We start from the raw sequence: 227,630 nt of genomic DNA, 5'->3' as shown, positions 1-227,630 counted from the left end.
CCGCGGGATGCGGAGGCCTTCGATGCCGTGGCCGGGCAGTTGTGGCGTACGCGGGAGTGGTTCCAGACCGTCGTCAGTGAATACGCCGCGGCGTGACGGTCATTGTCATCACGGGCGTCATGGCCGCCGGGAAGTCCACGGTGGCGCAGCGGCTGGCCGAGCGACTCCCGCGCAGTGCCCACGTCCGCGGCGACGTCTTCCGCCGGATGATCGTGTCGGGGCGCGAAGAGCCGGGCGGCGGACGGGAGGCCGTCGATCAGCTGTGGCTGCGCTACCGGCTCTCCGCGGCCACAGCGGATGCCTACGCTCGGGCCGGCTTCACCGCGATAGTCCAGGATGTGATTCTCGGGGAGGACCTCGCCTCCTACCTCGAGCTGGTCGAGACACGGCCGCGGCACCTGATCGTGCTGGCGCCGCGGGCCGAGGTCGTCGAGCAGCGGGAGGCGGACCGGGGCAAGACCGGTTACAGCGACGCCTGGCCGGTGGCGAGTCTCGACCGGTCGCTGCGGGAGGACACTCCGCGGCTCGGGCACTGGATCGACACGTCGGAGCAGACGCCGGACGAGACCGTGGAGCTGATTCTGGGTCAGGTGACGTGACGGACGGCGGTCAGGCCGTCGACCGGTGCGCGGCCGCCGAGCCGGCCTGAGGCGGCGTCGAGCCAGACCACCTCGTTCGTGCCGCCGGCGTACAGGCGGGTGCCGGTGGGGTTGAGGGCCAGGCCGCGGACGGCGGCGGGGACGGGCCAGCGGGCGGCCACCGTGCCGGCGGCGCGGTCGAGCACGGTCACCGTGGTGCCGGAGCCGACGAGGACCCGGTCTCCGTTCCTGGTGAAGGTGATGCTCGCGGCGCCGTCCCCCGTCGGTACGGTGGCCACCCGCTCGATCGTGAGTGCCTCTGTGTCGGCGTAGGCCAGCGCACCCGAAGTCAGGTCGGCCACCGCGAGCCGCCGGCCGTCCGTGCTGACGGCCAGGGCGTGCCGGTCGGCCGGGCCCTCGCCGAACGGGTGCGGCAGGTCCAGGCAGTACGCCCAGCCCTGCGCCAGGTGCAGCACGTGCACGAACGCGTGGGCGTTGCCCGGGCGGCCCGAGAGCAGGTCGCGGGTGTGCTGGTGCCCGGGCTGGTGGGTGTAGAGCGTGTAGAGGATGTCGCCGGCGGGGGAGGGGACCGCCTGGCGACCGTCGCCGCGCATCTCCTCCTCGGCGCCCGGCGGGACGGGTGTCTTGTCGCGCGTGTTGAGCGGGCGTACCTCGCCGGTTGTCAGGTCGAGCAGGCGCACCCGGTAACGGTCGGGGGCCGAGGCGGGCAGCCACTCGAGCACGAACAGCCCGGAGCCGTCCGTCGTGAACGCGTCCGGTTCGACCACGCCGGTCAGGGTGTACTCGCGTTTCCGGCCGTCGGAGGTGACCAGCAGCGGCGTGCGGGCCCGGGGTGCCGGACGGGCCGAGGGTGGTGTCCGGGTCAGGGCGCAGAAGCTGCCGGTGCTGGAGATGACCCGGGGGATCCACCCGGCCTCGACGATCATGGTCCCGGCCGGCTCACCCCGGGCGGGGGTGAGCCGGGCCAGGACCGACGCACCGGCGTCGGTGCGGGTCACCGCGTACGCGATGGTGCCGTCCGGGCTGAGCACCGAGTCCGGGCCGAGACCGCGCGGGTGGGGACCGCCGAGGACAACAAGGCCCTGCCGTCCCTCGGTCACCACCACGTCCGGTACGGCCACAGCCGCGGGTGTCTCCTTGCGGCAGCCGCCCGCCAGGGCAACGCCGCCCGCGATGATGAACAGGTTCCGCCGGGTCGTCATGCACTGTCGACACCGCAGAACTCGATCGGGTTCCCGGGAACCCGCCGGCGGCTCGCGGTGTCATCAGGGCGGAGGTGGAGAACCGGGTGGAGGATGCGGCGGCGGTCACGCGGGCCCGCGACGGTGATCTGGACGCGTACGAGGTCCTGGTCGCGCGGTACACCGTGCCCGCGCATCGGGCGGCGACGCTGCTCGGGGCCGGTGCGGACGCCGACGACGTGGTGCAGGAGGCGTTCGTGAAGGCGTACCGGCAGCTCGGGCGGTACCGCGGCGAGTCCGGTTTCCGGCCGTGGCTGCTGGCGATCGTCGCGAACGAGACCCGCAACCTGCACCGGTCCCGGAAGCGCCGCGACGGGCTCGTGCTGCGGGCTGCCGCGGGGGAGCAGCCGGATCCCGTGGCGCCGGATCCGGCCGACACGGTGCTGGCGGACGAGCGCCGGCAGCACCTGGTCGATCAATTGCGGCTGCTCGACGTCCGGGACCGGGAGGTGCTCGTCTGCCGGTTCCTGCTGGACCTGTCCGAGGCCGAGACCGCTGTGACCCTGGGACTGCCGAAGGGGACCGTGAAGTCGCGGACCTCACGGGCCCTGACCAAACTGCGCAGCCGGATGCGGGAGGAGGTGCACGGTGCCTGACGACGACGCCCTGATCACCGAACTCCGCGCGCTCGGCGCCCGTCTGGACGTACCGGAGGCCTCGGATCAGCGGGACGCCGTGCGGGCCCGCCTCACGCGGCCGGACCCGGCACCGCGCCGCGTCCGCAGGTGGATCCTGGCCGGTGTCGCGGCGCTGGTCGGTGCCGTCGCGGTGGTCGCGCCGGCCCGGGCGGCCGTGGTCGACGCGGTCGGTGGCCTGCTGCGGATCGCCGGGATCGAGGTACGCCAGGACGGCGACCCCGGCAGCCTGCCCGCCACCCCGGCACCGCTGCCGTCGGTCCGCAACGCCGGTCTCGACGAGGTCCGCCGCACCGCACTGTTCCCGGTGCGGCTGCCCGCGGAGCTCGGCGAACCGTCGCAGGTGACGGTGGCCGACGCCGATCCGTCCGGTGCGCCCCGGGTGATCTCCATGGTGTTCCGCGGGGGTGCCGTGCGTTTCGACCAGTTCGACGGGCTGCCGTCACCGGTGTTCTTCAAGATGGCCGGTGACGCCGAGTGGGTGGAGATCGGCACGGGCGGCATCTGGCTGAAGAAGCCGCATCCGGTCACCTACGTCGGCCGTGACGGCGCCGAGCGCACCGAAACCGCGCGATTGGCCGGTCCGACCCTGATCTGGTCCGACGGCACCGTGACCTATCGCCTCGAGGGTCCGGCGACGCTGGCGGAGGCCCGGCGCATCGCTGGTTCCCTCCGGTGAGGTCTGACGTATGAGCGTCCCGGCCGCGGGTATGCGCGCCCCATGGCCCGTTACGGCGACGAGGTGGCAGCCCTGGCCACGCCACTGACCGACCCCGGAGATCTCGGCGCGCTGCTCGACCGCGCCGCCTCGGCGCGGGTCGTGCTCCTCGGCGAGGCCAGCCACGGTACGCACGAGTTCTACACCTGGCGCGCCGCCGTCACACGCCGGCTGATCGAGGAACACGGCTTCTCGTTCGTCGCCGTCGAGGGCGACTGGCCGGACTGCGCACGGGTCGACGCCAGCGTCCGCGGTGGGGTCGGTGATCCCCGTGAGGCGCTGGTGGCGTACGACCGGTGGCCGACGTGGATGTGGGCCAACGAGGAGGTCGTGGACTTCTGCGACTGGCTGCGGGCGCACAACGAGAGCGCCGCGCAGCCCGTCGGCTTTCACGGGCTGGACGTGTACTCGTTGTGGGAGTCGATGCGCGAGATCCTCACCCACCTGCGGGAACACGACCCGGGGCAGGTGCGGGCGGCGCTCGCCGCGTACCGGTGTTTCGAGCCGTTCGCCGAGGATCCGCAGTCGTACGCCTGGGCCACCCGCTTCCTCGACGCGAGCTGTGAGAACGAGGTCGTGGACCTGCTCGTCGGGCTCCGGGAACGGGCCGTGGCACAGGCGGGGGAGTTCTCCACCTGGCAGAACGCCGAGGTGGTGGCGGGCGCCGAGCGTTACTACCGCGCGATGGTGCGCGGCGGCCCGAAGTCCTGGAACATCCGGGACCGCCACATGGACGAGACCCTGGACCGGCTGCTGACGCACTACGGCCCGGACTCCAAGGCGGTGGTGTGGGCCCACAACACCCACGTCGGTGACGCCCGCGCGACGGACCAGGCGCGGCACGGGGAGGTCACCCTGGGCGAACTGGCCCGCGATCGGTACGGCCGCGACCGCGTGCTGCTGGCCGGCTTCGGCACCCATCACGGCACGGTGACCGCGGGCGGCACGTGGGGTGCACCGACGGAGACGATGGAGGTGCCGCCGGGCAAGCCGGACTCGCTCGAGGACGTGCTGCACCGGACGGCCCCGCCCGCCGCACTGTTCGTCTTCCCGGAGATCGAGCCGTTCCTGCTGACCGACGAGCTGGTGCACCGGGCGATCGGTGTCGTCTACCGCCCCGACCGCGAACGTTGGGGGAACTACGTCCCGACGGTGCTCGGTGAGCGGTACGACGCCTTCTTCTGGTTCGACGAGACACACGCGCTGCGCCCGCTGCACACGTCCACGGTCGCGACGCTCGAGCCGGAGACCTACCCCTCCGGCGTGTGAGAGGCCGCCGGCCCGGCGGCCTCTCCGCCCGTCTCAACCAAGCTTGACCAGGTACGCGTCCAGTGCCGCGTAACTCTGCTCGGCACCGGCCTCCATGCCGGACTGGATCATGCCGTCGCGGTCCTTCTGTGACGTGAACTGCGTTGTGCTCGTCACCGTCGTCTTGCCGTCCTCCTCGGTGAAGGAGTACGTCTCCACGGCGACGTGACCCGCCATCGGCTCGTACTCGAAGGTCCAGGTGAACGTGTCGGGCGCGGTGATCTCGCGGAACTCGCCGCGGAACGCGTGGTCCGTGCCGCCGGCCGTCTCGACGAACCGCCACGTGCCGCCGACCCGGAAGTCGATCGTCACGTCGAGGGGGTTGCCGCGGCCCCACCAGTGACGCAGGTGCTCGGCCTCGGTGTGCGCGGCCCAGACCAGGGCCTTCGGCGCGTCGAAGGTACGGCTCATGACCAGTTCGGTCGGGGCGGGGGTGCTCATGGCGATGGTCTTCACGGCTTCTCCTTCTGCAGGTCGTCCAGGTAGGTGCCGAGCGAGTCGTAGCGCTCCTCCCAGAGGCGCTGGTACTGCGCGACCCAGCTCGCGACGTCGCGCAGCGGCTCCGGCTGGATCCGGCACCGCCGCCACTGGGCCTCGCGGGTACGCACGATCAGACCGGCCTTCTCCAGCACGTTCAGGTGCTTCGAGATCGCCTGCATGCTGATCGGGAACGGCGCCGCGAGCTCGTTGACCGTGGCCTCACCCTCGGCCAGCCGCGCGACGATCGCCCGGCGGGTCGGGTCGGCGAGGGCGGCGAAGATGCCGCTGATCGGGTCCGCTGTCGTCATGCTCAACCACCTGGCTTGTAAACCGGCTGGTTTATCAACCGGTAGGTTTAGAGTACGCCGGGAGGGCGCCGTGTCAACCCCGTTCGGGTGTCTTCGCCTCCGATCAAGGCAGGTCAGCCGTAATCTGACGCCGTCGAAGCGCACTGAGGAACGGCACGACACGAGGACGGAAGACCTGATGGCGGACGCCACGATGGCCGGCCGGCTGCGCCCCGGCGATCATGTCTGCTGGACCTACGCCGACGATGCCGAGCGCCGCCGGATCACCGCTGCCTGCGTACGCGCGGGGCTGCGGGACCGGCACAAGGTCCTCTGGTGCACCCTGGACCTCGAACCCGCGGCCGCGCTCGCCGAGCTGGAGGACGCCGGCATCAGGACCAGCGCGGCGGTGCGGGCGGGCCGGCTGACGGTCATGACCGCAGCGTCGTCCTACCTCGTCTCCGGCAGCTTCGACGCCGAGGCCACCTGCAGGATCTGGCCGGACGAGTTCCGCCGGGCCCGCCGCGAGGGCTACGCCGGCATGCGTGTCCTCGGCGACATGTCCTGGGCCGGCGGCACAACACCGGGCGCCGACCGCGTCGGCTGGTACGAGCTGCAGGTCAACCACATCCTCGCCGACGGGTACGCGCTCGGCATCTGCCTCTACGATCGCCGCCGCTTCACCGGCGACACCCTCACGACGCTCTGCCGGGCGCACCCGGTCACCCTCAGCGAACGCTCGTCGGCCCGCGAGCCGCTGCTGCGGATCATCCGCACGAGAGCCGGCCTGCGTCTCTCGGGCGAGGCCGACGTCTCCAACCGCGACGCCCTGGCGACGATGCTGGGCGCCGCGATCGACGAGCCCGCCGACCGCCCGGTCGTGGCCCTCGACCTGAGCGAGCTGTGCTTCGCCGACGCCGCCACCGGCAAACTGATCGTGGACGCCGGCCGACGCGCCGGTGGCCGCCTGCGCATCACCGCGGCGCGCCCGCCCGTCCACCGCCTGCTCGCCCAGTTCGGGGGCGAAGCCGTCCCGGGCCTGCTCAGCTGCTGAAGGCGACGATCTCCGCCAGCCCGGGGGAGTAGCCGTCAGTGGTGTCGACCGTCAGCGCCGGCACCGGCAGGGTGATCGGCTGCCAGGTGTTCTCACCCGCCTCGAGCTTGCGCAGCAGCCCGGCGTCGTCGTGAGCCGCCCGGTTCGCCGAGTGCCCCATCCGCTGCACGATCCGGTCCCGCGAGACCTCGGGCCGTACCGTGCACCGGACCACGCGGATGCCGATCAGGCCGCTCAGGGTCTCGAGCCGCGGCCGCCACAGCTTGTCCTGGAAGGCGGCCTCCGCCACCGTGGTGACGCCGGCCCGCGCCAGCACGGTCAGGACCTCGAAGAACGTCTCGAAGGTGTGCAGCATGCCCGGATCCGGCGTACCGGCGCGGACCACACCCTCACGGATCTCGTCACGGCAGATCGCCGGGCAGCCCAGCTCGCGGGCCAGCGCGTGCGCCAGGGTCGTCTTCCCGCTGCCGGGCTCGCCACTGACCACGATCAGGACGGGCCCGCTCACCGCCCCGCCACGACGATCCGGATCGTGGTCGTCAGCTCCAGAGAACCGTCCGGGGTACGCGTCGACGCCAGCACCGCCTCCGCGTCGGCTGCCGCGGCGGCCCTGCGATCGGCCGGGATGAGCCGGGTCAGCTGCCGTCCGCCGTGCGAGTCGACCCAGTCGAACCACTGCTGCCCTCCGGCGTACCGGCTGACCTGCCGGAACTCGGTGACCTGGACCTCCGCCCAAGCGGTGAGAGCCGCGCGCAGGGTCTCCTCGGACCGGAAGATCCCGCCGGCGTCCCTCGGCGGAGGCGCATCGACGGCGTGCGCGGCGAGAGCCTTCATCGCTTCGGGATAGAGCGGGTCGTAGGCGGCGAACGAACTGAAGGCCAGCCGCCCGCCCGGCCGCAGCAGCTCCCGGTAGGCCGCCAGCGCGGCGGCCGGGTCCGGGAGGAAGAACAGCACCAGCCCAGCCGTGATGACGTCGAACGATCCCGCGGGGAAGTCCGGGGCCTGAGCGTCACCGGCCTGCACGCTCACGGTCGGCAGGTCCGCCACCGCCTCGGCGGTCAGCGCCACCATGGCCGGCGCCAGATCGGTCCCGATCACCCGGCCCGCCGGACCGGCGGCAGCCGCGGCGGGGACGAGCACGGCGCCGCGCCCGCAGCCGACGTCCAGAACGTTGTCACCGGGCCTGATCCCGGCTCGCCGCACGAGCTCGGCGCCCATCGGCGTGAAGAAGTCGACGCCCACCCGGTCGTAGGCCGGGGCCGCCTCGTCGAAGATCCCGGTCACGCCGGGCTGGTCGCTGGTCATCAGACGACCGACGGTACTTCGGTCACGGCCGTGGCGCGGGCCCGGCTACCGGTTGTCACCAGGCCGAGGACGAGGACCGCCACGCCGCAGCCGAAGAGGATCCACCAGCCGGTCCGGCTGGCCGCGGCGAAGTGGGACGCCTCGGAGCCGTCGAGGCCCGAGACGACCGCCGCGCCCACGACCGCGACGCCCAGGGAGCCGCCGACCTGACGGCTGGTCGAGGCGATGGCGGCCGCCACGCCGGCCTGGGCGCGGGGCATGCCGGAGACCGCGGTGTTGGTGATCGGCGCGTTGACCATGCCGAAGCCGAAACCGAACAGCAGGTAGGCCGTGAAGAGCAGCCACACCGGGGTGGTCGTGGTCAGCTGGGTCAGCGGCAGCATCGCCAGCGCGATGGCGGTGCCGGCCAGGATCAGCGGCAGGCGCGGCCCGCGCGCTCCGACGATCCGGCCCGACAGCGGCGCGACCACCGCCGTGGCCGCTGCCATCGGCAGGGTCCAGAGACCCGCGTGCAGGGGGGACAGGTCGCGGACGTCCTGGAGGTAGAGCGTGTTGAGGAACAGGAAGCCGCCGAGCGCACCGAAGGCGCACACGGCGATCACGGTCGCGCCGGAGAACGGCACGCTGCGGAAGAACCGCAGCTCCAGCAGGGGTTCGGCCCGCCGTCGCTCGTAGCTCAGCAGCGTGAGCAGGGCCAGGACCGTGACGGCAAAACAGCCGATGATGAGCGGCGACTCCCAGCCCGCGACCGGTCCCTCGATGATCCCGTACGTGACCGAGGCGAGCACGAGCAGCACCAGCACCTGCCCCACGGGGTCGATGCGGCGCGGATGACCGGCCCGGGACTCGGGCACGAAGAGGGCGGCCAGCACGATCGCGGCCAGGCCGACCGGCACGTTGATCCAGAAGATCGACCGCCAGCCCAGCGAGGCGACCAGGACACCGCCGAGGACCGGCCCGAGGGCCATGCTGAGGCCGACCACACCACCCCAGACGCCGATCGCCCGAGCGCGTTCCCGGGGCTCGGTGAAGGTGTTCGTGATGATCGACATAGCGACCGGGTTGAGCATCGAGCCGCCGACGGCCTGCACCATCCGGAAGACGATCAGCCAGGTGAGGCTGGGCGCGATGCTGCACAGCAGCGATCCGGCCGTGAAGAGCGCCAGCCCGGTCTGGAAGGTCCGGCGCCGGCCGACCCGGTCCGCGGTCGACCCGGACAGGATGAGCAGGCTCGCCAGGACCAGCGTGTACGCGTCGAGCACCCACTGCAGCCCGGAGACCGACGCGTCCAGGTCGGTGCGCATGGAGGGCAGGGCGATGTTCACGATCGTGACGTCGAGCCCGACGATGAACAGGCTCATGCAGCAGATCGCGAGGATCACCTGGCGGCGGCGGGGGCTGAGCTCGGTCATCAGGTCCTTTCTACCGCTGCGACCGCTTCTCCAGCGCGACCGGCCGACAAACTTTTCCGGCCGGAGACACACGCCACGTCACCCTGTGCTGCCGAACCGGCTCCGGCCTGGTGTGATGGCAGGCATGAAAATCTGGCCGGGGAACCCCTACCCGCTCGGCGCCACGTACGACGGCGGCGGCACGAACTTTGCACTGTTCTCCGAGGTCGCCGATCGCGTCGAGCTCTGCCTCTTCGACGACGACGGCACCGAGACCCGGATCGACCTGCCCGAACGCGAGGCGCTGGTCTGGCACGGCTACCTGCCCCGGATCGTCCCCGGCCAGCGGTACGGGTACCGCGTCCACGGGCCGTACGACCCGGCGGCGGGGCTGCGCTGCAACCCGGCCAAGCTGCTGCTCGACCCGTACGCGAAGGCGATCGAGGGGCACAACGAGTGGAACAACGCGCTGTTCTCGTACCACTTCGGTGACCCGGACAGCCTGAACTCCGCCGACTCCGCCCCGTACGCGATGCGCTCGGTCGTGATCAGTCCGTTCTTCGACTGGGCCAACGACCGGCCGCTGCGCATCCCGTTCCACGAAACGGTGATCTACGAGGCGCACGTCAAGGGCATGACCGCGCAGCACCCGGCCATCCCCGAGGACGTGCGCGGCACCTACTCCGGTCTGGCCCACCCCGAGATGATCAAGCATTTCAAGGACCTCGGGGTGACTGCCGTCGAGTTGATGCCGGTCCACCAGTTCGTGCACGACAGCGGCCTGATCGAGCGGGGCCTGTCGAACTACTGGGGTTACAACACCATCGGCTTCTTTGCGCCGCACAACGACTACTCGTCGTTCGGGGGCCGCGGCGGCCAGGTGCAGGAGTTCAAGTCGATGGTCAAGGCCCTGCACGCGGCCGGCATCGAGGTCATCCTCGACGTGGTCTACAACCACACCGCCGAGGGCAACCACCTCGGGCCGACGCTGTCGTTCCGCGGCATCGACAACCCCGCGTACTACCGGCTCGTCGACGACAACAAGCAGTACTACTACGACACCACCGGCACCGGCAACAGCCTCAACGTCCGGCACCACGAGTCGCTGCGACTGATCATGGACTCGTTGCGCTACTGGGTGACCGAGATGCACGTCGACGGTTTCCGCTTCGACCTCGCGTCGGCGCTGGCCCGCGAGTTCCACGAGGTCAACCGGCTCGCCGCGTTCTTCGACCTGGTCAACCAGGACCCCGTCGTGTCGCAGGTCAAGCTGATCGCCGAGCCGTGGGACGTCGGCGACGGCGGCTACCAGGTCGGCGGCTTCCCGCCGCTGTGGACCGAGTGGAACGGCAAGTACCGCGACTCCGTCCGCGACTTCTGGCGCGGCGAGCCGGCCAGCCTCGGCGAGTTCGCCTCCCGCTTCACCGGCTCCTCCGACCTGTACGAGATCGACGGGCGCCGTCCCATCGCGTCGATCAACTTCGTCACGGCGCACGACGGATTCACGCTCAACGACCTGGTGTCGTACAACGAGAAGCACAACGACGCCAACGGCGAGGACAACCGCGACGGCGAGAGCCACAACCGCTCGTGGAACGGCGGCATCGAGGGCCCGACCGACGACGCCGAGGTCGTCCAGCTGCGCGAACGGCAGAAGCGCAACTTCCTCGCCACGCTCCTGCTGTCGCAGGGCGTGCCGATGGTCGCCCACGGCGACGAGCTCAGCCGCACCCAGCAGGGCAACAACAACGTGTACGCCCAGGACAGCGAACTCAGCTGGATCGACTGGGAGGACGCCCGCCACCACGACGTCCTGACGTTGTTCACCGCCCGGCTGACCAAGCTCCGCGCCGACCACCCGATCTTCCGGCGCCGGCGGTTCTTCACCGGTGAGCCCGTACCCGACACGAAGGTCCCCGACATCGCCTGGCTGCGCCGTGACGGCGAGCCGATGACCGGCGAGGACTGGGGTGCCCAGTCGGGCATGACCATGACCGTGTTCCTCAACGGCCACGGCATCCCGGAACGCGGCGCTCTGGGCGACCCGATCGTCGACGACTCGTTCCTCGTGCTGTTCAACCCGCTCGCCGACGAGGTCACCTTCACCCTGCCACCCCGCTCGTACGGCCGGGGCTGGGAGCCGGTGGTGCACACGGGCGACCCCCTGCTGCTGGCCCGCAAGCGCACGGTGAAAGCCGGCGGCAAGCTCGACGTCGGCGGCCACACCATGGTCGTCCTGCGCTGCCGCTACTGAGCCGTGCACGGGATCGCGCTGTCCCGGCGCCTCTACGAGGAGGCCGTCCGCCCGTCGCTGGGCGGACGGCCGCACGCGGCTGCCCTGCTCGGTGCCGGCTCGGAGGTCCTGGGCTTCGACGACGAGGTCTCAACCGACCACGACTTCGACCCCCGGGTCCAGATCTTCCTGCCCCGCGGCGTCGACCCGCCGGCCCCGGCACCCCCGGGCGCCGAGTTCACCTCGGTCCGCGCCTTCTTCGGCGAGCGCCTCGGCTTCGACCCGGCCGCGGGCATGCGACCCGCGGACTGGCTGCTCACACCGACCCAGGTCCTCGCCACCCTCACCGCCGGCGCCGTCTTCCACGACCCCGTCGGTGAGGTCGCCCGCTACCAGTCCCTGCTCCGCTGGTACCCGGACGACGTGTGGCGGTACGCCCTGGCCGCGAGCTGGCTCAAGGTCGCGCAGGAGGAAGCTTTCCCCGAGCGTACCGGCGGGGTCGGCGACGACCTGGGCTCCCGGCTCGTGACAGCCCGCCTCACCCGCGAACTCGTCAGACTCGCTTTCCTGATCGAACGCCGCTGGGCGCCGTACACGAAGTGGCTCGGCAGTGCTTTTGCCCGTCTGGACCTGGCCGCGCCGGTCGGTCCGCTCCTGACCGCCGCGCTGTCGGCGCCCGGCTGGCGGGAGCGGGAGGACGCGCTGGTCCGGGCGGCGAGCCTGCTCGCGGCCGCGACCAACGACCTGAACCTCGCCGAGCCGATCGACCCGTCACCGCGCCAGTACTACACCCGCGACGTGCGCGTGATCGGTGCGGACCGCTTGGTCGTGGCCCTGACAACGGCGATCACCGACCCGGACCTGCGCGCCCTGCTGGACCGTCTCGGCGGTCGCCGCGACGGCCCCATCGGCCGCCTCCCCGGCACGATCGACCAGGCCGTCGACTCCACCGACATCCTCGGCGACCCACCCCGCTGCCACGCGGCGGCGCCGATGCTCGGCCTCACCGCAGATTCAGCCCGCCATCCAGCACAATGACCTCTCCCGTCACGTAGTCGTGGTCGATCAGCATCGCAATCAGATCAGCCACATCCTGCGGCTTCGCCGCCCGCCGCATCGGACTCACGGTCTTCCACAGCTCCTGCGCCGCCGTCCAGTCTTTCGTCAGCGGCGTATCGACGAGCCCGGGCGCAACAGCATTGACCCGCACCTCCGGCCCGAGCGCCGCGGCGAGCAGCTTGGTGACGTGGTTGAGGGCTGCTTTGCTCGCGGCGTACGCGATCGAACCGCCCTTCGGTCGCACGCCGGCATGGCTGGTCACATTGACGATGCAACCGCTTGTTTCCTTCAGTGCTGGGAGTGCAGCGGTGCAGAGCAGCCAGGGCGCGATGAGGTTGACATCGAGCAGCCGCCGCCAATCCGCGGCGGTCAGGCCCTCAAGGTCGTCGTGCGGGACGGGCCAACTGATGCCGGCGTTGTTGACGAGCACGTCGAGCCGGCCGTGTGTATCCAGCACTTCTGGCACGAGGCCGGCGGCTGCGTCGTCGTCGGCGAGATCCGCTTGGTGGTAGGACCCGCCGAGCTCCTCGGCCAGCCTGATCCCGGCCTCACGACTCACCCGCGAATGAACAGCAACCTTCATGCCGTCCGCAGCGAGGCGGCGCGCTGTGGCCGCCCCGATCCCCGACACCGACCCTGTCACCAACGCAACCCTCTGCACCCCGCCACCCTAGAAGCCGCGGATCGCTCTGGCGCCGATCAACGAACTTCTAATCCGTCGGTCGCAGGTCCAAATCCTGCGGGGCGCGTCAGCTCAGAGCCTTGATCCCGGATCATGAGCCCCATGTCTCCTGCTTCGGTTCCCGTTGCGTGCCCGAAGGCCGTTGCGTGCCGAGCTTGTCGAGGTGCTTCGCAACCTGGGCGTCCCACTCGTCAATCGGACGGGCGTAGTGCCTAATCGTCACGCTCGCATTGGCCTGCTTGAGCCGACGCGCAGCAGTCACGCCGTGCGAGTCGGCCACCCAGCTCGTGTGCGTCGCCCATGAATCGTGTGGAGTGAGGTCCTCCAGGCCCGCAACGGCGACAGCCCGGAGAGCTGGTGCGGCGGCTACGTACGCGCCGACGCCTAGCGGTGACACAGCTTCCGAATGGTCTCGCAGCCCAAACTGGGTAGCTACAACGGTCCTATCAAATCGCGAGCAGGGAGTGCCATCGACGCACGGTTAGGAATGAGGCAGCGCTGGACAGCGATCATCCACTTAAGCTGCGAAACCCAGGATGCCTCGGCTGAGGTTGCCACTCGTTGCGCTCATTCTGCACTCGCCCTAAGTACGCATGATGGATGACTTCCTCCAGGTTGGCCTCGGATCCTACCGCCTTCGCCTGTATCCTCAAGATCGCCAATGTTGGGAGGACTTCGTCATTCTGGGCGACACCTTCCTGATCACGCTCCCGGAGGTTCACAACATGGCAGATACGCCACTACGCCCCGATATCGCTGCCGCTAAGGCTCAAATGCCTTCCTCGCTCGGGACGGGCAGGGAGGTAAAGAACTTGGAAGGTTACCTCTGGGAGGGCGAGACGGTCGAGCGGATGGTTGGAGGTCAATACGGCAAGGGAACCGGTCTGCTCGTGGTGACGGACCGACGACTGCTGTTCGTCGTCCACGGCATGATGTCGCAGCAGTCCGAGGACTTCCCGATCGAACGCATTTCGTCGATCCAGTGGTCGGCGGGGATGGTGCTGGGCGCGATCACCATCTTCGCCTCAGGCAACAAAGCCGAAATCAAGAATGTGGAAAAGAATGCGGGCAAGGCACTCGTCGACATGGTCCGGGACCGGGTGAACAGCAAAGGCGCATTTTCCGCCGGGCCGATTGCCGCTCCGCCCGCACCTGCTCCTACCTCAGCGCCGGCTGCTCCGGCTGCTTCGTCGGCGACCGAGAAGGAAGACATCATTGACCGAATCCGTCGGCTGGGTGAGCTCCATGCCTCGGGAATCCTTACCGACGAGGAGTTCACATCAAAGAAGACGGATCTTCTTGGGCGGTTGTAGGCGACGGTTAAATTCGGCGACCCCTCGCGTGTGAGTTCTAGGCGCGCCGTCAGCGCTCGTCTGTCCGTGGTAATGAGATCTCGGGTGGTCGCGTCTAAGCCGGCCTCCGCTGGTCTCATCGTTCGGCCAGTTGTGCTGGCGCACTCTCTACTCACGGTTGAGAGCCCACCGTCTCTCACCCCGACGTGAGAAGACTTACGACAGCACGGCGCCCAGAAGGACGCCTGCGAGAGCGATCAGAGGGCCGAGGACGCTCACGGTTCGCCTCCACGGGTGGGTGACCAGGACTCTCCATCAACGCTGGTTGGCTCCTGGAGAGATAGCCAGGGTTTTGTCGGAGGCTGGTCCTTGGGGCGGCGCCGCAGCACACAACCGGCACCATGCGAAGCGGCCGGTCTGAGACGGTCAATGACAGGATCGGCCGTCGCGGTGTGATGCAGGGCACGCTTGATCTGGAGTGCGCTCCAGGTGCCAGGGTCGGCGTCATGACTGAAGCGACGCTGTCTCCGCTCGTGCTCGGGGCGATGATGTTCGGCACCACCATCGACGAGGACACCTCTTTCGCGTTGCTCGACCGGTTCGTCGAGCGGGGCGGTGTCTGGATCGATACCGCTGACTGTTACTCGTTCTGGGCGAGCAAGACCGGTCGCGGAGGTGACAGCGAACGGGTGCTCGGCCGGTGGCTCGCGGCGCGGCCCGGGGTTCGTGACCGGGTACGGATCGCCACCAAGCTCGGTGCCGAGCCGCTCGAACCGGGTTCGTGGCCTGACCGTCGTGAAGGGTTGTCCCCGGAAGCGGTGCGGGCGGCGTTTGCCGGCAGTCTCGACCGGCTCGGCATCGACCGGGTGGATCTCCTGTGGCTGCATCAGGAGGACCGTTCGGTGCCCATCGAGGACACCGTCGAGGCGCTCGCCGCGTTGCCCGCGGACCGGATCGGCGTCTCCAACCATCCGGCCTGGCTGGTCGAACGTGGACGTGCACACGCCCGGGCGATCGGGGTGCAGCCGTTCCACGCGTTGCAGCTCAATGCCACCTACCTGCGCCCGCGGCCGGGAACGCTTCCTCCCGGTGTCTCGCATCGGTTCGGTGTGCTCAGTGACGAACAGGCCGACTACGCCACCGAGCACGGGATGGAGCTGTGGGCGTACACACCGCTGCTGTCCGGCGCGTACGACAATCCGGCCAAGGACATCGCCGAGGTGTACGACCACCCGGGGAACGCGGCCAGGCTCGCGGTCCTGGACGTGGTGGTTTCCGAGGTCGGGGCGACACGGGGTCAGGTCGTCCTCGCCTGGCTTCTGAGCCGTGGCATCACACCGATGCTCGGCGGCAGCAAGCTCGACCAGCTCGACAGTGCATTCGACGGTGTGGCGCTGCAGTTGAGCGCCGATCAGCTGGAGAGGCTGGACACGCCGGACCGGTCCGCATGGGCCGCCCCGTACGCACAACGCTGACTGATCACGGCAAGGTCGGTGGCTTGGCCTTCTGGGGGTAGAACGTCTCGTGGCGGGCGAGCATGGCGACGAACTCGCCGATCTTCCGTTCGCGGGTCTCTGCCCGTTTGACGGCGTTGACGCGGTGGATCAGCGCGAACTTGTTGGTCTTGGTGAGGACGTCCAGCATGGCCTGGGCGGCCGGGACGGCGGCGATGGCGGCGAGGAGGTCGGCCGGCACTTCGGCTTCGGACGGCGGGGCGTAGGCCGCCGCCCACCTCCCGTCGGCCTTCGCTGCTTCGACGACGGCGCGGCCCGAGGGATGCATGCGGCCCTGTTCTTCCAGCCGGGCCACGTGGGACACGTTGCGTTGTGACCACGAGCTGCGGGCCCGGCGCGGGGTGAAGCGGATCCAGGAGATGTCCTGGTTCCCTTTGCGGCCCTGCCCGTCGATCCAGCCGAAGCACAGGCCCTCGTCGACCGCGTGCTGCCAGGTCACCGTGGTGACCAGGCCGCCCTTTCTGGTCAGGGCCAGCCACACGCCGGGCGACGTGGCGTGGTTGTCCGACAGCCATGCACGCAGCGCCTCGGCGTCCGCGACGATCAACTCATCCAGCTCGGCGGCCCCCATGACAGCAGGCTAACCGACGCGACTTCAGCGGGTCTTCTCCCACAGGGGCAGGCGGAAGGTCGCGTAGGTGAACTTGCCGGTGATCCGCCCCTCGGTGTCGAAGTGGAAGACGTCGAGACCGTGCCACTGCATGCGGCCGTTGTAGCGGAGCCGGGCGAACCACCGCACCGGTGGGAAGGCGCGCCGGCCGCGGGCACCCGTGAGGTCCAGGCGGCAGGCCCACCGGATCGTCGCCCGGCGCCGGGTTTCGTCGATCACCTGGTCGTACACGTCGAAGGTCATCGTGCCGTAGCGGCCGGCGAACTGGGGGGCGAACTCCGCGCGGATGGCTGCGAGGCCGTGCAGTTCGGGGCCATGGCCGGGCAGGTACCGGGCGTCCTCGGCGAAGAAGGACATGACCCGGTCGAGGTCGGGCTCGGGCTCGTTGAAGGCAGCTACGAACGCGTCGATGGTCTGGCTGAGGTCGGTGCTCATGCGCCTGCTTCCGGGGTGAGGGGAGACCGAGGCTATAAGAACACCGTTCCTTTAACAAGGGAACGCCGTTCTCTTAAGTGGCGGACTAGGGTGAGGCCTGTCATGGAAGCGTCGTTCCAGCGGGCCAGGCGCCCGGAACAGAAGGACCAGCGGCGCGAGGAGATCCTCGCCACCGCCGGTCGGCTGGCGCTGGACGCCGGCGTGGCCCGGGTCAGCCTGGGCGACATCGCCGCCGCGGTCGGCCTGGCCAAGTCCAACATCCTGCGTTATTTCGGTACGCGCGAAGAGATCTACCTCCAGCTGACGATGCGGGAGGGCAACGACTGGGCAGCCGCCGCGGTCGCAGGCCTGCACGGGGCGAGTGGCTTCTCCGCGACGGCGACCGCGCTGGCGGACGCGTACGCCGACCGGCCGCTCTACTGCGACCTGACCACCCACGCCGAGACGATGCTGGAACACAACGTCTCCGTCGCGGCCCTGCGCGTCTACAAGCTGTGGGCCATCGACACCTACTTCACCGTCGGCCGGCAGATCACCACGGCGTGCCCGCAACTGACCGACACCGACGGCGCGTCCCTGGTCATGGCAGCCAGCGCGTTCGTCGCCAAGCTGTTCCCCCTGACCCGCCCCCCGGAAGCGCTGCGTCAGCTCTACGACCAGGAGCCGGACATCGCCCGGGTCTTCCCGCCGCTGCGGCCGACGCTCCAACGCATGATCGCCGCCACCGCGGCCGGCCTGCCCACCACGCACTGACATCCTTGACCGATGTCAGTCATCCGAGGCACGAACGGCAAGGTACCGGCGGGCTGGAAGGTCGCGGGGTTCCTGGCCCTGTGCGGCGCCTCCGTGACGCTCGCGGCTGTCCTGGTCGGCATGTTCGCCCCGCCCTGGGCGTCACAGGACGGTCAGGCCTGGCCGGTTGTCGCGCTGGCCGCCCTGTTCATCCTCGGCAGCACGCGCCTGTGCCTGCGCCTGGAGGGCCGGCGGTCGGTCTCCTTCCGGCCCCGGTTCACCCAGCTGGCCGTCGGCCTGGCCGGTGGTGTCGCCCTCGTCGGTCTGCTCGCCTGGGGACTGATGCTCGCCGGTGTCCTGTACTGGCAGCCCAATCGTGGCTTCAGCGCTTCCCTGATGCTCGGCGGCACCGCGTACTTCTGCTGTGCCGTACTGGTCGAGGAACTGGCCTTTCGCGGCTATGCCCTGCAGCGACTGGCCGAAGGCGTCGGACCGCGTGCCGCCGTCGCCCTGCTCGCCGCCGCGTTCGGCGGCTACCACCTGCTCAGCCTGGGCACCAACCCGTCGGTCAAGACCGGCGGCGCCGACCTGCTCTGGACCGCGGCCGGCCCGGCGATCGGCGCGGTCGTCTTCGGCGTTGCCGCTCTGAGGACCGGCGGCATCGCCCTGCCGCTGGGCCTGCACCTCGGCTGGAACTGGACCCAGTGGCACTTCTTCACCTTCCCGGCCGACGACAACCCCGTCGGCCTGTGGAACCCCCTGGTCATGCCCTGGTACACCGAACACCCGGCCGCGTTCCGCATCGGGTACGCCGTGGCCATGACCCTCGCTCTGCTCTTGGTCCTGTTCACCACGCGCCGCTCCGGTGCCCGGCCGCTCTTCCCCGCCGGCCCGTCCGCGGTCGCCCTGCCCTGAGCGGGGATGTGCGCCCCCTCGGAATGAACCTGGCGAGTCCTCACGCCGACTGAACAGGCGAAGGAGGACCGATGAGCGACGAGTTGCTGGTGGTCCGCTGCCAGCTGGGTGAACGGGAAGCCTTCACCGAGCTGGTCCAGGGCTGGCACCCGAAGGTCGAACGGTACGTCGGACGGATGCTCGGCGCCCCCGACGATGACGTGGTGCAGGAGATCTGGCTGGCCGTGGTGAAAGGACTGCCAAGGCTGCGCCACCCGGACCGGTTCGCGCCGTGGTTCTTCACCGTCGCACGCCGGGCGGTGATGAACAGGCTGCGCGAGGCATACACGCGCCCGGAGCCTGAACCGATCGACGACGTCCAGGGCGACGACGCGGCGGAAGGTGTTGTCCACCGGGAGACGCTCGCCGTTGCTCTGGCAGCAATCCCGGCCCGGGAACGGGAAGTGCTCCTGCTGTTCTATCTGGAGGACCTGCCCCTGGAAGCGTGCGCGCAGATCTGCGCGGTCCCCGTCGGCACGGTCAAGTCACGGCTCAATCGGGCCCGCAGATTGTTACGCCAAGAACTGGTCCGGAAGGGATACGAGGCATGACTCCCGAGGAAGTGCTGTCCCGGCTCGAGGCGCCGTTGTCCCTGCGCAAGCGGATCGCCTACCTGACCGTGGCCCTCGCCGGTCTCACCGCGAGCGCCCTGATCGGCCTGCTCTGGGCAACGGAGCCGGACTTGCCGCTCCGCACCGAGGTCGCCTTCGCGGTCCTGGTGACGATCGGCTTGTGCTGGGCGGCGTTCGGCGGGTGGGCCGTGACCCGGCGGACCCCGCTGTTCGCCCGGGACCGGGTGATCGCCGCCTGGCTCGGCGCCGGCGCCTGGCTGACCCTCACCATCGGCGCCTCGGCCATCACCATCCTGCGGCACGAGTTCGAACCGGCCGTGGCCGGCATCGTGCTCACCCTGGGCGTCCTGGCCGCCGTCAACCTTCGAGCGGCCCGCCGCGCACGAGCGGCACTGACACGTCGCAAGACCGAACTGAGCCCGTCCGCCGGCGAGCGGTGACTGTCAGAACAATTCCTGCGGACAACGACCGTGGTCGTAGTCCGGCCGATCGGGAAACCGGCCCGCGGCGTCCGGCCACATGACCTGGATGCCGAGCACGGGGCCTGGAGGACCATGGGGACGCTCGAAATAGCCGTGCGCTTGCTGATTGAACATCTGCATGTCGTCAACGGCTCGGGCCTGGAGTTTCACCAGCCGTGAAGCCTCTGTCACGGCCCCGTTCGTGAATGTCTTCTCCGGCTTCAACCTCTCGGCTATCTCTTGACCCGGCCGGAACGGGGTTCTGGCATGCAATGACGCCAGGGCTCGCAGCAGCGCCATCGTATGCCAGATCTCCGAGTATCCACTGATGCACAGTTCCGGCAGGCCGGCGTCGGCCATCCCGATCGTGAACCCGTAGCGGGGTGCTGCACTTCCAGGATTTCGGCAGTCCCTCCGCGCACAACCAGCCACTTCGTTCTATCGCTTCGTGGAGCCTCGAGTGGTAGCCGGCTCGTCGATCGGCGCCGTCCGTGTTGTCGTTCATCACTCGACATCAGGGGCGACTGCACCGCCACGTCGGGCCTCGGCCGGCCCCAGCGGGTGGCGGCGAGGTCGGGTCGCAGGCGGGTCGGCTTCGGGATTTCCATTGTGCGCCGGTGTCAGTACCGGCCGACGTAGCGGTATCCGCTGTTCAGGCTGCCCGGCGCCGCAGCCACCGGCGCCAGGGCGTCGTGCGGGGAGACCTCGAGGTAGCGGATCAGGGTCTCCAGGTCGGGCGCGATGGTCGGCACCCCCACGACGTCCGGGGCGTCGCCGCCCTCGACCCAGGTCATGAGTGGGGTCAGGAATTCGGGGGCGCCGATCTCAGTCGGCGGGTCCGCGGGGCCGAACAGGCAGTGGTAGCCCGCCGGGACCAGGTAGAGGCGGGAGAACGACTGCGAGGCCTTGAATCCGCCGGCCCGCCGCTCGACCGCGCGGTAGTAGTCGATCGTGGACCAGGGTGGGATCGAGGCGTCGGCCCAGCCGTGCCAGAGGATGATTTTGCCGCCGTGGGCGCGGAACGCCGACAGGTCGGGGTTGTTGGCGTTGTAGATGGCGTCGCCGACGACGGACAGGCGGTCGAACGCGGCCTTGGTGAACTTGACGTCGCCGAGGTCGAAAGACGCCGGCGGGTTGTGCGGGTAGGCGAGGTAGCGCAGGTAGTTCAGTGCGATGTCGCCCGCCGCCGGGCCGAGGAACCAGGTCCAGGACAGTTCCGAGCCGTACGGGACACCGCCGTTGTAGAGGCTGCGGCCCTGGCTGTCCGTCGGGCCGCGGTAGAACGCCGTGACGGCTGCTACCTGCGTACCGGTGAGGCAGGTGGGTTTGTCCTGGCCCGGCGGGCAGCGCAAGGAGGACGGCTGGAAGGCGCACTGCCGGGGGTCGGTGATGGCATCGCCGCAGGCGCGGGCGACGGCCGAGTGCAGTGCGGGGAGTTTGCTGACAGGGAGGATCGGCCGCCCGCCGGGACCGGTGTTCTTGACGACCAGCCACGGGTTGAGCAGGCCGGAGAGCGCCGACAGGTTGTTCGCGGGCGCGCCGGCGAGGATGCCGTCGAAGTCGGCCGGGTACCGCTGGGCGAGGTTGAGGGCCTGGCGGCCGCCGGTCGAGCAGCCGGTGAAGTAGCGGTGCGACGGGCCGCGGCCGTAGTAGCTCGTCATCACCGCCGTGGCGACGTTGCGGAGCTTGTGCTCGGAGGTGAGGCCGAACTCGATGCGTTTGCGCGGGTCGTAGCCCCAGGTCGCCGGGCCGTCGCCCTGGTGGCCGGTGTCGGAGGCGGCCAGGACGAGTTTGCCGTTGATGGCGTCCTCGCACTGGAAGCCGCCGACGGGCACGTCCAGGGCGGGGACCTCGCCGCAGAGGCCGCTGCAGCCGTGCTGGACGTACTGGCCGGTCCAGCCCGACGGTGGCAGTTTGATCGTGAAGCTCGTACCGGGGGAGAAGTGACCCTCGACCTGGCAGAACTCGTTCGTGCGGGTGAGGGCCAGGGCGGCCGACGTGATCCGCACACCCGGCAGGTCCATCCGCGACAGGGCGGCGCAGCCGGTGACAGGAGCGCTGGGCGCCGGTGCGGGCACAGGGACGGCGATCAGGGCTGCGAGCAGCAGTTTTATCATGGCACTGACGCTATTCAGTGGACGGTGACCGGCGAATCGGTCCGGGGGAGGGTCGGTGACTCATCCCCCGGGCGGAGCGGTGCCGGGCCGCACCAACCCCGTCTCGTACGCCAGGACGGCCGCCTGCACCCGGTCGCGCAGTCCCAGCTTGAACAGGATCGCCGAGAGGTGCGTCTTCACCGTGGCCCGGCTCAGGGTGAGCCGTTCGGCGATCTCGTCGTTGGACAGGGCCCGCGCGACGAGCTTGAGCACCTCGATCTCCCGGGTGCTCAGCGGCTCCAGGCTCGGTGGCGGGGACCCGCCGGGGAGTTCGGGTGCGAAGCGGTCCAGCAGCCGCCGGGTGACCGTCGGGGCCAGCAGCGCCTCGCCGGCGGCCACCACCCGGATGGCGGCGGCGAGGTCGTCCGGCCGGGTGTCCTTGAGCAGGAAGCCGCTGGCTCCGGCGCGCAGGGCCGCGAAGACGGGCTCGTCGAGGTCGAAGGTGGTCAGCATGATGATCCGGGCCGGGTGCCCGGTGGCGGCGAGCTGACGGGCGGCCTCGATGCCGTCCATCCGCGGCATCCGGACGTCCATCAGGATCACGTCCGGGTGGAGCTGCCCGGCCAGCGCGACCGCCTGCACGCCGTCGCCGGCTTCGCCGACCACCTCGAGGTCGTCACGGCTGTCGATGATCATCGAGAAGCCGGCCCGGACCAGCTCCTGGTCGTCGGCGATGAGCACCCTGATCGGGCTCATGCGGCGGCTGCCACGGGCAGGTCGGCGCGCACCCGGAAGCCGCCGTCGGGCAGCGGCCCGGCGTCGAGCGTGCCGCCGAGCAGGCGCGCGCGTTCGCGCATGCCGAGGATGCCGCGCCGCCCGGAGCCGTCGACCCGCCCGGCCGCCCGCGCCGGTCCGTCGTCATGAATCTCCACGCGGACAGTGTCGTCCGCACAGTGGACCGTCACCCGCGCCCGGGTCGCCTGACTGTGCCGCAGGGTGTTGGTCAGAGACTCCTGCACGATCCTGTACGCGGAGAGGTCGACCGCCGCCGGCAGCTCCCGCAGCGTGGTCCGCAGCTCGACCCGCAGGCCCGTGGCACCCAGCGAGGCGGCCAGGGCGTCGAGCTGGCCCAGCCCGGGCTGCGGGCCGGGAGGATCCGCGCCGTCCTCACCCGCGCTCATCGTCTGCAGCAGCACCCGCAGCTCGGCCAGGGTCGAGCGGGCCGCCGTGCCGATCGTGCCGAGCGCCTTGCGGGCCTGGTCGGGCCGCCGGTCGAAGACGTCCTCGGCCGCGGCGGCCTGCACGACGATCACCGAGACCGTGTGGGCGAGCACGTCGTGCAGCTCGCGGGCGATCCGGGTGCGTTCCTGGGCCACGATGCGCCGCCGCTCGTCCTCGCGGCGCAGCTTGCGGGTGCGGCCCAGCTCGCCGAGTGACCAGCCGAGCGCGGGCCCGGCCGCCTCGAGCAGCACGATGCTCCAGTCGCCGCCGGCCAGCTTGGCCGGTGTCGCGGCGACCAGCAGGGCGAGCACCCACAGCGATCGTCGCGGCCCGCGGATCATGGCGTAGCAGGCGAGCAGGGCCGGTGACTGGCCCAGCCAGCCGACCCCGGGTGCGAGCAGCTCGAGGCCGATGCCCGCCGCGATGCCGACGGCCAGCGCCGCCTCGGGCGCACGCCGCATGACGCCGACCGTGCCGGCCTGCACGACCGCGCAGGCCAGGGCGAGGGCCAGCTCGACGGGCCCGTTCGGCCCGCCCGGCGTGACCAGCACCAGCAGCACCAGGAACACGAGGACACCGCCGGCGACGAGGACGTCGGCGGTCTGTTCACGGCCACGAGGAAGGTGCACGCTGCGATCGTAGGCAGCGCTCGGCGGCTGGTCATCGGCCCGGGGAACGACCTCCGGCTCATCCCTGAGAAGTACCCCGGGCCGTTTGATGCCGGGCCGGCCGGGAAAACTTCGGTCATGCCTACTCGAGAGAAGCTGCCGGGGACGCTGAAGCGGTCCCCCAAGAAGGCCCAGGACACGTACGTGAAGGCGCACGACTCGGCCGTGAAGGAGTACGGCGAGGGTGAGCGCGCCCACCGCACCGCCCTCTCCGCGGTCAAACACTCGTTCGAGAAGGTCGGTGACCACTGGGAGAAGAAGAGCAAGAAGGGCCCGAGCGACGCCAAGGCGGCCGGCGGCCGCGGCACGCCGAAGAAGACCGCCGGTGGTGTCGACGCCAACGCGAGCAAGGACCACCTGCTCAGCGTGGCCAAGAAGCTCGACATCAGCGGCCGGACCAAGATGAAGAAGTCGGAACTGGTCAGCGCGATCCAGAAGGCCAACGGCAAGGCCACCCGCAAGGCCACCAAGAAGTGAGCGACCTGGCGCGCTTCGTGGACGCCCAGCAGGACGTCCACGAGCGCGCGCTCGCGGAGCTGAGAGCGGGCCGCAAACGCAGCCACTGGATGTGGTTCGTCTTCCCGCAGATCGCCGGTCTCGGCCTCAGCGCCACCGCGCAGCGCTATGCGATCGCCGGCCTGGCCGAGGCTCGCGAGTATCTCGCGCACCCGGTGCTCGGGCCGAGGCTCGTCGAGAGCGCCGAGACCCTGCTGGGCGTCGAGGGGCGCACCGCCGAACAGATCTTCGGCTATCCGGACGACCTGAAGTTGCGCTCGTCGATGACGCTGTTCGCGCACGCGGCGGAGGATCCGGCGGTGTTCCGGGCCGTCCTCGACCGCTACTACGACGGTGAGGACGACCCGGCGACACTTCAGCGGTTGTAACGCTCTCGGCGGACGCCGGGCTTGCGGCCCCGGATGGTGCTCTTCGCCAGCGCGGCGATGACCATCTCCGCGGCCTCTTCCGGCACCTCGACCAGCGAGAAGCGGTCGGTGATCTGGATGGCGCCGATGTCGCGGGCGTTGAGACCGGACTCGCCGGCGATCGCGCCGACCAGGTCCTGCGGGCGCAGACCGGCGCGGCGGCCGATGCCGACGAACAGCCGGGCCACGTCACCGCCGGCCGGGCCCGCACCCCGCCGCTCGGGGCGCCGGCCCTCCGGCCGCTCCCGCCCGGCCTCGCGCGGCGGCCGTGCCATCGACGGGATCTCCTCCTCGTCGTCGACCTCACCACCGGTGGCCTCGTGGGCGAGCTTCACGGCCGCCAGCGCCACCGTCTCGATGTCGTACTCGCTGGTCAGTGACTCGATCACCACGCGGAAGCGCTCGAGGTCGTCACCCTGCAGGCTGGTCTCCAGCGCCGAGCGGGTCAGCTCGAGCCGGCGGGCCCGCAGGTCCGTGACGGTCGGGACCTTCTCCAGGGTGATCCGCTGACGGGTCAGCCGCTCGATGGCCTTGAGCATGCGGTGCTCGCGCGGCTCGGCCAGGGTGATCGCGGCGCCCTCACGGCCCGCCCGGCCCACACGGCCGATGCGGTGCACGTACGCCTCCGGCGCGGACGGGACGTTGTAGTTGACGACGTGCGTCAGCTGCTCGACGTCCAGGCCGCGGGCGGCGACGTCGGTCGCCACGAGCAGCTCGGTGCTGCCCGCACGCAGCCGGCCCATGACCCGGTCACGCTGGTCCTGGCTCATGCCGCCGTGCAGCGCCTCGGCCCGGTAACCGCGCCCGTTGAGCGTCTCGGTGACCTGGTCGACCTCTTCCCGGGTACGGCAGAAGACGATGGCGGCCGTGGGGGCCTCCACGTCCAGCACGCGGCCCAGGGCAGCGGACTTGTGGGCCCGGGAGACCATGTACGCGCTCTGGCGTACCAGAGGGATCTCACCCGGTGCCGACTCCTCGCGGCCCATCTGGATCCGGACCGGGTCCTTGAGGTGCCGGCGGGCGATGCCGTCGATGCGCGGCGGCATCGTCGCCGAGAAGAGCACGGTCTGCCGGGTCGAGGGGGTCTCGGCCAGGATGGCCTCGATGTCCTCCGCGAAGCCCATGTCGAGCATCTCGTCGGCCTCGTCGAGCACAACCGTGCGCACGTCGCCGAGGTCGAGGGTGCCGCGGCTGATGTGGTCCAGCACGCGGCCGGGGGTGCCGACGACAACGTCGACACCGCGGGACAGGGCCTGCAGCTGGCGGCCTATGGGCTGGCCGCCGTAGACCGGCAGGACACGGACGCCCAGGTCACGGCCGTAGCGGTGCACCGCCTGCGACACCTGCTCGGCCAGCTCGCGGGTCGGGACCAGCACCAGGGCGGCGGGACCGCCCTTGCCGTCCGGCTCGAGGCGGTGCAGCAGTGGCAGGGCGAAGGCCGCGGTCTTGCCGGTGCCGGTCGCGGCCTGCCCGAGCAGGTCGTGACCCTCCAGCAGCGGCGGGATGGCCTCACGCTGGATCGGCGTCGGCTCCTCGTAGCCCAGGCTCGTCAGTGCCTTCAGCAGCTCGGGGCGGAGCGCCAGACCGGCGAAGCCTGTCGCGTCCGCGAACAGGTGCTCGCTCATCATCTTGCTCCGGATCCTTGGTGCGCCGGTCACGGTGGTGCCCGGCATCAACGACCACCAGGATACGAGGCCGGCCTTTTCCCTCAGCCGGCCGGGACCTTGAACGGGTCGTGGTCGGCCAGGAGCTTGTCCAGCCGGGCCTGGTCGACCCGGCGGACGACGGTGCCCGCGTCCTGCATGTCGCGGACACATTTGGCCAGCGTGAAGGCCGATGTGACGACGTATAGGAGGCCCACCGCGAGGAACGCGCGGATCCAGCTGCCGACCGGCAGGTAGAAGATCCCGGCGGAGATCGCGGCGAGGGAGAGCACAAAAGAGGCGACGGACTGGGCATAGAAGGCGGTCGTGGGTCTCGGTGCGTTGGTCGAGTCCATGCCGCAGTCTGGTCCGGCCCGTCGGAGGTCCGACTGAGTGCGGGTACTCAGTATCGGGTTACGACAGGATTACGAGATGGCTGACGTGATCGTGGTGGGCGGCGGGATCATCGGGCTGACGGCGGCGCTGCGGCTGCGCGAGCGGGGTGCGGACGTGACCGTCTGGACACCGGCCGGACCGGAGCAGACGGTCTCGGCGGTCGCGGCGGCGGTCTGGTATCCCACCCGGACGGGGTACGACCCACGCCTGCTCGACTGGGCCAGAGCCACCTACGACCAGTTCTACCGCCACGCCTTCGAGCGGGTCCCCGGTGTGCTGATCCGCGAGACCCGCAACCTCGAACGCGACGGGTCGACCGGTGAGCCGTGGTGGGCACCAGCCGCGCGGGGTGTGCGCTATCTCCCGATCGACCGCCCCTGGACGCGGGAGGTGCGCTTCCGGGCGCCGCTGGTCGAGATGACCGCCTACCTGCCCTGGCTGCGGCAGCAGTTCGTCGCCGCCGGCGGCCGGGTGGTGCGCCGCCGCATCGACCGGCTCGAGGAAGCCCTGGTCGAGGCGCCCACCGTGGTCAACGCGACGGGTCTGGCGGCCGGTGCCCTGTGCGGTGACCCCGACGTGATCCCGGCCCGCGGGCAGATCGTGCGTGTCGCGAACCCCGGCATCATCGTCTCGGTCCGCGACCAGGACGAGCCGTCGACCTACATCCACCCGCGGAGCCGCGACGTGGTGCTCGGCGGCACCTGGCAGGAGAACAGCTGGAACACCACACCGGACCCGGCGACCCGCGACGCGATCCTGCAGCGGTGCATCGCCCTGGTGCCCGAGCTGGCCGGTGCGCCGATCGTGGGGGAGGAGGCCGGCCTGCGACCCGTACGCCGCGGTGGTCCACGGGTCGAGGCGGAGAAGTGGCCCGGGGGGACGGTCGTGCACGCGTACGGGCACGGGGGTGCCGGAATGACGCTCTGCTGGGGCTGCGCCGACGAGGTGGCGGCACTGGCTCTCTGATGACGGCTTGTTCACCTTCCGTTAACGTCAGGTCATCGATCCATCACGATGCAACGACGCCGTGTGAGGAGATCAGTCCGGTGACCGACCAACCCCGTCTGCTCCCGATGCTGGGACACAGTGGCCGTGACGCCAAAACCTGCCTGTACCGGTGCGGGAACGCCTGCGATCACCCCGTACCGAACGAGTCCGCCAATCCGTATCTCGGCGATGTTGTCAACGTCGCGATGTCCCGCCGCGGTGTCGTCCGAGCGAGCGCCGTGGGCGCTCTGGTGCTGGGTTTCGGTGGCGCTGCCGCCGTCCCGGCCGCCGCAGCTCCCGCCCCCGTCCCGGGGAAAAAAGGCAATCTCACCTTCAAGCCCATCCCGCCGAACGAGATCGACAGCGTGATCGTGCCCAACGGGTACGACAACGCCGTGGTGATCCGCTGGGGTGATCCGATCCTGCCCGGCGTGCCCGGTCTCGACGTGCACCACCAGACCGCGGAGCGCCAGCAGGGGCAGTTCGGCTACAACAACGACTTCCTCGCGGTGTTCCCGCTGGGCCGCGACGGCCGCCGGGCGCTGCTGGTCGCCAACCACGAGTACACCAACGAGGAGCTGATGTTCCCGGGCTTCACCAGCCTGGACGCGCTCACGGTGGAGCAGGTCCGGGTGGCCATGGCCGCGCACGGCATGTCCGTGGTGGAGCTCGAGCGGGTCGGCGCGACCGGGCAGTGGCGACCAGCCGGCGGCCGCACCCGGCCCTACAACCGGCGGATCACCATGCTGGACACCCCGTTCCGCTTCACCGGCCCCGCAGCCGGCACCCCGCTGCTCAGGACGGCCGCGGACCCTCAGGGCACCACCCCCATCGGTACGCTCAACAACTGCTCCGGCGGGCTCACCCCGTGGGGGACGGCACTGTCCGGCGAGGAGAACTTCAACCAGTACTTCGTCGGCGGCAACGAGGCCCCGGCCGAGCTGAAGCCGACCCTGGCGCGGTACGGCATCTCGACGACGGCCCGGGTGCCGGCCGGCTCACGCCGCTGGGACCGCGCGCAGGAGCGCTTCGACCTGGCGAAACACCCCAACGAGGCGCACCGCTTCGGCTGGATCGTCGAGGTCGACCCGTTCGACCCGCGGTCGCGGCCCCGCAAGCACACGGCGCTGGGCCGCTTCAAGCACGAGGGCGCGAACGTCATCGTGGCGAAGAACGGCAAGGTCGTCGCGTACATGGGTGACGACGAGCGCTTCGACTACCTGTACAAGTTCGTGTCGGACAAGACGTTCCGGCCGGGCAACTCGGAGTCGGCCCGCCGGCACAACCTGACCCTGCTGGAGTCGGGCACGCTCTACGTCGCCAAGGTCACCGGCGACAGCCCGCCGGCCGAGATCGACGGTTCCGGCAAACTGCCCTCCGACGGCCTCTTCGACGGTACGGGTCAGTGGATCAAACTGGTGTCGGGCGAGCGCTCGTACGTGCCCGGCATGACGGCGGTCGAGGTGCTGATCTACGCACGTATCGCCGGTGACCGCGTCGGTGCCACCAAGATGGACCGGCCCGAGGACGTCCAGCCCAGCCTGCACACGGGCAAGATCTACGCGGCGATGACCAACAACACCAACCGGGGTGTCGGCACCAACGCTCCCGCCGACGAGGCGAACCCGCGTACCGCCAACAAGCACGGGCAGATCCTCGAGATCGTCGAGCGCGGCGGCGACAACACCGCCGAGACGTTCACCTGGTCACTGCCGATCGTCTGCGGCGACCCGGCCGACCCGGCGACGTTCTTCGCGGGATACGACAAGGCGGCCGTCTCGCCGATCTCGTGTCCGGACAACGTCGCCTTCGACGGCGCCGGCAACCTCTGGATCTCCACCGACGGCAACCAGCTGGGCAGCAACGACGGCCTCTTCGCGACCGCGATCGAGGGCCCGGAGCGCGGTCACCTCAAGCAGTTCCTGACCGTGCCGCCGGGCGCGGAGACGTGCGGGCCGTTCATCACCACCGACGAGCGGTCGGTCTTCGTGGCGGTCCAGCACCCGGGCGAGATCACCGGGGCGACGATGGACGACCCGGCCTCGACCTGGCCGGACGGCGACTTCGCCAAGCCCGCGGTCGTGGTGACCTGGCGACTCGACGGTGGACCGGTCGGCAGCTGAGCGGAACTCCCGGCGCCGCACCAGCGGCGCCGGGAGACCCGTGTGTCCTACTTGACCGAGACCGGCTGGTTGGTGCCGCCGAGCACGGTGACCTTGTCACCCTTGCCCATCGCGGGCACCTTGGTCCACCACATGTTCAGGATCGTGACGCTGACCTTGCCCGGAGCCGTCCGGCCGCCCAGCTTGGTCAGGATCGGCCCGAGATCCGCCTCCGCACCCGCCTTGGTCGCCACGAACTCGGTCTGCGTCGAGTACGCGACCAGAGCCCCGCCGTCCTTGGTGCGCAGCGCCCGCACCGGGTAGGGCGTAACTGTCGTCTTGATGTCGAGGGCGTCCGGTGCCGCACCGTCCTCGAAGCGGATCTGCTCGCGGGCCTGGTCACTCTCGACAACCTTGGCCGAGGTGGCGTCACCCGCGAACGGGCCCTTGCCTCCCGCGGTGCCCAGCGCCGTGGCGTGCTCCTGGGCGACCTGCTCCGGAGAGATCAGCAGGGTCTTGGCGGGGTCCGCCCGGTCGACCACCTCGACGCTGCCCGCAGCGCCCTTCTGCAGCTCCGGCAGCGGCACCTCCAGGGGTGCGCTGTGCACGACCTTCCAGTCCGCGCCCGCCTTCGCCAGCACCAACGGGTAGTGCTGGGTGGCGGAGCCGACAACCGCGTCGGCGACGAAGAAGTCCGCCCCGGCGGTCGAGGACGGCGCCAGCAGAGTCTCGAGTTCGTAGTCGAACTCGCCGAGCGGCCGTCCGACGTACGAGATCAGCCCGGCCGCGTCCGAGGCGAGGCTGGCCTCGGCCTCGTAACCGCCGACCTGCTCCGGGTCGAGGGCGAGGTTCGCCTTGTTGTTCGCCGCAGTGATCTTGGTCATCAGGGCCTTGGCGTCGGCCTCGCTGATCACGGGCGGGCCGGCCGCGGCGGCAGCGGCCTGCTGACCGACGGCCGCCGCCTTGTCGTCGGAGGAGCCGGAATCGCTGCAGCCGGACACCACCAGCAGGGCCGCGACCGCTCCCGCCGCCAGCACCCGCGACGTCGTCCGGCCTGCTCTGGTGTGACTGCGCACTGCGCTCCTCCTCGTCGGCCCCCGCCACCGGTCGCGGCAGGAGCGAGGGCAGACGATAGCGAACTCCCGCCGCCCGGTGGGGGCGGGCCGATCCAGCACCTGCCCCGCCGATCTCGGCGGCCCGCGCCGGGGCCGGCTTCGGGCCTCGCCGCGGACTCCGCGGAGATCGGCAGGACGGCCCTACGCCGTCTTCCCGCCTCGCCGGGATCGGCAGGACGGCGCTAGACCGTCCGGAGGTCGAGGGTGTGCCAGACGAGGGCGTCCTGGTCGCCGGTGGCCCACCAGAGGACACCGTTGCGGCTGAAGGCGCCGTCCGCGGCCGGGCTGACGTCGATCGTGCGGCCGGCCGTGATGTCGTAGATCAGCAGGCCGGCGGTGCCGGTCAGGTCCGAGTCGGGCCCGGCCTCGGCGAGGATCTCGAAGCGGTCCAGCACCCCCACGTCGGTGATCGCCGCGCTCGCGGCGGGCCCGGCGATCCGCTGCCGGGCCGAGCCGTCGGGATGCATCACGTCGATGCGGGCCAGGCCGTCACCGTTCATGACCAGCACGCGGCACCAGACCGGACTGCACGTGGCCAGCTCGGCGCCGCTCTGCTCGACCCGGGTCTCCCTGTTCGCGTCGAGGTTGCGCAGGCGGGTGGTCCCGGCCTGGTCACCGCCGCCCTCGGTCAGCCACGGCCACGCCGACAGCGCCCAGGTGCCCGGCTCCTCGCGCTTGCGCACGGTCCCGCCGGCCAGGGCCACCGAACGGATCTCGGTAAATTTGTCACCCTGCGGCGACGCCGCCGCCCAGTGCACCTCGCCGCCGGCGAGCGCCAGATCCCACTGCGACCCGAAGAACAGGGCGTTGCCGGTGTCGGCCGTGACCTTCCGGGCCGGGCCGCCGGTGGTCCGGGCCGTCCAGATCTCCACCGGTACGCCGTCGGCGGACTCGGTCCAGACAAGTTCGTCGCCACCGGTCGTCAGGTTGCCGAACTCGGGATTCTTGTTCAGCGGGCGCCGCCGCAGCTCACGGATAGTGTCGTCGGCGTTGCGGACCAGCAGGCGCACGGCCGTGCCGTCCGGGCTCGGCGCGGTCCCGACGCTGGTGCGCGCGTCCAGGAAGAGCCCCGGGTGGTAGATCGGCCCGTCGCGCAGGTTGCCGGCGATCTCCGCCCGCTGGGCGCCCGGCCAGGCCTCGGCCAGCGCGACGCGGGCTGCCGGTGGTGCTGCCTTCTTGTCGTCCGGCGCGAACACGAGCAGCGCGCCTCCGGCGGCGAGCGCGATTGCCAGGGCGAGGACGCCGCGGGCAGCTCTCACTCGTACTGCTGCTTCGGCGCGGTGATCTCCTGCCAGCCGGTGACCTGGAGATAGGGGACCTCGGCCTGGTTGACCGGGTCCTTGGCGGTCCGGGTCGTCCAGGCGCCGGTGACCTGCACCCAGGTGTCGGGTGCGGCGGTGACGCGGCTGTCGCCGTCGAGGCCGACCTTGATCGGGCGGCCGTCGGCGGCGCAGCAGGACATCACCATGCGGGCCAGCATTGGCTCGCCGTCCGGGCCGGGTGTGACGAAGCCGGTCAGCCGCAGCGTGCGGCCGGTCAGGCTGCGCCCGCCGTCGAAGACCGCGCGGGAGGCGTAGTCGAGCAGCCCGACGTCGACCGGGTCACCGGCGGGCAGCGCGGGATAGTCCGAGTCCGAGCCGGGCGCGGTCAGCACCGTGCCGGCCTGACCGGCGGCGTACGAGCCCAGGGCCGGCGGCGCGACCAGCAGCAGGCCCAGCACGGGCAGCAGGAGCAGCCAGCCGACCCGGGGCTCGTGGTGGTGCCCGTGGCCGTCGTCGGTGGCGGCTCGGCCTCTCAGGTCGTACCAGAGGGTCAGGACCGCGGCCGCGACCAGCAGGATGCCGGCGCCGATCAGGAAGGGCTGGAGGGCCTCCTTGACGTAGCGCAGGTAGAGATCGGAGAGGCTCGCCTTGAGGATCGCGCCGCCGAAGAGCAGCATGATCACGGCTTGGGCCTGTTTGTTCACAGCAGCACCATCCCGACGCCCGTGCCGACCAGGACCGCCGCCGCGAAGGTCGCGGGAGCGAAGCGGACGGCGAACCGGCGGCCGAACATGCCGGTCTGCATGGCGATCAGCTTGAGGTCGACCATCGGACCGACGACCAGGAAGACCAGCCGCGAGGTCAGCGAGAACTGCGACAACGACGCGGCGACGAACGCGTCCGCCTCGCTGCAGATCGACAGGAGCACGGCCAGCACCGCGAGCGCGATGATCGACAGCACCGGGTTGTCCGCCAGTCGTTGCAGCCAGGACTCGGGGACCACGACGTTGATCGTGGCGGCGGCCGCGGCCCCGACCACCAGGAAGCCGCCGGCGTGCATGACGTCGTGGCGGCAGGCCGACACGAACGCCTTGAGGCGCGAGCCGTCCTCGTGCGGCCGCGGCGGCAGCTTGATCCACTCGGTCTTGCCCAGCTTGAGCCAGAGCCAGCCCATCGCCACCGCGACCACCAGGCTGGCGCCACCCCGGGCCACGACCATCTCGGGGTTGTTGGGGAAAGCGACGGCGGTCGCGGTCAGCACGATCGGGTTGATCGCGGGCGCGGCCAGCAGGAACGCGAGCGCGGCGGCCGGCGTGACCCCGCGGCGGATCAGCGAGCCGGCGATCGGCACGCTGCCGCACTCGCAGCCGGGCAGCACCACACCGGCGAGTCCCGCGGCCGGGACGGCCAGGGCCGGGTGTTTCGGCAGCGCCCGCGCCCAGAACGACCGCGGCACAAAAACGGCGATGACGGCGGAGAGCACCACACCGAAGACCAGGAACGGCACGGCCTGCACCAGCACCGAGACAAAAACCGTGGTCCACGTCTGCAGCCGGGGATCGGAGATCAGCGCCGCGAGCGGGTTGCGGAAGACGACCAGCAGCACGAGCAGGACCGCGAGCAACTCGACCGAGCCGAACCGGCGGCCGGGCTGCGGGGGCTCTTCCGTCACGGGACGCTCGGTGACTTCGTCGGTTGCCGTCAAAGGGGGTCACTCCGGATGCGGGTCGGTCGTCGGGGCGCGGCCCACCCTACCGGGTCGCCCGGCTCGGTGGCCGCCCCTGCGATCGGGTGAGTCAAGTATCGTGAGCTGCGCATATGCACATCTGGTGATGAGTGTCGGTGGCCTCGCCTAGGATCTGCCCGTGACCGTCATCGACTCGCACGAAGCCGCTCTCGCCGCCGCGGCGCAGGTCGCCGCGGCCCTCGCACCCGGTGTCGTCCAGCGCGACCGGGACGGCGCCGCGACCGTGCCTGCCGAGGCCCTCGCCGCCCTCGACGGCTCCGGGCTGCTGGCCCTCACCGTGCCGTCCGCCGACGGCGGCCCGGCGCTCGGACCGCTGACCCTGGCCGAGGTCACCCGCATCATCGCCGCGGTCGACCCGGCCATCGCCCAGGTTCCGCAGGCGCACTACCTGCTGGTCGACGTCCTGGCGCTGCATGCCGGGCCGGAGGTCCGGCGGCGGCTGTTCACCGAGGTCCTCGCCGGCCGCCGGATCGGCAACGCCCTGGCCGAGCGCGGTGGGAAGCACGCCCAGGACCTCTCGACGCGGATCAAGGACGGCCGGCTCACCGGCCGCAAGTTCTACAGCACCGGCGCGCTGACCTCGGCCTGGATCGCGGTGAGCGCCCTCGACGACACCGGCCGCCTGGTCCTGGCCTTCGTGCCCCGCGACGCCCCCGGTGTGACGGTCGACACCGACTGGGACGTCATGGGCCAGCGCGCCACGATCAGCGGCACGACCACCTTCGAGGACGTCCCCGCCGAGCTGGTCATCGACTACGCGGGTGCGTTCGAGGTGCCCCAGCAGCTCGGTGCGCGCGCCCAGCTCGTGCACGCGGCCATCGAGGTCGGCATCGCCGAGGGCGCCCTGCGCGACACCCGTGCCTACCTCCAGGAGAAGGCCCGCCCCTCCACCGAGGCGGTCCGGGCCGGCGCGTCCGTCGCGGCCGACGACCCCCACGTCCTCCATCGGTACGGCCGCACGGCGACCCGCGTCCGAGCGGCGTCCGCCCTGCTCCGCGAGGCAGCGGGTGTCCTCGACGAGGTCGGCCTGGTCCCCGCCGACGCCGCGGCCGCCGCCCGGGGATCGCTGGCCGTCGCGGCGGCGAAGGCCTTCGCCAGCGAGGTCGCCGTCGAGACGGCCTCGGAGCTGTTCGCGATGTGCGGCACCAGCTCGACCGCCGCGAAATACGACCTGGACCGCCACTGGCGTAATGCGCGCACCCACAGCGTCCACGACCCGGTCGACTGGAAATATCACCACCTGGCGGCCTGGGAGCTCTCCGGCACCCTGCCGCCCAACCACGGCCAGCTCTAGGAGGACCCTTTGCCGTCGATTCCCGACCTCATGACCCGTCTGCTGATGGGTGTGTTCAACGAGCGCGACGAGCAGCGCCGCGTCGCGGAGGCTGCCGAGATCTTCGCCGAGGACGTCGTTTTCATCGAGCCCGACGGCCGCTACGTCGGGCGTGACGCCATCGAGAGCAAGGCCCGCGCCCTGCTGGACGCCTCACCCGGCTTCGTCTACAAGCCGGTCGGCCCGCCGCGCGAGAGCGGCGGCGAGCTCGGCCTCCAGTCGTGGCAGGTCGGCCCGGAGGGCGGCGAGCCGGTCGTGCACGGCATCGACGTGGCCCTCGTCCGCGACGGCGTGATCCAGACCCTGCACACCTTCATCGTCGAGGGCTGACACCCTCCGCGGGCACCTGATAGGCGGCGAACTCGATCGGCATCCGCAGCGTGAAACCCAGCCGCTCGTAAACACGGATCGCGCCGGTGTTGACCGAGGCGGCGTGCAGGAAGGGCGTGTCACCGCGTTCGCGCACGTTCGCGGTGACGGCCCTGATCAGGCGGGCGGCCAGTCCGGCGCCCCGGAAGGCGGGATCGGTGCAGACCGCCGAGATCTCCGTGTGGCCGGGCACCCGCAGCCGCTCGCCGGCCATCGCGACCAGCGCGCCCTCACGGCGGATGCCGAGATAGGTGCCGAGGTCGCTGGTCCTCTTCCGGAACGGCCCGGGCCGGGTGCGCCCGACCAGATCGAGGATCTCCGGGATGTCCGCCTCGGTCAGCACCACCGCCTCCGGATCCGGCGCCCCCTCAACCTCCGTCCCGACCATCTGCACACCCGAGGCGCCACCGGTGAGAACCCAGCCGTCGGGCGGCGCGAGGGCCGGCACGGCCACCAGCACCTCACCACCGGGCCCGGCCAGGGCGCCCAGATCCCGCCAAGCGGCTGGATCGAGCGGATCCTCCAGCCCGGCGAACATGCTGATCTCATCGGGGAAACGGGCACTGCGGTCGTACCGGTCGGCCAGGGCGGCCTGCGGCCCGGTCAGCGCGGCCCACACCGGATTGTCGAGATGTTCCACCCCCGAATCCTCTCAGTCCCCCCGCCCCGGAGCGACGTGGTTGTGGACACCCCCGGAGGACTGACCACCTGACATTCGAAGCTGCGCCCGGGTTGCCGTGCCGGTAAATCGGTAGCGCGGACGCGGCGGCCGCCCTACGGTGGCGGGGACTGCTCGGACCAGGGAAAGGACGGACATGCGAAACCTCGACGTGTTCAGGCCGACCATCCGTTCCCTGACCTCCGAGGACACCCTTGTCAGTCCGTACCCTGAATCTCGGCATCCTGGCGCACGTCGACGCCGGTAAGACCAGCCTCACCGAGCGCCTGCTCTTCGCGCACGGTGCCGTCGCCACGCTGGGCAGCGTCGACGCCGGTGACACGACCACCGACAGCGGTGCGCTCGAACGCGAGCGCGGCATCACGATCCGTTCCGCGGTGGCGTCGTTCGCGCTCGGCGACCTGCGCGTCAACCTGATCGACACCCCGGGCCACCCGGACTTCATCGCCGAGGTGGAACGCGCCCTGGCCGTCCTCGACGGTGCCGTGCTCGTGCTCTCGGCCGTCGAAGGCGTCCAAGCGCAGACCCGGGTCCTGATGCGCTCTCTGCGCCGCCTGCACATCCCCACACTGATCTTCGTCAACAAGATCGACCGAAGGGGTGCTCGGCCGGTTGCCCTCGCAGCGGACATTCGCACCAAGCTCGGCGCGGGTGTCGTCACCATGAACGCCGTCCATGACCCCGGCACCCCGGACGCCCGAACCGTGGCCCACAACTGGCACGCCGCCGCGGCCGAAACCCTCGCGAACCACAACGACGATCTCCTCGCGCGGCTGATCGACAACACCACACCCTCCCGGCCCGAAGTGCATGACCACCTCGTCGCGCAGACCGCCGCCGGGCTGGTGCACCCGGTCTTCTTCGGCTCAGCCACCACCGGCGAAGGCACAGAAGAACTCTCCACCGGCATCGCCACCCTGCTCCGCCCGCCCTGCGCCGACTCGGCCGGCGACGAACCGGGTGGGCTGGTGTTTGCGATCGAGCGCGGCCCGGGTGGTGCCAAGGTCGCCTACCTGCGTCTGTTCCGGGGGGTGCTGCGGGAGCGGCAGCGAGTCGTCTTCCGGCGCGGCGCCGACGAGCAGATTCGTGGGCGCGTGACCACGATCGACATCGTCGGCGGCGGGCGGGGGGATCTCACCGCCGGCAGTATCGGGCGGGTTCACGGGCTGGCCGGTGTGCGGGTCGGTGACCGCCTCGGTGCGGACACTGCCGGGGTGGCCGCCCAGTTCGCCCCGCCGGGTCTGGAGTCGTTGGTCACCGCCGAGCCGGGGGAGGAGGCGCGTCTGCATGCCGCTCTGATCACGCTTGCGGATGAGGATCCATTGATCCGTACCCGGGTGGTTCCGGGCGGGGGCATCTCGGTGCTGCTCTACGGCGCTGTTCAGCGTGAGGTTCTGGCCGACCGCCTCGCCCGGGACTTCGGTCTGACGGCGAGTTTCGGGGAGATCCGGCCTGTCTACTTCGAACGGGTCGTCGGCGTCGGTGAGCACGTCGTCGCCTTCGATCCGCGGCGGGACAACGATTTCTGGGCGACCGTCGGGCTGCGGGTCGAGCCGGGTGCGATCGGTTCGGGGCTGCGTTTTGTGCGGGACGTGCAGTGGGGTGCTGTCCCGCAGGCGTTCCACCGGGCGACCGAGGAGGCCGTGCGGAAGACCGTCGAGCAGGGCCTTCACGGCTGGGAGGTCGTCGACTGCACGGTCACCGTGGTCCGTACCGGGTACAAGGCGCCGTCCTCGACGGCGGCGGCGTTCCGGAGCCTGACCCCAGTGGTTCTGCTGCGCGCGCTTCGGGAGGCCGGGACCCGGGTGTGCGAGCCGTGCCAGGCGTTCGAGGTGGAGATCCCGGCGGAGACCCTGAACGCCGTCCTCGGCCGCCTCGCGGCGCTGGAGGCCGAGGTCACCGGCACCGCCGAGCGTGGACAGGCCTGGACCGTCACGGGTCACCTGCCGGCGCGGCTCCTGCACGATCTCGCCGCGGCGCTGCCGGGCCTGACCCACGGCGAGGGTGCACTGTGGAGCGGGCCGGGCCCGGACCGGCCGCTGCGCGGACCCGCACCGCAACGGCCACGGCTCGACGGCAATCCCCTGAACTACGAGGAGTATCTGCGGTTCCTCAGCTCACACCTGCCGGTGACGGCTGACAGCTGACGCTGACGGCCCGGGGAAACCGGACGTCGGACAGGATCTACGGCCTGTCCTCCCGACCTCGACAACCCGCGCCGGGCCCGGCTTCAGGCCCGGCGCGCGGGCCGTCAGGCTTCGCGAAAGCTGGGCCGGCCTCAGGCGGGGACGACCGCCAGGATCAGGAGCGGGGGGATCTCCGCCGGCCAGACCGGTTTCGAGAACAGGTAACCCTGACCGTACGGGCAGCCCATGCGTTCGAGCATCGCGCGCTGGGCGGCGTCCTCGATGCCCTCGGCCACGACGGTCAGGTCGAGGTTGCGGGCGAGGGTGACGATCGCGTCGACCAGGGCGCGCTGCTGTTTGCTGTCGAGGATGTCGTCGATGAAGGACTTGTCGATCTTGAGGACGTCGACGGGGAGCTGGCGCAGGTAGCTGAGGGACGAATACCCGGTGCCGAAGTCGTCGATGGCGATGCGGACACCGAGGGCGCGCAGGGCCTTGAGGTCGGTCCAGACCTGTTCGGCGTCGCGCAGCACCAGGCTTTCGGTGATCTCCAGGAGCAGCCATTCGGGGCGCGCGCCGGCGTCCTCGAGGGCCTGGCTCACCTGGTCGACGAAGCCGGGCTGGCGGAACTGCCGGGCCGAGACGTTGACGCTGACGTACCGCAGAGCCATCTCCGGGTCGGAGGCGTGCCAGGCGGCGAACTGCCGCAGTGACTCGCGCAGCACCCAGGCGCCCAGGCCGACGATGGCGCCGCTCTCCTCGGCCAGCTCGATGAAGTGGTACGGCGCGAGCAGCCCCCGCTCGGGGTGCTGCCACCGGACGAGGGACTCCACACCGACGACCGCCTGGGTCCGCACGTTCACGATCGGCTGGTACTGCAGAACGAACTGCTGGGCGTCGATCGCCTCGAGCAGCGACGTCCGCAGGGCGAGCCGCTCGACCATGGCCGTGTGGAGGTCGCTGCGGTAGCGCTGCCAGGTGGCCTTGCCCGCGCCCTTGGCCAGGTAGAGCGCCAGGTCGGCGTGCCGGAGCAACTCGGTCGGGCTGGTCGCGTCGTGGCTGGTGGCGACGCCGACGCTGGCCGCGCCGCTGACGATGTGGGAGCCGCCGAGACCGTCGCTGACCTCGACCGGCTGGGAGAGCACGTTGACGATGCGCTCGGCGACCTCCTCGGCCACGGCCGGGTCCGAGGAGCTCTCGACCAGGATCGCGAACTCGTCGCCGCCCATCCGGGCCGCGGTGTTGGCCACGCCGATGGCGTCGGCGATCCGGCGGCCGACGGCGATCAGCAGCTGGTCGCCGACGGCGTGGCCGAGGGTGTCGTTGACCTCCTTGAAGTCGTCGAGGTCGACGAAGAGGACACCGACGTCGCTCGATCCCTGCTCGGAGCGGACGAACGACTGCTCGAGGCGGTCGCGGAAGAGGACACGGTTGGCGAGCCCGGTGAGCCCGTCGTGGAAGGCCTGGTGGGCGAGGTCGTTCTCCAGGCGGCGGCGTTCGGTGACGTCGCGGACGGTCAGGACCAGGCCCGAGACGGTGGAGTCGTGGCGCAGGTCGCGCCCGGCGCACTCGACCTGGAGCAGGCGGCGGTCGGCGCAGACCGCGGTGAGGTCGACGGCCTCGAGCTGGCCGCGTCCCGACCGGGCCTGCATCAGCGCCTCGGCCAGGGCGCCGTGGTGGGTGTCGGCGATCAGCCCGGACAGTGGTTTGCCCGGCAGGTCCGTCCAGCCGAAGACGGTGGTGGCGGACGGGCTGGCGTACCGGATCCGGTCGTCGTCGCCGACGATCAGGATGACGTCGGACGCGCTCTGGATCAGGGTCCGGAAGTAGGCCTCACCGTCGCGGCGGCTGATCTCGCCGGCCAGGCCGATGCGTTCGACGACCATGGTGATCTGGTCGAAGAGCGCCTGCACCGCGGGCCGCACGCTGCGCAGGACGTCGGCGGGCGCGAAGAGGTGGATCGAGCCGAGCTTGGGCGGGCTGCCCGGCAGGACCATGCCCGCGCGCAGGGCCACGTCGAAGCCGTGTTCCGAGGCGGGGACGAGGCTCACGCCCAGCTCGACCGTGGCGGCGAGGTCCAGCGGGACGGGCTCGTCGACGACCAGCTGGTGGCGCTGCTGGACGGGCATCAGCTGGGCGATTGCCGTACGGATCGTGGTCAGGATGTCGGTCTCGGTCGTCGCGGCCGCGAGGTCGGCGTTGGCGCGCCGAAGAGCGCTCTCCCGGAGGTTCGTCAGGCGCTGCTCGGTGAGCAGACCACCGACGCGGCCCATCACGAGCAGGAACATCAGCGCGGAGCCGGCCGCGATGACCGGTGCGTCGACGACGTCACCCTGCAGGTACTGCGCGAGCAGGACGGCCGGGGCGATCAGCGCGGCGAAGGTCATCAGGAGCAGGCGGCGGCCACCGGTCTCGACCGTCCCGGCGGTCTGCGGGGCGTCGTCGGTGAGGTGGGTCATCGACGGGTGCAGGGCGGCGTACCCGGCGGCGGCGTAGAAGACGATCCAGCCGAGGTCGATCGGGCCGCCGACGTTCCAGTCGCTGTCGAGGCGGGCCAGGCCGTAGACGACGTCGGAGACGAGGACACCGACGATGCTCAGCGACAGGAAGCTCAGCGCCCGGGGCTTGCGGCCCGGCGCGGTCAGCAGCCGCAGCATCATGGCCAGCGCGAGCACGTCGCCGAGCGGGTACGCGACCGAGACCGCCTTCTCCAGCAGCGTCAGGTCGGTCGCCCGCGTGTACGGCGCGATCATGTAGACCCAGGACAGCAGTCCGAGGCTGACCGTGGGCACGAGCGCGTCGAGCAGCGCCGCGCGGTTGGCGCCACCGGAGCGGGCGCGGATGAAGATCAGGAAGGCGCCGGCGAGCAGCGGGTAGACCAGGAGGTAGAGCACGTCGGACGGGCCGGGGAACGGCGTCTCGAGCCCGAGGCTCTGCTGGGCGTAGTAGATCGTGTCGCCGGACACGAAGACGACCAGGGCGACGGCGATCAGGTACCACGGGAGGGCGCGAGCCGGCCTCTTCATCCGGGCGCCGACCACGACGGCGGCGGCGCTGGACAGCCCGATCAGTCCCCACGTCCAGACGTGGAGACCCGGAAAGGCGTAGTACACGGCCGTGAGGACCAGCGACCACGCCGCGAAGCACGCGCGAGCGGATCGCGTGGTCATGCTTGCTCCGATCGGGTGGTGGCAGTCAGCTGCCCCTCCCTTCGGCAGGTCCATGCCATCCCTGAACACGGACGCGGCTTTGCAACCGGATCACGCCCATGGCTCGCTGCCGGTGGTGACGGTGCGGTCGGTGTCGGCGGCCTCCTCGACGGCCAGCGCGATCAGGTGGTCCTGGGTGCCGTCGGCCAGCGGGTACGGCGCCGGCGCGGTCCCGCGGACCCAGGCGGCGGTGGCGTCGAGCAGGGTCGCGATGGCGATCTCCTCGTCCATCCAGCGGCGGCCGGGGTACGGGTTGCGGTAGAGCACCTCGCCGCCGTACGTGATGGTGTCGGTGTCGAAGCCGTCCAGGTCGAGGTCGTAACCGGTCTGGCGGCGTACCAGCGGGGTGCGCACGATCGTGCGGGGCTCGGTCAGCCGGACCACCTCGTCGTCGCGGAGCTCGCCGTGGCTGCCCCGGACGAGGAGGCGGCGGAAGCGGAGCTGGTTGTGCCACTGATTGTCGGTGAAGTCGTAGACGCCCGACAGGCCTTCACCGAAATCGAGGGTCGCGATCGTCGTGGTCGCGGGTTTCGGGTCGGGGTCGTCGGTCCAGGCGTCGCGCTTGAGCGGGTCGACCAGCGGCGCCGTGGTGCGGCTCGCGCGCACGGTCACGGGCCCCCGGCCGGCCTCGAGGATCCCGCGGATCATGGAGACGGCGTGGTACTGGTGGGTCGAGGAGACCTGCACCTGGGTCGGCGTGCCGATGAGGCCGAGTCGCACGGCCGCGAGCCGGGCGGCGTGCGAGGGCATCAGGAGGTACTGCTCGGCCACCTGGACCAGGCCGGACTCACCGACCGCGGACCACAGGGAGCGCAGGCCGGCCACGTCCGGCGCGGGCGGCGTCTCGGCCAGCACCGGCAGGCCGCGCTCGACGGCCTCGACGATGAGCCCGGGGCTCACGTTCCAGGGCACCGCGGTCACGACGAAATCCGGGGCGGCCTCGGCCACACACTCGGCGAGCGAGGCGAAGGTCGGCACGGGCAGCTCGCGCGGTGAGCGGACGACGGCGCCGACGCAGTCCAGGCCCTCCAATCCGCCCGCGAGCCGCCAGAACATCTCGGCGCGCCAGCCGGCGCCCACCACTGCGAAGGAGGTCACGCGCGCACCCTATCCGGCCGGTGCGGCCCCTGTGGAGTCCCTGACGACCAGCTCCGTGGCCAGCTCGACGTGCAGCGCCTCGAGCTCGTGGCGTTCGAGGAGCCGTGTCAGCAGCGTGACCGCCATGCGGCCCAGCTCAGCGAGGGGCTGGCGCACGGTGGTGAGCATCGGTGTGGTGGCCCGGCTGAGGTCTATGTCGTCGAATCCGGCGATCGAGACGTCGTGCGGGACCCGCAGCCCGCGCTCGGCCGCGGCCTGCAGCGCACCGACCGCCGCCTTGTCGTTGAAGCCGATCAGCGCGGTCGGGCGGTCGGGCCGGTCGAGCAGCTCGCCCGCGGCCCGGCGTCCCCACTCCACGGTCGGCTCGACGTGGCGGATCAGGCCGGGCCCGCTGAGCACACCGGCGTCGGCCAGGGCGGCGTTGTGACCCGCGAGGCGGGCGTCGCTGGCCAGCCATTCGCGCGGTCCGGCGACGACGCCGATGCGCCGGTGCCCGAGACCGGTCAGGTGAGCGGTCAGGCTGCGCGCCCCGGCGGCGTGCGCGGCGGACACCGCGACGACGTCGCGCGGAGGCGGGAGGCGGGGGTCGACCACGACGAACGGGAACCGGTGGCTCCGCAGCGTCTCGATGTCCGCGGCCGGCTCGGGCGGCAGGATCAGCACGGCACCGGCCAGGCCGGCCCGGCCGGGCAGCCGGGGCAGGACGGGCGCACGCTGGGCGGACTCGCCGGCGTCGAGCACCAGCGGGCGTCCGTAGAGGAGCAGGGTCTCGGCGATCGAGGACACGATCACGCCGAAGTAGTCCGTGAGCACGTACGGGCAGCGCACGAAGACCGAGCCGGCGATCGGCCGGGCCGGTCCGCGGGGTCTGGGGCCGGGTCCGGCGAGCCGGGCCACTGTGCTCTCCACGAGCTCGCGGGTCTCGGGGGCGACGTTGCCGCGGCCGTTGAGCACCCGCGAGACCGTCGCGATCGACACTCCCGCCGCGGCGGCGACGTCCCGGACGGTGCTGCGCCCAGAATTTGTTACATCGCCTTGTTTCATAAGGGCAAACTGTACATGCACGCTCAATGCCTTGACAGCGTGGTTTCGGGATTGTTTCCTGTCGATAGCAATGGAGCCTGCTGTTCCATTTGTTACAGGACGAGGAGCACGACCATGAGACGGCGAGCCTTCGGCGCAGCGGTCAGCGCCGCTCTGCTGATTCTGACGACGGCACCGGCGCAGGCGCACGGGCCGCGGGACCCGCACGCGCGGGTCTGGGTGACCACGGTGGACCGCGCCGAGCAGCTGCACGAGCGGGCCCCGGTCGCGTTCCGGCACGGCGGCAGCCCGGAGACGACGATCACCGTCGACCCCGGCACGCGGTACCAGAGCATGGACGGCTTCGGCGCCTCGCTGACCGACTCCGCCGCCAGCGTGCTCCACCGGCTCGACCCGGCCGCCCGCGACCGGGCGATGCGCTCGCTCTTCGACCCGCGGGAGGGCATCGGCGTCAGCTTCCTGCGCCAGCCCGTCGGCTCGTCCGACTTCACCGCCACCGCCGAGCACTACAGCTACGACGACGTGCCGGCCGGGCAGACCGACTTCGCGCTGAAGCACTTCAGCATCGCGCACGACCAGGCCCAGATCCTGCCGCTGCTGCGCCGGGCCCGCCAGCTCAACCCGCAGCTCAAGGTCATGGGTACGCCGTGGAGCCCGCCGGCGTGGATGAAAACGACGGACTCGCTGATCGGCGGACACCTGAAGGACGACCCGAAGATCTACGACGCGTACGCCCGGTACCTCGTCAAGTACGTGCAGGCGTACGCGAAGGCCGGTGTGCCGATCGACTACCTGACGATCCAGAACGAGCCGCAGAACCGCCACGACGGCGGGTACCCGGGTGCCGCGGTGCCCGTGCCGCAGGCGGCCAAGGTGATCACGGCGCTGGGGCCGCTGCTGCGCCGGGCCAGCCCGCGCACGAAGATCCTCGGCTACGACCACAACTGGACCACGCACCCCGGTGACGTCGGCACGACACCGCCCGGCGAGGACCCGGAGACGGACTACCCGTACCGGCTGCTGGACTCGCCCGCGGGCAAGTGGCTGGCCGGTACGGCGTACCACTGCTACTCCGGGGACCCCAGCGCGCAGACCGCGTTGCACGAGGCGTACCCGGAGAAGGGCATCTGGTTCACCGAGTGCTCCGGGTCGCACGGCGAGAACGACACCCCCGAACAGGTCTTCCGCGGGACGCTCACCTGGCACGCGCGGACGCTGGCGATCGGCACCACGCGCAACTGGGCGAAGTCGGTCGTCAACTGGAACATCGCCCTGGACAGCACCGGCGGCCCGCACCTGGGCGGCTGCGGCACCTGCACCGGACTGCTGACACTGCAGGCCGACGGCTCGGTCACCCGCGACGCCGAGTACTACACCATCGGTCACCTGTCGAAGTTCGTGAAGCCGGGCGCGGTCCGCGTGGCCAGCACGTCGTTCGGCACGACCGGCTGGAACGGCCAGATCATGGACGTGGCTTTCCGCAACCCCGACGGCTCCACCGCACTGGTGGTGCACAACGAGAACGACGACCCGCGCACCTTCGCGGTGGCGGTCGGCGGGCGTTCGTTCGAGTACACGCTGCCGGGCGGCGCGCTGGCCACCTTCACCTGGCCGCGGGGACTGACCTCCGACCTGGACCTGCTCCCGATCAAGGGCGCGACGGCAACCGCTTCGCCGGCAGGTGAGACACCGGGTGCCGCGGTCGACGGTGACGGTTCCACCCGCTGGTCCAGCGGCACCGCGCAGGAGCCCGGCCAGTACCTCCAGGTCGATCTGGGCCGGACGCAGTGGCTGCGCCGGGTCGCGATCGACAGCGGTGGCAACACCGGCGATTACGCCCGCGGCTGGGAACTGACCGCCAGCACGGACGGCAGCCACTGGCGCACCCTGGCCCGCGGCACGGGTACCGGTCAGCTGACCAACGTCGACGTGCCGCTGACCCGGGCCCGCCACCTGCGGGTCACCTCGACCGCGAGCAGCGGCAGCTGGTGGAGCATCGCCGATCTGCGTCTCTATCGGTGATCTCTTGACCTCGCCCCTGGGGCAGGCGGCACGCTGAACGCCTGCCCCAGCGACGAGGAGAAGCACCATGATCGAAGTCAGCACCCGTGACGTTCCCGAGCTGCATGTCGTCACCGAGGAGCGCAGTGTTGACCAGGCCGCGCTCGAGGCCTGGCTGCCCGGCGCGATGGCCCGGGTCCACCAAGCCGGCACGGAGGCCGGTGGGGTGCTGGGCACGTCGGCGCTGCCGTTCGTGCAGCGCACCGGCGACGACCAGTCCGTCTTCGTGGTGCTCTACGAGGGCAACCCCAACGAGGGGCCGACCTCGGTGGAGGTCTGCGCGCCGATCGCCGACCGGGCCGCCGCGGCCCGCACGATCCCGGCCCACCGCGAGGCGTTCGTGCGCGTGACCAAGGAGCAGGCGCTCACCGGCCAGCTCGGCGGTGTCTACGAGGCGGTCGAGAAGTGGATCAGCGACCAGGGCCTCGAGGTCACCGCCGCACCCCGCGAAACCTACTGGACCGACTTCGGTGCCGCCGCGCCCGGCGACGTCGTCTTCGACATCTCGTTCCCGTGCACCGGTCGTGGGTGACGGGCTGCTGACGACCGGCGAGTTCGCCCGCCGGTCCCGGCTCTCGGTCAAAGCCCTCCGCCTGTACGACCGCAGTGGCCTCCTGCGCCCCGCCGAGGTCCACGCGGGCAACGGCTACCGCCGCTACGCCGAGCACCAGCTGTACGCCGCCCGGCTGATCGTCCTGCTCCGCCGCCTGGACATGCCGCTGTCGCAGATCACCGAGATCCTCGCCGCGGGCGGTCCCGGGGCGGGGGAGCTGCTCGCGCGGTACTGGACGGATGTCGAGCGCCGTCTTGCCGCGCAGCGGGAACTGGCCGACCGCCTCGTCCGCAGCCTGTCGGGGGAGACGCCGGCGCAGGCCTGGCCGGTGCAGCAGCGTGAGGTCCCCGAGCAGCTGGTCCTCACCGAGCAGCGCTACGTGACCGCCGCGGAGCTGTCCTGGATCCGTTCGGCCGGCGCCCGGCTGACGGCGGTCGCGCAGCGCCACGGCGGCCCGGCCGGTCCCCGCTTCGTGGTGTTCCACGGCGAGGTCACCGAGGACAGCGACGGCCCGGTCGAGGTCTGTGTGCCCGTGGACCCGGCCGCCGTGGACCCGGCCGAGGTCGCGGTCCGCGTCGAGCCGGCCCACCGAGAGGCGTTCGTCCCGGTGGTCCGGGGCCACTTCGAGCCGCCGCAGATCCTGTCGATCTACGACGCCGCACGCCGCTGGATCCGCGATCGGGGCCTGGCCGTCACCGCGCCCGCCCGCGAGGTCTACGGCTACGGTGCCGACGTGTCGCACGGCGCCGCGGACGACCTCGTGTGTGACGTGGCTGTCCCGTACGCCTGACCACAGCCGCGTTTGGCGCCGGGGCCGCGGGGCACTTGCGCCTCCGTGAGCGCTGAGCAGGACACCAACCGCTGGAAGGCGATGTCCGTCGCCCTGGTCGCCGGGTTCATGACCCTGCTGGACGTCAGCATCGTCAACGTCGCCCTCCCGGCCATCCGTGCCGACCTCGACCTGAGTCCCGGCGGCCTGCAGTGGGTCCTCTCCGGGTACGCCCTCACCTTCGGCCTGCTCCTGGTGCCCGCGGGGCGCTTCGGCGACGCCCGGGGCCGCCGCAACCTCTTCATCGTCGGCCTGGCCCTCTTCACGCTGGCCAGCGCCGCCGCGGGTCTCGCCACCAGCGCCCTCTGGCTGATCATCGCGCGGCTCGTGCAGGGCGCCGCCGCCGGTGTGGTCAACCCGCAGGTGTCCGGGCTGATCCAGCAGCTGTTCAAGCCGGCCGAGCGGGGCCGCCCGTTCGGGCTGCTGGGCGCCACCATCGGCATCTCCACCGCCGTCGGCCCGCTGCTGGGCGGTCTGCTCATCCAGGTGTTCGGCGCCGAGCAGGGCTGGCGGTGGATCTTCTTCATCAACGTGCCCATCGGCATCGCGGCGATCGTGCTCGGGTACCGCTGGATCCCCGCGCGGCGCGCCGACCAGCAGGACCGCCAGAGCCTCGACTCGGTCGGTGTGCTCCTGCTCGGCCTCGGTGTGCTGCTGATCCTGCTGCCCCTGGTCCAGGAGCGCGAGTGGCAAGGCCCCGCGAAGTGGCTGCTGCTCGTCGCCGGTCTCGGCGTTCTGGGCGGCTTCCTGGCCTGGGAGCGCCGGTACGCCGCCCACGGCACCCCGGTCATCGAGCTCGGGCTGTTCAAGCAGCGGTCGTACGGCCTCGGCGCGCTCATCGGCCTGCTCTACTTCGCCGGCTTCACCACGATCTTCTTCATCTACACGCTCTACCTCCAGAACGGCCTGGGCTACAGCGCCCTGCTCGCGGGCCTGGCCATCACGCCGTTCGCACTGGGCTCGGCGGGTGCGGCGGCTCTCGGCGGTCGCATCGTCAACCGGTACGGCCGCCCGCTCGTCGCCACGGGTCTGACTTTGGTCGCGGTGGGACTCGGCGGGACGGTCCTCGCCCTGGACCTGGTCCGCGGTACGAACGGTGGCTGGGCGGCGGCGTTCCCGCTGCTGATCGCCGGGCTCGGCAGCGGCCTGGTGATCAGCCCCAACCAGACGCTGACGCTGGCCGACGTACCGGTCGAGAGGGCCGGCAGCGCCGGTGCGGTGCTGCAGACCGGGCAGCGCATCGGCACGGCCGTCGGCATCGCGGTGGTCGGCGCGGTCTTCTTCAACCGCCTCGCGGCCGGCAACAACGACTGGTCCGCCGCGCTGCGGATGGGCCTGCTGGTGACCATCGGCCTGGTCCTCGTCGCGCTGGTGGCGGCCCTCGCCGACGTCGTCGCGGCCCGCCGGGACAAAACTTCCGAGCCGGTCGAGGGAACTTTGGCCCGCCGATGAACGACTGTGGAGCGGTGTTCCCTCGACGTAAGGCGGTTCGTGACGTGAAGCGGTTGACGACGATCGGTGTTCTCGCCGGACTGGGTGTCCTGGTGCTGGCCGGGCCGGCGGCGGCCCACGTCGAGGTCAGCGCCGACAAGACCCGGGCCGGTGCCACCGACGTGACGCTGACCTTCGAGGGAGAGGCCGAGAACCCGTCCGGCATCAAGAGCGAGCGGGTGGTGCTGCCCGAGGGCATCGCGCCGGCCGACGTCACGCTGGTCAAGGCGCCCAAGGGCTGGACCTTCGCCGCCACCGCGGACGGTTTCACGGTCGGGGGCAAGGCCCTCGCCTCGGGCCAGGACGCCGAGTGGAAGGTCAAGGTGGCCAAGTTCCCCGACGGCGAGCAGCGGCTGTCGTTCAAGACCGTCGAGACGTACGCGGACGGTGAGGTCTCCCGCTGGATCGAGATCCAGAAGGAGGGCGCGGACGAGCCGGAGAACCCGGCGCCGCTGGTCACGCTCAAGCCCGGCCCGGCGCCGACCTCGGCCGCGCCCGCGCCGTCGTCCGCTGCACCGGCCTCCGCGGCACCGGTTGCCTCGCCACCCGCGGCCACGATTCAGGCCGAGCCGGCGGCGTCGACCGACGACGGGTCCTCCACCTGGTGGATCTGGGTGCTGGTCGCCCTGGCCGTGGTCGGTGGCGGAACCTTCCTGGTTTTGCGCCGCCGCTCGAAGACCCCCTAACGGGGGAATTCCGGCGCCGCGGATCGAGCCGTCACGGCGCCGGCCGTCCGGGGCACCATGATCACCGCTCATGAAGGCGTTCCTCGCCACCGGGACGGCATTGGCCGTCGTCTCCCTCGGCGCCGCGTGCAGCGGCCACGGCCCGGCCGCTTCCGCCGCCGACCTGCCGTCGTCCCCGACCCCGTCCACCACCACGCCGGCGGCCTCAGCCGGCCCGGCCGACCTGCCGCAACCACCGAGCTCGGCGAAGTTCGTGCGGGTGACGAGTTTCCTCGGCGACGGCCGGACCGTCGGCGTGGCGATGCCGCTGATCCTGCGCTTCGGCCGGGCCGTGCCGGTCGCGCGCCGGGCCGCAGTGGAGGAACGCCTGACCGTGCGTTCCAGGCCTGCGCAGCCCGGGGTGTGGAGCTGGACCAGCCCGACCGAGGTGCACTTCCGGCCGCGGCACTTCTGGCTGGCCCGGACCGCGGTCACCTACCGCGCCGACCTGGCGGGCCTCCCGCTGGGCAACGGCCGGTACGTCCGCAACAACCTCGGTGTCGGCATCAGCATCGGTCGTGCGTTCGTGATGACCGTCGACAACCGGACGAAGACCATGACCGTCGAGCGTGACGGCAAGGTTGTCAAGAGGATCCCCGTCAGCCTGGGCAAACGCAGCACCCCGTCGTCCAGCGGCACGATGATGGTGATGGACAAGCAGCGGCACGCCGTCTTCGACACGTTCGACGAGCTCGGCGCGGACGGGTACCGCACGAAGATCGAGTACGCCCAGCGCCTCACCTGGGGCGGCGAGTTCATCCACGCCGCACCCTGGTCGGAGGACGCCCAGGGCCGCACGAACGTCTCCCACGGCTGCGTCAACGTGTCGCAGCGGATGGGCCGGTGGCTCTTCGCGCGGACGCTGCCCGGCGACCCGGTGACGATCCGCGGCACGTCCCGCAAGCTGCGCCCCGGCAACGGCTGGACGGACTGGAACGACTAACTCCTCCGCAGGGCGAGCTGGAGGGCCAGCCGCGTACCGGGGTCGTCGAGGGCCGGGCCGAGGAGGCGGCGGAGTTTGCGCAGGCGGTAGCGGACCGTCTGCGGGTGCGCGTGCAGCGCCGCCGCGGCCGGGATCACCTGTCCCTGCGCCTCGAGCCAGGCCAGCAGGGTCGGGCCGAGCACCGGGTCGTCTCCCAGCGGCGCCAGGCAGAGGTCCGCCAGCCGACCGGCCAGGCCGGGCTCCCAGGCGGTGATCAGGGTGACCAGGTGCTCGTCGCAGATCAGCAGCGCCTCCGCAGGCAGGACACCCTCCCGCTGCAGTTCCAGCGCCCGCCGCGACATCCGGTACGAGAGACGGGCCTCCGCGAGGTCCACCGACGGCCCCAGCGCCGCCCGCCGTCCGGACAGGACGGAGGTCAGATGCGCGAGGCGCCCCGGCGTCTCCGGCGCGGGCACGGCCAGCCTGACCGCGTCGCCGATGACGGTGGCGATCGTGCCGCTGCCGGCGAGCCGGGCCACGTGCTCGGCGTCGGTGCCCTCGACGCTGACCAGCGCCACCGTCTCCGGCAACGGCCACCGGGCAGCGTCCGCGGCGGCCCGGAGCGCGGGGGAGCCCGCCGGGTCCGGCTGCACCAGCAGGGTGATCAGCCGGCGCCGGGTGGTCTCCCAGTCCCGCGCCTGGTCGCGCTGCTCGTCCAGATAACCCTGCGCGGCCGCACCGGCCAGCATGTCGACAAAACCGAACAGCGCCGACGCCAGCACGTAGAGAACGTCCGGCGGCAGGTCGCGGTCGACCAGGTACGCCCACATCTCGCGCCCGCCCAGCGTCAGGATCGAGCGCAGGGCGTCGACGGTGTGCCCCTCGCGATATTCGGTGCGGCCGAGCCGGACGAACACCTCCCGGGTCCCGGTCAGGTCGCCGCCGGGCTCGGTCACCGCGGTGACGAACGCGTCGACGGCCGTCTCCACCCCGAGCGCGAGCCCGCGTCCCTGGCCGCCGCCGAGCGAGCGCCCCTGATCCCGCATGGCGGCGCTGACGGTCGCCAGCACCCGGTCGCGCAGGCCGGCGCGGACGGCCCGGACCTGCTCGCCGACACCCGGCGGCAGATCGGCCAGACGGGGCTCGAGCATTTGTCACCTCGGTGATAAAGACCCGCGGGATTTGTGGATCGCGGGACCACCATGTTGGCACGCCGATGCCTACGGTGAACCCATGGACGCAGATGTGATCGTCGTGGGCGCGGGACTGGCCGGACTGGCGGCGACAGCCGAGCTCGCCGAGGCGGGCCGCAAGGTTCTCCTGCTCGACCAGGAGGGCGAGCAGAGCCTCGGCGGCCAGGCGTTCTGGTCCTTCGGCGGGCTGTTCCTCGTCGGCTCACCCGAGCAGCGCCGGATGGGCGTCCGTGACTCGGTCGACCTGGCCTGGCAGGACTGGCTCGGCAGCGCCGGCTTCGACCGCGAGGAGGACCACTGGCCGCGGCAGTGGGCCGAGGCCTACGTCAACTTCGCGGCGGGGGAGAAGAGGTCCTGGCTGCACGCCATGGGTCACCGGCTGTTCCCGGTGGTCGGCTGGGCCGAGCGCGGTGGCGGTGCGGCCGACGGTCACGGCAACTCGGTGCCGCGCTTCCACCTCACCTGGGGGACCGGCCCCGGCCTGGTCGAGCCGTTCGAGCGGCGGGTCCGCGCGGCCGCCGAGCGCGGCCTGGTCGTCTTCGGTTTCCGTCACCGCGTCGACGGCCTCGTCAAGACCGGCGGGACGGTCACCGGTGTCCAGGGCCGCCTGCTCGCTGCCACCGACGTCCGCCGCGGCGAGTCGAGCTCGCGCGAGGAGACCGGCGATTTCTCGTACGCCGCACAAGCGGTCATCGTCACCTCGGGCGGCATCGGCGGTGACCACGACCTCGTCCGCAAGGCCTGGCCCGCCCGGCTCGGCGCACCCCCGAAGCGGATGATCTCGGGCGTGCCCGCCCACGTCGACGGCCGCATGCTCGGCATCACCGAGGCAGCCGGCGCCCGGATCATCAACCCGGACCGGATGTGGCACTACACCGAGGGCCTGCGCAACTGGGACCCGATCTGGCCCGGCCACGGCATCCGCATCCTGCCCGGCCCGTCGTCACTGTGGCTGGACGCGACCGGCCGCCGCCTGCCCGCGCCGCTCTTCCCCGGCTTCGACACGCTCGGCACGCTGAAGCACCTGATGGCCACCGGCCACGACTACAGCTGGTTCGTGCTCACGCAGAAGATCATCGAGAAGGAGTTCGCCCTGTCGGGCTCCGAGCAGAACCCCGATCTGACCGGCAAGAGCATCCGTCAGGTGCTGGGCCGGGCGCGCGCGGGTGCGACCCCGCCGGTCGAGGCGTTCAAGAAGAACGGCGACGACTTCGTCGTGGCGTCCACGCTCTCCGAGCTCGTGGCCGGCATGAACAAGCTGGTCGCGCCCGAGGGTGGTCCCGCTCTCGACCTCGACCAGGTACGCCGTACCGTCGAGGCCCGCGACCGCGAGATGGCCAACCCGTTCAGCAAGGACGCGCAGGTCACGGCCATCCACGGCGCCCGCCGTTACCGCGGTGACAAGCTGATCCGCGTCGCGACCCCGCACCGGCTGCTCGACGCGTCCGCGGGCCCGCTGATCGCCGTACGGCTGAACATCCTCACCCGCAAGACCCTCGGCGGTCTCGAGACGGACCTGTCCGCCCGCGTCCTGCAGTCCACCGGCGAACCCCTCCCCGGCGTCTACGCCGCGGGTGAGGTCGCCGGCTTCGGCGGGGGTGGCATGCACGGCTACAACTCGCTCGAAGGCACGTTCCTCGGCGGCTGCCTGTTCTCCGGGCGTACGGCGGGCCGGGCGGCGGCGGCCGCTATTTGACCTCGCGCAGCCTGCCGGTCTCGACCTCGTAGACAAAGCCGCGTACCGAGTCCTTGACCGGGATGTACGGGTCGTCGAGCACCCGCCGCACCGACTGCCGCACGTCGTCGTCGAGGTCGGCGAACGCCTCGGCGGCCCACGGCGGCTTACTGCCGACCTCCTGCCGGATGCTCTCCTTGAACCCGTCGTCGGTGAAGGTGAGCATCCCGCAGTCGGTGTGGTGGATCAGCACGATCTCGGTGGTCCCGAGCAGCCGCTGGCTGATCGCCAGACTCCGCAGCTGATCGGCGGTGACGACCCCACCCGCGTTGCGGATCACGTGGGCGTCACCCTCCGACAGGCCGAGCAGCCCGTACGGGTTGAGCCGCGCGTCCATGCAGGCGACGATGGCGACGTGTTTGGCGGGCGGCAGCGGCAGCGCACCATTGTCGAAGCCTGCGGCGTACCGCTCGGCATTGGCGAGCAGCTCATCGGTGACGCTCATGCGACTCAACTCCTGGTGAAGGCGGATGAAGGCATACTATCCCCGTCTGCTCACTAGGACTTGAGGGCGCGGGACAAGGCCGATCGGAACGGAGCAGGGAGTCCATGGACGGTGCCACAGCCGGGACCGAGCCGGCGACAATCAGCGACACCGAGCGCGCCGTCTACGGTTCCGTCACGTCGCTCGAGCTGCGGGCGTTTCTCGATGCCTGGACGACACGCCGGTTGGGCAGTCCGATCGAGAAGGTTCGCTTCCGCGCCGGACGTATCGACGTCGTCTGGGGCGTCGAGCTGGGAGACGGGCGGACCGTTGTCATCAAGACTCATCGGCCGCCGGTCGACCTCGACGCTGCCCGGTCGCCGGCGAAGCCCAGCTCCTGCTGGCCGAAGCAGGCTTCCCTTGCGCAGTGCCGCTGGCCGGACCGGACGAGGTCGAAGGCCGGGTCCTGACGGCGGAGACCCTGATCGCCGGCGAAGCCCCGGACGGACGAGACCCGGCCGGCCGGCTGGTGCTGGCCGAAGGACTCGCCCGGCACATCGAGATCCTGCGTGAGCGATCCGACTTCGTGCGAAGGGCCGGGCCCGGGCCGTCGTGGTGCCGGTATCAGGCCGGACCCTGGCCCGTTCCGCACGACACGATCGTCGACTTCCGATCGACACCGACCGGCTACGAATGGCTCGACACCTTCGGCCGACGAGCCGCCGACCAGATCCTTGCTCATCGCGAGGCCGAGAAGGTCGTCGTGGGTCACGCCGACTGGTACGCCGGCAACACCGCAATCTCCGGAGGTGCGCTGACCGGGACGTTCGACTGGGAACTCGTCGCAGACACCGAAGCAGTCATCGCGGGATTCGCTGCGGCGGGCTACGCCAGCAGTTCAACGGGCGGTGGCGGATTGTCGACCCCTGAAGAGGCGGCGATGTTCCTGCGTGACTACGACACCGCCCGCACTCGACCGCTGTCCGATCAAGAGCGGCGAACCGCCGCCGGTGCGGCCGCCTGGATCGTCGCGTTCAACGCCCGCTGGCAGGTCGCGCTCTCCGATCATGGCCTCTGCGACGAGGCGACGGTTTCGCTGGTCCAGAACTACCTGACCCTCACCTGGTGACGGACCGGCCCGGCGCCCTGGTCGACGCGGGCACGAAGGCCCGACTTCACTGATGTCGGTCCTGGGCCGCTGTCCGTTAACCCGGGCTTCATAATGCCTATTAATTGGGTAGGTATTGTGTTCTTCATGACGACTGCACCGCTGCACCTGGCTGACGCCGACCATGCGGCTGCCCGCCGCCAGTTCGAGCGGGACGCCGTCTGGAGCCGGATGATCGCGCCCGGTGGCCGGGTGCCGGCCCTGCCGCTGATCGAGGTCGACCTGGGGCCGATCCACCTGGACCGGCTGCTGCAGACGGGCCCGCTCGTGCTGGCCTTCTTCCGCTACGAGGGGTCGGCGGCCGGCGACGCGATGCTCGTCGACTACCAGCGCACCCTGCTGCCGGCCTGCACCGACCTGGGTGCGCACCTGGTCGCGGTGAGTCCGCAGCGGTTCGACCTGCTCGCGCCGGTCAAACATCGCCATGAGCTGGGCTTTCTTGTCGCCTCCGACCCGCGGCACGTGCTGATCGACGCGTTCCGGATCGGCTACGGCAGCCCTGCGGCGAGTGACACGCTGGGCACACGGCGCTCGGTGCTGCCCTATCCGGCGGTGGTGGTCGCCGACCGTACCGGGACGGTCCGATATGCCGACGTCCGGGCGGAATCGGCTCCGCACTCCGGGGCCGCTCCGATCATCGCGGCCCTGCGCCGCTCGGCGGGGAGCTCACCGGTGCCCGCGCGACGATGAGCCGGGCGTGCGGCCGGTGCTCCCACCGGCCCTGCGGCGCGCGGGCGAGGAACTCCCGGCGCAGCCCGGCGACGAACTCCGCCCCGCGCGCGTCGGCCAGGGACCGCATCGGCCCGGACCTCGTGTACGCGTCGAAGAACTCAGCCGCGTCCGGATGCGAGATCGGGTAGGACGGCTCCTCGTCGCGGTCGACCGTCAGACCCTGTGCGGTCAGCGCCGGCACGAGCCGCTCCTGCCAGGACCAGTCGTGCGGCGGGACGTGCCGCCGCACCAGCTCCGAGGCGATCGCGAACGGTCCGTCGTCCTCGGTGACGGCCGGCCAGAAGACGACGGCGAGCCGCCCGCCCGGACGCAACGCCTCCGCCCAGGACCGCAGGGCGGCGTCGGGTTCCGGCAACTGCTGCAGACCGAAGACCGACACGACGGCGGCGGCCGACTGCGGCTCGAGGGTCGAGGCGTCGCCCTCGACCACGCTCACCTGCGCGTGTGCGGCGCCCCGCTCCCGCGCGCGCCGGACCATGCCGGGGGAGAGGTCGACGCCGCGCAGCTCGCGGCCGGGCATCGTCGTGACCAGGGCGTCCAGCTCCGGGAAGGTGCCGCAGCACGGCACGAGGACCGGCCCGTCGGGCAGCTCCGCGCCGGCCACGGCTTCGGTCGCCGCGGCCACCCACGGCGCGAAGCGCGGCACGTAGTACGCCTCGTAACCGTCGACCTCGCCGGCCCAGCCGCGAGCCTGCGCACTCATCGCGCTTCCGCCTTGCCGAAGGTCCGGTTGGTGCCGGAGACCGACGGACACGGCGAGGGCCGCGCGGCCCGGGCCGGGAAGGGATTCATGACGGGTCTCCTCAGGCAGGTGGCCGGCCGAGCCGGTCAGGTGGCCGGTCGAGTCGGTCAGGTGGCCGGTCGAGTCGGGCAGGGGCCGGTCGAGTCAGGTAGGGGCCGGTTGAGTCGGTCAGGTGGCCGGTCGAGTCGGGCAGGGGCCGGTCGAGTCAGGCAGGGGGACGGTCGAGCAGGTCCAGGCGGCGGCGCAGGTGCTCGCGGTCCGGGCCGGTGCCGGCCAGGTCCAGCGCCTCACGGTAGGCCGCGGCCGCCTCGGCGTCACGTCCCAGGCGGTGCAACAGGTCGGCGCGTGCCGCCGGGTACGGGTGGTGACCGCGCAACGCGGGCTCGTCCGCCAGCTCGTCGAGCAGTTCCAGACCGGCCTCCGGGCCGTCACGCATCGCCACGGCGGCGGCGCGGTTCAGGGCGACGACGGGCGACGGTGTCAGCGCGAGCAGCACGTCGTAGAGCGCGACGATCTGCTCCCAGTCGGTGGCGTCCAGGTGCGGCGCCTCGTCGTGCAGCGCCGCGATCGCTGCCTGCACGCCGTACGGGCCGGGCGGGCCGCCGGTGAGTGACGCCGCCGCCAGCGCCGACCCCTCAGCGATCATCGGCGCGTCCCAGCGGCTCCGATCCTGCTCGTCCAGCAGCACCGGAGCACCGTCCGGGCCGGTCCGCGCGTCACGTCGGGCGTGAACGAGCAGCATCAGCGCGAGCAGACCCGCCGTCTCGCGCTCGCCACTCAGGAGGCGGTGCAGGATGCGGGCCAGGCGGATGGCCTCCTCGGCCAGGCGGGGGCGTTGCAGGTGCGGGCCGGAGCTGGCCGCGTACCCCTCGGTGAAGAGTGAGTAGATCGCCTGCAGGACCCCCGGCAACCGCCCGGGGAGCTCGTCGGCGCCCGGCACCCGGAACGGGATGCGGGCGTCGCGGATCTTCGTCTTGGCCCGGGTGATGCGCTTGGCCATCGTGGCCGGCGGCACCAGGAACGCCCGCGCGACCTCCGGTGTGGTCAGACCGGCCAGGAAACGCAGGATCAGCGCCCCGCGGTCCTCGGCCGCCAGCGCCGGATGCGCACAGGTGAAGAACAACTGCAGCCGCTCGTCCGGCAGGTCGTCACCGGGCTCGACCGCGGGCACCGGACCCGCCCGGTCGGCCTCCACCTGCAGGATGGCCAGCCGGGAGGCCAGCGCCTGATCACGCCGGAGCCGGTCCACGGCCCGGCGGCGGGCCGTGGTCATCAGCCAGGCGCCCGGCGCGGGCGGCACCCCCTGCGCCGGCCAGTGCGTCAGGGCCGCCTCGATCGCCTCGGACGTGACCTCCTCGGCCAGGTCGAGGTCGCCGAAGCGGCGGACGAGGGCCGCCAGCAACCGGCCACGTTCCTCCCGGAACACCGCCTCCACGGAGGCGCCGGCGGTCCACTCGTCCGGCACGCTCAGGCCCCGAAGTCCGCGACCGGCCGCACCACCATCGCGCCGTCCCGGGCGCCCGGGCAGCGCGCGGCCCAGTCGAGCGCCACGTCGAGGTCCGGCACGTCGATCACGTAGAAGCCGCCGAGCAACTCCCGCGTCTCGGCGTACGGGCCGTCGGTGACCGTCCGGGTGCCGTCCGCACCGACCCGGACGGTCGTGGCCGTGACCAGGTCGGCCAGGGACTCACCGGACACGAAGATCCCGGCCTCCTTGACCTCCTTGTCGTACGTCATCCAGTCCTCGACCGTGCAGGCGGGCGCGCCACCCTGCTCGTCGGCCGATCCGGCAATGATCAACATCAAGTACTTCACGATGGATCTCCCTCGGCGTCGTGTCCATGGTCCGCTGCGGCAGCGGTGCCGCACGCCATCACCACGAACGGGACCGAGCCGGATGGACAAGTCCCCGGAAAATTCTCCCTGACCCGGTCACTTCGTGGCGACCCCGGACCGCGCGGCCCGATCTTCCGCGCCGACGAGCCGCGCAACCGTCGACGTCCGCGTACCGGCGGGTTGCCCGGCGTCGCCGGCGGCTGTCACCCTGCCGCCATGACCATCCGTGACGCGCTGTCCGCCACGAAGTTCCATCCGGCGCCGGCCGCCCTCGGCCTCCTGCGCGACCTGCTGCGGGCGGGGCTCGCCGAGGAACCCGGGGACGAGCCCGTCCTGATCCGGGCCGTCGGGTCGACCGTCCCACCGGCGGCTTTGCGCGCCCTGCTCGAAGCCGGCGCCGACCCCGATCAAAAGCGGTCCGACGGTACGCCGGCACTCGTCCTCGCGGCCCGCCGTGGTGACCACGCCGCGGTCGACGTGCTCCTGGAAGCCGGTGCGGACGTCGACGGTGCCGACGGGATCGGACGGACGGCACTCATGCACGCGGTCGAACGTGACGAGCAGCGTGTCGTCACCGTGCTGCTGCTGGCCGGGGCCGACACGGAGGTCGTGAGCCATGACGGCATGACGGCGTTGCGGCTCGCCCGGGGCTGGCGGCGTCAGGCGATCCGTTCCCGGCTCGGTGAGCGGTTCATCGGCCGTGCGAAGGTGCCGATCATCCGGACCGCGATCGGTCTGGAACCCACGGGCGTCCGCCTGACCGCCGATGCCGAGAGTTTTCGCCTTCTGGCGACGGTGCTCGAGGTCGCCCTCGACCATCTCGGCGACGCGGACTGGCGCACCCGCACCGGCTGGGACGCCGTGACGGCGCGAGGGTTTGCGGCCCGGCTGCGTGCCGTCTCCCTCGAGGAGCTCGAGGAGCTGGAGGCGACCGAAGAGGAGGTCGGAACCGTCCGGGCCGCACTGGTGGAGGTCAGCCACGGCTTCACGGTGCCACCCGCAACGGGTCTCGACCTCACGCGGGTCGCCGATCTGCTCGAGGACTTCAAACGCGGCTGACAACGTAGCTCCGGCGTCCATCAGCCGGTACGGGTGTTGCCTATTGCCTAGTAATACTATAGGAAATGCAGGTGACCACCGACGTCTTCGCCCCACCGGCGCCCGTTACCCAGCGTGGCCCGGCGGCCGGCCGGCCCGGGCAGAGCCCGCGTGATGCCCGCCGGCGCCGCATCGTGCTGCGCCTGATCTCCCTGCTGGTGCTCTACGCGCTGTGGGAGATCTCGGCGCGGGTCACGCGCAATCCCACTTTCATCCCGGCGCCGTCGGCGGTCTGGCATCAGCTGGTCGTCACGTCGACCACTCACGACGGTGTCCGCGGGTACAGCGGCCACCTGCTGATCGAGCATCTCGGGGTGAGCCTGCGGCGCATTCTGATCGGCAGCGCGATCGGTGTTGCCGGCGGTCTGGTGCTGGGCGTCGTGATGGGCACCGTCGGCTGGATCCGGGTCGTGGTCGAGCCGGTGGTCACGTTCGTCCGCGCGCTGCCGCCGCTGGCGTACTTCAGCCTGTTCATCATCTGGTTCGGCATCGACGAGACGCCCAAGCTGTGGCTGCTCTCGATCGCCGCGCTGCCGCCGGTCGCGGTGGCCACCGCCGCCGCTGTCTACTCGGCGCCGACCGGGCTGGTCGAGGCCGCGCAGGCGCTGGGTGCGGGGCGGTGGCAGACGATCCGCGACGTGGTGCTGCCGAACGCCCTGCCGGAGATCTTCACGGGCATCCGGCTGGCGGTCGGCATCGCGTACTCGTCGGTCGTCGCGGCCGAGACCATCAACGGTGTTCCCGGCATCGGCGGGCTCATCCGTGATGCCCAGCGGTACTCCCAGACGGACGTGGTCGTGCTCGGCCTGTTCGCCATCGGCCTTTCCGGCCTGCTCATCGACGCCCTGCTGCGGACAGCCGAGACCAGGCTGATCCCGTGGCGGGGCCGTAGTTAAGGAAACCCCTCGTGAAAAAGATCATCCCCGCTCTCGCCGCCGTGCTGCTGCTCGCGACGACGGCCGCCTGCGGCAACGGTGCCGCGAGCGGCGGGTCGGACTCCGCGGAGAAGTCCATCCGGCTGGCGTACCAGGCGTTCCCCAGCGGTGACCTCATCGTCAAGAACCAAGGGCTGCTCGAGAAGGCGCTGCCGGACTACAAGATCACCTGGACGAAGTTCGACTCGGGCGCGAGCATCAACACCGCGTTCCTCGCCAAGAGCATCGACATCGCCGCGATCGGGTCCAGCCCGGTGGCACGCGGGCTGTCGGCGCCGCTCAACATCCCGTACCAGGTCGCCTTTGTCCTGGACGTGGCCGGTGACAACGAGGCGCTGGTCGCGCGGAACGGCAGCGGGGTCACCGACGTGGCCGGGCTGAAGGGCAAGAAGGTCGCCACGCCGTTCGCGTCGACCGCGCACTACAGCCTGCTCGCCGCGCTGGACAGGGCCGGTGTCAAGGAGTCCGAGGTGACCATCGTGGACCTCGAGCCCCAGGACATCCTGGCCGCCTGGACCCGCGGTGACCTCGACGCGGCGTACTCGTGGCTGCCGTCGCTGGACGAGCTGAAGAAGAACGGCAAGGTCCTGATCAGCAGCCGGGAGCTGGCCACCGCCGGCAAGCCCACGCTGGACCTCGGTGTCGTGACGACCTCGTTCATCCAGGCGCACCCCGAGGCCGTCGACGCCTGGCGCAAGGTCGAGGCGCAGGCGCTCGACGTCATCGCGAACGACCCGGCCGCCGCCGGCAAGGCTGTCGGCGCCGAGCTCAACCTCTCGCCGGAGGACGCGCAGAAGCAGCTCAGCCAGGGTGTGTTCCTCGAGCCGGCGGATCTCGCGTCGGACGAGTGGCTCGGCACCGACGCCAAGGTCGGCAAGCTCGCCGACAACCTGGTGAGCGCGTCGGAGTTCCTCAAGGGACAGCAGAAGATCGACGCGGTGCCGGACCTGGCCACCGTGCAGAAGTCCATCTACGTGAAGGGCCTGCCGGATGTCCTCAGCTGAGGCCGTCGTCCTGGACGGCGTCGAGCACGCGTACGGCGACGTCACCGCGGTGGGGCCGGTCAGCCTGACCGTCCCCGCCGGGGAGTTCCTCGTGCTGGTCGGCGCGTCCGGCTGCGGCAAGAGCACCCTGCTGCGGCTCATCGCCGGCTTCGAGCAGCCGACCACCGGTACGGTCCGGACCGGCGGTGAGGCACCCGTGCCGGGCCGTGGCGCCGGGCTGGTCTTCCAGCAGCCGCGGCTGTTCCCGTGGAAGACCGTCGGCGGCAACGTCGAGCTGGCCCTGCGCTACGCGGGCATCACCGACCGGGGCAACCGCGTCGAGGAGCTGCTCGCCAGTGTGGGCCTGCACGACGTCGCGCACCGGCGTACCTGGCAGATCTCCGGTGGCCAGCAGCAGCGGGTCGCCATCGCCCGGGCCCTCGCGGTGGACAATCCGTTGCTGCTGCTCGACGAGCCGTTCGCGGCCCTGGACGCCCTGACCCGGGAACGCCTGCAGGAGGACCTGCGCCGGGTCAGCGCCGACACCGGGCGTACGTGTGTCTTCGTGACCCACAGCGTCGACGAGGCCGTCTTCCTCGGGAGCCGGGTCGTCGTGCTCAGCGCCCGGCCCGGCCGGGTGGCGCTCGACCTGCCCATCGATCTGCCGCGCACCGGCGTCGCGCCGGACGAGCTGCGCGGACTGCCCGCCTATGCCGCCCTCCGCTCGGAGATCGGCCACGCCGTCCGCGCGGCGGCGACCGTACCGGAAGGGGTTCCGCTGTGACCGCGACCTTCGTGAAGCTCGACCTGGAGGCACTCGGCCCGCGTTTCGGGTCCGTCGTGCACGGGGTGGACCTGGCCACCGCGACCGACGACGAGATCGTCGCCGTCCGCGCGGCCCTGGTCGACCGCAAGGTGCTCTTCTTCCGCGACCAGAGCCTCGACGACGACGGCCAGGTCGGCCTCGGCCGCCGGATCGGCGAGCTCACCGCGTCCCACCCGGTCGTCGGTGGTGTCGACGCCGCCCACCCCGAGGTGTACGCCCTGGACAGCACCGACAACGGTTTTGCCGACGTGTGGCACACCGACGTCACGTTCGTGCGGCGCCCGCCCCTGGGCTCGATCCTGCGCGCGGTCACGCTCCCGCCCAGCGGCGGCGACACGAACTGGGCCGACGCGCAGCTCGCCTACGAGTCGCTCACCCCGGCGGTGCGCACGCTCGTCGACGGTCTCACCGCGGTCCACGACGGTACGCGCGAGTTCGGCTACTACCTCGCCCAGCGCCGCAACGGCCAGGGCAACGAGTGGGACGGCGAGGTCGTCACGCGCCTCGACCCGGTGGAGCATCCGGTGATCCGCGTGCACCCCGAGACCGGTCGCAAGGGCATCTTCGTCAACCCGGGTTTCACCTCGCACATCAAGGGGGTGTCCGAGTTCGAGAGCCGCGCGATCCTCGACCTGCTCTACGCCCACCTGACCAAGCCGGAGCACATCGTCCGGCACCGCTGGCGCGCCGGTGACGTGGCGATGTGGGACAACCGCAGCACCTCCCACTACGCCAACCGCGACTACGGGACCGACCGTCGTGTCATGCACCGCATCACCCTGCGCGGCGACATCCCGGTCGGTCCCTCGGCCTGACCGCTGTCGTGCGCGCTCTCGGCATCCGGGCGTCGCGCGGTTAGTGTCCTGGCGTGGAGGCCAGAGTTCGGACCGTCGTGGTGTGGGCCGCCGCGGTGGTCGTCGTCGCCGTGACCGGAGCCGCCGCCGGCACCGGCCGGTGGACGGTGGCGACCGCCGTGGCGTCCTTCGCCGGTGGGGTCGCCGTCGCCCTGGGCGTCCTGCGGCGTGGCGCGGTCGCCCGCCGGGCCGAGGTGGCTCGCCTGACCGAGCTCGTGGACCGCCGGGCCGAGCAGGTGGCCGCGCTCAGCCACGAGCTGCGCACACCCCTGGCGATGATCAAGGGCTCGGCGGATCTGCTCCTCGAGGGCTCGCCGGGCCCGCTCACCGCGGCCCAGGAACGCTTCCTGACCGTCGTCGACCACCAGTGCACCCAGGTCATCGGGTTGTGCGAGAGCCTGCTGATCCAGGCGAAGATCGAGGCCGGCATCTTCACGCCCCGGCCGGAGCGCATCGACGTCTCCGTGGTCGTGCGGGACGTCGTCACCGCCATGCGGCCGCTCTCGGCCCAGCGCAAGCAGCGGATCACCCTGGACACACCGCAGGTCACCCGCCGGCTGCCGGCCGACCCGATGCTGCTCGCCCAGGCGGTCACCAATCTGCTCTCCAACGCCAGCCGCTTCACCACGGTGGGCGGCAACATCGGCGTCCGGGTGACCACGATCGACACCGGCGTCTGCGTTTATGTCAGCGACGACGGCGCGGGCATGGACCGCGATCAGCGCCGCCGCCTCTTCCAGCGGTTCGCCACCGGCCGCCCGCTCGCCGACGGCACCGGGCTCGGACTGGTCATCACCAAGACCATCGTGGAGCTGCACGGCGGTTCGATCATGGTCGACACGACCTCCATGCGCGGCACGACGTTCCTGTTCACGCTGCCCTGGGAGGACGAGTGACGCCGACCGCACTGATCGTCGACGACGAGCCGCAGATGACCGCGATCCTGGAGTTCGCGCTGGAGACGCAGGGATTCACGGCGCTGGTCGCGCACGACGGCGCCACCGCGATGCACCTGCTGCGGACACGCGATCCCGACCTGGTGGTCCTCGACATCCTGATGCCGGCCGTCGACGGTCTCACGCTGTGCCGGTGGATCCGGGCCCGGTCCGAGGTCCCCATCATGATGCTGACCGCACTGGCCCAGCACGAGGACGTCATCGCCGGGCTGGAACACGGCGCGGACGATTACGTCACCAAGCCGTTCCATCCCCGCGAGGTGGCCCTGCGGGCCCAGGCCCTCGTCCGGCGGCGCCGCGACAGCGCCGGGACCCGGATCCAGGTCGGCGGGCTGCGGATCGACCCCGCGGAGCGGACCGCCACCCTGGACGGGCGCCGCATCGAGCTGCCCTACACCGAGTTCAAGCTGCTCAGCCATCTCGCCTCCCGCCCCGGGGTCGCCCAGTCGTGGCAGGACCTGCTGCGGGCGGTCTGGGGCACCACGAACCTGGCCGGCGGGCGTGACGTCGTGAAGTCGACTGTGTACCGGCTCAGAGCGCGGCTGACCGCCTCCGGCGACGTCGACGGCTCCCGCTATCTGCGCACGCTGCGCGGTGTCGGCTACCTGATGCCGGACATCGCACCCGGCGCCGACGACGAGTAGGTGACAACTTCGTCACCGAACAACACTGCGCTGTCACCGGGGGAGGACACCCGGCGACCTACGGTCAGCGCAGGTTGTTTCGCCGGCATACGACCGGCGTTTCGAGGAGGTCACCAGAGATGGTCCAGCGCATCCACCGTCGCGTTCCTCCGCTGCTGGCGGCCGCACTGGTCGCGGTCGTCGCGGCCGGTTGCACCCGTGCGGCCTCGTCGGCCGATCCCGCCGACGACACCGGCAAGGTCACGGTCGCCTGCGGCGCCACCGAGGAGTGGTGTGCCGCGATGACCGCGGGATTCACCCGGAGCACCGGACTGAAGGCCGATTTTGTCCGGCTCTCCAGCGGGGAGGCTCTCGCCCGGCTCGAGGCGGGCAAGGACGACCCCGAGTTCGACGTCTGGCACGGCGGGCCGGCCGACGGCTACGTCGCGGCCTCGTCGAGAGGGCTGCTCGAGCCCTACGTGTCACCGAACGCGGCCACGATCCCGGCCGCCTACAAGGACGTGGCTGGGGCGTGGACCGGGGTTTACGCGGGAGCGCTCGGCTTCTGCAGCAACACCCGCATCCTGGCCGAGAAAGGTGTCGCGGCGCCGAAATCGTGGCGGGACCTGCTCGCACCGGCGCTGCGCCGCAACGTGGCCATGGCGCACCCGTCGACCTCGGGCACCGCTTATGCCGCGCTCTGGACCCAGGTCCAGCTCGACGGTGGCGCCGATCCGGCCTTCGACTACCTGGCCCAGCTGCATTCCAACATCCTGCAGTACACCAAGTCCGGCGCCGCGCCCGGTCAGATGGTGGCGCGGGGCGAGATCGCCGTCGGCGTCGTCTTCTCCCACGACTGTGTCGCCCTCCAGCAGGAAGGCATCAAGGACCTGACGGTCACCTTCCCGAGCGAGGGGACCGGTTACGAGGTCGGGGGAGTCGCCCTGATCAAGGGGGCCGGCAACCCGGTGACCGCGGCACGGTACGTGGACTGGGCGCTGACACCGGAGTCGCAGCAGATCGGGCCGACCGTGCAGGCGTTCCAGCGACCCACCAACCCGGCCGCCGCCGTCTCGCCGTACGCGTTCGACGACAGGGCGGTGAAGCTCATCGAGTACGACGTGGCCGCCGCCGGCGCTCAGAAGTCCGTGCTCACCAAGCGGTTCGACCAGCAGATCGCCCAGGCTCCCAAGTCCTGAGCGTCCCCCGGCCTTTCCGCGCCGAGCGGGTCCCGCGGCAACGGGACCCGCTCGGGTGGTCGACAAGTCAGGAGGTCCGGCCGATGCTCGACGTCGTCGAACAGGCCCCGGCCCGTACGCCCGAAGCCGCCCAGCCGCCGCCCCGCCGCCGCGAGGCGAGCGTCCGGATCGCCCTCGTCCTCTGCCTGGTCCTCGTCGGCCTCGGCAGTGTCGTCCCGATCGTCGCGGTTCTCGCGAAAGCACTGTCCCCGGAAGCACTCCCGCGTTACGCGGACTTCTTCACCTCCGCGGTCGACCTGGGCATCCTGCGCAACACCGTGGTGCTCGGCCTGCTCGTCGGGGCCCTCGGCACGGCCGTCGGCCTGCTGTTCGCCTTCGTGCAGACCCGTCTCGACGTCCCGTTCAAGCGCACCCTGCACGTCATCGCGATGATCCCGATCGTCAGCCCGCCCTTCGCGGTGGCCACGGCCGCCATCGTCCTGTACGGCCGCCGCGGCGTGATCAGCTACGGCGTGTTCGGTGTCGAGTACGACATCTACGGCCTCGACGGTCTGGTCCTGGTGCTGTCCCTGTCGTTGTTCCCGGTCGCCTACCTCGGCCTGGTGGCGATGATGCGGGCGCTGGACCCGGCGATGGAGGAAGCCGCCATGATCATGGGGGCGTCGCGGCTGCGCGTGCTGCGGACGCTGATCCTGCCGTTGCTCGCGCCCGGTCTGGTCGGACCGTTCCTGCTGCTCTTCGTCGAGGCGATCGCCGACCTGGCCAACCCGCTCACCCTCGGCGGCGACTACACGGTCCTCGCCAGCCGCGCCTATCTCGCGGTCATCGGCGAGTACGACCTGACGGGCGCCGCCGTCTACAGCCTCATCCTGCTGTTCCCGGCCCTCGGCCTGTACGTGTCGCAGCGGTACTGGCTCGGCCGGAAGGTCCGCACGACCGTCACCGGCAAGCCGTCGGGCAGTGTGCACCTGATCAGCAGCTGGGTCCGCTGGCCCGTCTACGCCGTGGCCCTGTTCATCGCGGCGGTCATCGTCAGCCTCTACGGCACGGTTGTCGTCGGCGCGTTCACGGAGATCCTGGGTGTGGACAACAGCTTCACCCTGGCGCATCTGCGCGAGGTCGTCACCGGTCCGGGCCTCTCGGCGGTGATCGACACCGCGGTGCTGGCGGGCATCGCCACACCGATCGCCGGTGCGCTGGGCATGCTGATCGCCTGGCTCGTGGTGCGGCATCTGCGCCGGGGCAGCGGCTGGCTGGACTTCGCGGGCACGCTGGGTGTCGCGGTGCCCGGCACGGTCCTCGGGATCGGGTACGTCCTGGCGTACCGCGGTGACCGGTACCTCGGCGACATCCCCGTCCTGCCCGGTCTGGTCGGTGGCGGGGCCCTCGCCGGTGGTGCGGCGGTGGTCGTGCTCGCCTACGTCACCCGCAGTGTCCCCGCCGGCTTGCGGACCGGCACCGCCGCGCTCTCGCAGCTGGACCCGCACCTCGAGGAGGCCGCCACCAATCTCGGGGCTTCGCCGTTGCGCACGTTCCGGCAGGTGACGCTGCCGCTGATCCGTTCGGCGTTGCTCACCGGGCTGAGCTACAGCTTCGCCCGGAGCATGACCTCGGTGTCCACGATCGTCCTGCTGGTCACCCCGGAGACCCGGATCGTGACCTCGCAGATCCTCGGCGCCGCGAACACCGGCCGCTACGGCGTCGCCTTCGCCTACTGCACCGTCCTGACCGTTGTCGTCCTGGCCGGGTTCGGCCTGATCAGGTTGCTCGTCGGCCGGGACGTCCCGTTGCACCGGATCGCCGAATCACCGGAGAGGCCCCGTCGATGACCACAGTGCACCCCGCCGGCCGGCTCGAGCTCGAATCGATCACCCGCGTCTTCACGAGCCACGGCTCGTCGGTCACCGCGGTGGACGACGTCTCGCTGACGGTCGAGCCCGGCGAGTTCATCACCCTGCTCGGTCCGTCGGGCTGCGGCAAGACGACGACCCTGCGCATCGTCGCGGGTTTCGAGTCGGGGACCGCCGGGAGTTTGCGTCTCGACGGCCGGTCGATCACCGCGACACCGCCGCAGAAACGGCAGATGGCGATGGTCTTCCAGTCCTACGCGCTCTTCCCCCATCTCACCGTCGGTCAGAACATCGCCTACGGCCTCAAGGTGCAACGCCGCAGCCGGGCGGACATCGAGTCGGCGATGCAGATCGCGCTCACCAGCATGAACCTCGTCGGTCTGCAGGACCGCAGCCCGCACGAGCTCTCCGGGGGTCAGCAGCAGCGGGTCGCGCTCGCCCGGGCGCTGGTGGTCCAGCCCCGGGTGCTGCTCTTCGACGAGCCGCTGAGCAACCTCGACGCCAAGCTGCGCGGCGCGATGCGGGCCGAGATCCGCCGGATCCAGCGGACCCTGGCGATCACCAGCCTGTACGTCACCCACGATCAGGAGGAGGCGATGACCATGTCGGACCGGGTCGTCGTGATGAACAAAGGCCGGGTGGAGCAGGTGGCGACCCCGGCGGAGATCTACCTGCGGCCCGCGTCGATCTTCGTCGCGGACTTCATCGGCCGGGCCAACTTCATCGAGGTGGCGCTGGAGAGCGTGGCCGCCGGCAGTGCCACGGTCACCGTCCTGGGCCGTCGGGTGTCGGTGGCTGCCAGCCCGGCCATCGGTCAGCGGGAGACGGTCGCCTATCTGATGGTCCGCCCGGAGACCATGCGGGTCACGGCCGCCCCCCAGGGTGGTACGGGCTCGGTGCTGTCGGCGACTTTCCACGGCGACACCGTCGACTACGAGGTCGAGACGAGCAGCGGCACGCTGAACGTCACCGAGGCCGGGCCCGAGCCCGGCCGGTTACTGACCGAGGGCACCAACGTCACGGTGACCATCGACCCGCGCAAGGCCTACCTGCTGCCGCGCGACTGAGCGGGGGACGGCCCGGAGGCCGCCTGCGTGCGACGACGCAGGCGGTTCTCCGCGTACGCCATGCCGGCCAGGACGATCAGACCGCCGGCGATGACGTTCCAGGTGACCGCTTCACCGAGGACCACCGCGCTGACCAGGACCGCCGCGATCGGGACGACGTAGTTCACCGCCGAGGCCGTGGTCGCGCCGACCTCGTCGATCAGGCGGAAGTAGAGCACGTACGCCAGCCCGGTGCTCAACGCGCCGAGCAGCACGATGCTGACCACGATCCGCGGCGTCACGGTGACCGGCCCCCACTCCAGGAACGGGCTCACGGCCGCCTGCAGGAGCACCGCCACCGACACCTGACCGGCCGCGAGCGAGACCGGCTTCAGGTGCCGCGGCGACAGGAACCGTCGCACGTAGACGAAGCCGAGTGCGTAACTGACCGCCGCGCCGAAGCAGGCGACCTCACCGCCGATCGAGCCGAGCGCCTCCCGCCACGGGGCGACGACCACCACGAGCCCGGCGAAGCCGATCAGCAGACCGGTCAGCTTCCGGGGTGTGGCCCGTTCGTCGGCCAGTGCGAACGCCGCGACGGTCAGCGTCAGCAGTGGAGTGGCCCCGACGAGGACCCCGGCGATGCCCGCGCCCGCGCTGCGTTCGCCGTACGAGAGCAGCAGGAACGGGATCACGTTGCCGAACAGCGCGGCCGCCGCCAGGTGGCCCCACACGACACGCTCCCGGGGGAGGCCGGCGCGGGTCACGGCGGCGACGGTCAGCAGGACGGCCGCGCCGAGCACCAGGCGCGCCAGGACCAGCTGCGCGGGGGAGAGCCCGGCGAGGGCCTCCTTGATCAACGTGAAGCTGCTGCCCCAGAGCAGCGCCAGAACCAGGAAGCGTGTCTTCATGCTCTGATACTCGGAGTGCGGGACGTCCCGCGTCCACCAGGCTTTTGCGGACACTACCGTTAAGCAGAACTGAAAGCTTTCTCCAGCTCGTCCGCGGTCGCGCAGAGGGCTTCGGCGACCAGCCGCATGTGCGGCGCCTGATCGCCGGCCTGCCGGACGAAGAGCGACACCTGGCGGCTCGGCTGCTGCGCCCGCGGCGCGCGCACGGTGAGACCCGGTTCGCGATCGGGCGCGGCCATCCGTGGCACGAGTGCGACTCCGTAGCCCGCGCGGACCAGGGCGAAGACCGAGACGTAGCTGTCCGCCGTGTGGGCCGTCCGGGGGGTGAATCCGGCCGCGGAACACTCCCGCACGGCGATGTCGCGGCACAGGCCGGCGGGCGGCACGATCCACTCCTCGCCGGCCAGGTCCGCCAGCCGCAACTCGTCGGCGCCCGCCCGCGGATGCCCCGACGGCAGTACGAGGTCGAGCGGGTCGACCAGCAGCGGTGTCCGGGTGAACCGCGCGTCGTCCACGCGGACCTCACCGTCGAGGCCGACCACGACGTCGGTCTCGTCGCGCAGCAGCCGGTCGAGGGCCTCCTCGGTGTCGGCCTCGCGGATCCGCACGGTCAGCCGGGGTGCGTCCTCGCCGAGCCGCCGCATCGCCGGGACCGCGAGTGCCCCGACGGCCGTGGCGAAACAGTCCATCCGCACGGTCGCCGCCGCCCCCGACACGTACGCGTCGAGCTCGGTCTGCGCCACCTCGAGCTGCGCGAAGAGCAGGTCGGCGTGGCGCAGCAGCAACCAGGCGGCGTCGGTGAGGCGGACCCGGCGCCCGTGCGGTTCGAGCAGCGGCGCCCCGACGTCCTTGGCCAGCAGCGCGAGTTGCTGCGACACCGCCGACGAGGTCATGTGCAGTGCGGTGCCGACCGCGGTCACCGTGCCGCGGTCCCGCAACTCCCGCAGCAATCGCAACCGCCGCAGGTCGATCTGTCCCATCGCCGCATCCTAGGGCCCTTCCCGACATCAGGGCTCGAGGATGACCTTGCCGCGGACCGTGCGCGACTCGGCCAGCTCCATCGCGGCGGTGATCTCGGAGAGGGGGAACCGTGCGGCGATCTCCGGCACGACGGCGCCGCTCTCGAGCAGGCCGATCACCGTGGTCAGGTCCTCCCGCAGCCGCCGGCGGAAGGTCGCCCGGCGCACCAGCTTGCCGGCCCAGAAGTTGTAGAACAGCGCCCGGTGCCCGTTCGGCAGGGTGTTCCAGACGAACAGCCGGGCGAGGAGCCGCACAAAAACGAGCTCCATCGGCTGCTTACCACCCAGAGCGGAGGCATTCCCGTACGCGACCAGCACACCACCACGGCTGAGCAGCGAGTAGGAGGTTCGCACGCTCGCGCCGCCGATCGGGTCGAACACCGCGTCGACGCCGGCGGGTGCCAGGTCGCGGACCCGCGCCGCGAGGTCGGGGTCGTTGTAGTCGAGCGGGGTGACGCCGAGCGCCCGCAGCGCGTCGTGGTGCCGGGGTGACGCCGTACCGATGACGTGGACACCGTGGTGCAGGGCGAGCTGGACGAGGATCATGCCGACCCCGCCGTTGGCGCCGTGCACCAGGACTGTCTGACCGGGACTGACGCGGGCGCTGCGGTGCAGCATCTGCCACGCGGTCACGCCGTTGACAACAACCGTCTCGACCTCGGCCGGGTCGAGCGCGGCGGGGACGCGTACCAGGTCGAGGGCGTCGATGAGCACGTGGCTGGCCCACCCGCCGGTCTTGACGACCGCGGCGACGCGCGAGCCGACCAGGGTGCCGTCCGCGCCGGGTCCGACGGCCTCGACCGTGCCGACGAAGTCGTAGCCGGGTGTGAACGGGAAGCTGGGCTGCCCGGGGTAGAGGTCACGGCGCATCGCCTGCTCGGCGTAGGAGATGCCGGTGGCGTCCACGCGGACCCGGGCCTGGCCGGCGGCGGGCTCGCCGATCTCCCGCTCACGGACTTCGAGGGCCTGGGGGAACTTGCCGGGGAGAACAACTTCAACGGTCATGATGGCTCCTTAGTTTGTAAGTGTGCACTCACACACTTTTTGGGTCAGAGAAAAACCGCCCCGGGCGGGGCGGTCCGGTGACTAGTGCCGGAAGCCGGCGGTCAGTGCGCTCGCCCACGGCTGGTCGATGCCGTCGAGGTCCGCGGTGACGATCAGGTGGCACAACTGCCCGTACGCGAAGAACTGCTGAAGCTGCGGGCCGCTCGCGCCCGACCGGCCCTGCACGAAGGTCGCGAGCCGGCCGTATCCCTCCTGGACGGCGGCGCGGATCTCGGGGACGTCGGTCACGCTCTGCGCCTGCACCTGGAAGAGCAGCAGGTCACGGTCGGCGATGAGGTCGGCGTAGGCGCTGCCCATCGCTCGCAGCACCTCCTCGGTGGCCCCGCTGGCGGCGCTCTCGGCGCCCGCCTCCAGGGCGGCCAGGATGCGGTCGTAACAGGCCTCCGCCGCGGCGACGAAGAGCCCGAGCTTGCCCCGGAAGAGCCGGAACACGTACGCCTCCGAGATGCCGGCGGCCGCGGCAACCGCTGTCACCGGTGTGGCGTGGAAGCCCGCGCGGGCAAAGACCGTCACCGCCTCGTGGAGGACGGTGGCGCGCCGGACCTCGGCCGTGGATCGCATCATGTATGTGAGTACACACTCACAAGTAAGGAAAGTCAATCGGCAATTTGTATAAGCGCTGTTACATTCTCTGCGTGACCGAACCCGATCTGCTCGACAGCAGTTACTACGGCCCGCTCTTCCGGCTGCTCGCCGACATGGACAACGACATCGCCGGCCTCTACGCCGAGCCCCGCTTCGAGGGCATCCGGACGCGTTTTGTCGGCCCTCTCATTGACCTCGGCCGGCGTGGGCCGCTGACCATCCGCGAGCTCGCCGACGCGCGCAAGGTGACCCACTCCGCGATGAGCCAGACCGCCACCGCCATGCGCAAGGCCGGTTTTGTCGAGCCGGCCGAGGGCACCGACGGGCGTACCCGCAAGGTTCAGCTGACCGGCCGCTCGCGGGACCTGGTGCCGTTCCTGGAGGCCGAGTGGCGGGCGACGGAGAAGACCGTCCGCGACCTCGACGCCGAGCTCGCGTACCCGCTGATGAAGGCCGTCGCCGACGTGCGGGAGGCCCTGGCCGCCCGGTCGTTCGCCCAGCGACTGCGCGACAACCTGTGAGCGCCCTGGCGGACCTGCGCCCGCTGCGGGAGAGCCCCCCGTTCCGCCGCCTCTGGCTCGGCACGACCGCGTCCGGGTTCGGCGGTCAGCTCGGCGCCTTCGCCGTCGTCTACTACGTGTGGGAGCACACCCGCAGCGCCGCGATGGTCGGGCTCGTCGGGCTCGTCACCGCCGTACCCATGATCGTGCTGGCCCTGGCCGGCAGCGCCTTCATGGACCACGTCGACCGCCGCCTGCTGGCGTTCCGGTGCTCGTGCGGGCAGCTCGTGGTCAGTCTGGGCATGGCCGCGGTGGCCGCGACGGACATCGGCGGTGTGCCGCTGATGCTGGTGCTCGCGGGGCTGGGCTCGGCGTTCGCGTCGGTCGGTGGGCCGGCCAAGCGCACGTTCATCCCGGCGCTGCTCACCGGGGACCGGCTCGCCGCCGGCCTCGCCCTCAGCCATCTGTCGTTCCAGCTGGCGATGCTGCTCGGCCCGGCGACGGCCGGCCTGGTCACCGCCCAGTGGGGTACGACGTGGTGCTTCGTGATCGACGCGGTGACCTTCGCGTTCGCGCTGATCGGCATCGCCGGTCTGCCGCGCGGTGTCGAGAGCGCCGAGGGTCGTCCCGGCGCGGCGGCGGTCGTGGACGGCTTCCGCTTCACCGCCCGTACGCCGGAGGTCCGCGGCGCCTTCCTCGCCGACCTGGCGGCGACGATGCTGGCCATGCCGTTCGCCCTGTTCCCGCTGATCAACGCCGAGAAGTTCGGCGGCCGACCGGAGATCCTCGGCCTGTTCACCACGGCCGTCGCGGTGGGCGGCGTGCTGGCCTCCGTCCTGTCCGGCCTGGCCACCCGCCGGCGCCACCCGGGCACGGTCCTGCTGGTCTGCGGCACGGTGTGGGCGGTGTCGCTGGGCTTCGTCGGCCTGACCGGTCACCTGCTGATCGTCCTGTCCCTGCTGGCCGTCGCGGGCGCGGCCGACACCTGGGCGGTCGTCTCCCGCGGCACGGTCGTGCAGACGGCCACGCCGGTCGCTTACCGGGGGAGGGTCGCGTCGCTGGAACACATCGTCGGCTCGGCCGGACCCGAGCTGGGCAACCTGCGCGCCGGCCTGGTCGCGACGGTGACCTCCGGTGCGGCGTCCCTCGCCCTCGGCGGCATCCTGAGCGTGATCGCCACCGGGCTGATCGCGGTGACGACGCCGGCACTGCGCCGCTTCACCGTCCCGGAGGTGGAACCCGAAATGCACGACCGGTCCGCCGGTGTCCCCGGCGCGTAGGGTGACCGCGTGGATCACGAAGAACGCATCGCGCTGTTCCTGGACTACGAGAACCTGGCGATCAGCGCCCGTGACCACCTCGGTGGCATGTCCTTCGACATGCGGCCCGTCTCCGACGCGCTCGCCGAGCGGGGACGGGTCGTGGTGCGCCGGGCCTACGCCGACTGGTCGTACTTCGACGAGGACCGCCGGATGCTGACCCGCTCGCACGTCGAGCTGATCGACATCCCGCAGCGCATGAACGCGTCCCGCAAGAACGCCGCCGACATCAAGATGGTCGTCGACGCGCTCGAGGTGGCGTTCGAGCGGGCGTACATCTCGACGTTCGTGCTCTGCACCGGCGACAGCGACTTCACGCCGCTGGTCCACAAGCTCCGCGAGCTCAACAAGCGGGTCATCGGGGTCGGCGTCGAGAAGTCGACCTCCGCGCTGCTGCCGCCGGCCTGCGACGAGTTCCTCTACTACGACCGCCTCGAGGGCGTGGAGATCCCGCCCGTCCGCCCGCGCCCGGTCGTGCCCGAGCCGCAGCCGGTCGCCGAGGTGCCCGCCCGCGACCTCGACTCGCTCTCCGCCCTGGTGGCCCAGAGTGTGGCCGGCCTGCAGCGCAGCTCCAGCGGCGCCGTGACCGCCTCGACGCTGAAGCGCACGCTGCTCCGCAAGGACCCCACCTTCAACGAGGCGGACTACGGCTTCCGCGCCTTCGGTGAGCTGCTGCGCCACCTCGCCGGCAACAACGTCGTCGAGCTCCTCGGCAGCGCCGCGAAGGGTGACCCCGAGGTCACCCTTCCCGAGCACGGCGACCGGGAGGCGGCGTTCGCCCTGCTCCGCACCGTGGTCGCGGACCTGGCGGGCACGTCCGGCGCCGCGGCCCTCTCGGGTCTCAAGAATCAGGTACGCAAGACAGCACCCGACTTCAGCGAGAAGAAGCTCGGCTACCGCAGTTTCCTGCAGTTCTGCAAAGCCGCCGCCACCAGCGGTGCCGTCGACCTGAAGTGGAGCCCCGACGCCGACGACTACCTGCTGACCGCACCCCGGAGCTGACACCGGTCCGGTTGCCCGGTCTCGGTAGAGTGCCCGGAATGTGGCTGACGGACCGGGTACGCCGGCATCACGAGGCGGCGAAGTTCCTGGTCGTCGGCGGGACCTGCTTCCTGGCGACCACCGCCATGAACTACGCGCTCAAGCTGACCGTCCTGCACGAGAAACCCGTGACCGCGCTGGCCGTCGCCACGATCATCAGCACGATGCTGTCGTACGTGCTCAACCGGGAGTGGTCGTTCCGGACGCGCGGCGGTCGCGAGCGCCATCACGAGGCCGCGTTGTTCTTCGGTGTCAGCGCGATCGGCATCGTCCTCAACGTGCTGCCGCTGGCCGCGTCCCGCTATGTGTTCCTGTTGCGGGTGCCGGACGTGAGCCGCCCGGTGCAGGAGATGGCCGACTTCGTCAGCGGCATCGTGGTGGGAACGCTGATCGCGCTGGTCTTCCGGCTCTGGGCCTTCAAGCGGTTCGTCTTCCCGCGGGCGGAGGCGCGCCCCCGTCCCGCGCGTCCGCGGAAGGCAGGGCCCCGCACCGCCGTCGTCCGTCACGAGACGCACACGAGCGACCGGCCGGAACCGACCGGCGAGAGTGGCGGTCAGCCACGGCTCCCGGCCGGGTAGTGCTTGCGCAGGTCGGAGATGGTCATCCGGTCGAGCAGGCGGTCGGGGAGAAGGCGCGAGGCGCTGATGAGGAAGCCCGCCGTCGCGCCGATGGTGTAGCGGGTGCGGGGCCGGCGGTCGGTCACGGCCTTGGCGATCGTCCGGGCCGCGACGTCGGCTGTCACTCCGGCCTCGGTGAATGCGGCGACGTGTGAGGGCAGCGCCTGCACGAGATCGCCGTAGCGCGCGTTCTGCTCGGGTGTCATGCCCGTGGCGAGCCCGGTCAGACCGGCGAGACCGTGTCCGGCCATCTCGGTCTTGACGCCACCCGGTTCGACGACCACCACCTGGACACCGGTGGGCGCCAGCTCGGTGCGCAGGGCGTCGCTCATGGCCTCCATCGCGTGTTTGCTGCTGGCGTACGGGCCGTAGCCGGCCATGGAGAGCTTGCCGTTCACCGAGCTGATGTTGACGATGCGGCCCCGGCTGCGCACCAGCGCGGGGATCAGGGCCTGCGTGGTCGCGACGTGCCCGAAGAGGTTGACCTCGAAGATGCGGCGCCACTGGTCGAGCGGTGTGACCTCGACCGGGCCGGCGCCGGGGATGCCGGCGTTGTTGACCAGCGCCCGCAGCGGCCGCCCCTCGGGATCGCCGGTGACACGGGCGGCCAGCGCCGCGATGTGGTCGGCGTTCGTGATGTCGAGGATGACCGGTTCGATGCCCGCTGCGCGCAGGGCGGTGCCGTCGCTGTCGCGGCGGACCCCGGCGAGGACGTGGAAGCCGCGCCGGGCCAGCTCGAGCGCGGTGGCCGCGCCCATGCCGGTGGAAGCTCCGGTGACGATGACGAGTTCCCGCGTTTCAGTTGACGTTGTCATCTTCAGGAGTCTCCGGCACTGAGATGACGCTGTCAACTGTTTCGGGTGACGCTGTCATCGGAGACCGCTAGGATCAGCACATGACCAGCCGCGCCGAATCCGCCGCCGCCACGCGTCAGGCCCTCCTCGACGCGGCTGCCGAGCTGCTCGACGACGGTGGCCTCGAAGCGGTGACCCTGCGCGCGGTGGGCGGGCGGGCCGGGGTGACACGCGGTGCGCCGTACCGTCATTTCCCCGACAAGGAGAGCCTGCTGATCGCGATCGGGACGCAGGCCTGGGACCGGCTCGGAGATCGGATCCACGCCGCCCGGGCCGACCCGGAGCTGTCACCGGCCGACAGGCTGCGCGGGGGACTCACCGCGCTCATCGGCCTCGCCCGCACGCAGCCGCACCTCTACCAGCTGATGTTCAGCAACCCGCCCGGGGACCCGGCCGCGCTGGCCCGGGCGGCCCAGCGCAGCCAGATCGAGTTCCTGGCGATCGTCGCCGAGCTCGTCGGCGAGCACGACGCCCGGCGCTACGGCGCCCTGCTCATCAGCAGCGCGAACGGCATCGCCGGCATGGAGGCGAGCAGCCAGCTCACCGACCCGAAGTGGGGCGGCCTGTCGGCCGAGGACCTCGTCGACACCCTCGTCGACCTGATCGCCGCCAGGAAACCCTCCGGATGAGCGACGTGCGTCAGTCGGGCGGCCCCACCGGGCTACCCTGAGCGGCCGGGCTGTCCGCCGCCGCGCCGGGCACCCCGGCCTGATCGTCGGTGGCCAAATGGTCGTGGTCGTGATCGAGGTCGCCGGGGTTGCCCGTGGTGGGTTCGGTCATCGCATCGGCGTCCATGGAACCGGGATCGGCGATGCTGCTCAGGTCGTCGTGCGGATCGGTCATGGCGCACGGATTCCCGCCACTCCCGCCGGCATGCGGGACCCGGGGCGCCGTTCACCGACTCTTCATGTGGTCAGAGCGGCTGGTCGACTTCCTCGGCCACCGCGCGTACCCGGTCGGGGTCGGGCCGGGGGCTGGTCAGCGGCACGCGAGCCGTGCCGGTGAGGCTGCCGGATGGCGTTGGCCGAGTCGTGGAACCCGTTGGTGAAATCGAAGAGCAGGGCCAGCGCGATGAGGCCGATCAGCGCGGCCAGAGTCACGTCCACGTGGCGGTCAGCGCAGAGCGCGCAGGGTCAGCGCGGTGACCCACCCGTAGGCGAGGTGCGGCACGAGGTCACTCACCCAGTCCGCCGCCTTCCAGCTCCGCGGGTCGGTGACCCCCAGCGCGGTCATCGGCGCGTTCGACCCCAGCATCCCGAGCACGGTCAGCGCCACAGCCGAGACCCCGGTGGGCATCCGGCGACCGCCCGCCGCGGTCCAGGCGACGGCGGCGGCGGTGGAGGTGGCGTACCCGAGCAACGGGCCCAGCCCGCTCTTGCGGTTCTCCGCGGACTTGTCCTCACCGAGCGGCACGTGGGCCAGCTCGGCGAGCTTCGACACGCTGTCCTCACCCGCGCTGCTGGCGGGACGCGCCCGCACCGCCATGTCGAGATAGGTGACGGCGTTGAGGGCGGTCGCACCGGCGGCGCCCGCAACGATGGCCTTGACGGTGTTGTCCATGCGGGCCCGCGTACCCGTCACCCGTTCGGATACACGCGGTGCAGGCCGGGCGGTGATGCCCGTTTGAAGCGCGTCCAGTTCGGTATGCAGGCCTCCCATGAAACCTATGACTCGAGCGGCGGTCATCACTGCCGCGGCCGCCGCAGTCGGCGGCACGACTTATCGACTTGTCGCCAGGCGCCGCCAAGGACCACCGGGTCCGGGCCGGCGGCACGTGATCACGGTTCATCGGCCGCTGGACGAGCTGGCCGAGGTGCTGCCCGAGCCGCTGGCCGCGTACCACGGGGCCCTCGAGGTGCAGTTGCGGGCGGCTCCGGCCGGGCGGGGGACCGAGATCAGCGCGCGTGCCCTGAACGACAGCGTGTCCGACGGCGACATCCGGCGGCTGCTGCGGGAGAGCCGGTCCCTGCTGGAGGTCGGTGACATTCTGCAGCCGGGCGGGCCGACGACCACACCCACCGTGACGAACGCGCCGTTGCGTGCGGCCACCCGGCACGGCCGCGAAGGAGGACTGCTGTGAAGGCGTTGCAGTGGCAAGGTGTCAACAAGCTGGCCGTCGGGGACGTGCCCGACCCGGAGATCCGGAACGCGGGCGACGTCATCGTCAAGGTCAAACGGTCGGTCACCTGCGGTTCGGACCTGCACCTCCTCGGCGGCTACATCCCGTTCATGGAGCGGGGTGACGTCCTCGGTCACGAGTTCATCGGTGAGGTCGTCGAGACGGGGTCCGAGGTCCGGAACCACCGGGTCGGTGACCGGGTGGTCGTGTCGTCGTTCATCGCCTGCGGCAAGTGTTACTTCTGCGAGCAGCGCCTCTTCTCGCTGTGCGACAACGGCAACACCAACCCCGCCATCACCGAGACGCTGTGGGGGCAGGCGCCGGGTGGTTGTTTCGGGTATTCCCACGCGATGGGCGGTAACCCCGGAAGTCACGCGGAGTACATCCGGGTCCCGTTCGCCGACGTCGGCGCTTTCACGGTGCCGGATGCGGTCACCGACGAACGGGCGCTGTTCGCGTCCGACTCGGCCAGCACCGGCTGGATGGGCGCGGACCTGGGCGGTGTGCAGCGCGGTGATGTCGTGGCCGTCTGGGGCGCCGGCGCGGTCGGTCAGATGGCGGCCCGTGCGGCGGTCCTGCTCGGTGCCGACCGGGTGGTGGTCATCGACCGGTACGAGAACCGGCTGCACCAGGTCGAGAAGTACGCCGGCGCGGAGACGCTGAACTACGAGAACACCGACGTCGAGGCCGAGCTGCGGGAGCGCAGCGGCGGCCGGGGCCCGGACGTCTGCATCGAGGCCGTCGGCATGGAGGCGCACACGCCGGGCCCGCAGTTCCTCTACGACCAGGTCAAGCAGCAGCTCCGCCTGCAGACCGACCGGCCGGCCGCAGTCCGCGACGCGATCCACGCGTGCCGCAAAGGCGGCTCCGTCTTCGTCCTCGGCGTCTACGCGGGTTTTGTCGACAAGTTCCCGCTCGGCGCCCTGATGAACAAGGGCCTGACCGTGCGGGGCGCCCAGATGCACGGCCAGCGTTACATCCCGATGCTGCTCGATCGGATGGCCAAGGGCGAGCTGATCACCGAGCACCTCGCCACCCACACCATGCCGCTGGCCGAGGCGCCGAAGGGCTACCGCATGTTCAAGGACAAGGAGGACGACTGCGTGCGCGCGGTCTTCCTGCCCAACTGACCCCGCGAGCCGGGACGGTCCACAGCGTGGGGCCGTCCCGGTCGACGGTGGTGTCAGCCGGAGATCGTCAGCTCGGCCAGGCGGTCCAGCATCACACCGGTGCTTCCGCCGGCCCGGAGGATCTCCCGCTGCCGGGCCGCACCCGTGCCCTCCCGGCGGACCCGGTCGAGCTGCGCCTCGACCACGTCCAGGTCGCCCAGCCGCTTCAGGGCCGGCCGGACAAAGTCGACCAGGTCACCGACAAGATCCCAGGCGGGCCGCGAGCGCTGCGACCGGACGTCCGTCAGCGTGCCGTCCAACCCGGTCCGGGCCGCGTTCCAGTGCGCGGCCCGGAGCAGATCATCCGGTACGCGCACAGCCGCGCGACCGGCGGCGATGTCGTCCCGAACAGCCGTGACGAGGCCCCGGATCAGACCCGCGACCAGCACCGTGTCGTCCACGGTGGTCCCGACGTCACCCACCCGCACCTCGACCGTCGGGAAGGTGGCGGACGGCCGCGCGTACCAGAGGACCATGCTCTCGTCGAGCATGACGCCGGAGTCGACCAGCTGGGCCACCGCCCGGTCGTGGTCGGCGGCCGAGGCGGCGAACGGTGTCGGCCCGAGGCTCGGCCAGCGCAGCAGCTGCACGGACCGCCAGCTGGCATAACCGGTGTCGGCGCCCTGGTAGAGCGGCGAGTTCGCGGAGAGCGCCTGCACGACCGGCAGCCACTCCCGCAGGTGGTTGCAGACCTCGATCGCCAGGTCCCGGCCGGGTACGCCGACGTGGACGTGACAACCGCACACCGCGGGGTCGTACGCGATCGGCCCGTAGTGCCGGGCGATCTCGTGGAAACGCGGGCTCTCGGTCGGCTCGCGGCAGGGTTCGGCCACCGGGGTCGCGCCGATGGCGACCAGACGAGCGCCGGCCTGTGCCGCCGCGTCCGCCGCCGCTCGCCGCAGACCGATCAGGTGCTCCCGCAGCTCGGCCAGTCCGGTGCAGACGGGTGTGACCATCTCGACCATGCTGTGGCGGAACTCGAGGCGGCTCTGGTCGCGTACCGGATCGGGCAGGGCGCCGAGGACCTTGCCGGACAGCGGGGCGTTCTCGCCGGTGTGCGGGTCGAGGAGCAGGAACTCCTCCTCGACACCCAGGGTGTGGCCGGTCACCGGGGCCTGGTCGCGGTCAGCACGACGACCGCGAGCCGTTCGGCGTGCTGGTAGGCGGGCGTGTCGAGCTCCTCGCCGTACACGTCGGGGTCCACCTCCCGGTAGGTCCAGGTCAGGTCGGTGCCGGCCAGCCGCTGCTCGGCGGCCTCGCGGAGCGGGTCGCGTCCGTCGGCGATCCCCGTGCCGCTGAACAGCACCAGCGAGCCGCCCGGTGCCAGCCGCTGCTCCGCGGTGTCGAGGACGGCGAGGGTGAGGCCGTTGCCGTGCGGGCCGCCGCCGTCGCGGTAGGTGCGCCGCGCCAGGTCGATCATGAACGGCGGGTTGGAGATGATCAGGTCGAAACGGCCGTCCACGTCGTTCAGCAGATTACTCCGGCACGGCCGGACCCGTCCGGTTCCGGCCAGGCGCGCGTTGATGCGGGCGTACCGGAGGGCGGTGGGGTTGATGTCGACGCCGAGGACCTCGGCCTGCGGTGCGCGCTTCGCGACGGCGATCGCCCCGGCTCCGGTGCCGCACCCGATGTCCACGGCCCGGCGGACCGGCGTCGCGCGGTCCGCGAGGTGCGCGACCGCCGCATCGGCCATCCGGTAGGTGTCCGGGCCGAAGAAGACCGCGTCCGCGCTGGCCGTGGGGAAGGCGGAGTGCACGAACAGCTCGCTGTCGTAGGTGGAGAACCGGACCCGGCTCCGCCAGCCGTCGCCGTGGCGTTCGAGGGCGCCCCCGGCGTCCAGCAGGTCCCTCAGCGGCGCCGGCAGCACGCCGTCCTGGAACGGCCGGCTCCAGCCCAGGACGTCCCGTTCGTCCCGGGCCCAGGCATTGCCGGGACGCCGGTTGACCCGCTCGTGGGTGTCCGGCGTGACCGTGGTGAAGTGGTAACCGCGGTCCTTCAGGGCCTGGCCGAGGCGGAACAGCGCCTCGTCGGCGGCGGTCGTCTGTGCTGGTGCGGCCGGTGCGGCCGTGCCGATCGTCGTCATGGCGGGCCGGGTTCCCCTCCGTTCGCAACGTATACGTGGCTTCTCGCATGATCGTGCGCCCGCCGGGGAACCACTGCGCTGTGTCTCTCGAAACCGCCTCCCGTCCGCCGGACACCGCAGAGGAGGTCCAGCACTGGGTGCTGGACAGTGCCACCGAGTTGCGCCGATTGCGGGCCGGGTTGTTCGAAGCCCTGATGGGCGAGCCGATGCCACCGGACGGCAGGCTGGACGACGTGCCGGAGCAGGTGGCCATCGCCGCCACCGAGCTCGCGACCAACGCCATCCGGCACGGGCGGCCGCCCACCCGGGTCCACCTGCGCCGCACCGAGCACACGTTCGTGCTGGACGTGGCCGACGAGGATCCCGGCACGGTCCCCGAGGTCGCCGGCCCGCGCGCGCCCGGGGACGGCGGCCTCGGTCTGCACATCGTCGCCGAGCTGGCCGAGGCCATCGGCTGGTACGCCGAAGGCACCCGCAAGCACGTCTGGGCGGAATTCCGCATCCCACCGGCCTGACGTCTGCGGCGGGGGTCAGCGCCTGCTGCTCAGGAAGCCCATCGCGGCGCCGCCCGTGCCGGGCACCGCCGGCGGCACCGGCGGTCTGGCCAGCCCGAGGTCCTCGAGCAGACCGGCTATCTGCAGGATCCGGTAGACCATGGTCGGGGTGTTGCGCAGCGCCAGGTCACAGCCCATCTGCCGGGCGTCGTCGCGGCACAGCAGCAGGCCCGTGAGGCCGGCCGAGTCGAGGTAGGTGACCCCCTCGAGATCGAGATCCACGCCGGGTGGGCAGTGCTGCCGCAGCACGGCGACAAAGGCGTCGTGCAGCCCGGCGCTGCTCGTCGCGTCGAGATCACCGGAGACCCGGAGACGAGGACGCTCCCCGGCGGGCCGGGACACCACGAACGCGGGTGCGCGCCGGCCCTGCCACTGCTTGTCGGGCCACAGTTCGGAAAGCATGGGGACTCCAGAAATGACGGGTCAGGATCCCCTCGCTGCTGAAGGTCCTTCCGATTATCCCGATCTCCACCGTCCGGCGGGCAACACGTACCGCTAACGAATGACATCGGGAGAAGATCTCGTAGGGTTCCGGTCATGACATCGGAGCAGGAGGGACTGTGGCTCAGAGCCCTGTCGAGCGTGCTGGAGCGCTCCCACCTGTGGCTTCCCGAGGAGTTGGCGCCCGCGGTGGCCGCCGCGGTGGCGCCTCTGGGCATCCGCCCGGCGATCTACGTGGTCGACGACGAGCAGCGGGCCCTGCGGCCCGTCCCCGCTGACGACCGGCCCGCCGGCGGGCCGCTGTCCCTGGAGGGCACCGTCGCCGGCCGGGCTTTCCGCACGGTACGCACCCAGCCGGGCGGCACGGCGAGCTGGTGGGTGCCGATCGTCAACGGCACGGACCGCCTCGGGGTGATCGAATTCGCCTTCCCGGGCGGGCTCGACACCGGCGACGAGGTGCTGCGCCGGCGGTGCGAGGTGCTGGCGGGCCTGGTCGGCCACCTGATCACGGTGACCGTCCCCAAGGGCGACTTCCTGCTGCAGGCGCGCCGGGCCCGGCCGATGTCGGCCAGTGCGGAGCTGCTCGACCGCATGCTGCCACCGCTGACGGTCAGCTGCGAGCGGCTGACGATCAGCGCGATCCTCGAACCCCGGTACGACGTCGGCGGTGACGGCTACGACTACGCCCTCGACGGCTCGACCGCCTGGATGTCGGTGTTCGACGGGGTCGGGCACGGGTTGCGGGCCGGTCTGGCGTACACGGTCGCGGTCGTGGCGATCCGGGCGGCGCGGCGGGCCGGTGCAGGCCTGGCGGCGCAGGTCGCGGCGGCCGACGCGGCGCTGCTGGAGCAGTTCGGCGCCGAGGCCCGGTTCGTCACCGCGGTCGTGGCCGAGCTGAACCTCGACACCGGCGACCTGCGGTACGTCAACGCCGGGCACCCCGCGCCCCTGGTGCTGCGCGGCGGCAAGTTCGTCGAGGAGTTGCCGGCCGGGCGGCGTACCCCGCTCGGCGTGCCACCCGTCCGCGGCGAGATCGGTCACGCAACGCTGCGCCCGGGGGACTGGCTGCTGTTCTACACCGACGGCATCACCGAGGCGCGCAACAACGAGCAGCAGATGTTCGGGACGGGCCGGCTGATCGAGCACGCGGAACGGCACGCCGCGGCCGGGCTGGCCGCGCCGGAGACCCTGCGACGGCTGGCGCACGCCGTCGCCGAGTTCCACGAAGGATCAGCCGTGGACGATGCCACGCTGCTGCTGGCCGCCCTGAAGTAGCGCATATCTACCCGCTGCCCGGGTACGCGCCCGTCGCCCGCACCAGCGGGCGACACCACGGCAGGAGGCAGCCATGACCAACCCGCAGCAGCCGGAGATCCGGCGCAGTGACGAGTCCCCGACCACCAAGCAGCGCACCGAGGACGCCGACCCGACCTCGGCGCCGGGCGGGAGTCACGACCGCACCGGTGATCGGCCCGTCCCCGAGGGACAGGTCTCGCCGTACGGGCCGTCCGGGCACACCGCGTCCGACAACTCCTGAGCGCGGCCCCCGTGCGCGCTCTCCGGATCCCCCGAGGACTCTGCGCCGTCGTGCTGCTCGCCACCGTGGCGGGCTGCGTACCGGTGCTCGAGTCCGGACCCGTCACGAGCGGGACGCCGTCCTCGGGCAGCGTCCCGCGCGGGGACGTGGTCACCGCCGCGCTCGACGACGTCGAACGTTTCTGGACCGCCTCCTACCCGGCGCTGAGTGACGGTGCGGCCTTCCGGCCCATCCAGGGCGGACACCACCCCTACACCCGGTCGGATCCGCCGCCGGCGTGCGGTGATCAGCCCGGCGAGTACCAGCCGAACGCGTTCTACTGTCCCGCCGGGGACTTCATCGCGTGGGACGCCGAGGTGCTCATCCCGCAGCTGCAACAGGACTTCGGGCCGTTGCTGGTCGGGGTGGTGATTGCCCACGAGTACGGTCACGCGGTCCAGAACCGCCTGGGCCTGAGCGACGCGCCCACGGTCGTGCTGGAACAGCAGGCCGACTGTTTTGCCGGCGCCTGGACCGCCGACGTCCTGGCCGGGCGCTCCACGGCGTTCCGGGACGTCACCGCGCCCCAGCTCGACAGCACCGTGGCCGGACTGCTGCTGCTCCGCGACCAGCCGGGTACCTCCGCCCAGGCACCGGAGGCGCACGGCAACGCCTTCGACCGGATCCGGGCCCTGCAGGACGGCGTCGAGAAGGGCGCCGCGACGTGCGCCGCCTACCGGGCCGACAACCTCCCGGTCACCGAGGTGCCGTTCACGACCCGGGAGGACGCCGCCAGCGGAGGAGATCTGCCGTACGCCGACGCGGTGAGCGCCCTCTCCGAGGATGCGCAGGACTACTGGTCGCGGACCTATCCCGGGCTGGCCGGGTCACCGTGGCCGACGCTCCGGGTCGAGCCGTTCGCCGTGCTGCCACCGCAGTGCGACGCGCCGGACGCCTCGGCCGGCGGGTCGGCGTTCTACTGCCCCGAGGGTGACTTCGTGGCCTTCGACAACGCCCGGCTCGGGCCGGACCTCTACCGGCGGATCGGCGACAACGCGATCGGCATGCTGCTCGGTGACCTGTTCGCGCGGGCCGCACAGCACCGCCGGGGTGCGAGCACGACCGACCGGGCGGGCCAGCTGGCCGTCGACTGCCTGGCCGGTTCGTGGTCCAACGACCTGCTCACCACCCGGCCGGGTGAGGGCCTCACCCTGTCTCCCGGCGACCTCGACGAGGCCGTCGCGGCGCTGCTGGCCTTCGGGCGCGCCGGTGACCAGACCGGCACCAGCGCCTTCGACCGCATCGCCGCGTACCGCGACGGTGTGCTGGAGGGTCTGCCGGCCTGCCGGTGACACCGGCAGGCCGGTCAGGGACCGCGGCCGATCAGGTCGGCCGCGGTCTCGGCCAGGGTGCTGCCGGTCCCGGCGGCCCGGATGCACAGGCTCAGGTACGCGTCCTCCGGCCCGCAGTGGTTCTCGGAGCGGATGAGCTCGATGGCGAGCCGGATGGTGGCGCGGACCGCGAGCGCCTCCGCGTACCCGGACACCAGCTCACGGCCGCCGTCGTCCAGCCCGGCGAGCGCCTCGTCGAGCGTCGTCCGGGCCGGATCCCCGTGCACCGCCCAGATCCCGGCGATCAGGGGTGCCATCGCCGCGTGGTCGGTGCCGTAGATGTTGAGCACGGCGATCGGCTCGCCCCGCCCCGCGAACAGCGGTACCGACACCGAGGCGACCAGGCCCATTCGCGGGGCCATCTCGTGGAACTTCGGCCACTGCACCATGGTGTCGATGGCGGGCACACCGATCGGGGTGCCCCGGCTCAGAGACTCGAGGCACGGGCCGGCGTCGTCCGCGTACTGAGCTTCGTCTACCGCCCGGATCAGCTCGTCGCTCACGGCCACGGTCGTGTGGTGACCGCCGAGCAGGGCGGTGATCGAGGCGTACCGGGCGGCGCCGACGCGGTCCGCGGTGAGTTTGGCGATGGTCAGCAGGCGGCCGTCCAGGTCCGGCGAACGCTCGGGGGTCCCGGCCACCGCGATCATGGCGGCGGTCAGCGCGCCGTGTGCCGCCGTCATCGGGCACTCCGCCGGTCCAGCGGTCCGCATTCGGCCGAGTGCTGGGCCTCGATCAACTGCTCTCCCTCGATCAGGGCGGCCTCGGCGATCCACGCGACCGGCCGGCGTACCCGGACCAGTGGCTCGTTGTCCGGGCCGCGACCGCACTGCTCACCCACGAGCACCCACGGCCGGACCTCGGGCCCGCGGAGGTACCGCAGGTGGCGGTAGTCGTACAGGCGCCGGGCGACCCAGAGGCGCGGGGAGCGGTCACCCCACCACGGTTCGACGGCCAGCGGGTTGGCCGACAGTCCGGGCAGCGGTACGCCGGTGAGCGAGTCACGGCTGGTCCCGTCCCGTCGCAGATCGGCGTCGGGGCCGGCGGACCACCGGACGAAGAGCTGGTCTTCCTCCGCGGACTTGGTGACGAGGTCGGTGAGGTCGTCCAGGCCGGCGAGAGTGGGGAGTTTCTCGGACACGAAGTGCCGCATGCCCCGATCCTCCGGCGTTAGTCGTGGCCGGACGCGGGTACCCGCCCGGGCCATGGTGAACGGCGACATCCAGGACTTCCTTTCCGTGCACCGCGACGCGATGGTCGAGCAGCTTGTCGGCTGGCTGCGGATCCGCTCGGTCGCGGGCCTGCCCGAGCACGCTCCCGATCTGATCCGGTCGGCGAACTGGCTGGCGGCGGAGTTGCGCGCCCTCACCTCAAAGTCCTGGTCGAGGGCGAGGAGGAGTCGGGTTCGGCACGGCTGGAGAGTCTGCTCACCGAGCACCGCGACCGGCTCGGCGCCGACCTGGTGGTCTTCTCCGACACCCTGACCTGGCGGGCCGATCATCCGGCCGTCTGCACCAGCGTCCGGGGCATGGTCATGGCCGACCTGACGGTCTACGGCCCCCATCGCGACGTGCACAGCGGTGCGGCGTCCGGACCCGCACCGAACGCCGCCGTGGAGCTGGCCCGCCTGCTCGGCCGGCTGCACGACGACAAGGGCCGGATCACGCTGCCCGGCTTCTACGACGAGGTGGAGGAGCCCTCCGAGAGCCGCCGCGCCGAGCTGGCTGACCTGCCGTTCAGCGATCAGGACTGGCTCGACCGCTCGGAGACCCGCAGCGTGGCCGGCGAGGCCGGCTACAGCGTGCTCGAGCGCCTCTGGGAACGCCCCGCCGCCGAGATCATCAGCCTGATCGCCGGTGATCCCGTCGGCATCTCCCGCTCGGCGATCCCCGCGGTGGCGAACGCGTCCGTGAACATCCGGACCGTTTCCGGCCAGCGGGTCGCCGGCGTCGCCGATCAGCTGCGGCGCTGGGTGACCGACAATCTCCCGGACACCGTCGAGTACGACCTGACCGTCGCCGAGGAGACGGGGCAGGAGCCGTACCGGACTCCGGGCGACCTGCCGGCGCTGAAGGCGCTGGAGGCGGCGATGCGGGAAGGTTTCGGGCAGGCGCCGGGCCGGATGGGTAACGCCGGCGGCGGCCCGGCCGAACTCCTCAACCGGGTCCTCGACGCCCCGGTCCTGTTCTTCGGCGTCGGCCTGCCCGAGGACCGCTGGCACGACAGCGACGAACGCGTGTCCGTGGACATGCTGGTCAAGGGGGCCGCGACCCTGGCTGCACTGTGGTCACGGCCGGACGCGCTCAGGTGAGGGGTGGCAGGACCTGCGGACGGTCCAGGACGGCGTGGAACAGGTCACCGCGTTCCGCCAGGCGCTCCAGGACGTCGTCGATCGTGAACCCGTCCGGGCGCAGGGCGGAATCGTCCAGCTCGTCCCAGCCGATCGGGGCGGACACCGGTGCGCCCGGCGCCGGGCGGGGGCTGTAGGGCGCGACCAGCGTCCGGTTGATCGCGTTCTGCGTGTAGTCCAGCCGGGCCAGACCGCCCCGGTCACTCTTCTGCCACTTCCAGCTCACGAGTTCCGGTACGACCGCACCGACCGTCCGCGACAGCTCCTGGACCCAGGCCCTGGTCTCCTCGAAACCCGGGCCGTTGACGATGGGCACCCAGATCTGGATGCCGCGGCGCCCGGTGACCTTGGCCCGGGCGGTGACCCCGAGGTGCTCGAACGCCGTACGGTGCAGCCGGGCCAGGGTCAGCACGTCCTCCCACCCGGTGGCGGGACCGGGATCCAGGTCGACCAGGGCGTACGTCGGCCGGTGCGGAGCCTCCGCGCGGGAGGTCCACGGGTGCCACTCCAGCGCCCCGAAGTTCGCCGCCCAGACCAGGGCGGCCGGCTCGTCGGCCACCAGGTAGGTCCGTGTCTCGCCCGGATCCGCCTCGGGATTGTCCCAGCGTGACAACCAGGCGGGCGCGTGAGCGGGCAGCTCCTTGTGCCAGAACCCCTTGGTCTGCGCGCCGTTCGGGTACCGGTGCAGGTTCAGCGGGCGCCCGGCCAGATAGGGCGTCAGGGTCGGTGCGATCCGGGCGGTGTAGCGCAGGAAGTCGCGCTTGGTGACCGGCGGGCGGTCGTCGCGGCCCGGGAAGAGCACCTTGTCGAGATTGGTGACCCGCAGCTGCCGGCCGAAGACCGTCCAGGAGCCGCCGGCGCCCAGCGAGTCCAGCTCACCGGCCTCCACCGGCGTGAGCGGATCCGTGATCGGCATCCGGGCTGGGTACCCCGCCGGCGGACCCCTGAACGCCCAGCCCGATGAGAAGAAGTGCCTCGGCGAGGCAGGTCCGGGTGAACTCGGCCAGGTGCAGGCCCTCGTACGGCCCGTGCGCGCCGGGTGGTGCGGGCCGGTGCCCGAGGACCGACGGTTGCCCACCCGCGCGGACGATGTCGGTCTGCAGTCCGCAGCCGCGGCGAGCTCGGCGACGGCCGCGGCGGACCGTTCGACGTGCGTGTGGTCGAAGCCGTCGAAGGCGATGCCCGGGATGCGGATCAGCCGTGCGAGGTCGGCCCGGACCCCGGGCATCTCACGGTTGATCGCCCGCTCCGCCGCCCCACGACTCCAAGGTGCCATGAGCGCAGCGCGTTCCCCGGAGGCCGGTCGTCAATCCTTCAGGGACGTGCGGTGGCCCGGTCCAGCACGTCGTCGGCGGGACATCGGCCGCGCAGCACGTAGCGTTCGAGGAAGTCCGCGACCGCATCACGCAGGTCGCGGGAGACACCCTGCCGGGCCAGCGCACCGTACGCGGCCACAAAACACTCCCGGGCAGCCGCCCCGAGCGCCGGATCGGTCAGCCCGTCACGCGCCGCCCGCTCCCACAGTCGTGGTGTGCCGGTCAGGGCACGGGTCGCGCACTCGGCTTCGGCGGCGGCGTACGGGTCGTCCAGCAGCGCAGCGGTGACCGCGAGCGGCACCCGCCAGCCGGCGCCGGGCTGGCGGTCGGCGACGTCGATCTCCAGGTACCGCCGTGCGGCGACGGGCGGGCGCACCGTAGCGAGGTGCCGGGTCAGGTCGGTGATGGTGGGCCGGTCACCGGGTCCGGACTGCGCCCACTCGCGGAAGGTGCGGGCCGGTCCGCCCAGGACGGGGGAGTCCATGACCAGGGCTGTCCAGGTCGCACGCGGATCGGCGTCGGCGGGTGCGGGTGTCAGGTCGCGACGCAGGGCCTGGCGGACGCTGCGCCAGCCGGTGGGCCGCCCCAGCCGCAGCGGGGAGTTGGCGAACGCCGCGGCCAGCACGGGTGCGACGGCGTTGGCCAGGTGCCAGCGCCGGGCCAGGCCGTACGGGCCCGCGGCGTCGAGTCCCGCCTCGAGGCCGACCCGGAGGCCCGCGCTCGCCGTGGCGAAGGTGGCGGTGCCGGCCGCGGACGGGTCTACCACGTCGGTGGCCTCCTGCAGCACGGCGAGCTGGTGCCCGCTGATCACCCGCAGGGCGAGCGGGAGGTCCTCGGTCATCCGGGCGGCGCTCGACTCGAGGCCGGGTGACGGCGGCCCGCTGACCACGAGGACACGTTCCGACCGTGAGGTGAGGAAGCCGTGCCGCAGGCGAGGGCGGTGCCGCAGCGAGCCGGCCACGGGAGGCGGCAGACCCGGCTGGTCCAGCAGCAGGTCGACGGCGAGCCCGACGAAGCCCGGCAGCCCGGGCGCGAACGCATGGTCGGCGACGAGGCGCTCCGCGGCCGGCTCGGTCAGCGAGATCACGCACACATCCTACTCACACGATAGGAATTGTGGGCCGGACGACATTTGACATCGACGGGCTTGCATTGCCTACCGGATACATCGGTAAGGTGTGCTTCCGAGCCGGATACCGCCCACCGAAGGACATTCATGCGCAGAACCCTGCCTGTCACGCTCACGGCGACGCTGCTGGCCGGTGCTCTCGCCGCTTGTCAGAGTGACCAGGGGTCGTCCTCGGCGGCCTTCGACCCGGCCACCTGCCAGGGCGGCACACTCTCGGTGCTCAACCAGGGTGGCATCACCCATCTCGACCCGGCGCGGCTCTACACCTCCGGCGGCGGCAACATCCCGTCGCTGCTCTTCCGCACGCTGACCACCCGCAACCGCCTGCCGGGCGAGGCCGGCACCAAGCCCGCCCCGGACCTCGCCACCGACCTCGGTACGCCGTCCGACGGTGCCAAGACGTGGACCTACCACCTGCGGGACGGCATCTTCTTCGAGGACGGGACGCCGATCACCGCCGCCGACGTGAAGTACGGCATCGAGCGGTCCTTCGCACCCGAGCTGCCCGGCGGGGCGCCGTACCTGCGGGACTGGCTGGTCGATGCGGCCGATTACCAGGGGCCGTACAAGCAGCCGGACGGTCTGAAATCCATCGAGACGCCGGACGACAGGACGATCGTCTTCAAGCTGCGCAAGCCCGAGGGTGACTTCCCGTTCCTGGCCACGGCCACCCAGTTCGCGCCGGTGCCCAAGGCCAAGGACAAGGGCGCCGACTACGAGAACCACCCGCTCTCCAGCGGGCCGTACATGGTGGCGTCGTACGAGAAGAAGAAGACCCTGCAGCTCGTCCGCAATCCGCACTGGAAGCGCGAGACCGACACCCTGCGGTACGCCTGCCCCGACAAGATCGACGTAACCGCCGGGCTGGACGCCGCGGTCATCAACCAGCGGATCACCACCGGCGCCGGTGCGGACGCGAACGCCGTCACCACCGATGCGGTGGTCGGCCCCGAGCAGCTCGCCCAGCTCGGCACGGGCTCCGAGCTGGACAAACGTGTGGCCCGCGGCGAGTTCCCGTCGACGATCTACCTGGCCTTCAACACCAAAAAGAAGCCCTTCGACGACCTCGAGATCAGGCAGGCCCTCTCGTACGCGATCAATCGCACCTCCGTCGTCAACGCCCTCGGTGGCAGCGCGGTCGCGGGACCCTCGACCACGTTCCTGCCCCCGCAGGCGGCGCTCGGGCACCAGCCGTACGACTTCTTCCCGGCCGGGGAGACCGGCGATCCGGCCAAGGCCAAGGAGCTGCTGGGTGGTCCGCTGAGCATCGAGCTGGCCCACGAGAACGACGACGCCAACGGTCTCGGCCCGAAGGTCGCCGCCGCCGTGCAGGACGCGTTCAAGCAGGCCGGTGTCACGGTGACGCTGACCGCGATCGACAGCGCGACCTACCGCGACGTCACCGGCAAACCGTCCACCCAGCCGGGTCTGTCGCTGCAGAGCTGGGGCGCCGACTGGCCGTCCGGTGGTCCGTTCCTGATCCCGATCTTCGACGGGCGCCAGATCATCACCGGCGGTGGCAACTTCAACCTCGCGCAGTACGACGACCCGGCGGTCAACACCGAGATCGACGCGATCAACGCCCTGACCGACCCCGCCGCGGCCGCGAAGCGCTGGGGTGCGCTCGACGCCAAGCTCGGCGAGCTCGCCCTGGTCGTCCCGCTCACCCACGAGAAGGACGTCTACCTGTACGGCAAGAACGTCAGGAACGCGGTGCCGGACGGCTGGCGCGGCACGTACGACCTGGCGCGGGTCTCCGTCAAGTGACGGTCCGCGTCCTGCACGACCGCGGGTTCACCGTGGGTGCGGCCATCGCCCTGGTCATGGTGACCGTGGCGGTGGCTGCGCCGCTGCTCACCGCGTGGGAGGGCCAGGACGCGACGACCTTCCACAACGACCTGCTCGACTCCGCCCGCGGCGGTGTCCCGCTCGGCTCCTTCTCCGGGGTCAGTGCCGACCACTGGCTCGGCGTCGAGCCGGGCACCGGCCGCGACCTGTTCGCCCGCGTCGTTCACGGCGCCCGTGTGTCCCTCGGTGTGGCCGTGTCGGCGACCGTGCTGCAGGTGCTCATCGGTGTCGGCGTGGGTGTCGCGGCCGGGCTCGGCGGACGTCACCTCGACGCCGTGCTGAGCCGGGTCGTCGACCTGGTGCTGGCCTTCCCGAGCCTGGTCCTCGCGATCGCCCTGCTGGCCATCGTGCCGCCGTCGTGGCCGCGGCCGGCCCTGCTCGCCGTGGTCATCGCGGTCCTGGGCTGGGGCGGCACGGCTCGCATCACCCGGGGCGAGACCCTGTCGCTGCGGACCCGTGACTACGTCGCCGCGGCCCGGCTCTCCGGCGCCGGCCCCCTGCGGGTCGCCCGCCGCGAGATCCTTCCCGGTCTCGCCGCGCCGGTCCTCACGTACGCCGCCCTGCTGCTGCCGACCAACATGATCGTCGAGGCCGGGCTGTCGTTCCTCGGTGTCGGCGTACGCCCACCCACACCGTCCTGGGGTCAGATGCTGTCCACCGCCACCACCTGGTTCCGCGCCGACCCGTTCTACGTCTTCGTCCCCGGTGGTCTCCTCTTCGTCACCCTGCTGGCCTTCGTGCTCGTGGCCAACGGCCTGCGCCGGGTCCTCGACCCGCGGCAGTCCGAGGTACTGCGATGATCGGCTACCTGGCCCGGCGGCTCGGCGGCGCCGCACTGGTCCTCTTCGGACTGTCGGCGATCGTCTACGCGCTGTTCTACCTCGCACCGCAGGACCCGGCTGTGCTGACGTGCGGCAAGGGCTGCACGCCCGAGCGGCTCGCGGACGTGCGCGCGGCGATGGGCCTCGACGAGCCGCCACTCACGCAGTACGCCCACTTCCTGCAGGGCCTGGTCGCCGGTCGTGACTATCCCGCGGGACCCGACGTGCGGCACTGCCCGGCGCCCTGCCTCGGCTACTCGTTCGAGACCGACCAGCCGGTGACGGCCCTGCTCGCCGACCGCCTGCCGGTCTCCGCCTCGCTGGCGATCGGCGCCGAGGTGCTTTCGCTGACGGTGGGCATCGGCGCCGGCCTGCTCTCGGGCCTGCGGCGCTGGCACATCCTCGACAAGCTGGTCAACGGCCTGGTCCTCGCGGGTTTTGCCGTGCCGGTGTTCCTGGTCGGCATCCTGTTGCTGCTGCTCTTCTGCGTCTATCTGCAGTGGCTGCCGTTCCCGACCTACGTCCCGTTCACCACGGATCCGCTGGCCTGGGCCCAAAATCTGCTGCTGCCCTGGACCGCGCTCGCCGTGATCCAGGCGGCCACCTACGCCCGGCTCACCCGGGCCGGCGTGCAGGAGACCCTGGCCGAGGACCACGTCCGGACCGCGCGGGCGTACGGCTTCACCGAGCGCCGCATCGTCTGGCGCCGAGCCCTGCGGGGTGCCCTCGTGCCGCTGGTCACCATCACCGCGATCGACCTCGCCGCCATCATGAGCAGCGCGGTGCTGACCGAGACCATGTTCGGGCTGCCCGGCGTCGGTCAGCTGCTGGTCGGCGCGGTCAACCAGATCGACCTACCGGTGGTCGTCGGGGTGACCTTGCTGACCGGCTGCCTCGTGGTCGCCGGCAACGCCGTGGCCGACCTGCTCCACGCCGCGATCGACCCGCGGGTGCAGCTGCGATGAGCATCCTGACGGTCGACGACCTGCACATCACCTTCGGCGCGACGACCGCCGTCGACGGGCTCTCCTTCGAGGTCCCGTCCGGCGGCGCGGTCGGCATCGTCGGCGAGTCCGGCTCGGGCAAGAGCGCCACCGCTCTGGCCCTGCTCGGCCTGCACGGCGACGCGAAGGTCTCGGGCCGGATCCTCTTCGACGGCACCGACCTGACCACCGCGCCGGACGCCCACCTGCGCCGGATCCGCGGCGCGGGCATCGCCATGGTGTTCCAGGAGCCGCTGTCCGCGCTCAGCCCCTTTCACACCATCGGTGACCAGATCGCCGAGGTGTACCGCCTGCACACCGGTGCGACCCGGCGGGCGGCGCGGGAGCGGGCGGTCGAGGTGCTGCGCCAGGTGCACATCCCGGACCCGGCGAGGCGGGCGGACGCCTATCCGCACCAGTTCTCCGGCGGCATGCGGCAGCGGGCGCTCATCGCGATGGCCCTGGCCTGCCGGCCGAAACTCATCGTCGCCGACGAGCCGACCACCGCTCTCGACGTGACCGTGCAGGCCCAGATCCTCGACCTCCTCGACGAGGTACGCACCACCACCGGCACCGCGCTGCTGCTGATCAGCCACGACCTCGGTGTGGTCGCGGGTTCCGCCGACGAGGTTGTCGTCATGCGGCGCGGTGTCGCCGTCGAGCACGGCCCGGTCGAGTCCGTGCTGGTCAGCCCGGCCGCGGAGTACACAAGAGCGCTGCTGGACGCGGTCCCGCGCCTCGACGCGGAACCGCCCGTCCGGCCGGCAGCGGGTGAACCGCTGCTGCGCCTCGACGACGTCCACAAACACTTCCCCGGGCCCCGGCGCCGGTCGCTGCGACGGCCGGAACCGGTCCACGCCGTCGACGGCATCAGCTTCGACGTGCGCCGCGGCGAGACGCTCGGTGTCGTGGGGGAGAGCGGCACCGGCAAGACCACCCTCGGCCGGATGATGGTCGGCCTGATCCCGCCGACCCGCGGCCGCATCACCTTCGACGGCACCGACGTGGCCCGCCGTCGCGGCCGCTCGGTGCAGATGGTCTTCCAGGACCCGCTGTCGTCGTTGAACCCGCGCCGGACGATCGGCGACAGCATCGCCGACCCGCTGCGGCTGCAACGCGCCGGCTCGGAACGCGACATCCGCCGGACCGTCGAGGACCTGCTGACCCGGGTGGGTCTGGCCGCCGGCGAGTACGACCGTTACCCCCACCAGCTCTCCGGCGGCATGCGGCAACGGGCCGGCATCGCCCGGGCCCTGGCACCGCGCCCCCGGCTCATCGTCTGCGACGAGCCGGTGTCCTCGCTGGACGTCACGACACAGGCGCAGGTCCTGGCCCTGCTCGCCGAGGTCCGCGAGGAGTACGACCTGACGCTGGTCTTCATCTCGCACGACCTGGCCGTCGTGCGCCGGATCGCCGACCGCGTCGCGGTGCTGCAAGCGGGTGCCGTGGCCGAGCTCGGCACCGTGGCACAGGTCTACGAACAGCCTGCGCACGCGTACACGAAGGAGTTGCTCGCGGCCGTGCCGGTCGCCGACCCGGCGGAGGCGCGCCGCCGCCGGGCCCTCCGCCGGGAAACCGCCTACTTGAAGTAGTGACCCTGCTCGAGGTCCTCGAGCAGGGTCGGTCCGGTGGGCTGCCAGCCGAGCAGCTCCCGGGTCGCGGTGCTCGAGACCGGGCTGTCGATGCCGACGAGGGCGGACAGCCACGAGAAGTGGTCGTCGGCGGTGACGGCCTCGACGGGCACGCCCAGGTGGCGGCCGATGACATTCGCGATGTCGCGCTGCTGGACGCCTTCCTCGGCGGTCGCGTGCAGGACCGAACCGGCCGGGGCCTGTTCCAGCGCGAGGCGCAGGAGGCGGGCGGCGTCGGAGCGGTGGACCGCCGGCCAGCGGCTGGTGCCGTCGCCGGGATAACCGGCAACACCCTTGGCGCGCGCGATCCCGACCAGGGTCGCCATGAAGCCGTGGTCGCCGTCGCCGTGCACGGTCGGGGGGAGCCGCACCACGGAGGCGCGGACGTCCCGGCCGGCCAGAGCCAGGGTGAGCAGGGCGTTGGTGAGCCGGGGGTTGGGGTTGCCGGCGTCGAGGCCGTCCTGCTCGGTCGCGACGCGTCCCGTGGCCACCCCGATGGTGCCGGACGCGATGAGGAACGGCTTTCCGGACCCGGTCAGGGCCGCGCCGAACGCCTCGATGGCCAGGCGGTCGGCGTCGGCGGCCTGCGCGAAGCCGCCGGAGAAGGCGATGTCGTGCTTGAACGCGAGGTGGACGACACCGTCGGTGGCGGACGCCGTGTCCCGCAGGACGTCGAGGTCGTCGAGGGTGCCCCGGACGACCTCGGCGCCGGCCGCGGTGAGGGCGGCGGCCGAGGCCTCCGAGCGGGCGAGCCCGGTGACCCGGTGGCCCGCGCCGATCAGTTCGGGAACCGTGGCCGAGCCGATCCAGCCGGACGCGCCGGTGACAAACACGTGCATGAGGAGCCTCCCAGGCTGATGTCAGTTGCTGTCATCAACATAGCTCGGATGTCAGTCGCTGTCATCAGTAGGATGACAATCATGGGGAGATGGCAGCCGGACGCGCGCGGCCGCCTGGAGAAGGCGGCCATGGAGCTCTACGGCGAGCGCGGGTTCGATCAGACGACCGTCGCCGAGATCGCCGAGCGGGCGGGGCTGACCGAGCGCACGTTCTTCCGGCACTTCGCCGACAAACGTGAGGTGCTCTTCGCGGGCTCGGAGCACATGAAGCAGTTCCTCGAGACCACGCTGGCCGAGCTCCCGGCCGGCCTGTCACCGATCGACGCGACCGGCGAGGCCTTCGCAGCAGCGGGCGCGCTCATGCAGCAGCGCCGCGACCTGTCCCTGCAGCGTCAGCAGATCATCATCGCCAACCCCGATCTGCAGGAGCGCGAGCTCATCAAGCTCGCCGCGTGGACCGTCGCCCTCACCCGCGTCCTGCGCGAGCGCGGCGTCGCGGATCCCGCCGCGGGCCTGGCCGCCCAGGCCGGGACGGCCGTCTTCCGGACCGCGTTCGAGGCCTGGATCACCGAGCCCGGCGACGCCGACCTGCCGCAGCTGGTCCGGCAGTCCCTCGAACAGCTGAAGGACGTGACCGCGGGCCGCTGAGGTCAGCCGCGCAGCACCGGGGCGGGCTCACCCTGGCTCGGGTCCCGCTCCGGATCCCGATCGGTGCGCGCGCTCAGGAACTGGTGCACCGAGCGGATCACCGACGAGCCCTCACCGACGGCCGCCGCGACGCGTTTCATCGACCCCAGTCGCACGTCACCGGCGGCGAACACCCCGTCCAGGGACGTCTCGTACGGCAGGCGGGAGGCACCGTCGAGGGCCACGTCGGTGAGCACAAAACCGTCGTCGTCACGGCGTACCGTGGCGGGCAGCCAGCCGGTGGCCGGACGGGCGCCGATGAAACAGAAGAGGCCGCGGGCCTCGGCCCGGGTGACCTCCCCGGTGGTCGTGCGGCGCAGCGAGACCGTCTCGAGGTGCTCGGCGCCGTCGACGGCCTCGACCACCGTGGACGACGCGACGGTGATGCGGTCGTGGGCCTCGATCCGGTCGATCAAGTAGGACGACATCGACTCGGCGAGCGACTCGCGCCGGATCACGATCGTCACGCGGGTGCAGCGCCGGGCCAGGTAGAGCGCCGCCTGACCGGCCGAGTTGCCCCCGCCCAGCACGAGGACCGGCTCGCCGGCGCAGAGACCGGCCTCCAGGTCGGTGGCCGCGAAGTAGATCCCGGCGCCCTCGAGGCGCTCCCAGTTGTCCAGCGGCAACCGCCGGTACTGCGCGCCGGTCGCGACCACGACCGTCCGCGCCGACAGGCGGGTGTCGTCGCCGAGCGTCACGGTGAAGCCGAGCGGGGACGGCTCGATCCCGGTCACCCGGCACGGGCTGTTGAGCCGTGCCCCGAACCGCTGCGCCTGGATCGCCGCGCGGGTGGTCAGCTCCGCGCCGGAGATGCCGTCCGGGAAGCCGAGGTAGTTCTCGATGCGGGAGCTGGCGCCGGCCTGCCCGCCGGGGCCCGTCGCGTCGAAGACCGCCACCTCCAGGCCCTCGGAGGCGCCGTAGACGGCCGTGGCCAGCCCGGACGGGCCGGCACCGACCACGGCGACGTCGTAGAGCCGGTCGTCGCCCGGTCGCTGGGTCAGGCCCAGCACCTCGGCCAGACGCCCGGGTGTGCAGCTCAGCAGGACACCGCCCGGGTGCACGACCACGGGCAGGTCGGCGCGGGACGCCCCGGCCGAGGCCAGCTCACCCGGATCGGCGTCCGCGTCGGCCCACCGGTACGGGATGGTGTTGCGGCCCAGGAACGTCCGCAGCGCCAGCGACGGCTCGGACTGCGCCGTGCCGATGATCTCGATCGGCGCGTTGGTGGCGCCGTCGGCCAGCCGCAACCGCCGTCGCGCGATCATCGCGGTGACCAGCGTGTCGGCCAGATCGGTCTCGCGGTCCAGCAGCTCCCGCAGGCGGTCGTGGGGGATCGCCAGCAGCGTGCTCTCCACGGTCGCGCGGGCCGTCACGTACGGGCGCTGGCCGGTGAGCAGGTTGAGCTCACCGACAAACCCGCTCGCGCCGAAACGAGCGAACTCCACCTCGTGCCCGGGCGTCTCGTCGCCGACACCGATCTCGCCGGCCAGGACCACCAGCAGGTCGTTGCGCTCGTCGGCGGGGGAGTAGACGACGTCCCCGGCCGCGACCGTGCGGATCTCGCCGTAGGCGCGCAGCCCGGCGAGCTGACTGTCGGAGAACCGCGGGTCGACCGGATCCTGGGCTGCCTTGCTGGTCACCGGCCCAGCATGCCCTGCCGGTGCCGGGCCACGACCGCCGGGATGAGCGCCGCGGTCACCGCGGCGATAGCGCAGGCCGTCGTGACCGCGCCGAGCGCCTCCCACGGCACGACGATCGGTGACCGCACGGACAACAGCGCAAGGGCGGCCCGGATGCCGAGCAGGTCGACCGCGGTGACGGCGAGGCCGAGCAGCGCGCCGACTGCGGTCACGGTCAGGGCCTCGGCCGCGATCAGCAGCAGCACCTGCCGCTGGGTCGCTCCGGCGAAGCGCAGGGCGCCGACCTCGCGGGCGCGGTCGGAGGTGGCCATGACCAGGGTGTTCGCCAGCGCGATCGCCGTGTAGACGAGCGCGATGCCGAGCACGACGAGCAGGCCGGCACGGGTCTGGCGGCCCGTGCGTGGCTGCTCACCGGCGAGCCACTGGTCGCGGGTGAGCACCTCCGGCACGGCCGCCCGCACAGCGTCGGGTTGCCCGCGGACCTCCAGGAGATCGGGGACCGCTCCGGGGGCGTTGTGCGGGGTGACGTAGGCGCCGGTGCTGCCGGTGCCGGTGGCCAGGACGGCGGCGATGCGCAACGTGGTCCGGGTGCCGTCGCCGATCCACAGGTCGACCCGTTCGCCGACGGTGTGCCGCTCCCACTCCTCGTTCACGACGATGCTGCCGTCGTCGAGATCCGCGAGCCGTCCCGCCTCGACCGGCAGGATCCGCAGGGCCGCGAGGCTGGCCGGGTCGACCGCCCGGGCCTCCGAACTGCTCCCATCGGGCAGAAAGACCTCGGTGGGCGCGCTGGTCAGCACGGTCGTGCCGGGCACCGCCCGGACCTTCGCCACGGTACGCGCGTCGAGCCCACCCTCCGCGCTGATGACGAGGTCGGCGGTGGTCCGGTCCCGCAGTTCGGTGGCCTTCGCCTCGGTGATGGTCGCCGTGGCACCGAGCAGCGAGCCCGCCAGCGCCACCGTGATCAGCACCGGTGCCGCGATCGCGGCGGTACGCCGTACCCCGGCCGCGGCGTTCTCCCGCACGAGCAGGCCGATCACGCCGGGCAGGCGTACGACCCGCAGCAGCGGCCGCACCAGCAGGGGCGTGAGCAGGGCGACCGCCGTGATCAGCAGCATCGGCTGCGTGATGTACGTCTTGCGGTGCAGCGCCTCGCCGGGGTCCGTGGCGATCCGCCAGGCGACCAGCCCGAGTGCGGTCGCCAGCAGGGCCGCACCCGCGACCAGCCGTCCGGGTGTCAGTGCCCGGCTGTCGACGGCCGCCTCGCGCAGGGCCTCGACGGGCCGGACACGCCCGGCCCGGACCGTCGCGGCGGCGGCACCGGTCAGGGCCACGAGCAGCCCGGTCCAGAACGCCACCTGGTACGGCCAGGTGTGCCCGCCCACGGTGAACCAGTCCGGCGCCAGCCGCTCCTCGACCAGGAACCGTGCCAGCACCGGCGCCGCGCGGGAGCCGAGCAGGCAGCCCGCGGCCGAGGCGACCACACCGACGACCGCGGCCTCGCCGAGCAGCATCCGGCGGACCTGACCCGGGGTCGCCCCTGCCGTCCGCAGCAGTCCGAGCTCGCGCCGCCGCTGCGCTACCGAGAAGGCGAACGTGGAGGCCACCACGAACACCGACACGAACGCCGTGACACCGCCCGCAGTGCCCAGCAAGGCGTTCACCGCCACCAGCGCTTCGGAGTCCCGGTCCGGGTCGGGGTCGGCGAGGCGGCGGTTGTCGCCGGTGAGCACCCGGACCCCGGTGACGTCCGGTGTCGACTGCAGCACGAGGTTGTCGATGCGGGGAGACAGGCGCGCAGCCTCGGCCGGGTGGAAGAACACCGCCTGCTCGTACGGCACGGGACCGACCACGCCGACCACCGTGCGGACGTCCGTACCGGCGGCGGTGGTGACCGTGATCGTGCTGCCGGGTGCCGAGCCGCTGAGCACCACCTCGTCCGCCCGGGCCGGTACACGTCCGGCCACGAGGCGGTAGCCGCCGTAGGTCGCCACGGGCCACGGGTGGCCGACCAGATCGCGGTTGTCCGCGCGTACCGGGAAGGAGCGGTCGATGATCGCGGCCGGGAACCGGGCGGCGAGCTCGGGCGGGACACCGTGCGGGTGGGCGAGCGGCTCGGTCCGGTCGCCGATCCGCACCTCGTCGAAGGCGCGGACGACCACGGGCGCCCCGGCAAAACGCTCCGGGTGTTGCGGGGGAGCGTCCAGTGTGGAGGCCAGGGCCAGACCCGTCGTGACGAGCAGGCCGACGCCCAGCGCGAGCGCCACGAAGGTGCCGAGCAGGGTCACCGCGCGGGTCCGCAGCGCGGCCAGTGTCACTCTGAACACGGTGCCGTCTCCAGCCGGGTCATGCGGTCCGCGACCGACGCCGCCGACGGCGTGCTCAGCTCGCCGTGCAGCCGCCCGTCGACCAGGAACACCACCCGGTCCGCGCTCGCCGCGGCGACCGGATCGTGGGTGACCATCACGACGGTCTGACCGTCGTCGGCCATCCCGCGCAGCAGCCGCAGCACCTCGCGGCCGGTCGTCGAGTCCAGGGCGCCGGTCGGTTCGTCGGCGAAGAGCACCTCGGGGCGGGTGATCAGGGCCCGGGCCAGGGCGACACGCTGCTGCTGGCCGCCGGAGAGCTCGTCCGGGCGGTGCCGTGCCCGGTCGCCCAGACCGACGCGCGTGAGGGCGGCCCGGATCTCCGCGCGGGCGGGCCGCCGGCCGGCGAGCCGCAGCGGCAGGGCGACGTTCTGCTCGGCGGTCAGCGCCGGCAGCAGGTTGAACGCCTGGAACACAAAACCGATCCGTTCCCGCCGCAGCCGCGTCAGGCGGGTCTCGCCGAGCGCGGTCAGCTCGGTGCCGCCCAGCAGCACCGAGCCGGACGTCGGACGGTCGAGCCCGGCCGCGCACTGCAGCAGCGTCGACTTGCCCGAGCCCGACGGGCCCATGACCGCGGTGAAGGTGCCCGCGGCGAAGGACAGGCTCAGCCGGTCGAGAGCGGTGACAGCGCCGTCACCCGAGCCGTACGTGCGGGTCACCGCCCGCACCTGGATCGTGTCATGGTTCATGACGTCGAGCCTGGCCGGACCCGGCGGTTCACACAGCCTCCCCCGCGCTGCTCTTCGGGGTAGCGCAAGGGATACCCCGGAGGTATCCCCTGCGGACTCGAACCCGGCCGCCCCGGCGCTCTACGGTGGTCGCCATGACGGTGCAGCTCGGCAGCAGGGACCTCGTGTCCGGCCGGCCGTGGCGTGCGGCCGGATATCTGCTGGTGTCCGGCCTGACCGGCGTCGTGACGCTGCTCGCCGCCGTCCTGCTCCTGACCGCGGGAACTGCTCTGGCCGTGCTGCTCGTCGGTCTGCCGCTGCTGGCCGGTCTGGCCCTGCTCGGCCTCCCGGTCGCGAGGGCCGGCCGCTGGGCCCTGCGGCTCGTCGACCCGCGCCCGGCCCCCGGTGGTCACCGGCCACCCGCGTACGCGGGACTGTGGCCGTGGCTGACGACCCGGCTGACCGAGCCGCTGACCTGGCGGGAGCTCGGGTACGCCCTGCTCCTCGCCGTGGTGCTCGGCCCGCTCGACCTGCTCGTCGTGACCCTGGCGGTGGCGGTGCCGGCGGCGCTGATCGCCAGCCCGGTGCTGCTGGCGGCCACGGGACAGGTCAACGTGCTCAAGGTCTGGGCGGTCACCTCGTGGCCGGCTGCGTTCGCCGTCTGCCTGCTCGGACTGGGGGCGCTCGCCGTGTGCGCGTACGGGATGGTGGTTGTCGCCGGGGCCCAGGCGGCGCTGACCCGGCTCCTGCTCGCCGGGCCGGACCCCGGGGTGGTCACCGAGCTGACGCGGTCGCGGATCCGGCTGGTCGACGCGTTCGAGGCGGAACGCGGCCGCATCGAACGCGACCTGCACGACGGCGCCCAGCAGCGTCTCGTGTCGCTCACGATGATGCTCGGTGTCGCCCGCCTCGACGCCCCGCCCGGGCCCCTGGAGGCGCAGCTGGCCCGCGCCCACGACGAGGCCGAGGCCGTCCTGGTCGACCTGCGGGAGCTGATCCGGGGCATCCACCCGCCGGTGCTGACCGATTTCGGGCTGCCTGCGGCCGTCGCCGACCTGGCCGACCGCTCGGTCGTGCCGGTCGACGTCACCCTGCCGCTGCCCGGGCGGTTCAGCCCGGCGATCGAGTCGGCCGCCTACTTCGTCGTCTGCGAAGCCCTGTCCAACCTGGCCAAACACAGCGGCGCCGCCCGGGCCGAGGTCTCCGGCGGATATCGCGACGGCCGGCTGGAGGTGCGGATCCACGACGACGGCCGGGGCGGGGCCGCCGCGGGCGCCGGCACCGGCCTGGTCCGCCTGGCCGACCGGGTGTCGGTCGTCGAGGGCCGCCTCTCGCTGTCCAGCCCGGCCGGCGGCCCGACCGTCCTGACCGTGGAGATCCCGTGCCGTCCTACCGCGTGATCCTGGCCGAGGACAGCGTCCTGCTCCGCGAGGGACTGGTCTCGCTGCTGACCCGCTTCGGTCACGAGGTCGTCGCGGCGGTCGGTGACGCCCCGGCCCTGCACGCGGCGGTCTCGGCGGACCGGCCGGACATCGTCGTCACCGACGTGCGGATGCCGCCCGGGCACCAGGACGAGGGGCTGCGTGCGGCAGTCGAGCTCCGCGGCACGGATCCGGCGCTGCCGATCCTGGTGCTCAGCCAGTACGTCGAGACCACGTACGCGACACAGCTCCTCGACTCGGGTGACGGCACCGGCGTCGGTTACCTGCTCAAGGACCGCATCGGCCGGGTGCAGGAATTCCTGGAGGCCCTCGATCGGGTGGTGCTCGGCGGCACGGTGGTCGACCCCGAGGTGGTCCGCCAGCTGCTGCGCCGCCGCCGCGACCCTCTCGCACCGCTGACTCCCCGCGAACGCGAGGTGCTCGCCCTGATCGCCGAGGGCCGGTCCAACGCGGCGGTGGCCGCCCGCCTGGTGATCAGCGACGCGGCGGTCGCCAAGCACATCCGCGGCATCCTCCAGAAACTCGACCTCCCGCAGGACGGCGAGGACCACCGCCGGGTGCTGGCCGTGCTCGCGTTCCTCCGCGCCGGATAGCCGTTGCCCAGCCGGTTCGGCCCGGCTGCACTAGCGTCAGGTGGCATGAGCGCTCCCGGTAGGACCATCGGAAGGATCCCCGTCGTCGGCGTCGCACCCGTGGTGGACGGCGGCGAGCGGCCGGTCAAATCGGTCGTGGACGAGGAGTTCGAGGTCACCGCGACGGTGTTCCGCGAGGGTCACGACGCCGTGAACGCCACGGTTGTCCTCACCGACCCCGCCGGTCGTGCGTCCCGCGCACCGATGACCCGGGTCAACGCGGGTCTCGACGCCTGGGCCGTCACCGTCTGCGCGGACCGCCCGGGCCGCTGGACCTACCGGGTCGAGGGCTGGTCCGACCCGTACGGCACCTGGCACCACGACGCGGTCATCAAGGTCGGCGCCGGGGTCGACGTCGAGCTGATGCTCGAGGAGGGTGCCCGCGTGCTGGAGCGTGCCGTCGCCGAGGTGGACCGCACGGCGGAGCAGGCGGCAGTGTTGGAGGAGGCCGTCACCGGCCTGCGCGACCGGCGGAACGCCCCCGAGGTGCGGCTCGGCGCGGGCGTGACCCAGGCGGTCCGGCACGAGCTCACCGAGCGGCCGCTGCGCGACCACGTGTCACCCGGTACGGACCTGCCGTGGCTGGTCGAGCGGGACCGAGCCCTCCACGGCGCCTGGTACGAGATGTTCCCGCGGTCCGAGGGCGCGACCTTCGACGAGACCACCGGGCTCTGGACCAGTGGCACCTTCCGGACGGCGGCACAACGCCTCACCGCGGTCGCCGCCATGGGCTTCGACGTGGTCTACCTGACACCGGTGCACCCGATCGGCCGGGTCAACCGCAAGGGGCGGAACAACTCCCTGGAAGCGGGCCCGCACGACCCCGGTTCGCCGTACGGGATCGGGTCGTCCGAGGGTGGTCACGACGCGGTCCACCCCGACCTGGGCACCTTCGACGACTTCGACGCGTTTGTCGCCCGCGCCGGCGAGCTCGGCCTGGAAGTGGCGCTCGACCTGGCGCTCAACTGCGCGCCGGACCATCCGTGGGTCTCCAAGCACCCGGAGTGGTTCACGACCCGCGCCGACGGCACCATCGCCTACGCCGAGAACCCGCCGAAGAAGTACCAGGACATCTACCCGCTGAACTTCGACAACGACCCCGAGGGGCTCTACGCCGAGCTGCGCCGCATCGTGCAGGTGTGGATCGACCACGGCGTGACGATCTTCCGCGTCGACAACCCGCACACCAAGCCGCTGGAGTTCTGGGAACGCCTGATCGCCGACGTCGCGGAGACACATCCGGAGATCATCTGGCTGGCGGAGGCGTTCACCCGCCCGCCGATGATGCACACCCTGGCCAAGGTCGGCTTCCAGCAGTCGTACACGTACTACGCCTGGCGCCACGACCGGGCCGAGCTGGAGGAGTACTGCACCGAGCTCGCCGGGCCCGCCGCGGCGTACATGCGGCCGAGCTTCTGGCCCACCACACACGACATCCTGACACCGTTCATGCAGCGTGGCGGGGTTGACGTGTGGAAGATGCGGGCTGCGCTCGCCGCGACGCTGGTGCCCACGTACGGCATCTACGCCGGCTACGAGCTGATCGAGAACGTGCCGCGGCCCGGCGCCGAGGAGCAGATCGACAACGAGAAGTACGAGTACAAGAACCGCCGCTGGGAGGACTACGAGCCGGGCGGGCCGCGCGAGGGGCAGTCGCTGGCGCCGTACCTGACCCGCCTCAACGAGATCCGCCGCGCCCACCCGGCGCTGCACCGGCTGCGCAACCTCCGCTTCCACCGCGCCGACGACCCGGACGTGCTGGTCTTCTCGAAGTCCCGCCGCATCTACGACCGTGACGACGTGGTCATCGTCGTGGCCAACCTGGACCCGTCCGTGACCCGGGACACGTGGGTGCACCTGACCATGCCGGACCTCGGCCTCGGCTGGGAGGAGGGGTTCGTGGCCCACGACCTGATCACCGGCCAGCACTGGAACTGGGGCGAACACGCCTTCGTCCGCGTCGGGCCGGACACCGAGCCGGTCCACATCATTCGCGTTCTGTCCTCCTTTTAGGTACTTACCGGACAAGTCGTCCGCCGGGAGACTGTCCGTGTGATGTCGTGCGCGGGGTGACGCAAGCCGGTCTCGGTGTGCTGGCGCTGGTGGTGTCGGCCGGGGTCGGCGCGGCCACCGTGGTCGTCACCAGGCCCCCGGCCGGCCCGGTGACCATCGCGGCCGCCCCGGTGAGCGCCGTCCCGTCCGCCACCTCCACCCGCCGCAGCAGCATCCCCGGACCCCGGGTCGTCGCCACCCTGCGCGTCGCCGCCGAGCCCGGCGGGGTTGCGGTCTCACCGGACAGCCGCACCGTGTACGTCGCCGGCCAGTCGTCCCGCTTCGTCTCGGTGATCGACGCCGCCACCCGGTCCGTCACCGACGTCCGCGTGCCACGCCCGCCCCGGTTCGTCACCGTCGCCCGCGACAACAGCCGCGCCTACGTGGCGATGTACGAGGACGACGGCAGCCACAGCGGCATCGCGGTCATCGACGCCGAGACCCGCGAGGTCACCAAGGTCGTCGCGACCGGCCCGCAGCCGTACGACCTGGCGGTGGCCCCCGACGGCCGCGTCTGGGTCCCGATCCACAGCGCGGGCCGCGTCGAGGTCTACACCGGCGACGAGCTGCGGCGCGTCGTCACCGTCCCCGTCGCCCCGAACCCGCACTCGGTCCGCTTCGGCCCCGAAGGCCTCCGCGCGTACACCCCCGCCCACGAGTCCAGCGTGGTCTCGGTGATCGACATGTGGGACGACTCCGTCCGCCAGTCGGTCCCGGTCAGCAAGGCCCCGCACAGCCTCGCCGTCTCCCCGGACGGCCGCACGATCCTGGTCGCCTGCTACGACGCCGACCGCGTCGACCGCATCGACAGCCTCACCCTGCGCCGCAGCGGCTCGTTCCCCGTCGGCGACAAACCCCAGAGCGTGACCTTCGCCGCGGACGGCCGCCACGCCTACGTCGCCGACGAGGACGACAACACCCTCACGGTCCTGAACGTCCGCACCGGCGCCACCACCGCCAAGGTCCGCGTCGGCCGCAGCCCCCGCGCGGTCGCGGTCGCCCCGGACGGCCTCTACGCCTACGTATCCGCCGGCGACGACAACACAGTCACGATCCTGCGGGTGTCACCCTGAGCAGCTGATCGACGTCCAGCTTTTGCAGTCTGGCCAGGGTGGCCTCGACCTCGGCGTCGCCGCCGTGGGTGGACTGGTGGTCGAGCCAGCCGCCCTGGGCGGCCACCCAGCCGCCGAACACCCATGGTTCGCGGGGGACGGGCGTTCCGCCCCAGCACTCGTACGCGAGCAGGGCCGCAGCGAACGCACCCGGGTCTCCGTCGGACCAGTCGACGGCCACCGCGGCCGCCTCCTGCACCGCCCCGGCCGGTCCGGCGGCGTCCCAGTCCAGGGCCAGCAGCACGCCGTCGGGCCGCCGCAGGGTGTTCTTGGGGTCGAGGTCGCGGTGGCTGTCCACGACGAGTACGCGGTCCGGCGCGGCGGCCACCCGCCGGGCCAGGCCGGCGATCTCCGCACCCCAGCGTGTGCCGTCCCACGGCGGCTCGGGCCGGTCCCACCGCGGTCGTCCCGCGGCGTGGATCGTGGCCAGGAGCTCCGCGGCGTCCGTCGCCGGTCCCACTCCCGGCTCGCCGTCAGCCCAGCGGTGCACCCGGAACAACCCCTCCCGTACGCGGGAGAGCGCGCGCCCGGTCAGCGGATCCGGCACCGGCTCGGGCATCGCCACTCCGGCATGCAGGGCACGGCGTTCGATCTCGTACGCCGCTTCCACGTTCGCCACAAAATCGGGCCGGTCCGCGTTGAGGAGCATCCGCTTGACGGCGTACGCGCCGTCCTCGGTGATCACCTGCCACAGGTCGTTCGACAGTCCACCCGGCACCGGCACGGGTTCCGCCGTCAGCCGGCCCAGCCCGAACCGTTCCACCACCTCGGCCATGACCACGGCCCGACCCTGGCAGTTGCCGCCGCGCACCGCGACCGATTTTCAGCGGCTCAGTTGCTCGTGCAGGGCCTTGAACAGCTCGGCGCTGGTGAACGGCTTTTCCAGCAGGTGCACGTCCGCGGCCAGGGTGCCGTGGGTGGTGAGGACCGGCTGGGCGTACCCGGACATGAAGAGCACCCGGGTCTCCGGGCGGGCGGCGACGATCGCCTCGGCGATGTCCTTGCCGAGCATGCCGGGCATGACCACGTCGGTGAGCAGGATGTCGACCGGGCGGTCGCCGGAGATCTTCAGTGCCTCGGTGCCGTTGGCCGCGGTCAGCACGGTGTAGCCGGCCCGGACGAGGATCCGTTCGGTGACCTCCCGGAGCGCGGTCTCGTCCTCGACCACGAGGACCGTGGTTCCCTGCCCGCTGAAGGTGCCGGCCGGCTCCGCGGGTCCGGGCACCCGGACCTCGGCGTCGGTCACCGGCAGCAGCACGGTGATCGTGGTGCCGAGACCGGTCTCGGAGTAGATCTGCACGGTGCCGCCGGCCTGCGTGACGATGCCGTAGACGGTCGCCAGGCCGAGTCCGGTGCCCTGCCCGTTCGGTTTGGTGGTGAAGAACGGGTCGAAGGCCTTGTCGATGACGTCCTTCGGCATTCCCGTGCCGGTGTCCGACACGCGGATCCGGACGTAGCTGCCGGCGGCCAGGCCCGAGCGTCCGGCGGCGTGCTCGGTGTCGACCTCGACGGCCGCGGTGTCGATCGTGAGGTTGCCGCCGCCGGGCATCGCGTCGCGGGCGTTGACGGCCAGGTTGACCAGCACCTGCTCGAGCTGGCCGGGATCGGCCATCACGGCGGGGAGGTCGGTGGCCGTGTCGATCGTCAGCGCGATGTGCTCGCCCAGGGAGCGCTGCAGCATCTGGTGGACCTCGGTCACGACGGTGTCGACGTCGAGCGCCCGCGGCCGGATCACCTCGCGCCGCGCGAAGGACAGCAGCTGGTGGGTGAGGTCGCTGCCGCGCCGGGCGGCCCGGGCGATCTGCTCGGCGTCCTTCGCGAACGCGGTGTCCCGGCCGTCCTCGACGATGAACGACGCGTAGTTGAGGATCACCGCCAGCAGGTTGTTGAAGTCGTGGGCGACACCACCGGCCAGCTGGCCGAGGCTCTCCAGCCGCTGCGTGCGCTGGAACCGTGCCTCCAGTTTCTGCTGCTCGGCCTCCTCCCGCAGCGACTCCTGCTCGACCTGGGCGGCCAGACGATCGGTTATGTCGCGGACGGCCGCGACTACGATGAGGCCGTTGCCGGTGTCGAGGGCACTGCAGGAGATGTCCACCGGCAGCTCGCTGCCGTCCCGCCGCCGGGCCGTCCGGGTCGCCCAATCCGGTACGCCCGCAGCGCCGGTGAGCCGTTCGGAGTCCAGCGGGGTCGAGTCACCCCCGGTCCGCAGCACCGCCGACGCCGCCGGCAGGTCGTCGGGGAGCAGCCGCCGTACGGCCATCTGGGTCAGGTCGTGGCGGGGGTAGCCGAACATCCGTTCCGCCTCCGCGTTGACCAGCACGACGTGTCCCGCGTCGTCGACGCCGAGGAGGGCGTCCGGGGCCGCGTCCAGCACCGCCTGCACCTGGGCCTCGGCGCGTTCGCGGTCGCTGACGTCGCGGGCGGTCGTGGTCATGCCGACGATCGTCCCGTCGAGGTCGCGCAGCGGTGAGACCAGCAGCGACACGGCGAGCGTGGTGCCGTCGGCGTGCAGCCGGTAGGTCCGGTACCGGTCCATCCGGCCGCCCATCCGGACCAGGTTGCGGACCTCTTCCTCGTCGACGCGCCGTTCCGCCGGGATGATCGGGTCGACGGGACGTCCCAGCATCTCGGCCGAGGTCCGGCCGTACAGGTGCTCGGCGCCCGGGTTCCAGGTCAGCACCACACCGGTCAGGTCGGTGGTGACGATGGCGTCGTGCGACGACTGGATGATCGAGGCCAGCAGCGCACGCGCCTCCTGCGCCTCACGGTGCACGGTGTCGTCACGCAGCACGGCCGTCACCAGGGTGTCGCCGTCCGGTGCGGCGACCGCGGCCAGTGACACCTCGACCGGGAAGACGCTGCCGTCGGGCCGCCGCCCGCGCAGGGGCAGCCGCCGCAACGGCGGGTGCTCGCTGTTCAGGTATCCCGCGCGGTAGCCCGGGTGGATCTTCCTGATCTCGTCGGGCACCAGCTCGTCGACGTTGCGTCCGAGCAGGTCACCGGCCGGAAAGCCGAACATGCCGTGTGCCCGCCGGTTGGCCAGCGCGATCGTGCCGTCCGACCGGCAGATGATCACGGCGTCCGGCGCTTCGTCCACCAGGAGGCCGGTCAAGGAGTCGAGCGAGTCCACGGTCCCCCCGATCCTGCCGGTATCCGCGGCACGTACCCGCTACCCAACGTAAGGTCAGGAGCACCGAGTGCGGGCCGGGTTCGGCGAATCGGTGCGGGGGAGGCGTCGGCGTGGCAGGAGCGGCTCAGCCGGTCGCGGCGATCGACCCCAACCGGCCCAGCACGGCCCGGATCTACGACTACCTGATGGGCGGCTCCCACAACTTCGCCGCCGACCGGGCCGTGGCGACCCGCGCGGTCGAGCTGCTGCCGGAGCTCCCGGTGATGCTGCACACCAACCGGTCCTTCCTGCGCCGGGCCGTCCGGTACGCCGCCGGCCGCGGCATCCGGCAGTTCCTCGAGCTCGGCTCGGGGATCCCGACGGCGGAGAACGTCCACGGGACGGCCCGCGAGGTACACCCGGACGCCCGTGTCGTCTACGTCGACATCGAGACCAGTGCCGTCCTGCACGCCCGCGAGGCGCTGCGGGAGGAGACGGGCGTCGTGGTGGTCCAGGGTGATCTCCTGCAGCCGCGCGAGCTGTTCACCGACCCGGGCCTGCGCGGAGTTCTCGACCTGACCGAACCGGTCTGCATCATCCTCGCCTCCGTGCTGCATTTTGTGCCGGACAGCCCCGAACTGGTGGCGGCTCTGCGCTGTTACCGCGAAGTGGCCGCACCCGGCAGTCACCTGGTCCTCTCCCACGTCACGGCCGGCACCGACCCGGAGGCCCTGGACCGTGTCGCCGAGCTGTTCGGCCGCACCGGGACACCGCTGGTCCTGCGTGACCCCGCCGTGTTCACGGCCATGTTCCAGGGCTGGGAGCCGGTCGAGCCCGGCATCGTGCCCAGCCGGCTCTGGCATCCCGGGCCGGAACCGGCCGGCGACGGTGCTCCGGCCGGGCCGCCGACACTCGCCGGTGTGGCCGTCAAGATGTGAAAATGGTGGGACTTTTGTCACGACTCGACCGACCTGCTGCCGTGCGCTGCTAGCCTGACCCCCGTTTTGTCGCGGGAGGAGAACCGGGAATGCGTAGCAAGCTGGTGGCGGGTGTGACCGCGGGACTGCTGACCCTGGGCGGTCTTGCCGGTTGTACGGACGACGACACCCCCGTGGCCCGCGGCAACGGCACGGGGAAGGTCGGTGTGATCCTGCCGGACACCACGACCTCCCAGCGCTGGGGCAGCGACGACCCGAAACTCCTCAAGGCCGCGTTCGACAAGGCGGCGGTGCCCGTCGACATCCGCAACGCCGACGGCAAGGCGGAGAACTTCACCCGCATCGCCGACGAGATGATCGCCGGTGGCGCGTCGGTGCTGCTCCTGGCCAACCTCGACGCCGACAGCGGGCGTGCGGTGATCGCCAAGGCCAAGCGGGCCGGCGTCAAGACCATCGACTACGACCGGCTGACCCTCAACGGCGGCGCTGACTACTACGTCAGCTTCGACAACGAGGAGGTCGGCCGCATGCAGGGCCGCGGCCTGGTCAAGTGCCTGAAGAACAAGGGTGTCGCCAACCCGCGCATCGCCTACCTCAACGGCGCGACGACCGACAACAACGCGACGCTGTTCAAGGCCGGCTCCGACGAGGTCCTCCAGCCGAAGTACGACGACGGCTCGTTCCTCAAGGGCCCGGACCAGTCGGTGCCCCGCTGGAACAACGACGACGGCCGGTTCATCTTCGACCAGATGTGGCAGCAGACCGGTGGAGCCATCGACGGTGTCCTCGCTGCCAACGACGGTCTCGGCAACGCCGCCATCACCATCCTCAAGCGCGTCGGCAAGAACGGCAAGATCCCGGTGACCGGTCAGGACGCCGAGACCCAGGGCCTGCAGAACATCCTCGCCGGCGACCAGTGCATGACGGTCTACAAGCCGATCAAGAAAGAGGCCGACGCGGCCGCCAAGCTCGCGATCAGCCTCTACAAGGGTCAGCCCGCCACGGCCGGCGCCCGGGTCAAGGACCCCGAGTCCGGCGCCTACGTGGACTCGGTGCTGCTGCGCCCGACGGAGATCTTCAAGAAGAACGTCGGCGACGTGATCGACGACGGCTTCGTCGCCCGCAAGACCGTCTGCACCGGCGCCTTCGCCAAGTTCTGCACCCGCAACGGCATCTGAGACCGGACCGTCCGCCCGGTAGCGCCGCTCACCCCGGTCTGGTCGAGTACCGGGGTGAGAAAGCAGACTGCGGCGGTGGGCGCGGTGGCGGTGGCGGTGCTGGCCATCGCTGCACCGCTGGCGTTCGCGGGCGATGACAAGCCCGATCCCGTGCCGGCGGCGGCTCTGCCGCCCGTGCCATCGGTTGCTCCGCCCGACCCGGCCCCATCTCCCGTGCCGTCGGCCGCTCGCAAGGCCGTGGCCCCGGATCGGGCGGCCGACGCGCCGAAGGGTATGCCCGACCAGTACGGCTGCCCCGCGACCGCGGACCAGCTGCTGGACGGACTCCGCGACAGCGACCTCGCCCCGGCGCGGGCGCTGGACGGCATCGAGTGCTACCGCGGGTACGCCCGGGCCGACCGTGAGCCGGCTGGCACCACGGTGGTCTTCCGCTGGCAGGAGATGACGGCTTCCTGGGTGCCGCTGGCCGGTCGCTGCCACCAGGTTGTGCCCGCGGCGGTCCGCGACCACCTGAACGGCTGCTCCTAGAAGTAGCTCGCCTTGATGATGCCGTCCGGCAGCCGTGCGCCGGCGGCGTCGAAGGCGCCGAGCTGCGAGATCTCCTCGACGGCGCCCGCGGCGGGATCGAACCAGAAGATCGTCACGTCCGGGTCCGCGCTCCAGGGCGCCAGCACGGCGTTCACGGTCGTCACGCCGTCGAAGGTCGCCGTGATCCGGGCGGGCCGTCCGACGTAGTAGCCGAAGGCGGGCTGGACGACCCGGTCCTCGAGCTGCATCGGCGCCTGCATGGGGTGGAAACCGGCGGTCCGGTCGGAACCGCTGGTCACCGCGATGTTGAGCGCCTCCTCGATCGTCCCGCGGGCGTCGCGTTCCCCGATCGACAGACCCATGCGGATGCCGGGGGTGTGGTCCCAGTCGATCGGCGTGAAGTAGAGGACCCAGGTCTGGCCGCCACTCGCGGGCAGGCCGGTGGCGACGACGTCGCCCAGCCGCCCGTCGACGGGCGCGACGGAGACCGGCACGCTCGGTACGACACTCGGTACGGCAAACGCCGCCGGGGGAGCTGCGTCGTCCCGCCCGTGGACCGCCAGGCCCGCCGTCACGGCAAGCACCACCACGACCGTGGCCCCGGCGACAGCGGGCCAGTGCCGCCGTTTCCTGCCCAGTACGACCGTTGTCTCCGCCATGACCTGCCCCCGCCTTCGCCGACGGGGGCATCGTAGTGCTCAGGTCACGACGACCCGGGGGCGGGCGAAGCCGTTGAAGCGGGACGCGTAGACGGTCGTGTAGGCGCCGGCCGACCCGATCAGCACCTCGTCGCCCTCGCGCAGGTCGGCCGAGAGCGGCACGTCCCGGGCGTACGTGTCCTGGCCGTCGCAGGTCGGACCGGTCACGTGGAAGCGGCGCCGGTTGGCCGAGCCGCGGTTGTCCCGGATCGGGTAGCGCAGGTCGCCGCCCGACTCGAGGACCTCCATCATGCCGTTGAAGACGCCGAGGTCGGTGTGCGCCCAGTAGCCCGAGGGTCGCTGGGCGACACCGATGACGCGGCACCGGAAGGTACCGGCCTCGGCGACGATGCAGCGGCCCGGCTCGGCGAACACCTCGACCGGGTAGGGCAGCTGAGCGATCCCGGCCGCGGCCGCGCGCCCGAACGCCGCCAGCGGGGGCACGGGCCGGTCGTACGCGGCCGGGAAACCGCCGCCGAGGTCCACCATCTGCAGGCGGATGCCGGCACTGACCAGTCTGGACAGCACGGTGTGCACGTCGCCGAGGGCCGCCTCGAGGGCAGCGGGCCGCAGCGACTGCGATCCGATGTGGAACGTGATGCCGTACGGGACGAGCCCGAGGTCGCGCGCCCGCACGAGCAGATCGATCGCGCCGCGGACGTCCACCCCGAACTTGCCCTCGCTCGGCACCACGCTGGCCCGGCCACCGGTGGCGAGTCGTGCGTAGACACAGCTGCCCGGCGCTTCCTCGGCGACGCGGTGCAACTCCTCACGCGAGTCGACGGCAAATCGATAGACACCCGCGCGGGATGCCTGACGGGTCTGTTCGCGTGCGCGAACCGGATTACTGAAGATCACATCCTGGCCGCGCACACCGAGCGTGCCGAGGATTCTGATTTCCTCGACGGAAGCGACCTCGAATCGTGCTCCTGTGGTGTGCAGCACACTCAGGACTCCGGGGTCGGTATTGCATTTGGTCGCGTAGAACGGTCGCACCTGCGGGAATGCGTTACGGAATGCGTCGAGGGCGGCGACGATCCGCGCGGCCCTCATCTCGAGCAGCGGCTCTCCGGGGAGGAGGTCACCAGGTGTTCCGGTCTCCGGATCGGCTTCCGGAGGGTGGGGAAGTGTGGTGCGCAACGGGTAGCCCCTTCACGCTGGGTGATGACTTAACTCCTGAGAGTACACCCCACATATGGCCTGGTGAATACCGCGAGATGTCAGGTATCTGCTGGCAGGGACCCCGGAAACGGGTTCGGGGCGCCCGGCACGGGCGCCCCGAACTTCTTTACCGCAGGGATCCGACAGCACGCAATCCGAAAGCCGCTGACCGACGTTTCACCATCTTGAAACGGATCATGAGCCGGCGGGAAGTTGATTTTGATTCACTACTTCCCCTTCTCGCGCGCTGATCGGTAATCTCTCACTTGTTCAGATCAAACTGTCCGCTCTTGGCCGAGTCAACAAACTCGGCCCAGTTGGACGGGTTGAAAATGAGAGCTGGACCCGTGGGGTTCTTGCTGTCGCGTACGGCAACGGCTGTGTCGAGGAATGCGACCTCGACACAGTTGTTGCCGCCGTTTCCGTTGCTGCGACTGCTTTTCTTCCAAACGGCAGCGTCGAGACGGTGCGCAGGCATGCCAAGCACCTCCCTTCAATATGCGGTTGTAGTTCCCACTGCACGTGGCCCGTGCAGGCCTTGCCGTGATGCTGATCTTGCTGTTCTACGGTCTTGCTGATCTAGCTGTGAAGCAGGCCCTCGACCATCTTGATGGACAGACGACTGTCGAGAGCTTTGGCGCTCAGCCGCTCGAACTCGTCTCGGTAGCGAGCGACCTCTGAATGTTGCTCTTCGTAGTAGTCGCCCGCAAGACCCTCTAGGTAAACTACATCCAAATGAGTGGTCTCCCGGAACTCCAAAAGCGCTGCTGAGCCGCCCAGGAAGGGATGTTCGCCGGCGTCGAACGGGAGAATCTGCACCGTCACGGTGGGTAATTGAGCGACTTCAATGAGATGCCGCAACTGGTCCTTCATGACCTCGGGGCCGCCGACGATGCGGCGCACCACGGACTCGTCGATGATCGCGGCCAGGGCGAGCGGGTTCGCGGCGGTCAGCCGGCCCTGGCGCTTGAGCCGCAGAGCGACCCGGCGGTCGATGTGGTGCGGCGGGTCGGAGGCGCGGCCGGTCCTCATCAGGGCGCGCATGTAAGCCTCGGTCTGCAGCAGCCCCGGAATCAGCACCGGCTCCCACGTGCGGAGCAGGGTGGCCTCGGCTTCCAGGCCGACGAAGTTGCCCGGGCGCATGATGTCCCGGTAGTCCGTCCACCACGTCCGCTCACGGGAGAGCCGGGCGAGGGCCATCAGCGCCTCGCGGTACTCCTCGTCGTCCACTCCGTACAGAGTGAGCAGGTCCTTGACGTCGCGGGCGGTCACCGCGACACGGGCCGTCTCGATCCGGGTGACCTTGGCCGCGTGCCATTCGAAATGACGCCCGACGATCTCCTGGGTCAGGCCGGCAACCTCGCGGCACCGCTTCAGTTCGGCGCCCAGCCGGCGCCTGCGCAGGGTGGGACCTTCGTCAGTAGGCACTGTGGCCCCCTCGGTGGTCTGGAAAGGGATACACGTTCAGCACCGTCCCATGGTCTGCCGAGAGAGTCACGACCGGATTCCGAGTCTAGTACTTCTTGTGTTGACCTTAGAGCCCGGTACATGATGCTGCGAACTAAGAGTTAGTGCGGTCTATACGGGCTGTTGCCCGCGACTGTCTGATGTCGATGTGCCTAGGGAGTGGCGGCGTGCTGGCTGACCAGTTCTATTTGATCGCTCACGAGGATCGGACCGGCCGATCGCGGTTGCATCCGCGGGCCACGGGAATCGGCCTGGCCGCTTCGCTGCTGGGCGAGCTCGTCCTCGACAACCGGCTCAGGATCTTCGCGGGAGACCTCGAGATCGTGAGCAACCAACCTCCCCGAGATGCCCTCACACATTCCATTCTCGACCTGTTGATAGCACAGCCTCAGCACCGCGACGTGCGGACGTGGCTGGCCTATCTCTCCCAGGACGCGGCGATGCGGGTGGGCGAGCGGCTCGAACGGTCCGGTGCGGTCGAGTCCGTGACCCGGCGGAGGATGCTGAGCACACAGACCTTCTACATGCCCAACAACGAGCTGCAGCGCAACGCGGCGGCCTGGGCGCCCATGCGGCTCGCCAACCTCCTGGTCCGGGGGCTCGACATGGCCCTCAGCGACCGGGTGCTGGCCGGTCTCATCGCCGCGACCGGGCTGACCCGGCACGTGCTGTGGGACTTCGAGGCGCACCGGTCCGCCCTCACGGTCCTGCCCAACACGGTGGCGTCGCTGCCGGAGGACCTGCGCCAGCTCATCGAGAACACCGAGGCCAGCGTCGGTTCGGTGCTCGCCGTCGGCCGTCGGTGAGCTCTCGCGGGCGGCACCACCGCCGGCAGGACAACTTCGATCAATGGGCCGGGAGGCTGTTGATGGCACGTAAGGACACCGCTGAACCGGACATCATCACGAGTGCACTCGCTCGTAACCGGCTCGGTGTGCCCTCGGTGGTCTTCTTCGGGGTGGCGGGGGCCGCCCCGCTGACCGTCATCATCGGCTCGATCTCGGCCATCTACGCCATCATCGGCAACACCGCGGTGCCGGTGGCCTACCTGGTGACTGCGCTGATTCTGTCGATCTTCACGGTCGGGTTCGTGGCGATGAGCCGCCACATCGTCAACTCCGGCGCGTTCTACGCGTACATCAGTCATGGGCTCGGGCGCATGACCGGGGTCGGTGCGGCGTTCGTGGCGCTGCCGGCGTACTCGTTGATGCAGATCGGGTTGTTCGGGCTCTTCGGCTCGGCGGCCTCCGACATCCTCGCGGCGCTCGGTTTCAGCGTCCACTGGTTCACCTGTGCGCTGGTCGCCTGGGCGATCGTGGCGGTGCTCGGCCTGCTCTGGGTCGACCTCAGCGGCAAGGTGCTCGCCGTGCTGCTGATCGCCGAGATCAGTGTGGTGCTCATCTACGACATCGTGATGATCGCCAACCCGGCGGGCGGGCACGTCAGCTTCGCCACGCTGGCGCCCGGGGCGCTGTTCACCTCCGACGCCGGGCCGATGCTGGTCCTCGCGGTCGCCGGTTTCGTCGGCTTCGAGGCGACGGTCGTGCTTTCGGAGGAGGCCAAGGACCCCAAGAAGACGGTCGCCCGGGCCACGCACCTCGCGGTCATCCTGGCCGGCCTGCTGTGCGGGCTCTCCGCCTGGGCCATGTCGGTGATCACCGGTCCGAGTCAGGTCGTGGCCACCGCCCAGGAGCACCGGACCGACATGGTCTTCGCCCTGGTCGGCCCGCACGTGCCCGGCATCCTGGTGGACATCGGCTACATCCTGTTCCTGACCAGTGTCTTCGCGGCGCTGCTCGCGTTCCATGCCGCGGTCGCGCGTTATCAGTTCGCCCTCGGTCGTGAGGGTGTGCTGCCGGCGGCGTGGGGGCGCACCCATCCGCGCACCGGCGCACCCCTGCTCGGCTCGATCACCCAGAGCCTGCTGGCCCTCGGGGTCCTGATCGCGTACGCCGTGGCAGGTCTCGAACCGCTGTTCTGGATCTTCGCCTGGCTGACCACCATCGGCGGCCTCGGGGTGCTGTTCCTGATGTGGAGCGCGTCCTTCGCGGTGCTCGTGTTCTTCGTGCGCCACCGCGGCCTGGAGAACGCGTGGCGGGCCACGATCGCCCCGATCATCGCCTTCCTGCTGCTCAGCGCCGTTCTCGGCATCACCGTGATCGGCTTCGGCGAGATCCTGCAGGTCGAGGGTGACTCGCCGTTCCAGTGGCTCGTCCCGGTGCTCTACTGCGCGGTCGCGGTGATCGGCGTCGTGTGGGCGCTGGTCATGCGGGCCGCACGACCGGAGACCTACGCCGGCATCGGCCGCGGTGCCGACGGAAGGTACGTCGCCACACCGGAAGGACCACCGCAGACCAAAGGGTCACACGAGCCCGTAGGTGCCCGCGGTTACCACTACTGACCAGCACGGCCTGACCAACCGCGAGAAAAAGGGAACCCGATGAGCCGCTGGAGCCAATCCGGACAGGCCGCGCGCACAGCAAAGGCGGGCCGGGCGAATGACCACGTCATCGCGTTCGACGCTTGCCATCCGCTCGACCCGCCCTACCTGCAACACCGTCAGGCGTCCCGTGTGGTGCACCCCGGTCCGCAGAACCGGGGTATCGGCAGCACCCCGCAGGAACGTCGATCACACCCGGCTGGACCCAGCCGGAACCGACGCACCTACCTGGAGGTCGCTACCCCTCGAAAGAACGAACTCACCGTTCCGGACGTTTCCCCGGACCGGCCACGGCAGTGGTCGATGGGGAGGTCGCCCATGGCATGAGGTCGTGTGACGTCAGGCCGCCGGCTCGTCGCTGAAGTCGTAGAGCCAGTAGGACTGCTGGTCGATCCGCTGGAAGCGCATGTTGGGCATGAGTCGCTCCACCATGGACCGGAAGATGTGCGAGAAGTTCAGCACCTCGTCGTTGTAACTGCAGATGTCGATGCCGACGAGTCCGCCCTGGGTGGCCGCGATGATGTACAACTGCTCGACCATCTGGCGGAACATGCGCCGGCCCTGAGCCTGAGGGTGCAACGCGACAAACCCGATGTACCAGATCTTGTTGGCCGCATAGTGCTCGGGCCAGTGCCGCTCGAAGTACTCCGGAGCGATCAGCGGCACCGCGGTCAGATCGTTCGTGTACGTGGACAGTCCGCAGAGGGTCCCGTCATCGTCCACGCACAGGTGCTTCTGAACGCGCTGGTCGCTCATGACCTCGTCGAACTCGTGGCGGTACATCAGGTGCCGCTGCACTGCCATCGTGTTCAGTTCGCGGAACGCGCCGAGATAAAGCTCCCAAGCTGCTTCAAGGGTCTCGTCGTCGTTGATCTGCTCGACAATCTTGATGACCATGCTCTGCTCCCCGCAATGCTGCCGGTCGACCATCAACCTGCGTCTGCACTGAAGTTGATCGATGGTTATTGACCAACAGAGTACGGAGAGTGAGTCAAGAACAACAGCCTGTGAGAAACGGTTTTTTGGTCTTGGTAAGTGCTCGCGCGCTGACGTGAGTGAATTTGGCACGCCATGGTCATGTACTCGATGCAACTTGCAGGCGAAACACGCTCCCGCCGAGCGCCGGGCCGCCGCCGAGTCCGCACAGGACAGACGCGGTGGCCTGCGGCCTGCTCGTTTCCGGGGGATGTCAGCGACGCCCGGCAGGCGTAGGTTGTCCCCACCAACCATCGACGATCCTGGATGGCTGTCATGGATCAGTTCACGATCGTGACCGACCCCGTCGCCCATTCCGTGGCCTTCTCGGCCCTGTTCGCCGTCCTGCCGCTGCTGACTCTGTTCATTCTGCTCGGAGTACTACGCATGAAGGCCTGGCTCGCGGGGCTGATTGCTTTGGCAGTTGCTCTCATCGTGGCCGTCGCGGTCTATTCCATGCCGGTCGGACAGGCGCTGCTCTCCGCGAGTGAGGGAGCCGCATTCGGTTTCTTCCCGATCCTCTGGATCGTGCTCAACGCCATCTGGGTCTACAACCTCACCGTCGCCAGCGGGCACTTCGACGTGCTGCGCCGCTCGATGGAACGCGTCAGCCCCGACATGCGCATCCAGGCGATCATCGTGGCGTTCTGCTTCGGCGCCCTGCTCGAGGCCCTCGCCGGCTTCGGCACCCCGGTGGCCGTCACCGTGGTGATGCTGATGGCACTGGGCTTCCCACCGATCCGGGCCGCGGCTGTCGCGCTCATCGCCAACACCGCCCCGGTCGCGTTCGGCGCGCTCGCCACCCCGATCGTCACGCTCGGAACGGTCACCTCGGGCGCCGCCGACGACCCGCGCCTCAACGTCGACACCCTCGGCGCGATGGTCGGCCGGCAGACACCGCTGCTGGCCGTCGTCGTACCGCTGGTCCTGGTCGCCGTCATCGACGGCCGCCGCGGCATCCGGCAGACCTGGCCCGCGGCGCTGGTGGCCGGTGTGGTGTTCGCCCTCGGCCAGTTCGTGGCCTCGAACTACATCTCGGTGCCGCTCACCGACATCATCGCCGCGCTGCTCGCGGCGGCCGCCGTGGTCCTGCTCCTGCGCATCTGGCAGCCCGTCGAATCCCCGAACCTCCACGCCGAACCACCCGCCGAGTCGGATCCGACCGCGTCGCGCCGGGCCGCGTCTGGTTCTGCCGGGCCTGGTCCAGCTGGGTCCGGTCCGACTGCTTCCAGTCGGGCCGCGTCCGGCTCGGCTGCGCCCGGTCCGGCCGGGTCAGGTCCGGCCGGGTCAGGTCCGGCCGGGTCAGGTCCGGCCGGGTCAGGTCCGGTCGCATCGGCTGGGTCGGCTGATGCAGCCGAGTCGGGTCCGATTGGATTCAGCCGGATTTCGCCTGGTTCAGCCGGGCCTGGTCCAGCTGCGTCCGGTCCGCCTGCTTCCGGTCGGGCCGCGTCCGGCTCAGCTGCGCCCGCTGCGGCCGGATCAGGTCCGGCTGGGTCGACGGAGGTCGATTCGGCGCGGAAGGCCACCGTGGGTGGTGGGGGAGCTGCCACGGTGACGCGGCGGGACGGTGCTGCTGAGGTGGCGCGGGCGTATGCGCCGTACCTGATCATCATTGTGATCTTCTCGGTGGCCAACATCGGTGCGGTGAAGGCGGCGCTCGCGAAGGCGCCGTGGTCGGTCTCCTTCGCGTGGCCGGGCCTGGACGTCCTCGGGACCAACGGCAAACCGCTGGCCTCGACCACGTTCACCCTCGGCTGGCTCTCCGCGGCCGGCACGCTGATGATCCTCGCGGGCATCCTGACCGCCCTGGTGCTGCGCATCGGTCCCGGTCGTGCTTTCAAGGCCTACCTGCACACGTACGCCGAACTGCGGCACGCCATCGTGACGGTGATGGCGGTGCTCGCGCTCGCGTACGTGTTGAACCAGTCCGGTCAGACGAACACGCTGGGTGAATTTCTGGCCGCGGCCGGTGGGGTGTTCATTTTCCTGTCCTCGATCCTGGGGTGGATCGGTGTGGCCGTGACCGGCTCCGACACCTCGGCGAACGCGCTGTTCGGCGCGCTGCAGGTCGAGACGGCCGCCCGCGCCGGGCTCGATCCGGTGCTGCTGGCCGCGGCGAACTCGTCGGGCGGTGTGCTGGGCAAGATGGTCAGCCCGCAGAACCTGGCGATCGCGGCGTCGGCTGTCGGCATGGCCGGACGTGAGGGTGACATCTTCCGCAAGGTGGTCGGCTGGAGCCTGCTGCTCCTGCTGGTGATGTGTGTGCTGGTCACGTTGCAGGGCACCCCGGTGCTCAGCTGGATGGTGCCGTGACCGAGGGCGTCAGGGCGGCCGCGTGAGGGACGGTGAACCAGAAGAGGCTGCCGCCGCCGGGGTTCGCGTCGACGCCGACCTCACCACCGTGGCGTTCGACGATGCGGTGGACGATCGCCAGGCCCAGGCCCGTGCCGGGGTAACCGGCGCTGCCCGGGGCGCGGGCGAAGGCGGTGAAAACGGTGTCGCGCTGGTCGGCGGGGATGCCGATGCCGTGGTCGGCGACCTCGATGCGGGCCATGCCGTCCGTCGTGCGGCAGCTGACCCGCACGTACGGCTCCTCGCCCGGAGCGGTGTACTTCAGCGCGTTGCCGATCAGGTTGTCCAGCACCTGGCACAGCAGTGTGGGATCACCGTCGACGGTCGGCAGGTCCTCGATGACGATTGTCGGCGGGTGCGCCTCGGTGCCGGTGAGGCGTTCGCGGGTGATGTCGTCGGCCATCGCCCGCAGATCCACCCGGCTGGTGTGCAACGTCCGGTTCTCCGCGGTGGCGTAATCGAGAAGGTCGTCGATCAGCGTCTGCATACGTTGCGCGCCGCCGTACAGGCGTTCCAGGAAGTCGCGGTGCAGCGGATCGAGGCGCGGCGCGGCCTCCTCACGCAGGAAGTCCGCGTAACCGGTGATCCGCGCGAGCGGGCTCCGCAGGTCGTGGGCGACGATGCCGGCGAAGCCGACGAGCTCGGCCTCCCGCTGGCGCAACTGCTGCTCGACGGCCTCGCGCCGCACGATGTCGTCGCGCAGCGCGGCGGTGGCGTCGTCGACCTTTCGCAGCGCCCGGTTGCGGGCCGTGATCACGGTGCCGGTCAGCGCGGCGAGCAGGCCCGTGAGGACGGCACCGATGATCCAGGCGGCGACGTCGAGGTGCATGTCACCCACGGGCAGCAGCTTGTGGGTCGGCTCGACCACGAGCCGCCAGGTCCGCTGGGGCACGGACACGGTGATGTCCCGCGGTGGCGGCTCCGGCTGCAGGCGGGCGTCCGGCACCCAGCTGGCGACGGGTGTCGGTCCTGCCGTCGACGCGGTGTCGTAGAGGGTGACGGCCACGGTGTCGCGGGCGACCACACCGATCGCCTGCTTCAGGAAGTCGCCGCCGCGCAGGCCCATCATCAGCCAGCCGCGGAACTGACCGGTGTCGGACGCGGACGGCGACGTCGAATAGACCGGCGCGGCCAGCACGAACGACAGCTGCTGCCGTTCGACCGGCAGCTCGGAGTCGGTGAGCAGGCGGTACGTGCTGCTGGTCGCGACGCGGTGGCTGGCCTTCGCCCGCTGCATGGCCTCCACGGCCTCCGGCTTGTCGGCGACGTCGAGACCCAGCGGCGACGGGCCGCCCTCGACGCCGCGGTACAGCACCACGAAGAAGTGCTCGTCGGTCGGCGCGGAAGAGGGGGTGAAGGTCAGTTGCGGGTCGCCGCGATCGCGCCAGGACTTCTGCACGGCCGGCATCTCGTCGGTGGTCGCCGCCACGACAAACGCGACGCCGCTGGCGCCGGGCAACCGCTGCCGATCGACGGAGGCCGCGATGGCGGTGTACTCGGCCGCCTCGAGATTCGCCTGTGCCCCGACCGCGGCGGCCAGATCGGTCAGCGAGGTCGAGTAGCGGCGTACCTCGGCGGAGACGACCTGCGAGACGATCATCGTCTGCTGGCCCAGCGCCCGGCGGGCCCGGTCGTCGTCGGCGCGGCGCAGGGCGACGGCGGCCAGCACGGTACCCAGCACGCCGAGGGCGATGACCAGGGCGAGAACGCGTACCGACCATCGGCCCGGCGCCCAGCCGCCCGCGCCGGGCAAGGTGTTCTCCCCAGAACCCCGGCCCACGACCCGACGCTACGCCTGACAATCGCCACATAACGGCAAATTCGCACTCGGTAGGATGATCACATGTCCGGAGCCGCCCTGACCGCCGTCACCGCCGCCGGGATCACCCACCGCGTGCTGCGGCACGGGCCCGTCGCCAGCGTCGCCGAGGCCGCCGCGGCCCAGGGTGTCGAGGTCCGCGATCTTGTCAAAACCCTCGTCGTACGCCGTGCCGACGACAGTTACGTCTTTGTGCTCGTGCCGGGTGACCGGGTGATCTCCTGGCCCAAGCTGCGGGCGTTGCTCGGCGTCAACCGCCTGTCGATGCCGGACGCCGCAACGGCCAAGGCGGTGACGGGATACGAACGCGGGACCATCACGCCGTTCGGCTCGTCGACGGCCTGGCCGGTGATCGCCGACGAACGGCTGCGCGGCCGCACGATCAACCTCGGCGCCGGGGAGCGTGGGGTCGGCCTCCAGGTGGCGGCGGACGAGGCCGCGACGGTCCTGGACGCAACCTTCGCCGACGTCACCGACCCGGAGCCGGTCCGCTCCTGATCACCGCGCCGGGCCGTCGCCGATCCGGGCGGGCTGGCCCGCGCTTCGCGCGAGAACGGTCCGGGCTGGCTGGCGGACCGGCGCTCGTTGTCCGTGAGGGCCGGGTCGACGTTCGGTGGTCAGGCCCGCAGTCCGGGCAGGCCCACGGTCTCGCGCGGCCCGCAGTGCGGGCGGACCCGCGGTTTCGCGCGGTGCGGGCGGACCCGCGGTGCGGGCGGACCCGCGCTTTCGGGTGGCCCGCCGGTTCGGGTGGCCCGCCGGTTCGGGCGGCCCGCGGTCCGAGCGGGCCCGCGGTTTCGGGCGAAGCCCAACTTCCTTGAAGTTGGGCCTGGGTGGTCAGCTGACGGGCTGGGGCGCGTAGCCGGGGATCTCCTCGACGTGGTGGTAGACCGGCAGCCCACGCTCGCGGGCGATCGCCACGTCCTGGTCCGCGCCCGTGGACTTGCCGGGCAGCCGCAGGACCGCGTCGCAATGCTGCAGCAGGCGCTGCGCGGTCGGGTACAGCACGTCCTCCGCCGTGGCCGCGCCGGCGGACCGGTGGAGGACCGGCAGCGCCACCCACTCGCCGATCATGGGCACGTGCCCTGCCTGGAAGATCGGCCACGCCGCTTCCTCGAGGCGTGCCAGGTTGGCGGCGATCAGGTCGGGGTCACCCCCGGTCCCGGAGCGGTACGGGCCGGCAATGAGGATCATCATGGGCTTCATGTCGCCAACCTAACGCTAGACTCGGCAGAAACAAAGAGAAGTACGGAGAAACGTGCATGTTAGCTGCGCAACGCCGGGAGTTCCTGCTGGGCCGGTTGGAGCGGGACCGCCGCCTGGTCGCCAAGGACGTCGCCGCCGAGCTCGGGGTCTCCGAGGACAGCGTCCGCCGGGACCTGCGGGAGCTGGCCGCTGCCGGCCTGTGCCAGCGGGTCTACGGCGGGGCGCTGCCGGCGTCGCCCGCGGTCGCCGATTACGACACGCGGCGGGCGGTCGAGGTGGACAGCAAGGATCGGGTCGCCGTCGCGGCCGTCGCGCTGATCAAGCCGGGGGACACGGTGATCCTGGACGGCGGCACGACCGCGCTGGCCGTCACCCGCGCTCTGCCCGCCGGGCTCGAGGCCACGATCGTCACGCACAGCCCGACGGTCGCGGCCGCCCTGGCCGGTCATGCGTCGATCGAGGTGTACGTGCTCGGTGGCCGCCTGTTCCGGCACTCGATGGTGGCCTGTGGTGCCGCCGCGGTCGAGGCCGCCCAGGTGGTCAACGCCGACCTGTTCCTGCTCGGCGTCACGGGGGTGCACCCGGAGGCGGGCCTGACCACCGGCGACGCCGACGAGGCGGCGATGAAACGTGCGCTGGCGCACCGTGCGGCGGACACGTTCGTGCTGGCCAGTGCCGAGAAGGTCGGGGCCGCCTCGCGCTTTTCGGTGCTGCCGCTGACCGCGGTCGCGGGGGTGATCACCGACGCGCCGTCACAGGACGAGACCGTGCGGCGACTGACGGCGGCCGGGGTGCCGATGATCGCCGCTTAGGGGCGTCGATTTTGACCGTTCGGCGCGTCCCTGCGCTCGATGGGCGGTTTATGCTTGCGCCGATCATTCGCCGGTAGTTGTTCGAGCAAGGGATGTGGACGTGGCTGACGGCCAGCAGGAGATGCCCAAACTGGACACCACCGTCCCGCAGACGGCGCGGATCTGGAACCACCTGCTCGGTGGCAAGGACAACTTCGCCGTCGACCGTGCGGTCGGCGACCAGATCATCGCAACGCTGCCGCAGCTCGCGGAGAACGCCCGACTCTCCCGGGCCTACCTGGCCCGCGTCGTGCGCCACCTCGCCGGTACGGCCGGAGTGCGGCAGTTCCTCGACATCGGCACCGGCCTGCCCACGGCTGACAACACGCACGAGGTCGCTCAGAAGGTCGCGCCCGAGTCGCGGATCGTCTACGTCGACAACGACCCGCTGGTGCTCGCGCACGCCCGTGCGCTGCTGACCACCAGCCCCGAGGGCGCCACGGACTACATCGACGCCGACCTGCGCGACGCCGGCACGATCCTGCGCGAGGCCGCCCGTACGCTCGACTTCGACAAGCCGGTGGCGCTGTTCCTGATGGGCATCCTCGGCCACATCGAGGACGACGCCGAGGCCCGGACGATCATCAACGCCATCATGGACCGTCTCCCGTCGGGCAGCTACCTGGCGATGTACGACGGCAGCGACACCAGCGAGGCCAACAACGAGGCCGTGCGCATCTGGAACATCTCGGCGAACCCGAAGTACCACCTGCGCAGCGCCGCCCGGATCGCCTCGCTCTTCGAGGGCCTCGAGCTGGTCGACCCGGGCGTGATCTCGGTGACCCGGTGGAAGCCCGAGCCGGGTGCCGAGGATGCGCCGGAGATCGACCAGTACGGTGCTGTGGGTCGTAAGCCTTAACTACCGACAGGGACGCGAGTGACAACGGCGCAGCAGAACGACGGGCCCACGGTCCGCCGGTTGCAGCTCGGCGCCCGGCTGCGGAGCCTGCGGCTGGCCAAGGGTGTGACCCGCGACCGGGCCGGTTACGAGATCCGCGCGTCCGAGTCCAAAATCAGCCGGATGGAGCTCGGCCGGGTCAGCTTCAAGGAACGTGACGTCACCGACCTGCTCAAGCTGTACGGCATCGAGGACCAGGGCGAGCACGAGCGCCTGCTCGCCCTGGCCCGCGAGGCGAACACCCCGGGCTGGTGGCACTCGTACGGTGACGTGCTCAGCACCTGGTTCCAGAACTATCTGGACCTCGAGCAGGCGGCCGAGCTGATCCGTACTTACGAGATCCAGTTCGTGCCCGGCCTGCTCCAGACCGACGCGTACGCCCGGGCCGTGATCACTCTCGGCCACGGCGGCGCGACGAACGACGAGATCGACCGCCGCGCCGAGCTGCGCATGGCCCGCAAGCAGATGCTCGAACGCGAAAACCCGCCCCGGCTGTGGGCGGTGCTCGACGAGGCCGTGCTGCGCCGCCCGATCGGCGGCCGCGAGGTGCTCCGCGAGCAGATCGAGTCGCTGATCGCGGCGTGCGAGCAGCCGAGCGTGCGCCTTCAGGTGATTCCGTTCGAGTCCGGCGGGCACGCCGCGGCCGGCGGGGCGTTCACGATCCTGCGCTTCCCGCACCAGGACATGCCCGACGTGGTCTACCTCGAGCACCTCACCAGCGGCCTCTACCTGGACAAACGCGACGACGTTGATCACTACGCGGCCGCGATGGGCCGGCTCACCATCGAGGCGGAACCCCCGGCGCGGACGCCGGAGCTGCTCCGCCGGGCCCTGCGCGACCTCGAGGCCGACAGCTAGAGTCTCCCGATGCCTTCCAGCACCACCGCCGACCTGTCCGTCCTGCTGCCCGGCACGGACCGGCCCCTGCTCACCTATTACGACGATGCCACCGGTGAGCGGACCGAGCTGAGTGCCACCGACCTCGGCGGCTGGGCGGCCCGCACCGCCGGGCTGCTCCGCGACGACTGCGGCCTGCAGCCCGGCGCTCACGTCGGCATCCTGCTGCCACCGCACTGGCAGACCGCGGCGATCCTGCTCGGCGCCTGGTCGTCGGGCATCGCGATCTCGTTCCGCTCGTGGGCCCGCGCGGGCCTCCAACCGGCCCCGGAACGCCCCCTCGACGCGGTTTTCGTCTCCCGCAAACGCCTCGACAGCTGGCTCGAGGAGGTGCCGCCGTCCCGCCACCGCTACGTGCTGAGCCTCGCCGCCGACGGCGCCCGCCCGGACGACGTGCCGGCCGGCTACCTCGACTTCGTCACCGAGGTGCTCCGCCACCCCGAGACCACCCCCGCGTACGCCGCGGTCACGCCCGACCGTGAGGCCAGCACCGACGGTACGAGCTACGCCGAGTGGGGCGAGATCGCGCACTCCATCGCCGCGTCCCTGACTCTCCGCCCCGGCGACCGACTCCTGGTCGACGCCTCCGAGCACGAGGAGCCGGTCCAGTGGCTGCTCGCCCCGCTGGCCGCGGGAGCCTCCATCGTGCTCTGCGCCAACCTCGACCGTGACCGCCTCGATGCCCGCATCGCCTCCGAAGGCGTCACCCGCGTCATCTGAGAGCTTTTTCGGATTCCGGTAAGCAGAACAGCGCCGTCGCGGCGTCCCTAGGGGGACATCACGACCGCAGCGGGGAGCTGGGCAGTGCGCCAGGGGTTCGAGGATTACGTGCGAGCACGCGGGGACGCCTTACGGCGGTTCGCCTATCTGTTGTGCGGGGACCGGCATCTGGGTGAGGACCTGGTGCAGGAGGTGCTGATCAAGGCGTACCGGCGGTGGTCGCGGATCGAGGCCGACGATCCGGACGCGTACCTGCGGACCGCGCTGGTGCGGTCGCACGTGTCGTGGTTGCGGCGGCGGTCCAGTGGGGAACGGCCGCGATGGGAGACCACGGGTGACGAAGGCCGGAGCACACCCGACTTCGCCGATCAGCACGCCTCGCGGGACGACCTGTGGGCCCGGCTCGATGGGCTGACGCGGGCGCAGCGGGCGGTGCTGGTGCTGCGCTATTACGAGGATCTCGACGACCGGCAGATCGCCGAGGTGCTGCGGTGCGCCATGTCGACCGTCCGTGTGCACGCCGCTCGTGGTCTGGCCCGGCTGCGTACGGAGCTGGCAACTGCTTCCGGAGGTTCGCGATGATGCTCGAGGACGATCTGCGGTCGACCCTGCGGGACCGTGCGGCACAGCCGGCGGTGCAGCCCGATCTGCTCGACCAGGTGCGCGGAGGCATCCGTCGCAGCAACCGGCGGCGGGCGGCCGTCGCCGGTGCGGCCGCCGTCATCGTGGCGGCGATCGCCGTGCCGTTCGCGTTCACGGAGGAGAAGTCTCCGCCACCCGTTGCGCCGGCGATCGGCTGGCCGGCGCCACAACTGCAGCTGCCGGCGTTCCCGTTCACACCCAGCTGGGTGCCGCCCGGACCGGACACCGCCGACGTGGGTCAGCTCGGTCCCAACCTCGTGCTGTCCTACGAGGAGCAGCAGATCCAGCTCGAGGTGGGTCCCGTGCCCGGGTCGTGGGAGATGGAAGGCGAGGAGGACCACCAGGTCGCGCTGAACGGCACCCAGGCCACGGTCCGCACCGGCTCCTACGTGGACAGCCGGCCGGGGGACCGGTACGTCGGGATCCGCTGGCGGCTCGCCGACGGGCGCTGGGTGCAGCTGAACAGTTTCGGGCCGGCGAAGGAGAACGACATGCTGCGGTTCGCCCGCGGGCTCCGCGAGCAGCCCGTTCCGGCCTCGCCGCCACCGGTGACGGTCGCCGCGGCACCGCCGGGGCTGGTCGTGCAGCAGCTGACCCGCGAGAACATCTGCCTGGCCCCACCGGCGGCGCTGTCGGAACGGGACAGCGGCCGGGGCATCTGTGTCAGCGTGGAGGTGACCTCGGCGGAGGACAAGCCGCAGCCGGAGGACGAGAAGATCACTCTGAACGGCCGTCCCGCCTGGATCTCGGAGGGCGACGACGGGCCGTCGGAGCTGACGTCGACGCTGACCGGCAAGCGCACCCTGACGATCTATCTCGATCGTGAGGACGTCCCGCTGACCCGCGAGGAGCTGATCCGCTTCGCCGAGGGTGTCGCCGTCAAACGGTGAACGGCAGCGGCCCGGGCCTTCGAGGCCCGGGCCGCGTCCGTGTTACGCCGTGAGCCGCAGGTAGTCCAGGTTGAATCCGCCGGTCTCGCAGAAGAGCGTGACCACCTGGTCACCTGCCGGCAGCGTCACCTGGGCGTGCACCGACTGGTACGCCGCCCAGCCACCCGTGTCCGGAACCGACACCTTCGCCAGCACGTTTCCGGCCGCATCACGCAGCGACACCGCGTCCGGGGCCACCGCGCCCGTCCCGTTGGCGACCCGGAGCTCCAGGTCGTACGTGCCGGCCTGCGCCACGTCGACCCGGTACTGCAGCCAGTTGCCCGCCGCCGTCCAGCCGATGTTCTTGCCGCCGCTGGCCGCCGGGTTGTTCTCGACGAAGTTGGCGCCGCCGTCGGTCCAGCCGTTCTGGGCGACGTACGACTCCGCCTCGACGGTCGCGCCGACGGGTGCACCGTGCGGCCGGACCGTCACGTGCACGCTGACCTCGTCGTGGGCGGCACCGTCGGTGACCCGGAACTTCAGGTCCAGCTCACCGGCAACGGTCGGCCGGATCGTCACCAGCCCGGTGGTCGCGTCGACGCTGACACCGCCCGGCAGGTCGGTGGCGTAGTAGGCCAGCTTGTCGCGGTCCCGGTCGGTGGCGGACAGCCGCACCTGAGTCGTGGCGTACTGGTCGGCCTCGACGTCCGGCACGGCGCTCAGGACCGGCGCGTGGTTGCGGCGCGGCGACGGGACGTCACCCTGCCAGCGGTACGTGGCGTAGGCGTTCGCCGGGACGGTGGCCGTGAACGACTTGCCGCCCAGCACGACCCGTACCGTCGAGGGGGTGGAATTGGCATTGCCCAGGATGGCCACGAAGCGGTCCTCGCGGTCCTTGAAGACGACGTTGCTGACGCCGCCGGTTGTGGCTCCGGACTCGACGCGGACGTGCTCCGGGCCGAGGTACTTCGCGAACTGGCCCATGGCGTAGAGCTCGTCGCGGACCGTGAACGTCTTCGTGGTGGTGTCGACCTTGACCAGGCGGTCCGGCCACTTCGTGGTGCGGCCGACCTCCTCCCAGTCGACGTTGTTGTCGCGGGACGGCGTCCAGTGCAGCGTGCCGCCGTCCTGGTCGGTGGTCTGCGCCCACATCACGTAGGACGACGCCTCCAGCCGGAAGTAGCTCAGGATCGTGGCGGGGGACAGGTCGCTGGTCTCCGTCATGTGCACCGGTTTGCCGGTCTGCTCGTACGCGTCCCGCATGACCGCCGGGTCACCCCAGTAGGGATGGAACGCGATCGCGTCGGCGGCCTTGCGGGTCGCCGGGTCGTCGAAGATGCGGTGGTAGTTCTTGGTCTCGGTGCTGTTCGGGTCGCGCCAGTCCCAGAAGTTGAAGTCGTGCACGTAGAGGTCGGTGCCGAGCCGAGCCCGCTTCACCTCCCGCTTGATCGCGACGGCGAGTTTCTGCTGCTGGGCGATGCTGATGTCCATCGCGGGGTAGACCACGTCGATGCCGGGCTCGTTCAGCAGGGTCAGAGCATCGATCCTCACCCCGTGCTTCGCGTACGCCTGCAGATACTTCACGTAGTACCGCGCGAACACGTCGATGCAGTCGTCCCGCAGCTTGCCCACCTGGTAGTACGCGCTGGTGCTGCCCGGCAGCAGGGCGACCTCGCCGGTGAACCGGTTGTTGGTCTTCATCCACGCCGGCGCGCTCCACGCCGAGGCGAAGAACGTCGCCCGCGGGTTGTAGCGCTGGATCAGCTTGATGGTGTCGAGGATGTGCGCGTCGACGTCCCGCTGGATCGAGAAGTGCTTCAACCCGAAGTCCTCGGTGACCCCGGCGGGAAGCTCGTCGTAGGACCAGAACGGCAGGTGCTCGATGAGGTCGGGGCTGCCGATGGTCAGCCGGAAGCGGTCCAGCCCGGCGCCCGTCCGCGGGTCGACCAGCAGCCGGATCGCGCGGTCCCGCTCGGCCGGCGTGAGCTTCCACAGGTTGGAAACACTCGTCTCGTCCAGCGAGAAGCCGACACCGGTGTACCGCTGCCGCAACGAACTCGGGTCGATGACGACGGTGGCGTCGGCAGCGCCACCCTTGTCCCGTCCGATGTGGGTGGTCGGCAGCGGCTGCCAGGCCTGCGCGGCGCCGCTCGAGAACGTGCCGGTGACTGTGGCGCCACGGTCGGGCCGCCCGGCCGAAGCGGGCAGGCCGGCGGCGGCGAGCACACTGCCGGCAGCGGTGGCGACGACAACCGCCGCGGTGATGGATCGCCTCACGGCGCCTCCTGGGGATCGGGGGAGGGGCTTCTATCGAAAGGTGACTTTACTGATCCGAAACACGACCCACATCCATCGGGGCCGATGGAGTTCACGGTGCGGCGGGAAAGGCGATCTCCACAGTGAGCCCACCGCCGGGATTCGCGGCGGCCGTGAGCGCGGCATCGTGGGCGACGGCGATGGCTCGCACGATCGACAGCCCCAGACCTGGGTGATTGTCGTCGGCGACCCGCCGCATCCGCTGGAAGGGCTCGAACAGCCGATCCACCTCGGCCGACGGCACCACCGGGCCCGTGTTCGAGACGACCAGCAGCGCCCGGCCGGCGTCGCGGCGCGTGGTCACCTCGACGATCCCGCCGGGAACGTTGTAGTGGACGGCGTTGTCGCAGAGGTTGGCCACGAGGCGCGTGATCAGCAGCGGATCGCCCTGCAACCGTGCGGGGCCGATCATCGTCCGGGACCGCAGCCCGCGCCGATCCAGCTCGGCCGTCCGGTCCCGCAGCGCCTGCCCCGCCAGATCCGCAAGATCCACCAGCTCCGCCCGGATCCGGCCGTGCTCACTGCCCGCCAAGGTCAGCAGCGACTCCAGCAGCCTGCCGCGCTCCCGGCTGACCACGATCAGACGCTCAAAATTCTCCCTGTACGCCTCCAGCGTCGCGTCCGGGTCGATCAGTGGCTCCTCCAGCAGCGCATGCTCGAGGGTCAGCGGCGTGCGGAGCTCGTGCGCGGCGTTGGCGACGAACCGTTTGTGCCCGTCCAGTGCGGTCTCGAGCCGGCCGAGCAGCCCGTCCACGGTGTCCGCGAGGTCCTTGAACTCGTCGCGGGGACCGGGCACCGCGAGCCGCTCGTGCACGTTGCGGCCGGAGATCTGCTGCAGGCGCGTGGTCATCGTGCGGACGGGGCGCAGCACCCGGCCGGCGATCACCCAGCCCACGCCGAGCGAGAGCACCGCCATGATGGCCAGCGCGAGGCCCGGCAGGATGAGGACGTCCGAGCGGAACTCCCGGAACTCGGCCGGCACCGCGGGCGGCATGATGTCCGGCCGTGACGGGAACGGCGCGCGGACGTCGGCCGGTGGCAGGTTGCGGGACAGCACCACGATCATGAGCAGCAGCACCACACCGGAGACGACCGTCGCCGCGCAGTAGAGCAGCGTCAGGCGCCACCGGAGCCGGTTGACCCGCATGTCAGATCCGGTAGCCGGCACGGGCGACCGTCACGATCAGCGGCGGCGCGCCGAGCTTGGCCCGCAGCCGGTTGATCGTCGCCTTGACCGTCGTGGTGAACGGGTCGGCGGCCTCGTCCCACACCCGGTCGAGCAGCTCCTCCGCGGAGACCACCCGGCCCTGACCGGTGAGCAGGTGCTCGAGCACGGCGAACTCCTTCGGGCTCAGCGCCAGCCGCGCCCCGGCCCGGGTGGCGATCCGCTGCGCCGGGTCGAGCCGCAGGTCACCGTGCATCAGCACGGGTGGCGCCGCTGGGCGGGTGCGCCGGGCGACCGCCCGGATCCGGGCCACCAGTTCGGCGTACGCGAACGGTTTGGGCAGGTAGTCGTCGGCGCCCAGCCCGAGCCCCTCGACGCGCTCGGCGACGGTGCCCGAGGCGGTCAGCATCAGCACGCGGCTGGACGACTCCCCGGCGACCAGCGTGCGGCATACGTCGTCGCCGTGCACGCCGGGCAGATCGCGGTCGAGCACGACCACGTCGTAGTCGAGCACGGCGGTGCGTTCCAGCGCGGTGGTGCCGTCGTAGGCCACGTCGACCGCCATGCCCTCGCGGCGCAGCACCCGCGCGACCGAGTCGGCGAGCGCCGTCTGATCCTCGACCACGAGCACCCTCATCGGGCGAGGCTATCGGCCGCGGCGTCACAACGGGGTCACAGCGACGCTGACCGTCCTGTGACCGTCCACGGACTACAAAACCACCCATGACGCCAGTCCTGGAGACCCACAAGCTCACCAAACGGTACGGGCGCACGACAGCCCTCGCCGACTGCACTCTGCGCGTACCGGAAGGGAGGGTCGTGGGTCTGGTCGGCCCGAACGGTGCCGGCAAGTCCACTTTGCTCGGTCTGACCTGCGGACTCGTGGCGCCTACGACGGGCAGCATCGAAGTGCTGGGCAGTCGCCCGGCGGCCGGTGCGGCGCAGCTGGCCCGGGTCGGGTTCGTCGCGCAGGACGCCCCGGTCTACGGCAGCCTGTCGGTCGCCGACCATCTGCGGCTCGGTGCGCGGCTCAATCCCCGCTGGGACCGGCCGCTCGCCGAACGGCGCGTGCAGCGGCTCGGCCTCGACCCCGCGCAGAAGGCCGGTCGTCTGTCCGGCGGGCAGCGCGCCCAGCTGGCCCTCACCCTCGCCGCGGCCAAGCGCGCCGAACTGCTCATCCTCGACGAGCCGGTCGCGTCGCTGGACCCGCTCGCCCGGCGCGCGTTCCTGCTCGATCTGCTCGACTTCGTCGCCGAGCTCGGTGTCAGCGTGGTGCTGTCCTCCCACCTGCTCGGTGACCTGGAACAGGTCTGCGACCACCTCGTCGTGCTGGCCGAGGGCCGGGTCCAGCTGGCGGGCGACACCGCTGACCTGCTGGCCGTGCACCACCGGGTGACGGGCGACCTGCCACCCGGCGCCGAACGCATCCACGAGGACGTGGTGCGCTCCGAGGTGCCGGTGCCGGGAGCCTCACCGGTCGACCTCGAAGACCTGGGCATGGCATACATGACCCGTGCCGCCGTGGTGTCGGTCGGCGGTGCGGCATGATCTGGCTGACCTGGCGGCAGTTCCGCACCCAGGCCCTGGTGGCCGTCGCCGCTCTGGCCGCCATCGCGGTCTACCTCGTCTATCTCGGCTCCGGCATCCGCGACGACTACGCGGGTGTCGTGGGCTGCCTGCCCAGCGACTGCACGGTGGCGCGGCACGACTTCAGCGAGGCGTACAGCAGTCAGTTGTCGATCGCCGGCCTGCTGCTGATCGCCACGCCCGCCCTCATCGGCCTCTTCTGGGGCGCGCCCCTGATCACCCGCGAGCTGGAGGAGAAGACCGACCGCCTGGTGTGGAACCAGAGTGTGACCCGGACCCGCTGGCTGGCGACCAAGCTGGTGTTCCTCACCCTCGCGGCAGTCGCGGTCACCGGCGTGTTCAGCCTCCTGCTGACCTGGAACGCCGGCCGCTACGACCAGTTCGTGGGGGACCGCTTCGGCGCGGTGAACTTCGCCTCCCGCAACATCGTCCCCCTCGGGTACGCCGCGTTCGCCTTTGTCCTCGGCGCCGTCGTCGGCCTCGTCGTGCGCCGCACGCTGCTCGCGATGGCGCTGACACTCGCGGTCTTCGCCGTCGTCCAGCTGATCGTGCCCGCGGTGGTCCGTGCGCACCTCATGACACCGGTGACCAGCACGGTGGCCTTCGACGAGGACGCGATGAGCCGGTCGGACAGCTTCGGCCTGGGGGAGCAGGGCGCCATGATCATCGGATACACCAGGGCGGGCGCGTGGTCGATGACGAGCGAGGCCGCGGTGCTCAACGCCGACGGCACGCCGTTCACGATCCAGCAGGGGCTGACCTGCCAGAAAGCTGCGCCCGCCGAGAACATGGCCTGCATGGCGGACCAGAACCTGCATTTCAGCTACACGTACCAGCCGGCGAACCGGTACTGGCCGTTCCAATGGATCGAGCTCGCCGCCTACCTCGGTCTCACCCTGCTGCTCGCGGCCATCAGTCTCTGGTGGATCCGATCCCGTATCCAAGGATCCTAGGATGCTCTACGCGCGGTGCGCCCGCCCACAGCGTTCAACCGACCTCGGCGGCCCCGAGAGCACGGATCAGGTCGAAGCGGGACGCGTCCTCGGTCTCCGGCGCCGCGGTGTACGTGACGATGCGGATGTCGGTGCCGGTCGCGGTGAACACGTCGCAGTCGAGTGTCACGGTGCCCACCTGGGGGTGCACGAACGTCTTGACCTTGGACCGGTGTTCCACGATCGTGCCCTCGGCCCACAGGCGGGCGAACCGGTCGATGCCCGTGAGCCGCTCGACGAGGTCGCGCACCGAGGGGTCGTCGGGATACTTGAGCCGGGCGGTCCTCAGGTCGGACACCAGGGCGCGTTCGAAGTGTTCGACCTGTTCAGCACTCTGGACGACCGGCACCGCCGTACCGGTGAACTGCTGAACGATCAGGTTGCGGGCGCGGTCGAGGGGACCGAGGAGCGCGACCCACGCCGCATTGGCGGTCAGCAGTGTCCAGTGGGTCGTGTAGACGCCGACGGCGACGTCCGGGAGACGGGCGAGCAGGCGCTGCACGCTGCCCGGGATGTGGTGGGGGACCGTCCGGGGCGACGGTGCCGGGAGGCCCGCGGCGATGAAGAGCTGGTCGCGTTCGGCGTCCGAGAGCTGCAGCACCCGGGCCAGCGAGGCGACGACCTCCTCGGACGGGCGTTCCGAGCGGCCCTGTTCGAGGCGGACGAGGTAGTCGACCGAGATGCCGGCCAGCATCGCGACCTCCTCGCGGCGCAGGCCGCTGGTCCGGCGGATGCCCGCGGGGATCCCGACGGCAGCGGGCTGAAGGCGGTCACGCCAGGCGCGCAGCAGCGCTGCAAAATCTCCACGAACGGGCATCTGACCATCATGCAAGCGCCACGACGCGGCTGGGTGGTACTGGCAGTCATACGGTCGAAGGTTCCTACCGGGCTCCGCGCGAACGGTGCAACAGTCCTTTCCATGACAACAACCCTCATCACCGGCGGTAACAAGAGCCTCGGCTTCGAGACCGCCCGCCGGCTGCACGAGCACGGACACCACGTGATCATCGGCGCCCGCGACGCGGACCGCGGCGCGCAGGCGGCCAAGGACCTCGGTGTCGACTGGGTCACCCTCGACGTGACCTCGGACGAGTCGGTGGCCGCCGCGGCGTCCGAGGTCCGCGCCCGCTTCGGCGGCCTCGACGTGCTGGTCAACAACGCGGGCGTCTCCGGTCAGATCACCGCGGTCGAGAACTTCGACGGCCCCGAGGTCCTGGCCGTCCTCGACACCAACACCGTCGGCATCGTCCGCACGACCCACGCCTTCCTCCCGCTGCTGCGCGAGTCGGCGGCACCGGTCATCGTCAACGTGACCAGCGGCCTCGGCTCGTTCTCCGTCCGCGCGGACGAGTCCCGCATCGAGCACAACGTGCCGTCACTCGGCTATTCCGCCAGCAAGGCCGCGGTCAACATGCTCACCCTCATGTACGCCCAGTTCCTCCCCGGCATCCGCATCAACGTGGTCGACCCGGGCTACACGGCCACCGACTTCAACGGCCACTCCGGCCACCAGACCGTCACCGAGGGCACCGACGCCATCGTCGCCCTGGCCACCATCGACAAGGCCGGCCCGACCGGCACCTACTCGGACCGCCACGGCCCCGTCGGCTGGTGAGGTCCAGGCCGGGTCCGGGCCCAGAAGATCCGTCAGAGCCTCGGTACCCGGGGGAGTGACGCGGATCGCGCGGCCCGTCCCGATGCGCGTGACCCAGCCCTGGTCGAGGAAGTGGCGGCACAGGAGTGCTCCCGCCGCACCCGCGAGGTGTTCGCGGCGTTCGGTCCAGTCGAGGCAGCCGCGGGCCGCCGGGCGGCGTGACGGTCCGAGCGGGCCGAACGCCTCGAACCAGGTCACGCCGGCCGGGGTCAGCGTGAAGCCGGCGGTGCGGGACAGCAGGCCGCCGCGGTCGAGAGCGTCGGTCACCGCCACACCGAGACGGCCCGCGAGGTGGTCGTAACACGTACGGCCCCGGGCCAGGGCGGCCGAGACGGTCGCCGCGCGCAGGGTCCGGGGCGGTGCCGGTGGTGGTGACAGGTGGGCGGCCAGGTCCTCGATCAGGTGCGCGACGCGCTCGTCGGCGAGGCGCACGTACCGGTGGCGGCCCTGGCGGTGCTCGGTGAGCAGGCCCGCCGCGACCAGCTTGTGCAGGTGCTCGGTCGCGGTCGCGGGGGCGACACCCGCGTGACCGGCCAACTCGCCCGCCGTCCAGGCCCGGCCGTCGAGCAACGCCAGGCAGAACGACGCCCGCGTCGTGTCGGCGAGCAGCGTCGCGAGCCGGGCCAGGGCGGGAGCGGTCATGACGCCATTCTGCGACGCCGGCACTTCGGCCGGCACCGAAGTGTCACGGTCCTACGGTGGGGCGATGACCGCCTTCCACGCCCTGCACCGGCCCGGTGACCCGCTCGTGCTCCCCAACGCCTGGGACGTCGCCTCGGCCGCGGCCCTGGCCCGGGCCGGCTTCCCGGCGATCGGCACCACCAGCCTCGGTGTCGCCGCCGCCCACGGTCTGCCCGACGGCCGGGGTATGGCACGGGCCGAGACGGTCGCCCTGATGCGCCGCCTCGGTCGGCTCCCGGTGCTGGTCACCGTCGACGTCGAAGGCGGCTTCGGCGGCGGGCCGGCGGCGGTCGCCGAGCTGGCCGCGGAACTCGCCGACGCCGGTGCGGCCGGGATCAACCTCGAGGACGGCCGCGCCGACCACACCCTCGTCCCGGTCGCCGAGCAGGTCGAGCTCATCGCAGCGGTCAAGAATCGGGTGCCGGACCTTTTTGTGAACGCCCGGACGGACACCCGCTGGCTCGGCGCCGGTGACCTCGAGGAGACGCTTTTGCGTACCCGGGCATTTGTGGCCGCGGGAGCAGACGGCGTGTTCGTGCCCGGCCTGGCCGGGGACGACGAGATCCGCTCGGTGGTCTCCGGTGTGGAGGCTCCCCTCAACGTCCTGCTGCTCCCCGGCCTGACCGTGCTCCGGCTGGCCGCGCTCGGTGTCGCCCGCATCAGCACCGGCTCACTGCTCTTCCGGGCCGCCCTGGGCCACGCGATCGACGTCGCCCGGTTGATCGCCCGCGGTGAACCTGCCCCCACCGGCGTCCCGCCCTACGCGGAGGTCGACAGCCTCGCCCGCGGCTAAACTGAGGGCATGGCGAGCTGGTACGAGTCGCACATCGACCGCAAGATCCGTGAAGCCCAGGAGCAGGGCGAGTTCGACAACCTCCCGGGTACGGGCAAACCGCTCAGCGACCACGGCCGCGAGTACGACGAGGACTGGTGGGTGAAGGACTGGCTGCGCCGCGAAGGCGGCAGCGGCGGTGTCCTGCCACCCACCCTCGCCCTGCGCCGCGAAGCCCAGGACCTGCGCGAAACCATCGACCGCCGCACGTCGGAGGCCGACGTCCGCGACTACGTGGCCAAACTCAACGAGCAGCTCCGCAAGGCCCGCGCCGGCCTCCTCGACGGCCCCCCGGTCCTCCTCCCCGCGATCGACCCGGAAACAGCCGTCCGCGGCTGGCGTCAGCGCCGGAAAGGTCAGGCGCCGACGTAAGCGGCGAGGTGGTCGGCGGTGAGGGTCTTGCCGCCGGCGACGAGGTCGGCGGGGGTGCCTTCGAAGACGATGCGGCCGCCGTCGTGGCCGGCGCCGGGGCCGAGGTCGACGATCCAGTCGGCGTGGGCCATGACGGCCTGGTGGTGTTCGATGACGAGGACGGATTTGCCGGAGTCGACGAGGCGGTCGAGGAGGGCGAGGAGGTTTTCCACGTCGGCGAGGTGGAGGCCGGTCGTGGGTTCGTCGAGGACGTAGATGCCGCCTTTCTCGGCCATGCGGGTGGCGAGTTTGAGGCGCTGGCGTTCGCCGCCGGAGAGGGTGGTCAGGGGCTGGCCGAGGCTGAGGTAGCCGAGGCCGACGTCGGACAGCCGGGTCAGGATCGCGTGCGCCGCGGGGATGCCGGCGTCGCCCTCGCTGAAGAAGGCGGTGGCTTCGGTGACGGACATGGCGAGGACTTCGCTGATGTCGCGGCCGCCGAGGTGGTAGTCGAGGACCGCGGCCTGGAAGCGTTTGCCTTCGCATTCCTCGCAGACGGTGGCGACACCGGCCATGATGGCCAGGTCGGTGTAGATGACGCCGGCGCCGTTGCAGGTGGGGCAGGCGCCTTCGGAGTTGGCGCTGAAGAGGGCCGGTTTGACGCCGTTGGCCTTGGCGAACGCCTTGCGGATCGGTTCGAGCAGGCCGGTGTACGTCGCGGGATTGCTGCGCCGGGAGCCCTTGATGGCGGACTGGTCGACCGAGACCACGCCGTCGCGGCCGGCGACCGAGCCGGTGATCAGGGAGCTCTTGCCGGAGCCGGCGACGCCGGTCACGACGACGAGGACGCCGAGGGGGATGTCGACGTCGACGTCCTGGAGGTTGTGGGTGTTCGCGCCGCGGATCTCGAGCGACCCCGACGGTTCGCGGACCGATGGTTTCAGGGTGGCGCGGTCGTCGAGGTGGCGGCCGGTCACCGTGTCGGTGGCGCGCAGGCCGTCGAAGGTGCCTTCGTACATGATCTCGCCGCCGGCGGTGCCGGCGCCGGGGCCGAGGTCGATGACGTGGTCGGCGATCGCGATCGTTTCCGGTTTGTGCTCGACGACCAGCACGGTGTTGCCCTTGTCGCGCAGGCGGAGCAGCAGGTCGTTCATGCGCTGGATGTCGTGGGGGTGCAGGCCGATCGTCGGCTCGTCGAAGACGTAGGTGACCTCGGTGAGCGACGAGCCGAGGTGGCGGATCATCTTGGTGCGCTGGGACTCGCCGCCGGACAGGGTGCCCGAGGAGCGGTCGAGGCTCAGGTAGCCCAGGCCGATCTCCACGAACGAGTCGAGGGTGTGCCGCAGCTTCTCCAGCAGCGGCGCGACGGACGGCTCCTCCAGGCTTCCGACCCAGGTGGCGAGGTCGCTGATCTGCATCGCGCAGGCGTCCGCGATGCTCACCTTCTTGATCTTCGAGGAGCGGGCCGCCTCGCTCAGGCGGGTGCCGTCGCAGTCGGGGCAGGTGTCGAAGACGACGGCCCGCTGGACGAAGGCGCGGATGTGCGGCTGGAGCGCCTCGACGTCCTTGGCCAGCATCGACTTCTGGATCTTCGGGATCAGGCCCTCGTACGTGAGGTTGATGCCGTCGACCTTGATCTTCGTCGGTTCCTTGTACAGCAGGTCCTGCAGTTGCTTCTTGGTGTACCGCTTGATCGGCTTGTCCATGTCGAAGTAGCCGGAGCCTGCGAAGATGCGGCCGAACCAGCCGTCCATGCTGTAACCGGGGATCGTCAGCGCGCCCTCGTTGAGCGACTTGGTGTCGTCGTAGAGCTGGGTGAGGTCGAAGTCGGTGACCGAGCCGCGGCCCTCGCAGCGCGGGCACATGCCGCCGACGACGCTGAAGCTGCGGCGTTCCTTGACGGTCTGCCCGGCGCGTTCCGTGGTCACCGCGCCCGCGCCGCTGATCGAGGCGACGTTGAACGAGAACGCCTGGGGTGACCCGATGTGGGGTTTCCCGAGCCGGCTGAACAGGATGCGGAGCATGGCGTTGGCGTCCGTGGCGGTGCCGACGGTCGAGCGGATGTCGGCGCCCATCCGTTCCTGGTCGACGATGATCGCCGTGGTCAGCCCGTCGAGGACGTCGACCTCGGGCCGGGCCAGGGTCGGCATGAAGCCCTGCACGAAGGTGCTGTAGGTCTCGTTGATCATCCGCTGGGACTCCGCGGCGATCGTGCCGAACACCAGGGAGCTCTTGCCCGAGCCGGAGACACCGGTGAAAACCGTGAGCCGCCGCCGCGGGATGTCGACGCTGATGTCCTTGAGGTTGTTCACCCGGGCGCCCTGCACGCGGATCCGGTCGTGGCTGTCGGCGACGTGCGGTGCCGCCGGCTGCGTTCTTGCCCTCGTGGCCATGCTGATCGGTTCTCCCTGCCTGCGACGGTCGAGCTCGCTGCAACGCTACGGCGAGCCGGTGGCCCGCGCTTCTCGATTCCTGATCGGTACGCCCTCAGCCCCCGAGTCGCGGCGTCACCGGCCGCACCGCGACGGGCGCACCGGGCCCACCACCCGCCCGGGAGGCGTACTCCGGCACACCCACGCAGGTGAAGATCAGGGTGGCGAGGTCGTCACCGGCGCCGAGCAGGGCGGGGACCTCGGTGTCCAGGAACGTCATGCCGGACGCGCTCGCACCCAGGGCGTACGCGGCGAGGTGCAACCGGCCCTCGACCAGGCCGGCGGCGAGCTGCGCGTCGCGGTAGCTCCGGTCGTCGAGCCCGGCCAGCGGTGCGGCGGCGATCGCCACGTACGCCGCGTCGCCGGCCAGCGACTGGTCGAGGCCGATACGCAGCAGCTCGGAGCGCAGATCCCCGGTGGTCGCAGGCTCGGTGTCCGGCCACCTGTAGAGGCCCGGTGTCACGTCGTCGACGCCGTGCACGGCGACCCAGTGCGGCACCGGCACGCCGCGCAGCGCCGCGGCCATCGGCCACTCGAGCAGCTCCCGGGGCAGCGTGGCGGACCGGTCCATGCGCCGCTGCGAGCCGCGCCGGCGGATGACCGCGTCGACGCCGTCGGACTCCGGATGGTCCGGCAGCACCGGGCCGTCCGGCCAGGGCTCGCCGAGCTCGTCGCGGTCACCGGCACGCTGGGCGGCGGTGCACAACGGGAACTCGACCTGCGGCAGCTCACCGGTCACGGCCGATCCGGCCGCACCGATCGCCGGGTCGCCGTCGCCGAGCGACAGCAGGGCCAGGGGATATTCGTGGACGCCGTCGGCGCCGACGAGTTCCCGCACGGCGGAGTCGGGAAAGAGCGTGCGCAGCCGCGGGTTCAGGCCGGCGCTGGAGGCCGCCGCGGACAGTTGCGACAGCACCGTGCCCGCGTCCCAGTAGAGGTGGCGCCAGCCGCGTTCGGCGTACCGCCAGCCGGTGCGCCACGGGACGCCGGTGAGGACCAGGGTGGTCGTCGTGCCGGTGGCCGCGGGGCCGACGGTGACCAGCGCGTGCTGTTCCGGGTCGTACCAGTGGACCCCGTCGGGGATGCCGTCGACGTCGCGGGTGCTCGCGTACAGCTCGAGGGGGAAGCGGGCGCCGGCCGAGCCGGCCGCGCGGTAGAGGATGTGGCGTCCGCCGCGCTCGGCGGTGCGCACCACACCGGCGCCGAGGAAGAGCACCCGCCCGAGCTGGGCGGCGTCGAGCGGCTGCCGCGGGCCGGCGATCCCGGCCAGGACCGCGGTCGCGGCGATCGTGGGCTCGGGCAGCTCGCGGGGCAGAGCGAGCCGCGGCAGGCCCGGGTAACCCTTGACCGGCGGCGGCACGGTGGCCGGGTCGTTCGGGGTCAGGTCGTGACGCACCCGCGGATCGTCGACCGGCACGTCCCAGTCGCGGTCCGGCGTGTACGAGGTCAGGCGGTGCAGCAGGCCGGCGCCGGATTCGAGGTCCATCCGGCCATCCTGCCGGTCAGGCTTTCTCGCTGAGATCGAGGGGCTTGGCCTTGAGGGTGTCGCAGCGGACGAACGCCAGGTTGATCTCGACGTCGGTGAACCACAGCACCGGCAGGGTCAGCGGTGGCGGCGACTCGGGGGTGAAGGTGACCGGGATGACGCCGAACAGCTTGCCCTTGAACGACGGCGCGTAGAAACGCACGTTGCCCTCGGTGGACAGCTCCTTGCTCTCGATCAGGGTGGTGTGACCGCCGACCTCGGGGATGGTCAGCTTGAACGGCTTGTTCACGGCCTTGTCCATGCTGAACTTCAGCGCGGACACGGTGCCGGTTGCCGTCGGGAGCTCGACCACGCCGTCGTAGGTGGAGTTGTACATCGTCAGCCTGTCGGTCTCGAGCGTGCCGCCCTTGATCGAGACGTCCGGGACGTCGTCCGGCCCGGCCTTCTTGAAGACCCGCGGGCCGAGGCAGGGGATGTCCGACAGACTCGGCGTCGGGGACGGTGACGCCGAGCCTGACGGGGACGGGGTTGCCGACGGGTCCTTCGACTCCGAGGGCGTCGCGGTCGGCGTGGTGGTCGGTCCGGTGGTCGCGGTAGGCGTGGGATCCGCGGTGGGCGTGGGATCCGCGGTAGGAGTGGGATCCGCGGTGGGCGTCGGGTCCGGCGTCGGTTCCGCCTCTTCGCCGAGGCCGAGCAGGTCCCCGACCCCGTCGACGAGGCCGTTCCAGCCGTCGGCGATCGGGTTGCCGGTCTTGGCGTCCGTCGCGGCGGGCCCGGGTGTGGCCGGTTCGGAGGTCTTGGCGCTCGGGCTCGCCTTCGGGGGCTTCTTCCTGGCGACCGTCCGGGCCGGTGACGGCTCGGCCGAGGACTGCCGGGCTGCTTCCTTCTCGGCCGCGGCTGCGGGACGCGACGGCAGGCCGTCGGGGCACTCCGGTTCGGCGCGGGCCGGGGTGTGGCTGCCGGCGATGAGCACGGCGGCGGTCACGACGAGCGGCACCAGCGTGATGGCCAGGGCCTTGCGGTGGATGCCCCGCGACGACGGCGGGGGCGGCGGGTCCTCGGGATAGTGCTGGGCGCGCGGTTGCGGCACGGGCCGCTCGTCGTCCGGCCCGCCGGTGAAGCCCGGCACGATCATGGTGGCGGCCGGGTCCTGCCGCTCGGCCGGGTGCTCGGCGGTCTCGGCTTCCGGGGGTGTCCGACGGCTCCTCGGCGGCCGACGGCACCGGGCCGGGCCGGGGACGGGCGGGGGCCCAGGCCAGCACCAGGGCGCCGCCGATGATGCCGAGGACCATGCCGGCGAAGAAGCCGCCGAGGTTCAGGCCGATCAGCGAGTAGACCGCGGTGAGCAGCCCCAGGATGCCGTAGAAGAGCCGTTGGGCCGGGGTGACCCAGCTCAGCGTGCCGCAGAGGATCAGCAGCAGCGGGAGCAGGTAGGACAGGAAACCCTCGGGACCGAAGTGGACCTGCAGATCACCCAGCGTCAGGTTGGCGCTGAGGAACAGCTCCAGCCCGGCGACGAGGAGCAGGAGCCCGCCCCAGAACGGCCGCGCTCGCCGCCAGCGGCGGAAACCGCCCGGCGACGTACTTGCTGTTGCCACGTACTCCTCCAGAAGAAATGGTGCCCGGCCCCCCGGCGTGGTGGAGGCCCGCGGGTGGTGCGCCCCCGCGGGCCTCCGGGTCCTACCTCAGAAGCATTCCGGCGGCTTGCCGTTGCTGCCCGGCAGGTTGATCTTCATGTTCAGGCCCGTGAGCGTGAACGTGCCCGCGGTGGTCGACAGGGCGGTCTGGGTGAGGCCGTTGATCGTGACGTGCTGGGCCTCCTGACCGAACTCGCCCTTCTTGCCCTTGGCGTCCTTGCCGCCCAGCCCGAGGGTCGACGCGTCCTGGCCGATGTTGATGTCCGTGAACTCCGCGTCGCCGCTGAGCTCGCTGACACCGATCAGCAGGTTGGTCGCCTTCGCCGGGCTGTCCGCGTCGCGGCCCGCCCGGATGGTGAGGCTGATCGGCAGGTTCGGGACCTTGACCGACTGGCACAGGTTGTAGAGCTTCGCCGAGGCGATACCGGAGATCGCGACCGGGATCGACTTGCCGTCGGCGGTCTCGACCGAACCGCCGTACTGGGCGAAACCGGTGCCGTCGAGCTTGTCAGCCGAGATCTTGAACGACTGACCCGACACCGCGAACGTGGCGGCGAACGCCCCGTTGGCCATGCCGAAGACCAAGGCACCGGCGGCAGCGGTGGGAACTGCCACCGCTACGGCGAAACGGCGCCAGTTGGTGCGACCGTAGGCCGGATCGCCTTGCGCATCCTTCACGGATCCTCCTCGTGGGAAGTGGGGAACGGCTGCGGCCGCACCACCGTGCGGCTCGCATCGCGGGCGACCCCAGGCCATCCGGTGACATGCAGAGCCATCGATGCGGCCGTCTTAACGTGCGGGAAATGTTGCATCCACCGGGCGACGAGGACAAGAGGCCTGGCTACCGGCCAGTAACCCGGCCGAAACGGGTTCCGTGACGGAAAGTGACGATCAACGATGGGGACGCTGTCGAGATGGGTCGCTAACGGACACATCGGTTCGGCGGGCGGGGTGTGATGGTCACCACACGGTTAAGTTACGGATAGGTAACAACTTTCAGGAAGCTCACAGGTGTGTGCACGAAGCGTGCGTCGACCACATCTTCAAGTCCGCGCAATTCCTGCCGAATTAGGTCACGTCGGCAAGTGATGCGTGAGGGCGGGAGACGGGTCGGTGGGTGGAGACGAGCAGCAGCGTCTCGCGGCGTTGCACGAGTACCGCATGCTCGACGCTCCCGCCGACGACGAGCTGGAGGCCGTAGTCCGCGTCGCCGCGATGGTCGCCGGGGTGCCGACCGCCACGCTCAACCTGATCGACGAGCACCGCCAGTGCCAGCTCACCAGCACCGGCTTCGAGGGCGGGATCTCACCGCGCTCCGACTCGATGTGTGCCGTCCGTTTCCGCCAGGGCGAGTTCGTCTGGGTCCGCGACGCGAGCACCGACCCCGTCTACCGGGCCAACCCCTGGGTCACCGGTGTGCTGGCCGATGTCCGTTTTTATGCTTCCGCCCCGCTGGTCACACCCCAGGGGCACGCGCTCGGCACGCTGTGCGTCTTCGACTCGGAACCCCGCGACCTCACCGGTGAGCAGATCGCCCGTCTGGAGGATCTCGCCCAGGTGATCCTCGCGCTGTTCGAGCGGCGCCGGCAGGCCCGGATCAACGGCGAGCTCGCCGCCGAGGCCGAGGCCCGCCAGCAGTTCACCGACGCCGTGCTGGAGACCATCGACGTCGCCGTGGTCGCCGCCGACCCCGCCGGGCATCTCGCCCTCTTCAACCGGGCGGCCCGCGACTGGCACGGCCTGGACGCCGACCCGTCGGTGGCGCCCGGCGACCTGCCCGACACCTACCGGCTGTTCCGGACCGACGGGGTGACGCCGTTGCCGGGTGACGAGGTGCCGCTGATGCGCGCCCTGCACGGCGGTGCGGTCAGCGGTGCCGAGATGGTCATCCGTTCCCCCGGCGGGCAGGCTCGTCACGTCGTGGCCGGTGGTCGTGCCCTCACCGCCGCCGACGGTTCGGTCGCGGGGGCGGTCGTCGCGATGAGTGACGTGACCGCCGACCGGGCGCAACGGCACGCCCTCGAGCAGGCCCACGCCGAGCTGCTGCGCTCCAACGGTGAGCTGGAGCAGTTCGCCGCCGTGGTCGGTCACGACCTCGCCGCACCCCTGGGCGTTGTCAACGGCTACCTGGAACTGCTCGGCGACGACTACGACGCGGTGCTCGACGACCGCGCCCGCAAGTGGATCAATTCCGCCACCCGGGCCGTCGCCCGCATGCAGGGCCTGATCGAAGCCATGATCACGTACGCGCGGGCGGGCAGCGAACCGTGCCGCCGCCAGCTCGCCGACCTGGGTGACGTGGTCGACCAGGCGCTCATGGACCTGCGCGACCGGGTACGCGAGAGCGGCGCGACGATCACGGTCCCGGCCCTGCCCACGCTGGCCTGCGACCCCACTCTGCTGCGCCAGCTGCTGCAGAACCTCATCGGCAACGGCATCAAGTACCGCGACCCCGGCCGCCCGTGCCACATCGGCGTGGGCGCCGAGCTCCGCGACGACGAGTGGCTCGTCACCGTGACCGACAACGGCCTCGGCATCCCCGCCGACCAGCGCCGCCGCGTCTTCGAGATGTTCGCCCGCGCCGACCCGCACCACCGCGCGGGGCACGGTATCGGCCTGTCCACCTGCCAGCGCATCGTCGAGCGGCACGGCGGCCGGATCTGGGCCGGCGCCGCACCCGGCGGCACGGGCACCACCATCTCCTTCACCCTCCCGGCGGTCTGACGTGCTCTCCGTCAAAGCCCGCGCACGAGCCGCGGTGGTGGCGCTCATGGTGCTGTTCGTCGGCGTCGTGGTCACCCAGATGGTCGTCAGCGACAAGTTGCAGTCCGGGCACGCCCGGCGCGCGGACCGCCTCGAGGCCGCCCGGGACGCCAACGTCGCCGTCCTGCAGCACATGACCGATGCCGAGACCGGCGTGCGCGGGTTCCAGCTCTCCGGCGACAAGGCGTTTCTGGACCCGTACGACAAGGGGCGCGCCGGGGCGTTCACGGCGCTGGACGAGGTCACCACGGAGTCGACCGACCCGACGGTGCTGCGCCGCCTCGTCGACGAACGGGCGGCCGCGTCGCGGTGGCTCTACGCGTACGCGTACCCGATCGTCAACGCCGGTGTGGCCGATCCCCGCTTCGCCCGGACCGCGCGGGGCAAGCAGCTGTTCGACGACATCCGGATCACGAATGCGGCGGTCGACGCCGCGATCCACGCCGAGCAGCAGCGGGTCGCCGCGGCCGACCGGCGTCTGTCGTGGCTGGCCCAGGTGCTGTTCGCGCTGCTGGCCGTGGGCTTCCTCGGGGTCGTCCTGCTGTTCGCCTCGTTCGGCCGGCGGCTGCTGCTGGCGCCGCTCGAGCACATGCGTGAGACGCTGCAGCGGCTCGCCGCCGGTGAGCTCTCGGCGCGTGCCGTGCCGGCCGGGCCCGCCGAGATGCGCGCGGTCACCGGCACCCTGAACCGGCTGGCAGCGGAGACCGAGCGGCTGCTGACCGCCGACGTGGCCCGGGCCGCGCGGACCGACCTGCGGCAGGCCGTCTCGGTGGCTTTGCGCGACAACCGCGACCCCGTGGTCACCGCGCGGCAGGTGGCTGCCCTGGTCAGTGACGCGCTGGGCGCCGACGCCGTGCACGGCCAGGTCTCCGTGGACGCCACGAACGGCATCAAGGTGCGCTGGCCCGCGAACGCACCGTCGCTGTCGGCCCGGGTCGTCCGGGACATCCTCGACGGTGCACCGGGTGTCGTGCTGGACGTCCCGCACGTCGAAGGGGCCGTAGCCGTACCTCTCGGTGGTGACGCCGACTGCCCGCCCGGGCTGCTCTACGTCGTCCGCCACGACCGCCCCGAGTGGTCCGCCGACGAGCGCCGGCTGCTGGCGACGCTGGCCCGCGAGGTCGACCACGCCGTCCGTCAGCAGCGCCTGCAGTACCGCCAGGCCCGCCTGATCAACGAGCTGCGGGTCCTCGACGAACGCAAGGACGCCTTCGTGGCGACGGTGACCCACGAGCTGCGGACACCGCTGACGAGCATCCTCGGGTACACGGAGATGCTGGCCGACGGCGACGGCGGTGAGCTCTCCACGATGCAGCAGCGTGGTGTCACGGCGATCCTGCGCAACGCCCACCGGCTGCACGAGACCGTGTCGGACCTGCTCCTGCTCGACCGCGCGAACAACACCGTCGGCGCTGGTGCCGTACGCGTGGACCTGTCGGCCGTGACCGCGACCGTGCACGCGGAGTTCGAGCCGGTGGCCCGCGGCCGTGAGGTCACGCTGACCGGCACGGCCGAGCCCGTCTGGGTGGACGGTGACGCCGGGCAGCTCGAGCGCGTCCTGCGCAATCTGCTGGACAACGCGATGAAGTTCACCGGTTCCGGCGGCGAGGTCACCTACGGCCTGTGCGCGCGGGACGGCCGTGCGGTGCTGACGGTGACCGACACCGGCATCGGCATCCCCGAGGGCGACCTGGCCGGCCTCTTCACGCCGTTCCACCGCGCGGCGAACGCGATGGACCAGGCGGTGCAGGGCTCCGGCCTGGGCCTGGCCATCGTCCGCAACATCGTGACCGAGCACGGCGGCTCGGTGACGGTCTCCTCACGACTGGCCCACGGCAGCACCTTCACCGTCTCGTTGCCGCTGGTCCCCGCCCCGTTGCCCGCCTGACACCTCAGCGGGGCGGCCGGAAGGCGGACCAGAGCTGGCCCCCGATGATGCACACCAGGGCCGCGACCCAGATGACGGTGACCACCGGGTCGGTCGAGCCGAACTGGAGAACACCGAAGACACCGATGCCGACGCCCAAGACAGCGGCCAGGACGGCGACGGCCTTGGGTGGTCGCAGGCCCTCACGGGGACCGATGCTCCAGAAACGGCGTGTCAGGCCGGCCAGGACGAAGGCCGCCACACCCAGCCACAGCACCGCGAACCAGCTGAAGCCGTCACGGACGATCGTGATGATGCCGAAGAGCAGCAGCAGTGCGCCGACCACCAGCGCGGCGATGGCGATCGGCCGGCTCGGCCGCAGATCGAACCCGGTCATGGTCCCGCACTACCCAGGCCGTGCTGCTCCGCAACCATCGGGCAACCGTCCGCACGACCGTTCGGCAACCGGGGCTCGCGAGGATGAACTTCCCCCGATCGAGGAGATTCCCCTGATGCGTCTGCGTCGCACCGCTGTTGCCGCCGTCCTGGCCGCCGGCATCGTGATCCCCGCCGTCTCCGGCGCGGCCGTCGCCTTCGCGCAGCCGCCGGCCCCGTCGGCCACGGCCGCCAAGGCCACCCCGAAGCCCAGCAAGACCACCAAACCCGCCAAGCCGTCCCGTACGCCGTTCGCGGCCTCCGGCACGGTCAGCTCCACCGACGTGGCGGCCGGGACCGTCACCGTGCTCGTCAAGGGCGGCACCAAGGACGTCCGCCGCCAGACGGTGACCGTGACCGTCGCCGCGAACGCCCGGATCGAGATCAACGGCCGGCGCGGGACGATCGCCGGGCTCGGGGCGGGACACCGGATCACGGTGACCGGCACCCGCGTCTCCGGTGTCTACACGGCGACGCGGATCAGCGCCAAGGGAGCCAAGACGCCGGTGGTGAAGCCCAGCCCCACCGTGACGCCCAGCCCCACCGTCACCCCGAGTCCCACGCCGAGCATCGAACCCACCAGCCCCGCTCCGGACGACGACGTCACCGAGGACCCCGAGGACCACGAGGACGAAACGTCCGAGTAAGACCGAGAAAACGCCCCGTCCGGTACCCACCGGGCGGGGCGTTTGCGATCACCGTTGATACTCCCCGTGAGACTGTCGAAGGACGGCGGATCAGCACCCGTCGGGGAGGGAACACAGCCGTGACCTATGTGACGCCGCACCCGAGCAACACGCCCGGTGACTTCGGCCGTGACCTGCTCAGCAACCTGTACTACCAGCGCGGCACGACACTCGAGTCGGCCAGCGCCCAGGACGCGTACCACTCGCTGGCGCTGACCGTCCGCGACCGGCTCGTCGACCGGTACATCCGGACCGCCGCCGCGCACTACCAGGCGAACCCGCGGTTCATCTACTACCTGTCGGCCGAGTACATGCTGGGCAAGCAGCTCGACCAGAACCTGCTCTACTCCGGAACGGCGGACTGCGCCCGCAGCGCTCTCGCCGGGCTGGGGCTCTCGCCCGCCGAGCTGGATGCGCTCGACGTCGAGCCGGGGCTCGGCAACGGCGGCCTGGGCCGGCTCGCCGCCTGCCTGCTCGACGCCATGGCCACGCTGGACATCCCCGCGGTCGGCTACGGCATCCGCTACGACTTCGGCATCTTCAAGCAGGCGTTCGAGGACGGTGCCCAGGTCGAACGTCCCGACGACTGGACCTTCTACGGCAACCCGTGGGAGTTCCACGCCTCCGACGACCAGCAGACCGTCGGCTTCTACGGCCACACCGAGCCGCTCGACGGTGTCCGCAAGAGCTGGGTGCCCGGCGAGATCGTCATGGGCGAGCCGAGCCACATGCTGGTCCCCGGGTACGCGACCAGCACCGTCAACATCATCCGGCTGTGGCGCGCCCGGGCCAGCCGCGAGTCGTTCGACCTGTCCCGCTTCGGCGCCGGGCAGTACGGCGAGGCGGTCGAGGAGATCGTCCGCTCGGAGAACATCAGCAAGGTGCTCTACCCGGACGACAGCACCGAGCTCGGCCGCGAGCTGCGCCTCAAGCAGCAGCACTTCCTGGTCACCTGCGCACTGCGGGACATCGTGCGGCGGTTCCGGCTGCGCAACAGCGACTGGGACGACTTCGCGGGCAAGGTCGTCATCCAGCTCAACGACACCCACCCGGTCATGGCGATCGCCGAGCTGATGCGCATGCTCGTCGACGAGGAGGGCCTCGAGTGGGACCACGCCTGGTCGATCACGCGGCGGGTCTTCGCGTACACGTGTCACACGCTGTTGCCCGAGGCTCTGGAGACCTGGCCGGTGCGGCTGGTGCAGCGGCTGCTGCCCCGGCACATGGAGATCATCTTTCTGATCAACCACCTGTTCCTGCGGGAGGTCTCCGCCCGGTACCCCGGTGACGACGGCAAGCTGCGCGAACTCTCGATCATCGCCGAGGGTGACGAGCAGCGGGTCCGGATGGCGCACCTGGCCGTCGTGGGCAGCTCGGCGGTCAACGGCGTGGCGGAGCTGCACTCGCGGCTGCTCGCCGCGACGACCCTGCACGGGTTCGCCGAGCTGTGGCCGGGCCGGTTCCACAACGTCACCAACGGTGTCTCCCCGCGCCGCTTCGTGCGGCTGGCCAACCCGCGGCTGTCCGAGCTGATCACCGAGCGGCTCGGTGACGACCGCTGGCTGAGCGACCTGGACCGTCTCGGCGGGCTCGAGTCCGCCGCGGACGACCCGGAGTTCCAGGAGCGGTGGCGGCAGGTCAAACGGCTCAACCGGCAGGACCTGGCGGACCAGGCGCTGGCCACGACCGGTGTCGCCCTCGACCCCGACGCGCTCTGCGACGTGATGATCAAGCGGTTCCACGAGTACAAGCGGCAGCTGCTGCGGGTGTTGCACGTGGTCGTGATGCATCACCGCATCCGGCGTGGTGAGGTCGCCGACGTGGTCCCGCGCTCGATCGTCTTCGGGGGCAAGGCGGCACCCGGCTACTACGCCGCGAAGCGGATCATGCAGCTGGCGAACACCGTCGCGGGCATGGTGAACGAGGATCCGGCCGTGTCGCCGTACCTGAAAATGATCTTCCTGCCGGACTACAACGTGTCCCGGGCGCAGCTGATCATTCCGGCCGCGGACCTGTCCGAGCAGATCTCCCTGGCCGGCAAGGAGGCGTCGGGCACCAGCAACATGAAGCTGGCGCTCAACGGCGCGCTGACCATCGGCACCCTCGACGGCGCCAACGTCGAGATCCGTGACCGGGTCGGCGCCGAGAACTTCTTCCTCTTCGGCCTGGACACCGCCGAGGTCGCCGCGGTCCGCGAGAAGGGCTACCGCTCCCGCGACTTCTACGAGCGGGACGAGGAACTGCGCGAGGTCGTCGACACGGTGGCCCGGCTGGAGCCGCAGATCGCCGACGACCTGCTCAACCACGACGAGTACCTGACGCTGGCCGACTTCCGGGCGTACGTGGACTGCCAGGACCGGGTGGCCCGGGCCTGGCGCGACACGGCGGGGTGGACCCGCGCGTCGATCCTCAACACGGCGCGCAGCGGCTTCTTCTCCTCCGACCGCACCGTGCGCGACTACTGCCGCGACATCTGGCACGTCACGCCCGTACCGGTGGGGGAGTAGCACGAAGGCCCGTGACCGCCGGAGCGGTCACGGGCCTGTCCGGGCCGGGTTCGTCAGCCCTTGACGCTGCCCGCGAGCAGGCCGCGGACGAAGTAGCGCTGGAGCACCAGGAAGATGGTGACCGGCACCAGGATCGAGACGAAGGCGCCCGCGGAGAGCAGGTGCCAGGCGGTGCCGCGCGTGCCGCTGAGGTTGGCCAGCGCGACGGTGATCGGGGCGACCGAGTCGCCACCACCGGCGAAGGTGAGGGCGACCAGCAGGTCGTTCCACACCCAGAGGAACTGGAAGATGCCGAACGCCGCCAGGGCGGGCCGCAGCAGCGGCAGCAGCACCCGGAAGAAGATCGACACGTGCCCGGCCCCGTCGACCCGGGCCGCCTCGAGCAGGCCGGCCGGGATCTCCTTCATGAAGTTGTGCAGCAGGTAGATCGCCAGCGGCAGGCCGAAGATCGAGTGCGACAACCAGATGGTCCAGAACGTGTTGGCCAGGCCGGCGTCCACGTACAGGGTCAGCAGGGGGATCAGCGTGACCTGCAGCGGCACGATCTGCAGGGCGAAGATCGCGAGGAACAGGATGTTGCGGCCCGGGAACTTGATCCAGGCGAACGCGTACGCGGCCAGGCAGGCGAGGCTCATCGGGATGATCACCGAGGGGATGGTGATCACCAGCGAGTTCACGAAGAAGGAGCCGAGACCGGCACCCTCCTCCGAGTCCAGCACGGCCTTGTAGTTGTCCATCGTGAACGTCGGGTCACTGAAGAACGTCCACCATCCGGTCGTCTTGATCGCCCGCTCGGGGCGGAACGACGACACCAGCAATCCGAACGTCGGCAGCGTCCAGAGCACCGCGATGATGAGTGCCGCCAGCGAGGCCCAGGGCGAGGTGAGCTTCTTCTTCGCGATGGACGAGGCTTTTACCTTCTCGGCCACCAGCGGAGCGGGCGTCACCGGCGGAGTCGTGGTTGTCATAGCGCCTCCGATTGACGGATCTGCCGGATGTTGTAGGCGACGATCGGGATGACCAGCACGAACAGCAGCACGGCGAGTGCGGAGCCCAGGCCCTGGTTGTCGCTGCGGAAACTCTGGCTGTAGAACTCGTTGGCGATGACGCTGGTGTCGAACTGGCCACCGGTCATCGTGCGCACGATGTCGAAGACCTTCAGCGTGCCGATGCCGATCGTGGTCAGCACGACCACGACGGCCGGGCGGATCGCCGGCAGGGTCACGAAGCGGAACATGCCCCACGGGCCGACGCCGTCGAGACGCGCGGCCTCGATGATGTCGTCCGGGATCGCCTTGATGGCCGCCGACAGCACGGTCATGGCAAAACCGGCCTGGATCCAGATCATGACCACGATCAGCAGGAACGTGTTGAGCGGCGAGTCGACCAGCCACTGCTGGGGGCTGCCGCCGAGCCAGACCAGCACCTGGTTGAGCAGGCCGATCTGCTTGACGTTGGCCTGGTCGGGCCGGAACTCGTAGACGAACTTCCAGATGATCGACGCGCCTACGAACGAGATCGCCATGGGCAGGAAGATCAGGGCCTTCGCGAACGACTCCAGCTTGGCCTTGTCCACGAGGATCGCGTAGAGCAGGCCGACCCCGGTGGCCACGAAGGGCGTCACCACGACCCAGAACACGGTGTTGCGCAGCACCGTCAGCTGATCGGAGTCCGTGAAGATCGTCTTGTAGTTGTCGATCCCGATGAACGCGCTGCCTGCGGCGTCGAAGAACGACTCGTAGATGGTGCGCAGACCGGGATAGAGCAGCCCGACGATCAGCATGATCAGCGTCGGGGCGAGATAGGAATAGGCGACGATACGGTCACCGCGGCGGCCGCCGAAGCGCCCCGCGATGAACAGGATGATGCCCACGACCGCGGCGAAGAGAAGGATCGCAGCGAACATCTGCGTGAACTTCTCGGCGGTGGTGTCGGCGGTGTCGAACACGCGACCCGTACCTCCTCGGGAGAGCGGTGGGGCCGGCCACCAAACGGCGACCGGCCCCGGGGTGAAGATTCAGATCTACTTCGGCCAAGCCTTCTCGATGTTGTCCACCGTCGTCTTGGTGTCCTGACCGGTGATCCAGCTCGTGGCCTGCTTCCAGTACGCGTTCGAGCCCACGGCGGCCGGCATCTGGTCCGAGCCGTCGAAGCGGAACGTCGTCTTGGGGTCGAGCAGGATCGTCGCCGCCAGCTTGTCGACCGGGTTGCTCAGGTTGTTCGGGTCGATGCCCTTGTTGGCGCTGACCCAGCCCTGCGAGGCCTTCGCCTTGATGTTCGCCCAGGTGTCCGTGGACAGGTACGTCTGGAAGGCCTTGACCTCCGGACGGTCCGCGAACGCCACGTTGAACTCGCCACCACCGAGGACGGGCTTGGACGCGGCGTCCTTGCCCGGCAGGTAGAACGCGAAGACGTCGCCGTCCTCGGCCACCTTGGCGTCCTTCGGGAAGTTGGCCGCGTAGAAGCTGGCCTGGCGGTGCAGCGAGCAGGTGCCCTCGAGGATCGGCAGGCCGCCGTCCTGGAACGTGGTCGTGGCGATGCTCTTGACGTCGCCCAGACCGCCGTTGACGTACGCGTCGTTCTTCAGGTACCCACCGACCGCGTCCAGCGCCGCCGTCGACTCGGGGCCGTTGAACGGGATCTCGTGGCTGACCCACTTGTCGTACGTCTCCGGCCCGGACAGCCGCAGCATCATGTCCTCGTGCCAGTCGGTGATCGGCCAGCCGGTGGCCTCACCACTGGCGATGCCGGCGCACCACGGCTTCTTCTTGTCCGCGACCATCTTGTCGGTCAGGGCCTTGAGCTCGTCGAGCGTCGTCGGCACCGTGTAACCGGAGTCCTTGAACTCGGTCGGCGAGTACCAGACGAGCGACTTGACGCTGGCACCCGACGGCGCGCCGTAGAACTTGCCGTCGACGGTCGCGTACGCCTTCCAGTCCTTGCCCCAGAACTTGTCGACGTTCGCCGCGACCTCGGCGGGCGCCTCGACGGCCTTGCCGGTCGCCACGAGCTGCTTGAGCAGGCCGGGCTGCGGCACGATCGCCAGGTCCGGCGGGTTGCCCGCCTTGGCGCGGACCAGGATCTGCGTCTCGAACGACTTGTCACCCTCGTACTTGATGGTGACGCCGGTGCAGTCCTCGAAGGGCTTGTAAGAGTCCTTGTAGGCCTTGTCCTCGGGCGTCACGATGCCCGTGTAGACCGAGACCGTCTTGCCCTTCAGATCTCCGAACGAGCTGAACTGCGCGCAGTCGATCGCCTGCGTAGCCGTGTTGGAATCGTCGTCCGAGTCGTCACTTCCGCCGCAAGCGGCGAGACCGAACACCAGGCCTACGCCCACAGTGCCGGCGAGCGCGCTCCTGAAGCGCGGACTCTTGGATTGACCGAACATCCCTCTCCCTATGTCACATCACGCCGGGGCGTGACAACACCGTCACCGTCTCCGGTTCCCCCGCGTGTCAGTCAAGAGGTGGAAACTGTGTTTCGCAATGTTTCCGCTTGATCAACCGAATAACGATTCAGCAGCGGGCCAGCAGAGACCTTAAACGGTTAAGAAAACTTACTGTGAGCGGGCCCTCCCTGAGCGCACCTTTTCAGCAACCTTTCGGCGAAGAAGTACGACACTTCGCGCGCTCAGTACAGTGATGACCATGAGTGACGACGACCCCCGGGCCCTCGCGGCCGGGCTCGCCGGTCGGAATGACGTCACCGGCCTGTGGGAGATCGCCGAGCGGCACCTCCACGCCGGCGACGCGGCCTTCGTGGCGGATCTCGGCATCGCGATGTGGCGGCGGCACGGGAAGGACACCTCGCCGCCGTGGCAGTTCCGCAGCGCCTTCGACCGGATGCTGCGGCTGCTGACCCTGACACCGGGAACGCTCGACCAGGCCCTGCGGTTGATCGCGGTCTCCCCGGACCGCCGCCACGCCCGCTACGCCGCGTCGCTGCTCGCCTCGGCCCACTCCGCTGCCGAGCTGGAGATCGTCCTTCGGGGCAGCGCCGCGCAGGAGCTCCGCGCCTGCCTGGCGCACGAGCTGGTTCTCCGCGGCGCCGAGGCTCCCGGTCTCGGTTTTCACCCGCTCGCCTGGCTGCCGCGCACGCTGACACCCCTGGAGGGCCGGCCCAGCCTTCCGCACTACCACGTCAACGGCGGCAGCGGGGACGTTCCCGGTCTGTCGGTCGAGCCCTTCCACGGTCACGGTCCGGTTCCCCCGGTACGCGAGACGACGACCGCCCAAGACTCCGCAGCGATCGGGGCGGCGGTGGCGACGTGGGCCGAGGAGTCGAACGGCCGGGTCGAGGCCCGGATCTACGCCCTGGACGCCGACCTGCACCCGGACGCGGTCGTGGACACGCTGGCCACACTGGACGCCGAGTGCCTGGGCGGGCTGAAGTCCGGCCCCGGGCCGTGCACGGCGACGCAGGCGTGGGAGCAGTTGTTCCTGGCCGCATCCGGCGGTGGTGCGTACCCCTCGGGTGCTTTCGGGGCCTACGGGCGGTTGCTCGCCTGGCAATCGGTTGCAGCCCTGGTGGGCGCGCCGCCGGACGCGCCGGCGGCCGAGGTCGAGGCGCTGGCGCACGCCGGTTCGTGGTGGTCCTTCGCCGCGACCACCGGCTGGTTCGACAACATCGCCTGGGACGTCGGCCTCGCGGTCGTCTCACCGGACCGCCGCCGCCTCGCCCTGCTGGCCGCCACCGACACCGACTGACCGCCCCCTGGCAGTCGGCGGCGGAGCGGCGGTCAGCCGCGGACCGAGCGGCGGTGCGAGCGGCCGATGAACGGCTGGAACCCGGAGTCCGGGATGCGGCCGGCGAGGAACGGCTGGCCCGGCAGGTTGCGGCGGGAACGGCGGTGCCGCCGGGGCGTGGGGGAGCCGGGGTGCGTGGTCCCGGCCGTGAGGTACTTACGGCCCCGGACCGGCTGCCACGCCGCTGCCTTCCAGATCGGGGGCAGGCGCAGCTCCGGGCGCGGTGTCACGACGATGAGCATGTCCCGCATCCTGCCGGTGCGGAGCGGTCCGCGCGACCGAGATATCGCCCGGCGGGGTTCGCTCAGCGGCCCCTCGTGGGTTCGGCGGGCGCTGGCACGGTACGGGCGCCGGCCGCCGCGGTCGCGACGCGGACGAAGGCGGCCACGGCCGGTGAGCGGGAGTGCTGCGGCCAGGCCAGGGCCAGCGTGGACGGAGTCAGGTCGACGACCGGCCGGTACGCGATGCCCGGCCGCGGATGCCGGTGGGCGACCGAGGCCGGCAGGAACCACAGGATGGTGCCGACCTCGATCAGGTTGAAGATCTGGGCCAGATCCAGCGCCGGCCGGTTCGGGTCCGCCGGACGGGTGCCGCCCTCCTCCGCCGGGCTGCCGTCGAGCTCGGTGCGGCCGGTCAGGTCGGCCAGCCGCAGCACGGAGTGCGCGGCGAGCGGGTCGGCAGCGGCCATGGCGACCACCCGGGGCTCGGTGAGCAGCTCCTCGACGTCGAGGTCGGTGGCGTCGAACGGCACGGGCAGCAGCGCCACGTCCGCCCGGCCGTCGCGGAGCGCCGGCACCTGCTCGCCACGCCCGCCCAGCAGCAGCTCGACCGGCAGGGCGGCTTCCTCCTCCTGGTACGCGTCCAGGAGGAGCGGCAGCAGCCCGGCGTCGTAGTCGGCCTTGAGCGCCAGCCGCAGCGCGGGCGCGGGACAACCGGCGTGGCGGGCGCGCCGGGCAGCCGCGGTCACGGCGTCCAGGGCAATCCGCGCGTCGCGCAGCAGCACCTCCCCGGCGGGCGTGAGCGCGACCTGCCGTGTGGTGCGGACGAGGAGCTGGACGCCGAGCTGCCGTTCCAGCTCCCGGATCGCCCGCGACAGCGGTGGCTGGGCCATGCCGAGGCGTTCGGCGGCCCGCCCGAAGTGCAGTTCCTCGGCCACGGCCACGAAGTAGCGCAGCTGCCGGACCTCCAGGTCACTCATATCGCCAGGGTATCAATGGCGACCGGATCGGTCCTTCAGTCGCGGCCGCGGGCGGCGTTGACTGATCACATGATCGTCATCAGCACACCCACCGGCGCCATCGGAAGCCAGGTGGTGCAGAACCTCCTCGACCGGAACGCGCCCGTCCGCGTCATCGCCCGCAACCCCGACAAGCTCGACCCGGCTGTGCGGGAGGCCGTCGAGGTCGTCCAAGGCTCGCTCGACGACCCCGATGTGGTCACCAAGGCCTTCGCCGGCGCCGACGCGGTCTTCTGGCTCGTCCCGCCCGACCCGAAGGCTGCGAGCCTCGAGGCCGCGTACGTCGACTTCACCCGCCCCGCCGCCGCGGCCTTCGCGAGCCAGGGCGTCGGCCGCGTGGTCGGCGTCTCGGCCCTCGGCCGCGGCACACCCGTCGAGAAGGAGTCCGGTTACGTCCACTGGTCCCTGCGTACGGACGACCTGATCGCGGCCACGGGCGTGCCCTATCGCGCGCTGACGATGCCGTCGTTCATGGACAACATCCTGCGTGCGGTGCCGTCGATCCGTACCGAGGGAGTTTTCACCGACTGCCTGCCCGGCGACACCAGGCGGCCGACCTGCGCCACCCGCGACATCGCCGCCGCGGCGGCCCGGCTCCTGCTCGACGACACCTGGACCGGCCACGGCAGCGTGCCGGTGCTGGGCCCCGAGGACCTCTCCTTCGACGACATGGCCGCCGTCATGACCGACGTGCTCGGCCGCCCGGTCCGCTACCAGCAGGTCCCGGCCGAGACGATCAAGGCCAGGCTCCTCGGGTACGGCATGACGGAAGCCATGGCGCAAGGACGGATCGACATGATGGCCGCCAAGGAGAACGGCCTCGATTCCGCCGAACCGCGGACGCCGGAGTCCTCCAGCCCCACCACCTTCCGGCAGTGGTGCGAGGAGGTGCTCCGGCCCGCGGTCAGCTGACCTCGACCTTCTCGCGCTCCTCGGCCTCGTCGCGGCGGTTGGCCCGGAGACTGGTGAGGGTGACGGTGACCAGCACGCCCAGGATGACCACGAGGGAGAGCGGTGTCGGCACGTCCGGCACCTGCGACCAGACCGTGTGCGCCCAGTGCAGCACCAGCTTCACCCCGATGAACGCCAGGATGATGCCGAGACCGTGGTTGAGGTGCCGCAGCTTGCTCAGGGCGTTGTGCAGGACGAAGTAGAGCGCCCGCAGACCGAGCAGCGCAAAGGCGTTCGTCGCGAAGACGATGTACGGGTCGTCGGTGACGCCGTAGACGGCCGGCACCGAGTCGACGGCGAAGACGATGTCGGTCACGAAGACGGCGACGACCACGAGGGCCATCGGGGTCAGCGCCCGGCGGCCCGCCTTCCTGATGGTCAGGGCGGCGCCGTGGTACTCCTTCGTGACCGGCATCAGCCGGCGCAGGAGCCGCACGCTGCGCATCGTGTCGATGTCGACCTGCTGCTCGTGGCCGCGGATCGCGTCACGCATCACCTTGGCCGCGGTGACCAGCAGGATCCCGCCGAAGAGCAGGAACGCCCAGCTCCCCGCGCTGATGACCACGGCGCCGAGCGCGATGAAGATCGCGCGCAGGACGAGAGCCCCCACGATGCCGTAGAGCAGAACCCGCTGTGCCAGCGCCGGTGGCACCGCGAACGCCGCCAGCAGCAGCATGAAGACGAACAGGTTGTCGACCGACAGCGACTTCTCGACGACCCAGCCGGTGAAGAACTCCATGGACACCGTGCCGCCGTAGACCGGCCACAGGATCAGGCCGAACACCACGGGCAGGGCCAGGTAGAAGACGGTCCAGCCGACCGCCTCGCGCATCGGCACGTCGTGCGGCCGGCGCGTGATCGCGAAGTCCAGGGCGAGCAGGCCCAGGAGGACGGCGATGGTGACACCCCAGAGCAGGGGGGAGCCGATGGATTCGAGCACGGAGCCTCCTCAGACACGCGTAACTGTCTGAGGTCTCCCTCACCCGCCGGCGTCCGGCGAGCGACCGCCCGGGGTTCCCACCGGGGAACCGTACTGACCGGGTCGATCTGTCGAGGTACTCCCCTCGAGCGGCAGCTTAGGGGCGTTCCCTGGATGATCCCTGAGAGCGGTGACGGCGACAACACCGACCAGGACCAGCGCAAACCCCAGCAACTCCAGCAGTGCGGGCCACCGGGCCTCGAGCATGTAGGAGTACGCGTACCCGGCGACGGTCTCGGTGGTGATGAGCAGGCCGGCCAGGGTCGTCGACAACCGGCTCGACGCCTCGTTCCACAACCAGGTGGCGCCCCACGAGACGGCGATGCCGAGCGCGGCGCTCGCGGCGAGGAAATCGCCCACCTCGCCCCCGGCGCCGGTCGACGGTCCGGTGACGAGGGCGACCGGCACGAGGAGCAGGGCGAGCCCGCCCGTGGCGACGCCGATGACCGCCGCCCACAGCGATCCGCCGAGGTCCGGGTGGCGTCTGAGGAAGGTCGCGTTCCCGATCCCGTAACTCGTCCACAGCACGATCGCGCCGGTGCTCGCGGCCAGCCCGACGGCCATCTCCGCCGCCGATCCGCCGGCGGGGTGCAGGATCCCCGGGCCACTCACCACGGCCAGCCCGGCACTGACCAGCACCAGCGGACCGGCCAGGTGCCGCCACCGGTAGCGGTGCTCGCGAAGGTTGGCGACCGCGGCCATGACCACCGGGATGGAACCGATCAGCACGGTGGTGATCGGTGCGCCGGCGGTCTGAATGGCCACCACGAGCAGCAGGTAGTAGGCGACGTTGCCGGTCGCCGCGTACAGCAGGGCGTGACGCCAGTGGCGACGGGCGGTGTGCAGCGTCCCGGGTCGCCGACGTGCGATCAAAGCGATGACCAGGACCGAGACGATCCCGTACGCCAGATAGCGGCCCGTGGTGATCGCCACGGGTGACCACCCGGGGGCCAGAGCCGGCAGCACGAAGGCCAGCCCCCACAGCAGCCCCGCGCCGGTGCCGAGTGTGATTCCTCGTGTCATCTGGACAGCCGCCTCCTAGAGCGCCAGTATCTATGTATGAGTGTTGCATATACATCGAGGGTCGGGAACCTCCTGGGCGCGCTGTCCCTCGCTGTGGTGGACGACCTGCGGATGGCGACCTCCGATGCCGCTGTGGTGCAGCTGGCGGATCATCCCGGGCTCACGATCGTCGAGCTGGGGCGCCGGCTCGGCCTGACGCACTCCGCGGCCGTACGGATGATTGATCAGCTCGAGTCTCGGGCTCTGGTCACGCGGGCCAGGTCCGACCAGGACCGGCGGTCGGTGGTGCTGACGCTGACGGCGGCCGGGCAGCAGAAGGCGGCCGACGTGCTGGCCGCGCGTTCGGCGGTGCTGGCGACAGTTCTCGAGCCGTTGTCCGCCCAGGACCGTGACCAGCTCGAACGGCTCCTCGATCTGGTCCTCGACGCCCTGCCGCGCAGCGCGGACCATGCGACCGTCGTCTGCCGGATGTGCGAGCTGGCGGCGTGCCCGCAACGCGAGTGCCCGGTCGAGCTGAGCTATCTGCGCCACCGGCAAGAGTGAGTCCGGGACGGTCGACGCTGTGGGGCGGTGCCCGGCCATCGGTCCTGCCCAGCTTTCTTGCAGGCCCGACTTCCTTGAAGTTGGGCCTTCGCCCGACTTCCTTGAAGTTGGGCCTTCGCCCGACTTCCTTGAAGTTGGGCCTTCGCCCGACTTCCTTGAAGTTGGGCCTTCGCCCGACTTCCTTGAAGTTGGGCCTTAGCGATCCAGTCGTCGCGGGCTGACTCTCCACGTCGGCCTGCTGCCGGCCGGTCTACTGCTGGCCGGTCTGCTGTCGGTCGGTCTGCTGCTGGCCGGTCTGCTGTCGGTCGGTCTGCTGCCGGTCGGTCTGCTGCTGGCCGGCCTGTTGTCGGCCGGCCTGCTCAGAGGCGGGAGTTGAGGCGGGCGGCCTGCCGGGTCAGGTGGTCGCGTTCGGCGAGGTTGGGTGCCTGGCGGGCGGCCTCGGCGTAGAGCCGCGCCGCCTTCGGCAGGTCGCCGTCGCGTTCGGTGAGGTAGGCCGACACCGCCGTGTGGCGGGGGAGTGAGTCGTCCAGCGCGGCGAGCGCCGCCAGGCCGGCGCGGGGGCCGTCGGCCTCGCCGACCGCCACCGCCCGGTTGAGGCGGGCCACCGGGCTGCCGGTCAGCTTGATGAGCTCGTCGTACCACTCGACGATCTGCACCCAGTCGGTCTCCGCGGCGGCCGGTGCGTCGGCGTGGAGGGCAGCGACGGCGGCCTGGGCCTGGAACTCTCCCAGCCGGTCGCGGGCGAGGGCCGCCTGCAAGATCTCGACACCCTCCGCGATCATCGTGGTGTTCCACCGGCTGCGGTCCTGCTCGGCGAGCGGCACCAGGCTGCCGTCCGGCGCTGTCCGGGCGTTGCGCCGGGCGTGGTGGAGCAGCATCAGGGCGAGGAGCCCCGCCACCTCGGGGTGGTCGATCGCGGCCGCGACCTGCCGGGTCAGCCGGATGGCCTCGGCGGCCAGGTCGACGTCGCCGGAGTAACCCTCGTTGAAGACCAGATAAAGCACGCGCAGCACGGTGGCGACGTCCCCGGGCTGGTCGAAGCGGACGCCCGAGACGGTGCGTTTGGCCCGGCTGATGCGCTGCGCCATGGTCGCCTCGGGCACCAGGTAGGCCTGGGCGATCTGCCGGGTGGTCAGCCCGCCGACGGCGCGCAGGGTGAGGGCGACCGCCGACGACGGGGTCAGCGACGGATGCGCGCACAGGAAGTAGAGCTGCAGCGTGTCGTCGCTCGCCGGCACCGGTCCGGGCGCGGGCTCGTCGTCGACGAGGTCCTCGCGCCGGCGCCGGGCGGTGTCCGCCCGGGTCGCGTCGAGGAACTTGCGCCAGGCCGCGGTGACCAGCCAGCCCTTCGGGTCGCGGGGCGGGTCGTCCGGCCACACCCGGACCGCCTCGACCAGCGCGTCCTGCACGGCATCCTCGGCCGCCGCGAAGCCTGCCCCGCGGCGGACGAGGATGCCGAGAACGCCCGGTGTGAGGCTCCGGAGCAGGAGCTCGTCCACCGGAACGGTCACTCCGAGATGGTGGGCAGCTCGGTCAGGAACGGCCGCAGCTCGAGCCACTCGTGGATCGGCCGGCCGCCGGCCCCGGGCGCGGCCGACAGCTCCCCGGCCAGCTCGACCGCCCGGTCCTGGCTGTCGACGTCGATGATCATCCAGCCGGCGATCAGGTCCTTGGTCTCGGCGAACGGACCGTCGGTGACCGGCGGGCGGCCCTCCCCGTCGTAACGGACGAACATCCCCTCGGGGGCCAGCGCCTGACCGTCGACGTACTCCCCGGTCTTCTCGAGCCGGTCCGCGAAGTCCTGCATGTACTGCATGTGCGCCGAGATCTCCTCCGGCGTCCACTTGTCCATCGACACGTCGTTGACCGCCGCCGGGGCGCCGCGGTAGTGCTTGAGCAGCAGAAACTTTGCCATCGTGATTCTCCTCGGTGCTGGTGCGACCCATTGTCGCCGCGTTCACGACCGGGGACGCAGCCGGTCACGGATTCTCGACATCAGATCCGGAAAGTTTTCCTGTCACGATGGGTCCCCGACCGGACATGGGGTGGATGTGAAGTCCGCGACCGAGCACGAGGACCGCTTCCGGCGCATGTACGCCGCCAACTTCGCGCCGCTGCTGGCGTACGCGGTGAGGCGTGTCGAGCAGCACGAGGACGCGGCCGACGTCGTCGCCGAGACGTTCCTGATCGCCTGGCGGCGGGGGCACGAGCTGCCGCCCGGTGACGAGGCGCGGCTGTGGCTCTACGGCGTTGCCCGGCGGGTCCTGTCCAACCATCACCGGGGTGGCGTCCGGCGGGAGCGTCTCGGCGACCGGCTCCGGCAGCGGCTGGCCGCGGTGGTGACCGCCGACCCCGCGGGTGAGGTGGTCGAGCGGCTCACGGTGCAGGCGGCGCTCGCCCGGCTGGGTGACCTGGACCGCGAGGTGCTGACGCTGACCATCTGGGAAGGCCTGCAGCCCCGGGAGGTGGCCGCGGTGCTCCAGGTGACGCCGGAGGCCGTCCGCACCCGGCTCTCACGGGCGCGGGCAAAACTCCGCGAACTCGTCGGTGACGATCTCCATCCACCCGGACATGAACTCGACGTCCTGACCGCACCGAACCCGAAGGAGGGCAGATGACCGACGAACACCTCGACCGCCTGGTCCGGGACGCCGATCCCTACCGCAGCGAGGTCATCGGGCGCCTCGACGGGGCGGAGCAGATCCTCCTGGAGGAGATCGTGTCCCAACCGAATACTCAACGCCGCGGTTTTGCCTGGCGTACCGTCGCGGCCCTGGCCGCCGCCGCGGTCGTCACCACCGTCTTCGCGGCCTCGGCCGCGCTGCGGGAACGCTCCGACGACGTCCGCGTCAATCCCGTCGTGCCGTCGACGACAGCCCCGGCGGACACCGTGCTGGTCTACTCCGCCGCGGTGCTGCAGGCCGCCGAGAAGACCCCGCGTCTGCTGATCGGCGAACCGGGCTGGAAGGTCACCACCGTCTACGGCTTCTCGAAGAAGGACGGTGCGATCCAGTTCGAGAACGCGGGCCGCAAGCTCGAGATGAACTGGTACCCGGCGAAGCAGTACGACCGTTACCACAAGGACCGCCTCGGGGTGAGTGCGCCGGAGCGCGTGAAGGTCGACGGGCGCGCCGGTGATCTGTTCACCTACAGCGCCTCGGATTTCGCGGTCATGCTCACCCCCCGCGACGGCACGTTCGTCGAGCTGCGCACGGGTGAGGCCTGGACGCGGCAGACCTTCGACCAGGTGCTCACCGTCATCAAGCACGTCGACGTCCGCACCTGGCTGGCGGCGCTCCCGTCGAGCATCGTCACGCCCGGCCGCGTCGAGGACGCCGCGAAGAAGGTGCTCGCCGACGTGCCGCTCCCGCCGGGACTGGACCTCAGCGTCCTCGAGGACGGTGGCTCCAACGACCCGTACCAGTTCGGCGCCAAGGTCACCGGCCTGGTCGGCTGCGGCTGGGTCGCCGAGTGGAAGCGGGCCAAGGAGGCCAAGGACGAGGACGCCGCCGGGAAGGCGAGCGCCGCGCTCCGCAGCAGCCGCAACTGGAAGGTGCTGAACGACATGAACGCCGAGGGGGACTGGCCGGAGGTCTTCTGGGACGTCGCCGACAAGATCGCCGACGACGATCTGCCCCGCGGCTTCGAGAAGGGCATCGGCTGCTAGGTCGTACCGGGGGAAAAGCCCGCCGTGGCCGGTTGCGGTCACGGCGGGTCCGGAGCGGGTGGTGGCCCCTAGATTGCCGGTCATGAACGAGACGGTCACCCGCAGGATCACGCCGGCCGGGTTCCTGCTGGCTCTGCTGCTGTTCCTGGTCCTGCCGCTGGCGACGGCATCGTGCGACGTGCCTCCGGACTCCGCGTCGTCGGGTGGCACCCTCGGGACGTCGATAAGCGGCGCCGACCTGGTCGTCTCCCACGAGCACCTCGACGCCGACGGCGGTCTGGCACTGTCGCCCGCTCAGCAGGACCGCGCGGATCTCTACGTCGCTGTGCCGCGCGGCGTGCAGATCCTGGCGTTGCTCACCGTCGCTGCTCTGCTCGCGGCCACTGCCACACCCTTGATCCGCCGGGTACGGGTACGCGCGGCCGTCGCTGCCGGAGCCGCCGTGGCCGCGCTCGCCCTGGTGGCCGTCATGGCGTACCTGATCAGGGCGAAGCTGACCGAGGCGGCCGAGTTCTTCCTGCTCATGGGCAGTTATCTGCCGTCGGTCGAGGGCCGCGACCTGGACGGGCGGGCGGGTGAGGTCGTGCACCTCGGCTGGGGCCTGTGGACAACGACGGCGGTGCTCCTGCTCATCGTCGCGCTGCAGATCATGACCCTGGTACGCCCGCCACGTCCGGGATAATCACAGGTACGCCTGGCAGCATCTCGATCGTGAGATTGCTGGCAGTGGCGGGCATGGGTGCGGTCGGTGTGGCGGTGCTGCTGCTCGGAGCGTTGCACGTGGTCCCGCCGTCGTCGGCCGTCAGCCCGTACAGGCGGACCATCAGCGAATATGCGCTCACCGACGCCGGACCGGTCTTCAACGTGGCGGTGCTGATCCTGGCCGCGGGGTCGGTGGCGACGCTGCTGGCGGCCCTCGGCGCCGGGCTGTTCCCGCCGCTGTCGGGCGGTGCGGTCTCGCTGGTGCTGTGGAGCGCCGCGCTGGCCGTCGTCGTCTACTTCCCGAAGCACAACTGGGCGGTCGGGCCCAGCGCCGGCGGAACGATCCACCGGATCGCGAGCGTCGTGGCGTTCCTCAGCCTGCCGATCGGAGCGCTGCTCATCGGGCGCGCCTGGCGCCGGCACAAACGGTGGCGTGCTCACGCCACCTGGACCCTCGGGCTCGGCGTGTGGTCACTGCTGTCCTTCCTGCCGATCGTCGGTGCGATCGTCGCGCAGCCGTGGACCGACGTGGCCTGGTGGCGGGCGATCCCGCTCGGCGCCGTCGAACGTGTCCTCACGATCAGCGAGGTCGGCATCGTCGTGGTGCTCGCCGCGTGGGCCTTCGCCGCCGCCCGCGTCAGGAACGGGGCAGCGCGAGAAGCGCTCGTGTCCTAACCTTCCCCGCCGTGGGTATCTTGGGCAAAATCAGCGAGTGGCGCATGAAGTTCTTCCTCTGGGTCGGACTCCCGGTCATCGCCACCATGGGCTTCATGTTCGGCGTGTTCGACCTCGTCCCGGCCTGGCAGGCGCACAACGGCAGCGGCGCGACAGGCACGTTCACCGCCGAACGCGAGGACTGCAGCCGCCGGTCCTGCAACTTCGTCGGCTCGTGGGCCGCCACCGACGGCAGCAGCAGCCGCACCGACATCATCCTGTACGACGAACCGGACGCGTTCACCACCGGCAGGACCATCGAGGCCCTCGACACCGGTGCGCGCAACGGCGTGTTCGCCACCACCGGCGGATCGACGTATCTGCTGGTCACCGCGTTTGTGGTCGGTGGCATCGCGGCGCTGATCGGCTGGGTCTTCGTCATCCGCAACGCGTTCCGCCGGCGCGGGGCCGCCGTGCCCGTCGCCGCCTGACCCGGCCGCCCTTGCCCGGGCCCTGGAGGATGGGCACCATGAAGCTGCATGAGGAGATCGGCGGACGGCTGCGCGACTTCATCGAAGCGCAGCCGATGTTCTTCGTGGCCACCGCCCCCGACGGGCCCGGCGGGCACGTCAACGTCTCACCCAAAGGCATGGGCGGCACCTTCGTCGTGCTCGGTGAACACCGCGTGGCCTACCTCGACTACCACGGCAGCGGCGCGGAAACGATCGCCCACCTGCACGAGAACGGCCGCATCACCCTGATGTTCTGCGCCTTCCAGGGCCCGCCGAACATCGTCCGCCTCCACGGCCGCGGCCGCGCGGTCCCGGTCACCGACCCCGGGTACGCCGAACTGGTCCAGCTGTTCCCCGCCCCACCGGACCTCCACGGCGTCCGCTCCATCATCGAGGTCGACGTCACACGGATCAGCGACTCGTGCGGCTACGCCGTCCCCCTGATGACCTACGAAGGCGACCGTGACCTGCTCACCCGCGCCCACGAACGCCGCTCCGACGAGGACCTCGCGGAGTACCGCCGCGTGAAGAACGGCTTCAGCATCGACGGCCGCCCGATCTTCGCGCCGGAAAATGTCACAGGGGACCGGCATCATGCGGGGCATGGCTGAGCCTGCCGTACCGACAACCGCTCCCCGCCTGGAGTTGCCGCTGGCCGAGGCGCGGACCCGCTTCGTCCAGCTGGCGCGCCTCGCCGGCCTGACCCGACAGACCACGGTGGTCACCGACAAGGGCCGCCCTCTGGCCGCCATCGTCCCGATTCCGGCCCCGGCCGCACCCTCGCCGTCGGCCCGGGCTCCGGGCCCGACCGGGGCGTCCGGTCTGGTCGGAGTGCCGCATCGAGCCGGGGCCGCAAGCCCGGCCCGGAGTCTTGCGCCGGCCGCGGAGCCGGCTCGCGAGAGGGCGTCGGAGCAGTCCGCCGCCGGGTGGATCCGGCGTATCGAGACGCTGCGGGCCGACCTCCGCCGCCAGCACGCCGGCCTGGAGCAGGCCCTCGACCAGGCTTGGCACGAGCTCGACAAACTCTCGCCGCCGGGCACCGATGCCCAGCTGGATGCACTCCGCACCGCGCACGCCGACCTTCGCACCGGCAGGACACGCCCGTGATCACTCCACCTCCGCCCCCGGAGTTCCTCGCCCACCTCCCCGAGCTGACCGCGTTCGCGCGCACCACCACCCGCCTGCACCCGCGGCCCGGCCCCGTCACGGCCGCCGAAAGCCACATCGGAGGGCCGCTGCGCTGGCCGGCGGACGAGCCCTGGCCGACCTGCACCACACCCGTTCTCGTGCGGGAGGACGTTCCCCTCCCGGACGAGCTGCTGGAGCGTCTACGCGCCGCCGACGCCAACCGGGAGCAGCAGCCCGTGCTGACCCGGGAGCAGAACGAGGTGCGAGCCGAGATCGCCCGGTTCGTCGGCGAGGGCTACACCGGCTTCGGCTCGTTCGGCGACGGTCCGGTCATGGGCCATCGCTACGCGGCGAGACCCCATCCCGTTCCCAACCCGATGGTCGCGGTGGCCCAGCTCCGCGCGTCCGACATCCCCGACCTGCCCCGCCCGGACGGCGCCGACCTGCTGCAAGTTCTCTGGTGCCCCGGCGACCACGCGACCCAACCGGCCGGCCCCGTCCTCCACCTGCGCTGGCGTCACGAGGCAGGCATCTCGGCACCGTCCGCCGTCCCGCCGGTCGGGGAGATCGGTCGTGAGGCGCTGGTCCCGCGCCCGTGCCGGCTGCACCCGGAGCAGGTCGTCGAATATCCGTTCCCGGAGGAGCTCCCGCAGGATCTCCTCGACCGCGTCGACACCTGGGACGACAAGTGGCCCGAGGCAACCTACGTCGACGTGGCGATGGCCCCGGGCTGGAAGGTCGGCGGCTACGCCGACTGGAGTCTCACCGGCCTGGGAGAAACCCCTTGCCCGGTCTGCGCCGAACCAGCCGACCTTCTCCTGGTGATCGACTCGGAGGAGTTCGACAGCACGTCCCGCGAGCGCTGGCGCCCGGCCGACGATCCCGACCCCGAGTCGTCCGCCCAGCCGACCGGTGTTGTCGTGGGCCGATGGGGTGCACTGCGCATCTTCGCCTGCCTGCGCTGCCCGGGCACTCCCTACGTCGTGGACCAGCAATAGGAGACGTCAGCTCAGGGCCATCCGCAGGACGGCACGGCCGTCCTCAACAGCGACGATCAGGAAGAGTTGCTTGTTGATCTGCTGAACAAGACCGGGAGTCCCCGTGAGCGTGCTGGTGAACCCGTCCGCCGTCTTCTTCGAGATCGTGACCTCGTCACCGCGTACCGAAATCTTGACCTTCCCCAGCCCACCAGCCGCCGGGACGGAATCACCGCTCCTGACAATGACCTCGCAGGCGCCGTCAGCACAGGCCTTCAGATTGGTCCCATCAGCCGCAGCAAACGGCGCCTTCGACGATGGGGCCGGAGAAGGAACAGCCGAAGTTGTGGCAGACGGCGAGCCGCTGACCGAAGGCGCAGCGGCCGGCGGCTTGTCCGTGCTGCTGCACCCACCAGCAAGCAGCAAGATGACCACAATGGACCCGGACAGGGACAGACGCATCGGTTACCTCCGTGGCGGGACGTCGCGTGACGCCCATCGTGTCGTCCGCGCGACGTGATCGACCCCGTCGTGGCCGCAAGCGGCCAGCACAGGCCGCACCACAACGGACCGGGCGACCTTTGCGGGCCGCACCGCAACGGACCGGGCGACCTGTGCGGGCCGAGGGATAGTCGACGCCGCAGCCGGCGAAGCGGGCAGGGGAGCGGACCGGGCAGCTTGTGGGACCGCGAGGAGGTGGCCGGGCGCCCTCGATGGGTTACGGGGAGGTGCCGGGGCCGCGGGAAAGGAAGTCCGGTGACCAAGCTCGGGATCGCAGGCGCCGAAAGTGAGTTCGGCGGTCAGCGCTAGCCGTAGGAATCGGATCGGGGCGGCAGCGCGGGCCGCGGGAAAGTGGGTCGGGCGGCTTGTCATCATCCCGGGGCGGCGGAAGCGTTTGGCTGTCGTGACCTTCGAAGAGTTCGTGTCCGCCCGCCTGGGGAGCCTGGTGAGGTACGCCACCGTGGTCACCTGGGATCCGCATCTGGCTGAGGACATCATTCAGAACGTTCTCGTGCGGGCGCAGTTGCGGTGGGGGCGGATCGGGCGGCTCGATGCGCCGGAGCTGTACGTCAAGCGCATGGTTGTCAACGAGTTCTTGTCGTTGCGGCGGCGGAGGGCGGCCAATTCGGTTCCGCTGGCGGCGGAGACGCTGGGTGGGTTGTTGCCGCCGATGCCGGATCCGACGGCGCAGCGGGATGACCGGGATGCGATGTTGCGGCTGATCGCGCGGTTGCCGCCCCGGCAGCGGGCCGTGATCGCTCTGCGTTTTTACGAGGATCTGGCTGTCGATCAGATCGCGGAGATTCTCGGCTGCCGGACGGTCACCGTCCGCACCCACCTTGCCCGTGCCCTGGCCGCGTTGCAGCAGGCGCTGCCGGCCACACTCACGACCACCGGGGAGAAGCTGTGAACATCGAGGATCTGGTACGGCAGACGCAGACGCACCTCGCCGGTCAGGTGGCCGCGGAGGACCGGATCCGGTCTGCGCTACCCGTCAAGGTTGCCCGGGCGCACCGCCGGCGCCGACTGGGCATGATCGGGGCTGTTGTCGTCGCGGTGGGGGCAGCGGCTGTCACCGTTCCGGTGCTGACCGCGGAGAGGCCCGGGCCCGCGCCGCAGATCGCAGCACCGGCTTCCGTGGCGGTCACCCCGCGGGTTGAGCCCGGGCCGGCGCCGCTGCCGGAGTTCCGGCTCGGGTTTGCGCCGTCGTGGGTGCCGTCCGGGTTTGCCGAGCACATCCGGTCGGCGTTCGTGGGTGACCCCACCGGGCCGATTCTCGACCGGGTCTGGAAGAAGGACGTCGGGCCCGGCGACCCGTGGGGCGGCGCCGAGTTGATCTTCTCCATCCGGACCGACGTGCCGGACCCGGCCGCCGTGATGAACCGCGACGGCCGCGCCGTGGACATCGGCGGTGTGCGGGGTTATTACGGCGGTCTCGACGATCCGAAGTCGTCCGTGAGCTGGTCACCCGGCCCGCACACCTGGCTGATGATCAGCGCGCACCAGCTCGCGATCTCCGAGCCGGACCTCCTGCGCATGGCCAGATCGGTCAAGCCCGTTCCCGGTACGCTCGCAGCACCGCTGACCCTGCCGCGGCTTCCCGACGGCTGGGCAGCCACCGGCTTCTCCGTCAGTGGCGCACGGCCGGCCACGTGGCGGAGTGAGGTCTTCGCAGGTCCGGAAGCGACCGGTGGTGAGGCCGGCAGCCTGTCCGTCGCGGTCGGGACGACCACCGACGCCCCGAAAGGCGGCAAGAAGCTCACGGTCGCCGGTCACCCGGCACGCCACCCGGTACGCACCGACCTGGCTGGTCAGTCCCTCACCTACCTGGTGGTCGACCTCGGCCACGGCCGGCTGATGACGCTGATCGGCGAAGGCTCGATCACCCTCGACAACCTGGTGACCGTGGCCGAAGCCGCGCAGATCTCCCCGACCGGCCTGGACTGGCTCGGCCGGTGATCATCGGCCTCGTGCCGCAGCAACAGGACAGGTCACGGCGTCGGCGCGGTCAGCGGGGGAGGCCGTAGCGGCGGTGGATCAGCTTTTCGGTGAGGCCGGCGGGCAGGATGCGGCGCAGGGCGAAGACCAGCGGGGCGTTGCTCCCCACCGCGTACCGGGGCTTGGGTCGGGCCGCTTCGATTGCCTGGACGATCGTTGAGGCGACGCGGCCCGCGGGCACACCGTCCCGCTCGTTGCGGTCGAGGGCGGACAGCATGGTTTCGAAGTCGGGACGGTGCGGGGAGTCCGGGTTCACGTACCGGGTGCGGCGTTCGCTGATGCCGGTGTTGATGGAGCCGGGCTCGACCGTGGTCAGCCACACGCCGAACGGGGACAGTTCGTGGCGGGCGGCGTTGCTGAAGCCCTTCAGGGCCGCTTTGCTCGCGACGTACGAGGAACGGTAGGCGAGGGGGAACGACGCGAGCATGGAACCGACCATCACGACCCGGCCGTAACCGCGTTTGCGCATGCCCGGCAGGGCGAGCTGGGTCAGCCGGACCGGGGCGACGACATTGACCTGGAAGAGTCTGCGCAGGGCGTCCGCGGGCAGTTCCTCGAACGGTCCGGACTGGCTTTCGCCCGCGTTGTTCACCAGCACGTCGACCTCGGTGAGGCGGTCCGCGAGCGCGTCGACCGAGTTGTCGTCGGTCAGATCCAGGGGCAGATATTCGACCCCGGGTGCTCTTTGCCCTTCCGCAAGGGATTCGGGGTGACGGCTCGTGCCGAGGACGCGGTAACCGCGGGCGGCGAGGGCGGCCGCTGTTGCCTGCCCGATGCCGGAGGAGGCTCCGGTGACCAGCGCGGTGCGATTCATCGGTGCACCATACCGGCCTCCGGCAAAAGGGGCGATGGCCATTTCCGGGGGAGAAATCAAATGCTCGCGGTGGCGCGGCGGACGACCGGCGGAATGAGACTTCCCACCACGGCAAAGGTGATGCCGAGCACCCACCAGCCCGGCGCGCCCCAGCCGAGGGCGAGCGTGGTGACCGCCGCCGGGGCGATCATCTGTCCGAACTGGTGGCCCATCGCGTACGTCCCCTGGTACTGGCCGTGGGCGTGGTCCGGGGCCAGCCCGAAGGAGATGCCCCAGCCGCCGGCCGAGTACCACATCTCGGCGAAGACGTGGACCAGCGCGGCGACGATCAGCAGCACGATGGTCGTCAGGTGCCGCGTACCGTCGGTGAGCGGGAAGATCAGGCATGCGGCGAGCAGGCCGAACCCGGCCCGGCGGGAGGCGCGCGCCGCCCCGGTGAGCGTGCTGGTGCCCCGGGACGCGCGGACCTGCAGAAGCACGACGGTGACGGTGTTGACCACGAACACCACCGAGATCATCCAGCGGGGCGCGTCGGTGCGGCCGGCGATCCAGAGCGGCAGCGCGACCTCGAAGAGACCGAAGTTGGTGGCCAGAAAACCGTCCAGCACCACGAACGTCAGGAACGGCCGGTCACGCAGGGCGGTCAGCCGCGGTCCGGAGGCGGCCCGGGGGACCGGCGCCACCGCTGGCAGGCGGGTGAGGACGGCGGCGGCCAGCAGGTACGTCACCGCGTCGGCGACGATCAGCGACAGGTAGGCGGTCCGGGTGTCCACAGTGAGGCCGATGCCGGCGACGGCCGCACCGACCGTGATGCCGACGTTGGTGACCGACCGCAGGTAGGCGCGGGTGTAGACGCGGCGGTCGGGTGGCACCGCGTTGCCGATGATCGCACCGCGGGCCGCCCGCTGCGCCGCGTCGAAGACCGCCATCGGCGCCGCGACCAGGAGAAAGCCGGCCATCGAGCGGACCTCGACCATTCCCAGCTCGAGGACGGCGAGGGCCGTGATGCCACCGATCGCCACACCGCGCGGCCCGAGCCGGTCGGCCAGGTAACCCACCGGTGTGCTGGTCACCAGGCTGACCACGGCGACCAGGGTGAACGCCAGACCGGTCTGCGTGACCGAGAGGCCCACCGAACGGGTCAGGAACAGCGCGCTGGAGGTCATCCACAGCCCGCTGCCGATGGTGTTGACCAGCGTGGCGACGGCCAGCGTCCGGACCGGGCCGCGTTCCGGGAGCAGACTCATGCCAGGAGGGCTTCGCGCATCTCCTTGCCCGGGTTGAATGCGGCGACACCGTGTCCGCTCAGGTCGAGCACGGTGATGGTGTTGTTGCGCCGCATCAGCTCGCGGACCGCCGGTGGCAGCGGAGGCGGCTCGTCCATGGCCGCGCGCAGGTCACGGGTGGTCGAGACCAGCGCGAGCGCCAGGCCGGCGATGTCGGCGTCCACCCGGACGTTGCCGAACTCCCAGCCGGCCACGGTGAGGTCGAGGACCTCGAACAGGTGGACGAGCAGCGGGTCCGGATCCATCACCTTGGTGATCCGTTTGGCGTTGGCGCCGACGACCAGTACAGCCCCGGCCACGTGCACGTACGGATGAAAGCCGCACGGCAGCGCGAACAGCGGCCACCGCAGCTCCGGCCCGGCGGCTTTCCACGCGGGCCGGTAGTTGCGGCGGTCGACCGCAAATCCGCGGCCGGTGCGCTGGTAATTGGCCGCGGCCTGCGAGTGCATGTCCGAGGCGGCCGCGTCGGCGAAGTCGCGCAGCACGGTGGCCGCCGCGAACAGGCCGTCGTCGCCGTTGAGGGCGTGCGCGACCTCGCGGGCCTGGTCGGTGAACCTGACCTGCACGTGGGGGCCGAAACGCTGCCGGATGTCGTGGAGCAGCGCGGCCTGCCGGTCCGGATCCTGCTGGACCTGCTGCCTGCCCGGCCCGAGCCGGAACCACCGCATATCGCCTCGTCTCAGGGGTGCTGGGAGAACGCGGCAATGCTAATGGAGACGGCCGGAACCGGCAGCGCGGACCGTCGCCGGCCGCGCCGCCGGCCGGAGAGGATCAGCGCTTGCTGTGGAACGCCTCGACGACCGAGCTCGGGATGCGGCCCCGCTCGGAGACCTCAAAACCGTTCCGGCCGGCCCATTCCCGGATGGCCTGGTTCTGCTCGCGATTGGCCCGGCTCGGCGCTGCGGCGGCAGTGCTGCGCGAGGCGATACGGCCCGAGGTATTGCTGCGGCCGATGCGGGACGCCGCCGCGAGGAACGGGTCCAGCGCCTTACGAAGCTTCCCGGCGTTCTTGTCGGAAAGGTCGATGGTGTAGGCCACGCCATCGAGGCCGAATTCCAGGGTGCGGTCCGCTTTGCTGCCGTCGATGTCGTCGGTCAGCAAGGTGACGATCGTTTTTGCCATATCGAGGTCGCTCCTGAAAAATGCGGCCGGGCATCCGGTGAATGCCCTCACTGTCGTCACCATAGCGGATCTGCTGAACGTTCCTTCGGGCACGGTCGAACCGGCCGGAAAAACAACTATTCGTGTTCCCGTTATCGCAATTCGTCGATCTTGCCGCGCGATTGTCGGCGCTGCGGGCGGCAATTCTCCGCCGCGGTCGCCGATATTCGTGCCCGGACGGCGCCGCCCGCACAGAGGACAACGGCGGCACCGCCGGCGATCGTGGTCCAGGTGAGGTTCTCGCCGAGCAGCAGGGCCGCCCAGGTGATCGTCAGAACCGGCTGGACGAGTTGTACCTGGCTGACCTGAGCCATCGGGCCCAGGGACAACCCGTGGTACCAGGCGAAGAAGCCCAGGAACATGCTGACGACGGCGAGATAGGCGAACGCCGCCCACTGCGCCGGTGTCGCGTGCGGGGGCTCGTGGATCGCCGAGGTGACCGCGAGGGCGAGCATCACCGGTGAGCAGAGCACCAGCGCCCACGAGACCGTCTGCCACGGGCCCAGTTCGCGGGCGAGCAGGCCACCTTCCGCGTACCCGATCGCGGCGGCGAGGACGGCTCCGAAGAGGAGCAGGTCGGCCCAGTGCAGGTGGCCGAAGCCGCCACCCTGGGCGGAGGCGAACGCAACGGCGGCCACGGCGCCGGTGCCCGCGGCGATCCAGAACGCCCGCGGCGGATGTTCGCGTCCGCGGAGCACCACCAGGACGGCCGTGGCGGCGGGCAGGACGGCGATGACCACAGCACTGTGGGTCGCCGGGACGGTCGTCAGGGCGTACGAGGTCAGGAGGGGGAAACCGGCCACCACGCCACCGCCGACCACCGCGAGACGCCACCACTGCGTGCCGTGGGGAAGGCGCTGCCGGGTGACGGCCAGTGCCGCGGCGGCCAGGACGGCGGCGACGACGGCCCGGCCCGAACCGATGAACAGCGGGGAGAGGCTGTCGACGGCCACTCGTGTGAACGGGACGGTGAACGAGAACGCCACCACGCCGAGCAGTCCCCACCGCAACCCGGTCGTCGCCGGACGTGATAGCGGAAGGGGGTCGGCAACGATAGCGCTACTATGATCCGTCATGAATGACAGTAGCAGTGCCCGCATCACGGCGGACCTCCGGACGTGGGCCGGCGCGGCGGCCCCGGGCGCGCGTCTGCCGTCCACGCGTGAGCTGGTCGCCCGCTACCAGGTGAGTCCGGTGACCGTGCAGCAGGCGCTGCGGACTCTCGCCGGTCAGGGGCTCATCGAGAGCCGGCCGGGTGTCGGCACCTTCGTCCGGGCGCAGCGCACGGCGCGACCGGCGGACTACGGCTGGCAGACGGCCGCGTTGCGCTCGCCGCGGACCCGCAGCCGGCCGATCTCCACGACCCTGCGCAGCAGCCCGAACGACGTCATCGCCCTGCAGTCGGGCTACCCCGACCGGGAGCTCCTGCCCGGACGGCTCGTTCGTGCGGCACTCGCGCGTGCCGCGCGTACCGATGCTGCCCTGGAACGGACGCCCACCGCGGGCCTTCCGGAGCTGCAGTCGTGGTTCGCCGCCGAACTTGCCGCGGCGACACCGGCCGGGGTCACCGCGCCCGCGCCGAGCGACGTCATCGTCCTGCCCGGCAGCCAGAGCGGGCTCAGCTCGGCCTTCCGTGCCCTGGCCGGGACCGGTCAACCGGTGCTGATGGAGTCACCGACGTACTGGGGTGCGATCAAGGCTGCGCAGCAGACCGGCGTCCGGATCGTGCCGGTGCCCAGCGGTCCCGCCGGGCCCGATCCGGCCGAGCTGGACCGGGCCTTCACCGAGACCTCCGCGCGGTTGTTCTACGCGCAGCCGAACTACGCCAACCCGACCGGTGCACAGTGGCCGGTGGAGGTGCACGAGACGATCCTCGGTGTGGTCCGTGAGCACGGCGCTTTCCTGCTCGAGGACGACTGGGCCCACGACTTCGGCATCACCTCCACCGCGACGCCGGTGGCCGCCCGCGACGATCGGGGTCACGTCGTCTACCTGCGGTCACTGACCAAGACCGTGTCGCCGGCCGTCCGTGTCGCGGCGATCGTCGCCCGGGGCCCGGCCCGCGAACGCCTCCTCGCCGACCGTGGTGCCGAGTCGATGTACGTCAGTGGTCTCCTGCAGGCCGCGGCCCTCGACGTCGTCACCCAGCCCGCCTGGCAGACCCACCTCCGCGGCCTGCGCCGCCAGCTCGGCGAACGCCGCGACCTCCTGGTCACCGCGCTGCGCGAGCACGTGCCGGCCGCGGATCTCACCCTGGTGCCGTCCGGCGGCCTGAATCTCTGGGTACGCCTGCCGGACGGTACGGACGTGCAGCAGCTCGTGCTCGACTGCGAGCGGGCCGGCCTGTTCGTCGCCCCGGGCGGCGAATGGTTCCCGGCCGAGCCCGCGGCCCCGTTCCTCCGCCTCAACTACAGCGGCCCGAATCCGTCGGCCTTCCCGGCCGGTGCGGCGATCCTCGGCGAGGCCCTGCGGTCGCTCACCCGGGCGCGGTGACCTCCGGCGGGGAAGCCGGCGGGGGTTCCGGCTCCGAGCCGGACATCGGCACGGAACCGGCTGCGGGCTCGGGGGTGGACCGCGCCGCGCCGGCCTCGGCCGGTGTGGTGACCGGTTCAGGAATGGGCGCCGGTGTCGTCCCGAGCCCGGCCGGCACCGACGGCGACGGAGACAAAGGCGGCGACGGCGGCACGGACACCGACGGCGGCACGGACGGCGGCACAGACACCGACAGCGGCACCGACGGTGAGACGGACGGCGGCACGGACACGGAACGCGACGGCGAGGCCGTCACGGACGGCGCCCGGGTCGAGGATGACGGCGGCTGAGCCTGCGTCCGCACCGACGGCGCACTCGCGATCGACGCCACCATCGCCGGAGCGACGATCTGCGTGCTCGTGCTCACCGCGCCCGCGAGGTAGTGGTCGTAGATCTGGGTCGCGGACAGCTCCGCGGCCGAGTAGAAGGCGGCGTTGCTCATCGCCCCGTTGAAGTAGTCGGTGTTGCTCTGGGAGCCCCAGCCGTTGAGGTTGTCCCAGCCCACCCGCCAGTACCCGGTGTAGTTCTGGGCCGCCGTCACACCGTTGCTGGCGACCAGGGCACCGTCGACGTAGAGCTTCATACCGGACCCGGACTGGGTGGCGGCGACGTGGTGCCACTTGCCGTCGTTGTAGGACAGCGGCGAGCTGATGGAGATGTTCAGCGGGATGACGAGCAGGATGTTCCAGGCGCCGAAGTTCACCTTGCCGTTCGAGCTCAGGTAGACGTGCCGGTCGTAGTTGCCGCTGCCGCCCGTCTTCTCCTTGCCGAAACCGATCAGCTTGCCGGTGGTGGTCGAGCCGGCCGTCGCCGTCCGGAACCACACTTCCTGGCTGTACACCGTGGGGTTGTCGAACAGCGTCGGGGTCGCGATGTAGCCGGCCGAACCACCCGGCAGCGTGGCGCCGCTGCCGCACGCGCCCACGGTTCCGGGCGTGATCGTGCCCGTGTAGCTGCCGTTGCGGGTCTTGCCGGAGCTGTCGATCGCGGTCGGGCCGGCGGCCTCGGCCATCTGGTAGTACTCGTCGGGGTTGTCGGCGGTGATGGCCGCCTGGCACGTGTAGTACTTCGGTGCCTTCACGACCGTCGAGCTCGCGTACGGCGTGGTGTTGCCGACGTTGTCGGAGTACACGTACTGGTACTGGTTGCAGGTGCCGTTGGCCACGGTCGTGTCGGCGTACGGGGTGGGGGGTCCGGTGACGATCGTGGCGAAGGAGCCGTAGGTGCCGCAGACGCCGGCGGTCATCGGTGCGGACCTGCGCTGCAGCACACCGAGAGCCGTGCTGATGCCGCTGCCGCCGGTGTCGGCGCCCGCGGGGATCGTCACGGAGACCGAGGGGCTGGACAGGAATCCCGCGGTGTAGGTCGGCGCCGAGCCGGTGGGTGCGGTCGTGTCGCTCACCGCGGTCAGGTTGGCGCCCGTGGTCAGGCCCGCGTTGTTGGTCGCCGTGATCGACTTCGTGCCGGGTGCCGCGGGGGCGCCGCTCCACGCGTACGTGTTGATGCCCGTGGTTCCCGGGGTCGACGTCCAGTTGGTGCCGAAGGCGGGGAACGCGTAGCTGAGGATGCCCGACGCCGGGTCCGTGGCGGTCGCCGTCAGCGTGATCGAGCCGCTCGTCGCATTGGAGCGGTAGTAGAGCGTCGACCCGGTGACGAACGTGTTGGTCGACGCCGTGGACGCGAAGGTCGACGCGCTGGGTGCCGTGGTGTCGACCTTGACGTCGCCACCGAGGTAGGTCGTGGTGTTCCCGACGCCGTCGGCGACCACGTACTGGTAGCGGTAGCAGGCCTGGTCGGCGACCGTGTCGGCGTACGGGGAGGACGGTGGGTCGGTGGCGAGCGTGGTCGCGGTGCCGTAGGTGCCGCAGACGCCGTTGGAGAGCGTGGCCGTCGCGCGTTGCAGCAGTGTCCCGGTTGCGAGGCCCACGCCGGTGTCCGTGCCCTTCGCGAAGGCGACGCTGAGCGACGTGGAGGTCGAGTAACGGCTGCCGGTGCCGACGAGCCCGGTCGCGTCGACGCTGCCACCGGCCGGTGCCGTCGAGTCGTTGACCAGGCCGAGGACCGTCGCGGTGGTGTTGCCGGCCACGTCCGCGCCTGTCACGGTGGCGGTCGGTGCGCTGCTCGTCGAGGCGGCCCAGCTGACGGTGTTGCTCACGTACGGGCCGCCGGCGGGTGTGCTGACCGTCGACGCCACGTGGGTGAACCCGGTGCTCGTGCCGCCGAGCACGGTGCTGCTCGACGCCGGGCCGGAGAGGGCGTCGGAGACCGCGTTGGTCAGCGTGAACGAGCCCGGCGTGCTGCCCCGGTAGAAGATCGTCGTGCCGGTGAGCTTCGCCCCGGTCGCGCCGGTCAGGGTGATCGAGTTCGCCGGTGCCACCGCGTCGAACTTCACGATCTGTGTCGCCACGGTCGAGGCGTTGCCGGCGAGGTCGGTCGCGAAGTAGCGGACGGTTGTCGCCACGGAGATCGGGAACGGCCCGCTGTAGGTGATCGCGGTGCCGGAGACGGTCGGATCGGTGCCGTCGAGCGTGTACCTGATCGCCGCGACACCCGAGGTGCCGTCGATCGCCGAGAGAGACACCTGAACCGGTGGGGTGGTGCTCCAGCCGGTGCCGTTCCCGGCCGGTGACAGCACGGCGGACGGGATCGGGGCGACCGTGTCGATGGTGATCGTCGTGGTGGCGGTCGAGCCGTGCGCGCCGGTGACCGTGACGGTGTGCGGGCCCTCGGCCGCCGACGGGATGCTCAACGACGAGATCGGGGCGCTGCCGGTGACGTCGACGACGGTCGGGAAGCCGGTCAGCGGGGTCGCCGCGTCCAGCCGGTAGCTCAGCGCCTCGTTGACCCCGAAACCCGCGATCGTGCCGGTGGTGGCAATCGGGAACGGCCCCTTGAACAGCGTCTGGGCCAGCGTCAGGGTGGCGGGGGCGGTCGACACGGTGGTGCTGAGCCCGCTCTCGGCGCCTGCCCAGTTCGTGCCGATCACCGGGTGCACCGAGTACCGCCAGCTGCCCGTGGGCACGCCTGTCTCCGTACAGGTGAGGGTGGTGATCGTGCCGGCGCAGCCGGAGAGCACCGTCTGGGTGGCCAGCGTCACGGAGTTGTACCGGGTGACGACGTAACCGTCGACCGCGACGGTGTTCGACAGGGTCACCGCCGGCCAGGTGACCTGCACGGCCTGCGCGGCGTACTTGCTGACCGTCGGCGTGGTGGCGAGGTTGACCGACGCCGCGATCCCGGAGCCGGCACCACCCGGCGCGGCCCCGGCCGTCCAGTACGCCCAGGCGCTCGCCCCGCCGACACCGACCGCCGCCGCCACGACCAGCAGCAGGAGCGCACGGCGGACCAGCACCACGGCCCGCGGCTGCGGGCGGCGCACCCGGAACCGGACAGCCGTCACACCAGGTTATCGGCAGTGACGACCGCTGTCCTGAGATCAATCGTCGAGCAGGGAGTCCAGCTGTCGTTCGGTCTCGGCGGCCAGCTCCTCGCGCTGGTCCTGGTCGAGCGAGTCGTAGTGGTCGCGGAACTGCGAGAACGCAGCGTCGAAGCCGGCGTCGTAGGCGTCGGACATCGCGGCCCGGCGCAGGTCCACGCTGCCGTCGAGGACCCCCTCGGCCATCTCGCGCAGCAGCGGGTCATCACCCTCGGCGAGCTTGGTCAGGCTGACCCGCAGGAGCTTGGCCAGCCGGGGATCGTCGCCGGCGACCTCGTAGGCGCTGTCGTGCATGTCAGCGGGCCCCCACCCAGTCGGGGACCAGCGGATGGCGGTAACCGCTGCTCGCGGAGTTGTCGGGCAGCGTGATGCTGTCCAGCTTGGCAATCTGGCCCTCGACCACACCGAGGGCCATCTGCACGGCGCCGTAGATCGCGCTGATGGCGGCGGTGGCCTGGCCCCAGAGCTTCAGCATGTTCGCGACCTCGGCCGCCGCCACGCCGTACCCGACGACCGCGCCGACGCCCGAGGCCGCGGTGGCGGTGCCGGCTGCGGCGGCTATCCCGGCGATGATGGCGGCGTCGAGCAGGCCCTTGATGAAGCCGCTGACCGCCTCGGAGGTGTTCCAGACGCCCCGGGCGATCTCGGAATACTGCCGGGACATCTCCCGCAGCGGATCGCCGAGGCTCGCGGTGTCGCCGGCGATGCCGGTGAACCGGTGGTAGGCGGCGTCGGCGGCCCGGCCCTCCCAGCCGGCGCGGACCGCGATCGCGCCGCCCTGGACGTTGTAGCCGATGTCCCCGAAGGCGTCACCGGCGCGGCCGAGAGCGATGCCACCCTTGGCGATGGCCTGCCAGTCGCCGAGCAGGGACTCGAGCACCCGGTCGAGCGGGTTGAACCCGAAGACCCAGTCGAAACCCTTGAGTGCCCAGTTGGAGACGCTGAGGTTGTCCATCCAGCCGAGCGGATGGGAGAACTCGGTGTCGCCGGGGGCGGTCAGCCGGCCCTCCGGGGCGCGACTGTCGCCGAAGGACGGCCCGCAGACGTTGGCCGCCCACTGCTTCTCCAGGCCGGTCGGCTCACCGGTGGTGGCGGCCGGAAGAGTGTTGTCGAGCCGGGCCGCCGCGGCCGCGTCGCTGTGGCGGTAGTGCGAGGCGGCCTCCGAGAGCCCGTCCCCGGAGCTCACCAGCACCTTGTTGACCCGGTCGGATGCGCTCAGCGCGGCGTTCATCGACTTGTCGAGGGCACTTTTCACCGGGCCGATCAGCGCGTGGAGACCGTCCTCGCCCATGCTCTGCGGCGGCGGATGGCCGCCGAGATACGTCTTCACGGCCGCGGCGTGATCGCCGGCCCGCTGCACCTGTTTGCTGTAACCGTCCAGATAGGACGGTTCGACCCGGAAACCCATTCTGTTACCCCCGTGGAAGTGCCGTCAGCCCGCGAGAGATCCGATCAGCGCCGCGGCACCCACACCGGCGACCGTCAGCAGCAGGGACCACACGGTGAACCAGCGCGACATCGACGTGTCGCGGGCCCGGTAGACGCCGATCGCCACCACACCGCCGAGAACCAGCAGGATGAAGGCGGGCAGCACCGGCGACGAGAGGTAGAAGAACGCGAGCAGCAGCCCGAGCAACCCGATCCCCATCGACAGATTCGCCGCGCGCAGACGGATCGTGCGCAGGTCGTCGTGCTCGCCGGTCATGGCGCCCAGCATAGGAGATCGTCACCGGCGTCGCTGCCCCGCGTTTGTCAGCCGACGGCGCGGTCCAGCCACTCGGAGAGCAGTGACCGTTCGACGGGCGTGAGGTTCTTCAGCTCCGGGACGACGGCCCGGAAAGCGATCGCGGCTGCGGTCGCGTCGTCGGCCGGCAGTGCCGGCACGTCGGTGAGGATCGAGCGCATCACCGCCGTGTACATCGCGTCGGTGAGTCCGAGGTCGCGCTGCTCCGGCGGCATCTCGAGCAGCGCCAGCACCGCGCCCGTCCCGGCGGCGTGGATCAGATCAACAGCCCGTTTCTCCGGTACGCGGAGACGCCCGACCGCCGCCACCCGGCGTACCCGGGCCCGCAGGATCTCCGTCCCGGCGGCCACCGCGGGTGACCGGGCGCCACGGGACGGGTCGATCAGGAGCCCGAACAGTGCGGCGTTGGCGAGGCCGAAGTCGATGTGGGTGTCCCAGCCGGCCTTCATGTCGGCCAGGGGATCGGGGTCGGTGCCGGCGTAGGTCTTCCCGGAGACGTACGTCGCGAAGACGTGCTCGGCGACGGCGTCGAGCAGCGCCTCCTTGTCCTCGAAGAACCGGTAGATCGTCGGCGCCTGCATCCCGGCCGCCTGTGCCACCGCGCGGGTCGTGACCGCCGCGGCGCCGTGCTCCCGCAGAAGCTGGGCGGCGCTCTCGACGATCTTGTCCCGGGTCTGCTGCCTGACCTCCACCATGCTGTCGACGATATCTCACTTTTGCTAACGACGTTGCTAACGGTGGTAGCGTCAGACTCGAAACGTTGTTAGCGAGAGGAATCATCATGATCGTCATTACCGGCGGAACCGGCCGTCTCGGCTCGCAGATCGTCGAGCGGCTGCTCGAGCGGGTGCCCGCGGATCAGGTCGGCGTGAGTGTGCGCGACACCGGGCGTGCCGCGGAGCTCGCCGCCCGCGGTGTGCGGGTGCGGCGCGGCGACTTCACCGATCCCGCCACGCTGGCCGACGCGTTCGAGGGCGCCTCGCAGGTCCTCGTCGTGTCGACCGACAAGTCCGGTGAGGAGGCGCTCAGTCAGCACGTCGCCGCGATCGACGCCGCGGTCGCGGCCGGTGCCGGGCGCATCCTCTACACCAGCCACCAGGGCGCCGGCGACGACTCGCTCTTCGCGCCGATGCCCGACCACGCCGCGACCGAGCGCTACCTGGCCAAGACCGGGACGCCGTTCACGTCGCTGCGCAACGGGTTCTACGCCGGCACGGTCCAGCAACTGCTGGGGCGGGCCCTCCAGACCGGTGAGCTCGTCGCGCCCGCCGACGGGCCGGTCTCCTGGACCGCGCACGCCGATCTGGCCGAGGCGGCCGCGGTCATCCTGGCCGACGAGGGACGCTACGACGGCCCGACGCCGCCGCTGACCGCGCCGGAGGCCCTCGACCTGGCGGATGTCGCGGCGATCCTCACCGACCTGACCGGGCGCACCATCCGCCGCGTCGTCGCCGACGACGACGAGTGGACCGCCGGGCTGGTGGGTCACGGTGTGCCCGCCGAGCAGGCGACGATGCTCCTCGGGATGTTCCACGCGTCCCGCCGCGGCGAGTTCGCCACGACGGATCCGGAGCTGGTGGGTCTCCTCGGTCACCCCGCGACGTCGGTACGGTCGCTGCTGAGTTGACGGATGCCCGCGCGCGGGAGAGCATCGGTTGACATAGGAGCACACGTGCGCTCATATGAGCGCTCGAAGGGATCACCGTTGCGCCTCTACGCCGACACCGCCGATCGTTCCGCCGCCGAAGGGCTACTGGCTACCGGTCTCTTCGCCGGGGTGACCACCAACCCCACGATCCTGCGGCGGGCCGGTTCCGGGGTCGACGACATCCCCGCCATCTACCGGTGGGCCACCGAGTCAGGCGCGCGCGAGGTGTTCTTCCAGGCCTGGGGTGAGGACACGGAGACGCTCGTCGAGCGCGGGCGGGAGCTGCGCGGGCTCGGCGACGAGGTGGTCGTCAAGCTCGTCGCCTCCCGGGCCGGCACCGCGGCCTGCGCGCGGCTCGCCGCCGACGGCGTACCGACCCTGCTGACCGCGGTCTACGACCCGGGGCAGGCGATGGTCGCCGCGGCGGCGGGCGCCACCTACATCGCGCCGTACCTGCGACGGCTCATCGCTGCCGGGCGTGACGGGCACGGCGACGTGCTGGCCATGCACGAGCTGCTCGCCGCGACCGGCAGCGGGACCAAGGTGCTGCTGGCGAGCATCCCCGACGTGCCGTCGATGGTGGCGCTGGCCCGCCACGGCGTCGACTGCTTCACCATGGCACCCGCGATCGCCGAGCAGTTCTTCGCCGACGAGCTCACCGCCGAGGCCGTCCGCACCTTCGAGGACGCCGTGGCGGGGACGCCGTGACCAGCGCCGATCTGATCGCCCGGGCCGCGGACCTGGCCACGCCGGGACACCGCCGCATTCTCGGCATCACCGGGGCTCCGGGCGCGGGCAAGTCCACTGTCGCCCGTGCCGTGGTGGACGAGCTCGGGCCGGAGCGCGCTGTGCTCGTACCGATGGACGGTTTTCATCTGAGCAACGCGACCCTGACGGCGTGGCAGCGCCGGGACCGCAAGGGGGCCTGGGACACCTTCGACGCCGACGGTTACGTCCACCTGCTGCGCCGCCTGCGCGACCAGGCCGAGGACGTGGTGCACGCGCCCGACTTCGACCGCACGATCGACGAGTCCCTCGGCTCGGCGATCCCGGTCCGCCGCGACGTGCCCCTGGTCGTGACCGAGGGCAACTACCTCCTGTACGACCGGGGAGGCTGGGCGGGCGTCGCCGCGCTGCTGGACGAGAGCTGGTATCTCGAACTGGACGACCCGACCCGCCTGTCCCGCCTGACCCTGCGTCACCAGCAGCACGGCCTGGCCGCCGACCGCGCCGCGGAGTGGGCGTCCACCGTCGACCAGGTCAACGCCGATGCCGTCGCGGGCACGAGGGCCCGCGCCGACCTGATCGTGACCGCCGGTCAGGGCTTCAGGCAGAGCTCCTGAGCCGACCCCGTGACCGGCTGCTGAGCGAAGTCGACCTGGCCGGTCGCGGCCCGCTGTTCCAGCTCGCCGACCTGCGCCGTCAGCGCCTTCTTCAGCTCCGGCCCGGTCGCCTCCGCGACGAGCGGCCGGATCGCGTCGGCCCAGCCGGTCCAGAACGCCTTCTGGATCTCGAGGGCTCCGGCCGTCTCCTTGCCCTGGTACGAGTCGGCCATCGCCCGCGTGTACGCCTTGGCCTCCGGCGCCGTACCCGCCAGGAAGGGAAGCTGGGCCTCTTTCCAGCGGGCGCAGACCGCGGCCTGGTTGTCCGCGACCGCACTCGCCGCCGGTTCCGGCGCGGCAGTCTCACCACCGCAGCCACCCACCACCAGCAGGGCGGTCAGCACCACGGCACCACGCAGAATCCTGATCATCGGCTCTTCCCCAGACATCGAGCACTACCTGTGCCGCAGCAGGGTACGTCAGTAGCCGAGGGCGGTCGCAGCCACGCCCCGCAGGTGCCCGGCGGTGCCGGGGGACAGGTACAGGTCGGGCAGCCCGCGCGGTGACCGGGCGAAGATCAGGGCGTACAGGGTGACGGCGTCGAGATAGACGGCCCGGCCGGTCGGGTGTTTGCCGTCCGGCACGATCAGCGACCCGGTCCCGTCCCGGGCGACCACGGCCTCGAACTCGTCACTGATCGGGGCGACGACGACGGGCACCGGTAGCGACGCGGCCAGGCGGGCATAGCCGGCGTCGATCGCGGCGACGTTCTGCGCCCGCGAGGCGAACGGTGCCGGATCCGTCAGCGCCCAGTTCTTGAACAGCACCACCTTGCCGCCCGGCTTGAGCGAGCGCTGCAGCGCGGGCGCATAGGTCTCCAGCAGCGTCGAGCTCGCACGGTCCGGTTCGGTCGCGACCAGCGTGCTGTACTCCTGCAGCACGATGAAGTCGTACCGCGTGGAACCGTCCAGGGCCCTCCGCGCCAGGCCCGCGTCCCAGGTCCGCTGCAGGGTGTTGCCGAAGCGGATCACCTCGGTAGCCCGCAGGGTCAGGCCGGTCGACCGGGCCAGACGCCCCACCACGTCCGGGGTGTCCTCCCCACTGGCCGCCCGGGTGCCGAGCAGGCTGTTGCCGACGAACAACACCTCGACCCCGGCCGTCCCCGCCGCGTCGCCCCGCTGCGGATCGCTCGCCACCAGGCCGGCGGCGGTCACCACGCCGACCAGCACGAGAGCGAGGACTTTTCGGATCACGCCGATATGGTGCGTGCCGTCGCCGTCCGTCCGGCTCATCCGGTCGGCCGGATTCGCTCCCGATCAGGGCGGATTGCCCTACCCCTCCGGTATTGCCGCCGCTGCCGGTCTGGGCGGGGGAGTCCGTCGACCTGATCACGGACCTGCGCAGGCGGAGGAGGCGCTGGCCCGCGCCGGCCGTTCCTAGCGGGACCACGCGGCCGGGGCTTCGCTGGCATATTGTCCCGATGCAACCGCGCCCACCTCGCCTGTTCGAGGCCGACGACGTGCTCTCCGGCCGGATCTCGCTCGACGGCTACCCCTTCCGGCTGATCTACCTGGTCATCTCGGCGGCGTCGTTCTACGCCGGCACCTCGATCCACCCCGGTGACCTGGGCCGTGTCGATGTGCTGCTGTCCGCCGCCGAGCTGCTCGAGACCCGCGGCTGGCAGACGGTGAGCGTCGACGCGGGCGGCAAGCTCCTCTGCCTGCGCCGCGTCGGGTGAGGCGACCCGCCGGGTAGGGTCGGGTTCGCGCCGGGAGCGGACGGAGGTTGGATCATGCCGAAGGTGACCCGACGATTTGCTCTCTGGCAGGCCGACCTCGACGGCGGTGTCTGTGCCGTCCCCGAGGAGAGCGTCGAGACGCTGCGCGACCGCGACCGTGTCGAGCTGATCCTCGAGCACCGCACCCACGGCCTGACGGCGACCCGGCAGGTGTTCGAGTCGTCGCTGCAGGAAGACGTCGAGTGGCAGTTCGGCGACGTCGCCTGGCCCGCCGACGTCCGGCCCGGAGTGCTCGTCACTGTCTCGTGGCAGTCCGCCAAGGACGAGCTGGTCGTCCGCACGACACCCCTCGACGAGCCCGTACGCGTCGACGGCGTCGACTACTTCCACGAGTACGACCCCCGCGTCGTCACCCGAGAGTTCGACGCGGGCACCTCGAACCGTGGTCAGGTGCTGCACGCCGTCCGCAAGCTGGGCCGCGTTTTCGAGGACGGCAGTGCGGTCCTGCCCGAGTCCGGCCTGGCGGCGCACTGCGGTCTCGGCCGGGGCGCCAAGGGCACGTTCCTGCTCAAGAACGCCCTCGACCAGCTGATCCGCGAGGGCTACCTCACCCGCGTGCCCGGCAGCGTCGACAAGGCCGGCTACCCGTCCTACCCGGCGGTCGAGGGCCAGAAGCCCGCCGACATGCTGTTCTACGCACCCCTGGTCGAGCCGGCGCCGTACCCCGGTGAGGACGACGACGGCACCGACCGCCGCGAGCACTGGGTCAACGGCTTCGTCCGCAAACTCCCGCCGGGCGCCCACCCGTCCGAGACGCAGGTGTCGCTCCACGAACGAGCCGAGGAGACCGAGGGCCCGCTGGCCCCGGGCTACACCTTCGTCAAGAAGCACCACCGCACCGGGTGAGCTCCTCGACCAGCGCCGGGTGTTCCGCCCGGGCAGCGGCAAGCACCGCCTCGACCGGCCGTGTTTCGAGTCCGCTGTGGCGCCGGGCAACGGCCACGAGTGCGGGTACGGGCTCGGGGTCGGACCTGATGCCCTCGATCGGTTCGAGCGGTCCGACACCCGCAGCCAGCAACCACAGGTAGTCACCCAGATCCTTGGCGATCACGTGCATCTCACCCTCGGACCCGACGAACACCAGAGGCTGCGTCTCCAGCGCGGCGGCGGGCTCCCGGACCCAGAACGCGGCCAGCCCGCCGGTGCCGTCGGCGCCGAAGACGCGCAACGGCGGTGGCTCTGCGGAAGCGTTCCCGGTCCACTGGCGCCACCATTCGGTGACCTCGCCCGACCACAGGAACGTCTCCTCCGGCTGCAGGTCGTAGCCGTCGTGGTCCTCGAAGAAGCCGATGTCGTGCGCCTCCGCCAGTGCCGCCGGCAGGGTCAGATCCTCATCCGTCACGGCCGGAGTGTAGGCGGCGGCAGGAAAACCGGTCGGAACGATGATCGATGGAGTGCTAGGTTTCCCCGCGTTGAAAGGGGCCACCGTGTCGAAACTCAACCAGATCATCGCCGTGGAGAAGGGCGTCAAGAGCAAGGCGTTCGCCGACCTGAGCGAGGCGCATCACGCCGTGCAGAAGACCGGGCCGCTCGCGGGTATCTCCCGGGCGTACCAGCCCAAGGACGAGGAGGGTGAGCAGCTCCCCGCCGAGTCGACGCGTGTGCAGATCAAGGCTGAGGACATCCTGCGGGAGGTCGCCGGCACGCTGACGCGGCTCTTCGACGTCACCGCGACGAAGGACTGGACGAACTGCGTGGCCCGCGCCGACGTGACCGTCGACGGCCGCACCATCGCCACGCAGGTGCCGGTGACCTACCTGCTCTTCCTCGAGAAGCAGCTCGTCGACCTGCACACCTTCGTCAAGAAGCTGCCGGTCCTCGACGCGGCCGAGTCGTGGGTCCGCGACGACTCCACCGACAGCTGGCGCACCGAGCCGGTGCGGACCAACCGCACCAAGAAGGTGCCCCGCAACCACGTCAAGGCCGAGGCGACCGACAAACACCCGGCGCAGGTCGAGGTGTACTACGAGGACATCACGGTCGGATACTGGACCACGGTGAAGTTCTCCGGTGCGCTGCCGGCCAAGCGCGTCAACGAGATCCTCGAGCGGGTCCTGGCCCTGCAGACCGCGGTCAAGTTCGCGCGCGAGGAGGCCAACAACACCGAGGTCGCCGACCAGCGGGTCGGCGCGGCCGTCTTCGGTTACCTCTTCGGGTAACCGTCACTGATTCCCCCGTGGGAGCGCGGGGGTGCGCCGGCAACGGCGTGAAGCTGACAGCTGAAGCTCAAGCTGAATCCACCGGTCCCAGTGCGGGTTCGAGTCCCGCCCCCCGCATCAACCACGCGGGGGTAGCCCAACTGGCAGAGGCAGCCGGTCTCAGACTCAGACTCTCGCTCCAATGTCAGCATTCACCACTGATCACCGGATCGACCGGGTACGGACAGAGACAGCGGATGCCGGTTCAAGTCCGGTCCGCCGCGCTTCGAGCGGCGGTAGTTTAAAGGCAAAACCCGATGTCATGAAGAATGATCCAGGCCCTTAAACGTGCTGGTGTGTGCAATTCAGTGGTAAACAGAGGCCCGGGGATTGGCCATATCCCCGGGCTTCGCCATTTCCTCACGGCCGGTCACGCTGCCGGACCCGCAACAGCCTGTCGAGGATGCGCGCCGCATCCCGGCGGCGCTTCTCATCCGGGTGCGCCGAGGCGATGAGCGCAACCGTGCCGGTCAGGGCCAGATACCCGCCGGCGAGGGCTGGGCCGGCTACTAGCAGCTCATTCATCGGGTGTCCTCAGCTCGTGTCGGTTGCCAGGACGTTTCCACCTACGGAGATCGACTGGAAGGGCCACGGGTGGTGAGTTCGCCATGCGCACCTGTTGCCAGCCGTCACTGCTCACCGTTTCGAATCGGCGATCTCGAATGACTCGGTGTCATCGGTGGCAGGCGCTGCGCTCCGGGAAATCCCCTCGTCCGACCAGGTTGTCTCGGGTGCGGATACCTATGTCGACGCCGTAGTGGCGGCCCGCATGGTTGACGTCTCTGGATTCCCCGATTCCACCGTCGCAGAGGAGCGCGTCCGCCCGGATCACCGTCACGCGGCACGCCATCGGCCCGGCCGGGAGATTTCTGGGCGTATGCGGGGGACACTCGGTCGGTGGCTTCGATGGGCGTGGTCGGGAAGGTGATGGTGATTCTTGATGCCTTCACGGCTGAGGACCGGGGTGTCAGCTTTGCCGAGTTGCAGCGGCGGACCGGTCTCGCCAAGGCCACCCTGCATCGCCTGAGTGGTGAGCTGGTGGCGGCGCGGCTGCTGGATCGGGTCGACGGGCGCTTCCATCTCGGGGGGCATCTTTTCGAACTGGGCCTGCGCGCCTCCGTCGAGCGGGGTCTCGTCGAGGTGGCCACGCCGTTTCTCGAGGATCTGTACGAGCGGACGCACGAGACCGTGCACCTCGGGCTGCGGGAAGGCACCGAGGTCGTCTACGTGCTCAAGATCGGTGGTCATCGGCAGGCGGCCGCGCCGTCGCGGCTGGGCGGGCGGATGCCGTTGCACGCCACGGCGATCGGGAAGGCTCTTCTCGCGTACGCGCCCAGCGACGTTCGGAGTGCCGTTCTGCGGGGGCCTTTGGAGCGGCTGGCGCCGAGGACCATCACCGCGCCGGGGATTCTTGCTGATCAGCTGGGTGAGGTGGCGGCGGCCGGGGTGGCGTACGAGTTCGAGGAGTCCGCGGTCGGGATCGTGTGTGTCGGGGCGCCGATCGTGGCGGGGGTTCTCGTGGCCGCGGTCAGCGTCGCCGGGCCGGTGAACAGGTTTCAGCCGCGCAAGCACGCTGAGGCGGTGCGGGCGGCGGCCCGGGGGATCGCGGCGGCACTTGTTCCGCTCAGCGGAACAAACGGCTCGCCGCGGGAGGCCTGAGGCGGTCAGGGTGGGCGCATGATTCCACAGTTGGAAGCGGCCGCGCGGCTGCAAGAGGCGGCACGCACGGGGAAACCCTGCGCCCCGGTCCGCGATCTCATCGGCGCCACCGACGCGTACGCCGTGCAGGAGGTCCTCACCGAAGCCCGTCTCGCCGCCGGCGCGCGCATCGTCGGGCACAAGATCGGCCTGACGTCCGCGGCGGTCCAGCGGCAGCTCGGTGTCGACCAGCCGGACTTCGGTGTGCTCTTCGCCGACATGGACGTCAGCGAGCACGCCGCCATCCCCCTGGCCGGCCTGCTGCAGCCGAAGGTGGAGGCGGAGATCGCCTTTGTGCTCAGCGAGGACCTCGACAGCGAAGACCTCACCCCCGAACGCGTACGCGCAGCAGTCGCGTACGCCGTGCCCGCGCTCGAGATCGTCGACAGCCGGATCGAGGACTGGGACATCACCATCGCCGACACGATCGCCGACAACGCGTCGAGCGGTCTTTTTGTGCTCGGTGACGACCGCGTCACGCTCGACGACGCGGAGCCGAAGGACGCCGTGATGTCGATGACCGTCAACGGTGAGGTGGCCTCGACGGGCACCGGCGCCGCCTGCCTGGGTGACCCGCTGGCCGCCCTGGCCTGGCTCGCGCGTACCGCCCGTGAGGTCGGCCGTCCCCTGCGCGCCGGTCAGGTGGTGCTGTCGGGTGCGCTCGGCCCGATGGTCCCGCTCGAGCCGGGCGCCCGGATCTCCGCGACGATGACCGGCTTCGGCACCGTCACCGCGACGGTCGGTGAGCTGTCGTGACCCGCAAGAAGGTCGCGGTCATCGGGTCCGGCAACATCGGCACCGACCTCATGATCAAGGTTCTGCGGCGGTCGGCGGTGCTGGAGATGGCCGCGATGGTCGGTATCGACCCCGACTCCGACGGCCTCGCCCGGGCGGCCCGGCTCGGTGTGCCGACCACGGCCAAGGGTGTCGACGGGCTCATCGCCCTGCCGGGCTTCGCCGACATCGCCGTGGTGTTCGACGCGACCTCGGCGGCGGCGCACCGGGCGAACGCGGCGCGCCTGGCGCCGTACGGGAAGACTCTGATCGATCTGACACCCGCCGCGATCGGGCCCTACGTGGTGCCGGCGGTCAATCTCGAGGAGCACCTCGGCGCCGGCAACGTCAACATGGTGACCTGCGGCGGGCAGGCCACGATCCCGATCGTCGCGGCGATCTCCCGGATCACCCCCGTCGCGTACGCGGAGATCGTCGCGTCGATCGCGTCCCGCTCGGCCGGGCCGGGCACCCGCGCGAACATCGACGAGTTCACCGAGACCACCGCGCACGCGATCGAGACCGTCGGTGGCGCTCGGCGCGGCAAGGCGATCATCGTGCTGAACCCGGCCGAACCTCCGCTGATCATGCGGGACACCGTTCACGCGCTCATCGGCGAACCGTCGACGCATGACGCCGTCCGCGAGTCGATCGAGCGCATGGTTGCGTCCGTGGCCGAGTACGTGCCCGGCTACCGGCTCAAACAGCCCGTGCAGATCACCGCGGTGCCCCCGGACCAGCCCGTCGCCACACTGCTGGCCGACAGCAGCGGAATCCCGCCGACCCACCAGGTCTCCGTCTTCCTCGAGGTCGAGGGGGCCGCGCACTACCTGCCCGCGTACGCGGGGAACCTCGACATCATGACCTCGGCGGCACTACGGATGGCGGAACGGGTATGAGCACACGACTGTTCGTCCAGGACGTGACCCTGCGGGACGGGATGCACGCCGTCCGGCACCGCATCAGCCCGGCGGACGTGGCGCGGATCGCCGCCGCCCTCGACGCTGCCGGCGTCGACGCCATCGAGGTCGCGCACGGCGACGGCCTCGCGGGCGGCTCCCTGACCTACGGCCCCGGCAGCAACACCGACTGGGAGTGGATCGAGGCCGCGGCCGGAGCGGTCACCCGGGCCCGCCTCACCACCCTGCTGCTCCCCGGCATCGGCACGATCGCCGAACTCCGACAGGCGTACCGGCTCGGTGTGCGTTCGGTCCGGGTGGCCACCCACTGCACGGAGGCCGACGTCGCGGCGCAGCACATCGCGACCGCCCGCGACCTCGGCATGGACGTCAGCGGCTTCCTCATGATGAGCCACCTCGCCCCGCCCGACGTCCTCGCGGCCCAGGCCGAACTCATGGAGTCGTACGGCGCGCACTGCGTCTACGTCACCGACTCCGGCGGGCGCCTGACCATGACCGGCGTCCGCGAGCGCGTCCGGGCGTACCGGGAAATCCTCGAACCGGGAACCGAGATCGGCATCCACGCCCACGAAAACCTCTCCCTGTCGGTCGCGAACTCGGTCGTCGCCGTGGAGGAGGGCGCGGTCCGCGTCGACGCCTCCCTCGCGGGCCACGGCGCCGGCGCCGGCAACTGCCCGATCGAACCGTTCATCGCGGTCGCGGACCTCCAGGGCTGGGAGCACGGCTGCGACCTCTTCGCGCTGCAGGACGCCGCCGACGACCTCGTCCGCCCCCTCCAGGACCGCCCGGTCCGGGTCGACCGCGAAACCCTCACCCTCGGGTACGCCGGCGTCTACTCGTCCTTCCTCCGCCACGCCGAAGCCGCCTCGTCCCGCTACGGCGTCGACGTGCGCCGCATCCTCCTCGAAGCCGGCCACCGCCACCTCGTCGGCGGCCAGGAAGACATGCTCACCGACATCGCCCTCGACCTCGCTGCCACCGGTTGAGATTTCCCGTCGCCGTGGTGAGGATGGCGGGGTGCTGCGTTTGGGAGTGCTCGCCCTGGGGGCGACAGATGTGGAACGGGCGGCGGCTTTCTGGGGCGCCGCGCTGGGTTATCGGCTGCGGGAGGGTGTTCTCGGCGGGTGGGGGACCGTGCTGAGCTCGGCGGACGGGTCGGGCATCAGCATCGCGCTGCAGCGCAGTGAGAGTGAGCCGGAGGCCCGGCCGCGGTTGCATCTGGATCTGCACGTGGCGGATGCGGCCGAGCAGGAGGCCGAGGTCGCGCGGCTTGTCGGGCTCGGTGCGCAGCGCGTCGACTGGGACAGCTATCCGGACGAGCCCGATTTTGTGGTGCTGGCCGACACCGAGGGCAACCTTTTCTGCATCGTCGACGTCAGCCTATCGGCCGCGGAGTAGCGAAAGGACGTCCCACGCCGGCCGGTATCCGAGGGCGTTCATGGCGGCGCTGGAGTCGTAGACCCGGTCGATCGTCGGTGGCAAGGGCCAGCCTCGTGAGTGGAAGGCTGCGGCGACGACCGGGGCGCGCGCGGCGATCAATCTCGGGGCGTCGACGTGCAGCGCCGGGCAGTCGGACCGTTGGAAAAAATACGGTCCGGCGATGTTCATCGTGCCGGTCACCTCGGTGCTGGTCACAGCGAGGGCTGTTGCTGTCGCCACGTCGTCGAGGCCCACGGCGCGGTGCAGGAGGTGGGTGGCGAGCACGGGCAGCGGTTCCGGGAAGCAGCGGGCAATCCGCAGCGTCACCGATCCGATGGTGCTCGCGGCGACGAGGTCCTCGGCGGCCAGTTTGGTCTCGTCGTAGATGTCGCGGGGGTGGGGCCGGAGGGACTCGTCGACCCACACTGCCCGGTCCACCGGCACCAGCGCGTCGCCGTAGACGCTGGTGCTGCTGATGTAGACCACACGCCGGACACCCGCAGCCGCGGCATCTTCGAGCAGGCCTGCGGTGGCGTCGACGTTGATGGTGCGGAAGTCCACCTCGGAGGCGCGACCGACGTGCGGGGCGTGCAACGCCGCGGCGTGGACCACCGTAGTCGCATCGCGGAGCGCGGCGCGGCGGGTCCGGTCGTCCCGGAGGTCGCCGACAACACCGGTCCACGGTCCCGGTGCACGATCGACGCCTTGCACGGTCCAGCCGGCGGCAGCGAGGGTCTCGGCGACGGCGGCCCCCACGCGGCCGGAGGAGCCGGTCACCGTGACGACGCTCAACGGTTGCCTGCCGAGATCGCCGTGAAACGTGGGGCGGTGTCGGTGATGGCCTGGTCCAGGATCTCCAGTCCCAGGTCGAGCTCCTCCGGGGTGGAGGTCAGCGCGGGGGCGATCCGGAAGACGCCGCCCATGGCGGGCAGCTGGACCACGTTCATGTGCAGGCCCAGTTCGAGGCAGCGCCGGGTCACCGCCGCACCGAGGTCGTCGGCCGGTTGTTTTGTCGTGCGGTCCAGCACCAGTTCCAGGCCGACGAGCAGGCCGCGGCCGCGGACGTCACCGATCACCGGGTGGCGCCCGGCGAGTTCGAGGAGACCCTTCCTCAGGTACGCCCCCAGCTCCGCCGCGCGCTGGTCGAGTTTGTCGGCGTACAGGATGTCCAGGACGGTGTTGCCGACCGCGGCGACCATCGGGTCGGAGACGTGGGTGGTGAAGAAGAGGAAGCCGCGTTCGTGGGCGGTCTGTTCGATCTCGGGGCTGGTGATGACCGCGGCCAGGGGCAGACCGGCGCCGAGTGTCTTGGACAGGGTGAGGAGGTCCGGGACGACACCGTCGCGCTGGAACGCGTACCAGTCGCCGGTGCGGCACAGGCCGGTCTGCGCCTCGTCGAGGATGAGCAGGCCGCCGCGTTCGTGGCACTTGTCGCGCAGGGCGGCCAGGTAGCCCGGTGGCAGGTCGATGACGCCGCCGGAGCTGAGGATCGGCTCGACGATGCAGGCGGCGAGGCTGCCGACGGACTGCGCGTCGAAGAGTTCGAACGAGAAGTCCAGCTGGCGCCGCCAGTCGAGGTCGCCGTCGGCCGTGGTGAAATCCGGGCGGTACGCGTTCGGGGTGGGGATGGCGAAGTTGCCGGGTGCGGCCGGCCCGTAGCCCTTGCGTCCGGAGCTGTAGGTGGCGGACGCCGCGGCCTGGGTCATGCCGTGCCAGGACCGCCCGAACGAGACGATCTCGTGCCGGCCGGTGACCAGCTTCGCCATCCGGATCGCGGCCTCGTTCGACTCGGCGCCGGTGGTCAGCAGCAGCACCTTGCTCAGGGGCTCGGGCAGCGTCTCGGCGAGCCGCCGCGCCAGGTCCACGACCGGCCGGCTGAGCATGCCGCTGAACAGGTGGTCCAGCTTCGCGACCTGCTCCTGCACGGTGGCGACGACGGCCGGGTGCGAGTGGCCGAGGATGGCGCTCATCTGCCCCGAGGTGAAGTCCAGGACACGCCGGCCGTCGGCGGTCCAGACGAAGCTGCCCTCGGCGCGTTCGATGATCTCGGGGACGAAGCTGCCGGCCCCGGAGTAGCGGACGAGGTGGCGCTCGGCGTCGTTCCAGAAGGTGGCGTCCATGACCTGACGCTAGGAACCGACCGAGCATCACGTCCAGCGCACATTGTCACCGCTGCTGTTAAGCGTAGCCGTACAGTCGAGGGGTGACCCTCAACCCGTGGCGGCTGCGGCTGCTGGCCGATCTGGCGACCCACGGCACGGTCCGGGCGGTGGCGCAGCGCGGCCGGCTCAGCCCGTCCGCGGTGTCGCAGCAGCTCGCGACGCTGGAACGGGAGACGCGGACCGCGCTGCTCGAACGTACCGGGAGAAGGGTCCGGCTCACGGCGGCCGGAGTCCTGCTGGCCGCCCGGGCCCGCGAGATCCTGGCCGCGATGGACGCCGCCGAGGCCGAGCTGCGGGGGCTGGCCGACGAACCCGCCGGCACGGTCACGCTCGCGGCTTTCCAGAGCGCGGTGCACGCCCTGGCCGAGCCCGCGGTCGCCCGCCTGGCCGAGCGCCACCCGGACCTGTCGGTGGTCCTGCTCGAGCTGGAACCCCACGACAGCATGCCCGCCCTGCGCCGCGGCGACGTGGACGTCATCATCACCACCACGGACTTCGCGGGCACCGAGCTCGACCCGGCCATCGACCTCGTCCCGATCGCCGAGGACTCGATCGTGCTGGTCCTGCCGCCGGACCACCCGCTGACCGCCCACGAGTCGGTCGCCGTCGAGGCCTGCGCCGACCAGCACTGGACCTTCGACGTGGCCGACTCGTACATGTCCGACCTGGCCACCCGCCTGTGCCGCGAGTCCGGGTTCGAACCGACGGTGATCTGCCGCTTCAGCAACTACATGATCGCCCTGCAGCACGTGGAACGCGGCCGCTCGATCGCGCTGCTGCCCAGCCTGGCCGTCGACCCGCGGTACCGGGTGGCGGCCCGGCCGCTCAACCCGCCGGTGACCCGCCGGATCACCGCCGCCGTCCGGCGCCTGCCCACCTCACGCCCGGAGCTGGCCGCGGTCCTCACCGCCCTGCGGACCCCCGATCAGGCCACCGGGAAGGTCGTGCCGATGCCCATGCCGGTGATCCATTCCGGTACGGGTTCGTAGCTGTCCCAGATCAGCGGCTTCCGCACGGCCGCGTGCCCGATCAGCCAGGTCCGGATCTCGTGGCCGCCGCTGCCCGCCTGCTCCTCCAGCCGTTCGTGGCCGAGGCTGGTCACGGGCTCGAGGTCCGTGCCGCGGAGTTGTTGCAGGAACCAGCGGTCGAAGACGGCGTTGACACGGGCGCCGGGGTTGCCGCCCATCGCCCGGACCTTCGGTTCGCGGGCCGCGGCGAAGGCTCGGGTGTCGCGGCGGCCGTGGATCAGGTTGGTGCGTTTTTCGCCGACCACCGACGGGTCGCGGGGGTCGTTCGAGGGCAGCCAGTGCGACAGGCCGCCGCTGGCCACGACGAGGACGCGGCTCGGGTCGTCAGCGGCCCGGAGGGCGTCGCCCAGCGCGGTGCCCAGCGCGACGCAGCGTTCCAGGTGGGGCAGCGGTGGTGCGGCCGTGTTGACCACGAGCGGCACCAGGGGGATGTCGGTGCGACCGGTGGCCATCTCGTAGCTCTGCACCACACCGTGGTCGACGGTCAGGGCGTACGAGAGGGCAATGTCGAAACCCGCCGACGAGAGCTTGTCGTGCAGTGACCAGGCGAGCTTCCCGGCGACCGGGAGAGGACCGGCGGTGCTGCCGAAGTCGCCGAAGCCGACGGCCTCCTCGACGCCGAGCACGAACGGCGGCATCTGGTCGTAGAAGTTGGCGTGGAAGTGGTCGGGGCCGATGACGACGACGGCGTCGGGCGCCAGCGCAGCGACCGCCGCGGCGACCCGAGCGGCGTCGGCCAGGAAGGCGCCGCCGGGCTCGGCCGGGGATCCCGGTGGCAGCAGCGTGGCGAAGGGGGAGTGGGACATGCCGACGAAGCCGACGATCTCACTCATGCCGTTTCCCCGTTCAGAAGGAAGTCGCGGTGCACCTGCAGGTATTCGCCGGGTTTCTCCCACTGCGGCCAGTGGCCGGCGTCCTCGATGACGTGGAGGCGGGCGTCGGGCAGCCAGTCGAGCAGCAGCGCCGCCTCGTCGAGCCCGCCGGTCGGGTCGTGGTCGGTCCAGAGCAGCAGCGTGGTCGTGCTGATCTTGCCGACCCACTCCGGGCTCCAGGCGAAGTCCTTGCGGACCTCCGGGTCCTGGAGCACCAGGGTGTTGGTGATCGCCCGGACGAAACCCGGGCGGCTGTAGACGGCACGGCGCAGGTTCACCAGTTCGTCGGTGACCATCTCCTTGTGGTGGAACAGGAACTCCACCCGCGGGCGTACGGTCGCCTCGCTCGGATCGCGGACGGCGGCCATCGTGCTGTCGCGCAGCCGCTGCATCACCTCGGGCTTGTTGGCGATGTTGCCCGGGGTGTTGAGCACGAGCCGGTCCACGCGCTCCGGATGGAAGGCGGCGGTCCAGGCGGCGACCCAGCCGCCGAGGGACTCACCCGACAGATGGGCCCGCTCGATCCCCAGCGCGTCCATCAGCGCCAGCAGGTGGTCCGCGAGCACGTCGATCGTGTACGGGGTGTCGGGCAGATCCGTCCACCCGTGGCCCACCATGTCGTACACGGTCACCCGGAAGTCCGCTGCCAGTCCGCCGATGTCGCGGGCGTACGCCTCCAGGTGTCCGCCCGTACCGTGGAGGAGGACGAGGTCGGGGCCGGAACCGGCTCGCAGGACCCGGGTGCGGACGCCGCCGACGTCGACGTGGCGCACCTCGTGGTCGACGTCGGCGAGTTCGCCCCAGATGCTGATGTGGTCGGGAATGCTGCTCACGACGGTGTCTCCTTGAATCGGGCCCGGGCCTCCGCGACGGTCGCCAGTCCGGCGCTCTGCCGGCGGACCAGGCCGAGGACACCGAGCAGCCGCGAGTTCTCGATGGTGAGGAACTCGACGGGCTCCTCGGTGGAGTCGTTGTAGTGCCGGTGCCACGTCCACGGCGGTGTGTAGACGAAGTCGCCCGTCGACCAGCTCTCGGTGGTGTCCTCGACCTCGCTGTGGCCGAAGCCTGCGATCACGTAGTGCACGGTCTCGTGGTAGTGCCGCTGCATGTCGGAGCTCAGACCGGCGGGGATCGTCTGCCGGAAGATCTCGAAGGTGGTGGTCGGCAGGCGTCCGGCGATGGACAGCTCGGTGGGGTTGTGCACCTGGTCGGCGGGGAGCCGTTCGAGCTCGGCGGCGTGCACCACGACCGGGCGGGCCGTGCTGGGCCGGACCGTGTCGGTGATCGCGCCGAGGAAGTCGGCCATGCTGAAGTCTGCGCCGGATCCGGACATCAGATTGTCTCCGTTCTGCCACCGTCGACCGTGAGCACGGTCCCGTTGACGTAGCTTGCGGCCGCCGAGGCGAGGAAGGCGACCGCCGCGCCGACCTCCTCGGGCTGCCCGGCCCGCCCCGCGGGGACCGTGGCCGTATCGGCGGCGTTCTGCTCCTCGAAGGTGCTGCCGAGCCGGTCGGCGCGCGCAGCGAGGATCTCGTGGCGCCGGTCGGTGGCCGTCGGCCCGGGGGCGACGCAGTTGACGGTGACGCCCTCGGACGCGTACTCGCGGGAGAGCAGCTTCGCGGCGCTGGTCATGGCCGCGCGCAGCACGACGGAGGCGGCCAGGTCCGGCTGCGGCTGACGCACGGCGGTCGACGTGATGACGATGACCCGCCCGAAGCCGCGTTCGGCCATGCCGGGCAGGGCCAGGCGGGCGAGCCGCAGCGGTCCCAGCACGAGCAGCTCGAACGCCGCCCGCCACTGGTCGTCACCCACCTCGAGGATCGGTCCGGGCGGCGGGCCGCCGGCGTTGAGCACCAGCACGTCCGGGCCGTCGTACCACTCGGCGGCTTCACGCATGATCGCCTCGGCGGAGTCCGGATCGGCAACGTCGCCGGCCAGGAAGTCGATCTGCGCGCCGGTGCGCTGGCGGAGACCGGTCGCGGCGGCGGCGAGCTTCTCGGCACTCCGGCCGGTCAGCACGACCCGGTGACCGTCGAGCGCGAGGCGCTCGGCACTCGCGCGGCCGATGCCGGAGGCACCACCACCGACAAGAGCTGTTCTTTTGGTGATGGCCTACCTCCAGGTGTGCAGCGCGGTGTGTGGTTAGCCTGGCTTCATGACGGACGCGGACCAACGGTGAGTCCCGCTCAGCGGGACGACACAGGTGCGGGCGCGGGTGGCCTCGACCGGGCGGCGGCCATCCTGGCGGCGTTCGACGACACCCACCGGGAGCTGACGCTCGCCGCCCTGGTGGCGCGTTCCGGGCTGCCGCGGTCGACCGCGCACCGCACCGCGGACAAGATGATCAAGCTGGGCTGGCTCGACAAACCGCACGACCGCTACCGCATCGGCAACCGGTTGTTCGAGCTCTCCGGCCTCGCCCCGGTACGCCACGAGCTGCGCGAGGCCGTGCTGCCGTACCTCCAGGACCTGTACACCGCGACGCGCACGACGGTGCAGCTCGGTGTGCTCCAGGCGACCCAGGTGCTGGTCGTCGAGAAGATCACCGGGCATCGTCCGATGCCGATGTTGTCGCAGGTCGGCGGCATGATCCCGGCGCACTGCTCGGGCATCGGGCGGGCGATCCTGGCCTACAGCGACGCCGCCACGGTCGACACCGTGATCGAGGCGGGGCTGGTACGCCGGACGCCCCGCACGATCACCTCGCCGACCGCGCTGCGCCGCGAGCTGGCCGCGATCCCGGAACGTGGCCTGGCGGTCGACCGCGAGGAGGGCAACATCGGCGTGAGCTGCATCGCCGCGCCGATCTTCGGCCCGCTCGGTCAGGTGGTCGCCGCGCTGTCGGTCACCGGCCCGACCGCTGTCGTCCGTGTCGACCGGGCCGGTCCCGCGGTACGCCTGGCCGCCGCGGCGAGTTCGCGGGCGTACTCGCATCGGAGAGTCCCGCTCAGCGGGACGCTTGATTGATACGCGGACGGCCGCCGCCCACGCTGTGAGCCAGGGCACATCGATCATGACATCGTGCCGTAACGCGAAGGAGACGTTCGTGAGCCTGGGTGGCGGCTACATGCTCCCGTCCCGTGAGGGGACGCAGATCCCGGCCATCGGCCTGGGGATCACGATGAAGACCAACGGCGATTCCACGGCCGGGGCCTACTCGCTCTTCGAGTACGCAGTCCCCGCGGTACCAGCGGCCCGCCGCCGCATCTGCACACCCGCGAGGACGAGTCGTTCATCTGCCTCGCCGGCCGGCTCGACGTGTCGCTGGGTGGCCAGGAGTACGTCATCGAGCCCGGCGACTACCTCTTCCTGCCCCGCAACGTCGTGCACACCTTCCGCAACTCGGCCGACGTGGAGGCGCGGGTCATCTCGGTCGTCTCGCCGGCCGGGCTGGAGGCGTACTACCAGGCGCTCGCCGAGCTGCCGCCCGGTCCCAAGGACATCGCGACGATCCAGAAGATCATGGTCGAGTTCGGCATCGAGCTGCAGCTGCCGCCCGGGGGTCACTGATCATGCGGATCGGGATCATCGGCGCGGGTGTCGCCGGGCTCACCACGGCCAAGACGCTGCTGCAGGCCGGCCACGAGGTGCTGGTCGTCGACCGGACCCCGGACGTCGGGGGCGTGTGGAGTGCGACCCGCCGCTACCCGGGTGTCACGACCCAGAGCGCCAAGGCCACGTACGGGTTCTCGGACTTCCCGATGCCCCGTGACTATCCGGAATGGCCGACGGGCGCGCAGGTCCAGGCGTGGTTGGTCGCGTACGCGGAGAAGTTCGGTGTCGATCGCCATCTGCGCCTGAACACCGAGGTGCTGCGCGCGGCGGGGGACAACGCCGGCGGCTGGACTCTCGAGCTGCGGGACACCCGTGACGGCGTGAACAGCACGGAGACCGTGGACCGCCTGCTCGTGGCCAACGGTGTCTTCTGCGAGCCGGCCGTGCCGCAGTTCGCGGGTCTCGACGAGTTCACCGCCGCGGGCGGGCAGCTGCTGGCCGGCACCGAGGTGCAGGACGCCGGGCAGGCCCGCGGCAGGCACGTGGTGGTGGTCGGCTACGGCAAGTCGGCGTGCGACGTCACCGTGGAGCTGAGCGCGACCGCTGCCTCGACCCACGTCATCGCCCGGCAGCTGCTGTGGAAGGTGCCACGCAAGATCGGGGGCGTGGTCAACTTCAAGTTCCTGCTGCTCACCCGGCTGGGCGAGGCCCTTTTCCGGTACGCCCACCTGCGCGGGATGGAGAAGTTCCTGCACGGCCCGGGCAACGGCCTCCGCCGCAGGATGCTGAACTCCCTCGGCACCGCTTCGGTGCGCCAGTTCAAGCTCGAGCAGCTCGATCTGGTGCCCCGTGGGCGGATGGAGGACATCGTCAAGGGCGCGATCGGCCTGGCGTCGGAGGGCTTCTTCGAGGGTGTCGAGGCCGGCCGGATCGTCGTCCACCGCGACATGACGATCAGCCGCCTGCTGGCCGAGGACGGTGTGCCCTACGCCGAGCTGGCCGACGGAACCCGTGTCCGCGCCGACCTCGTGGTGTGCGCGACCGGCTTCACCCAGGGTGTGCCGTTCCTGGACAGGGGCGTGCAGGACCGCCTCTTCGACGAGCGTTCGAACTTCATGCTGTACCGCCAGATCCTGCCGCTCGGCGTCCCCGGCCTGTACTTCAACGGCTACAACTCGTCGTTCTTCAGCCCGCTCAACGCCGAGATGGCCGCGGTCTGGATCGCGGCGCACATGGTCGGTGCCGCACCCGTTCCCGCGCCCGACGTGATGCGCCGCGTGGTCGTCGACCAGCTGGCGTTCATGGACGAGGCCACGCACCGCCACCACTGCCGCGGCACGAAGATCATCCCGTTCTCGATGCACAACGTCGACGAGGTGCTCGACGACCTGGATCTCAACATCAGCAAGCGGGTCCGCGCGTCGCACTGGCTGAACGTCATCGACCCGGCCGCGTACCGGGGTGTCACGCCGGCTCTGGTGCGACGGCTCGGACCGGGCCGGATGCCGGACGCTGATCGGGCGGCCCGCGAACCGGTCTGACCGCTCCCACCTGCACCTATCGAACCGGCGTCGGCCGGGCTCTCCTGTTAGGTAAGGCTTGCCTTATAGTGAGGCGATTCATCGGCCTGTCCTCGGGAGCGCCTGCATGCAGATCATCGGTGGCAGCATCGACGGGACCGTCGCGGATCGCCGGTGGCGGTCCACGGGCGGCCCGTTGACCGTGGCCCCGGCCACGCTCCCCGACGTCTTCGCGACGACGGCCCGCCGGGACCCCGCCGCGGTGGCCGTGGTCTTCGAGGACACCGAGGTCAGCTACGCCGAGCTCGACGAGCGGGCCAACCGCCTGGCCCACACCCTGATCGCCCGGGGTGTCGGACCCGACCGCGTTGTCGGTCTCGCCGTGCCGCGCTCGATCGACATGGTGGTCGCGGAGCTGGCGGTGCTCAAGGCCGGCGGCGCCTACCTGCCGCTGGACCCGGCCGACCCGGCCGAGCGTCTCGCCTACATGGTCGGTGACGCCCGGCCGGCCTGCCTGGTCACCACGACCGAGGTGGCCGGGCGACTGCCCCGCTTCGACGACCTGCCGCGGCTCGTCCTCGACGACGACAACTTCGCCGCTGAGCTCGCGGCCGCCCCGGCGAACGACCCGGCCCGGCCCGGGCTCCGGGTCGAGAGCGCCGCCTACGTCATCTACACGTCCGGCTCGACCGGCCGGCCCAAGGGTGTGCTGCTCACCCACGCCGGTGTCGCCAAGCTGCTGTCCACGCAGTTCGAACGGTTCGGCCTGACCCCGGACGTCCGGGTGCTGCACTTCGCCTCGCCGAGCTTCGACGTGGCCTTCTGGGACCTGTGCCTGGCGCTGCTCTCCGGCGGACGCCTCGTGGTCGTCCCCGCCGACCGCCGCGTCGCGGGCCCGGCCCTGACCGAGTACGCCCAGCGGCACCGGGCCAACTTCATGATCCTGCCGCCGGCGCTGCTGGCCGCGCTGCCCGCCGGCTGCGAGCTGCCACCGGGCATCCTCCTGGCCGGGACCGAGCGGGTCTCACCCGAGCTGGTCGCCCGCTGGGCCCGCGGACGGCGGATGTTCAACGCGTACGGGCCGACGGAAGCCACCGTCAACTCCACCCTCGGTGAATGTGACCCCGAGCAGGTCGACGGCACCTCGGTCCCGATCGGACGCCCGGACCCCGGCACCGACGCGTACGTGCTCGACGACCGTCTCCAGCCGGTCGAGCCCGGTGTCCCCGGTGAGCTCTACCTGGCCGGGCCCGGCCTGGCCCGGTGTTACGTCAACCGTCCCGACCTGACCGCCGAACGATTCCTGGCCGACCCGTTCGGGCCGCCCGGCGGGCGCATGTACCGCACCGGTGACCTGGCCGCCTGGCGGGCCGACGGGCGGCTGGACTTCCTCGGCCGGGTCGACGACCAGGTCAAGGTGCGCGGCTACCGCATCGAGCTCGGTGAGGTCGAGTCGGTGCTGGCCCGGCACCCGGGCGCCGGTCAGGTCGCCGTGATCGCCCGCGAGGACCGGCCCGGCGACGTCCGCCTCGCCGCGTACGTGGTGCCGGCCGGTGACGCCGCGCCCGACGAGCAGGCGCAGGCCCAGGTGGCCGAGTGGAAGGAGCTGCACGAGCTGCTCTACCAGGCCGGACGGGTCGAGCGCTTCGACGAGAACTTCACCGGCTGGAACAGCAGCTTCGACGGCTCCCCGATCCCGCTCGACCAGATGCGCGAGTGGCGCGACGGCACGGTCGCCCGGATCCGTGCGCTGCGACCGCGGCGGATCCTGGAGATCGGTGTCGGCAGCGGCCTGCTGCTGTCCCGCCTCGCACCGGACTGCGAGAGCTACTGGGGTCTGGACCTGTCCGAGGAGGCCATCGCGACGTTGCGCGGTGCCGTCGCCGGTGTCCCGGAGCTGGCCGACCGGGTCACCTTGCGCGCGCAGCCCGCCCACGACCTCGACGGTGTGCCGGCCGGCCACTTCGACGCCGTGGTCATCAACTCGGTGGCGCAGTACTTCCCGAGCGCCGACTACCTGGTCGGTGTCCTGCGGGCGGCGGCCGAGCGGCTCGCCCCGGGTGGTTCGGTGTTTGTCGGCGACGTCCGCAACCTGCGGCTGCACCGGATGCTGCACACCGCCATCCAGGCGGCGAACGGTGTCTCCCCGGCTGAGCTGGACGAGGCCGTGGACGCGGCCGTCCGGGCCGAGCGGGAGCTGCTGATCGACCCCGGCTTCTTCGCCGGGCTGCCGGCCCTCGTGCCCGCCTTCCGGGGCGCGCAGGTGCTGGTCAAGCGGGCGCGCTTCGACAACGAGCTGAGCCGCTACCGCTACGACGTTGTGCTCACCACCACTCCCGCTGTTGTTCCGGCCGAGGAAACCCTGGCCTGGCCCGGGAGCCTCGACGCGGTGCGCGAACGGCTCGCCGAGAGACCGGCCCGGTTGCGCCTGACGGGAGTGCCGAACGCCCTGCTCGGCGGGGAGCCGGCGCCCGGGGTCGAGGACTATCACGAGCTGGCCGCCCGGCACGGCTGTCAGGCGGCGGTGACCTGGGACGGACGTTCCGGCCGCGGCGACCTCGACGTGGTCTTCGAACGCGGTGAGCACGAACCGGCCGGCGCCTACCGGCCCGCGGACGGCGACTTCCCGCACGCCAACACGCCCACTGCCTTCACCGACCCGGCCGCGCTGGTCAAGGCGCTGCGGATGCACGCCGAGTCGTGGCTGCCGGCGTACATGGTGCCGACCGGGTTTGTGGTCCTGGACCGGCTGCCGGTGCTGACCAGCGGCAAGCTCGACCGGGCCGCACTGCCCGCCCCCGACTACGCCGCGCTGGCGACCGGGACGGCCGCCCGGACCCCGCGGGAGGAGCTGCTGTGCGAGCTCTTCGCCGACGTGCTCGGTGTGCCCGGGGTCGGCATCGACGACGACTTCTTCAGCCTCGGTGGCGACAGCATCGTGTCGATCCAGTTCGTCCTGCGCGCCCGCGCCGCCGGTCTGGTCTGCACGTCACGCCAGGTCTTCGAGCACCGCACCGTCGCCGCCCTGGCCGAGGTCATCACAGTCGCCGACACCGGCACCCGGGACCGCCCCGACGACGGCGACGGTGACATCCCGTTCACCCCGATCCTGCGCTGGCTCGACGAGACCGGCGGGGACATCACCGCGTTCAGCCAGTCCATCGTGCTCACCACCCCGGCCGGTGCCACCGAGCCGGGCCTGACCGCCGTCCTCAACGCGCTCACCGACCGGCACGACCTGCTGCGCGCCCGCCTGGTACGCGCTACACCCGACCGCCCGGGCCTGCTGCGAGTGGCCTCCCGGGGCACCGGAACACCGTGGCTGCGCCGGGTTGTGATGCCGCTGGGTGACCCCGCCGAGCTGATCGCCGCCGAGGAGCGGGCCGCGGCGGACCGGCTCGATCCGGAGCAGGGCGTCATGGCGCAGGCCGTGTTCTTCGACGCCGGGGAGTCGACGCCGGGCCTGCTGCTCCTGGTCCTGCATCACAGCATTGTCGACGGTGTGTCGTGGCGGATCCTCCCGGCCGACCTCGCCACCGCCTGGGAGCAGCGGGCCGCCGGTCGCCGACCCGCCCTGGAACGCACCGGCACCTCCTTCCGGCGCTGGGCCACCGAGCTGAAGGCCGCCGCCCTCCGCCCGGACCGGGCCGTGGAGCTCGATCTGTGGCGCGGCATCCTGACCGGGCCCGACCCGGCACTGGCCGGACGCGCGCTGCGGCCCGTCGACGACCTCGCCACCGTGGCCCGTCACACCGTGCGCCTGCCCGCCGCGAGCACCGAACCGGTGGTCACGACCGTGCCCGCCGCGTTCCACGCCGGCATCAACGACGTCCTGCTGACCGCGCTCGCCCTGGCCGTGGCCGGGTGGCGCGAGCGCACCGGCCGCGGCGCCGAGCGGTCGGTGCTGATCGCGCTGGAAGGCCACGGCCGCGAGGAACAGGTTGTCGCGGACGCCGACCTCACCCCGGCGCTGGGCTGGTTCACCAGCGTCTTCCCGGTGCGCCTCGACCCGGGCGACGCCGACCTCACCGACGCGCTCGCCGGTGGCCCGGCGGCGGGGACAGCCCTCAAGCGGGTCAAGGAACAACTGCGCCAGATCCCGGACCACGGCATCGGGTACGGCCTGCTGCGGTACCTCAACCCGGACACCGAGCCGGAGCTGGCGGGGTTCGCGGCGCCGCAGATCAGTTTCAACTACCTGGGCCGGTTCAGCGCGGGCTCGAAGGCGGACTTCTCGCCCGTCGCCGGGCACGGCATCCTCGCCGGGGGCTTCGACCTGGGGATGCCGGTCGCGCCGTACACGCTGGAGATCAACGCGTACGTCCAGGACACCGCCGCCGGGCCGGAACTCGGGGTGACCTGGGCCTATCCGCGTGACCTGCTGGACGACGCGGCCGTCGCCGACCTCGCCGCGGGCTGGTTCACCGCGCTGGAGGCGCTGGCCGCGCACGCCCGGGGACCGGCCGCGGGCGGGCTCACACCGTCCGACCTGACGCTGACGCTGAGCCAGGACGAGATCGACGAGTTCGAAGCCGAATGGGAGACTCCGTGACCGCGCCCGCCGGGCTGGCCGACATCCTGCCGCTGACCCCGCTGCAGGAAGGCCTGCTCTTCCACGCGCACCTCGCCGCGGACGGACCGGACGTCTACACCGGACAACTCACCATCGCCCTGCACGGGCCGCTCGACGCGGAACGGCTGCGCGCGGCCGGACAGGCCCTGCTCGACCGCTGGCCCAACCTGCGGGTGGCGTTCCGCCGCCGCAAGAACGGCCAGGCCGTCGCCATGGTGCCCAAACACGTGGTGCTGCCGTGGGCCACGCTCGACCTGACGCCGGAGGAACTGCCGGCCTTCCTCGACGCGGACCTGCGGCAGCGTTTCGACCCCGCGTCGGCACCGCTGCTGCGGATGACCCTGGTCCGGCTCGGGCCGGGCGACCACCGGCTCGTCTTCACCCACCACCACCTGCTGATCGACGGCTGGTCGATCCCGCTCGCGCTGGACGAGCTGATCGCGCACTACCGCGGTGACACGCTGCCCGAGCCACCCGCGTTCAAGGCCTATCTCGGCTGGTGCGCGGCTCAGGACCGCCCGGCCGCGGAGGCCGCCTGGCGCGCGGAACTGGCCGGTCTGGACGGGCCGACCCTGCTCGCCCCGCAGCCCCCGGCCCGTGCGGTCGTGCCGGACAGCGCCGTCCGTGACCTGTCACCCGAGCTGACCGCACGCCTCGTGGCGCTCGGGCGCTCCCGCGGGCTCACCTTGAACACCCTGGTCCAGGGCGCGTGGGGGATCGTCGCCGGTGCCCTGACCGGCCGCAACGACGTGGTGGTCGGCGCCAGCGTGGCGGGGCGCCCGCCGGATCTGCCCGGGTCCGACCGGATGATCGGGCTGTTCATCAACACCATCCCGGTGCGGATCAAGCTGGATCCGGGCGCGACCGTGGTGGCGGCTCTGCGCCGGCTGCAGGACGGTCAGGTACGGGTGATGGACCACCAGTACCTCGGCCTGTCCGAGATCCAGCGCCTGGGCGGGCACGGCGAGCTGTTCGACACGCTGACGATCTTCGAGAACTACCCGCTGGGGGACAGCCTGCCCGCATCCGGCGACGGCTTGCGCGTGACGGGCGCGGAGGTCCGCGACTGCGCCCACTACCCGCTCACGCTGACCGCGCGCCCGGGCGAGCGGATGCACCTCGACCTGGAGTACCGCGGCGACCTGTTCGACCCCGCCGCAGCGGCGTTGCTGCTGGCCCGGCTCGAGCGGGTCCTGACGCGTATCTGTGACGCCCCCGACGCGGCGCTGGCCACGACCGACGTGCTGAGCCCGGCCGAGCGGCAGACGATCCTGCGCGGCTGGAACGACACCGACGCACCGGTTCCGGCCGGCACGATCACCGGGCTGCTCGACGAGCAGGTGCGCCGGACCCCGGACGCAGCGGCGCTCGTAGCCAGCGGCCGGCAGTGGAGCTACACCGAGCTGCAGGAGTGGTCCCACGGGCTGGCGGGCGTCCTGCACGAGCACGGTGTCGGTCCCGGGGACCTGGTCGCGCTGGCGCTGCCGCGGGCGCTGACCGTGCCGGCCCTGTTCGGTGTGCTCGCGAGCGGCGCGGCCTACCTGCCGCTCGACCTGGAACAGCCGGCCGACCGGATCGCCGGGATGCTCGACGACGCCGCCCCGGCACTGCTGATCACCGTCGGCGGTGTCGACGTGCCGTGGACCGGCGCCCGGATCACGGTCGGCCCGGACACGCCGGATGGAATGCCATTCACCCGGGCGATCGATCCGGAGTCGCCGGCGTACGTGATCTACACGTCCGGGTCGACGGGACGCCCGAAGGGTGTGGTCGTCCCGCACCGGGGCATCGTGAATCTCTTTGCCGGCCATCAGAAACGGCTCATGCCGGGTCCGGTACGGCGGGTGGCCCATGTCGCGTCGTTCACGTTCGACGGGTCGTGGGAGCCGCTGTTGTGGCTGCTCGGCGGCCACACGCTGCACGTCGTCGACGCGGACGTCTACCGCGATGCGCGGGCGCTGGTCGGCTACCTGAGCGAGCAGCACGTCGAGGTCCTCGACGTGACGCCGACCTACCTGCGTGAGCTGGTCCCGGCGGGCGTGCTCGAGGCCGGTCTGCGGGTGCTGCTGGTCGGTGGTGAGGCCATCGATCCGCAGTTGTGGCAGCAGATCTGCGCGGTCGAGGGCCTCGTCTGCCACGACCTGTACGGCCCGACGGAAGCATCGGTGGACGCGTACGGCTGGCACGGGCCGGACCGGTCGGCGTACCGGCTGGACAACGTCCGCACCTACGTCCTCGACAACGCGCTGCGCCCGGTCCCGCCGGGTGTCCTCGGTGAGCTCCACGTCGCCGGCGCCGGCCTGGCCCACGGCTACCTGAACCGGCCGGGCCTGACCGCCGGTCGTTTCCTGGCCGACCCGTTCGGCCCGGCGGGCAGCCGCATGTACCGCACCGGCGACCTGGCCCGCTGGACGCCGGACGGCGTGCTGGAGTTCGCCGGCCGCGCTGACGGCCAGGTCAAGGTGCGTGGCTTCCGCATCGAGCTGGGCGAGATCGAGGCCGCCCTCGGGCAGGCCGCTGTGCTGGTGCGCGACGGCCGCCTGGTCGCCTACGTGGTGGGCGCTCCGGTCGACGTCGACGCCCTGCGGGCCAAGCTGCCGGATTACATGATCCCGGCGGTGTTCGTCGAGGTGGACGCGCTGCCGCGGACGGTCGCGGGCAAGCTCGACGTCGCCGCCCTGCCCGACCCGGACCTCTCGCTGCTGAGCACCGGTCGCGTCGCGCGGACCACCCGTGAGCAGCAGCTGTGTGACCTCTTCGGTGAGGTCTTGGGCCTGCCGGCGGTCGGCATCGACGACGACTTCTTCGCCCTCGGCGGGCACTCGCTGCTGGTCATGCGTCTCGCCGGACGCGTCCGGTCGGTCCTCGGTGTGGAACTGCCGGTCCGCGCGGTGTTCGACGCCCCGACCGTGGCGGCACTGCTGCCGCGCCTCGAAGGGTCCAATCGGGCGCCGCTGGTCGCCACCGAACGGCCCGAGCGTGTGCCGCTGTCGTACGCCCAGCAGCGGCTGTGGTTCCTCTACCGCCTGGAGGGCCCCAACCCGACGTACAACCTGCCGATGGCCTGGCGGCTGCGGGGCCGCCTGGACCGGGACGCGCTGATCGCGGCGGTCGGTGACGTCGTGGCGCGCCACGAGACGCTGCGGACGGTTTTCGCCGAGGACACCGAGCCGTACCAGCGGGTGCTGCCGGCCGGGCCGCTGACCATCCCGGTGGAGGACATCGCCGAGGCTGACGTCGCCGACCGGCTGGCGGCCCTCGGCGCGTACGCCTTCCGCCTCGACCAGGAACCGCCGCTGCAGGCCCGGCTGCTCCGGGTGGCACCGGACGAGCACGTGCTCGTCCTGCTGCTGCACCACATCGCCGGTGACGAGTGGTCCGACGTGCCGCTGCGCCGGGACATCGTGGCGGCGTACACGTCCCGGTGTGCCGGTCTCGCGCCGAGTTTCCCGCCGCTGCCCGTGCAGTACGCGGACTTCGCCCTGTGGCAGCGCGCCGAGGCGGACAGTCTCGCCGGGCAGATCGACGGCTGGCGTGAGGCTCTCGCAGGGCTCCCGGAGGAGCTGGAGCTGCCCGCCGACCGGCCGCGACCGGCGGAGGCCACCTATCACGGTGACGTGGTCGAGTTCGGTCTTCCCGCTGATGTCACCGCCCAGCTGCGCAGTCTCGCGCGGTCCACCGGCACGTCGATGTTCATGGTCGTTCAGGCCGCGGTGGCGGTGCTGCTGACCCGGCTCGGTGCGGGCACCGACATCCCGCTGGGCTCGCCCGTCGCTGGTCGTCCGGACTCGGCGCTGGACGACCTGGTCGGGTTCTTCGTGAACACGCTGGTGCTGCGGACCGACACCTCGGGGGATCCGACTTTCCGGGAGCTGCTGGCCCGGGTGCGGGAGACCGATCTGGCGGCGTTCGATCGGCAGGAGGTGCCGTTCGAGCACCTGGTCGAGGCGCTGAATCCGGTGCGGTCGCTGGGGCGGCACCCGCTGTTCCAGACGATGGTGTCCTACCTGGGTGAGGCCGACAGCACCTGGCACCTCGGGCCGTTGCGGGTCGAGGCCGAACGCGTCCGCCAGCACGTCGCCATGTTCGACCTGTCGTTCGACTTCTTCGAAACCCGTGACGGCGTCCGCGGCGAGCTCGAGTACGCCACCGACCGCTACGACCGGAACTCCGCCGAGACCCTGGTCGAACGCCTCCGACGGGTCCTGACCGCGGTCGCCGCCGACCCCTCGGCCGCCATCAGCCGGACCGACGTCCTCGCCCCGCACGAGCGCGAGCAACCAGTCGTCACTCTGCCGGTGCCCGACGGTTCCATCGTGGACCTCTTTGCCGCCCAGGTGGCGGCGACACCGCAGGCCACCGCACTCGTCTCCGGTGGCCGGGAGTGGACCTTCGCCGAGCTGGACGACTGGTCGGCACGGCTGGCCGGCGTGCTCACCGCGCGGTGTGCCGGCCCCGGCGACCTGATCGCCCTGGCGACGGCCCGCCCGCTCACCGTGCCCGCGATCCTGGGTGTGCTCAGGACCGGCGCGGCGTACCTGCCTCTCGACACGTTCCAGCCCGCTGGCCGGCTCGCCACCGTGCTGGAAGACGCGCGCCCGAGGCTGCTGGTCACCACCGAGGGCGCCGACGTGCCGTGGACCGGTGCGAGGGTCACGGTCGGCCTCGAAGCGCCGGCCGCTGCGCCGCTCACTCCGGTGTCGGTCGACCCGCAGGCGCCCGCGTACGTGATCTTTACGTCCGGGTCGACGGGACGCCCGAAGGGTGTGGTCGTTCCGCACCGGGGCATCGTGAATCTCTTTGCCGGCCACCGGCAACGGCTCATGCCGGGCCCGGTCCGGCGGGTGGCCCACGTCGCCTCGTTCACCTTCGACGGATCGTGGGAGCCGCTGATCTGGCTGCTCGACGGGCACGCGCTGCATGTCCTCGACGACGACGAGTACCGCGACGCCGGTGTCCTCGTGTCACGCCTGCGCGACCAGCGGATCGACGTCCTCGACGTGACCCCGACCTACCTCCGCGAGTTGATCCCGGCCGGCGTGCTCGAGGCGGGTCTGCGGGTGCTGCTCGTCGGTGGTGAGGCCATCGATTCCCAGCTGTGGCACCAGATCTGCGCGGTCGATGGCCTGGTCTGCCATGACCTGTACGGGCCGACCGAGGCCTCGGTGGACGCGTACGGCTGGCACGGGCCGGACCGGTCCGCCTACCGCCTGGCCAACGTGCGTACATACCTGCTGGACCAGACCCTGCAGCCCGTGCCTCGCGGCGTCCTCGGCGAGCTGTACGTGGCCGGCCCGGGCCTGGCCCACGGCTACCTCAACCGGCTCGGCCAGACAGCAACGCGCTTTGTCGCCGACCCGTACGGCGAACCGGGCAGCCGCATGTACAGCACCGGTGACCTGGCCCGCTGGACACCGGACGGTGTGCTGGAGTTCGCCGGCCGCGCCGACGGCCAGGTCAAGGTGCGCGGCTTCCGCATCGAGCTCGGCGAGATCGAAGCCGCCCTCGGGCAGGCCGCTGTGATCGTCCGCGACGGCCGCCTGATCGCCTACGTGGTGGGCGGTCCGGTCGACGTCGACGCCCTGCGCGCCAAGCTGCCGGACTACATGATCCCAGCAGCGTTTGTCGAGGTCGACGCGCTGCCACGGACGGTCGCGGGCAAGCTCGACGTCGCCGCCCTGCCCGACCCCGACCTTTCGCTGCTGAGCACCGGCCGGGCCGCCCGGAACACCCGCGAACAACAGCTCTGCGACCTCTTCGCCGAGGTCCTCGGTCTGCCCACGGTGAGCATCGACGACAACTTCTTCGCCCTCGGCGGGCACTCGCTGCTCGTCATGCGTCTCGCCGGACGTGTCCGCGCGGTGCTCGACGTGGAGCTCCCGGTCCGGGCCGTGTTCGACGCCCCGACCGTCGCGGGCCTGCTGCCCAGGCTGGAAAGCGCCCGGCGTGCACCGCTCGTCGCCGCCGACCGGCCGGCACGTGTGCCGCTGTCGTTCGCCCAGCAGCGGCTGTGGTTCCTCTACCGCCTCGAAGGCCCGAACCCGACCTACAACATCCCGATGGCCTGGCGGCTGCGCGGACACCTCGATCGGGACGCGCTGGTCGCGGCCGTGCACGACGTCGCCGCTCGGCACGAGACGTTGCGGACGGTCTTCCCCGACGTCGACGGGACGCCGTACCAGCGGATCCTCCCGCCCGAGGCCGTTCCGGTCCTCTTCGAGGAGGGCGACCCCGGCTACTGCTTCGACCTCGACCGGGAAGCGCCGCTGCGGGTCACCGTGACCACGACCGGCCCCGACGAGCACGTGCTTCTCCTGCTGCTGCACCACATCGCCGGTGACGAGTGGTCCGACGAGCCGCTGCGGGCCGACCTGTCCACCGCGTACGAGGCCCGCCGCGCCGGCCGCGCTCCGGACTTCCCACCGCTGCCCGTGCAGTACGCGGACTTCGCCCTCTGGCAGCGCGCGGAGGCCGACGGTCTCGCCGGACAGATCGCGGCCTGGCGGGAAGCTCTGGCCGGGCTGCCGGACGAGCTGGAGCTGCCTGCGGACCGGCCCCGCCCGGCGGAGGCGACCTACCACGGTGACGTGGTCGAGTTCGCCGTACCCGGGACGGTGTCCCGCGAGCTGCGGCACCTGGCCCGGACGACGGGCACCAGCCTCTTCATGGTCGTTCAGGCCGCGGTGGCGGTGCTGCTGACCCGGCTGGGTGCGGGCACCGACATCCCGCTCGGTTCGCCCGTCGCTGGTCGTCCGGACTCGGCGCTCGACGACCTGGTCGGCTTCTTCGTGAACACGCTGGTGCTGCGGACCGACACCTCGGGGGATCCGACTTTCCGGGAGCTGCTGGCCCGGGTCCGCGAAACCGACCTCGCGGCGTTCGATCGGCAGGAGGTGCCGTTCGAGCACCTGGTCGAGGCCCTGAATCCGGTGCGGTCACTGGGGCGGCACCCGCTGTTCCAGACAATGGTGTCCTACCTACCCGGCAGCGGCGACCGGTGGCAGCTCGGCGACCTGACCGGGCACCCCGAACCGGCCGGTCACCCCTCCGCGATGTTCGACCTGTCGTTCGACTTCGCCGACACCCCGGACGGTACGGGCATCGAAGGTGTGCTCGAGTTCGCCACCGACCGCTACGACCGGGACACCGCCCGGACACTGGTCGACCGTCTCCAGCGGGTGCTCGCGGCGGTCGCGGACGACGCGTCCGTGGTGGTCAGCCGCGTGGACGTCCTCGCACCGGACGAACGCGACCGGCTGCTCAGCGGCGACAACGGGCCGGCGCCGGCCGGGTCCATCGTGGACCTGTGGGCGGCGCAGGCGGGATCACCGGGCATCGCCCTGGTGTCCGGCGGCCGGTCCTGGACCTTCGCCGAGCTGGACGACTGGTCGACCCGGCTGGCGGCCGTGCTGGCCGGGCGGGGAGTGGGCCGCGGCGACCTCGTTGCGCTCGCGGTTCCGCGCCCGTTGACCGTGCCCGCGATCCTCGGTGTGCTCAAGTCCGGCGCGGCTTACCTGCCGCTGGACACTTACCAGCCGGCCGACCGGATCGCCGCTATCCTCGCCGACGCCGCGCCCGCGCTGGTCCTCACGACCGGGGGCACGGCGCTTCCGCCCGGCGTGGCCCGGCTGCCGATCGACGAGCCTGGCCTGGCCGGCGAGCCGGTGGCCGAGCCCGCCCGGCCCGGTGCCGAGGACCCCGCGTACGTGATCTACACGTCCGGGTCGACGGGACGCCCGAAGGGTGTGGTGGTGCCGCACCGGGGCATCGTGAATCTCTTCGCCAGTCACCGGGAACGGCTCATGCCGGGCCCGGCTCGGCGGGTGGCCCACGTCGCCTCGTTCACCTTCGACGGGTCGTGGGAACCGTTGCTGTGGCTGTTCGGCGGCCACACGCTGCACGTCCTGGACGACGACGAGTACCGCGACGACGCCGCGCTGGTCGCCTACGTGCGGCGTCACCACGTCGACGTCCTCGACGTGACCCCGACGTATCTGCGTGAGCTGATCCCGGCGGGTGTCCTCGAGGCGGGTCTGCGGGTGCTGCTTGTCGGTGGTGAGGCCATCGATTCCCAGCTGTGGCACCAGATCTGCGCGGTCGAGGGCCTGGTCTGCCACGACCTGTACGGCCCGACCGAGGCTTCGGTGGACGCGTACGGCTGGCACGGGCCGGACCGGTCGCCCTACCGGCTGGCCAACGTGCGCACCTACCTGCTCGACGAAGCACTCCAGCCGGTCCCATCGGGCGTTCTCGGCGAGCTGTACATCGCCGGCCCGGGTCTCGCCCACGGCTACCTCAACCGGCTCACGCAGACCGCGGAACGGTTCGTCGCGGACCCGTACGGCAAACCCGGCAGCCGCATGTACCGCACCGGTGACCTGGCCCGCTGGAACGCCGCGGGCGGCCTGGAGTTCGCCGGCCGCGCCGACGGCCAGGTCAAGGTGCGCGGCTTCCGCATCGAGCTGGGCGAGATCGAGGCCGCCCTCGGGCAAGCTGCCGTGATTGTCCGGGACGGCCGCCTGATCGCCTACGTGGTGGGCGGTCCGGTCGACGTCGACGCCCTGCGCGCCAAGCTACCGGACTACATGATCCCGGCCGCCTTCGTCGAGGTCGACGCGCTGCCACGGACGGTCGCGGGCAAGCTCGACGTCGCCGCGCTGCCCGACCCGGACTTCTCCGCCCTCAGCGGCGGCCGGGCCGCCCGCACCGCCCGCGAACAGCAGCTCTGCGACCTCTTCGCCGAGGTCCTCGGGCTGCCCACGGTCGGCATCGACGACGACTTCTTCACGCTCGGCGGCGACAGCATCGTGTCGATCCAGCTGGTCAGCCGGGCGCGCGCGGCCGGTCTCGGCATCAGCCCGCGGGACGTGTTCCGGCACAAGACCCCGGCCGGGCTGGCCCTGACCGTCCAGGCCGCCGAACCGGTCGTGACCGAGGACCCGCGCGAGGCGTGGGGGAGCGCACCACTGACCCCGGTGATGCGCTGGCTGCACGAGGTGAACGGCCCGACCCGTGGATACAGCCAGTCGATGCTGCTCCACGCGCCGGACGGGCTCACCGCCACCGGGCTCGCCGACGTGCTGCGGGCCGTCACCGACCGGCACGACCTGCTGCGTGCCCGGATCACCGCGGACGGCGTGGAGATCCCCGAACCGGGGACGCCGCTCGACGTGGTCCGCGAGGCCACCTACGACGAGGCCACGCTGCCCACGGTGGCCGCTGCGGCCCGCGACCGGCTGGACCCGGCGGCCGGTGTGCTGCTCCAGGCCGTTCTGCTGCACCCCGGGCACGTGCTGCTGGTCGTGCACCACCTTGCCGTCGACGGTGTCTCCTGGCGCATCCTGCTGCCGGACCTCGCCGCCGCCTGGGCCGACCGGGAGGCGGGCCGTCCGATCGTGCTACCGCCCGCGGGCACCTCGTTCCGGCGCTGGGCCCGCGAACTCGAGCGACTCGCCGCAGCACCCGGCACCACGGCACAGCTGCCCTACTGGACCGAGGTGCTCGACGGGCCACCGGCCACCCTGGGGACCCGGGAACTCGACCCGGCCCGGGACACCGTGGCCACCTGCGCCGAGCAGGCCCTGGTCCTGCCGCCGGAGGAGACCGGCCCGTTGCTGACGACGGTCCCGGCGAGCTTCCACGCGAGTGTCAACGACGTGCTGCTGACCGGTCTGGCCCTCGCCCTGCGCGACTGGTCCGGCGGCACGGGCGCGCTGGTCATGCTCGAAGGGCACGGGCGCGAGGAACATCTCGTGGCGGGCGCCGACCTGTCCCGCACGGTGGGGTGGTTCACCAGCGAATATCCGGTACGCCTGGAGGTGTCGACCGAGAACCCCGGCGATGCTCTGAAGGCCGTCAAGGAACGCCTGCGCGCGGTGCCGGACAACGGCGTCGGCTACGGCCTGCTGCGCTACCTGCACCCGGAAAGTGCGCCCGTGCTCGCCGTACGCGGAAAGCCGTTGATCGGTTTCAACTATCTCGGGCGCTTCGCCGCCGGTGATGCCGCCGAGGCCGCGTGGGAGCCCGCCGGTGAGGGCTGGGGTGGTGGTGCGGACGACGGCATGCCCGCGGACTATCCGCTCGAGATCAACGCCACCGCCGAGGACCACCCGGACGGCACCCGGCTCACCGCGACCTTCACCTGGCCGCGTGACCTGCTCACCGAGGCGCAGGTGGACGAGCTGGCCGGCCGCTGGCGCGCGGCGCTGCGGGCGCTGGCCGCACACGCCGCCGACCCGGACGCCGGTGGTCACACCCCGTCCGACCTGACCCTGGTCGAGCTGAGCCAGGACGACATCGACAGCTTCGAGGCCGAGTTCGCCGACCTCGAGTCCGAGTGGGAGACGCAGTGACCAAGAAGACCGGGCTCGAGGACGTCCTGCCGCTGTCCCCGCTGCAGGAGGGCCTGCTGTTCCACGCGCTCTACGACACGGACGCCCCTGACGTCTACACCGTGTCGTCGGCGCTCGACCTCGCCGGGCCGCTGGACACCGGACGGCTCCGCGAGGCCGGCCAGGCCCTGCTCGACCGGCACGCGAACCTCCGCGCGGGCTTCCGCCGCACGGCCAAGGGCACCACGGTCGCCGCGATCCCCACCCGGGCCCGCCTGCCGTGGATCGAGCACGACCTCAGCGCCCTGAGCCCGGACGAGCGGGCGGCGGAACTCGACCGGCTCGCCGCCGCCGACCAGGCCCAGCGCTTCGACATGACCCGGCCGCCGCTGCTGCGCATGTCGCTGGTCAAGCTGGGCGCGGGGGAGCACCGGCTCACCATCACCCACCACCACATCCTGCTCGACGGCTGGTCCGCCCCGCTGCTCGTCCAGGAGCTCCTCGCCCTGTACGCGCGCCCGGGCTCGCTGCCGCCGGTCACGCCGTACAAGGCTTATCTGGCCTGGTTGTCGCGCTGGGACAAGGAGTCGGCCACCGTCGCGTGGCGGCAGGCGCTGTCCGGCCTGGACGAACCGACCCGCGTCGCGCCCGCGGGCACCACACCCGAACCGGTCGTGCCCGGCTCGGTCGAGATCGCGCTGCCCGAGGACCTCAGCGCCAGGCTCACCGGGCTCGCCCGCACCCGCGGCCTGACGCTGAACACCGTCGTCCAGGCGGCCTGGGGTCTGCTGCTGGGCAAGCTCACCGGCCGTACCGACGTCGTCTTCGGCGCCACCGTCTCCGGCCGCCCGCCGGAACTGCCCGGTGTCGAGTCGATGATCGGGCTGTTCATCAACACCGTCCCGGTGCGGGTGCGGATCGACCCGGCCGAGGCCGCCGGTGACCTGCTCGCGCGTCTGCAGGACGAGCAGGCCGCGCTGATCGAGCACCAGTACCTCGGACTGGCCCAGGTGCAGCGGCTGGCCGGTCACGGCGAGCTGTTCGACACCCTGACCGTCTTCGAGAGTTACCCCGAAGGTGACGGCGATACCGTGGCCGGGCTGCGGGTCACCCAGGCGCACGACGAGGACGCCACGCATTACCCGTTGACGCTGGTCGCCGAGCCGGGCGCGCGGATCAACCTGGAGCTCCGTCACCGCGCCGACGTGTTCGACGGCGGCACCACCCGGACCCTGCTCGACCGGCTGGTCCGCATCCTCACCGCGATCGCCGACGACCCCGCGGCCCCGGTCGCCCGCATCGACATCCTCGGCGCGGACGAGCGGGCGACCGTGCTCGGCCCGTGGACCGGCACCATCGAGGGCATCGAGCCGACCACGTTCCCGCGCCGGTTCGCCGAGATGGTCGCGGCCCACCCGGACGGCGTCGCCGTGATCTGCGAGGACGAAGAGGTCAGCTACACCGAGCTGGAGGCCCGCTCGGGTCGTCTCGCCGCCGCGCTCGCCGGTCGCGGGATCGGTCCGGGTGACGTCGTCGCCGTGGGCCTGCCCCGCTCGGTCGACCTGGTCACCGCCCTGGTCGGCGTGCTGCGCTCGGGGGCCGCCTACCTCGCGCTGGACCTGGACTACCCGTCCGACCGGCTGCGCTACATGCTCGACGACGCCGCACCGGCTGCCGTGGTCACCCGCGCCGACCTGGCCGCCGTTGTCCCTACCGACGTGCCGATCGTCGACGTGGCCGAGGCGCCGTCCGGCCCCGCGGTCACCCCGCGCGAGCCGGTGGTCGACGACGCCGCCTACGTCATCTACACGTCCGGCTCGACCGGGCGCCCCAAGGGTGTCGTGGTCACGCACGAGGGTGTGGCCAAGCTCGTCGCCACCCAGGAACGGCGCATGGGTGTCACCTCCGACAGCCGTGTCCTGCTGTTCGCCTCACCCAGCTTCGACCTCGCCTACTTCGAGATGTGCCAGGCGCTGCTCTCCGGCGGTGCGCTCGTGGTCGTACCGGCCGAGCTGCGCATCCCCGGCGCCCCGCTGGTCGACTACCTGACCAAGCACGAGGTCACCCAGATGGCGCTGCCGCCGTCGGTGCTCAGCGCCCTGCCCGCGGACTGCCGGCTGCCGCTGGGTGTCGGCATGCTCGTCGGCACCGAGGAGGTGCCGGCCCGGCTCGCCGAGCGGTTCGCCGCCGGGCGGCGCATGTGGAACGCGTACGGCCCGACGGAGACGAGTGTCAACGCCACGCTGTGGGAGTGTGCGCCCGTCTCGACCGGGACCGTGCCGATCGGCTTCCCCGACCCCGGACAGCGCGCGTACGTGCTGGACAGCAGCCTGCAGGCAGTCCCGGTCGGCACGGTCGGCGAGCTCTACCTCGGGGGTCTCGGCCTGGCCCGCGGCTACCTCAACCGGCCCGGCCTGACCGCCGAACGCTTCCTGCCCGACCCGTTCGCCGCACCCGGTACGCGGATGTACCGCACCGGCGACCTCGTGCGCTGGACCTCCGAAGGTGCCCTGGAGTTTGCCGGGCGCGCCGACCACCAGGTCAAGATCCGGGGCTTCCGGGTGGAGCTCGGCGAGATCGAGGCCGTCGTCGCCCGTCAGCCCGGCGTCCGGCAGGCCGCCGTCATCCTGCGGACGGACAACGGTGTCAAGCGCATCGTCGCGTACGTCGTGCCCGGTGACGACCTCACGAAGCTGCGCGCCGACGTGGCTGCCGTGCTGCCGGACTACATGGTTCCCGGGGCGTTTGTCGCCCTGGACGCGTTGCCGGTGTCGGTCAACAACAAGCTCGACCGGGCCGCCCTGCCCGCACCCGACTTCGCCGCAGGACCGGAGGGCCGGGCCCCGCGCACGCCCCGCGAGAAGCTGCTGTGCGACGTGTTCGCCGAGGTGCTCGGCGTGCCCGAGCTGGGCATCGACGACGACTTCTTCGCCCTCGGCGGCGACAGCATCATGTCGATGCAGCTCGTCGGGCGCGCCCGCGCCGCCGGTCTGCTGATCAGCCCGCGCCAGGTCTTCCAGAACCGCACCCCGGCCCGTCTGGTCGCGGTCGCGGGCACGGTCACCGGCCCCGATCCCGTCCCCGCGGCCCTGTCGCTGGTCACCCTGAGCGAGGCCGACCGGCACGAGCTCGCCACCCTGGGCACCGAAGTACGCGAGGTGCTGCCCCTGTCCCCGCTGCAGAGCGGCCTGCTGTTCCACACCCTGCTCGACGACGGTGGCCCGGACGTCTACACGGTCCGGATGATCGTCGACCTGTCCGGCCCGATCGACGCCGCCCGGCTGCGTGCCGCTGCCCAGGCCCTGGTCGATCGGCACGGCAACCTGCGCGCGTCGTTCCATCACCTGGCGTCCGGTGCGGCGGTGAGTGTCGTGCCTGCCGCGGTCACCGTGCCGTGGACAGAGGTGGACCTCTCCGGCCGGGACGACGACGCGTGGCAGCAGCTGCTGGCCGAACAGGGCCGCCGGTTCGACCCGTCCGTCGCGCCGCTGATCCGGCTCGCGCTGGTGCGTACGGGACCGGACACGCACCGGCTCGTGGTGACCCACCACCACCTGCTGCTCGACGGCTGGTCACGGGGGCCGCTGCTGGCCGAGCTGTCGGCGCTCTACCGCGACGGGGACAGCACACCGGCGGTCGTGCGCCCGTACCGGGACTATCTCGCCTGGGTGGCCGGCCAGAACCGGGGGATCGCCGAACAGGCCTGGGCGGGCGCTCTGCGCGGCCTGGCCGAGCCGACCCGGGTCGCACCCGCCGACGGGCACCGCGCCGCCCTGGCCCCCGGGGTGGCCGAGGCCGAGCTGCCCGCGGCCCGCACCGCCGAGCTCGTCGCGATCGCGCGGGCCCGCGGCCTGACCCTGAACACCGTCGTGCAGGCCGCCTGGGCGCTGCTGCTGGCCCGGCTCACCGGACGCGACGACGTGGTCTTCGGGGCGACGGTCTCCGGCCGCCCGCCGCAGCTGCCCGGTGTCGAGTCGATGATCGGGCTGTTCATCAACACCGTGCCGGTCCGGGTGCGCCTCGACCCGGCCGAGCCCGTGCACGTGCTGCTCGACCGCCTCCAGGACGAGCAGTCCGCCCTGATGGAACACCAGTACCTGAGCCTCACCGAGATCCAGCGGCTCGCCGGGGGCGGGGAGCTCTTCGACACCCTGCTGGTCTTCGAGAACTACCCGGACGGCGACGCGGACGAGGACGGGCTGCCGGTCACCGGCACCGACGGCCACGACGCCACGCACTACCCGCTGACGCTGATCGCCGAGCCCGGCCCGACGCTGCGGCTCGCCGTCGAGTACCGGCCCGACCTCTTCGACCACGCGTACGCGGACCGTCTCGCCGCCGCCCTGGTCACCGTGGTCGACGAACTCGCGGCCGGGCTGGACGCCCCGGTCGGTCGGGTCGGCCTGCTCGACGCCGCCGGCCGCGACGCCGTCCTGGCCGCCGGTCGCGGCGAGACCCGGGAGCTGTCCCCGGCCACACTGCCGGAGCTGGTCGCCGCGCAGGTCGTGGCCACCCCGGACGCGGTTGCGGTGGTCGGCCCGGACGGCACCGAACTCACCTACCGCGAGCTGGACGAGCGGACCGACCGGCTGGCCCGGGTGCTGACCGCCGCCGGCGCCGGCCCCGAGACGGTGGTGGCGCTGGCACTGCCGCGCTCGGTCGAGCTCGTGACGGCGATCCTGGCCGCCGGGAAGGCCGGTGCGGCGTACCTGCCGCTCGACCTCGACCACCCGGACGCGCGTCTGGCGACGATGCTCGACGACGCCCGGCCCGTGGCGGTCCTGGCCATCGCCGCGACCGCCGCACGGCTGGCGGCCCTGCCGTCCGCGCCCGGGCCGATCGTGCTGGACGGGCCTCTCGACGACCCCGACGTGCCGCTCACCGCGCCGCGCCCCGAGCAGCCCGCGTACGTGATCTACACGTCCGGATCCACCGGTACGCCCAAGGGGGTGGCAGTCGAGCACGCGGGCATCGTCAATCGCCTGCTCTGGATGCAGCACGAGTACACGCTGAGCGCCGCCGACCGGGTGCTGCAGAAGACTCCGGCCGGGTTCGACGTGTCGGTCTGGGAGTTCTTCTGGCCGCTCATCACCGGCGCGACGCTGGTGGTGGCCCGCCCGGACGGTCACCGCGACCCGGCCTACCTGGCCGGTCTGATCCAGCGGGAACGCATCACCACCGTCCACTTCGTCCCCTCGATGCTCACGGCGTTCCTGGCCGAGTCCTCGGCGACCGGCTGCACCACGCTGCGCCGCGTGATCTGCAGCGGCGAGGCACTGCCCACCGCCCTGGCCGACCGCTGCCGGGAACTGCTGCCCGGTGCCGGGCTGCACAACCTCTACGGCCCGACCGAGGCGTCCGTCGACGTCACCGCCTGGCCCGCGTCCCGGGGCACCGGCCGTGGCAGCGTCCCGATCGGCAGCCCGGTCTGGAACACCCGCGTCAGCGTGCTCGACACCAACCTCCACCCGGTTCCGGTCGGCGTACCCGGCGAGCTGTATCTGTCCGGTGTCCAGCTGGCCCGCGGCTACCGCGGACGCCCCGACCTGACCGCGGGCCGGTTCGTCGCCGACCCGTACGGGCCGGCCGGGACCCGCATGTACCGCACCGGCGACCAGGTCCGCTGGAGTGAGCCCGGTGTGCTGGAGTTCCTCGGCCGAGGCGACGGACAGGTGAAGATCCGCGGCCTGCGGGTCGAACTCGGCGAGATCGAGGCCACGATCGCCGCGCAGCCCGGCATCGGCTCGGCCGTCGTGCTGCTGCGCGAGGACCGCCCGGGTGTCGCGCACCTCGTCGGCTACGTGACGGTCACCGGCGACTTCGACGAGGACTCCCTGCGCGGCAGCCTGGCCGCGCTGCTGCCCGATCACATGGTCCCGTCCGCGTTCCTCGTCCTCGAGGCGCTGCCCGTCTCGGTGAACGGCAAGCTCGACCGGGCCGCCCTGCCCGCGCCCGACTTCGCCGCGGCGAGCACCGGCACCGCCGCCCGTACGCCCCGGGAGCAGCTGCTCTGCGACCTGTTCGCCGAGGTGCTCGGTGTGGCCTCGGTGGGCGCCGACGACGACTTCTTCCGGCTCGGCGGCGACAGCATCGTGTCGATCCAGCTCGCCGGCCGGGCCCGGGCCGCGGGTCTGTCGCTGACGCTGCGCCAGATCTTCCAGCTGCGGACCCCGGCCGCGCTGGCCGCCGCGGCCGGATCGGCGTTCACCGCGGCGGCCGGCGACGCTGCCCTGGTCGACCTGACCGACGCCGAGACCGCCGAGATCGCCGCCCTGGACATCGATGTGGCCGAGGTGCTGCCGCTCTCGCCGCTGCAGGCCGGACTGCTGTTCCACGCCGCGTTCGACGCCGACGGGCTCGACCTCTACACCGTGCAGATGGTCTTCGACGTGCCCGGCACGGCCGACCCCGCGCGGCTGCGGGCCGCCGGTCAGGCGCTGCTGCAGCGGCACGCCAACCTGCGGTCGTCGTTCCACCAGCTCGGCTCGGGCCGGCCGGTGGCGGTGGTGGCCCGTGGTGTGGTGCTGCCGTGGGCCGAGGCCAACCTGTCCGATCTGGACGGTGACCGGCGGGAGGAGGCGTGGCAGCGGTGCCTCGCCGAGGAGGGACGCCGCTTCGATCCGGCGTCCGCCCCGCTGCTGCGGATGATGCTGGTCCGCGTGGGTGACGCGTACCGGCTGATCCTGACGCACCAGCACATGCTGCTCGACGGCTGGTCCCGCGGCCCCCTGACCGACCAGCTGGCCGAGCTGTACGCGTCCGGCGACGACGGTGCCGGGCGTCCGCCGTACCGGGATTTCCTGGCCTGGCTGGCCGGGCAGGACCGCGGCGCCGCCGAGCAGGCCTGGCGCAGCGCGCTGGCCGGTGTCGCCGACGCCACCCGCCTGGCCCCGGCCGATCCGCAGCGCGAGCCGGCCGTCCCCGAGCTGGTCGAGCACGAGCTGGCCACCGGTGTCACGGCCGGGCTCACCGCGCTGGCCCGCGATCGGGGCCTGACCCTGAACACGCTGGTGCAGGCGGCCTGGAGTGTGGTGCTGGGCCGGCTCACCGGCCGCGACGACGTGGTCTTCGGTGCCACCGTCTCGGGGCGCCCGGCGCAGCTGCCGGGTGTCGAGTCGATGATCGGGTTGTTCATCAACACCGTCCCGGTCCGGGTCCGCGTCGACCCGGCCGAGCCGGTCCACACCCTGCTCGACCGGGTCCAGGACGAGCAGTCGGCGCTGCTCGACCACCAGTACCTCGGTCTCGCCGACATCCAGCGGCTGGCCGGCGTGGGCGAGCTGTTCGACACGCTGCTGATCGTCGAGAACTACCCGGACCACGACGACAACGCGGAAAGCTTGCTGTCGGCCGCCGATGCGGGCGGACGCGACGCCACGCACTACCCGCTGACCTGGGTCGTCGACCCGGGGGAGCGGCTGCGGCTGGGCCTGGAGTTCCGGCCCGACCTCTTCCCGCAACCGGTTGCCACGCGGCTGGTCGGCGCGGTCACCGCGGTGCTGACCGCGTTTGCCGCCGACCCGTCGCGCCGGGTCGGTGAGCTGGACCTGCTCACCGGTGAGGACCGCACCGGCTGGAACCCGCCCGCGCCCGAGGCCGATGGCGACCCCACGGTTGCCGAGGTGTTCGAGCGGCAGGCCGCCGCGTCGCCGGACGAGATCGCGGTCGTCTGCGGTGACGTCCGGTGGACCTTCGCCGAGCTGAACGCGCGAGCGAACCGGCTGGCCCGGCACCTCGTCGCGCGCGGTGCCGGCGCCGAGGACATCGTCGCGCTGGCGCTCCCGCGGACCGCCGACGCGATCACGGCGATCCTGGCGGTGCTCAAGAGCGGCGCCGCCTACCTGCCGCTGGACCCGGCGTACCCGGCGGCCCGGATCGCCGCCATGGCCGACGACGCGCGTCCCGCGCTGCTGCTCACCACCGCCACGACAGGCATCGACGTGGCCGGAGCCGGTCGTGTCCTGGTCGACGACCCCGAGCTGGACACCCTCTCCGGTGCCGACCTCACCGACGCCGACCGCGTAGGCCCCGCCCGGGCCGGGCACCCGGCCTACGTCATCTACACGTCCGGCTCCACGGGCAAGCCCA

General features: G+C 71.3%; 211 protein-coding genes, 1 tRNA gene and 3 pseudogenes (2 of these 215 only partly in view). 118 read left to right on the top strand and 97 right to left on the bottom strand.

Annotated features, from left to right (window positions below; all coding sequences use genetic code 11):
* Positions 1–96 carry the 3' end of a hypothetical protein gene (locus tag AFR_RS24870; protein ID WP_023363801.1) on the top strand. It extends 249 nt beyond the left edge of the window, so only the last 96 of its 345 coding nucleotides appear in the window; its start codon lies off the left edge, out of view; it ends in the stop codon at positions 94–96.
* The gene (locus AFR_RS24865; protein WP_023363800.1) at positions 93–599 is read left to right on the top strand and encodes an AAA family ATPase; all 507 of its coding nucleotides are present in this window, start codon (positions 93–95) and stop codon (positions 597–599) included. Before AFR_RS24870 ends, AFR_RS24865 begins: the two co-directional genes overlap by 4 nt.
* Here AFR_RS24865 and AFR_RS24860 read toward each other — a convergent pair.
* The gene (locus AFR_RS24860; protein ID WP_023363799.1) at positions 587–1,801 is read right to left on the bottom strand and encodes a YncE family protein; all 1,215 of its coding nucleotides are present in this window, start codon (positions 1,799–1,801) and stop codon (positions 587–589) included. The genes AFR_RS24865 and AFR_RS24860 overlap by 13 nt on opposite strands.
* Positions 1,802–1,875: 74 nt before the next feature.
* Here AFR_RS24860 and AFR_RS24855 point away from each other — a divergent pair, with 74 nt between their 5' ends.
* The 3 genes from AFR_RS24855 to AFR_RS24845 are packed head-to-tail and all read left to right on the top strand — an operon-like array spanning position 1,876 to position 4,462.
* Positions 1,876–2,436: an RNA polymerase sigma factor gene (locus AFR_RS24855; protein WP_023363798.1), complete on the top strand. Its 561-nt coding sequence runs from the start codon at positions 1,876–1,878 to the stop codon at positions 2,434–2,436.
* On the top strand, positions 2,429–3,154 hold the full coding sequence (locus AFR_RS24850; protein WP_023363797.1) for a hypothetical protein: 726 nt from the start codon (positions 2,429–2,431) through the stop codon (positions 3,152–3,154). The genes AFR_RS24855 and AFR_RS24850 overlap by 8 nt, the downstream gene beginning before the upstream one ends.
* Positions 3,155–3,196: 42 nt before the next feature.
* Positions 3,197–4,462, top strand: a complete 1,266-nt coding sequence (locus AFR_RS24845; RefSeq protein ID WP_023363796.1) for an erythromycin esterase family protein — start codon at positions 3,197–3,199, stop codon at positions 4,460–4,462.
* Between the two features lie 33 nt (positions 4,463–4,495).
* On the opposite strand, the gene AFR_RS24840 is transcribed toward AFR_RS24845, so the two are convergent.
* Both AFR_RS24840 and AFR_RS24835 read right to left on the bottom strand, forming a co-directional pair.
* A complete protein-coding gene (locus AFR_RS24840; RefSeq protein ID WP_023363795.1) occupies positions 4,496–4,957 on the bottom strand; it encodes an SRPBCC family protein in 462 nt (153 codons plus the stop codon).
* Positions 4,954–5,289, bottom strand: a complete 336-nt coding sequence (locus tag AFR_RS24835) for an ArsR/SmtB family transcription factor (protein ID WP_023363794.1) — start codon at positions 5,287–5,289, stop codon at positions 4,954–4,956. The genes AFR_RS24840 and AFR_RS24835 overlap by 4 nt, the downstream gene beginning before the upstream one ends.
* A gap of 178 nt (positions 5,290–5,467) precedes the next feature.
* On the opposite strand from AFR_RS24835, the gene AFR_RS24830 reads away from it, so the two are divergent.
* Positions 5,468–6,322, top strand: coding sequence for an MEDS domain-containing protein (locus AFR_RS24830; RefSeq protein WP_023363793.1), 855 nt, complete (start codon positions 5,468–5,470; stop codon positions 6,320–6,322).
* Here AFR_RS24830 and AFR_RS24825 read toward each other — a convergent pair.
* From AFR_RS24825 to AFR_RS24815, 3 genes are read right to left on the bottom strand one after another with little or no spacing between them, the layout of a single operon-like run.
* Entirely contained in the window at positions 6,312–6,830 is a 519-nt protein-coding gene (locus AFR_RS24825) for a P-loop nucleotide/nucleoside kinase family protein (RefSeq protein WP_023363792.1), read from the bottom strand. The two genes, AFR_RS24830 and AFR_RS24825, sit on opposite strands and share 11 nt — an antisense overlap.
* Complete coding sequence (locus AFR_RS24820; protein WP_023363791.1) at positions 6,827–7,627, bottom strand: class I SAM-dependent methyltransferase; 801 nt, start codon at positions 7,625–7,627, stop codon at positions 6,827–6,829. Before AFR_RS24820 ends, AFR_RS24825 begins: the two co-directional genes overlap by 4 nt.
* Positions 7,627–9,039 (bottom strand): MFS transporter, encoded by a 1,413-nt coding sequence (locus AFR_RS24815; protein ID WP_023363790.1) that lies wholly within the window; start codon positions 9,037–9,039, stop codon positions 7,627–7,629. The genes AFR_RS24820 and AFR_RS24815 overlap by 1 nt, the downstream gene beginning before the upstream one ends.
* A 124-nt stretch (positions 9,040–9,163) precedes the next feature.
* Between AFR_RS24815 and glgX the strand changes: the two genes are divergently transcribed.
* Complete coding sequence (glgX, locus tag AFR_RS24810) at positions 9,164–11,272, top strand: glycogen debranching protein GlgX (RefSeq protein ID WP_023363789.1); 2,109 nt, start codon at positions 9,164–9,166, stop codon at positions 11,270–11,272.
* A gap of 3 nt (positions 11,273–11,275) precedes the next feature.
* Positions 11,276–12,289, top strand: coding sequence for a DUF4037 domain-containing protein (locus tag AFR_RS24805; RefSeq protein WP_023363788.1), 1,014 nt, complete (start codon positions 11,276–11,278; stop codon positions 12,287–12,289).
* On the opposite strand, the gene AFR_RS24800 is transcribed toward AFR_RS24805, so the two are convergent.
* Positions 12,255–12,971: an SDR family NAD(P)-dependent oxidoreductase gene (locus AFR_RS24800; RefSeq protein ID WP_041841100.1), complete on the bottom strand. Its 717-nt coding sequence runs from the start codon at positions 12,969–12,971 to the stop codon at positions 12,255–12,257. The genes AFR_RS24805 and AFR_RS24800 overlap by 35 nt on opposite strands.
* 617 nt (positions 12,972–13,588) lie before the next feature.
* On the opposite strand from AFR_RS24800, the gene AFR_RS24795 reads away from it, so the two are divergent.
* Together AFR_RS24795 and AFR_RS24790 are read left to right on the top strand one after the other, a co-directional pair.
* Complete coding sequence (locus tag AFR_RS24795) at positions 13,589–14,305, top strand: PH domain-containing protein (RefSeq protein WP_023363786.1); 717 nt, start codon at positions 13,589–13,591, stop codon at positions 14,303–14,305.
* Between the two features lie 485 nt (positions 14,306–14,790).
* Positions 14,791–15,759, top strand: coding sequence for an aldo/keto reductase (locus tag AFR_RS24790; protein WP_023363785.1), 969 nt, complete (start codon positions 14,791–14,793; stop codon positions 15,757–15,759).
* Positions 15,760–15,763: 4 nt separating this feature from the next.
* Here the strand turns inward: AFR_RS24790 and AFR_RS24785 are convergent, their stop codons facing one another.
* Positions 15,764–16,369 (bottom strand): YdeI/OmpD-associated family protein, encoded by a 606-nt coding sequence (locus AFR_RS24785; RefSeq protein WP_023363784.1) that lies wholly within the window; start codon positions 16,367–16,369, stop codon positions 15,764–15,766.
* Positions 16,370–16,393: 24 nt separating this feature from the next.
* A complete protein-coding gene (locus tag AFR_RS24780; protein WP_023363783.1) occupies positions 16,394–16,843 on the bottom strand; it encodes a YybH family protein in 450 nt (149 codons plus the stop codon).
* Between the two features lie 102 nt (positions 16,844–16,945).
* On the opposite strand from AFR_RS24780, the gene AFR_RS24775 reads away from it, so the two are divergent.
* The 4 genes from AFR_RS24775 to AFR_RS24760 all read left to right on the top strand — a co-directional run bounded on the left by AFR_RS24775 (position 16,946) and on the right by AFR_RS24760 (position 19,541).
* On the top strand, positions 16,946–17,596 hold the full coding sequence (locus AFR_RS24775; RefSeq protein WP_023363782.1) for a TetR/AcrR family transcriptional regulator: 651 nt from the start codon (positions 16,946–16,948) through the stop codon (positions 17,594–17,596).
* Between the two features lie 12 nt (positions 17,597–17,608).
* Complete coding sequence (locus AFR_RS43885; protein WP_023363781.1) at positions 17,609–18,490, top strand: CPBP family intramembrane glutamic endopeptidase; 882 nt, start codon at positions 17,609–17,611, stop codon at positions 18,488–18,490.
* A gap of 71 nt (positions 18,491–18,561) precedes the next feature.
* On the top strand, positions 18,562–19,080 hold the full coding sequence (locus AFR_RS24765; protein WP_023363780.1) for an RNA polymerase sigma factor: 519 nt from the start codon (positions 18,562–18,564) through the stop codon (positions 19,078–19,080).
* Complete coding sequence (locus tag AFR_RS24760; protein ID WP_023363779.1) at positions 19,077–19,541, top strand: hypothetical protein; 465 nt, start codon at positions 19,077–19,079, stop codon at positions 19,539–19,541. The genes AFR_RS24765 and AFR_RS24760 overlap by 4 nt, the downstream gene beginning before the upstream one ends.
* Positions 19,542–19,544: 3 nt before the next feature.
* On the opposite strand, the gene AFR_RS24755 is transcribed toward AFR_RS24760, so the two are convergent.
* The 4 genes from AFR_RS24755 to AFR_RS24740 all read right to left on the bottom strand — a co-directional run bounded on the left by AFR_RS24755 (position 19,545) and on the right by AFR_RS24740 (position 23,508).
* The gene (locus AFR_RS24755; protein ID WP_274519428.1) at positions 19,545–19,994 is read right to left on the bottom strand and encodes a DUF4262 domain-containing protein; all 450 of its coding nucleotides are present in this window, start codon (positions 19,992–19,994) and stop codon (positions 19,545–19,547) included.
* A gap of 188 nt (positions 19,995–20,182) precedes the next feature.
* Positions 20,183–21,679, bottom strand: coding sequence for a tannase/feruloyl esterase family alpha/beta hydrolase (locus AFR_RS24750; RefSeq protein ID WP_023363777.1), 1,497 nt, complete (start codon positions 21,677–21,679; stop codon positions 20,183–20,185).
* Positions 21,680–21,739: 60 nt separating this feature from the next.
* The gene (locus AFR_RS24745) at positions 21,740–22,414 is read right to left on the bottom strand and encodes a response regulator (RefSeq protein WP_041841099.1); all 675 of its coding nucleotides are present in this window, start codon (positions 22,412–22,414) and stop codon (positions 21,740–21,742) included.
* Positions 22,411–23,508: a sensor histidine kinase gene (locus AFR_RS24740; protein WP_023363775.1), complete on the bottom strand. Its 1,098-nt coding sequence runs from the start codon at positions 23,506–23,508 to the stop codon at positions 22,411–22,413. Before AFR_RS24740 ends, AFR_RS24745 begins: the two co-directional genes overlap by 4 nt.
* 117 nt (positions 23,509–23,625) lie before the next feature.
* Between AFR_RS24740 and AFR_RS24735 the strand changes: the two genes are divergently transcribed.
* Together AFR_RS24735 and AFR_RS24730 are read left to right on the top strand one after the other, a co-directional pair.
* Positions 23,626–24,024: a ChaB family protein gene (locus AFR_RS24735; RefSeq protein ID WP_023363774.1), complete on the top strand. Its 399-nt coding sequence runs from the start codon at positions 23,626–23,628 to the stop codon at positions 24,022–24,024.
* A complete protein-coding gene (locus tag AFR_RS24730) occupies positions 24,021–24,431 on the top strand; it encodes a DUF1810 domain-containing protein (protein WP_023363773.1) in 411 nt (136 codons plus the stop codon). Before AFR_RS24735 ends, AFR_RS24730 begins: the two co-directional genes overlap by 4 nt.
* Here the strand turns inward: AFR_RS24730 and AFR_RS24725 are convergent.
* On the bottom strand, positions 24,419–26,095 hold the full coding sequence (locus tag AFR_RS24725; RefSeq protein ID WP_041842660.1) for a DEAD/DEAH box helicase: 1,677 nt from the start codon (positions 26,093–26,095) through the stop codon (positions 24,419–24,421). The two genes, AFR_RS24730 and AFR_RS24725, sit on opposite strands and share 13 nt — an antisense overlap.
* A gap of 83 nt (positions 26,096–26,178) precedes the next feature.
* A complete protein-coding gene (locus AFR_RS24720; RefSeq protein WP_023363771.1) occupies positions 26,179–26,469 on the bottom strand; it encodes a YiaA/YiaB family inner membrane protein in 291 nt (96 codons plus the stop codon).
* 76 nt (positions 26,470–26,545) lie between these two features.
* Between AFR_RS24720 and AFR_RS24715 the strand changes: the two genes are divergently transcribed.
* A complete protein-coding gene (locus AFR_RS24715; RefSeq protein ID WP_023363770.1) occupies positions 26,546–27,475 on the top strand; it encodes an FAD-dependent oxidoreductase in 930 nt (309 codons plus the stop codon).
* Between the two features lie 80 nt (positions 27,476–27,555).
* Positions 27,556–29,619, top strand: a complete 2,064-nt coding sequence (locus AFR_RS24710) for a PhoX family protein (protein WP_023363769.1) — start codon at positions 27,556–27,558, stop codon at positions 29,617–29,619.
* Between the two features lie 47 nt (positions 29,620–29,666).
* Here the strand turns inward: AFR_RS24710 and AFR_RS24705 are convergent, their stop codons facing one another.
* From AFR_RS24705 to AFR_RS24690, 4 genes are all read right to left on the bottom strand, one after another.
* Positions 29,667–30,674, bottom strand: coding sequence for a DUF8094 domain-containing protein (locus AFR_RS24705; RefSeq protein ID WP_148308047.1), 1,008 nt, complete (start codon positions 30,672–30,674; stop codon positions 29,667–29,669).
* Between the two features lie 221 nt (positions 30,675–30,895).
* The gene (locus tag AFR_RS24700; protein WP_023363767.1) at positions 30,896–31,972 is read right to left on the bottom strand and encodes a hypothetical protein; all 1,077 of its coding nucleotides are present in this window, start codon (positions 31,970–31,972) and stop codon (positions 30,896–30,898) included.
* The gene (locus AFR_RS24695; RefSeq protein ID WP_023363766.1) at positions 31,969–32,679 is read right to left on the bottom strand and encodes a TIGR03943 family putative permease subunit; all 711 of its coding nucleotides are present in this window, start codon (positions 32,677–32,679) and stop codon (positions 31,969–31,971) included. Before AFR_RS24695 ends, AFR_RS24700 begins: the two co-directional genes overlap by 4 nt.
* Positions 32,676–33,647 (bottom strand): permease, encoded by a 972-nt coding sequence (locus AFR_RS24690; protein ID WP_238547130.1) that lies wholly within the window; start codon positions 33,645–33,647, stop codon positions 32,676–32,678. Before AFR_RS24690 ends, AFR_RS24695 begins: the two co-directional genes overlap by 4 nt.
* Positions 33,648–33,840: 193 nt before the next feature.
* On the opposite strand from AFR_RS24690, the gene AFR_RS24685 reads away from it, so the two are divergent.
* Positions 33,841–35,016, top strand: a complete 1,176-nt coding sequence (locus AFR_RS24685; protein ID WP_023363764.1) for an acyl-CoA dehydrogenase family protein — start codon at positions 33,841–33,843, stop codon at positions 35,014–35,016.
* A 30-nt stretch (positions 35,017–35,046) separates the two neighbouring features.
* Positions 35,047–35,385, top strand: a complete 339-nt coding sequence (locus AFR_RS24680; protein ID WP_052359454.1) for a nuclear transport factor 2 family protein — start codon at positions 35,047–35,049, stop codon at positions 35,383–35,385.
* Here the strand turns inward: AFR_RS24680 and AFR_RS24675 are convergent.
* Positions 35,369–36,064: a GNAT family N-acetyltransferase gene (locus AFR_RS24675; protein ID WP_023363762.1), complete on the bottom strand. Its 696-nt coding sequence runs from the start codon at positions 36,062–36,064 to the stop codon at positions 35,369–35,371. The genes AFR_RS24680 and AFR_RS24675 overlap by 17 nt on opposite strands.
* A gap of 233 nt (positions 36,065–36,297) precedes the next feature.
* Between AFR_RS24675 and AFR_RS24670 the strand changes: the two genes are divergently transcribed.
* Complete coding sequence (locus tag AFR_RS24670; protein ID WP_023363761.1) at positions 36,298–38,250, top strand: elongation factor G; 1,953 nt, start codon at positions 36,298–36,300, stop codon at positions 38,248–38,250.
* Positions 38,251–38,381: 131 nt separating this feature from the next.
* Here AFR_RS24670 and AFR_RS24665 read toward each other — a convergent pair whose 3' ends face one another.
* The 3 genes from AFR_RS24665 to AFR_RS24655 all read right to left on the bottom strand — a co-directional run bounded on the left by AFR_RS24665 (position 38,382) and on the right by AFR_RS24655 (position 43,580).
* Positions 38,382–41,399, bottom strand: coding sequence for a putative bifunctional diguanylate cyclase/phosphodiesterase (locus tag AFR_RS24665; RefSeq protein ID WP_023363760.1), 3,018 nt, complete (start codon positions 41,397–41,399; stop codon positions 38,382–38,384).
* A gap of 90 nt (positions 41,400–41,489) precedes the next feature.
* Positions 41,490–42,536: a Gfo/Idh/MocA family protein gene (locus AFR_RS24660; RefSeq protein ID WP_023363759.1), complete on the bottom strand. Its 1,047-nt coding sequence runs from the start codon at positions 42,534–42,536 to the stop codon at positions 41,490–41,492.
* A 9-nt stretch (positions 42,537–42,545) separates the two neighbouring features.
* A complete protein-coding gene (locus AFR_RS24655; protein ID WP_041841098.1) occupies positions 42,546–43,580 on the bottom strand; it encodes a LacI family DNA-binding transcriptional regulator in 1,035 nt (344 codons plus the stop codon).
* 114 nt (positions 43,581–43,694) lie between these two features.
* Here AFR_RS24655 and AFR_RS24650 point away from each other — a divergent pair, with 114 nt between their 5' ends.
* From AFR_RS24650 to AFR_RS24625, 6 genes are all read left to right on the top strand, one after another.
* Positions 43,695–45,602: a discoidin domain-containing protein gene (locus tag AFR_RS24650; protein ID WP_023363757.1), complete on the top strand. Its 1,908-nt coding sequence runs from the start codon at positions 43,695–43,697 to the stop codon at positions 45,600–45,602.
* Between the two features lie 67 nt (positions 45,603–45,669).
* Positions 45,670–46,173: a GyrI-like domain-containing protein gene (locus AFR_RS24645; protein WP_023363756.1), complete on the top strand. Its 504-nt coding sequence runs from the start codon at positions 45,670–45,672 to the stop codon at positions 46,171–46,173.
* Complete coding sequence (locus tag AFR_RS24640) at positions 46,166–46,984, top strand: MerR family transcriptional regulator (RefSeq protein ID WP_023363755.1); 819 nt, start codon at positions 46,166–46,168, stop codon at positions 46,982–46,984. Before AFR_RS24645 ends, AFR_RS24640 begins: the two co-directional genes overlap by 8 nt.
* Before the next feature lie 12 nt (positions 46,985–46,996).
* Complete coding sequence (locus AFR_RS24635; RefSeq protein ID WP_052359453.1) at positions 46,997–48,475, top strand: MFS transporter; 1,479 nt, start codon at positions 46,997–46,999, stop codon at positions 48,473–48,475.
* Between the two features lie 44 nt (positions 48,476–48,519).
* The gene (locus AFR_RS24630; RefSeq protein WP_023363753.1) at positions 48,520–49,200 is read left to right on the top strand and encodes a DUF1775 domain-containing protein; all 681 of its coding nucleotides are present in this window, start codon (positions 48,520–48,522) and stop codon (positions 49,198–49,200) included.
* Positions 49,201–49,270: 70 nt separating this feature from the next.
* Positions 49,271–50,182 carry a L,D-transpeptidase gene (locus tag AFR_RS24625; RefSeq protein WP_023363752.1) on the top strand — a complete coding sequence of 304 codons (912 nt, stop codon included), beginning with the start codon at positions 49,271–49,273 and terminating at the stop codon, positions 50,180–50,182.
* Here AFR_RS24625 and AFR_RS24620 read toward each other — a convergent pair.
* Positions 50,179–51,312 carry a PucR-like N-terminal domain-containing protein gene (locus AFR_RS24620; RefSeq protein ID WP_023363751.1) on the bottom strand — a complete coding sequence of 378 codons (1,134 nt, stop codon included), beginning with the start codon at positions 51,310–51,312 and terminating at the stop codon, positions 50,179–50,181. The two genes, AFR_RS24625 and AFR_RS24620, sit on opposite strands and share 4 nt — an antisense overlap.
* Before the next feature lie 82 nt (positions 51,313–51,394).
* Here AFR_RS24620 and AFR_RS24615 point away from each other — a divergent pair, with 82 nt between their 5' ends.
* Positions 51,395–53,050 (top strand): FAD-binding dehydrogenase, encoded by a 1,656-nt coding sequence (locus AFR_RS24615; protein ID WP_023363750.1) that lies wholly within the window; start codon positions 51,395–51,397, stop codon positions 53,048–53,050.
* Here the strand turns inward: AFR_RS24615 and AFR_RS24610 are convergent.
* Positions 53,043–53,534, bottom strand: coding sequence for a beta-class carbonic anhydrase (locus tag AFR_RS24610; RefSeq protein ID WP_023363749.1), 492 nt, complete (start codon positions 53,532–53,534; stop codon positions 53,043–53,045). The genes AFR_RS24615 and AFR_RS24610 overlap by 8 nt on opposite strands.
* Before the next feature lie 104 nt (positions 53,535–53,638).
* On the opposite strand from AFR_RS24610, the gene AFR_RS24605 reads away from it, so the two are divergent.
* The 3 genes from AFR_RS24605 to AFR_RS24595 all read left to right on the top strand — a co-directional run bounded on the left by AFR_RS24605 (position 53,639) and on the right by AFR_RS24595 (position 55,371).
* On the top strand, positions 53,639–53,983 hold the full coding sequence (locus tag AFR_RS24605; RefSeq protein WP_023363748.1) for a hypothetical protein: 345 nt from the start codon (positions 53,639–53,641) through the stop codon (positions 53,981–53,983).
* Entirely contained in the window at positions 53,941–54,642 is a 702-nt protein-coding gene (locus AFR_RS43880; RefSeq protein WP_023363747.1) for a hypothetical protein, read from the top strand. Before AFR_RS24605 ends, AFR_RS43880 begins: the two co-directional genes overlap by 43 nt.
* A 126-nt stretch (positions 54,643–54,768) precedes the next feature.
* Complete coding sequence (locus AFR_RS24595; RefSeq protein WP_052359804.1) at positions 54,769–55,371, top strand: redoxin domain-containing protein; 603 nt, start codon at positions 54,769–54,771, stop codon at positions 55,369–55,371.
* Here AFR_RS24595 and AFR_RS24590 read toward each other — a convergent pair.
* The 3 genes from AFR_RS24590 to AFR_RS24580 form a co-directional block, all read right to left on the bottom strand.
* Complete coding sequence (locus AFR_RS24590) at positions 55,316–56,116, bottom strand: class I SAM-dependent methyltransferase (protein WP_023363745.1); 801 nt, start codon at positions 56,114–56,116, stop codon at positions 55,316–55,318. The two genes, AFR_RS24595 and AFR_RS24590, sit on opposite strands and share 56 nt — an antisense overlap.
* Positions 56,117–56,360: 244 nt before the next feature.
* Complete coding sequence (locus AFR_RS24585; protein WP_023363744.1) at positions 56,361–57,620, bottom strand: RNA polymerase sigma factor; 1,260 nt, start codon at positions 57,618–57,620, stop codon at positions 56,361–56,363.
* Positions 57,621–57,622: 2 nt separating this feature from the next.
* Positions 57,623–57,970 carry a YciI family protein gene (locus AFR_RS24580; protein WP_023363743.1) on the bottom strand — a complete coding sequence of 116 codons (348 nt, stop codon included), beginning with the start codon at positions 57,968–57,970 and terminating at the stop codon, positions 57,623–57,625.
* Positions 57,971–58,207: 237 nt separating this feature from the next.
* On the opposite strand from AFR_RS24580, the gene AFR_RS43875 reads away from it, so the two are divergent.
* The 10 genes from AFR_RS43875 to AFR_RS24530 all read left to right on the top strand — a co-directional run bounded on the left by AFR_RS43875 (position 58,208) and on the right by AFR_RS24530 (position 68,382).
* Entirely contained in the window at positions 58,208–59,050 is an 843-nt protein-coding gene (locus AFR_RS43875) for an ankyrin repeat domain-containing protein (RefSeq protein ID WP_023363742.1), read from the top strand.
* Positions 59,051–59,115: 65 nt separating this feature from the next.
* Positions 59,116–59,985 carry an ABC transporter permease gene (locus AFR_RS24570; protein ID WP_023363741.1) on the top strand — a complete coding sequence of 290 codons (870 nt, stop codon included), beginning with the start codon at positions 59,116–59,118 and terminating at the stop codon, positions 59,983–59,985.
* Between the two features lie 11 nt (positions 59,986–59,996).
* Positions 59,997–61,028 carry a taurine ABC transporter substrate-binding protein gene (locus tag AFR_RS24565; RefSeq protein ID WP_023363740.1) on the top strand — a complete coding sequence of 344 codons (1,032 nt, stop codon included), beginning with the start codon at positions 59,997–59,999 and terminating at the stop codon, positions 61,026–61,028.
* Positions 61,015–61,791 (top strand): ABC transporter ATP-binding protein, encoded by a 777-nt coding sequence (locus AFR_RS24560; RefSeq protein ID WP_023363739.1) that lies wholly within the window; start codon positions 61,015–61,017, stop codon positions 61,789–61,791. The genes AFR_RS24565 and AFR_RS24560 overlap by 14 nt, the downstream gene beginning before the upstream one ends.
* The gene (locus AFR_RS24555) at positions 61,788–62,648 is read left to right on the top strand and encodes a TauD/TfdA dioxygenase family protein (protein ID WP_023363738.1); all 861 of its coding nucleotides are present in this window, start codon (positions 61,788–61,790) and stop codon (positions 62,646–62,648) included. Before AFR_RS24560 ends, AFR_RS24555 begins: the two co-directional genes overlap by 4 nt.
* A gap of 53 nt (positions 62,649–62,701) precedes the next feature.
* The gene (locus AFR_RS24550) at positions 62,702–63,583 is read left to right on the top strand and encodes a sensor histidine kinase (protein WP_084298122.1); all 882 of its coding nucleotides are present in this window, start codon (positions 62,702–62,704) and stop codon (positions 63,581–63,583) included.
* A complete protein-coding gene (locus AFR_RS24545) occupies positions 63,580–64,287 on the top strand; it encodes a response regulator transcription factor (protein WP_023363736.1) in 708 nt (235 codons plus the stop codon). Before AFR_RS24550 ends, AFR_RS24545 begins: the two co-directional genes overlap by 4 nt.
* A gap of 119 nt (positions 64,288–64,406) precedes the next feature.
* Positions 64,407–65,465 (top strand): ABC transporter substrate-binding protein, encoded by a 1,059-nt coding sequence (locus AFR_RS24540; protein WP_023363735.1) that lies wholly within the window; start codon positions 64,407–64,409, stop codon positions 65,463–65,465.
* 83 nt (positions 65,466–65,548) lie between these two features.
* Entirely contained in the window at positions 65,549–67,294 is a 1,746-nt protein-coding gene (locus tag AFR_RS24535; RefSeq protein ID WP_023363734.1) for an ABC transporter permease, read from the top strand.
* The gene (locus tag AFR_RS24530; protein ID WP_023363733.1) at positions 67,291–68,382 is read left to right on the top strand and encodes an ABC transporter ATP-binding protein; all 1,092 of its coding nucleotides are present in this window, start codon (positions 67,291–67,293) and stop codon (positions 68,380–68,382) included. Before AFR_RS24535 ends, AFR_RS24530 begins: the two co-directional genes overlap by 4 nt.
* Here AFR_RS24530 and AFR_RS24525 read toward each other — a convergent pair.
* From AFR_RS24525 to AFR_RS24510, 4 genes are all read right to left on the bottom strand, one after another.
* Entirely contained in the window at positions 68,361–69,272 is a 912-nt protein-coding gene (locus AFR_RS24525; RefSeq protein ID WP_023363732.1) for a DMT family transporter, read from the bottom strand. The genes AFR_RS24530 and AFR_RS24525 overlap by 22 nt on opposite strands.
* Positions 69,273–69,331: 59 nt before the next feature.
* Positions 69,332–70,252: a LysR family transcriptional regulator gene (locus AFR_RS24520; protein ID WP_023363731.1), complete on the bottom strand. Its 921-nt coding sequence runs from the start codon at positions 70,250–70,252 to the stop codon at positions 69,332–69,334.
* Positions 70,253–70,279: 27 nt separating this feature from the next.
* Complete coding sequence (locus AFR_RS24515; RefSeq protein ID WP_023363730.1) at positions 70,280–71,296, bottom strand: medium chain dehydrogenase/reductase family protein; 1,017 nt, start codon at positions 71,294–71,296, stop codon at positions 70,280–70,282.
* 81 nt (positions 71,297–71,377) lie between these two features.
* On the bottom strand, positions 71,378–71,920 hold the full coding sequence (locus AFR_RS24510) for a TetR/AcrR family transcriptional regulator (RefSeq protein ID WP_023363729.1): 543 nt from the start codon (positions 71,918–71,920) through the stop codon (positions 71,378–71,380).
* Positions 71,921–71,991: 71 nt separating this feature from the next.
* Here AFR_RS24510 and AFR_RS47995 point away from each other — a divergent pair, with 71 nt between their 5' ends.
* From AFR_RS47995 to AFR_RS24490, 4 genes are read left to right on the top strand one after another with little or no spacing between them, the layout of a single operon-like run.
* Entirely contained in the window at positions 71,992–72,462 is a 471-nt protein-coding gene (locus tag AFR_RS47995; RefSeq protein WP_023363728.1) for a MarR family transcriptional regulator, read from the top strand.
* Complete coding sequence (locus AFR_RS24500) at positions 72,459–73,721, top strand: MFS transporter (protein ID WP_023363727.1); 1,263 nt, start codon at positions 72,459–72,461, stop codon at positions 73,719–73,721. Before AFR_RS47995 ends, AFR_RS24500 begins: the two co-directional genes overlap by 4 nt.
* Positions 73,722–73,730: 9 nt before the next feature.
* On the top strand, positions 73,731–74,762 hold the full coding sequence (locus tag AFR_RS24495; RefSeq protein ID WP_023363726.1) for a PIN domain-containing protein: 1,032 nt from the start codon (positions 73,731–73,733) through the stop codon (positions 74,760–74,762).
* 38 nt (positions 74,763–74,800) lie between these two features.
* Positions 74,801–75,379 (top strand): GtrA family protein, encoded by a 579-nt coding sequence (locus AFR_RS24490; RefSeq protein WP_023363725.1) that lies wholly within the window; start codon positions 74,801–74,803, stop codon positions 75,377–75,379.
* On the opposite strand, the gene AFR_RS24485 is transcribed toward AFR_RS24490, so the two are convergent.
* A complete protein-coding gene (locus tag AFR_RS24485) occupies positions 75,355–76,233 on the bottom strand; it encodes an SDR family oxidoreductase (RefSeq protein ID WP_052359451.1) in 879 nt (292 codons plus the stop codon). The two genes, AFR_RS24490 and AFR_RS24485, sit on opposite strands and share 25 nt — an antisense overlap.
* An 80-nt stretch (positions 76,234–76,313) precedes the next feature.
* Between AFR_RS24485 and AFR_RS24480 the strand changes: the two genes are divergently transcribed.
* On the top strand, positions 76,314–76,901 hold the full coding sequence (locus tag AFR_RS24480) for a TetR/AcrR family transcriptional regulator (protein ID WP_023363723.1): 588 nt from the start codon (positions 76,314–76,316) through the stop codon (positions 76,899–76,901).
* 10 nt (positions 76,902–76,911) lie between these two features.
* Here the strand turns inward: AFR_RS24480 and AFR_RS24475 are convergent, their stop codons facing one another.
* Positions 76,912–77,115, bottom strand: coding sequence for a hypothetical protein (locus tag AFR_RS24475; protein ID WP_023363722.1), 204 nt, complete (start codon positions 77,113–77,115; stop codon positions 76,912–76,914).
* 270 nt (positions 77,116–77,385) lie between these two features.
* Positions 77,386–77,832, bottom strand: coding sequence for a hypothetical protein (locus AFR_RS24465; RefSeq protein ID WP_023363721.1), 447 nt, complete (start codon positions 77,830–77,832; stop codon positions 77,386–77,388).
* Positions 77,833–77,938: 106 nt separating this feature from the next.
* Here AFR_RS24465 and AFR_RS24460 point away from each other — a divergent pair, with 106 nt between their 5' ends.
* Positions 77,939–78,352: a hypothetical protein gene (locus AFR_RS24460; RefSeq protein WP_041841096.1), complete on the top strand. Its 414-nt coding sequence runs from the start codon at positions 77,939–77,941 to the stop codon at positions 78,350–78,352.
* The gene (locus AFR_RS24455) at positions 78,349–79,521 is read left to right on the top strand and encodes a zinc-dependent alcohol dehydrogenase (RefSeq protein WP_023363719.1); all 1,173 of its coding nucleotides are present in this window, start codon (positions 78,349–78,351) and stop codon (positions 79,519–79,521) included. Before AFR_RS24460 ends, AFR_RS24455 begins: the two co-directional genes overlap by 4 nt.
* A 53-nt stretch (positions 79,522–79,574) precedes the next feature.
* Here the strand turns inward: AFR_RS24455 and AFR_RS24450 are convergent, their stop codons facing one another.
* Both AFR_RS24450 and AFR_RS24445 read right to left on the bottom strand, forming a co-directional pair.
* Positions 79,575–80,669, bottom strand: coding sequence for a carboxylate-amine ligase (locus AFR_RS24450; protein ID WP_023363718.1), 1,095 nt, complete (start codon positions 80,667–80,669; stop codon positions 79,575–79,577).
* The gene (locus tag AFR_RS24445) at positions 80,666–81,643 is read right to left on the bottom strand and encodes a methyltransferase (RefSeq protein ID WP_023363717.1); all 978 of its coding nucleotides are present in this window, start codon (positions 81,641–81,643) and stop codon (positions 80,666–80,668) included. Before AFR_RS24445 ends, AFR_RS24450 begins: the two co-directional genes overlap by 4 nt.
* 80 nt (positions 81,644–81,723) lie before the next feature.
* On the opposite strand from AFR_RS24445, the gene AFR_RS24440 reads away from it, so the two are divergent.
* Positions 81,724–82,158 (top strand): ATP-binding protein, encoded by a 435-nt coding sequence (locus AFR_RS24440; protein WP_023363716.1) that lies wholly within the window; start codon positions 81,724–81,726, stop codon positions 82,156–82,158.
* 15 nt (positions 82,159–82,173) lie between these two features.
* Here AFR_RS24440 and AFR_RS43870 read toward each other — a convergent pair whose 3' ends face one another.
* Positions 82,174–82,599, bottom strand: coding sequence for an STAS domain-containing protein (locus AFR_RS43870; protein ID WP_023363715.1), 426 nt, complete (start codon positions 82,597–82,599; stop codon positions 82,174–82,176).
* 135 nt (positions 82,600–82,734) lie between these two features.
* Between AFR_RS43870 and AFR_RS24430 the strand changes: the two genes are divergently transcribed.
* The 3 genes from AFR_RS24430 to AFR_RS24420 all read left to right on the top strand — a co-directional run bounded on the left by AFR_RS24430 (position 82,735) and on the right by AFR_RS24420 (position 85,506).
* The gene (locus AFR_RS24430; RefSeq protein WP_023363714.1) at positions 82,735–83,913 is read left to right on the top strand and encodes a PP2C family protein-serine/threonine phosphatase; all 1,179 of its coding nucleotides are present in this window, start codon (positions 82,735–82,737) and stop codon (positions 83,911–83,913) included.
* A gap of 73 nt (positions 83,914–83,986) precedes the next feature.
* Positions 83,987–84,175: a hypothetical protein gene (locus AFR_RS24425; protein ID WP_023363713.1), complete on the top strand. Its 189-nt coding sequence runs from the start codon at positions 83,987–83,989 to the stop codon at positions 84,173–84,175.
* Between the two features lie 11 nt (positions 84,176–84,186).
* Positions 84,187–85,506: a neutral zinc metallopeptidase gene (locus AFR_RS24420; RefSeq protein ID WP_041841095.1), complete on the top strand. Its 1,320-nt coding sequence runs from the start codon at positions 84,187–84,189 to the stop codon at positions 85,504–85,506.
* Between the two features lie 14 nt (positions 85,507–85,520).
* Here the strand turns inward: AFR_RS24420 and AFR_RS24415 are convergent, their stop codons facing one another.
* Complete coding sequence (locus AFR_RS24415; protein ID WP_023363711.1) at positions 85,521–86,228, bottom strand: GAF domain-containing protein; 708 nt, start codon at positions 86,226–86,228, stop codon at positions 85,521–85,523.
* Positions 86,225–86,698, bottom strand: a complete 474-nt coding sequence (locus tag AFR_RS24410; RefSeq protein WP_023363710.1) for a DUF6098 family protein — start codon at positions 86,696–86,698, stop codon at positions 86,225–86,227. Before AFR_RS24410 ends, AFR_RS24415 begins: the two co-directional genes overlap by 4 nt.
* Between AFR_RS24410 and AFR_RS47990 the strand changes: the two genes are divergently transcribed.
* Together AFR_RS47990 and AFR_RS24405 are read left to right on the top strand one after the other, a co-directional pair.
* Positions 86,697–87,029, top strand: a complete 333-nt coding sequence (locus AFR_RS47990; protein ID WP_238547129.1) for a hypothetical protein — start codon at positions 86,697–86,699, stop codon at positions 87,027–87,029. The genes AFR_RS24410 and AFR_RS47990 overlap by 2 nt on opposite strands.
* The gene (locus AFR_RS24405; protein WP_338012116.1) at positions 86,924–87,856 is read left to right on the top strand and encodes a M20/M25/M40 family metallo-hydrolase; all 933 of its coding nucleotides are present in this window, start codon (positions 86,924–86,926) and stop codon (positions 87,854–87,856) included. Before AFR_RS47990 ends, AFR_RS24405 begins: the two co-directional genes overlap by 106 nt.
* Here AFR_RS24405 and AFR_RS24400 read toward each other — a convergent pair.
* From AFR_RS24400 to AFR_RS24395, 3 genes and pseudogenes are all read right to left on the bottom strand, one after another.
* On the bottom strand, positions 87,849–88,811 hold the full coding sequence (locus AFR_RS24400) for a DNA polymerase domain-containing protein (RefSeq protein ID WP_202963947.1): 963 nt from the start codon (positions 88,809–88,811) through the stop codon (positions 87,849–87,851). The two genes, AFR_RS24405 and AFR_RS24400, sit on opposite strands and share 8 nt — an antisense overlap.
* 115 nt (positions 88,812–88,926) lie before the next feature.
* Positions 88,927–89,171 (bottom strand): annotated as a pseudogene (locus AFR_RS46215) (dipeptidase); the annotation flags it as partial.
* A 38-nt stretch (positions 89,172–89,209) separates the two neighbouring features.
* Positions 89,210–90,298 carry a glutamate-cysteine ligase family protein gene (locus tag AFR_RS24395; RefSeq protein ID WP_023363708.1) on the bottom strand — a complete coding sequence of 363 codons (1,089 nt, stop codon included), beginning with the start codon at positions 90,296–90,298 and terminating at the stop codon, positions 89,210–89,212.
* Positions 90,299–90,427: 129 nt separating this feature from the next.
* Between AFR_RS24395 and AFR_RS24390 the strand changes: the two genes are divergently transcribed.
* Genes AFR_RS24390 through AFR_RS24375 form a run of 4 tightly spaced genes read left to right on the top strand, consistent with a single transcriptional unit; the run spans position 90,428 to position 95,584 of the window.
* Positions 90,428–92,107 carry an ABC transporter substrate-binding protein gene (locus tag AFR_RS24390; protein WP_023363707.1) on the top strand — a complete coding sequence of 560 codons (1,680 nt, stop codon included), beginning with the start codon at positions 90,428–90,430 and terminating at the stop codon, positions 92,105–92,107.
* The gene (locus AFR_RS24385; protein ID WP_023363706.1) at positions 92,104–92,988 is read left to right on the top strand and encodes an ABC transporter permease; all 885 of its coding nucleotides are present in this window, start codon (positions 92,104–92,106) and stop codon (positions 92,986–92,988) included. The genes AFR_RS24390 and AFR_RS24385 overlap by 4 nt, the downstream gene beginning before the upstream one ends.
* The gene (locus AFR_RS24380; RefSeq protein WP_023363705.1) at positions 92,985–93,974 is read left to right on the top strand and encodes an ABC transporter permease; all 990 of its coding nucleotides are present in this window, start codon (positions 92,985–92,987) and stop codon (positions 93,972–93,974) included. The genes AFR_RS24385 and AFR_RS24380 overlap by 4 nt, the downstream gene beginning before the upstream one ends.
* Positions 93,971–95,584, top strand: coding sequence for a dipeptide ABC transporter ATP-binding protein (locus AFR_RS24375; protein WP_023363704.1), 1,614 nt, complete (start codon positions 93,971–93,973; stop codon positions 95,582–95,584). Before AFR_RS24380 ends, AFR_RS24375 begins: the two co-directional genes overlap by 4 nt.
* On the opposite strand, the gene AFR_RS24370 is transcribed toward AFR_RS24375, so the two are convergent.
* The gene (locus AFR_RS24370) at positions 95,572–96,462 is read right to left on the bottom strand and encodes an SDR family oxidoreductase (protein WP_023363703.1); all 891 of its coding nucleotides are present in this window, start codon (positions 96,460–96,462) and stop codon (positions 95,572–95,574) included. The two genes, AFR_RS24375 and AFR_RS24370, sit on opposite strands and share 13 nt — an antisense overlap.
* 81 nt (positions 96,463–96,543) lie before the next feature.
* On the opposite strand from AFR_RS24370, the gene AFR_RS24365 reads away from it, so the two are divergent.
* On the top strand, positions 96,544–97,110 hold the full coding sequence (locus AFR_RS24365; RefSeq protein WP_023363702.1) for a TetR family transcriptional regulator: 567 nt from the start codon (positions 96,544–96,546) through the stop codon (positions 97,108–97,110).
* A 2-nt stretch (positions 97,111–97,112) separates the two neighbouring features.
* On the opposite strand, the gene AFR_RS24360 is transcribed toward AFR_RS24365, so the two are convergent.
* Genes AFR_RS24360 through AFR_RS24350 form a run of 3 tightly spaced genes read right to left on the bottom strand, consistent with a single transcriptional unit; the run spans position 97,113 to position 101,844 of the window.
* Complete coding sequence (locus tag AFR_RS24360) at positions 97,113–98,789, bottom strand: FAD-dependent oxidoreductase (protein ID WP_023363701.1); 1,677 nt, start codon at positions 98,787–98,789, stop codon at positions 97,113–97,115.
* Positions 98,786–101,107, bottom strand: coding sequence for an FtsX-like permease family protein (locus AFR_RS24355; protein WP_023363700.1), 2,322 nt, complete (start codon positions 101,105–101,107; stop codon positions 98,786–98,788). Before AFR_RS24355 ends, AFR_RS24360 begins: the two co-directional genes overlap by 4 nt.
* Entirely contained in the window at positions 101,104–101,844 is a 741-nt protein-coding gene (locus AFR_RS24350) for an ABC transporter ATP-binding protein (protein WP_023363699.1), read from the bottom strand. Before AFR_RS24350 ends, AFR_RS24355 begins: the two co-directional genes overlap by 4 nt.
* 134 nt (positions 101,845–101,978) lie before the next feature.
* On the opposite strand from AFR_RS24350, the gene AFR_RS47985 reads away from it, so the two are divergent.
* From AFR_RS47985 to AFR_RS24330, 4 genes are read left to right on the top strand one after another with little or no spacing between them, the layout of a single operon-like run.
* Entirely contained in the window at positions 101,979–103,223 is a 1,245-nt protein-coding gene (locus AFR_RS47985) for a sensor histidine kinase (protein ID WP_023363698.1), read from the top strand.
* The gene (locus tag AFR_RS47980) at positions 103,205–103,858 is read left to right on the top strand and encodes a response regulator (protein WP_023363697.1); all 654 of its coding nucleotides are present in this window, start codon (positions 103,205–103,207) and stop codon (positions 103,856–103,858) included. Before AFR_RS47985 ends, AFR_RS47980 begins: the two co-directional genes overlap by 19 nt.
* Before the next feature lie 45 nt (positions 103,859–103,903).
* Positions 103,904–105,910, top strand: coding sequence for an alpha-1,4-glucan--maltose-1-phosphate maltosyltransferase (locus tag AFR_RS24335; protein WP_041841092.1), 2,007 nt, complete (start codon positions 103,904–103,906; stop codon positions 105,908–105,910).
* Positions 105,911–105,966: 56 nt separating this feature from the next.
* Positions 105,967–107,022, top strand: a complete 1,056-nt coding sequence (locus AFR_RS24330; RefSeq protein ID WP_052359449.1) for a YncE family protein — start codon at positions 105,967–105,969, stop codon at positions 107,020–107,022.
* On the opposite strand, the gene AFR_RS24325 is transcribed toward AFR_RS24330, so the two are convergent.
* Both AFR_RS24325 and AFR_RS24320 read right to left on the bottom strand, forming a co-directional pair.
* The gene (locus AFR_RS24325; RefSeq protein WP_238547383.1) at positions 106,997–107,836 is read right to left on the bottom strand and encodes a phosphotransferase; all 840 of its coding nucleotides are present in this window, start codon (positions 107,834–107,836) and stop codon (positions 106,997–106,999) included. The two genes, AFR_RS24330 and AFR_RS24325, sit on opposite strands and share 26 nt — an antisense overlap.
* 48 nt (positions 107,837–107,884) lie before the next feature.
* Positions 107,885–110,191, bottom strand: a complete 2,307-nt coding sequence (locus AFR_RS24320) for a PAS domain S-box protein (protein ID WP_023363693.1) — start codon at positions 110,189–110,191, stop codon at positions 107,885–107,887.
* Between the two features lie 110 nt (positions 110,192–110,301).
* Between AFR_RS24320 and AFR_RS24315 the strand changes: the two genes are divergently transcribed.
* From AFR_RS24315 to AFR_RS24305, 3 genes are all read left to right on the top strand, one after another.
* Positions 110,302–111,108 (top strand): SAM-dependent methyltransferase, encoded by an 807-nt coding sequence (locus AFR_RS24315; RefSeq protein ID WP_023363692.1) that lies wholly within the window; start codon positions 110,302–110,304, stop codon positions 111,106–111,108.
* A gap of 89 nt (positions 111,109–111,197) precedes the next feature.
* Positions 111,198–112,286 carry a sugar ABC transporter substrate-binding protein gene (locus AFR_RS24310; protein ID WP_023363691.1) on the top strand — a complete coding sequence of 363 codons (1,089 nt, stop codon included), beginning with the start codon at positions 111,198–111,200 and terminating at the stop codon, positions 112,284–112,286.
* 54 nt (positions 112,287–112,340) lie between these two features.
* Positions 112,341–112,814 (top strand): hypothetical protein, encoded by a 474-nt coding sequence (locus AFR_RS24305; RefSeq protein WP_041841091.1) that lies wholly within the window; start codon positions 112,341–112,343, stop codon positions 112,812–112,814.
* On the opposite strand, the gene AFR_RS24300 is transcribed toward AFR_RS24305, so the two are convergent.
* The 4 genes from AFR_RS24300 to AFR_RS24285 all read right to left on the bottom strand — a co-directional run bounded on the left by AFR_RS24300 (position 112,811) and on the right by AFR_RS24285 (position 116,101).
* Positions 112,811–113,473, bottom strand: coding sequence for a hypothetical protein (locus AFR_RS24300; protein WP_023363689.1), 663 nt, complete (start codon positions 113,471–113,473; stop codon positions 112,811–112,813). The two genes, AFR_RS24305 and AFR_RS24300, sit on opposite strands and share 4 nt — an antisense overlap.
* Positions 113,474–113,512: 39 nt before the next feature.
* Entirely contained in the window at positions 113,513–114,652 is a 1,140-nt protein-coding gene (locus AFR_RS24295; RefSeq protein ID WP_148308041.1) for a type III PLP-dependent enzyme, read from the bottom strand.
* Between the two features lie 283 nt (positions 114,653–114,935).
* Positions 114,936–115,151, bottom strand: coding sequence for a DUF397 domain-containing protein (locus AFR_RS24290; protein ID WP_023363687.1), 216 nt, complete (start codon positions 115,149–115,151; stop codon positions 114,936–114,938).
* Positions 115,152–115,252: 101 nt separating this feature from the next.
* The gene (locus AFR_RS24285; protein ID WP_023363686.1) at positions 115,253–116,101 is read right to left on the bottom strand and encodes a helix-turn-helix domain-containing protein; all 849 of its coding nucleotides are present in this window, start codon (positions 116,099–116,101) and stop codon (positions 115,253–115,255) included.
* A gap of 206 nt (positions 116,102–116,307) precedes the next feature.
* Here AFR_RS24285 and AFR_RS24280 point away from each other — a divergent pair, with 206 nt between their 5' ends.
* Entirely contained in the window at positions 116,308–116,946 is a 639-nt protein-coding gene (locus AFR_RS24280; protein ID WP_023363685.1) for a GOLPH3/VPS74 family protein, read from the top strand.
* A gap of 62 nt (positions 116,947–117,008) precedes the next feature.
* Complete coding sequence (locus AFR_RS24275) at positions 117,009–118,541, top strand: APC family permease (protein ID WP_023363684.1); 1,533 nt, start codon at positions 117,009–117,011, stop codon at positions 118,539–118,541.
* Between the two features lie 378 nt (positions 118,542–118,919).
* On the opposite strand, the gene AFR_RS24270 is transcribed toward AFR_RS24275, so the two are convergent.
* A complete protein-coding gene (locus AFR_RS24270) occupies positions 118,920–119,477 on the bottom strand; it encodes a hypothetical protein (RefSeq protein WP_023363683.1) in 558 nt (185 codons plus the stop codon).
* Positions 119,478–119,831: 354 nt separating this feature from the next.
* Between AFR_RS24270 and AFR_RS47975 the strand changes: the two genes are divergently transcribed.
* Positions 119,832–121,868 (top strand): L-lactate permease, encoded by a 2,037-nt coding sequence (locus AFR_RS47975; RefSeq protein ID WP_041841089.1) that lies wholly within the window; start codon positions 119,832–119,834, stop codon positions 121,866–121,868.
* Here AFR_RS47975 and AFR_RS43865 read toward each other — a convergent pair.
* Entirely contained in the window at positions 121,849–123,687 is a 1,839-nt protein-coding gene (locus AFR_RS43865; RefSeq protein ID WP_148308040.1) for an ATP-binding protein, read from the bottom strand. The genes AFR_RS47975 and AFR_RS43865 overlap by 20 nt on opposite strands.
* Before the next feature lie 63 nt (positions 123,688–123,750).
* Between AFR_RS43865 and AFR_RS24255 the strand changes: the two genes are divergently transcribed.
* Positions 123,751–124,224 carry an aminoacyl-tRNA deacylase gene (locus AFR_RS24255; protein WP_023363680.1) on the top strand — a complete coding sequence of 158 codons (474 nt, stop codon included), beginning with the start codon at positions 123,751–123,753 and terminating at the stop codon, positions 124,222–124,224.
* A 336-nt stretch (positions 124,225–124,560) separates the two neighbouring features.
* On the opposite strand, the gene AFR_RS24250 is transcribed toward AFR_RS24255, so the two are convergent.
* Positions 124,561–124,929, bottom strand: a complete 369-nt coding sequence (locus tag AFR_RS24250) for a DUF4406 domain-containing protein (protein ID WP_238547128.1) — start codon at positions 124,927–124,929, stop codon at positions 124,561–124,563.
* Positions 124,930–124,985: 56 nt separating this feature from the next.
* Between AFR_RS24250 and AFR_RS24245 the strand changes: the two genes are divergently transcribed.
* The 6 genes from AFR_RS24245 (at position 124,986) to AFR_RS24220 (ending at position 129,827) form a co-directional block, all read left to right on the top strand.
* On the top strand, positions 124,986–125,741 hold the full coding sequence (locus AFR_RS24245; RefSeq protein WP_023363678.1) for a DeoR/GlpR family DNA-binding transcription regulator: 756 nt from the start codon (positions 124,986–124,988) through the stop codon (positions 125,739–125,741).
* A gap of 121 nt (positions 125,742–125,862) precedes the next feature.
* Positions 125,863–126,639: an SAM-dependent methyltransferase gene (locus tag AFR_RS24240; RefSeq protein WP_052359801.1), complete on the top strand. Its 777-nt coding sequence runs from the start codon at positions 125,863–125,865 to the stop codon at positions 126,637–126,639.
* An 18-nt stretch (positions 126,640–126,657) separates the two neighbouring features.
* Entirely contained in the window at positions 126,658–127,536 is an 879-nt protein-coding gene (locus AFR_RS24235; RefSeq protein ID WP_023363676.1) for a Sco1979 family transcriptional regulator, read from the top strand.
* Between the two features lie 9 nt (positions 127,537–127,545).
* The gene (locus AFR_RS24230; protein WP_023363675.1) at positions 127,546–128,295 is read left to right on the top strand and encodes a TIGR03089 family protein; all 750 of its coding nucleotides are present in this window, start codon (positions 127,546–127,548) and stop codon (positions 128,293–128,295) included.
* 108 nt (positions 128,296–128,403) lie between these two features.
* Positions 128,404–128,877: a SigE family RNA polymerase sigma factor gene (locus tag AFR_RS24225; protein ID WP_438829907.1), complete on the top strand. Its 474-nt coding sequence runs from the start codon at positions 128,404–128,406 to the stop codon at positions 128,875–128,877.
* The gene (locus tag AFR_RS24220) at positions 128,877–129,827 is read left to right on the top strand and encodes a hypothetical protein (protein WP_023363673.1); all 951 of its coding nucleotides are present in this window, start codon (positions 128,877–128,879) and stop codon (positions 129,825–129,827) included. The genes AFR_RS24225 and AFR_RS24220 overlap by 1 nt, the downstream gene beginning before the upstream one ends.
* A gap of 42 nt (positions 129,828–129,869) precedes the next feature.
* Here AFR_RS24220 and AFR_RS24215 read toward each other — a convergent pair whose 3' ends face one another.
* The 3 genes from AFR_RS24215 to AFR_RS24205 all read right to left on the bottom strand — a co-directional run bounded on the left by AFR_RS24215 (position 129,870) and on the right by AFR_RS24205 (position 133,924).
* Positions 129,870–132,083 carry a carbohydrate-binding protein gene (locus tag AFR_RS24215; protein ID WP_023363672.1) on the bottom strand — a complete coding sequence of 738 codons (2,214 nt, stop codon included), beginning with the start codon at positions 132,081–132,083 and terminating at the stop codon, positions 129,870–129,872.
* A 91-nt stretch (positions 132,084–132,174) separates the two neighbouring features.
* Complete coding sequence (locus AFR_RS24210; protein WP_023363671.1) at positions 132,175–133,269, bottom strand: sensor histidine kinase; 1,095 nt, start codon at positions 133,267–133,269, stop codon at positions 132,175–132,177.
* A gap of 1 nt (position 133,270) precedes the next feature.
* Positions 133,271–133,924 (bottom strand): response regulator transcription factor, encoded by a 654-nt coding sequence (locus tag AFR_RS24205; RefSeq protein ID WP_023363670.1) that lies wholly within the window; start codon positions 133,922–133,924, stop codon positions 133,271–133,273.
* 86 nt (positions 133,925–134,010) lie between these two features.
* On the opposite strand from AFR_RS24205, the gene AFR_RS24200 reads away from it, so the two are divergent.
* Positions 134,011–134,835, top strand: coding sequence for an ABC transporter ATP-binding protein (locus AFR_RS24200; protein WP_041841088.1), 825 nt, complete (start codon positions 134,011–134,013; stop codon positions 134,833–134,835).
* Entirely contained in the window at positions 134,832–135,827 is a 996-nt protein-coding gene (locus tag AFR_RS24195) for an ABC-2 membrane transporter-related protein (RefSeq protein ID WP_023363668.1), read from the top strand. The genes AFR_RS24200 and AFR_RS24195 overlap by 4 nt, the downstream gene beginning before the upstream one ends.
* A gap of 34 nt (positions 135,828–135,861) precedes the next feature.
* Here the strand turns inward: AFR_RS24195 and AFR_RS24190 are convergent, their stop codons facing one another.
* Positions 135,862–136,683, bottom strand: a complete 822-nt coding sequence (locus tag AFR_RS24190) for a helix-turn-helix transcriptional regulator (RefSeq protein ID WP_023363667.1) — start codon at positions 136,681–136,683, stop codon at positions 135,862–135,864.
* A gap of 102 nt (positions 136,684–136,785) precedes the next feature.
* Here AFR_RS24190 and AFR_RS24185 point away from each other — a divergent pair, with 102 nt between their 5' ends.
* Positions 136,786–137,481: an SDR family NAD(P)-dependent oxidoreductase gene (locus tag AFR_RS24185; RefSeq protein ID WP_023363666.1), complete on the top strand. Its 696-nt coding sequence runs from the start codon at positions 136,786–136,788 to the stop codon at positions 137,479–137,481.
* An 18-nt stretch (positions 137,482–137,499) separates the two neighbouring features.
* On the opposite strand, the pseudogene AFR_RS45330 reads toward AFR_RS24185, so the two are convergent.
* Positions 137,500–138,162: pseudogene (locus AFR_RS45330) on the bottom strand (ArsR/SmtB family transcription factor); the annotation flags it as partial.
* 64 nt (positions 138,163–138,226) lie between these two features.
* On the opposite strand from AFR_RS45330, the gene AFR_RS24180 reads away from it, so the two are divergent.
* Complete coding sequence (locus tag AFR_RS24180) at positions 138,227–138,994, top strand: isocitrate lyase/PEP mutase family protein (RefSeq protein WP_041842632.1); 768 nt, start codon at positions 138,227–138,229, stop codon at positions 138,992–138,994.
* Between the two features lie 9 nt (positions 138,995–139,003).
* On the top strand, positions 139,004–139,405 hold the full coding sequence (locus tag AFR_RS24175; protein WP_023363663.1) for a DnaJ family domain-containing protein: 402 nt from the start codon (positions 139,004–139,006) through the stop codon (positions 139,403–139,405).
* Here the strand turns inward: AFR_RS24175 and AFR_RS24170 are convergent.
* From AFR_RS24170 to AFR_RS24150, 5 genes and pseudogenes are all read right to left on the bottom strand, one after another.
* Complete coding sequence (locus AFR_RS24170) at positions 139,390–141,774, bottom strand: ATP-binding cassette domain-containing protein (RefSeq protein WP_023363662.1); 2,385 nt, start codon at positions 141,772–141,774, stop codon at positions 139,390–139,392. The two genes, AFR_RS24175 and AFR_RS24170, sit on opposite strands and share 16 nt — an antisense overlap.
* Positions 141,775–141,868: 94 nt before the next feature.
* Positions 141,869–143,299, bottom strand: coding sequence for a nitroreductase family protein (locus tag AFR_RS24165; RefSeq protein ID WP_023363661.1), 1,431 nt, complete (start codon positions 143,297–143,299; stop codon positions 141,869–141,871).
* A gap of 16 nt (positions 143,300–143,315) precedes the next feature.
* Positions 143,316–144,434, bottom strand: a complete 1,119-nt coding sequence (locus tag AFR_RS43860) for a hypothetical protein (RefSeq protein WP_023363660.1) — start codon at positions 144,432–144,434, stop codon at positions 143,316–143,318.
* 172 nt (positions 144,435–144,606) lie between these two features.
* Positions 144,607–144,897, bottom strand: a pseudogene (locus AFR_RS48720) (DUF6114 domain-containing protein); the annotation flags it as partial.
* 87 nt (positions 144,898–144,984) lie between these two features.
* Positions 144,985–145,614: a DUF6230 family protein gene (locus tag AFR_RS24150; protein WP_023363659.1), complete on the bottom strand. Its 630-nt coding sequence runs from the start codon at positions 145,612–145,614 to the stop codon at positions 144,985–144,987.
* A gap of 435 nt (positions 145,615–146,049) precedes the next feature.
* Here AFR_RS24150 and AFR_RS24145 point away from each other — a divergent pair, with 435 nt between their 5' ends.
* Positions 146,050–147,660: a sensor histidine kinase gene (locus tag AFR_RS24145; protein ID WP_023363658.1), complete on the top strand. Its 1,611-nt coding sequence runs from the start codon at positions 146,050–146,052 to the stop codon at positions 147,658–147,660.
* A 1-nt stretch (position 147,661) separates the two neighbouring features.
* Positions 147,662–149,587 (top strand): ATP-binding protein, encoded by a 1,926-nt coding sequence (locus tag AFR_RS24140; RefSeq protein WP_238547127.1) that lies wholly within the window; start codon positions 147,662–147,664, stop codon positions 149,585–149,587.
* 4 nt (positions 149,588–149,591) lie between these two features.
* Here AFR_RS24140 and AFR_RS24135 read toward each other — a convergent pair whose 3' ends face one another.
* The gene (locus AFR_RS24135; RefSeq protein WP_023363656.1) at positions 149,592–149,963 is read right to left on the bottom strand and encodes a hypothetical protein; all 372 of its coding nucleotides are present in this window, start codon (positions 149,961–149,963) and stop codon (positions 149,592–149,594) included.
* Between the two features lie 115 nt (positions 149,964–150,078).
* On the opposite strand from AFR_RS24135, the gene AFR_RS24130 reads away from it, so the two are divergent.
* Positions 150,079–150,648, top strand: a complete 570-nt coding sequence (locus tag AFR_RS24130; RefSeq protein WP_023363655.1) for a hypothetical protein — start codon at positions 150,079–150,081, stop codon at positions 150,646–150,648.
* 119 nt (positions 150,649–150,767) lie between these two features.
* Complete coding sequence (locus AFR_RS24125) at positions 150,768–153,194, top strand: glycogen/starch/alpha-glucan phosphorylase (protein WP_023363654.1); 2,427 nt, start codon at positions 150,768–150,770, stop codon at positions 153,192–153,194.
* A gap of 53 nt (positions 153,195–153,247) precedes the next feature.
* On the opposite strand, the gene AFR_RS24120 is transcribed toward AFR_RS24125, so the two are convergent.
* The 3 genes from AFR_RS24120 to AFR_RS24110 form a co-directional block, all read right to left on the bottom strand.
* Positions 153,248–154,162: a carbohydrate ABC transporter permease gene (locus AFR_RS24120; RefSeq protein WP_041841087.1), complete on the bottom strand. Its 915-nt coding sequence runs from the start codon at positions 154,160–154,162 to the stop codon at positions 153,248–153,250.
* On the bottom strand, positions 154,159–155,142 hold the full coding sequence (locus tag AFR_RS24115) for a carbohydrate ABC transporter permease (RefSeq protein WP_023363652.1): 984 nt from the start codon (positions 155,140–155,142) through the stop codon (positions 154,159–154,161). Before AFR_RS24115 ends, AFR_RS24120 begins: the two co-directional genes overlap by 4 nt.
* Positions 155,143–155,217: 75 nt before the next feature.
* Positions 155,218–156,582 (bottom strand): ABC transporter substrate-binding protein, encoded by a 1,365-nt coding sequence (locus AFR_RS24110; RefSeq protein WP_023363651.1) that lies wholly within the window; start codon positions 156,580–156,582, stop codon positions 155,218–155,220.
* Positions 156,583–156,841: 259 nt separating this feature from the next.
* On the opposite strand from AFR_RS24110, the gene AFR_RS24105 reads away from it, so the two are divergent.
* Positions 156,842–157,900 (top strand): DUF6183 family protein, encoded by a 1,059-nt coding sequence (locus AFR_RS24105; RefSeq protein ID WP_023363650.1) that lies wholly within the window; start codon positions 156,842–156,844, stop codon positions 157,898–157,900.
* A gap of 32 nt (positions 157,901–157,932) precedes the next feature.
* On the opposite strand, the gene AFR_RS24100 is transcribed toward AFR_RS24105, so the two are convergent.
* Together AFR_RS24100 and AFR_RS24095 are read right to left on the bottom strand one after the other, a co-directional pair.
* Positions 157,933–158,181, bottom strand: coding sequence for a hypothetical protein (locus tag AFR_RS24100; RefSeq protein ID WP_023363649.1), 249 nt, complete (start codon positions 158,179–158,181; stop codon positions 157,933–157,935).
* A 62-nt stretch (positions 158,182–158,243) separates the two neighbouring features.
* A complete protein-coding gene (locus AFR_RS24095; protein WP_023363648.1) occupies positions 158,244–159,137 on the bottom strand; it encodes a LysR family transcriptional regulator in 894 nt (297 codons plus the stop codon).
* A 69-nt stretch (positions 159,138–159,206) separates the two neighbouring features.
* Between AFR_RS24095 and AFR_RS24090 the strand changes: the two genes are divergently transcribed.
* Positions 159,207–160,088 (top strand): NmrA family NAD(P)-binding protein, encoded by an 882-nt coding sequence (locus AFR_RS24090; protein ID WP_023363647.1) that lies wholly within the window; start codon positions 159,207–159,209, stop codon positions 160,086–160,088.
* Here AFR_RS24090 and AFR_RS24085 read toward each other — a convergent pair.
* Together AFR_RS24085 and AFR_RS24080 are read right to left on the bottom strand one after the other, a co-directional pair.
* Positions 160,081–161,067: a TerC/Alx family metal homeostasis membrane protein gene (locus AFR_RS24085; protein ID WP_023363646.1), complete on the bottom strand. Its 987-nt coding sequence runs from the start codon at positions 161,065–161,067 to the stop codon at positions 160,081–160,083. The two genes, AFR_RS24090 and AFR_RS24085, sit on opposite strands and share 8 nt — an antisense overlap.
* Positions 161,068–161,106: 39 nt before the next feature.
* Positions 161,107–162,129: a DMT family transporter gene (locus AFR_RS24080; protein ID WP_023363645.1), complete on the bottom strand. Its 1,023-nt coding sequence runs from the start codon at positions 162,127–162,129 to the stop codon at positions 161,107–161,109.
* Positions 162,130–162,165: 36 nt separating this feature from the next.
* Here AFR_RS24080 and AFR_RS24075 point away from each other — a divergent pair, with 36 nt between their 5' ends.
* On the top strand, positions 162,166–162,672 hold the full coding sequence (locus tag AFR_RS24075; protein ID WP_023363644.1) for a MarR family winged helix-turn-helix transcriptional regulator: 507 nt from the start codon (positions 162,166–162,168) through the stop codon (positions 162,670–162,672).
* Positions 162,673–163,031: 359 nt separating this feature from the next.
* Here AFR_RS24075 and AFR_RS24070 read toward each other — a convergent pair whose 3' ends face one another.
* Together AFR_RS24070 and AFR_RS24065 are read right to left on the bottom strand one after the other, a co-directional pair.
* Entirely contained in the window at positions 163,032–164,171 is a 1,140-nt protein-coding gene (locus tag AFR_RS24070; RefSeq protein WP_023363643.1) for an RNA polymerase sigma factor, read from the bottom strand.
* 8 nt (positions 164,172–164,179) lie between these two features.
* On the bottom strand, positions 164,180–164,587 hold the full coding sequence (locus tag AFR_RS24065; protein ID WP_023363642.1) for a YciI family protein: 408 nt from the start codon (positions 164,585–164,587) through the stop codon (positions 164,180–164,182).
* Between the two features lie 136 nt (positions 164,588–164,723).
* Here AFR_RS24065 and AFR_RS24060 point away from each other — a divergent pair, with 136 nt between their 5' ends.
* The 8 genes from AFR_RS24060 to AFR_RS24025 all read left to right on the top strand — a co-directional run bounded on the left by AFR_RS24060 (position 164,724) and on the right by AFR_RS24025 (position 170,333).
* On the top strand, positions 164,724–165,290 hold the full coding sequence (locus AFR_RS24060) for an RNA polymerase sigma factor (protein WP_023363641.1): 567 nt from the start codon (positions 164,724–164,726) through the stop codon (positions 165,288–165,290).
* Positions 165,287–166,339 carry a hypothetical protein gene (locus tag AFR_RS24055; RefSeq protein ID WP_023363640.1) on the top strand — a complete coding sequence of 351 codons (1,053 nt, stop codon included), beginning with the start codon at positions 165,287–165,289 and terminating at the stop codon, positions 166,337–166,339. Before AFR_RS24060 ends, AFR_RS24055 begins: the two co-directional genes overlap by 4 nt.
* A gap of 82 nt (positions 166,340–166,421) precedes the next feature.
* Positions 166,422–167,021, top strand: coding sequence for a hypothetical protein (locus AFR_RS24050; protein WP_023363639.1), 600 nt, complete (start codon positions 166,422–166,424; stop codon positions 167,019–167,021).
* A 29-nt stretch (positions 167,022–167,050) separates the two neighbouring features.
* A complete protein-coding gene (locus tag AFR_RS24045) occupies positions 167,051–167,716 on the top strand; it encodes a DUF998 domain-containing protein (RefSeq protein ID WP_202963946.1) in 666 nt (221 codons plus the stop codon).
* A gap of 11 nt (positions 167,717–167,727) precedes the next feature.
* Positions 167,728–168,186 carry a hypothetical protein gene (locus AFR_RS24040; protein WP_041841084.1) on the top strand — a complete coding sequence of 153 codons (459 nt, stop codon included), beginning with the start codon at positions 167,728–167,730 and terminating at the stop codon, positions 168,184–168,186.
* A 38-nt stretch (positions 168,187–168,224) separates the two neighbouring features.
* Positions 168,225–168,818, top strand: coding sequence for a pyridoxamine 5'-phosphate oxidase family protein (locus AFR_RS24035; RefSeq protein ID WP_023363636.1), 594 nt, complete (start codon positions 168,225–168,227; stop codon positions 168,816–168,818).
* On the top strand, positions 168,811–169,314 hold the full coding sequence (locus AFR_RS24030; RefSeq protein WP_041842626.1) for a hypothetical protein: 504 nt from the start codon (positions 168,811–168,813) through the stop codon (positions 169,312–169,314). The genes AFR_RS24035 and AFR_RS24030 overlap by 8 nt, the downstream gene beginning before the upstream one ends.
* Positions 169,311–170,333 carry a hypothetical protein gene (locus tag AFR_RS24025; RefSeq protein ID WP_023363634.1) on the top strand — a complete coding sequence of 341 codons (1,023 nt, stop codon included), beginning with the start codon at positions 169,311–169,313 and terminating at the stop codon, positions 170,331–170,333. The genes AFR_RS24030 and AFR_RS24025 overlap by 4 nt, the downstream gene beginning before the upstream one ends.
* Before the next feature lie 6 nt (positions 170,334–170,339).
* On the opposite strand, the gene AFR_RS24020 is transcribed toward AFR_RS24025, so the two are convergent.
* Complete coding sequence (locus tag AFR_RS24020) at positions 170,340–170,774, bottom strand: hypothetical protein (protein ID WP_023363633.1); 435 nt, start codon at positions 170,772–170,774, stop codon at positions 170,340–170,342.
* A 499-nt stretch (positions 170,775–171,273) separates the two neighbouring features.
* Here AFR_RS24020 and AFR_RS24015 point away from each other — a divergent pair, with 499 nt between their 5' ends.
* Both AFR_RS24015 and AFR_RS24010 read left to right on the top strand, forming a co-directional pair.
* Complete coding sequence (locus AFR_RS24015) at positions 171,274–171,723, top strand: sigma-70 family RNA polymerase sigma factor (RefSeq protein ID WP_338012101.1); 450 nt, start codon at positions 171,274–171,276, stop codon at positions 171,721–171,723.
* Complete coding sequence (locus tag AFR_RS24010; protein WP_023363631.1) at positions 171,720–172,772, top strand: hypothetical protein; 1,053 nt, start codon at positions 171,720–171,722, stop codon at positions 172,770–172,772. The genes AFR_RS24015 and AFR_RS24010 overlap by 4 nt, the downstream gene beginning before the upstream one ends.
* A gap of 49 nt (positions 172,773–172,821) precedes the next feature.
* Here the strand turns inward: AFR_RS24010 and AFR_RS24005 are convergent, their stop codons facing one another.
* The 5 genes from AFR_RS24005 to AFR_RS23985 form a co-directional block, all read right to left on the bottom strand.
* Complete coding sequence (locus AFR_RS24005) at positions 172,822–173,625, bottom strand: SDR family oxidoreductase (RefSeq protein WP_023363630.1); 804 nt, start codon at positions 173,623–173,625, stop codon at positions 172,822–172,824.
* Between the two features lie 56 nt (positions 173,626–173,681).
* On the bottom strand, positions 173,682–174,872 hold the full coding sequence (locus AFR_RS24000; protein WP_023363629.1) for an MFS transporter: 1,191 nt from the start codon (positions 174,870–174,872) through the stop codon (positions 173,682–173,684).
* Positions 174,869–175,579 (bottom strand): hypothetical protein, encoded by a 711-nt coding sequence (locus tag AFR_RS23995; RefSeq protein WP_023363628.1) that lies wholly within the window; start codon positions 175,577–175,579, stop codon positions 174,869–174,871. The genes AFR_RS24000 and AFR_RS23995 overlap by 4 nt, the downstream gene beginning before the upstream one ends.
* Positions 175,580–175,682: 103 nt before the next feature.
* Positions 175,683–176,033 (bottom strand): histone-like nucleoid-structuring protein Lsr2, encoded by a 351-nt coding sequence (locus AFR_RS23990; protein WP_023363627.1) that lies wholly within the window; start codon positions 176,031–176,033, stop codon positions 175,683–175,685.
* Positions 176,034–176,164: 131 nt separating this feature from the next.
* Entirely contained in the window at positions 176,165–177,082 is a 918-nt protein-coding gene (locus tag AFR_RS23985) for a DMT family transporter (protein WP_238547126.1), read from the bottom strand.
* A gap of 64 nt (positions 177,083–177,146) precedes the next feature.
* Here AFR_RS23985 and AFR_RS23980 point away from each other — a divergent pair, with 64 nt between their 5' ends.
* Positions 177,147–178,565, top strand: coding sequence for an aminotransferase-like domain-containing protein (locus AFR_RS23980; RefSeq protein ID WP_023363625.1), 1,419 nt, complete (start codon positions 177,147–177,149; stop codon positions 178,563–178,565).
* Here the strand turns inward: AFR_RS23980 and AFR_RS43855 are convergent.
* The 5 genes from AFR_RS43855 to AFR_RS23955 are packed head-to-tail and all read right to left on the bottom strand — an operon-like array spanning position 178,549 to position 184,479.
* Positions 178,549–182,004: a LamG-like jellyroll fold domain-containing protein gene (locus AFR_RS43855; protein ID WP_023363624.1), complete on the bottom strand. Its 3,456-nt coding sequence runs from the start codon at positions 182,002–182,004 to the stop codon at positions 178,549–178,551. The genes AFR_RS23980 and AFR_RS43855 overlap by 17 nt on opposite strands.
* Positions 182,005–182,040: 36 nt before the next feature.
* A complete protein-coding gene (locus AFR_RS23970; protein ID WP_023363623.1) occupies positions 182,041–182,334 on the bottom strand; it encodes a hypothetical protein in 294 nt (97 codons plus the stop codon).
* Between the two features lies 1 nt (position 182,335).
* Positions 182,336–183,448: a hypothetical protein gene (locus AFR_RS23965; protein WP_023363622.1), complete on the bottom strand. Its 1,113-nt coding sequence runs from the start codon at positions 183,446–183,448 to the stop codon at positions 182,336–182,338.
* Between the two features lie 24 nt (positions 183,449–183,472).
* Positions 183,473–183,745, bottom strand: a complete 273-nt coding sequence (locus AFR_RS23960) for a hypothetical protein (protein ID WP_148308039.1) — start codon at positions 183,743–183,745, stop codon at positions 183,473–183,475.
* 47 nt (positions 183,746–183,792) lie between these two features.
* On the bottom strand, positions 183,793–184,479 hold the full coding sequence (locus tag AFR_RS23955) for a TetR/AcrR family transcriptional regulator (RefSeq protein ID WP_023363620.1): 687 nt from the start codon (positions 184,477–184,479) through the stop codon (positions 183,793–183,795).
* An 86-nt stretch (positions 184,480–184,565) separates the two neighbouring features.
* On the opposite strand from AFR_RS23955, the gene AFR_RS23950 reads away from it, so the two are divergent.
* From AFR_RS23950 to AFR_RS23940, 3 genes are read left to right on the top strand one after another with little or no spacing between them, the layout of a single operon-like run.
* Positions 184,566–185,411: an NmrA family NAD(P)-binding protein gene (locus AFR_RS23950; RefSeq protein ID WP_023363619.1), complete on the top strand. Its 846-nt coding sequence runs from the start codon at positions 184,566–184,568 to the stop codon at positions 185,409–185,411.
* Between the two features lie 45 nt (positions 185,412–185,456).
* Positions 185,457–186,140, top strand: a complete 684-nt coding sequence (locus tag AFR_RS23945; RefSeq protein ID WP_158510566.1) for a transaldolase family protein — start codon at positions 185,457–185,459, stop codon at positions 186,138–186,140.
* Positions 186,137–186,775, top strand: a complete 639-nt coding sequence (locus AFR_RS23940) for a nucleoside/nucleotide kinase family protein (protein WP_023363617.1) — start codon at positions 186,137–186,139, stop codon at positions 186,773–186,775. The genes AFR_RS23945 and AFR_RS23940 overlap by 4 nt, the downstream gene beginning before the upstream one ends.
* Here the strand turns inward: AFR_RS23940 and AFR_RS23935 are convergent.
* A complete protein-coding gene (locus AFR_RS23935; RefSeq protein ID WP_023363616.1) occupies positions 186,751–187,185 on the bottom strand; it encodes a hypothetical protein in 435 nt (144 codons plus the stop codon). The two genes, AFR_RS23940 and AFR_RS23935, sit on opposite strands and share 25 nt — an antisense overlap.
* A gap of 48 nt (positions 187,186–187,233) precedes the next feature.
* A complete protein-coding gene (locus AFR_RS23930; RefSeq protein ID WP_148308038.1) occupies positions 187,234–188,007 on the bottom strand; it encodes a hypothetical protein in 774 nt (257 codons plus the stop codon).
* A 227-nt stretch (positions 188,008–188,234) separates the two neighbouring features.
* Here AFR_RS23930 and AFR_RS23925 point away from each other — a divergent pair, with 227 nt between their 5' ends.
* The gene (locus tag AFR_RS23925) at positions 188,235–188,492 is read left to right on the top strand and encodes a hypothetical protein (RefSeq protein WP_023363614.1); all 258 of its coding nucleotides are present in this window, start codon (positions 188,235–188,237) and stop codon (positions 188,490–188,492) included.
* 54 nt (positions 188,493–188,546) lie between these two features.
* Complete coding sequence (locus tag AFR_RS23920; RefSeq protein ID WP_023363613.1) at positions 188,547–189,398, top strand: hypothetical protein; 852 nt, start codon at positions 188,547–188,549, stop codon at positions 189,396–189,398.
* Here AFR_RS23920 and AFR_RS23915 read toward each other — a convergent pair.
* Positions 189,373–189,894 carry a hypothetical protein gene (locus tag AFR_RS23915; RefSeq protein ID WP_023363612.1) on the bottom strand — a complete coding sequence of 174 codons (522 nt, stop codon included), beginning with the start codon at positions 189,892–189,894 and terminating at the stop codon, positions 189,373–189,375. The genes AFR_RS23920 and AFR_RS23915 overlap by 26 nt on opposite strands.
* 85 nt (positions 189,895–189,979) lie before the next feature.
* On the opposite strand from AFR_RS23915, the gene AFR_RS23910 reads away from it, so the two are divergent.
* Positions 189,980–190,711 carry a DUF7873 family protein gene (locus tag AFR_RS23910; RefSeq protein ID WP_023363611.1) on the top strand — a complete coding sequence of 244 codons (732 nt, stop codon included), beginning with the start codon at positions 189,980–189,982 and terminating at the stop codon, positions 190,709–190,711.
* A 25-nt stretch (positions 190,712–190,736) separates the two neighbouring features.
* Positions 190,737–190,828, top strand: a tRNA-OTHER gene (locus tag AFR_RS46200).
* A 282-nt stretch (positions 190,829–191,110) separates the two neighbouring features.
* Here the strand turns inward: AFR_RS46200 and AFR_RS46835 are convergent.
* The gene (locus AFR_RS46835; RefSeq protein ID WP_158510565.1) at positions 191,111–191,275 is read right to left on the bottom strand and encodes a hypothetical protein; all 165 of its coding nucleotides are present in this window, start codon (positions 191,273–191,275) and stop codon (positions 191,111–191,113) included.
* Between the two features lie 381 nt (positions 191,276–191,656).
* Here AFR_RS46835 and AFR_RS23905 point away from each other — a divergent pair, with 381 nt between their 5' ends.
* From AFR_RS23905 to AFR_RS23885, 5 genes are read left to right on the top strand one after another with little or no spacing between them, the layout of a single operon-like run.
* The gene (locus tag AFR_RS23905; RefSeq protein WP_023363610.1) at positions 191,657–192,409 is read left to right on the top strand and encodes an IclR family transcriptional regulator; all 753 of its coding nucleotides are present in this window, start codon (positions 191,657–191,659) and stop codon (positions 192,407–192,409) included.
* A gap of 18 nt (positions 192,410–192,427) precedes the next feature.
* On the top strand, positions 192,428–193,204 hold the full coding sequence (locus tag AFR_RS23900) for a 2-keto-4-pentenoate hydratase (RefSeq protein ID WP_041841082.1): 777 nt from the start codon (positions 192,428–192,430) through the stop codon (positions 193,202–193,204).
* Between the two features lie 50 nt (positions 193,205–193,254).
* Positions 193,255–194,121 (top strand): acetaldehyde dehydrogenase (acetylating), encoded by an 867-nt coding sequence (locus AFR_RS23895; protein WP_274519538.1) that lies wholly within the window; start codon positions 193,255–193,257, stop codon positions 194,119–194,121.
* Positions 194,118–195,128, top strand: coding sequence for a 4-hydroxy-2-oxovalerate aldolase (gene dmpG / locus AFR_RS23890; RefSeq protein WP_023363607.1), 1,011 nt, complete (start codon positions 194,118–194,120; stop codon positions 195,126–195,128). The genes AFR_RS23895 and dmpG overlap by 4 nt, the downstream gene beginning before the upstream one ends.
* A 31-nt stretch (positions 195,129–195,159) precedes the next feature.
* Entirely contained in the window at positions 195,160–195,540 is a 381-nt protein-coding gene (locus tag AFR_RS23885; protein ID WP_041841081.1) for a VOC family protein, read from the top strand.
* Here AFR_RS23885 and AFR_RS23880 read toward each other — a convergent pair.
* Positions 195,523–196,338 carry an NAD-dependent epimerase/dehydratase family protein gene (locus AFR_RS23880; RefSeq protein ID WP_041842621.1) on the bottom strand — a complete coding sequence of 272 codons (816 nt, stop codon included), beginning with the start codon at positions 196,336–196,338 and terminating at the stop codon, positions 195,523–195,525. The two genes, AFR_RS23885 and AFR_RS23880, sit on opposite strands and share 18 nt — an antisense overlap.
* Positions 196,339–196,349: 11 nt before the next feature.
* Positions 196,350–197,681: an aspartate aminotransferase family protein gene (locus AFR_RS23875; protein ID WP_023363604.1), complete on the bottom strand. Its 1,332-nt coding sequence runs from the start codon at positions 197,679–197,681 to the stop codon at positions 196,350–196,352.
* 83 nt (positions 197,682–197,764) lie between these two features.
* Between AFR_RS23875 and AFR_RS23870 the strand changes: the two genes are divergently transcribed.
* Positions 197,765–198,712: a LysR family transcriptional regulator gene (locus tag AFR_RS23870; RefSeq protein WP_023363602.1), complete on the top strand. Its 948-nt coding sequence runs from the start codon at positions 197,765–197,767 to the stop codon at positions 198,710–198,712.
* Here the strand turns inward: AFR_RS23870 and AFR_RS23865 are convergent.
* From AFR_RS23865 to AFR_RS23850, 4 genes are read right to left on the bottom strand one after another with little or no spacing between them, the layout of a single operon-like run.
* Positions 198,649–199,584 carry a DODA-type extradiol aromatic ring-opening family dioxygenase gene (locus AFR_RS23865; protein ID WP_023363601.1) on the bottom strand — a complete coding sequence of 312 codons (936 nt, stop codon included), beginning with the start codon at positions 199,582–199,584 and terminating at the stop codon, positions 198,649–198,651. The two genes, AFR_RS23870 and AFR_RS23865, sit on opposite strands and share 64 nt — an antisense overlap.
* Positions 199,581–200,456 (bottom strand): alpha/beta fold hydrolase, encoded by an 876-nt coding sequence (locus AFR_RS23860; protein ID WP_023363600.1) that lies wholly within the window; start codon positions 200,454–200,456, stop codon positions 199,581–199,583. The genes AFR_RS23865 and AFR_RS23860 overlap by 4 nt, the downstream gene beginning before the upstream one ends.
* Positions 200,453–200,956 (bottom strand): cupin domain-containing protein, encoded by a 504-nt coding sequence (locus AFR_RS23855; protein ID WP_023363599.1) that lies wholly within the window; start codon positions 200,954–200,956, stop codon positions 200,453–200,455. Before AFR_RS23855 ends, AFR_RS23860 begins: the two co-directional genes overlap by 4 nt.
* Positions 200,956–201,690 carry an SDR family oxidoreductase gene (locus AFR_RS23850; RefSeq protein WP_238547382.1) on the bottom strand — a complete coding sequence of 245 codons (735 nt, stop codon included), beginning with the start codon at positions 201,688–201,690 and terminating at the stop codon, positions 200,956–200,958. The genes AFR_RS23855 and AFR_RS23850 overlap by 1 nt, the downstream gene beginning before the upstream one ends.
* A gap of 108 nt (positions 201,691–201,798) precedes the next feature.
* On the opposite strand from AFR_RS23850, the gene AFR_RS23845 reads away from it, so the two are divergent.
* The 6 genes from AFR_RS23845 to AFR_RS23820 form a co-directional block, all read left to right on the top strand.
* Positions 201,799–202,590 carry an IclR family transcriptional regulator gene (locus AFR_RS23845; RefSeq protein ID WP_023363597.1) on the top strand — a complete coding sequence of 264 codons (792 nt, stop codon included), beginning with the start codon at positions 201,799–201,801 and terminating at the stop codon, positions 202,588–202,590.
* Positions 202,591–202,830: 240 nt separating this feature from the next.
* Complete coding sequence (locus AFR_RS23840; RefSeq protein WP_238547381.1) at positions 202,831–203,133, top strand: cupin domain-containing protein; 303 nt, start codon at positions 202,831–202,833, stop codon at positions 203,131–203,133.
* A 2-nt stretch (positions 203,134–203,135) separates the two neighbouring features.
* Positions 203,136–204,659 carry a flavin-containing monooxygenase gene (locus AFR_RS23835; protein ID WP_023363595.1) on the top strand — a complete coding sequence of 508 codons (1,524 nt, stop codon included), beginning with the start codon at positions 203,136–203,138 and terminating at the stop codon, positions 204,657–204,659.
* A gap of 106 nt (positions 204,660–204,765) precedes the next feature.
* Positions 204,766–209,190 (top strand): non-ribosomal peptide synthetase, encoded by a 4,425-nt coding sequence (locus tag AFR_RS23830; RefSeq protein WP_023363594.1) that lies wholly within the window; start codon positions 204,766–204,768, stop codon positions 209,188–209,190.
* On the top strand, positions 209,187–219,563 hold the full coding sequence (locus AFR_RS23825) for a non-ribosomal peptide synthetase (RefSeq protein ID WP_023363593.1): 10,377 nt from the start codon (positions 209,187–209,189) through the stop codon (positions 219,561–219,563). The genes AFR_RS23830 and AFR_RS23825 overlap by 4 nt, the downstream gene beginning before the upstream one ends.
* A protein-coding gene (locus AFR_RS23820; RefSeq protein ID WP_023363592.1) for a non-ribosomal peptide synthetase crosses the window boundary here: on the top strand, positions 219,560–227,630 show its 5' portion. Its footprint extends 2,675 nt past the window's final position; only the first 8,071 of its 10,746 coding nucleotides appear in the window; its start codon is at positions 219,560–219,562; its stop codon lies off the right edge, out of view. Before AFR_RS23825 ends, AFR_RS23820 begins: the two co-directional genes overlap by 4 nt.

This window comes from Amorphoplanes friuliensis DSM 7358, from assembly GCF_000494755.1.
GTDB lineage: Bacteria > Actinomycetota > Actinomycetes > Mycobacteriales > Micromonosporaceae > Actinoplanes > Actinoplanes friuliensis.
This window is presented reverse-complemented; position numbering and strand designations above follow the sequence as displayed.

Excerpts from the sequence above, each read along its gene's own strand:
- AFR_RS24860 (WP_023363799.1), bottom strand. The coding sequence starts at position 1,801 with ATGACGACCCGGCGGAACCTGTTCATCATCGCGGGCGGCGTTGCCCTG.
- AFR_RS24845 (WP_023363796.1), top strand. The coding sequence starts at position 3,197 with ATGGCCCGTTACGGCGACGAGGTGGCAGCCCTGGCCACGCCACTGACC.
- AFR_RS24835 (WP_023363794.1), bottom strand. The coding sequence starts at position 5,289 with ATGACGACAGCGGACCCGATCAGCGGCATCTTCGCCGCCCTCGCCGAC.
- AFR_RS24830 (WP_023363793.1), top strand. The coding sequence starts at position 5,468 with ATGGCGGACGCCACGATGGCCGGCCGGCTGCGCCCCGGCGATCATGTC.
- AFR_RS24820 (WP_023363791.1), bottom strand. The coding sequence starts at position 7,627 with ATGACCAGCGACCAGCCCGGCGTGACCGGGATCTTCGACGAGGCGGCC.
- AFR_RS24815 (WP_023363790.1), bottom strand. The coding sequence starts at position 9,039 with ATGACCGAGCTCAGCCCCCGCCGCCGCCAGGTGATCCTCGCGATCTGC.
- glgX (WP_023363789.1), top strand. The coding sequence starts at position 9,164 with ATGAAAATCTGGCCGGGGAACCCCTACCCGCTCGGCGCCACGTACGAC.
- AFR_RS24795 (WP_023363786.1), top strand. The coding sequence starts at position 13,589 with ATGGATGACTTCCTCCAGGTTGGCCTCGGATCCTACCGCCTTCGCCTG.
- AFR_RS24790 (WP_023363785.1), top strand. The coding sequence starts at position 14,791 with ATGACTGAAGCGACGCTGTCTCCGCTCGTGCTCGGGGCGATGATGTTC.
- AFR_RS24785 (WP_023363784.1), bottom strand. The coding sequence starts at position 16,369 with ATGGGGGCCGCCGAGCTGGATGAGTTGATCGTCGCGGACGCCGAGGCG.
- AFR_RS24780 (WP_023363783.1), bottom strand. The coding sequence starts at position 16,843 with ATGAGCACCGACCTCAGCCAGACCATCGACGCGTTCGTAGCTGCCTTC.
- AFR_RS24775 (WP_023363782.1), top strand. The coding sequence starts at position 16,946 with ATGGAAGCGTCGTTCCAGCGGGCCAGGCGCCCGGAACAGAAGGACCAG.
- AFR_RS43885 (WP_023363781.1), top strand. The coding sequence starts at position 17,609 with ATGTCAGTCATCCGAGGCACGAACGGCAAGGTACCGGCGGGCTGGAAG.
- AFR_RS24765 (WP_023363780.1), top strand. The coding sequence starts at position 18,562 with ATGAGCGACGAGTTGCTGGTGGTCCGCTGCCAGCTGGGTGAACGGGAA.
- AFR_RS24760 (WP_023363779.1), top strand. The coding sequence starts at position 19,077 with ATGACTCCCGAGGAAGTGCTGTCCCGGCTCGAGGCGCCGTTGTCCCTG.
- AFR_RS24750 (WP_023363777.1), bottom strand. The coding sequence starts at position 21,679 with ATGATAAAACTGCTGCTCGCAGCCCTGATCGCCGTCCCTGTGCCCGCA.
- AFR_RS24745 (WP_041841099.1), bottom strand. The coding sequence starts at position 22,414 with ATGAGCCCGATCAGGGTGCTCATCGCCGACGACCAGGAGCTGGTCCGG.
- AFR_RS24735 (WP_023363774.1), top strand. The coding sequence starts at position 23,626 with ATGCCTACTCGAGAGAAGCTGCCGGGGACGCTGAAGCGGTCCCCCAAG.
- AFR_RS24725 (WP_041842660.1), bottom strand. The coding sequence starts at position 26,095 with ATGAGCGAGCACCTGTTCGCGGACGCGACAGGCTTCGCCGGTCTGGCG.
- AFR_RS24720 (WP_023363771.1), bottom strand. The coding sequence starts at position 26,469 with ATGGACTCGACCAACGCACCGAGACCCACGACCGCCTTCTATGCCCAG.
- AFR_RS24715 (WP_023363770.1), top strand. The coding sequence starts at position 26,546 with ATGGCTGACGTGATCGTGGTGGGCGGCGGGATCATCGGGCTGACGGCG.
- AFR_RS24680 (WP_052359454.1), top strand. The coding sequence starts at position 35,047 with ATGACCCGTCTGCTGATGGGTGTGTTCAACGAGCGCGACGAGCAGCGC.
- AFR_RS24665 (WP_023363760.1), bottom strand. The coding sequence starts at position 41,399 with ATGACCACGCGATCCGCTCGCGCGTGCTTCGCGGCGTGGTCGCTGGTC.
- AFR_RS24655 (WP_041841098.1), bottom strand. The coding sequence starts at position 43,580 with ATGAAACAAGGCGATGTAACAAATTCTGGGCGCAGCACCGTCCGGGAC.
- AFR_RS24650 (WP_023363757.1), top strand. The coding sequence starts at position 43,695 with ATGAGACGGCGAGCCTTCGGCGCAGCGGTCAGCGCCGCTCTGCTGATT.
- AFR_RS24645 (WP_023363756.1), top strand. The coding sequence starts at position 45,670 with ATGATCGAAGTCAGCACCCGTGACGTTCCCGAGCTGCATGTCGTCACC.
- AFR_RS24625 (WP_023363752.1), top strand. The coding sequence starts at position 49,271 with ATGAAGGCGTTCCTCGCCACCGGGACGGCATTGGCCGTCGTCTCCCTC.
- AFR_RS24620 (WP_023363751.1), bottom strand. The coding sequence starts at position 51,312 with ATGCTCGAGCCCCGTCTGGCCGATCTGCCGCCGGGTGTCGGCGAGCAG.
- AFR_RS24615 (WP_023363750.1), top strand. The coding sequence starts at position 51,395 with ATGGACGCAGATGTGATCGTCGTGGGCGCGGGACTGGCCGGACTGGCG.
- AFR_RS24610 (WP_023363749.1), bottom strand. The coding sequence starts at position 53,534 with ATGAGCGTCACCGATGAGCTGCTCGCCAATGCCGAGCGGTACGCCGCA.
- AFR_RS24605 (WP_023363748.1), top strand. The coding sequence starts at position 53,639 with ATGGACGGTGCCACAGCCGGGACCGAGCCGGCGACAATCAGCGACACC.
- AFR_RS24595 (WP_052359804.1), top strand. The coding sequence starts at position 54,769 with ATGACGACTGCACCGCTGCACCTGGCTGACGCCGACCATGCGGCTGCC.
- AFR_RS24590 (WP_023363745.1), bottom strand. The coding sequence starts at position 56,116 with ATGAGTGCGCAGGCTCGCGGCTGGGCCGGCGAGGTCGACGGTTACGAG.
- AFR_RS43875 (WP_023363742.1), top strand. The coding sequence starts at position 58,208 with ATGACCATCCGTGACGCGCTGTCCGCCACGAAGTTCCATCCGGCGCCG.
- AFR_RS24570 (WP_023363741.1), top strand. The coding sequence starts at position 59,116 with ATGCAGGTGACCACCGACGTCTTCGCCCCACCGGCGCCCGTTACCCAG.
- AFR_RS24560 (WP_023363739.1), top strand. The coding sequence starts at position 61,015 with ATGTCCTCAGCTGAGGCCGTCGTCCTGGACGGCGTCGAGCACGCGTAC.
- AFR_RS24540 (WP_023363735.1), top strand. The coding sequence starts at position 64,407 with ATGGTCCAGCGCATCCACCGTCGCGTTCCTCCGCTGCTGGCGGCCGCA.
- AFR_RS24535 (WP_023363734.1), top strand. The coding sequence starts at position 65,549 with ATGCTCGACGTCGTCGAACAGGCCCCGGCCCGTACGCCCGAAGCCGCC.
- AFR_RS24530 (WP_023363733.1), top strand. The coding sequence starts at position 67,291 with ATGACCACAGTGCACCCCGCCGGCCGGCTCGAGCTCGAATCGATCACC.
- AFR_RS24525 (WP_023363732.1), bottom strand. The coding sequence starts at position 69,272 with ATGAAGACACGCTTCCTGGTTCTGGCGCTGCTCTGGGGCAGCAGCTTC.
- AFR_RS24520 (WP_023363731.1), bottom strand. The coding sequence starts at position 70,252 with ATGGGACAGATCGACCTGCGGCGGTTGCGATTGCTGCGGGAGTTGCGG.
- AFR_RS24515 (WP_023363730.1), bottom strand. The coding sequence starts at position 71,296 with ATGACCGTTGAAGTTGTTCTCCCCGGCAAGTTCCCCCAGGCCCTCGAA.
- AFR_RS24510 (WP_023363729.1), bottom strand. The coding sequence starts at position 71,920 with ATGATGCGATCCACGGCCGAGGTCCGGCGCGCCACCGTCCTCCACGAG.
- AFR_RS24490 (WP_023363725.1), top strand. The coding sequence starts at position 74,801 with ATGTGGCTGACGGACCGGGTACGCCGGCATCACGAGGCGGCGAAGTTC.
- AFR_RS24485 (WP_052359451.1), bottom strand. The coding sequence starts at position 76,233 with ATGACAACGTCAACTGAAACGCGGGAACTCGTCATCGTCACCGGAGCT.
- AFR_RS24480 (WP_023363723.1), top strand. The coding sequence starts at position 76,314 with ATGACCAGCCGCGCCGAATCCGCCGCCGCCACGCGTCAGGCCCTCCTC.
- AFR_RS24475 (WP_023363722.1), bottom strand. The coding sequence starts at position 77,115 with ATGACCGATCCGCACGACGACCTGAGCAGCATCGCCGATCCCGGTTCC.
- AFR_RS24465 (WP_023363721.1), bottom strand. The coding sequence starts at position 77,832 with ATGGACAACACCGTCAAGGCCATCGTTGCGGGCGCCGCCGGTGCGACC.
- AFR_RS24460 (WP_041841096.1), top strand. The coding sequence starts at position 77,939 with ATGACTCGAGCGGCGGTCATCACTGCCGCGGCCGCCGCAGTCGGCGGC.
- AFR_RS24445 (WP_023363717.1), bottom strand. The coding sequence starts at position 81,643 with ATGACGACGATCGGCACGGCCGCACCGGCCGCACCAGCACAGACGACC.
- AFR_RS43870 (WP_023363715.1), bottom strand. The coding sequence starts at position 82,599 with ATGCTTTCCGAACTGTGGCCCGACAAGCAGTGGCAGGGCCGGCGCGCA.
- AFR_RS24430 (WP_023363714.1), top strand. The coding sequence starts at position 82,735 with ATGACATCGGAGCAGGAGGGACTGTGGCTCAGAGCCCTGTCGAGCGTG.
- AFR_RS24425 (WP_023363713.1), top strand. The coding sequence starts at position 83,987 with ATGACCAACCCGCAGCAGCCGGAGATCCGGCGCAGTGACGAGTCCCCG.
- AFR_RS24415 (WP_023363711.1), bottom strand. The coding sequence starts at position 86,228 with ATGACGGCGGCACACGGCGCGCTGACCGCCGCCATGATCGCGGTGGCC.
- AFR_RS47990 (WP_238547129.1), top strand. The coding sequence starts at position 86,697 with ATGCCCCGATCCTCCGGCGTTAGTCGTGGCCGGACGCGGGTACCCGCC.
- AFR_RS24410 (WP_023363710.1), bottom strand. The coding sequence starts at position 86,698 with ATGCGGCACTTCGTGTCCGAGAAACTCCCCACTCTCGCCGGCCTGGAC.
- AFR_RS24400 (WP_202963947.1), bottom strand. The coding sequence starts at position 88,811 with ATGCCGATCACGGATCCGCTCACGCCGGTGGAGGCCGGTGAGCTGGAC.
- AFR_RS24390 (WP_023363707.1), top strand. The coding sequence starts at position 90,428 with ATGCGCAGAACCCTGCCTGTCACGCTCACGGCGACGCTGCTGGCCGGT.
- AFR_RS24380 (WP_023363705.1), top strand. The coding sequence starts at position 92,985 with ATGATCGGCTACCTGGCCCGGCGGCTCGGCGGCGCCGCACTGGTCCTC.
- AFR_RS24375 (WP_023363704.1), top strand. The coding sequence starts at position 93,971 with ATGAGCATCCTGACGGTCGACGACCTGCACATCACCTTCGGCGCGACG.
- AFR_RS24370 (WP_023363703.1), bottom strand. The coding sequence starts at position 96,462 with ATGCACGTGTTTGTCACCGGCGCGTCCGGCTGGATCGGCTCGGCCACG.
- AFR_RS24365 (WP_023363702.1), top strand. The coding sequence starts at position 96,544 with ATGGGGAGATGGCAGCCGGACGCGCGCGGCCGCCTGGAGAAGGCGGCC.
- AFR_RS24350 (WP_023363699.1), bottom strand. The coding sequence starts at position 101,844 with ATGAACCATGACACGATCCAGGTGCGGGCGGTGACCCGCACGTACGGC.
- AFR_RS47985 (WP_023363698.1), top strand. The coding sequence starts at position 101,979 with ATGACGGTGCAGCTCGGCAGCAGGGACCTCGTGTCCGGCCGGCCGTGG.
- AFR_RS24335 (WP_041841092.1), top strand. The coding sequence starts at position 103,904 with ATGAGCGCTCCCGGTAGGACCATCGGAAGGATCCCCGTCGTCGGCGTC.
- AFR_RS24325 (WP_238547383.1), bottom strand. The coding sequence starts at position 107,836 with ATGGCCGAGGTGGTGGAACGGTTCGGGCTGGGCCGGCTGACGGCGGAA.
- AFR_RS24310 (WP_023363691.1), top strand. The coding sequence starts at position 111,198 with ATGCGTAGCAAGCTGGTGGCGGGTGTGACCGCGGGACTGCTGACCCTG.
- AFR_RS24300 (WP_023363689.1), bottom strand. The coding sequence starts at position 113,473 with ATGGCGGAGACAACGGTCGTACTGGGCAGGAAACGGCGGCACTGGCCC.
- AFR_RS24290 (WP_023363687.1), bottom strand. The coding sequence starts at position 115,151 with ATGCCTGCGCACCGTCTCGACGCTGCCGTTTGGAAGAAAAGCAGTCGC.
- AFR_RS24275 (WP_023363684.1), top strand. The coding sequence starts at position 117,009 with ATGGCACGTAAGGACACCGCTGAACCGGACATCATCACGAGTGCACTC.
- AFR_RS24270 (WP_023363683.1), bottom strand. The coding sequence starts at position 119,477 with ATGGTCATCAAGATTGTCGAGCAGATCAACGACGACGAGACCCTTGAA.
- AFR_RS47975 (WP_041841089.1), top strand. The coding sequence starts at position 119,832 with ATGGATCAGTTCACGATCGTGACCGACCCCGTCGCCCATTCCGTGGCC.
- AFR_RS24255 (WP_023363680.1), top strand. The coding sequence starts at position 123,751 with ATGTCCGGAGCCGCCCTGACCGCCGTCACCGCCGCCGGGATCACCCAC.
- AFR_RS24250 (WP_238547128.1), bottom strand. The coding sequence starts at position 124,929 with ATGAAGCCCATGATGATCCTCATTGCCGGCCCGTACCGCTCCGGGACC.
- AFR_RS24245 (WP_023363678.1), top strand. The coding sequence starts at position 124,986 with ATGTTAGCTGCGCAACGCCGGGAGTTCCTGCTGGGCCGGTTGGAGCGG.
- AFR_RS24240 (WP_052359801.1), top strand. The coding sequence starts at position 125,863 with ATGCCCAAACTGGACACCACCGTCCCGCAGACGGCGCGGATCTGGAAC.
- AFR_RS24230 (WP_023363675.1), top strand. The coding sequence starts at position 127,546 with ATGCCTTCCAGCACCACCGCCGACCTGTCCGTCCTGCTGCCCGGCACG.
- AFR_RS24220 (WP_023363673.1), top strand. The coding sequence starts at position 128,877 with ATGCTCGAGGACGATCTGCGGTCGACCCTGCGGGACCGTGCGGCACAG.
- AFR_RS24210 (WP_023363671.1), bottom strand. The coding sequence starts at position 133,269 with ATGCGGGTCAACCGGCTCCGGTGGCGCCTGACGCTGCTCTACTGCGCG.
- AFR_RS24205 (WP_023363670.1), bottom strand. The coding sequence starts at position 133,924 with ATGAGGGTGCTCGTGGTCGAGGATCAGACGGCGCTCGCCGACTCGGTC.
- AFR_RS24200 (WP_041841088.1), top strand. The coding sequence starts at position 134,011 with ATGACGCCAGTCCTGGAGACCCACAAGCTCACCAAACGGTACGGGCGC.
- AFR_RS24195 (WP_023363668.1), top strand. The coding sequence starts at position 134,832 with ATGATCTGGCTGACCTGGCGGCAGTTCCGCACCCAGGCCCTGGTGGCC.
- AFR_RS24190 (WP_023363667.1), bottom strand. The coding sequence starts at position 136,683 with ATGCCCGTTCGTGGAGATTTTGCAGCGCTGCTGCGCGCCTGGCGTGAC.
- AFR_RS24185 (WP_023363666.1), top strand. The coding sequence starts at position 136,786 with ATGACAACAACCCTCATCACCGGCGGTAACAAGAGCCTCGGCTTCGAG.
- AFR_RS24180 (WP_041842632.1), top strand. The coding sequence starts at position 138,227 with ATGACCGCCTTCCACGCCCTGCACCGGCCCGGTGACCCGCTCGTGCTC.
- AFR_RS24175 (WP_023363663.1), top strand. The coding sequence starts at position 139,004 with ATGGCGAGCTGGTACGAGTCGCACATCGACCGCAAGATCCGTGAAGCC.
- AFR_RS24170 (WP_023363662.1), bottom strand. The coding sequence starts at position 141,774 with ATGGCCACGAGGGCAAGAACGCAGCCGGCGGCACCGCACGTCGCCGAC.
- AFR_RS24165 (WP_023363661.1), bottom strand. The coding sequence starts at position 143,299 with ATGGACCTCGAATCCGGCGCCGGCCTGCTGCACCGCCTGACCTCGTAC.
- AFR_RS43860 (WP_023363660.1), bottom strand. The coding sequence starts at position 144,434 with ATGATCGTGCCGGGCTTCACCGGCGGGCCGGACGACGAGCGGCCCGTG.
- AFR_RS24135 (WP_023363656.1), bottom strand. The coding sequence starts at position 149,963 with ATGACCGGGTTCGATCTGCGGCCGAGCCGGCCGATCGCCATCGCCGCG.
- AFR_RS24130 (WP_023363655.1), top strand. The coding sequence starts at position 150,079 with ATGCGTCTGCGTCGCACCGCTGTTGCCGCCGTCCTGGCCGCCGGCATC.
- AFR_RS24120 (WP_041841087.1), bottom strand. The coding sequence starts at position 154,162 with ATGACAACCACGACTCCGCCGGTGACGCCCGCTCCGCTGGTGGCCGAG.
- AFR_RS24110 (WP_023363651.1), bottom strand. The coding sequence starts at position 156,582 with ATGTTCGGTCAATCCAAGAGTCCGCGCTTCAGGAGCGCGCTCGCCGGC.
- AFR_RS24105 (WP_023363650.1), top strand. The coding sequence starts at position 156,842 with ATGAGTGACGACGACCCCCGGGCCCTCGCGGCCGGGCTCGCCGGTCGG.
- AFR_RS24100 (WP_023363649.1), bottom strand. The coding sequence starts at position 158,181 with ATGCTCATCGTCGTGACACCGCGCCCGGAGCTGCGCCTGCCCCCGATC.
- AFR_RS24095 (WP_023363648.1), bottom strand. The coding sequence starts at position 159,137 with ATGAGTGACCTGGAGGTCCGGCAGCTGCGCTACTTCGTGGCCGTGGCC.
- AFR_RS24090 (WP_023363647.1), top strand. The coding sequence starts at position 159,207 with ATGATCGTCATCAGCACACCCACCGGCGCCATCGGAAGCCAGGTGGTG.
- AFR_RS24080 (WP_023363645.1), bottom strand. The coding sequence starts at position 162,129 with ATGACACGAGGAATCACACTCGGCACCGGCGCGGGGCTGCTGTGGGGG.
- AFR_RS24075 (WP_023363644.1), top strand. The coding sequence starts at position 162,166 with ATGAGTGTTGCATATACATCGAGGGTCGGGAACCTCCTGGGCGCGCTG.
- AFR_RS24065 (WP_023363642.1), bottom strand. The coding sequence starts at position 164,587 with ATGGCAAAGTTTCTGCTGCTCAAGCACTACCGCGGCGCCCCGGCGGCG.
- AFR_RS24055 (WP_023363640.1), top strand. The coding sequence starts at position 165,287 with ATGACCGACGAACACCTCGACCGCCTGGTCCGGGACGCCGATCCCTAC.
- AFR_RS24050 (WP_023363639.1), top strand. The coding sequence starts at position 166,422 with ATGAACGAGACGGTCACCCGCAGGATCACGCCGGCCGGGTTCCTGCTG.
- AFR_RS24035 (WP_023363636.1), top strand. The coding sequence starts at position 168,225 with ATGAAGCTGCATGAGGAGATCGGCGGACGGCTGCGCGACTTCATCGAA.
- AFR_RS24030 (WP_041842626.1), top strand. The coding sequence starts at position 168,811 with ATGGCTGAGCCTGCCGTACCGACAACCGCTCCCCGCCTGGAGTTGCCG.
- AFR_RS24020 (WP_023363633.1), bottom strand. The coding sequence starts at position 170,774 with ATGCGTCTGTCCCTGTCCGGGTCCATTGTGGTCATCTTGCTGCTTGCT.
- AFR_RS24005 (WP_023363630.1), bottom strand. The coding sequence starts at position 173,625 with ATGAATCGCACCGCGCTGGTCACCGGAGCCTCCTCCGGCATCGGGCAG.
- AFR_RS24000 (WP_023363629.1), bottom strand. The coding sequence starts at position 174,872 with ATGAGTCTGCTCCCGGAACGCGGCCCGGTCCGGACGCTGGCCGTCGCC.
- AFR_RS23995 (WP_023363628.1), bottom strand. The coding sequence starts at position 175,579 with ATGCGGTGGTTCCGGCTCGGGCCGGGCAGGCAGCAGGTCCAGCAGGAT.
- AFR_RS23990 (WP_023363627.1), bottom strand. The coding sequence starts at position 176,033 with ATGGCAAAAACGATCGTCACCTTGCTGACCGACGACATCGACGGCAGC.
- AFR_RS23980 (WP_023363625.1), top strand. The coding sequence starts at position 177,147 with ATGAATGACAGTAGCAGTGCCCGCATCACGGCGGACCTCCGGACGTGG.
- AFR_RS23970 (WP_023363623.1), bottom strand. The coding sequence starts at position 182,334 with ATGCACGACAGCGCCTACGAGGTCGCCGGCGACGATCCCCGGCTGGCC.
- AFR_RS23965 (WP_023363622.1), bottom strand. The coding sequence starts at position 183,448 with ATGGGTTTCCGGGTCGAACCGTCCTATCTGGACGGTTACAGCAAACAG.
- AFR_RS23960 (WP_148308039.1), bottom strand. The coding sequence starts at position 183,745 with ATGACCGGCGAGCACGACGACCTGCGCACGATCCGTCTGCGCGCGGCG.
- AFR_RS23955 (WP_023363620.1), bottom strand. The coding sequence starts at position 184,479 with ATGGTGGAGGTCAGGCAGCAGACCCGGGACAAGATCGTCGAGAGCGCC.
- AFR_RS23950 (WP_023363619.1), top strand. The coding sequence starts at position 184,566 with ATGATCGTCATTACCGGCGGAACCGGCCGTCTCGGCTCGCAGATCGTC.
- AFR_RS23935 (WP_023363616.1), bottom strand. The coding sequence starts at position 187,185 with ATGATCAGGATTCTGCGTGGTGCCGTGGTGCTGACCGCCCTGCTGGTG.
- AFR_RS23925 (WP_023363614.1), top strand. The coding sequence starts at position 188,235 with ATGCAACCGCGCCCACCTCGCCTGTTCGAGGCCGACGACGTGCTCTCC.
- AFR_RS23920 (WP_023363613.1), top strand. The coding sequence starts at position 188,547 with ATGCCGAAGGTGACCCGACGATTTGCTCTCTGGCAGGCCGACCTCGAC.
- AFR_RS46835 (WP_158510565.1), bottom strand. The coding sequence starts at position 191,275 with ATGAATGAGCTGCTAGTAGCCGGCCCAGCCCTCGCCGGCGGGTATCTG.
- AFR_RS23905 (WP_023363610.1), top strand. The coding sequence starts at position 191,657 with ATGGGCGTGGTCGGGAAGGTGATGGTGATTCTTGATGCCTTCACGGCT.
- AFR_RS23900 (WP_041841082.1), top strand. The coding sequence starts at position 192,428 with ATGATTCCACAGTTGGAAGCGGCCGCGCGGCTGCAAGAGGCGGCACGC.
- AFR_RS23895 (WP_274519538.1), top strand. The coding sequence starts at position 193,255 with ATGATCAAGGTTCTGCGGCGGTCGGCGGTGCTGGAGATGGCCGCGATG.
- dmpG (WP_023363607.1), top strand. The coding sequence starts at position 194,118 with ATGAGCACACGACTGTTCGTCCAGGACGTGACCCTGCGGGACGGGATG.
- AFR_RS23875 (WP_023363604.1), bottom strand. The coding sequence starts at position 197,681 with ATGGACGCCACCTTCTGGAACGACGCCGAGCGCCACCTCGTCCGCTAC.
- AFR_RS23865 (WP_023363601.1), bottom strand. The coding sequence starts at position 199,584 with ATGAGTGAGATCGTCGGCTTCGTCGGCATGTCCCACTCCCCCTTCGCC.
- AFR_RS23855 (WP_023363599.1), bottom strand. The coding sequence starts at position 200,956 with ATGTCCGGATCCGGCGCAGACTTCAGCATGGCCGACTTCCTCGGCGCG.
- AFR_RS23835 (WP_023363595.1), top strand. The coding sequence starts at position 203,136 with ATGCGGATCGGGATCATCGGCGCGGGTGTCGCCGGGCTCACCACGGCC.
- AFR_RS23830 (WP_023363594.1), top strand. The coding sequence starts at position 204,766 with ATGCAGATCATCGGTGGCAGCATCGACGGGACCGTCGCGGATCGCCGG.